We start from the raw sequence: 173,562 nt of genomic DNA, 5'->3' as shown, positions 1-173,562 counted from the left end.
TTTACCGCCGGCTTCCTTCAGATTCCTCCTCACGGAGGACACCCTTGCCTTGGGTTAACGCTTCCCACTATCAAGGCGCGTTCGGGACTTACACCCTAGAGTTTGCGCCCGTGCCGGGCGCACAATAGGAAACGCCGCCCTGGCTCACCAGGACGGCATTTTTTTTATACCGGTATGAGTTTATTTACCCCAAACGGCGCTGAAACGTTCATTGTCATCATAATTCTGCACTTTCACCAAACGTAATCCCTGTGAGCTGAACTGGTTAAATTTAGCCTGGTAGTCTGAAGACGTCATGCCATAATAAGCGGCATAGTTGTTCTTTTTAGGACGCCATACCCCTCCTACCTGGTTGCCGTTCACACAAATACTCTTCAGTTCCCAGTTAGGATATAATTCGTTGAACTTATTGTTAAAGTCTGTTGAATTCATGCCATAATAGAGATAGAAGCCGTTGTCATTAGGTTTGTTGATAAACACTGCTGCATGCAATCTCTTACCATTTACAGTATAATCCACGTGTTCCTGTACATGCCATTTCTTGGTAGTAACATACGTCTTCCAGGCATTATTGAAGCCAGCGTCGTCTGCATTATGGATAGAATAAGCTGATTGTCCAACAGGATTCTTCTCCCAGATCACAGAAAAACGGGGATTTCCACTGCCGTCTTTAGTTACTGATATCTGACGGGGACGCATACCTTTTGCATTATAGGTATTAAAGTACGTCTGATAAACAGTTCCTGTCATATAGAAGTGAGCATACCACTCACCTGATAATCCCCACTGGAAAGAACCTGCAGCATACAGATCGCCGCTATGGCGGTCAACACTAACTGTCTGTAATGCCATGCCCATACCAGTATAGTAAGACCAGAATTTGTTTACAATATTCAGCGGTACATTATGGAAGCTCGGGTAAAACGGTGCAAACAAACGGGCATAAGGCGTTACTGATTCCAGGTCATAACAACTAACACCAGTGTGATTGTATGTGCCATATGGATCTATATTCACCCATTCACCACTATGACCACTACGGGTGTCCTGTACACTTGTTTCAAAATGCAGGTGTACGTTGAATGATTTTGTGCCTGGATTTGTCAGCGTGCCGTCGTCATTAAGGATTACGCCAATACCACCGGAACCGGTATTGCCTGCGTACGCGAGGAGCTGACCAGCCTGTACATAATCATCCTTCTTAACTTTGATGGTCTGACTATTAGTGCCCCAACATAGCGCACTGGTAGTACCATTCTTTGCAAATGCTTTATACTTGGCAGTTGGAGAGTTTTTAGCCAGGGCCCTGTCATTATCATATCCATTACGAAGATGCAGATAACGGCTGCGGTATTTGAATCCGTCAGGCGCGGTGTGCTCAATTACAACAATATTACCACCACCATTTGACCAATATACGTCAATCACCTTACCGGCAGCTATCGCGTATACACCAAAGGTCGGATCTTCATTGGTATCAACGGAAGTCTTGCCATAATCTATAGCGCGGTGAATGTCTTTATTGCCATCGTTATTTTTATCCCAATTGTAGTAAAAGCCCTGCCAGATGCCTACGCTGTTGCTTTTGTAAGGCAGGTATAGTGGCATATGTGCTTTTACGCCATCATATACGGCGTCCATACCTTCTTCCACTACGGGAGGTGCACAACTTCCTCCGCTGCGCATCATTGCAATGCCGGGAGCGTCTGCTTCCGTAAAAATCACCTGCTTCGTTGCACTGATTCTCCTGGCAGGGGTAATGGTCCTTAACCTGCTGCTTACAGGTTTATTACTGATCTCGTCACCATCCGGTCCGGCGGGAGTTGCCATTGTTGCTTTCTTAACACTCTTGTACAGAAGTTCAGGTGCATCGCTTTCTTCCTTTTGAGGGTCTTGCGCAAACGCCTGCATACATAATAGCATGGCCGCTGCTGCTGTCATTGTGATTTTCATAATATGCGTTTTTTCGGGGTTTTAAATGATAACGGATGCAAAGTAAGAGCATCCCACAAGGAAAGAAAAATGGCAATTCCTATCTGGTAAGAATTGGCGGGTAAATGGTGTTTCTGACAAAATAAAAGGCAACATATCGGCTCAAACAAGCCACCATTGCGGGAAATACGCATTTACCAATCTTTCAGTAACTACGTAAATATTGCGGGTTATAAGGGTTGGGTGACGTAAAACGTTCCGGTGCCGATGCTTCGTCTGAAGAAGAGATTGATATGGCCAGCAACCCATAGCGGACATATCAGCGATAATATTCTTGCTGAACATTACTTAAAGGGGACGTGTTTCGTCCGGTATCTTAATTCACAATAGGAAACTCATAAGTAAAAATGGGCGCTGGAGAACTTGCTTAAGTGACCACGTGACTTCATAACAACCCGAACAAAACGAGGGTGTACCGACGTACGATACACCCTCGCTTTGCTCGGGTTCCTGATGGGATCAGGTAACCTCTTTATGCGCTTACAAGGACCTTGGGTTATTTTAGCAACAGCCCTTATCCTGAATGCCGGATATGTCTTAGGCCTTTAATAAATTATTTTTCACATATCCGTAACTCTTTTTAATACTTTCAAACGGATCAATAGAGATCTTGTCCTGCTCAACGAAAGCGTATTTCACACCAGCTAAGCTGGCATTGGCAAAAATGTTTCTGAAATCGACAGCGCCGGTACCAACTTCCGCAAATTTCACATGAGGCAGGATCTCCATTGCTGTCTTATGGTCTGCATCACCGCCCGCAATTTTCTCTGTAGCTGATTTATCAATGTCTTTTACATGCCACATAGAGAAACGGCCGGGATATTTTTTGAAGAGCGTTACCGGATCAACATTGGCTTTAATTGCCCAGAAGAGATCCAGTTCAAAGCTTACAAGAGAGGGATCCGTACCTTTCAGCATGATCTCATATCCGGAAGTTTGAACATCGGGCAGCTGTCTGAATTCCCAGTAGTGATTATGATATCCTATTTTCAGGTCAGATTGCCGGGCCAGCTCACCAGCCTTGTTCAACTGTTCCGCAATGTATTTATAATCGTCAGCGGTCAGTTTATCCCACATGCCTATCGGCGGAACTGGTACAACCAGGTATTTCTGTCCCAGTTCACTGGCAATGCCAAGCTGCACCTTCAGCGCTTCATCCTTACCGTTTCCACGGGTCAGGTAGTCATTCAGCTGATAGTGGCCACTGTAGGTAGCAAGGTTATTGTCCTTCAAAAGGGCCTTCAATCCTTTAGGATCTAATCCCCAGAACTGTTCCTTCTGGTCAGGCGCTTTGTAGCCGTAGAATGTCTCAACATGGCTATATCCCGTCTGGGCTACCTTCTCAATGGTGGTTTTCACGTCTTTCGCCAGCTGATCACGCAGGGTATATAACTGGATACCTATTTTGCTAATTGTATTTTCACGGCCTTTGCTGAAAATACCAGTTGGGTTGATCATAACACCGGCGGCTATCAGGCCAGCCTGTTGCATAAATTGTCTTCTTGAACTCATATCTTTTGTGTTTAACGTGGCATGGTATGATAATGAAAATACAAAAAAACAATTACCACAAGAAAAGTATAGGAAGAACGGTCATTTTTCCATGCTGTCCCTTGTTTCAATAATGGAGATAAATACCGCGACGGAGAACTATGCGTCAGGCTTCAGCATACTGCCACAAGTATATGGGAAATCGGATCTGCAGGAGAAAAATAAAAAGGGGTAAGTAAGCGATTGGCTTAGTATGGCATAAAACAGCGACTGACTTCATCAGGCGGCCGAACAAAAAAGCCTGTATCGCATGCTGATACAGGCAGTATATTCGTATACCGGAGTAAGTTTTAACCAAAAATTTTGAAATAGATCAGCACCAGGGCGACAATGATAGGACCTGCAAAAGCAAGCCATCCCATTTTGCGCCTTGGCAAGGCGTTCAATGCCGGCAGCAGTTCATGGTTTACCTCATACAGCTTGTTGTCGGTCTTACGTACACACCACTGGGAGCCGATAGGAAACATTGGGATCCAGTACAGATGTGCATATTGTTGTCTGTATTCGAATTGCACTACCCCCGGAACTTCAGTGTTGATACCAATATCCGACAGCTGAACAGTCTTTACTTTAAAACTGTTCCGTCCATAAAAGAAAATCATAGGTTTTGGGTTTAGGTTTAGGGAAATACTGATTAAATATAACAAATATAAATAATTTAAATAAGAAAGAAAAGGCCCGTCTCCAGACGGGCCAGGTATAGGCATAGGGATATATAGGACAGGGATAAATGGTATTTATTTCCAGGGAAGATCCACTATGGCGCCAAAACGGAGAGTATTGGACAGCGGGCTTCTAGTGGCGCCGTTACCGGACGGCACTATATAGGCGATGTTGATCATAGCAGAGCCATATCTATATCCAACACCTGTGGTCAGATAATTACGGTCGCCATGGTATTTGTCTTCATAGAAATAACCGGTGCGGAGGAAGAACTGATCCTTGTAGCTGTATTCACAGCCCAGGGATACCTGGAAGGATTTAAATCCGCCGTTGGCACTGCTAAAGGATTTGAACCAGCTTTTCACAACGCTGTAATCATAATATGAAGCGATACCTGCAGAATCGTCAGGAATAACAGGTGTTAGCATCTTGTTAAGGTCCATGCCGAAAGAGAACTTATGCCCTTCCTGTACCGGCAGATGGTAGGCAACACCTACACCAAAATTGGAAGGCAGGTAATCCTTCGCAGCGCTGTTGTTGCTATAGTTAACCCTGGATCCCAGGTTGGTGATGGTCGCTCCGGTCGTGAAACCTTTGCCCTCTTCGTTCATAGCGTTGTAAGTCATAGAAATATCCACGCCAAAAGCATTTCCGGCTTTGTAAATGACCCCGGAATTGTTGGCATTGCCACTGGCGAGCTTTGAGTAGACATAGCGTGCTGCCAGTGCGAGGCTTAAACGGTTACCCAGTTTACGCGCGTATCCTCCTTCAAGGGAGAACTCACGGGGTTTGGAGCTACCCAATGGATTACCGGAAGCATCTGCAAACTGAATATTGCCCAGGCTAAAATACCGGAGCGCACCGCTTATGGCCTGGTTGTCGTCCAGCTTATGATATCCGCTTACAGTGGCCAGATAAATCTTATTACTGATCTCCCTCAGCCAGGGAGTATAGGAAACTGCTACGCCATCCGGCGCATCTGCAAAAACAACCTTGGACAAATTATAGAAAGGGGCATTAGCATCAGCCTTCGTAGCGATGCCGATCTCGCCCATACCACCCGCACGGGCATCCGGAGATATTCTCAGGAAAGGCGCTGCAGATGTAGCCACATTAATAGTCTTCTGCGCATGCAATGTAACAGGCAGAACTGTTCCTATCAGAAAAGCCAGCGCTACGGAACGAAAACAGAAACGTATCATCTCAATTGTTTTGTATAGTCCCCTGGTAACACGGTTACCAGGGGGACATCAGTTGTTATCTTGCTATTACGACTGTTGTGTTAAAGCTTTGGCCTTTCGTCCTGATGTACAGTACATAAGTGCCCGACGGAACGCGCTGTGTATTGAAGGTCAGTACACCATTCTTCACAATACCCTCCTGCTGCAATAATACCTGGCCTGTCATACTCGTCATAGTAAAATTGGCGTCTCCAAAATCAAAGCCGCTGAAACGTACATTCACGACATCAGTTGCCGGCATCGGGTACACGATATCTATACTAACGCCGAATTTTATGCGGAGGCCCAGCGTGCTTGAAACGACATTGCCATTACCTGCCATATCAGTTGCCTTACCCGCCGGAACATTCACAGTCATCACCCCTTCTTCCAGCGGCACGATAACCACATCATAAATGGTGGCTGACAACTGTTTGACTTCCTTCACGGTACCATTGCTCACATTGATATCTGTAGCTTCGAAGCCTATGACGTCTTCAGAGAAAGTAAACGTAAAGACCGCAGGCTCATGTAATGGCTCTTTCGCCCGCGTCATCAGGGATACTTCCGGCCTGGTAAGATCTACGGTCATCACTACCTGGTTGCTATGCCCACTTTCATTTCCCTGTTTGTCGGACGCTGTCACTGTGATATTGTACGCCCCTTCGTCCAGTGCCGGATCGTAGGTATAAGACCAGTCGCCGGCCGCGTTTACCTCAGCCGAGCCTACAGGCTTACCATCAGTGTAAACATTGATGATCGTACCCGGTTCACCTCTACCGGTGATCCTTGGCGTGCCGGTATTTACGAGACCCGGGATATTGATACCAGGCAATTTCGGAGCAGCTGGAATACCCGGAGCAGCTGCATCGATCGAGAAGGACAACGGACCGCCTGGTAAGCTCACATTACCTGCAGCATCGGTGGCTGTTGCGGTGATGATATGAGCGCCCTGAGACAAAGCAGGGTCGAAGGTAAAGGTATAATGTCCATTCGCATCTGCTGCTGTAATACCTACTGCCACCCCGTCTGCGTAGATTGTAACAGTACTGTTAGCTTCTGCCGCACCTGAGATGGTTGGCTTGTTGGTAGTGATAACACCGTTGTTGCTGGGAGTCTCCAGTATAATAGTAGGTGCCGCTGGTGATTTGGTATCTACATTGAGACTCAGCGGTGGTGTCTGTCCACTGGTATTGCCAGCTGCATCGGTAGCTGTAGTGGTAACGTTATGGTCGCCGTCGGTCAATGCAGGATTGAAGGTATAGCTATAGTTACCGTTATTATCAGCAGTTGTTGTACCGACAGGTTTGCCATCTACATAAACTGTTACGGTACTATTCGGTTCTGCTTTACCGGTAACGGTTGGCGTATTGTCGTTTGTGGGCGATTTATCGGTCGTAACAGTCGGTACTGCCGGTGCCTGCGTATCGATCACGATAGCCAGCGCGGGGCTTTGTGCGCTGGTATTGCCGGTAGCATCTGTCGCTGTTACCGTAATGTTATACGGTCCGTCTGCCAGTGCAGGATTAAATGTATAAGTATAATGCCCGCTGGCATCAGCTTTTGTGGTGCCCACAGCTTTGCCATCTACGTACACTGTTACGGTACTGTTGGCTTCTGCGTCACCCTTGATAGATGGCGTGGCATCACTAATGATGCCATTTATGCCACCGATCAGTTGAGGCGCAGCTGGCGTCTGGGGAGCAGCTGCATCAATGGTGATATTTAAGGCCGGGCTGTGTGCACTGGTATTACCGGCAGCATCTGTAGCTGTCGCAGTAATAGCATGGCTACCATCAGCCAGGGCTGGATTAAATGTATATGTATAATTACCACTTGCATCCGCTTTGACAGTACCTGCAGCGTTACCATCCACGTAGATAGTCACGGTGCTATTAGCCTCGGCTCTACCAGTTACAGTTGGTGTGTTATCGCTGGTAGGCGTTTTGTCTGTAGTGATACTTGGTGCGGCCGGCGCCTGGGTATCGATAGTGATATTCAGTTTAGCACTTGGTGCACTGGTATTTCCCACAGCATCTGTAGCGGTAGCAGTGAATGCATGAGTACCGTCAGCCAGTGGTGTTGGCACCGTGAAGGTATAGTTACCGCTAGCCGTAGCTGTAGTAATACCTACTGCGTTACCGTCTACATAGATAGTCACAGTGCTGTTAGCTTCTGCGGTACCGGTTACGGTTGGCGTGTTATCGCTAGTTAATGTCTGAGCAGTAGTGATAGTTGGCACAGTTGGCACCTGCGTATCAATAGTGATATTCAGAGTAGCACTTGGTGCGCTGGTATTTCCCACAGCATCTGTAGCTGTAGCAGTAAACGCATGCGTACCGTCAGCCAATGGTGTTGGCACCGTGAATGTGTAAGTACCGCCAGCAGTAGCCGTAGTAGTCCCTACTGGATTACCATCAACATAGATCGTTACAGTGCTATTAGCTTCTGCCGTACCTGTTACAGTTGGTGTATTGTCGGAAGTAAGCGTCTGAGCGGTGGTAATGGTCGGCACAGTTGGCACCTGCGTATCAATAGTGATATTCAGTGTAGCACTTGGTGCGCTGGAATTACCCACAGCATCTGTAGCGGTAGCAGTGAATGCATGCGTACCGTCAGCCAGTGGCGTTGGCACTGTGAAGGTGTAAGCACCAGCAGCGGTAGCTGTAGTAGTACCTACTGCGTTACCATCTACATAGATGGTAACAGTACTGTTAGCTTCTGCGGTACCGGTTACGGTTGGCGTGTTATCGCTAGTTAATGTCTGAGCAGTAGTGATAGTCGGCACAGTTGGCACCTGGGTATCGATAGTGATATTCAGAGTAGCACTTGGTGCGCTGGTATTACCCACAGCATCTGTAGCGGTAGCAGTAAACGCATGTGTACCGTCAGACAGTGGTGTTGGCACTGTGAATGTGTAAGTACCGCCAGCCGTAGCTGTAGTAGCACCTACTGGATTACCATCAACATAGATCGTTACAGTGCTATTAGCTTCTGCTGTACCTGTTACAGTTGGTGTATTGTCGGAAGTAAGCGTCTGAGCGGTGGTAATGGTCGGCACAGTTGGCACCTGGGTATCGATAGTGATATTCAGAGTAGCACTTGGTGCATTTGTATTACCTGTTGCATCTGTAGCTGTAGCCGTAAATGCATGTATACCGTCAGCCAGGGGTGTTGGCACTGTGAATGTGTAAGCACCAGCAGCGGTAGCTGTAGTAGTACCTACTGGATTACCATCAACATAGATAGTCACAGTGCTATTGGCTTCTGCTGTACCGGTTACAGTTGGCGTGTTATCGCTAGTTAATGTCTGAGCAGTAGTGATAGTCGGCACAGTTGGCACCTGGGTATCGATAGTGATATTCAGGGTAGCACTTGGTGCGCTGGTATTACCCACAGCATCTGTAGCGGTAGCAGTAAACGCATGTGTACCGTCAGCCAATGGTGTTGGCACTGTGAATGTATAGTTACCGCCAGCAGTAGCTGTAGTAGTACCTACCGGATTACCATCAACATAGATAGTCACAGTGCTGTTAGCTTCTGCGGTACCGGTTACGGTTGGCGTGTTATCGCTAGTTAATGTCTGAGCAGTAGTGATAGTCGGCACAGTTGGCACCTGGGTATCGATAGTGATATTCAGGGTAGCACTCGGTGCGCTGGTATTACCTGTTGCATCTGTAGCGGTAGCAGTAAACGCATGCGTACCGTCAGACAGTGGTGTTGGCACTGTGAAGGTATAGTTACCGCCAGCAGTAGCTGTAGTAGTACCTACTGGATTACCATCAACATAGATAGTCACAGTGCTATTGGCTTCTGCTGTACCGGTTACAGTTGGCGTGTTATCGCTAGTTAATGTCTGAGCAGTAGTGATAGTCGGCACAGTTGGCACCTGGGTATCGATAGTGATATTCAGGGTAGCACTCGGTGCGCTGGTATTACCTGTTGCATCTGTAGCGGTAGCAGTAAACGCATGTGTACCGTCAGCTAGTGGTGTTGGCACTGTGAATGTATAGTTACCGCCAGCAGTAGCTGTAGTAGTACCTACTGGATTACCATCAACATAGATAGTCACAGTGCTATTGGCTTCTGCTGTACCGGTTACAGTTGGCGTGTTATCACTAGTTAATGTCTGAGCAGTAGTGATAGTTGGCACACTTGGCACCTGCGTATCGATAGTGATATTCAGAGTAGCACTTGGAGCGCTGGTATTACCTGTTGCATCTGTAGCTGTAGCAGTGAATGCATGTGTACCGTCAGCCAGTGGTGTCGGTACAGTGAAGGTATAGTTACCACCAGCGGTAGCTGTGGTAGTACCTACTGCTGTACCGTCTACATAGATGGTCACAGTACTGTTAGCTTCTGCAGTACCGGTTACGGTCGGCGTGTTATCGCTAGTTAATGTCTGAGCAGTAGTGATAGTCGGCACAGTTGGCACCTGCGTATCGATAGTGATATTCAGGGTAGCACTTGGTGCGCTGGTATTTCCCACAGCATCTGTAGCTGTAGCAGTGAATGCATGTGTGCCGTCAGCCAGTGGTGTTGGCACTGTGAAAGTATAGTTACCACCAGCGGTAGCTGTAGTAGTACCTACTGCGTTACCGTCTACATAGATGGTCACAGTACTGTTAGCTTCTGCAGTACCGGTTACGGTCGGCGTGTTATCGCTAGTTAATGTCTGAGCAGTAGTGATAGTTGGCACAGTTGGCACCTGCGTATCAATAGTGATATTCAGAGTAGCACTTGGTGCGCTGGTATTACCTGTTGCATCTGTAGCGGTAGCAGTGAATGCATGTGTACCGTCAGCCAGTGGTGTCGGTACAGTGAAGGTATAGTTACCGCCAGCGGTAGCTGTAGTAGTACCTACTGCATTGCCGTCTACATAGATAGTAACTGTGCTATTGGCTTCTGCTGTACCTGTTACAGTCGGAGTATTATCAGAAGTCAGCGTCTGAGCGGTGGTAATAGTCGGCACAGTTGGCACCTGCGTGTCGATAGTGATATTCAGTGTAGCACTTGGTGCACTGGTATTACCTGTTGCATCTGTAGCGGTAGCAGTGAATGCATGCGTACCGTCAGCCAGTGGTGTTGGCACTGTGAAGGTGTAAGTACCGCCAGCGGTAGCCGTAGTAGTACCTACTGCTGTACCATCTACATAGATGGTCACAGTACTGTTAGCTTCTGCAGTACCGGTTACGGTCGGCGTGTTATCGCTAGTTAATGTTTGAGCAGTAGTGATAGTCGGCACAGTTGGCACCTGGGTATCGATAGTGATATTCAGGGTAGCACTTGGTGCGCTGGTATTTCCCACAGCATCTGTAGCTGTAGCAGTGAATGCATGCGTACCGTCAGCTAGTGGTGTTGGCACCGTGAAAGTGTAAGTACCACCAGCCGTAGCTGTAGTAGTACCTACAGCCGAACCGTCTACATAGATAGTGACAGTACTATTAGCTTCTGCCGTACCAGTTACAGTTGGCGTGTTATCGCTGGTTGGTGTCTGAGCAGTGGTGATAGTCGGAGCTGTCGGCGCCTGGGTATCAATAATGATATTCAGCGGCGCACTTGGAGCACTGATATTATCTACTGCATCTTTGGCGGTGGCAGTCAGCACATAAGGCCCGTCAGGCAGTGACGTAGTAAATGTATAACTATAATTACCACTAACATCAGCAGATACGGATGCTACTACGGCACCATCTCTATAAATAGTAACAGTACTGTTAGCCTCGGCTGTACCGGTTACAGTTGGTGTGTTATCACTGGTTAATGTTTGAGCTGTAGTAATAGTTGGTGCGGCTGGCGCCTGGGTATCAATCGTAATATTCAGGACTGCACTTGGTGCACTGGTATTGCCCACCGCATCTGTAGCTGTAGCAGTAAATGCATGTGTACCGTCAGACAGCGGCGTCGGTACAGCGAAGGTATAGTTACCGCCAGCATTAGCTGTGGCAGTTCCGACTGCATTACCGTCCACATATATAGTCACCGTGCTGTTTGCTTCTGCTGTTCCGGTTACTGTCGGTGTGTTATCACTAGTTAATGTTTGAGCAGTGGTGATAGTTGGTACAGTTGGCACCTGCGTATCGATAGTGATATTCAGGATAGCACTTGGTGCACTGGTATTTCCCACAGCATCTGTAGCGGTAGCAGTGAATGCATGTGTACCATCAGCCAGTGGTGTTGGCACTGTGAAGGTGTAAGCGCCACCAGTATTAGCCGTAGTAGTGCCTACTGCATTACCATCTACATAGATCGTTACAGTACTGTTAGCTTCTGCTGTACCTGTTACGGTTGGTGTATTATCACTAGTTAATGTTTGAGTAGTAGCAATAGTTGGTACAGCTGGTGCCTGGGTATCGATAGTGATATTCAGTGTGGCACTTGGTGCACTGGTATTACCTACTGCGTCTGTAGCTGTAGCCGTAAACGCATGAGTACCGTCAGACAGTGGTGTTGGTACTGTGAAGGTATAATTACCACCAACATTAGCCGTAGTAGTTCCTACTGCATTACCATCTACATAAATAGTTACAGTGCTGTTAGCTTCTGCTGTACCTGTTACAGTTGGTGTATTATCAACGGTCAATGCCTGTGCAGTAGTAATAGTCGGTGCAGCTGGCGCCTGGGTGTCGATGGCGATATTAAGCGTTGCACTTGAAGCACTGGTATTACCTGTTGCATCCGCAGCTGTAGCTGTGAATGCATGTGGACCATCAGATAAAGCTGTTGGTACATTAAAGGTATAGTTACCACCACCATTAGCTGTGGTTGTGCCTACGGCAGTACCATCTACATAGATAGTTACAATGCTATTCGCTTCAGCCGTACCTGTTACTGTTGGTGTATTGTCGTTAGTTGGCGTTTGAGCAGTGGTAATAGTCGGTGCTCCCGGTGCCTGGGTATCGATCAGGATATTCAATGGTGCACTCTGCGGACTAGTATTACCCGCGGCATCAGTAGCCGTAGCAGTTATCCCACGTAGCCCATCCGCTAATGACGATGTGAAAGTATACGTATAGTTGCCACTGGCATCGGCATTAGTCGTGCCAGCCAGCACTCCGTCACGATAAACAGTAACTGTGCTGTTAGGCTCCGCTGTACCGGTAACAGTTGGCGTATTGTCATTAGCCGGAGTAGCAACAGAAGATACAACAGGAGCCGGTGGTGCCTGGGTATCAATGGTAATGTTCAACACATTACTCTGTGGACTGATGTTACCTGCAGCATCAGTAGCGGTGGCCGTTACTGCATATACATTGTCCGCCAACGCTGGACTGAATGTATAAGAAAAATTACCACTGGCATCGGCTGTAGTTGTCGTTACAGCAACGCCACCCCTGTAAATAGTTACCGTGCTATTCGCTTCCGCAGTACCTGTTATCGTAGGGGTATTGTTATTAGTGATTAATTCAGTAGTAGTGATAACCGGTGCAGCAGGGGCAGTAGCATCCACCGTAATGTTCAGCGGACTACTTTGTGCACTGGTATTGCCTACAACATCGCTGGCAGTTGCAGTGATGCTGTAAGTAGCATCAGGCAATGCAGGACTAAAGGTGTAGGTATAATTGCCACTGGCATTCGCGGTAGTGATACCTGCAACTACACCATCTTTATAAATAGTTACTGTGGCGTTGGGATCCGTTGAACCAGTTACGGTCGGCGTGTTATCATTCGTTAGCGTCTGAGCAGTGATAAGGGTCGGTACTGCAGGCGCCTGGGTATCTACCGTAAAGTTCAGGGTAGGGCTCTGCACACTGGTATTGCCTGCTGCGTCAGTAGCCGTTACCCTCACGGTATAAGGCCCGTCAGTAAGTACCGGGAAGGTGAAGATGTAATCACCGTTAACATCTGCATTGGCAGTACCGGCAACAACACCTCCATTATAAATGGTCACTGTGCTATTGGCTTCTGCTTTACCGATGATAGTCGGGGTATTGTCGTTGGTTACCCCTGCAACACCACCTACCAATGTCGGAGCCGGAGGTGTAGCTGGTGCGGTAACGTCTATAGTCAGCGGGAACGGATCACTGCTCACGCTTACGTTGCCTGCAACGTCTGTTGCGGTAACTGTAATATTATGTAGTGATGTGCTCAGCGTAGGCGCTGTCAATGTCCATTGACCGGAAGCATTGGTAGTAGCAGTACCTATCTGTGTGGCGCCATCATATATTCTTACCAGGGAACCCGGTTCTGCGGAGCCAGTCAGATCTGGCGTAACATCGTTCGATGCATTTCCACTACCGGAGGCCAAAGCAGGCTGCCCCGGTTTAAACGGAGCTGTCAGGTCAACTGTGATGGTATATGTCTGGCTGGCGGCACTCGTCTGACTACCGGTTGTAGCAGTTGCCGTAAATGCATACGTGCCGTCGGTCAAGGAAGTACCAGTGTAATCAAATGTCCAGTTGCCGGACGCATTGACAGTAGTTGAACCTATTGACCCAACATCAGCCCTGTAAACAGTAATGGTCGCAGAAGGCTGTCCAGTTCCACTGATAACCAGGGTCGCGTCATTAGTAATATTATCTGTTGTACTCAGTCCGTTATCATTAGAGAAAGCAGTAATGACAGGCGCCGGTGGTGCATTTACCATCACCCTGGTATAGTCGATATTTAATACAGGGTCGGATGCATATCCTCCATATTCTACCACATATCCGAGGTTCGAAGTATTCGGAAGGTCATTCCATCTACCCTGGTTTGTGGAATACAACTGCATGTACTGCTCGTTGGTACCTTGATAGTTATTAGGTTCACCCGTGTTCCAGTTGATATAAGCGCCATTTACGGCTGTAGGAGTGTTCAATCCGCTGGAGATAGCCGTTCCTTTTTCCGGCCCCGTTACCCAGTAATATTTACCGTTCGCCTGATTCTGGTTATTGAACACCGTACTACCTACAGCAGTATTCACCAACTGGTAGTTACAGGAGCCTCCTATCCAGCCGTCGCTGGAGAGTTTGGAAGTGATGAAGTCATTTTCTATCTGTGCAGTGATGGTAGCTAGGTACCCCTGGAGACCATATAAAGTACGTGCCTCCGCAGCTGCCTTGGCCGCGGTCCAGCTCATAGGAGTGGTAATGTATTCGTAGTAGTGCGGTTTGGTACCTACGGTATAACTCACGGCATTACTCAATACAAAACGGATAGTCCTGTTGCCCGTAGTACCGCTGGTGGTATTAAACCTGATGGTACGGTAAAAGGTCTGCCAGTCGGTGGAAGAAGCCGTACCGGTAAAAGTGGCCGCCCCGGTGGTTGCACTATATGAGCCGGTTACGCCGGTCGGCAAGGTACCCCAGGTGATGACGTCTCCCGCAACAAACCCTGATTCTATATATACCTTTCCATCTGTAATGTTAGCGCTTCCTTTTACAAGTATCTGATCATCAACGACAGTTGCTGTGGTAAATAATGATTTCTGCTGAACACCTTCGTTCGTAGAAGTAATCTCTGAAGCGGTGCTGGTAGCGGCCCTGGTGGCTAGCGTGAAATAATCGCCCTTGGTGAGGCTTACGCCCGAAATACATACCCTGTTCACAAGGATAGTCACCCCGGTGCTGACAACAGTGGCGTTGCTGAAATCACCATCTTTATCTATCAACAGGGCGAAGTTGCCGGAGTTGGAAACGTCAATACCAAGACCGGTTAATTCAAAACAGACATCCACTGTGCCGATATTTCCGTTCAGGTCTGCCCTCCATACCTGCTGTAACCTGGAGGTATATGAGGAAGGCGTCTGGGACGAGCTGCCATATCCACCGCGGTCATTACCGAAGCTTAATACAACACCGGTATTGCTGGTGGACGGATTGGTAACTGACAGGATAGCACTGAACGATGCACTGATATTATAGGTGCCCCCACAAGCCGAAGTACGTACACCTACACCGTTGATATCGTTATTATAAGGAATACCAAGGGTATAGTTAGACGCCATATCAGTAAAGTCCGTGGCGTATTTGGCGGCGAGGTAAATATTGATCCTTTCAATTTCACAGGCGCTTAGTTTCCTGTTATAAACAATCAGTTCACTGATATCGCCATTGTAATAATTATTGTCACCATCCAGGCCGATCTTAAAAGTAGAAAGGCCAGACGCACTGGCTGTCTGGTCTGTAAATGCAGAAATCAGCTTCCCGTTAAGGTAAGCTGCAGATGCATTGGCGCCACTACTATAAACGGCTGTGACAAGCCTTGTCTCTCCCGACTTTGCGCCTCCGGGTATGACGACCGCCGTGGCCCCGGTGGCCAGGCTGGCATCCGTGGTACCGGTAACCGCTTTGCTGTTGAAAAATCGCTGCTGGCCGGCATTATCATTCCCCCATACGGCCTGTGTGTTGCCGTCGTTCGTACCCGGACGGTATACCGCGAAGATGGTGACATCCGGTGACGTTACTGCCCTTATGTCCAGTCCGGATACCGTCATGCCCGACCCTGCTGCTGGTGAAGTCCGGTTGAAACTTACAACAGGGCGCCCATTTGCGCCTCCACTATTGTATATCACTGCGTTAGTACCGGAGCTGACAGCATTATGTCCGCTGCCCGACTTATCAAACCAGGTAGCCAGTGTTGTGCCATAGGCCGGAGCAGTTCCGCCTGCCAACACATCATTGGCATCCAGCCATAGTACGGCGCCGTTATTGACACCTGCCGGTCCGGTCTGGGCAAACAAAGAACTACTGAGCAGGCAGCATAAAAAGATGCAACCCAGGCACTTACGAAGAAATGATCTCATTCTGAAAATAATTGCATATTGGTATTGGGACAGAAGACAGCTAAGTGCTTCCGAATCATTCATAGGTATATTTTTGTTTAATATTACATGAAGGTTTTCATATACAACAAATTTATATACTTGTTTGATTTAATTATTTAGAATAACTTGTATTAATATGTAGTAGTTTTACTACAAAATGCTTGTTCTCCATCTTGCATTCATTGTTTATTTAACCGTCGTAATGTACTTTTACACAATAAGTTGCTATGCCCAATATCTTAGTTGTTGATGATCAGGAGGTGGTCCGGTATGGAACTACGCTCATTTTGCAGAAGTCCATCGAGGACGCGCATGTCAGCGAAGCATCCAGTTTTGAGGATACGCTGAAGATATTATCTACAAAAAAGTTCGATCTGCTGATACTGGATATTGACATGCCGGGTGGGAACAATCACCAGATGCTGGATGTGATCCGCCTGCGGCATCCGGACATTAGGATCCTTATATTCTCCAGTTACGACGAGCAGATCTTCGGTTGGAGATATCTGGAGGCGGGCGCTGACGGTTTCCTGTCCAAAAAAACCGGTATCGAGGAGATTAAAAATGCTGCAAAGACCCTGCTTAGAGACGAAAAATACCTCAGTCCCGTGCTGAAACAGACTTTGCTGAATAATTTTACCAATAAAAAAGCTGCTACAAATCCTATACAGCGTTTATCCAGCCGTGAGAACAATATCATGCAACTGCTGATTAAGGGCGCCAGTGTGGCGGAAATAGCAGAAAAACTGAGTTTACAGATCTCTACTGTCAGCACCTACAAAAAACGCATTTTTGAGAAACTGCAGGTCTCCAACGTTATAGAAATGATAGAGAAAGTGCAGCTTTACTCATAACTCGCCATTCCCCAATTATTAAATAATTATTATATTGAAATCCCAAATCAACTAAAATCTTTAACGTAAGCATTATTCCAATGACCCTATGAAAAAACTATTGACCGTGGTTACAGGCATTCTTGTAACTTCTATTTCCATGGCCCAGGAAAAACGCGGCCCATTTCAGTTAAACGGCACTATTACAGGCAAAGACAACGGATATGTGTATCTCCGTTATGGCAATGGCTTCTACATCGAAGACAGCTGCGCCATTAAAAATGGTACGTTTTCCTTCACAGGTATGCTCAGCGAACCGGTATTGGCCACTATCAGCGGCAACGGAGATAGCGGGATCGACTTCTATCTTGATCCGGCGAAAATGACTGTCAATATCCAATCGCCCACCTTCCAGGAGGCCACTATAACAGGGTCGGCCACACAAAATGACTACCAGGAACTAATAAATGACAGGGCTGGTGTGCAACGGGAAATGGCGCCCCTCTCTCAGGCCTTCGAGGACGCCAACAAGCAGTACCTTAGGGCCATCCAGGCCAGAAAGAGCGAAGCAGAACTAAGCGCCCTGAAGGCAAAAGCAGACGCCGCCAAAGAAAAACTGCTTCCCCTCCAGGAGAAGGCAAGGGAGGTCAGCTACAGCTTTTTCCGTTCCCATCCGGATTCTTATGTCACAGCAGCGGAGCTACGATATTTCACAAACTATATGAAACCGGAAACCCTGAAATCATACATATCGAAACTGTCTCCCTGGCTGCAAACCAGCATCTATGGCAAGGAACTGAATGATATCCTGGAGAAGATCCAGAACGGCTCCCCCGGTAGCCGCGCCCAGTTATTCAGTCAGCGGGATATAAACGGCAACCCGGTCGGCCTGATGGACTTCAAAGGCAAATACCTGTTACTTGATTTCTGGGCCAGCTGGTGCCTTCCCTGCAGAAAGAATAACACTCATCTGAAAGAACTGTATGCGTTATATAAAGACAAGGGTCTGACAATACTGGGTATTGCTGATAATGACAATAAACCTGACGAATGGAAGAAAGCAATTGCAAAAGACGGAGTTGGGATCTGGAATCATGTGCTCCGCGGACTGGATACTAACAAGTTTAAAGAGGACGGTAAGCCACAGCCCGGGGATCTTTATAATATGTATGGGGTACATGCTGTACCTACGCAGATTCTGATCAACCCCGAAGGGGTCATCATAGCCCGGTTTGGAAGCGGAGGAGACGACTATGACCAGTTAGATACCAGGCTGGCGGAGATCTTCTGAGAACAGTCTGCCTGGTAAGCGCTGCAACCGACCACTTACCAGGCAGACTGTTCTGATCGGTAAAACCGACAAATTTCACATTTCTCTATGAACGCGTACGGGCTGAAAATGATACCTTTGTATTTCAGTTTTGTTAATGGCCTAAAAGAAGTTACGTGCTATGGAAATTACCTTTCATATTTTGTTGCACCTGAAGACAATAGACGGACATGAAAATTTCGGCAAATTCTGCATAGGTAGTAACAAAGAAATAGCAGACAGTATATTTCACCAGCTAAAAGGAAATTCCGATGTGACAGATCAGTGTGGCCTGCATCTTGAATTCATAGAGATGCACGACAATCTTCCCTATAACATCAGATTGCTGAGTTGTACATTGGATCAACTGGCTGAAAATGTGAGGATCATCACCAAAGAAACATTCAAACGGTTTGCCGTCTAGCCAATAACTATCATCTTCCATTGATCTGTTCCCGGAGAGTTTATGTCTGACAAATTTCCTGCATACGTCGGCACATTTCCGGGATTCATCTATATTATCTTTTCGCTCGGGCTTAATTAGCTAGTTTAGCCACCATATCACACTGCGAGCACATTTAACCTCACCATTTTCCTATAAGCTGCACCATTTACCCTACATGACCTGCTGTCGGCTGTTCAACCTGTAAATCAATATGCGATGATTATACAACTATGCGGTTTATCCGGTGCGGGCAAAACTACTATTGCAAAGAACGTACAACGAAAAGCAGCAGCTTACGGAACTCCAATCGAAATTATTGACGGCGATAAATACCGGGAATCCCTTTGCCGTGACCTGGGGTTTTCAAAGGAAGACCGCTGCGAAAATATTCGCCGCCTGGGCTTTGTAGCGAGCCGGTTATCAAATTACGGCATTGTTTGCATTATAAGCGCTATCAATCCCTACGAGGCCATACGCCAGGAGTTGACAGCCTCCTATGCACAAGTAAAAACTGTGTTTGTTGATTGTGCGGTAGACAAGCTCATTGGAAGAGACACAAAGGGACTCTATAAGCGGGCACTTCTACCCGATGGACATCCTGATAAGCTGAACAATCTTACCGGTATTAATGATCCATTTGAAGCTCCCTCCCAGCCTGATCTTCACCTGCATACGGATGAACAAAGCATCGCCACCTGCACTCATTTATTCCTTCAATTTATAACCCAGTCACTGTCATTACAGCAGGCGCAATACGCCAGCGTCGCCTCCAACTAACAGACAATAACATGAGCACTAACGTATTAATTATAACGGGCATGCACCGTTCGGGCACTTCTTTGCTTACCCAATGGCTATACCGATGTGGATTACATGTAGGAGACCGGTTTCTGGGTGCTGGTATCGGCAATACACAAGGACATTTTGAGGATATAGATTTCTATAATTACCATCAGCGGGTATTAAGCGAACACGATCTTCACAAAGATGGTCTTGTTACTACCCTTCCACAATCTTTATCTGATGCGCAACGGCAATCCCTGCGCGTACTGATTCAGGAAAAGGCGGCAAGCCAGGTGCAATGGGGATGGAAAGATCCGCGCACCTGCCTTTTCCTACCCTTCTACCGGGAGGTTTTACCTAATGCACATTACCTGGTGATATTACGCGATTACAAGAGCGTTGTCAGTTCACTTATACAACGCCTCTATGCTGCAAGCATAGCAAAATATGAGCGGAAAGGATGGCTGGCACGGATGATCTGGAAATATTTCAAACAACCCTACCGGCAAGAGACGCTCCTGAAAAAATATAGTGAACATCATCTGAAAGTGTGGATTACCTACAATGAAGCCATCCTGCGACACCTGCAACAACTACCGTCTTCTGCTTACCTGGTGGTCGATCACTCCTTCCTTGCTAATTGCAACAGAAAGGTATTTGATCATCTGTCTGATGAATGGAAGTTCTGGCTGGAATACTACGATTTCAATGCATTATATAAAGAGAGCCTCATCAGTCAGCGACTGGATATTACATCATACATAAAGGAACCCTCCCTGTTACAGAGAGCTGCAGATGTACAATGCAGGTTACAGGCGCTGGCAGTCTGAGCCACATCGATCACGGGCTGCGAACATATCGGCATGAATTTTTCGTAAATTGAAGAAAAACGACGTATGACCTCAAAGCAAATTATCTGGAAAGGAATTTACTACAATACGCTCGAATATCTTCATCTTCAGTCAGATGACACTCATCATATACGGGGATACATCACCGGACTGGTGAATGATTTGCCGCTGCATGTCAATTATCATATTACTGCTAATGCAGACTGGGAAACAACCGGTGTTATAATCAGGGCACATGATCATATACAGAAAGAGTTGCAGTTTACACGGGAAAATGGCAAATGGTTAGACAAACTAGGAACTATTCATGAGATCTTCGAGCCTTGTATCGATATTGATATCTCCATTACACCGTTCACGAATACACTGGCGGTGAACAGATTATCGCTCTTGGAAGGAGAATCACAGGAGATCACCGTTTTATATTTCGACCTGCCGGCCATGGATGTGAAGCCTGTGAAACAGAGATACACAAAACTGGCCGACAGGTTATACAGATATGAAAGTTTGTGGACGGGATTTACAGCAGAACTGGAAGTGGATGAAGAAGGCCTGGTGCGTCACTATCCTGGCATATGGGTAAGGGAATGGCCTGTATCTGATTAATCCTCTGCATTTTCATCTGTCAGTTCCTGTACAAAATCAGGATGCCCTACAATCCAACCGGAATCGGTGTCTGATTTAACGAAATACCAGATCCATCTCTTGTCTCTAAAACTTCCAATGGAGTCACTGGCTCTTATAAATCCTACTACCGCTCGATCTTGCAAAAGCCTGATCTTATGTGCATTCGTGTCCGGACCTTCATATAAAGGTACAGCGCTTATCATTTTAAGTCTTGCGTCTCCCCGTAATGGTATCTCTGGCACATCAAATGCAATATCAGGGTATAGCTGCCTTAAATCATGCACTGTTCGGAGTATGAGTCCCATCAAGCCATCGGTAGCGCCCGGAGGTACATCTGCTTTTTTAAAGGTACCATCCAGTATTGATTTTCTAAATCGAATATATCTTCCATCCAAGGTGACACATTCATAAAAAGCATCGTTGCCAGACGGGCCTCCTCTGATAACACCAAGGGATTTATCAAAGTATAGATCTTCATTGCCTACAGCTGCGCCTCCATCTTCAAAAGTCGAATATTGGATTCTCAATGCTTTTCCATCTTTGAAAAACAGCGTTGTTTTCAAAGTGTCCCGGATGCTATTAGGCGGGAAAAACGCCCTTCTTGTTTCGTAACTTCCATCTCTAATGACATCTGCAATGCTATCAATCCGTTTCATTAACCCCTGATCAGCGTCACTATCTTCAGCTTTCAGAGCCGGCATTGCCTGGTCATCAGCTACTGTGTCACCGTTTACTGCCGGAACTTTTGGATTGTTACAGGCTAAACTTAGCAGTAATAACCCTAACAATAATTTCGACTCAGTCATGTTATATGCAATCATGCTATTGTTATATTACCTACCATTTACTCAAAACACCTTCCAATGCCAGCTTCTCTTCCTTGCCAACCTTTTCATCTTTCAACATATCCGACATAAGGCCCTTTAACAGGCTATCTTTCCGGTTTCGCAGATAGTCAAATTCCATCATATCGCTTATCACGTTATACTGACGAGCGTCTGAAACAACTACCTTATGTGCATCTTCCAGGAACTTTGTTTTATTAAGTGCAACTTGCTGCATACGTTTCTCATAATCCTTCTTCTCATGAAACAGTGAATCAACTAACGGCCGCAACTTATTGTATTCCAGGTCCCATCTGATATACTCTTCCCGCTGAAGATCATAATCATAGTTGTAACACTCCTTAAACATGAAAATAGCCAGAGATGTATCCGGTACAGGAACTGGTCAGCAGAAGCGCTGCCACAAGTATGTTGCTCTTGTAATTCATAGGTTAAGGATGTATTAATCTACTTCAGATCTGGTGAGCCCACAAATACCTTGTACTCACTATACGCAGCCGTAGGCTTGAATTCATCCCCTTCCTTGTAAAAGAAGCGGGCGCTGTCAAACTCTTTTTCCTGTCCCGAAAGCTGTTTATAGTTCTCATAATAGCTCTGTACGATAGCATATTCACCATATTCCTCAGGCGCCTCCGCATTTGCACCACCAGTGGACTCCATTAACATGCTCGTCTTAAGCACATATCGCATAGAGAGCAGGTAGCCGGAGGATTTATCAAAATCCATCTGCAGCTCCTTGTATGGCCCGCCTTCCCTGAAACCAACCCGAATGGACTTCACCGTTCCTTTTTCCGTTACAGCACAGCGATTTACACCCGCGGTTCTCATCGATACCCGCATCTGCTCCAGTGGATCAGCGGCATTGAGCGCCATAGGTTTAGACAGATACATGATCTTATCTTCCTTAAAAAGCGTGACCACATATTTGTCATTGGCTGTCATTTCCGTATTGGCCAGCTGATAATAATAATTGCTGCCGGCAATATCTGCATGCCCGCTTAAAGAGTCCAGCACCGTCTCAGGATGCAACTCGCTGGCATACGTATACCTGATGTCAAAAGACAAAGCTTTCTGCTGGTAAACACCCTGCAGCGTTTTCATTTCGGCAAATAATTTCGCCGTATCGTTCACTTCCTGTGCCTTTGCTGTATGGAGTACCGCAGCACCACACAGGATCATTAAACCTGTTCTCAACACTTTCATATCTATTTAGAACTATTTTGTATAAACAAACTTCATCTGCCAGTACTCATTCCTGGAATTCTTCACGCGAAGCAGATAGCTTTTGCCATCCTGCAGATTGTATTTTCTTTTTACTTCAAATGCCATCATATTATCGCCTGGTTTTACGTTCAGATCACCGGATGCGATCACTATATTACCTGTTTCCAGCCCCACCAGTTCGTATTTAACAACATTGTCGTTCACCTCATTGGTATAGGTAAAATGCACATTGCCGGTTACCGCTGCTACCGCGCCATCCAGTTCTTTCCTCAATTGGATATGTGTATTCTCGGCGGTTTCTTTTTTCACCAGGGTGGACTTCAGCCTGAATGTCCATACGTCGGTTTGTGCAGCAAATGCAGGACCGTTTTTAGCAATGATAGTCCATGCATATTGCTTACCGGTATCCAGGGATAAAGCTGAAGACGGGTAATTGGCAAACAGGTTGTTCGTAGAAGGCAGTCTGTACACAGGCAGGTTCTGCTGTATTGCTTCTACTGCTGATTGTCCGCTCCTCACTTCCGTCAACAGTAATTCGTAGTTCAGATTACTGAAGATATTGGCCGGAGATGGCGGCAACCAGGTAAACTGCGGATTGAATGTTTCCAGGACGCTCTGATCTGCCGGCGTGTTCAGTAATGGCGGACCAACGGGTGCTACCGCAAAAGGAATACAATCCTCAGAGATCAGATCCCCGTGAGAAACACCCTGAACATATACACTGTAACATGCCTGATAGTTACCTACCGGCAATAGTCCATTCGGGCTTCTGTCAGCAACATTCGACAGGTATTCATACTGCACCGGAGACACATCACTCAGCTGCAATTGTTTTGCGCCTTTGGTCAATGTAACGTTGCGGGAAATCCCTGTCAACACCGGCTGGTTGGTTTTGATATCTGTCAGTCGCATCACTATTTTAACAGTAGTCGGCGCCTCGGATACAGATACCAGTACGATATTCCATAGTTGTGCTTTCACCAGTACACCCTCAGGAGGTACTTGTGCAGTCATACTAACCTGCGCTTTGGTCTGCATACCAAAGAATAGAACAAGCAGTAACAGCAGGTAATTTTTCATTTTGGTCATGTTTAAAATGTCTTTGTATAGGTTAATCTTCCATTATTACTGGATACCAGGCGTTTCTCCATCCCCGGTATAAATGCCTTTTCTGCCATGACAGCAATCTCGCCCAATAGCGGAATCGTTACCCTTGCATTGCCGGAATAACCTATCTGCGTGAGGTTGTAAACTGTCTGGTAATTATATTTCATACCACCACCGATCTCCAGCCATGTTCTCATTTTATACTGCACATTCCCGTCTGCACCGTACAGGTTGTACTCCGGATTGGTAGCGAATGAACCACCTCCATTGATCGTGAACTTGCCGACAAAAATCGTCTGGTTCAGCATCATGTTTTTGCTGTTGAAATAGAGGAAATTACTATCGGTCTGTTTATTATAGAATTGCGTGTATGAGAATACGGTGCTCATCATAATACCTCTGTAGGTATAGAAGTGACTGGCAGTGCCCACGAGGTTGTAAAACAGGTTTTCCTGGTAACTATCATCAGTCAGTTTCGTGATCTGGGAGCTTGGATAATATCCCACGGTTATCACCGGCCATTTCTTCCTGCGTAAGGTTGCCTGGATACTTTTGAAAACCGTATTGCTCTGATAGTTTGTCTGCTGGTAATTTGTAGTGAAATCATTCTTCTTAATACTTCCACTGATGATCAGTTGTTGTTTGAAGAACGGCTGATCCACCCGGATGGACCAGGCCGTCTGAGAAGACCCTGTAGTGAAGAGGCTGAACGACTGAAAGTTGGCGCCCATCATCTTATACATACCATTGATCTTTGTGCCCGTCTGCGGCCAGAAAGAGCTGGCTTTCACAGAATATGCCTCGTTGGAATGATCATTCAGTTTAAAAACACTTCCCAGTGCGCTGCTATGATCTTCACCTGATCTGGCATATGTGGGCAGCGACGATTTTGCGGCCTCTCCTATGATATAATTGTTCTCGTCCAGCTGCCAGCGGCCCTCCAGTGAGAAGCCCATGATCCGCTGTTCCAGGTTGCCGGTATTAGTGCCACCGGGAGCAGTATTGAAATTATATACCTGCTTTTTACCGGTATAATAAGTCATGATGATGTTGTTACCATCTCTCATTCCCAGGCCCGCACGCACAAGATTCAGATACTGCCTGGACCTGTTCTCATTAAGGAAGAAGTCGCGGAAACGGTAATCGACCCTGCCTGTCGCAAATGCCAGATAATAAGAGGGATTGTATTCTGCCTGTACGCCCAGTATGCTGATATCTTTTGCCGTCAACTCAGAGTAATTGACCAGGGTGCGGCCAATGCCGACTGAGCGGATGGCCAGCAGGTGTTTATAACCTTTCGGCAACATAGTATCCGGCAGGTTTGCTGCCTTGAGGTTCTCTGCCAGCTCCTTATTATTCTTACTGCGTATCAGTATATCTGCCAGGGCGCTTTTACGCGAATTATAAATACCCTCTTGCTTTTTATACAGCGCCTGTAGTTTTGCCAGTTCCGCCTGCAGGGAGTCCAGTTTCCTATCCGCCCCTTCATAGCTGGCAGTCAGTTTCTTTAGTGCTGAATCAGCTTTGTCCTTTTCAGAACCGCCCTTTCCCTTCATATCATCCGGCAGCTCCAGTCGGCCAAGCCCTCTTTTACCTATATTGAGGTCAGGCATTTCCATCTCCGGCTTGTCGAGCGCCGCCAATGAATCCTTTATCCGTCCATAGTAAGCCCGTTCTCTGGCCTCCACCATACGCTGTAATAGCCCGGGATCTGTTTTCCATCCCCTCAGCTTATTGATCTCCAGTTGCTTCGCCTCCAGCTGCATTCTGAGCTTTTCCAGTTCTTCCAGCTGCGCATATTTACCTGCATCCCAGCTTTTGGCACGCTGTAACATCGCATTTTTGAAATCTCTGCTGGTAAACTGAAGATTAAAATCAGTCAGGTTCCTGAAAAGAGAAGAATTTCCCATCCTGGTAGTAAAGTTCAGCCGTATAGGATAGCGGTCTTTATAGGTGAGTACCAGGCTCGTTTGCACGGTATGCTGATAAACATCTTTCTGTACAAAAGGGGTATCGATATTGGACTGATAGAAAAGATCATACATCACGTTACCATGCACGGTCAGCAGTGGCGTGCGTGGAGGAACCACTACAGGCAGCCGGTTGTTTTTATTGCGTTCATAGTACCCGATCACTGTATCGTAACCTGTTGGCCGGAAAGGAACCACGAGAATAACCGGGGCTTTATTATCTCCATTCACAAAATAGTACAAGCTATCGCCAAACTGTGGATATTGCTGGCGTTGCGGAAGTTTTACCTTCCACTTCCTGTAATAGTCTGACATCTGCATATTTACCGCAGATTGACTATATACCTGGCATATAGTGGACAATAAAATGAGTAAAAGGGATAAGTAATATTTCACGGTATAACAAATCGAACTACTTTCGGGCCTAATAACATGCTCATCGACAAGAGATCAGGTACAATTTGCCTTATAGTAGATTATTAATCAGGAAAGCAAACAATTTCAAATAAGTTTTTGAACAAAGCAACGAAACATAACAAGTCTGAACTAATCAATTCCGGAACAAATACGGGGAAGAAAAAGGATGCTTTTCACAGCGATCTGGCGTCAAACAGTCCAAAATGATGTCCCAATAGTTGTATCGCAAACATAGGCATTTTTTAAAACATTTAATATTGTACGGATGTTTTTTTATTTAAATAATTGCCTGAAGGTCCTGTTATTAGCATGCTGGTCCTGCGTATGGCTCCGGTAAAATACCTACCTTTGCGCCCACAATTTTAAAACTATGGACGGTCAGTACAGAAAAGATATATACCCGGGATTGGCAGTGGCGATCATTCTTAAAAAAGACCAGCGCAGCGGTAAGCTGACATATGGTATTGTCAAAGACATCCTCACCTCCTCCCCTTACCATTCCCGGGGTATAAAGGTCAGACTGGAAGACGGTCAGATAGGCCGTGTAGCAGCCTTTGCTGAAGACGAAGACCTGCTTTAGAACCGCAACTGCTGCAGGATGGTCGGGTCCTGGATATCCTTATCCCGTGCCAGGAGCAGTACTTTGGAAATCAGCTCCGCCGATTTCGGGTCATCATCTGCGAATGGCAGGAACAATCTTCCCCGCTGCTGGGAATGTACCGGCAAAATAGACAAATACGTGCCCGGCATTTGATGCACAACGGCACTACCCAGGTGTACACTATATTCACCATACTGACCGACGATCTTCGCATGTGTTCCATTCACGGTCACATTATTTAGCTTAAATAACCTGGCAGTTTCGCGCAGCAGTGCTGTACGCATTTCTATGCTGGAATGACTGGCTTCCGGGTCAACACCGCCGACATGGGCAACGCTCACCACCAGATCAATGTCCCGCATTACTTCACTAAAAATACGCGGCGTGATATCTTTAAAAGCGACATTCCTGTACGATTTCAGATCATGGAAGATGACCTGTTCCAATACCGGGCTTTCCACCTCTGCCGGCGAGAACCAGTTGGCCTGCGCATACATCTTAGCCTTGAAGCCTTCCCGATGGAATACCTTCTGCAATCCCTCCTCATAGTCCACTTTCCACCCTCTTGTCTTCAACAATGCCACTGTCTGCCTAGGTTGTACCTGGTGCCCTGCATAACGCCTTGACAACGATTGCTCCTGTAGCTCTTCCGCCAGCGGCACATACAACTCCCTGAATACCTGCTTAAAAGGTTGCTGTACCTGTTTTTCAAAACAATACCGCTGATAATCACTCCATTCCCTGCTGTCGTTCAGGTCAGTGCAATGGGCAATCTTGATCATATCATCGGTGTCCGGTTGCGTCAGCACGCCTTTGGCAGATACCAGTGCGCCATTCCTGTAGAACCCATGCCCTTTTTTACAGGTAAAGACCAGTTTCTCCAGGTGCTTTGAAATCACCGGATGTTCAAACAGATGCACCATCTCCTCCAGCTGGAAGCCATCTCCCCTCACCATCGCATCTTCCAGTGCCTTACGGGAACGGCGCAGTTGTTCTCTCAGTGTCTTTTTGAACTCATTCAGTTCCAGTATCTTCTTATCTTTCTTATATTTCGCCGGTACGCTGGCCAACATCTTATCATTACGGAAGGCCACAACGTCGGCTTCTCCATTTTCTGTTATCACAAGCCCGATCAATACATCGTCGTATTGCACCTGCGTTTCTTTCGCCAGTATCTGCTGCACCTGTTTAGTCTCCATTGCCCAGGTAAGCCGCTGCGGATCCGCATACCCTGCATTCCTGGCCAGATTTTCCATGGCTATACGGATGGCTACAGCCTCGCTGGACTGCTTCTGAGCACTAAACTGTTTACTTTCCTTTTTAAACTGCTGAATATATTCATAGCGGGACAGTAAATCCTTTTCAGCGTTCGTTTTACTTAATGGAATTAGTCCGTACAGACGCAGGTAATCCTGATCCCGCTTTTCTTTAACCTTCTGCGTTACTTCCTTTATTTTCAGATCGCCTGTCATCACATCTGCATACAGACGCGCTCTTCTATGACCATTACCATCGCTAATATACTTCGCAGCATCATACACTTTCTGCCAGCGTTCCTGTCCCAGTTCCTTATAGGCTTTCTGAAACCATTCCTTATCAACCGCTCCTTCTTTAAACTCGTCAATATCAACGGCTGAATACCGTGCTATTTCACTTTCTGCTTCCGCACTTACCTCACCAAAGCTATAACTTTTAGTATGTGCATGCATCCACCAGATAGCAGAATCCAGCCCTTTCCAGCCCAGGAACCCACTTACATATTTCTGCCACTGCGGCGCATAAACGGCCGCTTCCAGCAGCCTTTCTTCCGGCACCTTCACCGAGCGTATACTTTCCTCAAATGCTTTCTGTGTATCTGTCGCACATGGATAACATCTTTTCAGTAAAGCACTGAACGCCTGCTGTTTACTGGCATCGCCTGACGAATAATAATATCCTTTATACAAAGTCGTCTTTCCCAACCCCATTAGAATACTGGCAAAACGGTGAATGCCTTCCAGCCGCTGCACTTCCGCCACAAATTTAGAAACGGCAGTCGGAGAATCCCCTCTTTTCAGCTCTATGTCCAGTATATGCTCACGCAAACGGGCAAACATCGGGGTAAGGAAAGGGAATGTTTCAAAATAGTCGCGGTCACCCTTGTATTTTCTTGTGGTAGACAACATGCGTATATGATCAGGAACAAGCAATCCCCTGTACATTTCACTTTCGGAGATGATTCCCTGCTTAAATGCCCGGCAAAAGATAGCTAACGGTGGATGGTTGTAAGGGATATTCTTGGGAAGTCCTGTAAACTGCCTCCAATGGTACAGGTTCCAGCATCTCTCCACCACGTGCTCGGGCATTGTAAACGGATCCATCCTCCTGACAAAATCCGTCAGCAGATCATTTGCCTGCCAGCCACCACTCCATCCATACCGGTAAGTATCTTCATCGTCCTCTCCTTCCTTATATAATAACTCTTCCGGTAAAGCGGCAAACATACGCGTAATAATTCCTACCAGCATCTCCCCATCCTCTTCACATGGATGAATAAGGGTCAATGCCAGGAGGATCCGGGGATACGGATTGCTCCATCTGTATGGAGAGAATTCCCGCAGTGCCTCAGGTATCAGCTCTTTGAAATCGGGTATATAAGGAAGTACTAACGGACTCAGTTTGTCATCATCGTCGATCTCGATCTCATCATGCCATCTCGCAATGCTATTTAAAAGGAAAAGATCTCTGGGCTGCAAACCCGCCGATTGATACCACTGTTCCCATACGGCTGCCCAAGGATAGTCCTCGTACTCCTCCCGGGGGGATGCATATTTATGACCGGGAGCCCGTTTCTGCCTGAAGTCATTCCCTAGTAGTATCGTGGCTTTCGTATTGTCATAATTGACCACTTCGTACTCATAATCTTTATATTGCTGCAGTAACACGAGCAATTGCTGGAAAGCAGCTTTCATGGTTTCCGGCGGAAGAGAAAAACCGTACGCCCCTTCTGTCAGGTATTTACCATACACATCATTTGCATCTACTACGGGTGCAACAACAGGCGACAACTGCTTTGGGTCGAATAATCCATATCCGTTTTCCACTGTGAAGCTTGTCGTTTCATCACTGTCGGATAACTGTGAGAGTAGTATTTCCTCCTTTTGCGAGATACTCTTCCTCGACCTGAATGCTGCTACCAATTCCTGCAATATTGCCAGCTTTCTTTGTTGCTGTTGCAATTGCAGCGCAATATCCAGGCCCGCTAAACGCTGCTCCGCGTCCCCTTGCAGCAGGTCTTTCACCATATCGGTTAACAAGGCATCAGACTGTTTCAGCAGTATGGCGATCACTTTGCTCCTCGTCGTTCCACTCTTGCGTTTCAGCAATTCTCTGAAGATGCCGGATTCCTCACTGGTCAGGGTCACTTTCTCCAGCGCCTCAAATGCGATACCCGAAAGTAATTCTCCCCTTTCTTTCAGGATCCGGAAACAGAAATTACGCTGGAAGTCTGTGATAGGTTTTACGGCTTTTTTCTCCTGCCACGCGTAGCCAGAATGATCAGGCAGAATTGCATTTGCCAATTGCAGTTTTACGTTAGCATCCATCTCCTCAAAATAGGACAGTAACACGTCTAATCTTTCCTGTTTGTCCAGCACCAGCAGTAACATTACCCTAAATATCTCCGCCCTGGTATACCTTATCTTCATCCAGGAAAAAACAGTTCGCATAAACTCCTTTTCCTTCACAGGAGATCGTAGTAACACAGCATGCAATTTGTCAAACAGGTCCGGATAATGTTTGTCATAATGTGCCGGATTTACGCTGATACGCTGTTCCAGGATCGTAGCTGCAACCCCGATAACGACGAGCTCTTTACTATCGATCGCCGGGTAAGCAATCGGCATATCCAGCTCAAAATGTCTGGCCTCCAGCACAAATTTCAGCGCAACACAATACTTCTCCGGTGAAGGGTCTTCCGCCAGCTGCTGCAGAAAAGGCAGCGTCTTTTCCACATCATATACGCTCTGCGCCCACAATGCCATATAAATGTCCGCGTTGTTTTTACTCTGTATCCCTTCCGGTATCCGCGAAGGGTTGGACAAATATTCGTAAGCCTTTTGCAGAAAGGCATTTACTGCGGATTCTTTTTCTGATTCCCAGTGTGTTCCTGCCCATACGTCGAGCGCCCTTACAACAGCGGAAAATCTGGTCATCTTGTTGTCCAGCAACACCTTGATCATATAGATCAAGGCCCCTCTGCTTGTCTCATCCAATGCCTCCAGAATTGTTTGCCGCAATCCTTCCTGCCGTTGTGCGGCCAGCAACAATTTCTCTACCAGCTGCCAGGCTGGTTCTCTCTGACTTAACAACAGCGCCCTGATAACGCCACTGCTTACTTTGCCAATGGGCTCTTTATTAAAAATGATGTTTTCGAAAACAGAAAAAACTTCACTGTTATCAAGATCTATTGCCGCCGCCCACAAATGATACAAGGCATCCGTAGGTAGCTGATGGTCGAATATGATCTGCTCCCGGATATCGAGATCGTAACAAAACACCTTGTTGTCAAGACCGGAATATTCAATCCGGTAGACCTGGAGCAACGCAGTGCCCAGAAAACTCAACTGACGGGGAAAGTATAGTTCCCGCTTGCCGGGCGACCGGAAGGAGCGCCGGTCCCATTTCTCCTGATACGTCAGCCCGGGAAACTTCTTCCAGGCATGCCGGACATATACCGCCTTCTCTTCCCCGAAAAAATAAACCAGGAGTCTGAATGCTTCTTCATTATCCCATTCGTTCTCCGGCAATAGTTCGCTAAGCCGGTTGTAACGTTCGTCTCCGTATTCTATATTGGGAACCCCGTAAAAAGGATGTTTCGTTCCCGCCTCTTTATGCATTTTGTCCAGTAATAACAAGGCCATTTCAGCCGTTTTCTTCGTCAGTAGTGTATGACTGGAAGTGCCATTATAAACGGCTGTCAGGGTTGTCTCCAGTTGGTTCAGATAGTCGGGTATAATTTTCGTGCTAAGAAATTCTAATGCGTTCATGATATAAATAATGTAAGTATATAGGGGCTTTTCAGTGACTACCAGTAACTACCAGCCAGAAAAGTGAATCGAATAAATGTAATAACGGTGTCCGGTGAAAGTGTAAGTTGGCGAGATAAAGGTGTCAGCTCCTCATCATCAGCAAAAACAGCATACATACCATCTTCAAAGGCCTGCAGTGCCGTTTCCTGCGCTTTGGTTACATCTGCCTTCTGTTCATTGTAGATAGTGCCAAAACCAATCTTACCGCCTGAGGCCTGGCCCTCTATCTGTTCGTCTGTCAGGAAAGGGATGAGATTCTTTTCAAAGGGTTTACTATTGTAAGTAATCACCTGTTGTTTCACAACAGCGTTGATCAGTTCTTTTAAAGTTGGGTGCTTGCCAATGTCATCTATTTCAATGACCTGTTTCTCAAACAATGCATGCTTACGTCCCGCTTGTTTAACATTGATTATCAGTTCCATCAGGGTCCTGTTTAGAATAGCGCTCCGAAGATAAAAAAATTCACTTAAATACCCTGAACGGTTATCTTTGCCGCATGAAATATGCCGACAAAGACATCCAGGAGATGGAAGAATTTTTTAAAACAGCTGATCTGCCAAAGACGATAGAGTTAGGTCCGGGGAGTGTTATTACGAATGTCCCGGCTTTCGTGTACAGCCACCTTCAGATTATCAAACTTAGAAAAGGGGTGGGAATTTTTGAGGTGTTCTACGACCGTCTGGTAATAGTGAAAGAGAAATTATCCGGAATAAATCAGGGAGTATCTTAATTACTCCCCGATTATACCAGTTTTGCCGAACGGGGTGTCATACCCGTTTGCTTTTTGAAAAAGTTGTTGAAGTACGCCGGATAGTCAAAGCCCAAACTATAGGCGATATCTGCTATACTCCAGTCTGTATTTCTCAGTAATAATTTTGCTTCTGCGATAATGCGTTCCCTGATATGCACGGTCGTAGCCTTTCCTGTTACCTCTCTCACAGCGTGGTTCAGGTGGTTGACATGAATGGCCAGGTGTTTTGCGTAATCCCCCGCCGTTTTCAGCTCCAGTGTCTGCGACTGCGAATTCACAGGGAACTGTTTTTCCAGCAACTCCATAAACGACATCGTAATACGTACCGCAGCGCTGCTTTGCCTGCTCGCCGCTTCAGCAGGTTGCATCCGCAATGCTTCATGAATAATGAGGTTCACATAGCTTCCGATCACATCATACTTATGTACGTAATCTGTTGCCTCTTCCTCCACCATTTTTTTGAAAAGCCCTTCCACCGTTGCATACTGCTCCTCACTCAGAAAACATACCGGGCTGCCTCCGATTTTAAACAGCGGTGAATCCTGCAGGGAAATACGTCCTCTGTCGCGGATATGGATAAATTCTTCGGTAAACTGACAATAGTAACCCGTCCAACGTTCTGAAATGGGTTCCCAGCTGTAAGGTACCAGTGGATTCGAGAATGTCAGGGCTGGTCTGTCTACCAGTATCCCCTGATCAGCATAATGTAATCTGCTGATACCCCTGAACAGGGTGATCTTATAAAAATCTCTGCGGATATAAGGTGTGGCTACTTTAAACTGATCGCTTACAGCATGCACTTTAAAATGCCCGTTCTCAATTCTCACTCCATCACATCCATACATTAGACGTCCTCTGTTTTCGTTGGCTTCCATATTATCAAATTTGAGATAAGACTATTCTGACAATAAATCTACGTTAAAATAGTCTTACTCAAATGTTTCCCGGTAAAATCGCCAATATTTGGCAGTCAAATGCCACAACTATTTTATCAGATAGCACTATCTCAACGAATGCCATAGGTTAATGTCAGATAATACATTCCCCCCACAGACGGCCCCCCGAGGAAGGAGTAATAATACTTATTCAACAGGTTGCTGGCGCCGAGTTTCGCTCTGCAGTTCAGTTTATCGAATGTGTACGTCACCTGCGCATCGAAGGTGGAATAAGCGTCCACATCACCATTTACCAGGAAAGATTGCCAGTAATAACTGCTCTGCCATTTCCAGGAAATACCGGCGCCTGTATGTTTAATGATGCGTTCTTTAGCTACGGATACATTCACCGTCCAGGATGGTGTATTAAACCCGTCTTCCAATCCGTCTTCCTTGTCAGACATTTTCAGTTTTGCATAGGTCACGTTGCTATTAGCCACATAGCCATGATCTGTATAAGTCAACCCCACGCTTCCGCCATAGTTGTTCACTACGGTCTGCGAATTCGTCCACATGCGGTAAGGGCTCTGCCTACTCTTGCTGTAAAGCGCAAAAGGGATCGAGTCTGTCACCTGGGTATCCGGCACATTCATATTGGCCTGGGCAATAAAGTTTGCATACCTGTTCAAATATGCTTCTGCATCGATAAAGAACCTGCCTTCGTCAAAAAGGCCTTTATACCCTATTTCCATCGACTTTACATGCTCCGCTTTAATGTACGTATAGGGGTTCTTTTTCAGGATGTCTTTATTTTTTGCGATCGCCTCACTTTGTGTCAATCCGTTCTTGTTAATATCATTCAGCACGGCTTGTTGGAAGCTTGTTATAGACGACGCCAGCCATGCATTCTCAAATATGCCCTGCGACATTGCCGGCAATCCGCCTACACGTTTCACACCACCGCTGTTCACATTGGAATAGGCTTCAAAGATGCTTGGATAACGGTATCCGCTCTGATAAGACGCACGGAAGTGCTGCGTATTCACCGGCGAATACACTGCCGTAAAACGCGGTGTGATCATCAGGTCGAAATAGTCATTCTTATCTCCCCGTAAAATAGCCCCCAGTTTCAGATCGCCGTCGAACAAGGTCTTGGTAACAGACACGAATCCACCTGTTTTAGCATAATGGATGTTCGTATATTCTTTACCTGGCTCCGGATTGATAAAATAGTTCCCATCCGGCTCAATAATGTAGGTACGGTGGTCGCCTCCCACCAGGATCTGCATCCCCAGTTTCTCCTTCACATCACGCAGCAAATGAGCTGTCAGGTCTACCTGACCTTCCGCGTGTACAAAACTTGCTTTTACTTTCAATGCTGCGCCGACGTCCCAGTTGTTGACCTGTGCCAGCTTATTCAGCGTATTATCGAATGCAGCCGTTCCTGGTTGATACCTGCCAGCATCTGCCGCTGTTCTCGCCTGCCAGTGAGCGTCAGCTATAGAAGCGCCTGTACCTGTTGCATTATTGAAAGCAGTGGTATAGTCCGCATACCATTTGTCGTCCGGTTTATAATTGCGGTCAATATTCTCCGCCATAGAGCGCAGGTTATAAGAATTACCCGTGTTCTCACGGTTCAGGTATAACTTCAGCTCTACACTGTTGGATTGAAACTGTAAACCGTGCTGCTGCACCAGGTAGTCTGCCAGGCGAAAACGGTTGGCACGCTGATAAACATTGTCCAGCAGGGCCATATGATACAGGTAGGTCAGTGTCATGCCCGGCTTCAGCTGATAATAGATACCGGCATCGGCTTTAATATTCTGCAACCCATAATCCACTACATCTTTTTCATCGTAACCGGTACGCGCCACCACATAATTGCGTCCGCCCAATGCGATGGTTTTCCTGTCGGAAGATTCATTTCCGTAACTGCTCAGCGGGTCCTGCGCCGGATTATCCCTTCCCAGCAAACCTGTGCTGGCATTGGCTTGTCCGTTCAACTCCCGGTGATCGTGTGCAATCCAGTCATATCCCCTGTTAAACGTGCCATTGATCTTAAATGCCAGCCTGGGACTGATCACCTTTGCCCAACGCAGACTCGTTTCTGTATACACTTTTACACCGCTGTTGGCGTCACCCAGGTGCGTCAGCGCTGTTTTCTGCTGTAGGCTCACACCCTCAGACGTAAATGGGTTTTTCGTGGAAATGTTGGCCAGTCCGTTGACCGTATTCATGCCATACAATGCAGACGCCACTCCGGGCAGGATCTCTACATTACTGACATCAAGGTCAGAGGGCCCCAGGGCATTGGCAATCGGTCCGCCGATATGCGGCGACTGCACATCCATCCCATCCACCAGCTGCGCGAAACGTACATTGGTAGTGTTCGCAAAGCCTCTCGCATTCAATACTTTAAAACCAAGACTGGGAGTGATCAACTGCACGCCCTGTAAGTGTTCCAGGGCATCATAAAAGGAAGGTGCGGCAGACATGCGGAAGTACTGCTCTCCCGCCTTCTGGATGCTTACGGGCGACTGCAGCAAACGCTCTCTGGTACGCGATGCCGATACCGTGACTTCCGACAATATCTTTACCGCGGTATCTTTCCTGATGTAAGAAGTATCCTGCCCATACACACCTGCACTACACGAAACAAAAGTGATGAATAAAGATTTGGTCATAATAGTCACTTGTTACGTTATATCCTACCAGATATAACGATCAGGTAAAAAAAGCACATCCTGATAATGTGCATTGTGTGTCTGTTATTTTAAACGTTGTGTTTCTTCCTCCAGGAATTTGCTGAACCGTGCTCTCATTTCCCGGTGATAGGTAATCAGCTGACGGGCCTCTTCAGATATAGCAGAACCACCGCCATTGTCACCACCTGTGCTGGTAATCACCAATGGACTACCCGACATGTTGTTCAGATTATTAATGAGTTCCCAGGCTTTCTTATAGGACATCTTCATTTTCTTTGCGGCCTGGTTGATAGAACCGGTTTCCTGGATCAGTTCGAGCAATTCTACTGGTCCGGGTCCGAAGAATCGTTTACCATTTCCTTCTACCCAGAGGCTGCCATTTACTTTCAATACGCCATTTGCCAGTATGTCTTTTATTGCTTTTTCCATTTTGCCAGATTCCGGTTGTGATGATATATGACGATAAGATACAATTCCCGTACACGCAATTTATATCATTCCCTCAATTATCCGCCAATAGTGATCATACTCCTATTTTTAATAGCAGCCGCCTCCACATCTTCCAGTTTTCCGGAGAACTGCCCTCCCAGTGCTTTGGCTTTGCTAAGAATGTTCTGTTTGATCAGTGGTAATACATCTTCCCCGTTCCTCAATGCGGTCAACAGATCTGCTTCCCCGTTCGAGAAAAGGCAATTCTTCAGTTTACCGTCTGCGGTAAGGCGCATTCTGTTACAGGTATCACAGAAAGGAGCAGTCATGGTACTGATAACGGAAAACGTACCTGCATGTCCTGGCACAATAAAACCCTTAGCTGTATCATGCGCACCACCTTTTAAAGGCAGGTAGTCGTATTCTGTACCGATACTTTGCAGGATCTCCTGTAAAGACAACACTTTATTGCTGGTCCACCTGTTACCAGCGAAAGGCATAAACTCTATAAAACGTACATGCACCGGCGTATGTTTCGTCCAGGCCACGAAGTCGTTGATCTCCGTATCATTCAGTCCCTTCATCACCACCACATTCACCTTCACATGAATGCCTTTCCTGATCAGCAGATCGATATTGCTTTTTACCTGGTGAAAAAGGTCACGCCTCGTAATGAGCATAAATCTTTCAGCCTGCAGCGTATCCAGGCTGATATTCAGGGATCGTACGCCTGCTTCTTCGAGCACCGCTGCAAATTCATGCAGGCGGACGCCATTGGTTGTCATGGTGAGTTCTACAGGCAGGCGGGAAAGGGATAGAATGATGTTCGCCGCATCTTTTCTTACCAGCGGCTCTCCTCCCGTCAGCCTGATCTTGCGTACCCCATTGGCAGCAAAAATCCCTGCTAAAGTGGTTATTTCATCGGCCTGCATTAAGCGGGAAGCAGGCGTAAAGTCATAGTCTTCTTCCGGCATGCAGTAAAAACACCGCAGGTTACAATTATCTGTCAGGGAGATCCTCAGATAATCATGCACACGGTTAAAAGAATCAATTATCATCTGCTAAAACTTGCCCTGTTAGTAATCGCTGATAATCCTCAGCCGTATCAATATCTAAAGCTCCAAGCGGAAAAGGCACCAGGGCCAGGTCGTCGGTAGACTGTTGTAATATCTTTTTGGCGCCTTCCTGCCCTTCTAAAGCAGTCAGCGCATCGAAATAGGTATTTGCAAAAAGCACAGGTGTGCCTGCTGTATTTTCATAAGTGCAGGCGATGATTCCTTTTCCTGCAATTACCTGCTGGTCCATCAGCTGCTTTAACAAAGCTGCATTGACGAAGGGCTGGTCACAAACCATAATGATCACGCCTGCCAGGCCCTCATGTTTTACCAATGCTTTCATCCCGGTACTGATAGATGAACCCATACCCTCTATCCAGTGATCATTTTCCACTATCTCTACTGCAAATCCGCAAAGTTTTTCCAGTATTTCGGGCGCATTAGCACCCGTTACCAATACCACCGGACTGCCTACCGCTGCAATTGCTTCTTCCGCCATCTGACAGATCAGGGTTTTCCCCCTGTACATCAGCAGTTGTTTCGGCTGTCCCAGGCGGGAGGAATTACCCGCCCCCAAAATGATTACACCATAATTTTCCATATCCATACGATTTACAAAGTATGTATCGGCCCGTTTTTCTCTCTTAAAGGAATGCCAGTCCTTTCTGAAAGTACGCTTTTTATTTCAGCCGTCACAGACAATGCAATTTCTTCTGCTGTTTCCGCGCCTATATCCAGCCCCACAGGTCCATGGATCCTGGCTCTTTCTTCCTCACCTACCGTAATGCCCTTTGCTGCCAGTTCGTCCAGCATGCGCTCCAGCTTCTTTTTAGGCCCCAGCGTACCGATGTAAGTTACTTCTTTTTGCAGGAGTAATTCCAGCAGTGCCAGGTCATAATTATAATTATGGGTCATCAGGACAAAAACAGTCCTTTCATCGATCGTCACCTTTTGCAGCACTTCCGCCGCTTTGCTCACAATCACCCTGCGGGCGCCAGGGAATCTGGCTGGTGTGGCATACAGCGCCCTTCCATCCACTACCGTGGTATGCCAGCCCTGGATACGGGCTATTTCTACCAGAGGCATAGCGTCATTTCCTGCCCCTGCAATGATCAGGGATACGGGTGGTTTCAATAGTTCAACAAAACCATGTAATGCCGGTTTTTCGTCCCCATACTGTTTCACCATCCCCTGTTTGGTGCTGAATACCTCCAGTACATCCTTTACGATCTCTGTTTTCAGGTCTCCGTCTTCCAGGCTTCCGGCAAAGTTATTCCCTGAATAACGAAGACAGGTACCAGGCTGCTGCGCAGCCTGGTTTAACCTGAAAAGAGTTACTAGTACGGCATCCTCGCGTTTTTCCAGCACCTGCTCCAGTAGCCTGATAGCATTGTGCGGAGCAGCAGGGTCTATAGGTTCGAACAGAATATGAACGATCCCGTTACAACCCAGTTGTACGCCTATTTTGGCATCATCCTCGTCGGTAGTGTCATAGGTGACCAGCTTATTCTGCTGCTGGATGATGGCCAGCAACGCTCTTCTCAAAGCGTCTCCCTCCAGACATCCACCGCTGATAGCACCGGTCATTTCCCCGTCTTCCGTTACCAGCATCCTGGCGCCGGGACGGCGATAGGACGATCCCTCGACGTGTACAACAGTTGCGAGCGCCACCTTTTTCCCGTTCTCCCGGGATTGTGCATAGGCCCGTAAAATATCCTCGATTTCTTTCATCTTATTTATCCGGCAAGTAAGCGCCCTTATCCAGCCATGTTTTAAAATGTTTCACAAACTCTGCACGGCTCATAGGTAAGTGGGCCAATCCTTCTGCGGGATTCCATCCGCTGCCCACCAGTGAGTCCTGGCTTACGTGCTCGATCAATCCTTCATGGTTTTTATGACCGTTCTCATTTTGATTCAGCATGGTCATTGCCAGCTGCCGTGGCGTTTTACCCTCGAACACCATCTTCATGTCAGCCGGTGGCAGGTGCCAGTTCGGATTACCCGGAGGCATGTGCAGCCCCGGCGTATTCTGTGGCTGGTGACAGTTGGAACATTTCATTGCGTAAAGCCCCTTACCGTCTTTACCACGCTGTACGTTCATGGTGTGTACGTGGCTGTCGTCGCCCTGTAAGGGCCTGTCGCCTTTCGGGTGGCAGTTCATACACCTGGGATGCATCAGCACCTTATAGGCCTGCAGAAACGCCTTTTTCGAGATCACACTATCCGGCTCTGCCACCTCCGTTTTCACAACCGGTGCCTTCTCTTCAGCAGGTACCCCATTAAAGGCATCCGTACGGAAAGATACTACAACCGAGGAAATTGCCGTTGCCGCAAGCAGAAGATATACGACTTTCTTTGTATTTAAAAACTGGTTTTTAGTTGATTGTGCCATAACATCTCATTACGTGTAAAAAATCAGGATACCGCTTTTTATGCTGACAGGCCGGCCTTATTGAAAGGCATATGTCTCAGGCGTTTACCTGTAGCGGCGAAGTAAGCATTCGCGATAGCCGGCGCCACCGGTGGCACACCTGGTTCACCCACACCGCCCATTTTACTGGTACTTTCCACGATATGCACTTCTATATCCGGGGTGTCAAACATCCTGGCCACCACGTAATCATTAAAATTGCCTTGTTTTACGCGTCCCTTTTCCAGCGTGATCTCGCCATGCAGCGCTGCGGCTACCCCGAAATTGATCCCGCTTTCTATCTGGGCTTTCACACCATCAGGATTCACCGCCAGACCACAGTCGATAGCGCTTACCACACGGTGTATCTTGATCGTGCCGTCTTCGTTCAAAGAGATCTCTGCTACGTGCGCCACATAACTGAGGAAGGATTCGTGTACAGCGATGCCTCTGAACCGTCCGGCGGGCAATGGCTTGCCCCAACCGGCTTTTTCAGCCGCCAGGTTCAAAGCCGCCAGATGCCGCGGGCTGGACTTCAGCAATTCCTGACGATAAGCCAGCGGATCCTTGCCCGCTGCATGCGCCAGTTCATCGATCATTGCTTCCATCGCCATAGCGGTGTGTGTATGTCCTACGGAACGCCACCACAGTACCGGCACTTCATTCTTGGGAGAATGTAATGTTACCAGGCGGTCGGGAATTGCTTCCACATAAGGCGAATCAACCACTCCTTCTACGGAGGCTGCGTCAATACCATCCTTGATCATGCTGGCAAACAGTGTCCCGTCCATGATAGACTGGCCCACAATGGTATGTTTCCAGGCTATTGGCAGTCCCTGTGCATTCAGACCGGCAGTTATCTTGTGCAGGAACGCGGGACGGTAATAACCGCCTCTTACGTCGTCTTCACGCGACCATACCATTTTCACCAATGGTTTACCGCTGGCCTTAACGATCTCGGCTGCTTCCACCACGAAGTCGGAAGCTGGTGTAGCCCTTCTGCCAAAACCACCGCCCAGGAAAACGGTATTCACCCTTATCTGATCAGGCTTCAGTCCGAGCACCTTCGCTGCTGCTCCCTGATCGAGACCCGGCATCTGTGTACCGGTCCATATTTCACACTTACCGTCCTTCAGCTGAATGGTCACATTCAAGGGCTCCATCGCCGCATGCGCCAGATACGGGAAGGTATATTCTGCCTCCACGGTCTTCACTGCTTTGGACATTGCGCTGTCTACATCTCCTGCTTTACCGGCCTGGGTTCCAGGCTTCTGCGCAAGTTGCCTGTACTCTGCCAGCATCGTTGCTGAATCCACTTTCACGCCTGATCCCAGGTCCCAGTCTACCTTCAGCGCTGCGCGGCCTTTTTTGGCAGCCCAGTAGTTGTCGGCCAATACAGCCACCCCAGTCGGGATCTGTACTACCTGACGCACACCAGGTATTGCTTTCGCCTTTGCTGCATCTACCGTTTTCACCTTAGCGCCGAATACAGGTGCGTGCAACACTACTGCTGTCAGCATACCTGGAAACTGCATATCCATTCCGAATTTTGCAGTACCATTTATTTTAGCCGGCGTATCCAGGCGTTTAACGCCCTTGCCGATATACTTCCAGTTCTTCGGATCTTTCAGCGGCACATCTCCGGGTGCTGGCAATGCTGCAGCTGCAGTGGCCAGTTCGCCGTAAGTAGCACTTTTATCGCCTGCCGTCACCACGCCATTTTCTGTCTTACAGTCGGCAGGGTTCACGCCAAATTTCTGTGCGGCTGCCTGCACCAGCAAAGCTCTGGCGGTAGCACCAGCCTTACGGTACCTGTCAAATTCAGACCAGGTAGTGCTGGAACCTCCGGTGATCTGTATCCCGAACATGGTATGGTTGTATGGCTGCCAGGCATCTCCATGCTGCACCACCATTTTATTGACATCTACATCCAGTTCTTCTGCTATCATCATCGATAATGTCGTCCAGATACCCTGTCCCATTTCAGCATGTGCCAGGTATACCAGTACCTCATTATCGGCTGTTATATTCAGATATGCGTTAGGCGCGAACGCTGCTCCACTCTGTGGACCCAGCATAGAAGGCGCTGCTGCACCAAGTTTCTTTGCGCCTGGTACTGAGAATGAGATCAGCAGTCCGCTGGTCAGTACAGCGCCGGTCTTCAGGAAATTACGTCTGCCTGCGTTCAAGGTTGTGCTCATTTGTTACCTCCTTCCCGCTGCATTTTTGCGGCCAGGTGAATGGCCTTTCTGATACGGGGATATGTGCCGCAGCGGCAGATATTCCCGGACATTGCACTGTCAATGTCATCATCTGTTGGATTTGGATTTTCCCTCAACAACACCGCGGCAGACATGATCTGGCCGGACTGACAATAACCGCATTGTGGTACGTCCAGCTCTATCCATGCTTTCTGCAGGTAGTTATTCGGATCAGCAGATAATCCTTCAATAGTTACTATTTCCTTCCCAACGGCCCGCGACACTAATGTAACACATGAACGTACCGCTTCTCCATCCAAATGAACGGTACATGCGCCACACTGCGCCATACCGCAACCGAATTTGGTACCAGTTAATCCGACTACATCCCTTATTGCCCATAACAAAGGCATATCAGGGCTGGCGTCCACTGAGTACTCTTTCTGGTTGATCTTTAGCTTAACCATAAAGAATTGTTTTCTGTAAATAATTAGATCTAAATAGGTTGACTTGCGGCAGGGGACTATTGATAGTAGGGGAAACCCGGTTACGGCGCACTGTTCGCCGTAAGCCTCCTGAACGGGTTATCCAATATCAAATTTGACCTTTGCTTCCTGAATCGTTAACGTTTGAAAGCAAATTTAGTTCGAAGGGCGCGAATACAAATTGCAATATTCAAACAGATAAGTATAAATTTCAAAGGTTGATCTTTATTTCTGAGCAGAATAGTAGAGTAGGTCGTTATGTATTCCGCGAAACAACGGTTGTTTAAGGGTTATAAGATTCAAACCTATCGCTTCGGCGTTTGAATCGTTGCAGCGTGGGGGTTATGCCTGGGTTGCATTTTTCAAAGTATTTTGCGGGCTTGGTTGTGGAACGTGCCGGGTAGCTTTGATATTGTTGTTGATAAGCACTGTGTTCGGCTGTTTGTTGATGGTTTGAGGTTTGATAAGTAGCTCGCGGTGTTTGTTTTGTTCGGCTTTTTTATAATGGGTTGGGGTTTAATAAGTAGCTCGCGGTTTGAGGTGGGACCGCGGGCTGTACCCCTTTCCAAGGCGTACGATTGAGCTTCGTCAAGCGTGGCAGCTTTGGAATGGCAAATTTAACCCCTATCAATCGTGTCAGGCTCTCCAAGGGTTAAGGCCCGCAGTCTCCACCCCAAACCGTCCGCTACTTATCGGCGTTATATAATTTTATTGTCGCCAAAGTCTTTAGAAAAAGAAGTAGACGCCCGTGCCGCGTTCAAGGGCTTCTTGAAAAAGGACTTTTAGCCGTTCTAGAATATCATTAGAAACAGGCATGTTAAACACATCGCTGTTCAAAACCTTTTCTAAATCTTCCTTTTTCACAATCTCGGCACTCTCAAAATTGTCAATCATTGCTTGAGTCATGTCATTTAACGCGTGGAAAAAACCAACATCCCATAACTCTTTAAATTCATTTCCAACTAAATCCACCTCTATCAGCTGCTCTGGTGTTGCTTCATCATAGTCTAATGCATTTTCTGCCTCTTTATCTATGGGCACGATTATAGTTCTCGAACTCATTATTAGTCAGTGTTTTTAAAGTGAGTAATCTGTTCATATTCGTCTTTGCTTCTTCCTTTTTGTTTTCCATTAACGACTTTATTATTGGGCACTTTTGCATCGAAATCTAAAAAAACTCTTCTACCCTTCAGATTTGTATTCTGTATTCTGAAATAGTCACCAAGATTATCATATACGACCTGGATCTTAGTTTCACTATTAAGATAGATAGTCTTTTCCCCGTCCTCGCTTAAGAAACCTTCTGCCTTAGGAGCAAACTTCTCTCTCGCCTCTTTTAAACTAGCAGTCGGCCAGTCATCCCCATAGTCCGCAGCACGTGCAGCACCATCACGCTTCACTTTCATCTTCGCGGCTACCTCAAATCCCTCAGCTGTCTTAGCACCTGCTTCTGCTGCTTTTGAGCTGAGTGCGAATTCCTTCGCGGCGACGGTGGTGAGCTTTACTTCCAGGCCACCGATGCCGGTTGCGGCGCCAAGAGGATTTTTGCGGAACTCTTCGAAAAGTAATTGAGGTGTCGTTGTTCCTGTGGCGATACGGCCCTTGAAATTATTGATTCCCTGCCGTACTTTTTCACGGACGAAGTTTTTTTGTTGGGTCGTGTTTCGACGGAAGTTGTCTTTGGCGTGGGTGGCGAAGTTGAGTAGCCGCGTAAAGAGACCGTCGATCGGTCCAGGCCAGTCGCCCAGAGGGTCACTGTACCTGATTGGGTTGTCGTAGTTGGAGACGTAGGGCGACCAGGATTCCATGGCGTCGATCTTTGGGTCAATTTGTTTCCATCTTCCAATCTGAGGGTCCAGCGTACGGTAAAAGGCATCGTATTGATACAGGTTAAGGTCCTGGCTGAAGTCGATTCCGTTATACCTCTTTCCGTTTTCCGGATACTGCTTTCCTTTTAAGGCGCTTCTGCTGATACCTGCCATCGTCAGCCCGAAAGGATAATAGTGGGTTTCCTCCAGCAAGGCGCCGCCGTTGTGGGCGACTACCAGGTTGTCAAAGAATACATCCTGGCCGCTTTCGTTGCTGGTATATATGTAGATGAAGCCCGTCTTCTTTATCCGCATCTTCTGGACTGCCAGGGTCTGTAATGCATCTATGGCCCCACCTACCTGCCGCATGCCGGAGTTGTCGTCTACGAGGTTGAACTGATCGTCGAACATAATATAGCTCAGATAGGCTTTGGGCTTGTCTGGCTGGTTCTGGGAGGCATCCTTCGCTTTCAACTGATTATAGGTGTTGCTGCTCAACGTGGATACCGGAGAAGTACTGCCCGACGCCTGGTGTATACCGTCCGTAACACCTGTGCCGCTGAAGGCATCCAGAATGGCGACTACCATGGCGGCCGGAGTGCTATTGGAAGTTGCTGCACCTATATGTTTATAGAGTGCCCTCACTCCTATCTGAATACTGTCGCCCGCCATCACCCTTAGTGCCAGAGATGGTCCAATCTTCCGCCCGTTGATAGCGTTGAGCCTTGCTACGTAAGCGTTGGGACTGGTGGTGGCGTCTGCCGGATAGTTGGCAGGTTTCGCGGTACGCGTATTGTCAATGTTGCTGAACAGGGCATTTTCAACGCCGGCCTTCGCCGTTTCCATCGTTGCGGCATAAATAGCGGTGTCTTTTGGGCTGCTCAATACCATACGGACGTTACCCAATTGATCTTTTATGAAATAGTCAAACGCATACGTTACCGGCTGGCCCGTTCTGTATATGGGTCGGATCCGGCCCTCTTCATGGGATATAAATTGTAAACTGTCCCGTTCATACTGAATGCCATTTATGTAATGGGTTGTACGGAACAGCTGCGGTTGAGTACTAAGATCTGATACCATCTTTGCCAGCCGCTCACCGGTACCACCTGCGTACAGATAGTAAATGGACGCCTGCTTGTTCTTTGCATAAAGAATAGCAGGCAATTGCTGGTGGTTATAGTAAATGCTGTCAATGCCTTTGTTCCTGTCCTTCGCTATGTTGCCGTTCGGGTCATACCAGTAATCCTGTACTTCCCGGTTGTCTGTTTCTTTAAAATCGCCTAATGTGCTGGCAGGATTGTTCTTTTTATCAGTTACATAGCTAAGCCGGTGGCTGTTGAGAAAATAGCCGTATTTCAAACTGTCTATCGTCTGAATGACAGGACCGTTTAAGCCCCTTTGTTTCATTGATAAGAGGTTCCCCCCTGGATCATAGGTTAATCCGCTGACTGAGAAATCTGCTCTTGTGCTTGTCCAGGCAGTACTGCCACTTAATTGCTCAGTAAAATCCGCACGGGTCAGCCGCTCAGCTCTGTCGTAGTCGTATCCATAAGCGCGGGGAATGCCGTCTGACAGACTTTTCCATTTAATGCCGGCAATATTCCCGGTGTACGCGAGACTGTCAAATCCATAGTCGTAACAATATTCCTGTCCGAACCAATTCACGGTGATATTGGGTGTGTTGACAAACTGCCGGTTCTGAAACCTTAACCATCCCCGGATGTTGTACTCGTACTGCAGCAGCTCCAGTTGGGTAGCCGGCCCGCTTACGTCCAGACGCTTTGTTTTCAGTCGCCCGAGTTCGTCGTACGTGTTGACTGCGATTGTGCGCTGGAAGGCGGGATTGTCGTTGATCCGCTTTTTAATGGTGTCAATCCTGCCCATGGCGTCGTAGTCGAACTGCGTGAGTATTGTTGTTTGTGGTGTCGATGTGCTGCGTGGATTGGTATGTTTCAGGTAGGTGCTCAACACTTTGCCGCTGAAGTCATAGAGCGTGTTGGTAATATCCCTGCCGCCCGGCATGTTGTCTGCAATGGTCTGGATCACCCGTCCTTTGTCGTTGTAGTAGATCGTCGTAGTATTGAACTGCTCCATGGCTTCAATACGATAACGTTTGCCTGTCATTAAGCCCCTGGTCATTGTGCCAGGCGCTGATGATAAGGCTTCTGCGTAGGGATTCGCTCCTGCCTCCACTTTTGTGATGTCGGTCGTCACATAATTCTGCCTGCCGGGGAAATTATAATTATCGTAATAAGTGTTTGTCAGTACCCGCAATGCGGAGGATGCAATGAATGGAAAGGCATTCAGTGGATTAAATCCTGCCTGATTAACGGCTGCCTGCAAAGCATCCCGGCTCCTGGCGTCGTAGAATAAGACCGTTTTCTGCTCCCGGTCCAGCTGGTCGTAATAAGTGCCATGCCACATGCCCAAGGCCTTCAGAATCCCATCTCTTTTACCTATCAGCCTGTCCCTTTCATCGTACACCATTTCAGTACTATCGGCTCCCGGCACCTTTTGTACGATCATCCGGCTGCGTTTATCGTAACGGTAGCAGAAGCATAACTCCCTGGCTACATCAGCAGGTATCGTCCAGTTACTGCGGATGGCTTCTACTGCTTTGGGCGGTATTATAAACCGCAGATCTCCCAGCGCGTCGTAGACGTAGTAAGTGCAAAGCCATCCCGTATGTGCCGTACCTGGTGTAGTGGCCAGCTGAGTCTTTTTCAGAACTACGTGCTCCTCTTTGTCTTTATATGTCACCGTTTGCACACCTGCTTCATTGATGACAACCTCCTTCAACAATTCTCCGTTGCCATATACCCGGCTGCTGACCGGTATGAGGGACGCAGTTAGTAAACTCCACAGCCTCACGGAATCTGCTATACTGTTTATCTGGTATTGCTGTTTTACAGGATGATTACCACCTTCTTTTGCCCAACTGTTGCCCGGCGCCCAGGTCTGTAATGCACGGTTTAGAGGAGAGGCTTCATAGGCTGTCTGCGCGTAGTAAATACTATCGCTTCCTGTTCCGGGTACAAGGGTGCTGTCCCTGTAAAAGGCACGCTGGCTGATGAATGGCGCCATCTTAAAAAGACCGTCATTGACACTCCCGGTCTTCGGTACATAGGGCAGATATTGATATCGTTCCCTTCCAAAGGCATCGTACTCAATGGGAGTGACCAGATCTCTGCCTGCCGGACTGGCGCCCTTTTCTACCGTCTGTAACAGGCGCCCCAGACCGTCGAAATATTGCGTTTCCTGTTTCACCTCCGTCACCGTTCTGGCTGCAGACGTGACCACTGCACTTTCAGATACCGGCATGGAAGGCGTCCAGGTGCGAACGGAATTGACCATAGTGGTGCTATAAGGAGCCAGCGCCGCTGCGGGAATAGCTACAGGTCTGCTGGTATTAGCGGGTCTGTTCTGTGCCCGTAAAATTCCCGCGATAGATAAAGAAATGAATAAAAGGATACCGGTTACTTTCATGGTATGGTTATACATAATGATTAACAAATAAAGATTAACATAACGCGGATAAGTGACGCGTCCCCATCATGACAATCCCCAATGGCGGCAGCATAGCGGCACAAATGCGACAACATTAAAACAATCAATGGAGACTATATAGCCAGCACTGCACAGATCCGGGACTAACAATAATCTATGTAATTCGGAAATATATGGTTACAGTGATAGGTATTGTAGATACCAACTTTTCATACTTAAACAATGAATGGTCATAAGAAACTAATGGTTATTAAAGCAATGCGAAGTACGGTCAACTTTTTGAAAAAGTAGTTAATGAGAAGTTAACAGAATAAAAATTGGAGAAGAATACACGCAGATGTCCTGTATGAACAGGAAAAGATATTATGCCCTCTTCCCCAGGGCGATAATATCTTTTCCTTCGATTGTCTTTTTCTGATATCCGTTCAATGTCACATTGATCATCGCCTGCCCTATCTCCTCCAGTTTTGCAAATCCACCCGGAAACAGTGCACGGCCGATGGGGAACATCCAGCCGATGTATTTGTAAAATGAATGCACATACTTCAGGCCCTTAATAGGTCTGATAAAACCCGGACGGAAGGCAAACACCGCCCGGAATGGCAATTCCATCAGGTCGTTCTCCGTTTTCCCCTTTACCCTGGCCCAGTTTGACCGGCCTTTTTCCGTACTGTCAGTCCCTGCCCCGGATACGTAACAGAAGGTCATATCCTTGTTTAGCTGACTCAAAGTTTCCGCCACATGCATGGTCAGGGTATAAGTCATCCTGTAATAGGTTTCCTTGCTCATGCCTACAGACGAAACGCCCAGGCAGAAATAACAGGCGTTATAGCCACTTAATTGTTCCCTGATGGGGCTAAAATCGAAGAAATCGGCGTGAATGATCTCTTTCAGCTTAGGATGCGTCACGCCACAGGGCCTCCTGTTGATGACCAGCACCGCCTCTACATCTGTGCTTAGCAGGCATTCGTGCAGAACGCCCTCTCCTACCATACCCGTTGCTCCCGTAATAATGGCTCTTATTTTCATATCGCTTGTTGGTTTTCAGGATTGATGCGGTCAGGTCCATTAATTGACTCCCCGCGCCGTAAAGATAAACGAAGCGAGTAAACTACCAACAAGCCGCCTCCATTCCTTCCGGGCAGGATCGTTTTTGGCCCGTTTCTGGTCAACCAACCATAACAGCTGGACGCAAAACAGCCAACAAGCTACTTCGATCACCACTTAACAGGTCATTTAAAGGGGTTCTCTCCCGTCAACAACAAAACATTCTATCAGTCCATCAATGAACTGCGCATTGAACGTGCCATTCAGCAGATGCAGTTTATGAGCAGCAAGGCGCTGCCGGTTAACGTACTTACCCTGGCTTTCGACTGCGGGTCCCAAAGCCAAATCATCCTTCAACCAGTATTTCAGGAAAATAACAGGTGTCATTCCCACTGAATATCTCCGCACGTTTGCAGGCACTATGAATGTTGAAACTTTCTAATATTTCCTATATTTGGACCTATGAAACCTATGAGAGCGAAGAAGATATTCCTATACTTTGTACTGTTCCTGCTCACCATTCCCATTGGATTGGCTACGCGTTTATACCCACATTACTTTCCAGGACTTATCAGCACCTATGGGGGCGACGTACTGTATGCCACCTGCCTGTTCTTCTTTTTAAGGTTTTTATTCCCTGCTACTGAACCCGTAAAGCTGGGTATACTTACCCTCCTGGCGTGCATCATTATCGAACTGCAGCAATTATATAAAGCCAGCTGGATCGTGCAGCTGCGGCATACGTTCCCATTCGGCCTGATACTGGGTTATGATTTTGTGCTGAGCGATTGTATCTGCTATGCAGTAGGCGCGCTGCTGGGAACAGGTATTGCATTGATGCTGGAACGCTCCCGCGTTATGCGTTAAGTTCCCCGGCTAAATATTCAAATCGTATCTGAAGGTCATGAAACCAAAAAAGATATTCGAATATGTAATACTCTTCGTGGTCACCGTCCTCGTGGCGTTGGTGCTTCCTTTACTTTTTAACCTGATCTTGCTTCAATTCTTATAACAGTTCGCAGAACTCCCGTCTTGCACGGATAATGCTCTTTTTCAGGAATTACACGGAATCGCCGCTAAACAGACATGTCAACCCACTTATCAATCCTCATCTTTTTTCTGTTCATAAATCCCTATTTTGTTACCTCGTCAATTTTTAGTCTAATTCATTGTTATGAAACTATCTAAACACGTCACGTTATTGTTATTGATCTCCCTGTCCTTCAATCCATTACAGAGCCGGAGCCAGGGCTTCCTCAGGGCCAAAGGCACACAGATCGTTAACCAGAAAGGAGAAAATGTACTCTTGCGTGGTATTGGCCTTGGCGGCTGGATGCTGCAGGAAGGATATATGTTACGGGTAAACGGCCAGGGCCAGCAGCATAAGATCCGTGCAGGTATTGAACGCCTCATCGGGCCGCAAAGAACACAGGAATTCTATGACGCCTGGCTGGACAACCACACGACCAAAGCAGATATTGACTCCCTGAAAGCCTGGGGCTTCAATTCTGTTCGTTTGCCCATGCACTTTAACCTGTATACCCTACCGGCAGACAAAGAGCCTGTGGCCGGACAGCACACCTGGCTGGAAAAAGGCTTCGTAATGACAGACAGCCTGCTGGCATGGTGTAAGGCAAACAACATGTACCTGATCCTGGACCTGCATGCGGCTCCCGGCGGACAAGGGAATGACCTGAACATTTCTGACCGCGACGGCTCGAAACCTTCTCTCTGGGAAAGTGAGCCTGACCGCTTAAAGACCGTGGCATTGTGGAAGAAGCTTGCTGAACGTTACCAGGATGAGCCTTTCATCGGCGCTTATGACATTCTGAACGAGCCTAACTATGGCTTCGAAGACCCTGAAAATGACAAGAACGGCCTGAAAGAACAGAACAACGTTCCGCTTAAACAATTACTGCAGGATATTACGAAAGCGATCCGCGAAGTAGACAACAGACATATCATCATCATTGAGGGCAATGGCTGGGGAAACAATTACAACGGCATGCTGCCACCATGGGACAAGAATATGGTACTGAGTTTCCATAAATACTGGAACCTGAATGATACCAGGTCCATCCAGCATATCCTGGACTTCCGCCAGAAGTATAATGTACCTGTATGGCTGGGAGAAACAGGTGAGAACTCGAATGTCTGGTTTACGGAAGCCATCCGCCTGTTTGAAAAGAACAACATCGGCTGGTCGTGGTGGCCACTGAAGAAGTTAGGCGCTAACAATCCGCTGGAGATCCCGTCCAACGAAAAATATATGCGCGTGATCAACTATATCAGCGGCAAGGGCAGCGCACCCGCCAGTGATATGGCCTATGAAGGTTTGATGGAAGTGGCCAGAGGAACGAATATCAGCAACAACATCCTTCACCGCGACGTCATCGACGCGATGATCCGTCAGCCCTTCTCTGAAAAAACGTTGCCTTTTAAAAACAATACGATCACGAACACAGGGACGCTGGCTGCAGTGGATTATGATCTCGGAGTAAACCGTGCGGCTTACTTTGATACTGATACGGCAAATTACCGTATATCCAATCCTAAATGGGTGGGCGGCAACCGTGGCAGGGTATACCGGAATGATGGTGTAGACATTGTAGCTGATTCCGCTGATGCAAACAGCTATTACGTAACCGATTTTGCTACCGGCGAATGGTTGAAGTACACAATGAATATTTCCCTGAAAGGAAAGTATACACTTTCTTTCATCGCTGCACCAGGTAATGCGCCTGGCAAACTGGCTGTGACAATTGACGGAAAACCAACAGGTAAAGTAACCGTGATCCCGGCAAAAGAAAATAAACGTGGTGAGTGGCAGGCCTATACGCTGAAAAATATTGTACTCAGGAATGGCCGCCAAACCCTCCGGCTATATGCTGAAACCGGAGGATTTGACTTGAAAGCCATTCATTTTGAAAAATCCCCTGTACCCTAAGAATTTATCATGCCATACAGGCAAGGGGTTATTATCCACTGATCATCATAAGCTTACAATTTGATATGAAAAGTCCTGTCAGTTGAAACTGCAGGACTTTCCATTTTTCGGGATAGTGTTTAAGTCAGCGGTTGTGTCGTTTCCAGCTCCGCAAACTCTTCATCCGAGAATACGCGGGAGCGGATATGAAATCTGACTCCCAGGGGGATCTCCAGTGAAAAACTACTTCCACGCCCTTTGATGACGTCCAGGATCAATTGCGTGTGTTTCCAGTATTCAAACTGGTCCCCGTTCATATAAAACTTACATCCATCTACTTCACCGAGGCATACGTCAGTAGCTCCTGTTTTAAACTCCCCCTCGGGAAAGCACATTGGTTGTGAGCCGTCACAACAGCCCCCACTTTGGTGAAACATCAGGGGGCCATGCCTGTGACGGAGCTCATTGATCAAGGATATGGCGTCCTCAGTTGCTATGATTCTCTTAGTCATGAAAAAAGTTAAGACACTATATAAAAAATCAGGAATTCCGAAACATGGAACCTGGGGTGCAACCCCGGGTATATTTGTAGCCCCGGGTGCAACCCTGGTGTGTCTGTAGCGCGGGGATAATATCCCGTGGGTATTTGTAGCCCGGGTGATAGCCGCGGGTACCCATGTCTGCAACAAACACAAATCAATTTTTAACTCCTGATCGGTAATTTATTTAGAAGAATCCAAGTTTCTGTTTACCATAAGATATCAGCATATTCTTCGTCTGACGATAGTGATTCAGCATCATCTTATGTGTTTCCCTTCCAAAACCGGATTTCTTATATCCTCCGAATGGTGCGTGAGCCGGATAAGCATGATAGCAGTTCACCCATACCCTACCGGCCTGTAATGCTCTTGGAACCTGATACAGTTCATGTGCATCCCGGGTCCAGACACCTGCGCCCAATCCGTAGAGTGTATCATTGGCAATCTCGATCGCTTCTTCTGTCGATTTGAAAGTGGTCACACAAGCTACCGGTCCAAATATCTCTTCCTGGAATACCCTCATCTTGTTGTTTCCTTTCAGGAGTGTAGGCTGAACATAGAATCCGTGCTCCAGCCCGTTGTTCTGATGGAAAGCATCGCCACCGCATAACACTTCTGCGCCTTCCTGTTTACCAATATCCAGATAACTCAGTATCTTCTGGAACTGGTCTTCACTGGCCTGGGCGCCCATCATAACATCCGGGTCGAGCGGGTTACCCATCTTAATGGCTTTTGTGCGTTGAATAACGCGGTCCATGAAGCGATCATAGATGTGATCGTGTACCAGTATACGACTTGGACAGGTACATACCTCACCCTGGTTCAGGGCAAACAGTACGGCTCCTTCTACTGCTTTATCAAAGAACTCATCATCTGCGTCAGCTACGCTTTCAAAGAAAATGTTAGGACTCTTACCTCCCAATTCCATCGTAACGGGGATCAGGTTTTCTGAGGCGTATTGCATAATGAGCCTGCCGGTAGTAGTTTCCCCCGTAAAGGCAACCTTCTGCACTTTGGGAGATGATGCCAGCGGTTTACCCGCTTCCACACCGAAACCGGTTACAATATTCAATACACCTTTCGGTAATACATTGCCGATCAGTTCCATCAGTACCATAATGCTGGTAGGCGTCTGTTCTGCAGGTTTTACCACTACGCAGCAACCTGCAGCCAGTGCAGGCGCAATCTTCCAGGCTGCCATGAGCAGCGGGAAGTTCCACGGGATGATCTGACCCACAACACCAATAGGCTCATGCAGGTTGATGCTCACCGTGGTTTCATCATGTTCACTGATCGTGCCTTCCTCACTGCGGATCACTCCGGCGAAATAACGAAAATGATCTACTACCAGTGGCAGGTCGGCCGCCTTTGTTTCCCGGATAGGTTTCCCGTTGTCTATTGTCTCAACAACGGCCAGATAATCCAGGTTATCTTCCACTATCTGTGCGATTTTCAACAGCAGGTTACTCCTGTAAGAAGCAGCTGTTCTACTCCATGTTTTAAATGCTTCATGGGCCGCATCTATCGCTTTATCAATATCAGTGGCATTGCCTCTTGCAGCTTGTGTGAAAACCTTACCATCTATGGGAGAAATGTTATCAAAATATTCACCGCTGGATGGTGGCACCCATTCCCCGTTAATAAAATGCTCATACCTGGTCTTAAATTCAGGACGTGCTGCCAGGGTTGAAGAAGGGGCAGCAGATGTTGCAACGCTCATAATTTGTGGAGTTTTTTAAACGTGAAATAATACGTGAAATAATACCTGCAATTTCCTGAACTGATAAGAAGACACGGATATTTTCGTACTTATTTATAGCACAATCGTACCTTAATTTTGAGATGGGCGGGAAATTGGTTAACTTGTTGGTAGTAAACAGATATTCCTATGCAGATAAAGAATTATTTGCAGACGATTGACCTTACTATTCCACGGCAACTGCAAACTTTAGTAGAGAACAGGCGTGTGTTCAATCTCCGCAATTGTGAGCTGAGTATCTTTGAAAGTTACGAGCAGGCCTACGATGTTCCGCTCACTTTCAATGATCTCGTAATTACCAGCATGATACGCGGTAAAAAGATCATGCATCTTGTCAATAAACCTTCTTTCGATTACCTGCCGGGAGAATCGCTCATCGTGCCGCCACAGGAAACCATGACCATCGATTTTCCGGAAGCTACCCTGGACAATCCCACGCAGTGTATTGCCCTGGCTATAGACGACAGCTATATCCGGGAAACGGTCAATTATTTGAATCATTATTACAATACCGATGGTGAACAGCAAAACTGGCAACTTTCCTTCCAGCAGTATCACTTTGAGAATAATCATGAGATTACAGAATTGATCAATAAACTGATCCGCATCTGTAGCAGTCATGATAAGTCGAAGAATATCTATGCAGATCTGCAGCTGAAAGAACTCCTAATCCGCCTGTTGCAAAGTCAGCAGTTAGGACAGGCGGAGGAAGGCAGCAATTCCAATATTAACGGTAACAGGCAAAATTTTGTCTTGAACTATATCCACGAGCATCTAACGGAGAAGATCGCAGTAGAAGCCCTGAGCCGGAAGGCATATCTCAGCAGGAACCTGTTCTTTAAATGGTTCCGTGAGCAGTTTGGTATCACGCCGCTGGAGTATGTCAACAAGGAAAGGATTAAGCTTGCCAAACAACTATTGGCAAAGCCGCAAAGCAATATTTACGATGTAAGCAAGCTTTGCGGCTTCACAGATGTCAACTATTTTATCAGGGTATTCAGGAAGGTGGAAGGCACCACCCCCAAAGTCTATCAATCTTCCTGTAATTGTAATTAATTAGCTCTCCAGTCATTATCCTCAGGTGTGTAGTCTGTGTACAGCACACCATCCAGCATTACTGCAGCTACCTTACCGCTGACAGGCACATTTACCGTTACCTGTTTGCTGCCGCTCTTCCACAGGGCCGGTGTCTGGTGCACAGTTTTAGTTTTACCATCGGCATAAGTGATCACTATATCAAAAGGAATGGCGAAGCCGCCCGCATTCACGACGGACAGTTCGGCGTTGTTGCCTTTTGTCTTTACACCCGCCAGTTGCAGGTCAATATAATTATTGCTGAAGAACCAGTTATTCCAGAACCAGTCCAGGTTCTGACCAGCGTAATTGCTGAAGGAATTGAAGAAATCCCAGGGAATAGGATGTTTGCCATTCCAGTCATGCATGTAGCCATGCAGACACTTCCGGAACAGGTCATCGCCCAATAGGTCTTTCAACGCCAGATAAGCCAGGGATGGCTTTCCATAAGCATTGTTTCCATACCCGACACCGCTCACCTGGTGCGACTGGGAAATAATCGGCTGATCCTGCTCTCCGGAGGCGTCTTTGATATAAGAATCCACCCGGAACATTCTGTAGAATTTATCGGCAGCGATCTTACCTTTTTCCGCCACACCGATCAGGTACTCAAAAGTGGTGGCCCATCCCTCATCCATGAAGGCATAACGGCTTTCGTTAATACCCATATAAAAAGGGAAATAGGTATGTGCGATCTCATGGTCCTGCACCAGTTGCGCAAAACCGATCTGATCGCCTACGGTCGCGTCGTTGACCATCATCGGGTACTCCATATCGGCAAATCCCTGGAAGGCGGTCATAGTAGGGAAAGGATATGCCACTCCCGGCCAGTAACGGGAGAACCAGTCTAATGCATAGCGGGAAAAATCCACAGAATGGTGAAAGTCCGCAGCAGCGTCATCATAAGCGGCCTGCACACTCGCACGGCGACCGGCTGCACTGTCAACGACTACACTGGCGGCATCCCATACATAATGGTTGCTCATGCCAAAGGTTACGTCTGCTATATGTGAAGCGCTGAATTTCCAGGTATTCCAGTCCTTTTGAGCTGTCACCTTCCCCGCGCTCATTTCTTCCTTGCTGGCAATATGGATCAGGCGGTCTGAAGTATAAGACGCTTTCAGGCGCTGGGCGATACCCGGCTGCAGCACTGCCTCCACGTTCTGCAATACACCCGTACCCCATACCACGTAATTCTTCGGAGCGGTGACTGCTACATTATAGTCGTTAAAATCACTGTAGAACTCCACCCTGTCCATGTGTTCTATCCTATCCCATCCGTTGTAATCGTCATATACGGAAATGCGCGGATAGGCATAAGCAAGAAAGAAGGTAGTACTGTCTATTTTTCCCTCCCTTCCGCTCAGTTTGGACAAGGTGTAATGCCAGCTGATATTCACGTCGAGACTGTCCTTAGACTGCAGTGACTGGGCCAGTTTAACCGTACCTACCGTTGCGATATCATTATCAAAGGGAACATTCACACCATTGATGACCAGGGTATCTACCGTTACGCCATCTTCTGTCAGGAAGTCTTTGCTGACATACCCGGAGCGGGGCGCATTGGTTTTATGCAGATTGCAGATCAGGCGGATCACGAGTTCATTCAGAGGATCGGGGCTGTTGTTGATATACCGGATCTTTTCCCGGCCATATACCACGCCGGAGGGGGCATTTACTTTCAGCTGGATATCATAGCGGCCTTTGTTCTGCCAGTAGTTCGGGCCCGGAACACCATTCTTTGCCCTTGTCTGATTAGCATATGCCTTTTTTATATTCCGGGGCATATACAGCTCCTGGGCAGACACCAGCCCCGTGTATCCGAGCATGAGCGCCAGTGCGATTACAATCCTGATCATAAGTAGTATTTAGATATCCGGCAAATATACGGTTGCCGCTGATTAGTAGCTAAAGTAGGCATAATGATTGTACCGATTTCTATAAAGATTTTATATATGATTACATTCACCATTGACCACAATAATGAGCAGATCACTGTAACCGAATTAGGCAAATGCAGCTTTAGGGTGGATAGGCCGGGGAAGGAAATATTGTTGCTACTAAAGCAGGACAATGAAGGAGCCGGCCATTGGTTTGAAGAAGGAACCGATAATGAAACCGAAGAAACCAAAGAGATTGGCGCAGCTATCGATAATTACATGGCGAAATACGATTCACTGCCAACGCCTGATCCTTATTAAGAATGTACGCTGTCTGCATAAACCAAGGGTTTTATGCCAACCGTTTAATAACTGGTGTTCACCCGTTTGTGATGAACGGTAAACGTGTGCTCACAATTATTTAATATGAGAATTCCCCCCGGCCCTATTACTTTTGGATACCGTAACTAAAGATGCTGCTTTATGTCAGGCCAATTAAGTGAATGGGGGGAAAACGAATTGTTCCGGCAATTCCAGCAGGGCTATACCGCAGCGTTTGAGGAAATTTACAGACGCTACTCCGCCCTCCTCTACCAGCACGCTTTCAGAATGCTGGAAAATGAAGCAGACGCACAGGATATTATCCAGGAGGTATTTGCCCATCTATGGACAAAAGGTGCTGAACTGAACATCACTGTCTCCCTGGCAGCCTACCTCTATGTAAGCACACGCAATAAAGTGCTGAACGTTATCTCCCGCAAACGCTCCTACCGGCATCATCTTGATCATCTGAAACAGTTCATTTCCGAAACAGACACCAGCACCATCGAACAGCTGAACGAACGCGAACTACTGCTCTGCATTGAAAAAGAAGTACAGCAGCTACCGGCTAAAATGCGGGAAGTGTTTGAACTGAGCCGCAAAGCTACTTTGTCGCACAAGGAGATTGCACAACAGCTGGAACTATCGCCAGAAACGGTGAAGAAACAGGTGAGTAATGCCGTGCGTATATTGAAGCATAAACTGGTGCATTTTATATTTCTGATTTTGTGAAGCAATACCCTCATCTCCTGGTCTTATGAGAAGACCTCTAAGTCAGTTTTTCCATACACCGCATGTAACTTACAATATAGCAGGAAACCATATCATAACACAAGCAAGCATCCCTGCCGGAAGTTTATTGATAGCAGCCCATAATCAACGGCCGGCTTATACTATGTATGTAAATTATTAAACTATCATTTATACTATTAGCAATATAACAGTATTTAACATCTTTAGGATCGAGATAAAAGACGGTGTCATTATCATTAAAACCAGCACGCACCTTTATTGAATCAGCTGATGAACAGTATTTTTTAACATCCGACCCGACAGAAGCCAATGACATAAAATAACGTTTCTCAAAAGTTTCCTGAAATACCAGGCTGCCGTCGACATAAATAAATGCGGTATCGCCTTTATTAGCTGCCGTACAGACAAATTTGACGCTATGCTTACATCTGTTACAAGCGACGACAAACAAAAGAAGAAACCACAGCGCTGCAAATGATATTATTTTCATAGTAAAATTTTGGGATATGACAATTTACCTTAGTATAAATATACTGAAGGGGTGGGCTATTTTCATTTGTACAATTACTTTATGTTTAACCCTTTCAAAATTAATCTTTCCCATCTTCCGGATCATTCCTTTTATCCAAAACCAGCTTGTGACTTTTCAGCAAGTTGAAAACCAGCACATCTGCCTTTATTGAGTATGTTCTTCCCTTAACATTTAGATAATATTCCCATCTACTCCCTCCCTTCTTCCCCTTTGTCTTATATATGTACGCAGGCGAAAGTGCGGTGCATATATGGATAACCAGGAGATCAATAAACTATTACAACGGTATATAGCAGGCGAGTGCACTGCTGAAGAGGAACGGCTCGTTGAAGCATGGTATGAGCAACAGCGTGAGACCAGCAGGGCTGATGTTTCCGGACTTGATATTGCCACCGCACAAGAGCAGATATGGGGCAGGCTGCAACAACGGCCGGTACGCAAAATAAGCTACCTGTGGAAGATAGCAGCCGCTATTACCATATTGCTGGGGGGCGGATACCTGTCGTACGTATTGTTCTTCAACAACAGCATTACCTGGAAAGAAACATTTGCAGATCATCATCAGCCTGTACACCTGACATTACCAGATGGCTCGGACGTCTGGTTAAATGCGGGCAGCCATTTACGTTATCCTGCACAATTCAATGGCAAAGAACGGCAGATCATACTTGTAACAGGGGAAGCCCGTATCCATGCAGCAGAAGATCCGCAACATCCTTTCATCATTACTGCTGGTAGCCTACAGACACGCGTGCTGGGTACTATCTTCAATGTTCGTTCTTATAAAGAACTACCCTTTGTACAGGTAAGCGTGCAGGAAGGTAAAGTGGCAGTGACACGTAGCAGCGGCGATGATGCAGGCACAGTATTGCTACTCCCCAATGAGCGGGCCACACTCTATGCAAACAGGCAGGATATAATCAAAGATACCGTGGATGCAGCATCCATTAGTGGATGGACCACCGACCAGCTGCTCTTCAATAACGAACGGCTGGACATGATCGCAATTTTGTTAGAGCATGAATATAATGTCAGGATCTCTTTTGCTGATACGACTTTACCGTCCTACAAGGTAACTGCCGGATTTGCGGCAACAGATTCTGTCAGGGAAGTATTGGAAGCATTGAGCCTGGCGAATAATCTGAGTTTCAGGTTACAGGGCAACAACATCGTATTCGATAAACAGTAACTATAATAAAAAACCGGTAACGGATCGCTACCGGTCTATGGCCGGGAAACATCAATCGGTAACTGCAATCACATATTGATCTTCCCGGCGTGATTTCATCATGATTTAATCAAAATTAAAACCAGCGCAAAGGTATGAAAATTTGTACCAGTAGTGTCATGTCGCTTATTCAACGGCATGTAAAGGCAGGCTGTTGCCTGATCATTCCTGTACTGCTGGCCGCACAGCTCTCTGCTACCGGCCATCAACAGACGATGTCGGACCCTGTACTCAAGGAGACCATCGACTGTACCATCGAACGTAAATCACTGAAAGAGGCTTTCGCCCTGGTTCAGAAAAAGAGTGGCTACCTTTTCATCTACAACGAAAAGCTGCTCTCCCCCTACACTTCCGTAAGTATTGACGCCCGTCACCAGAATGTTTCTGATGTCATTGCCAGCCTGCTGCGCAACCTGCCCCTTACCTACCGTATCCAGAACGGGAAGGTGATCATCATGGAGAAAGCCGGCCCTAAACGTCCGCAGGCTGCTAATGAAAGTGCTGCCATCAATGATGAACAGATCAGGGGAAAAGTAACCGATGAAAACGGCGCGCCGCTTCCAGGTGTGACCATCATGGTGAAAGGCCAGAACAAAGGAGCTATTTCTGATGGCGATGGTAATTTCATCCTGAACGTAAGTAATGAAGCTACGCTGCTCTTTTCCATGTCGGGCTACAGGAACAGGGAAATGCCAGTTGGACAGAATATGCAGGTGGTACTGGCAGCAGACATCCGCGGACTGAACGAGATGGTGGTAGTTGGTTATGGCGCCCAGAAGAAAAGAGACGTTACCGGCGCCGTAGCTTCTGTAAAGAGCAGGGACATTGCCGAACAGCCGGTAGCCAACCCCATTGAGGCACTGAAAGGTAAGGTAGCAGGTCTGGATATCTCAAACTCGGGCAATGAACCCGGTGCAGGCGCTAATATCCTCCTGCGCGGACAACGTTCCATTGCTGCCGGCAATACCCCGCTCATAGTACTGGACGGTATTCCCCTGGCTTCTACTGATGCCAAAACCCCTCCGAGCCTTAACGAGATCAACCCGAACGATATCCAGAGCATTGAGGTACTAAAGGATGCTTCCTCCACTGCTATTTATGGCTCCAGGGCCGCTAACGGCGTTATCCTGATCACCACCAAACGTGGTGCTGCCGGACAAACCAACGTGTCTTACAGCGGCTATTATGGCGCTACGTCCATTACACGTAAACTGGATGTTATGGACGGCGCTCAGTTTGCACAGCTGAGAAGGGAGGCTGCCAGAACCAACAGTGCTAACAACCAGTATCCGCCGGACGCAGCGCTGTTTGATGATATCGCACTGAGATCGCTCGCTTTGGGCCGTTCCACCGACTGGCAGGACCTGGTATATCATTCAGGTGCCCGGCAGAACCACCAGGTTTCCTTAACCGGAGGTAAAGAGCATACACAGTTTGCCGTTTCATTCAACTACTATAAAGAAAAAGGGATTGTAGACAAGTCTGATTTTACCCGTGGTTCTGTACGTATCAATATTGATCACCAGGTCAACAACCACCTGCGCTTCGGGGTGTATTCCTTCCTGACCCGGTCAGGAGAGAATGCTGTCAGCAATGATGTGTTTGACAACATGCTGCGCACCAGCCCACTGGGTATACCTTACGACAGCCTCGGTAACATGCTGTTCCGCACTACCCATGATGAAGGCCAGCGTGTGAATCCGTTGATGGATATTAAGAACTACACTAACCAGACCTATAAGACACGTATCTTCAGTAGTCTTTACGGAGAATGGAATATCGCAAAGGGCTTAAGCTATCGCCTCAACGTAGGTCCGGAAATAGAAAATACCCGGAATGGCGCTTTCGCCGGTAGTCAGACCACTACCAACCAGGGTGGTACACCTGCCGCCACTGTAGCCAGCAGAGAGCTTGTGTCCATCACCATCGAGAACATCCTGAAGTATGACCGCAAGTTTGGAAAAGATCACCACCTGAACGTGACGCTCCTGCAAAGCTCCCAGCAGATGGAGATCAACAGCGCGAGTACAACGGCCAACCAGCTGCCTTATGAGTCGCAGGGTTATCATAACATTGGTAGTGCCGGGCAGGTGCTGAGCATTGCCAGCGACTACCAGAAAAGCCTCCTGCTCTCTTACATGGGCCGTATCAACTACGACTTTAAAGAGCGTTACCTCCTCACACTGACTGCCCGTGAAGACGGTTCCTCCGTATTTGCCAAAGGGCATAAATGGGAATACTTCCCTTCTGCTGCCCTCGCCTGGCGTATCGATGCAGAACCTTTCATGCAACAGGCTTCTGGTGTAACCACACTGAAACTGCGTACCAGCTATGGTAAAACCGGTAACAACGGCATCGCGCCTTACGGTACTTTCAGTACCCTTGCGCCCAGCCCCTATGCTTTTGGCAGCACAGGATCCAGCGGCTTCACGCCTGCTACTATTTCCAATCCGGAGTTGAAATGGGAAACGACGAAGGAATTTAACGTAGGTCTCGACTTCGGATTCCTGAAGGACAGGATCACTGGTGCTATTGAACATTATATCTCCAATACCGACAATCTGCTGCTCACCCGTGGTATTCCCGGCAGTACCGGCTACACTAAAATATTGCAGAATATAGGCGCTACCCGTAACAAAGGGTGGGAAGTTTCGCTCTCTACCGTGAACCTTCAAACAAAGAGCGGCTTCCAGTGGCGAACAGATTTCAGCTTTGCCACCAACAGGAACAGGATCACGCAGCTGTATGGCGATGGGAAGGATGATATTGGCAACAGCTGGTTTATCGGCCAACCCATAGGTTCCATCTATAGCTATCGCAAAATTGGCATCTGGCAGACAAGTGAAGCGGCAGAAGCAGCCACATATGGTTATAAACCGGGCATGATCAAACTGCAGGACCTTAACAACGATAAAAAACTGGACGATCAGGACCGTACCATCCTGGGTAACACAACGCCTTCCTGGTTTGGCGGTATCACCAACCGTTTCTCTTACAAAGGACTGGAGCTGTCAACGGTGGTCAATATCAGGCAGCAATATCTCATCGTTTCACAGTTCTATAATAACAACAACCGCCTGGCAGGACGTTACAATAATCTGGATGTAGCGTACTGGACACCGGAACATGCTACCAACGACAATCCCCGCCCTGATCAGAACCAGGAAAGTGTATTCATGGGCAATACCCTGTCTTATAAAGACGCCAGTTTTGTGCGTATCAAGAACCTGGCACTCAGCTATTCCCTGCCGGCCAGCCTGCTGCGTCCTACAGGTATCAAAAGCCTGCGCGTGAACATCAGCGCGGAGAATCCTTTCACTTTCACGCCGTATAAAGGACAAGACCCTGAGTTTGAGTCTGACGGCACCCGTGCCATGTATCCGCTCGTAAAGATGTATGCGATAGGATTGAATGCATCCTTTTAATCTTTAAAACAATCAGATCATGATCATAAGCAACAAGTTGAATATATGGACAGTGCTGCTACTGGGAGCGCTTGGCTTCAGCTCATGCAGCCTGGACGAGAAAGACCTGTATAAACCGGTACCCGAGGCCATCTTCAGTAATGCCACCGGTATTGGCAATGGCGTTAGTGGCGTGTATAGCACCCTGCGTCAGCTGTATGGCTCTGAGCCCGGCTTTACCGTAACAGAAATGGGTACAGATATCTTCCAGCATGGAAAGGACGGTAGTTTCAAATTTATGGACGACTATTCCACCGCCTTCAATCCCAACAACAGTTACCTGAGCAGGATCTGGAACAGCTGTTATGCCGGTATCAATACGGCTAACACTGTCCTGGACAAGATAGACGGCGTGGCAATGGACGAGGCCCTGAAAACCCGTTATAAAGCGGAAGTACGGTTCCTGCGCGCCCATTATTACTACTGGCTCACCATGCAGTTTGGAGATGCCGTGTACTCCGAACATGAGACCAAAGGGGTGGTGACAAATGCCGGCAGGACATCCAAAGATACCATCTGGAAAAGGATGCAGGAGGATACGAAGTTCGCAATAGATAACCTGGGCTGGACCACCACCGACTATGGTCGCGTTACCAAAGGCGCCGCCCTGCACCAGCTGGCGAAGATCGACCTGCTGCTGAAGGATTACAAAGGCGCATCCGATGCAGCACTGGAATTGATCAATAACGGTCCTTACAAACTGCAGAGCACTTATGCGGCTGTATTCGACTATGCCAATCAGCAGAACAGTGAGATCGTTTTTGCCACGCAATACCTCAATAATGCGTTGTACAACGGCCCAGGCAATGGCGGACATGCTTTCTTCACACCTGCCTACGACCAGTTCGGACTGACCAGGGACCTTAACCAGGGCGGCAGGCCCTATACCCGTTTCCGTCCGACTGTATTTTTCAGAGAACTGTTCGAGCCAAACGACACCCGTTTTGACGTGACCTTCCGTTATACCTGGTTCTATAACAATGCCGCTACCACGCCGCCGGGCAAGAAAGTGGGCGATACGGTTGTATGGACCATCAGTCCGGGACTTACTTCCACCATTGCACCTAATACAGATAACATGCACTGGGCCATCAAAAAACATGATGATCCTACCCGTTCCAGTCCGCAGGATCTCTCTGGTTTCAGGGACTTCTTTGTATACCGTTTGTCAGAAACCTACCTGATAGCTGCAGAAGCGCTGATGATGCAACAGGAGTATGAGGAAGGCGTAAAGTGGCTGAACAAAGTGAGGGACAGGGCGGCGAAACCGGGCACCACATTGCCACAACTAACGGCTGCACAACTGAACATAGATGCTATACTCGATGAACGTGCGCGAGAGCTGGGTGGTGAGGAAGACCGCTGGATGGAACTGGTGCGCACCGGCAAACTATTAGAAAGAGCTGCGAAATATAATCCGAATGCCAAGAATATCCAGCCCCACCATGTGCTGCGCCCTATTCCGCAGGAACAGATAGATCTTTCTACTAATAAATTCGAACAGAACGACGGTTATTGATACAAATTTCAAAAGCAAAAAGAAACATATGAAACGTTATCTTTCCTTCATGCTACTCGCTGGCACTTTATCCGTACAGGCACAACAGACCGAGCCTGTAAAGTCCATCCTCGATGAGTTCTATCATCATCCCGAGCACATCATGGTAGCTGCACACCGTGCCGCACATACCAAATACCCTGAGAATTCACTGGCAGCAGTAAAAGAAGCTATCGCCCAGGGTATCGATATTGCTGAGGTGGACGTACGTGAAACGAAGGACAATGTCCTGATCCTGATGCACGATAAAGATATTCAGCGCATGACCGGAAAACCTGGCCTGGTCAGGGACTTCACCTATGCAGCGCTTCAGCAGCTCCCGCTGTTGTTTAACGGACAACCCAGCACGGAAAAGATCCCGACTTTCGACGAGTTACTGAAACTCGCGAAAGGTAAGATCATGATCGATGTAGACTTTAAGGAAGGCCGCAAGGAGCCCGCACAACAGGCTATTGAACTGATCGTTGCCAACAAGATGCAGGACCAGGTACTATTCTTCCTGTACGATCATCGTTATGCACCACTGCTGCACGAGTGGAACCCGGCTATCCCCATTATGCCCAGAGCACATAGTGCAGCAGAGATCCGGGACATCTGGCAGATAGGTGAAAAACAGGGCAAATTCCCAGCTATCCATATAGACGATTCCTTCTACTCAGACACCCTGATGCAGAAGATCACCAGCAATGGTTCAAGAATATGGACCAATGCACTGGGCAAGTATGATAATATGGAAAAGGTAACCGCGGATAGTGGGTTCGATCAACTGCGTAAAGATGCCAGATATGCTAATGCTGTTCAGACAGATCATCCGGAAAAGTTGCTGGCCTATCTGCGTAAAAAAGGACTACATAAATAAGCACTACTTAGTGTAGTATTAACGCTTTTCATCTGAGACGATGCACTTTGTTGTAAGGTGCATCGTCTTCTCATTTATGAAAAGGAAACACTGTTAGCGCCTTCCACGGACCATGCAGGTACCGCCACGTCTGCAGGCCGGTAGCCCTGATCTCAAAAGGTATAAAGTCCTCGGACAATGTCTGGTGTACATGCTGGGCCTTAAATGATGTGACTTTGTTCTGTACCGTTATATGCGGACGTAAAGGTTGTCTGTCCTGTTTTATTAACCACGGATCGAAGGCTTGCTGTAACTGCTGATGCAATAGCTGTAATTCATCTGATACCAGTCGGTAGGCAACACCCTTTCCGAAATTGACAATCCCCGCTACAGTTAGTATCAGCGGGCCTCTGTGGCTCTTCTCCTCTAATGTGTTTGTGATAGCCGGTTCACCCAGGGGCAGGTGATGAAACAAGGTAATATGAGCATCCAGATAATTGGCATGAGCCGGAAAATACCGTTGCCGTAAAGCGTTAAAATGTAGCTGATACGCTTCCTCCATTTGCAATGTAATGATCTGAATATTACTCATTGTCTGTATAAAAACTACTCAATTTAAACATTGCTGTGTAACTAAAAAACCCTGGAATCCGTCCCTGATAACAGTTACAGCTGTACGATGTTATAACATGGATAAAAAATTAACGATATTTTTATAAAAAATGAATAAATCCTTACAATTTAATATTATTAAACGTGTAATTTTGGTTTTCAACAAAATCGGCAGTGGAACAAACCTATCATGAGAAAAACTTACCTTTTATTGGTAACGATAGTCATGTTAACCCAGACCATTATAGCACAACAACAGACACCTTATTTCAACACATTAAGGACTGAGAACGGGCTTTCCCACAACAAAGTCAACTGTATATTACAGGACAAGCGGGGATTTATATGGTTTGGTACAGAGGATGGTCTAAATCGTTATGACGGGAAGTATTTTACCGTCTTCAGAAGAACACCGGGTGATACAAGCTGCATATCCGGCAATATTATCAGCGATCTTCTGGAAGATGAAAATGGCATTATCTGGATTGCTACTGAAGATGGAGGATTAAGCGCTTACGATTATCGTCTTCCGCCAACAAAGCAGTTCAGGCAATACCGGTACACAGCGGGCAATGAAACCGGCATTCCGGAGAACCACATCAATGTCATAGAAGACGATCACAACGGCTATCTCTGGGTGGGAACAGGTAACTATCGTACCAGGAGATTTAACAAGAAGACGGGCGAATTTTCGCATCCGGTGAAGACGGGCACTACTTCCATCCTATCGCTGCGTATGGATGGCAAAGATACCTTATGGGTAGGCAGAACCGGCGGAGGCATCCTGAAGGTCAATACCCGCACCCTGCGGTTCATCAGCGACAAACGATATGACGATCTGTACGCAAGGCTCCCTCATGTTTCTGTCACCGCCCTGTTCCTCGATGCAGAAAAAGACATGTGGTACGGCGCCTGGGACAAAACACTCTACCATTACGACCATATTAAAAAAACAGAGGAAGCGTTCCGGCACATACCGGGAAAGAACTCCTTTCCGAATGATGAGATCAACGCCTTTGCAGAAGACAACCAGCACCGGTTGTGGATGGGAGGCAGAGATTCCGGCCTGATTGTCTATGACCAGCATCATCAGCACTTTTATCACTATAAACATCATCCTTATATGGATGGCTCTATAGTGGACGATCATGTTAATGCCGTCTATATTGACAGAACGGGTATCATATGGGTAGGTACCAACAATGGTATCAGTTTTCACAACCCTTTGTATTATCCGTTTAAACAGACCTTCCTGCCCCAGACAGGAAAAGACATTAACATCTATGATTTTTATAAGGACGCGACCGGTAGGTTGTGGATAGGTACCAATGATGGCATTTTTCTCCAGGCTCCCGGTGCAACATCGTTCGAACACCGCAGGCTGACCTATAAAGGGCAGCAGCTGGCGGTGACCAAGTTCTTTGAAGACAGTGATGGTACTTTTTATGTAGGGACCGACTATACACTCTTTGTATATGATACGCAGAAAGGTACGCTGAGCACCCTGCCCAATACAGAAAACGATCCGGTTATGAAGAAGCTGATCGGGTCGAGGATCGTATCTATTGTGAAAGATACTATGGCCATGGGTACGCGCCCTGTGCTGATCGTATCGCCATATGGGCATTATCTCACTTACTACGACTTTAAAGACAGGATATGGGTGACCCGCAACGATTCTACCAGGGCCATCCTGAAACGGTTCAACCTGAAGGATAATCTCGTGCGGAAAATGTCCAAAAGCATGAGCGGTAACATATGGCTGGCTACTGCCAGGCATGGACTGGGCGACTGGCCTCAGAAAGAAGGATTACAGGTGAAGTATCTGAAAGATATCAGCAGTGACGATGTATATGATATCCAGGAAGGGAATAAGGGCCATGTATGGATCAGTACCTATGGTGGCGGCCTGAATTACCTGGACGCGCATACGCAGAAAGTGCAGCATGTTGCGGAATCCAGCAACCTGACAGAAGGTATGCAGACAGATGATAATGGCAGCGTATGGATGGTATGTAATGGTCACATACACAAGTATGATCCCGGTGTAAAGATCTACAGCTGTTACGATCTGCCTGCGCTTCAAAAGAATGGTGGTGTGAGAGGCTATATGTATAAGGATAAAGACGGCACTATCTATGTAGGTGGTACTAACTACTACCTGTCATTCCATCCGGATAATATAGCCAGGATCAATACTGAACCACCGGTGTACCTGACCGACTTCAGGATCTTCAATGACTCGCACAGCGACCTGTTGCAGCAGCAGGCCATTGCGCTGGATTACACCAAGAACTATTTTTCCATAGAATTCTCCGCGCCTGAATTCAGTGGCGACAACCTGCAGTATTCTTACATGCTCAGCGGAGTGGATAAGGAGTGGAACAATGTCGGCAAGCGCAACTTTGCCTCCTATTCCAACCTGAAGGGCGGAGACTATACATTCATGGTAAAAGCCAGCAACTGGAGAGGCGTATTTGGTAAAAAGGTCACCGCCCTGCATATTACCATTATCCCTCCATTCTGGACAAGATGGTGGTTCTACCTGCTGTGTACCGTACTGATAGCGGGTACTGTGTACCTGATCTACCGCTACCGTATCAATGAGTTGCTGAAACGGCAGGAGATCAGGAACCGTATTGCGCAAGACCTGCATGACAGTGTGGGATCGACACTGAGCGGTATTTCCGTTTACAGTGAAGTAGCCAGAATTTACAATGAGCAGCAAAAAAGTGAACAATTGAAAGAATTGTTAACCACCATTGGTACAACGGCCAATGAAATGATCTCCGAGATGTCGGACATTGTTTGGGCGATCAATCCAAAAAACGATCACGTAAGCAGTATTGTAAAGCGGATGGAATCTTATGCGAAACCCTTGTGCACCGCTAAGAAGATCCATTTCATATTTGACTGCGACCAGAAGATTGAGACGCTGAACCTGGCCATGCATCAACGGAAGAACTTCTATCTCATTTTCAAGGAAGCAGTGAACAATGCCTTAAAACATGCAGCATGCAGTATTATCAGGGTGAACATAAGCTACCGCCGGAATATGCTGGAGCTTAACATCCAGGACGATGGTATAGGATTTGATCATCAGGCAGTACAGGACCCTTCCGTCAGGAGCCTGTCTGGTAATGGGCTCAACAACATCAGGCACAGGGCCAGTGAAATGAAGGCCGACCTGGGGATAGAAAGTAAACCACAACAAGGGACATATTTAAAACTAAGCTTTCCCGTTGCCTGACCAGGCAACAAAAAAACGACAAACCATGAGTATACGCGTTGCCATCTTTGACGACAACAAAAACATCCGTAACAGCATCACGTTATTGCTAAACACGGCCCCCTCAATTGAAGTAGTGGGTGTATTCAGTGACGCCCGTAACTGTGTGAACGATGTACTGAATTGTAACCCGGACATCGTACTAATGGATATTGAAATGCCCGAAATGAGCGGCATCGAAGCCATCAAACTGCTCTGTAAGGAAGTGCCACATGTACAGATCCTTATACAGACGGTGTTTGAGGATGATGACAGGGTCTTTGATTCCATCTGTGCCGGCGCATCCGGTTACATCTTAAAGAATCATCTTAACACGCGGCTACTGGACGCTATCCAGGAACTGCAGACCGGCGGCTCGCCGATGAGTCCTTCGATAGCGCGCAGAGTATTGAACCTGCTCCAGAAAAGCGTAGTGCAGAAGCCGGAGCCGAACAACGACAGCTACAATCTGACGGCGAGAGAAAAAGAGGTACTGACCTGTATCGTTAACGGACTGAGTTACAAAATGATTGCCAGTGAACTTAACATCAGCTATGAAACAGTACGTAGTCATGTGAAAAAAATTTATGAAAAGCTGCACGTAGCTTCACTTACAGAGGCCGTTGCGCTTGCGATCAATCAACGTATTGTATGATACAGCCTTGCCCAACTCCCCACTTAGAGTTACCGGTCTCCCCGATTTAGGTGATTTTCTAACATGTGAAGATGGTCTACATTTGCTATAGAAAAGGCGATGAGGCCTGTTCAAAGAAAAAAGAAATTAAAACTTAAAAATATATCCTGCTTGAGATAAACTAAATTCAAATGATCTGTTTACGTTAATTTATCTGGTGTAGCCCTGTTCTCAGGGCTCTTTTTTTTGTTTCGGGGGTACACCGAGGTCTCCGTTTTCATCCCCGGGTCACGCCACGGTTACAAACACACCCCGGGGTTGCACCCCGCGCTACAAACACACGGCACCTAGCGGAGCCGATCGCCGTGATATGAGCTTATTTCTCAGGTATTGTATCTGGACTGGCCGGGAGCGTACACCTCAATTATCCGTAAGCGCCCTCATGAAAGCAATGATGTTCTTCTTCTCCTCATCGGATAACTGCAAAGAATCTGGAGAAAGCGTTTGTCCCGGTAATGTAATACCATAACCAGCAGCCCCTCCCTTGTTATAAAACTCCATGACCTCTTCCAGTGTCCGAAAAGCACCATTATGCATATAAGGCGCCGTCAAGGCAATATTTCGTAATGTAGGCGTCTTAAAAGCATATTTCAGTTCATCCATCTTCGTATGTACATATCTCCCCTCATCCGGGTCCAGTTGTGGTACTCCCGGCGCCCGCAGCACACCGAGCACTTCAGACTCTGTAGTGGCGAAGACCGGCGCCGCCGTACCGTTGAACAATGGCAGAAAATGACAGGTAGCACAACGCCCCTTGCCCATAAACAGGTTGAAGCCCTTCTTCTCCTTTTCATTGATGGCATTTAGCTCCCCTCTCATATAGCGGTCGAACTTTGAGCGGAAAGGGTGTAACTGGCGAATATAAGCAGCAATTGACTGCATCAGGTACCTGGGCCTGATCGTATCTTCCATGTCCGGGAAAGCGGCTTTAAACTGCGCTTTTATCTCCAATTCCTCGTTCAGCCATTTTACGACGGCATCGGCAGAAGAATGCATTTCCGCTTCGTTATGTAATACGTCCAGCACCTGGTTTTCCAGTGTCGGTGCGCGCATGTCATAGAACTGCGCCTGTTGCAGGCCGGCGTACAGTAAGGTAGGCGTGTTGCGCAGGATCGTAGTCTTACCATTCAATGCTACATTCTTCGGCATTCCGTCTGTAAATGCCTTGTCCTGTTGGTGACAACTGTTGCAGCTCCGCTGTTGGTTGCCCGCCAGGCGGGTATCATAGAATAGCATTTTGCCTAAGGCCACCTTTTCAGGAGTTGGAAACGCATCTGCGGCATGTACAAAATAACTGATGTTAAAGGACGCACTGTCAAACATCGTGCGGGAAGTGGTGTTTAAAGCGCCGGGATACTTTAACGGCCTTAAACCTGCATTAAAGAACCAGTCTGTCACGGCAGCCGCCAGCGGGTCCAGGTACACTGCCATATATGTGGCGTAGTCAAACATACCGTCAGACACCGGCTTCCTGCCCGCAGCAATGACGGTGTCGAAACGGTTCAATAAAGTGTCCGGTGCTCCCGCCAGTTGTATGACCTGCTTCACTGCAAGTAACGTAGTACCGGCTTCCGCAATGCCCCAACCAGATAACGGCGTGTCAAAGCCACTAATGCCCAACGCTTCTATCCTGAATATTTCCAGTTTACAGGCATCAACAATATGGGCTGTATCGAAGCCGGTATTTTCAATAGTATGCCGTAAAGGTATCAGGTCAGACCTAAAGACCTTTACTTGTCTTAAAAGGTCGTCGATTGCAGCACTGTCATATGGGAATAGCAGCTCCTCTATCACCTGCAAGCCTGCGGGTTCTGCTTTTTTATTCTCTTCTATCTCTATCTCGGGTAAGGGCGGCCCATTCAGCTGGCGGGAAGTGGCCGGCGCATAGTACTCGCTGAACCATTCCATCTGTTTATACCTTTGCCTGCACACCTTAAATGCCTGTTGCAGCTCAGGTTCAGCCGCACGCTTTTCTACGAGCGACAACAGTTGTTCTGCTCCTGTTTCCAGAGAATCCATCCGTAAGGTTAACCACTGGTGTACGCTTTTATCCAGATCCTGCGTATGATCCGGTTGACTGCAGGCTATCCAGATGGTGATACCCATCATAGCTGCAATAATTGCTAAAGTCCTGAATTTCATATTATGTTGCTACAATAGCAAAAGTTTCCCTGCGAGAGGGAAACTTTGCCAACAATATCAATGGTTGCCTGATGATTTATTTTTCTACACCGGTAACGATAATGGTCTGACCACCTTCCTTATTGCTAGTGAGGCCACTGCCATCAGCATTGGCAAACTTATTGTCCACCCAGGTATGCGGGTGAATGTTCACTACGAATGTATTCGGCTTACCCACCAGGTCAGAAATATCGTACATAGCACCATATTCCCATGATCCCAGTCGGGTTTCATTACCCGGATTATACTTACTATTGAATTCAGCATTGCTGCGGCGGTGGTCCATTTCCAGCATTGGCTTCAACGCTTTTGTAGCCAGGCTGTATTGCCAGATGCGGCCATCATGCTTATTGTTTACATAGTAAGAGTCGCCGTCTTCCTGGATATACAGGAAGTTCTGGGTAACACAGATATTGTCCGGGTTTACCAGGCTGTTACCCGGGTCTACGTTACCATCCACCAGCGGTGTTAATTTACCTTTCAGCGGATTGCTGGCGTCCAGTACCAGTTCGTACACGCGGCCCCACATGGTGAGTCCTGCTTTCGGCGTTATTTTATCAGCCTCGCTTACACCGGTAGACGTAAAGTACAGCTTGCGGTTGGCCTCTACAGAACCCTTACCATAATCCAGGTCTTCCACACGTGCAAACTGGATCGCTTTTTTGGCAACTGTCTGTGTAGCCAGTTCAGCGCCAGTGCTATTAGCTACATTTTCATATTCTACAAACTCAACATCGTAAGCCTTACCCACTTCCATATCGGTTTCAACGATGTTCTGGTCAACACGGCGCAGCATGTACAGCTTACCGTTCTGCAGGTCACCCACAGTGTTGGATACATACAGGTTTACCTGTCCTAAACCCTGACGGCTGCTTTCATCTTCACCAATGAAGATGGCAGTTTTACCCGGGAAAGCGTTTTTGGATAACGGTACTGCATTCTCTGCACTGCATTTACCAAGTGCCGGCACGGTACGGTTGGTCTTCTTAAGATCTGCTGCACCCATTGGATCTATAGCATGGATCATAGACTCACCGTCAGTCTCACCTGCGGTGAGGAACTTAGAAAAACCATGTTCTTCCTGAGTGGTCAGGGTTGCTGAACAAAGACGCATACGGCCACCCTCTGCATCTACGATATACTCACCTTTAATTGGTTTCAGGTTCTTATCCAGGTACACACGGGATACGGAAAACAGGATCTCGTGATTAGTGATCATGATATAACCTTCACCGCCAGGATTCTTCATCATACCTGCGCCATCAGGCTGTGCACCATATCGGAAAGCGGGAGAACCTGCCAGGCTATCATCACTGCTGATCAGCGGATAAACCTTCAGGTTTTCAAAACCTGCCAGCGTTTTTACCAGTGAAGGTGTTACGGATTGTGTCTTGATCTCAAAGCCGGAAGTTGGCGGCGGAGTGGAATCGTTGTTGTCGCAACCCACCATCAATACCGCAGCCATGAGCGGACTGATTCGGGTCATCAGAGAATTAAGCTTCATATAGGTTTGATAGATTTGATCCCACAATATCAAAACTACATGTTGCCGTAATGTTAATGACAGGTTAAATGAATATGAAGACCGGAAGGTCTATTTCCCATCCTCACTATAAGGAGTGCCTTTGCCTTCTTCGAGATACTTCTTCAGACTATGCAGGAACATGGCCCAGTAATAGTTGCAGCTGCGGTAATAATCTGTCACTTCCTGCCAGTTGTAATGCTTCAGTATAAGCGTGGTAACGCCGTCTTGTCCGGGCAGGATCTTAAAACAGATGAAAGTGCCCACCCATTCCGGATCGGAGTCCGTGCATTCCCACAACACTTTCTCTTCGGGACGCAGCTCCAGGATCTGCATCTTCGTAATATAATCTTCCCCCCAGTTAAATTCATTTACAAATCCAGGTTCCGCTTTCACAGTCAACTTTGTTGTCCATACAGCTCCCAGTCCTTCCTGTGTGGTAAGGGCCTCATAGACTTTTGTCCGGCTTGCCCTGATCTGGAGCAGATGCTCAATTGCCACCATATGTTTCCGTTTTATCTTATTTCAAAAGTACCAATGTCGTAGAAGCTACAGGATGGCTGGACTGGACATATCAGGGTGGGATTTCTGCCAACTACGATTCTCTGGCCTGTTCCATGTCAGCCGTCCGGTATAAATGTTCGGGGATCTGCGCCAGTGTGGAAGGGTGTACTTTACCGCCCAATCCATAGAATTCCTGGAAACTCATGATCAATGGACGCCACTTATCGGGGTCTACCTTATGCTGCTGTCCCTCCATTAAAATAGAGTCGTCCAGGTGTATCCGGGTGATCCGCATTTCAAATGTAACGATCTTTCCTCGTTGTGCCACACTGTCTGCTGCTAAATGATGCGTAGCTGCCAGTACTGCTTCCATATGTACCGGGCATTCCAGCACGCGGGGCGCGGCAACCGTTTCAGCTGCAATGGGCGTTAAACCGGCTATTCCGAACTTATCCTGCTCAAAGCGATAGCCCTTCTGTTGCTTACCCGGTGGCACCGGGTGGCTTCCCGTGGTGCGGGCCAGCAGGTTCACGGCTTCCACCTGGTGTATGGAAGGAAGATTCAGTACACACTGCCCCGTGCGGAGAATGTTCTCCGTAGTTTTAGAGAGTGCAGAAAGTCCCAGCATACAGCGCCATCCCAGCCAGAAGACCGACGACATAGGCGCCAGATTATATGTACCGTTTTCATTCACTGTGCTGATCAGCACCACGGGTGTGCCGAAATATAGGATCGATGGTTCGCTGCGGAGATGCATAACATTTTGTTTAGACATCCCAAAAGTAGAACGGCTGCAATGGTGTTTCAACCCGGTTCTTGCTGAACTGCAGGCGAATAACTTATCTCTGTGAAGTTCACAATAATCGCCGGCGCCCTTTCGTTTAATGGTCGCATCTTATTGTTCCACCTCTCTTATCAGAAACCATATACTTTAGTTCACTCATTTAAAACCTTTATACTCAAAGTCCATTACAACCGGTAATTCCTAATCAAAACAAATACTATGAAACTCACAAATCGTCTGCTGGCAGCAGTCACCCTCCTCTTTGCCATCAGCTGTAGCAAAAAAGACCTCAACAATGAGGCGGAAAAACTGTATGGTCAGCAAAACAGGCTGGCCAACGTCAATGCATCTCCGGTCGGGGATGTGGTAGGTAAGATCGCCGTAGGTTACCAGGGATGGTTTGCCTGTACGGGAGACGGCTCTCCCATCAATGCCTGGTGGCACTGGACCCAGAACTGGTCACAGTCGCCTTCTCCCACCAACAATGGCATCAAGTCATGGCCCGACGTAAGGGATTATACCAATACCTACACCACTGCCTGGCCGGCGCTAAACAACGGACAACCCGCAAAGCTGTTCTCCTCCTTCTCCGATCAGACCATCAACACACACTTTAGCTGGATGCAACAAAATGAGATAGACGTAGCAGCCCTACAGCGTTTTAATCCTAACGGTCAGGAAGGCCCTATCAGGGACGCTATCACTGCCAAGGTCAAAACAGCTGCCGAACAATATGGCCGTAAGTTTTATATCATGTATGATGTAAGCGGCTGGACGAATATGCAGTCGGAAGTAAAGACAGACTGGACCAACAAGATGTCTGCCTACACCTCTTCTCCTGCCTATGCCAGGCAGAATGGCAAACCTGTTGTCTGCATCTGGGGCTTCGGTTTCAACGACAATAATCACCCCTGGTCAGCCGCTGTCTGCCTGGATGTGATCAACTGGTTCAAGAACCAGGGCTGTTACGTAATAGGCGGCGTGCCTACCCACTGGCGCAATGAGACCAGCGATTCAAGACCAGGTTTCCTGAACACCTACAAGGCATTTAACATGCTCTCTCCCTGGATGGTGGGCCGCATTGGTAATGCCGGAGATGCCGACAATTTCTACAATAATGTCAACACTCCCGACCTGGCTTACTGTGCAGCCAACGGCATCGATTATCAGCCCTGTATACTGCCCGGCGATCTGCAGGAAAGACAACGTGCACACGGCGATTTTATGTGGCGTCAGTTTTACAATATGGTCAGACTGGGTGTTCAGGGTATCTACATCTCCATGTTCGATGAATACAATGAAGGCAACCAGATCGCTAAGACAGCCGAGAATAGCAGCCAGATACCCGCAGGTTCCAATTTCCTGACCCTGGATGAAGATGGCGTGGCCTGTTCTGCCGACTATTACCTGCGCCTTACCCGTGACGGCGGCCGTATGCTGAAAGGCCAGATAGCCCTGACAGCAGTACGACCTACACCCACTATTCCAGGTGGCACCGTGATCCCTATCGGACAAACCGTTACCATCAAAGGCTTCAACAACATGTACGTATGCAGTGAGGGAAACACCCAGCCGATGATCTGTAACCGTACCGTGGCACAGTCATGGGAACAGTTTACAGTGGTAGATGCAGGTGGCGGCAAAGTAGCCCTGAGGAACCAAAGTAACTATGTGTGCTCCGAAAATGGCCTGTTGCCCGTGATCTGTAACCGCCCTGCCCTGGGACCATGGGAGCAGTTTGACTGGATCTCCAATGCAGATGGCACCGTATCCTTCAGAGGTAACAATGGCGCTTACCTGTCAGCAGAAGATGGCGTAGCGCGTATGACCTGCACTAAGACTACAATAGGAGCCGCAGAGAAATTCAGGATCAATCAATAAACAAAAAGGCCAGGTGTTGCTCAGCACACCTGGCCCTCAAATGAAAAGGCGCCCCGTGATCAACCCGGGACGCCTTTTTGCCTATTGGACTTTACACTTCTTATCTGATTACTGTTATCTGTCCTGTCACCTGCGAAACCGGACCGCCCACTTTCTTCTTGTAGTTGATGACCCAGATGTAAGAGCCACTTTCCACCATGTTGCCTAAGTATCTGCCATCCCATCCAAGCCTGTAATCTTTGATGAAGCAGACCTGCTGGCCCCAGCGGTTGAAGACCCGCAGTTCATAATCATACATCGGACCTTCTGCTGTCGGTTTGAACACATCGTTCTTACCATCGCCGTTAGGCGTGAAGGCTGTCGGGAACTGCGGATTCGCCTCACATGGTTTATAAGTTACCGCAATATTGTCTTGTACAGATCCGCAATCGTTGTATACTACTACCGTGTAATAACCTGTGCTGGTCACCGTATAAGTGCTGGTAGTAGCACCATCCTGCCAGCGGACGCTGTTACCCGCACCGGCGTTCACGTTCAGTACCAGTGTTTTCTCCAGACACAGCGTAGTATCGCGGCCCAGGTCAAATTCAGGGATGCCTGCTACTGTTACATTTACACTATCCATGGTGATCTGAGAACAGAATCTGTCCATCACAGAGACAATATATTTACCTGGTTTGTTTACTTCCTTCACAGGATTGGTATCACCATCATTCCAGAGGTAAGATACTGCATCGGCATGCTCCGCGTTCAATACTACACTACCTCCGATACAGATATCACGCTGAGGACCAATGTCGATATCCAGTTGCGATTTCAGCGTCACTCTTACAGTATCTTCTACCACACAGCCACCGCGGGTTACAGTTACCCAGTAGTCGCCGGGTCTTGATACCACGATCTCATTGGTTGTTTCACCGGTATTCCAGCGTACGTTACCTCCATCAGGAGCTACCGTCAGGATGGCTGTTTCGTCCGGACAGATCTGCGTATCATCGCTCACTACAACATTCGGAGCCGTTGCTACAGTCACTGTCACATCATCGTGTGTGGTACAACCATTCAATGTTACATCCACACCATATGTGCCAGCCATATATACTTCTATTGAAGAAGTGGTTTCACCCGTGCTCCACACATAGGTGGCATCAGGAACGTAGAGGTTCAGCTTCACACTTGAGCCTTCACAGATGGTTGTATCTGGCAGGTTTACTAACGGCGGATTATTTACTGTTACTTTCACTTCATCAGTAGTCGAACATACGCCGTTGGATACCGTTACACTGTAAGTACCGCTGGTATTTACCGTGATAGTCTGTGTGTTAGCACCTGTTGACCAGCGGATCGTATAACCGGCATTATTGATACCGGCATCCAGTGTTACAGATTCACCTGCACATACAGATACATCCTGCCCCAGTTCAACCACCGGTTTCTCAATGTATTGCAGATCGTAGGTAACAGTATCTGACACACAACCGGTTACGCCGTTGGTCACCGCAAAGCTGGCCTGAACAGCGCCGTTCAGATCGAATACATTACTGCTCTGCGTGAGTGGGGTAGCCACTGCGGTGGCTGGCACTACACTTACCAGGGTGAACTTCGGCTTGCTTACTTTATTCTTTAAGAGTACTGCAAATTTCGTGTTGTTAGAACAGTTGGCTGGCAGGTTCGGATCCAGTTCCGGTTTGGGAGCCGGACTTACCGTAATGGTCTGCACACGTTCTATTGCCGCATTGCCACAGGCATCAGAGATGTTCCATCTTCTTACAACGGTATATCCTGCGCATTTGTCTGCCACAAACGGATCCTGTACCATGGTGACCTTCTTAGGGAAGTTTACATCACAGTTGTCAACCGCATAAAGGGTAGCCGGAACAGGAAGCTGTTCATCATAACTGATCGTTACATCTGCCGGAGCCGGATCGATCTTCGGTCTGGTAGTATCTGCTACGGTGATCACCTGGCGGGCAATAGTGGTATTGCTGCAGGCATCCTTCGCAGTCCATGTCCGGATCAGGCGATAATTACCAGCGCATGCACCATTGATAGTCTCACGCACCTGTAAGTAAGTCACCTTCACTGCACCGCAATTATCTGTTGCAGTCAGCAGCGCCGGTGGCTCCGGTACTGCATTACAATCTACCGTGGTATCTGCAGGTGCAGCTGATGTGAATACCGGTTTTGCCGTATCCTGTACAGTGATCACCTGTTGCATGGTAGCTGTATTACCGCAATTGTCAATGGCGGTCCATATACGTGTCAGTCTATAATTACTTGGACAGGTGCTGGAAAGGAACTCCTTGCGCTGGGATACCTTCACTTTTACAGTAGCCGTACAATTGTCTGTAGCAGTTACCGCAGTTACATCCGGCACGCTGTCGCAGTTCACGGTGATCACCGGAGGTACGGTTATGGAGAATACCGGTTTAACATTATCCTGTACGGTGATCGTCTGTGTCAGCACAGCTTTGTTACCGCAAAGGTCAGTTGCTGTCCAGGTACGGACGATCTGATAGTTACCATCACACTTGCTGCCTGACAATGTCTTACGTACATCCACCGGAGTTACAGTAATAGTACCAGGCGTACAGTTATCGGTAGCCGTCAGCGGTTCGCCTGCAGGCACCTGGTCACAACTTACTGTGATATTGGCTGGTGCAGTGCCGTCGAACACCGGCGGCGTTATATCGCGAACAGTAACTATCTGTTTCAGGGTATCGCTGGCATTACCGCAGGCATCCACAGCTACCCATTTACGGATCAGCTGGTAGTTGCTCGGGCAGGCTCCCGGCTGACTCACCTGTACTTCTATCGGCGTCACGGTGAGCGGACCAGAGCAGGCGTCTGTTGCAGTGAGGTTCACCGCTGCAGGGATAGCATCGCAGTTGACGGTCACATTAGCCGGAGCAGCTACATTGAATACAGGAGCTGTTTTATCAGTTACCGTGATCACCTGCTGTGCCTGGGCGCTCAGACCACAACGGTCAGTAGCAGTCCAGGTACGCTCTATCCTGAACGTACATGCATCTACGGTGGTAGTTACATCGGCGCTGGTAACTGTTATTGGTTCATTATTATAAGGAGCGTGGCTGAATACCGGTGTACCAAACTTAGTGGTGTAGTCTGTACCCTGTACGCAATCAACCGTGATCGGTGCAGGAACGGATACTACTACCGGCGGAGTGCTCATCAGCGTCAGCATCACTGCATTACTGATATTGCCGGTACAAGCGCCGGACATTACCACACGTCTGAACCAGGTGTTCTGGCTGATGCTGGCCGGTGTATAGCTATCGGTCGTGCCACCGGTGCCGGTGGTTACATTCACGAAGCCTGTGATGGCATTGGTAGTGCTCATCTGCCACTGGTAGGTAAATGAGCCGGTGCCACCGCTTACTGCACCGCCAGTCAGTGTTGCAGGAACATCGCTTGCGCAAAGCACCTGGTCAGCAGTGATCGTATTACCCTGAATAGCAGGCTGATTTGTCAGCACAACTTCATCAGGCGTTGAAGTACAGGCACCGTTGGCGATCGTCCAGCGGAGGGTAGCAGTTGTACCTGGCTGTAAGGTCACTCTGGCGGTAGGACTATGAATATCGGAAATGACAGCAGTAGCGCCACCTACGATTGTCCAGGTACCTACAGCAGTAGCCGGAGATGCCGTGTTGGCATTCATAGTGAAATTCGGATCATCACAATGTACCTGGTCCGTACCTGCGGTTGCATTGTTTGGCATCACGCTGTTGACGAGCGTAATACTGTCCACCGAGTTACAGGTACTGTTTGAGATCACCCAGGCGATAGTAGCGCTAGTACCCGGAGGCACGGTCACTACTGCAGCCGGATTACTGAAATTGCCGGCAGCAATGCTTGCGGAACTTCCTGCAGGCAGGCTCCAGGTAGCAGTACCTGTCACTGGTGTGTTGGCAGCCATCGTGAACAGCGCATTGTCGCAATGCTGCTGGTCTACTCCGGCATTGGCAGTTGTAGGTTTAGGTATACTTGTCAGTGTTACTTCATCAAAATTGGAGCAGGTACCATTCGTCATCGTCCAGCGTAATACCGCTGTCGCGCCGGTGGGTAATGTCACATGTGCTGTGTCCATATTGGCCTGACCTGCCGCGATAGTTGCAGTACCACTTACTACAGTCCAGGTACCGGTAGCACCTGCCACAGTAGGTTTGTTGCCCGCCATCTTAAAGTCAAGGCCCGCACATTGTGACTGGTCTGGTCCCGCATTTGCCACGTCCGGCAATGCGTAGTTGGTCAGCACTACAGTATCACTGGTCGTACAACCGCCATTCGCGATCGTCCATACCAGCCTCAATACAGTACCCGCAGGTACTGATATATTAGCTGTTGGATTGTTTATATCTGCGGAAGGGAAAATAAATGTTGCAGGAGATATTACTCTCCAGGTACCCGTGCCGCCCGCAGCTGAATTAGCTGTCAGTGCGAAGGCCGGTGCATTACAATGTACCTCATCAGGACCTGCAGCAGCAGGATTTGGCGCAAGGCTGTTGCTCAGCGTCACATCATCCGAAGAAGAGCAGCCACCATTACTAATGGTCCAGCGCAATACTACCACTGTACCCGCCGGAATGCTCAATACCGCATTCGGATTGTTAACAGCAGCTCCAGGGAGGACATAAGTAGCCGGAGACACCACACTCCATCTGCCGGTACCACCACCGGTTCCCGGTGCATTGGCAGAAAGTGTGAACACGGTGTTATTACATTGTGATATGTCCGGTCCTGCGTTGGCCGTTGCCGGCATTACAGAGTTAGTCAGTGTTACATTGTCTGTACTTGTACATGTACCATTGGTGGTCTGCCATGTGGCGACTACACTGACACCCACTGGCACACTGATCACTGCATTCGGATTGTTGATCTGTGCAGCTGGAATGCTAGCGGGCGTGCCGGCTGGCAGTATCCATTTGCCAGTGCCTACTGTTACCGGCAAAGCAGTCATGATAAAATTATTCACACCACACTTCGCCTGATCCAGTCCGGCGTTCGCCGTCGTCGGTGGTATTGCATTCGTTAATACTACATTATCTGTAGAAACGCAGAGGCCATTTCTGATAGTCCAGGTAGCCGTCACGGTCACACCTGCCGGTACATTGATCGTCGCAGCCGGATTGTTTTCCTGTCCGGTGGTAATGCTGGCTGTAGTACCTGCAGACAGGCTCCAGGTACCTGTACCTATGGTTGCGGCGTTCGCCTTCATAACGAACTGCGCATTGCCACATTGTATAGAATCACGTCCTGCATTAGCAGTTGTCGGAGGTGCAAAGTTGGTCAGCACTGCAGTGTCTTTCACCACACAGGTACCGTTTGTTACGGTCCATATAGCTGTTACACTGGTACCCTGTGGTACATTGATCAGCGCAGTTCTGCTGTTCACCTGACCCGCAGTGATCGTGGCGGTAGTGCCTGTAGGCAGGCTCCATGCTCCCGTACCCGGTGCAGGATCGCTGGCTGCCATGGTGAAGGCCGTACTGTTACAGTTAGACTGGTCAGCACCGGCGCTTACAGCTGCAGGCATTGGGGTGAAGGTTACCTGTCTGCTTACACAGACGGTCGTATCACAGCCGCCAAGGCTTTCTGCCCTTACATAATAAGTGGTGGTAGCACTCAGTGGCAGGGTAACAGATGCACCTGTAGCAAGACGGGTACCAGTACCACAACCGCCTGCATACCATGCCCATACGCCGTTAGGTGTTACCTTGTCTGACTGCAGACCAAGACTACCGCCGTTGACGGTCAGCGTAACAGTATTACCTGCACCACAGATGTTGGTAGCACTTGCGGTAATACCGGTAGGCGCTGTTGGCGCAGACGATACATTCACGGTGAACGGAATGGTAGAATCACAACCGGCTTTCGCTGTTTTGTAGCTCAGGTTGAAAGTATACACACCCGGAGCTGTGGTAGCAGGGTATGGAACTGTCAGCGGCCACACCAGCGGCTGGTCAATAATATTTACAAAACCTGGCATCGGTGATGTGCCGGGGGTAATAGAATATAAGGTAGGTGTTCCTTTAGTAGATAATGTATCTAATATAAAGGAGCCCTTACTGCTACATGATATAACAGGCGTCACCAGGTTGATCACCGGCTTACCTATTTTATGAAGTACAACAGTATCGATGTTGGCAATACATCCACCGGCATTTGTAATGCTCCAGGTGAGCACGATATCGCCCTCATTATCAAGCGCTGTTACGGCTGTATTGTAAGCAGTGTCATAAGCGATCGTAGCATTACCGGACACCAGCTTCCAGATACCTTTTTCTGCTGCCGGGCCGGAAGCCACCGTATCAGCAAGTGGCTGGCTGGCATTCATGATAAAGATATTATCTGTTCCACATTGGGTAGTGTCCTTACCCGCGTTACTATACGTAGGATCTACGAGAAGGTGCAGCGTATCCAGTATGGTAGTGGCACAATTTGCATTTGCCGGGCTTCGCACCGTCCATGACAATACTACGGAAGTACCTGGTCTCTTCAGCGTTACTCTTGTACGCTCAGCGGAAGGCAGCAGGATCTTTACATAATTATCGATCACATCATCGGTAACAGCAGGACCATACACATCTTCCACTCTCCAGGTACCTGTTGCGCCAGTAATTTTATCTACTTCCACGGTAAAATTACCGGTCGGATTAGCGGACGCACAGTATATGTTCTGGTTAGGTTTCAGTTTTGTGCTTGGTGTAGCGCTGACATCAATTATAACCGGAGCAGAAGTCGCCTCACAGACGTTCGCAAGATCTTTTACCGTCACGGAGAACACAGTATCAGCCAGGCCGACGATCTGGATCTGGGACGCTTCTACCATATTATCGTATTCCGGCATTGGTATCTTGTTACCACTTGCATCCGGACCTCTGAACCAGTTAATGGTATAACCAGTCAGAACATCGTTGATCTTCAGGTTAATGGATTCACCCACGCAGACGCTGGCGTCAGAAACAGCCACATCTACCCTTGGAGAGCGTACCATTTTGATCTGCGTACTGTTCTCGTCCATACACGTATGCCCGTCGGCATACTCCACATATCCATATACAGTAATAACAGTATCCTTATCTACCTGTATAGTACGTTTGGTATCTGTATAACCAGGCAGATCTTTCCAGGTGTAATAATCAAAACCGCCGGAAGCTTCCAGTTCCACGTAGGTACCAGAGCATACCTCACTCTGCGTCAGATTGAGCGTCGGCATTGGCAATATCGTCAACCTGATCTGGGATGACGGAGAAGAACAGGTAGTAGAGTCACTACCTCTTTCATATATAAGTACCTGGAACAGGTAATCTGATGCTACTTTACGTGTACCTTTCAGTTCACCCGGTCCTATCACCAGGTTGGGGGCGTTGCCGGTGCCATAAGGAACATTTATCCATGTACGGCCTTCATCATCACTCATCTGCCATTGATAGACAGGGTCAACGAAATACCCGAGTGGCTGGTAGGAGGCTGATAAGGTGATCGGTGCTCCTTCACATAGTACTTCCTGGAGTGTTTCACCATCACCATCTATCGTAGCAACAATACTTGGGCTACAATAAGAAAATTCGATATCGTCTATGGCGATATCGTTACCACAACCTCCCGGTTTATTATTTGTCACATATACGGTTACCTCATCCACATCGGAAGGAACGACGAATGTTCCGCCATATCGTTGCCAGGTTGGTCCTGCAATACCCAGCATCATTGAAACGGAATAAGTCCTGAATGAATTCAGGACCCTTGCCGGATTGGCTGCATCCACCACCGTAAAGGTGACTCCTGCGTATTGATAACCGCTTCGGCAAGTGTTGTTGAATGCATTGGCAGAACTGACGTTCATTAACCAGGCACTGAAATTATATACAGAACCAGGGCAAAGACCTGTTACTGTTTTTTTATAGAACTGCTGAGGAGTAACAGCTGAATTAGCTACCAGCATTGCACCGCGGTAACCGCCGGTGTGATCTGACGTCGTGGATACCCACTCACTCCTCGCAAAAGAAGGACTGTTAGTGATGGCGTAACTATCATTATTAAGATCGCCGGTAGGCTGATAATTATATAATACGACACCATCCACAGGATAATTCCTGCGGTTCACACCATCAGGCATGCTGCCGAAGTTCTCTGAAAATCCCGCCATGGTCGCTCCACCGTCACCACAGGTACTGATGGTACAATCCGCAGCATACATTTTCACTGTACGCGTCACCGTTCTCAATACACTATCTGCTCCTTTATAATAAAGCTTGATGTTAAATGTATAATCGCCCGGTACAAGGAACTGCAGCGTCAGTGCTTTCGAGTTCGTCAGCTTGCCAGCTTTGGTTGCGGCAGGATTCTCCGTATAGAGGATCTCGTAGTCCGCTTCGGTATTGTTAGGAGATGTGATGGTCCAGTCGGCCTTTTGGGGGATGGCTAACCCAGCGCCTTCTACCATGGCGTTCACACTGGTGAACTTGATCTGATTGGCAGTAGCGTTGGTTCTGGACATACACACGGTATCCGGTATGTTCACGTACACTGTCTGTGCATGCAAGGTCCCGAAAGCACAACACAATGACAGGCATAGTAGTATTAGAAGCTTTTTCATCAATAGGGATTTCGTGAATGGTCAGTAACAGTTAAAACCAGGGGCATTACCAGTTAGCTGACATACAATGTTTTTGTGTTTGAAAAAGCCCCTTCAACCTTTCCCGCAACAACATGATGGGAAGTATAAATAGTCTCCATAGGCATATGTGGTATAGCGAAAAAATATTACTATTTTAAGATTAAAAGTATAAATAATATGAAAATATTAAAAATACGTACCCGGGGCAGGGATGTCCATCAGGGATACCAACAAGGCGGACTCTGGTAATGGAATTTGATAGTCAGTCTTTTAACAGCTAACGAAATGTTAAAAAAATTTAGCAAAAGTTATCCACAACATAAGTTATCCACATTACTTTTATAAGCACTATTTACGGCGTTTGACCACAAACATTTATCCAACACATTTATAATCAACGGCTATAATCAATATGCCCTGCTTTTCACCTTTGTTCCTGCCCGTGTGAACCTGTCAGGGGTAATTTGTGTTTTTTTTTAACGCCCTGAAATGATACTGACATAGGGTTGTCACTCCGCATAATTTACTTTGTACTGTAAGCAAATTACTCACCTTTAAACCCATCTGAACATGACACAGCAAATGACCGCTTTAGCAACAGTAATTACCCCCGAAGAACTTCTTGAGCATTGGCAGGGGCATCGCCGGGTCACCCGCAAAGTGATCGAAGCCTTCCCGGAAACTGAGCTTTTTACTTTCTCTGTAGGCGGCATGCGTCCATTTGCCGAACTGGCCCTCGAAATGATTAACATGGGAAATCCTGGCATGGACGGCATCGTTACAGGCCAATGGCTACCATATGGAGAGCAGGAAAAGAAGTCCACTCCGCAGACCAAAGAAGCCTTATTGTATATGTGGGACGAAGTAACGGAGAAGATTAATCGTTTATGGCCACAGATCAAACCAGAAAGATTCCATGAAGTTGACCTCGCCTTCGGACAATGGGAAGGCACCATCCAGTTCCTCCTGTTTTACTTTATCGATAACGAGATCCATCACAGGGCACAGGGATATGTATACCTGCGCGCATTAGGTATCGAACCTCCTGCATTCTGGGACAGGTCATGACATTTATGTTAATGACGCAATTCCCCCCTTTAGTTGTCTGATATAACCACCCTGGGGATCTGATTATCCAGCTAACTTTGAATTATTCCTTAACACTAAAACGAGGTATTCTCTAACACTCAAAAAAACTGATATGGCTGCACTTAACCCTTATCTGATCTTCAATGGCAACTGTGAGGAAGCATTCAATTTTTACAAGTCTGTGTTTGGCGTAGAATTCCAAATGATTTCAAAATTCAAAGACATTCCCGGGCATGAATGTCCTGTCGGCGATGAGAACAAAATCATGCATGTGGCACTGCCTATCGGCAAAGATGGCGACCTGCTGATGGGCAGTGATTCCGGAATGGGGGAAGTTACCATTGGTAATAACTTCGCTATCTCCGTCAGTGCATCATCCGAAGAGGAAACAAAGAAATTCTTTAATGGCCTGTCTGAAGGCGGCAAAATCACCATGCCACTGGCATCTACTTTCTGGTCACCGCTTTTCGGTATGCTGACCGACAAGTATGGCGTTGACTGGATGCTGGGTGTTAACAATCAGCAGTCCTGATCCGGACAAAGACACAAACTTAAGAAGCCATTAAATCCTGTACAGGACTTAATGGCTTCTTTTTACATGGGTATTTCATAGATAGTAGGTTGCTTTATTTCAGTACACCCGCCGGAATATGTCCGTCGGCAGTGTTAAATGACAATCCCAACAACTTTGCAATAACAGGCGCCACATCTGTCAGGTCCATCTCCTTCACTGTATTCCCTTTTGCTATACCGGCGCCATATGCTACAAAACCTGTTTGAATCTCTTTAAAGTCCGGATAAAAACCATGTGTACCGCCTTTCGCAGCCTTTACAACAGATCCCTTCACACCGCCGCCAATAGTAGTACCCGGTGCTGCTGCTAGTGCCAGTGCTGCATTAGGATCTGCACCGATGGCGTCCAGTTGCTTACGGTCAATTATTTTAAACAGTTTTTGCTGATCAGCCGGTAAATGCGCCAGAATCTCCTTTACTTTTTCCAATGAGGCCTTATCCTGCTTATCTTTCAGATGCAGGAAAGCAGAACCGCCCGCCGAATGGAACCTCGCCTTCCAGTTACCACTGTCTATATCAGTGATCAGTCCCGCTTCAGCCAGTAATACATTCGGAGAGAATGACTGCTGAATGTCCACAAACCCATGATCACCTGTTACAATGATGGTGGTGCTATCCTTAATACCAGCCCTGATCAATGCTTCCAGGATAGTACCGATAGCTCTGTCGGCACCGGCTACAGACTTCCTTACCAATAAGCCGTCCCTGCCCTGCATATGCTCATAGTGATCAGTACAGGCGAGGTGTAAGGTTGTGAAAGTGGGTTTGTATTTTGTAATAATATAAGCGCCCATTCTTGCCACATTCTCATCCATCACCAGCTCTTCCCTTACCATGGCAAAATCGTCTGGTCCCAGCTTACCGGTAGCATTATCCTCCAACTCCTGCCAGAGACCCACAGGTGTTGTTGCTTTGGCTGTTGCGTCCCTCCTGTCGGTCGACTTCCCTATCGGCCAGATATCCGGCACATTATAATCTATCGGTCCGCCGACAGTCACCGGCCAGATCACATTGGCATTGGTTTTACCGGCCTTATGTACCGCGTCATATAAGGTAGGTGCTTTTATCCCGTTATAGTAGAAGTACCATACACCGCTGGCCTTCCCTTCTTCAAAAGGCGCATTATAATAAATACCGTGTTTAGCCGGTTTTACGCCCGTAATGATGGTAGTATGATCAGGATAGGTCACACTCGGAAACACACAGTTCACCCCATCAGCAGATACGCCGTTCTCCTTCATCATCCGGAGATTATTCATTCCCCAGGATGCTTCCTGGTAGAAGTCAGGACGGAATCCGTCAATAGTGATCAATACGACATGACCTGTCTGTTGTGCGGCGGCTGACAATGTTAACAGCAGCCCTCCTGCCATTGCATAGATACGCTTCATCTTCGCAGTCTTGTTTAAGAGAAGAACTGCAGGACGAACTGCTTACCGTCAGCAACTAAGGTTAAGAAATTGTTATGAGCTTTACAATTTGAAGAAGATCTTCCTTTTATAGAGCCAGTAGCACAGGTACCACTCCAGGGCCCAGGTTACCAGCGCCGCCGCTATGTGCCATGGTACGAAGATGCCTACCACGCCGTTCAGCCATTGTGCACCCACTGTCTCAAAGAACAGGTAGATAAATATAGCGTTCATACCAACTACTACGGCTATCCATGTATACCGCTGATGATCCTGTACGTCTATCCACCAGTAAAGTAAGGACAGTATGAGCAATACCCAGCCGGCCGATGCCAGTACAAACCCTGCAGTACTGATCCTTTTGATGATAGGCGACAGCCCCGACAGATCCGCCCCAAATCCGAGACAAAGCAATATCACCCCGGCAATGGCGAGTATGCCCACTTTACGCCTGCCATCCAGGGTAGACGATAATAACTTACCTGCGGTTACGCCCCATACCGTATGTGCAGCCGTAGGAATGATGTTGATAGCCACCCAGCCATCTGTATTGATCTTGCCCATGAGCAGGGTATCCATATAGGCGCCGAAATTGTGATGTTCAACAAAAGGCTGGTCATAACCAGGTACCAGTATAGTACGGTACAGGGTGTCGTTCAGCACGATCAGCAGTATTCCGGTACACACCTGGAAAGTATAGGAACGCCCGATCACCAGGTACGCAATAAGCCCCGTTATGGACAATTGCGTCAGCACGTTCCACAGCTCCCACACCAGTTTGCCTGCATATACGCAGTGCAGGCCCGTTCCCAGCAGGAAGAGCTTCGCACTGCGTATAGCGATATGTTTGAAATTCCGTTCCCAGCTGATGCCCTTCCGGCGCTTGCTCTCATAGGATATATACATCGCCGTACCCGCCATGAACATGAAGGCCGGTTGCACCAGGTCCCAGAAACGCAAACCATGCCAGGGATGATGAAAGAATTGCCGTATAAAAGCATTGTCGTGCCACTCGCTGATCGACTCATATACCCGGCAACTTTCGCCCGCCAGTAATATCATGATCACGCCACGCATGACATCCAGCGATAATAAACGGCCGGTCTGTTTTTCCATTATTTTGTTGGGTTAATGTAACAAGTCACTTATTATTCAAAATTGATGAGCACCGAAGACTGCCCCTTATCGGGTATGTCGCCCAGTGTGGCCGACCAGTCGCCTTTCGTTGCTTCTATGCCAATACGCAGGGCCGTCGTAGCTGCCAGTCCTTTGAGCTTCGCACGGGATAGACGCAACTCAAACTTCAGCACGCCGCCGTCCTGCTGCTGTGTGCCCGGCGTATAAAACTCCGTCACTCCCGAGGCGTCAAAAGTAAAGGCATTCTGCGCACCTTTGTGATAGAATGCATCAAACCAGTTGGCCAGCACCGCTCCCTCCAGCAATACATCATAACCGCCCTCCGGGAAAGTACCGGTCAGCAGTCCCGTTCCTGCATTGTTGTCTGTGTCCATATAAAAATCGTATATATCGGCATTTTCTGCCTTTGAATTCACTTCCAGGTACACATAGACGTAGGAGGCGTCATAATCGAATTTTGCCCGCTTAAAATACGTTTCCCCTGCACCCGGAGTAATGTCATAATCCGTCACCGTTTCCCAGTCTGCCAGGGAATTATCATCCAGTTTTACAGGAGATGTTTTGGCAATATACAACACCGTCGAACCTTCCGTCACCTTTCCATCTTTCGTGGTGGCATACAAAGTAGGTACATATTTGCCTTTGCCGGGATAGGTATGTACCGGGCTTTCCTCTTCTGAAGTGGTCCCATCCCCGAAATCCCATTTGTAAGACACGGCGCCGCTGGTCTTGTTAGTGAAGGTGACATCATTACCATTGATGCTGACCTCATAAAACACATCAGCATCGGGTGTTACTTTATCGTCGCTGCAACCACTGATAAGTGCTGCTGCCATAATGAAGAAGATATATCTGAATGAACGCATAGTGATCAGGCTTTACGGAGATGAATTAAGGATTCTGTGAACACAGTTTGTTGGTCTGGATCTCATCGATCGGAATGTAATAGACCACCCGTTTATTGTCCGGACTGATGATCATATTCTCATATCCCGCCGGCTTCTTACTGAGGTCTATATCAGACTCCTTCAGTCCCGGTAAATGATAGCCCCAGTAGGTTCTGTTCATAGACAGTTTATTGCGGTACACATCAAAGGTGCGATGCCCTTCAAAGGCCAGCTCTATCCTTCTTTCTTTCAGCACCGTTTCCAGCGCCGTTTTACCCGCAGGCAGCTGTCCGTTGTACAACGCTCCCGCCAATCCCCTGTTCTTCCTGATCATGTCCACATCTGCCAGCGCAGCAGCAGTATTGCCTGCCTTCGCTTCTGCCTCGGCCTTGTTGAGATACATCTCGGCGAGCCGGAACATTATCGGAGAACTCAGCGTAGGACTGCCTCCCTGGCCGGAGAACTTGGTGATATAATAAGTTTCAATGCCGTTCTTTTTCTGCAGATTTCCGGAGCCGTCTTTCAGTGGTACGATATACGACCAGCGTACATCTTCCGGATGAGCAGACATCGTATCGCGCAGCGATTGTGATGCGAATTCTTCTCCCCAGCCGGAATTACCATCAGAATAGATCATAGAGGCAATGGAACCTGCCTTGCCATAATCATCCACCGTTGTAAACGCTACACAAAGGATGGTTTCCGTGCTTCCTCCTGCATTGGCAAACATAGATTTAAACCCATCAGCAGTTGTCAGCGTGAACCTGCCGGAATTGATCACTTTATTGCTATAGTAAATAGTGCTGTCGTTGTCTCCTTTATAGAGGTACGCCCGCGACAACAATGCCCAGGCCGCCTCCTGGGAAGCATACTGCACACCGCGTGGTTGTCCCATCAACTCGGCACCTTTTGCCGCATCAGCAATGATAGCGGCGTATACATCCGCAACGGTTGACCGGGCCCTGGATGCAGGATCGCTGGTAGATGTGCGGAGAATAATGCCTGCCGCTGCCGCATCTTCTGTATAGGGACGTGCATAGAACTTCGCCAGATTGAAATGACAGAACGCTCTCAGGAAATAACACTCCCCTATCAGCTGTCTCACTGTTGCATCCGGATTCTGAATAGCTTCAGCCGCTTCTATCACCGTATTCACATCATTGATGATCTTGTACGAGATATACCAGAAATAACGGCTGTTCGTCTGCGTGGGCGTATGATTCAGGGAGAAACTATAATACAGCGGATCAGTAGTGGTTTGCGCGCAGACAATATCATCACTGGCGAAATCACTCATCTGGAAATACTGCCTTAGGTACATATTGTTCAGGTCTGTCGTCCCGTTGAACTCCACATGATCCTTGAACAGCGCATACGCGCCGTTCAGGGCCTGCTTCAGCCCCTGTGTCGTTTGCGTCAGGGTGCCCGGCGTCAGCGAGTCGCTGGGACTGATATCTTTCAGGCAACTGCCGAACAGTAAGGGGAATGTAAGTATGATAAGGAGAAATCTTGTTGTCATGGCTGATAGTTTACTAGAACCTGATATTGATGTTAAACAGATACTGGCGATTGTTCGGATACTTGAAATCCGATACACCAGGCATTACGTAACTGCCGGAGGTAATAGTGGTAGCAGGGTCCTGTCCGAGGAACTTTGTGAACGTATATACATTGTCTGCCGTCAGGGAAAGCGTTACTCCATCCATATGCCAGCGGTTTACCCATAGCTTCGGCAGCTTGTAAGACAGTGAAATGTTACGGATCGCCAGGAAGTCGCCGTCTTTCAGGTAACGGGTGGACGTTTCTGTAGAATTCGCAGCGTTCTGCGGACTAGGTTCTGTGGCATCATCACCGGGATGTGTCCAGATCTTATACCCGGAAGGCAGTTTGATCTGGTTGTAATACGGCTCATTACCATCATTCATCACAAAGCGCAGGCTGTTGCTGAATACCTTATTGCCCGTCAGGTAATAAGCATTCACACTAAGAGACAGATTTTTGTATGTCCATTGCGAGGTAAAACCTCCCTGTAGCTTCGGCAATGCAGAACCCACTTCCTGGTAGGTGGCGCTGGCATAATCGGAAGTAGCACTGCGTGAGATCTCTTTACCATTGGCATCGCGGTTAATCACCTCCCATTGCGGTGCGCCTGTTTCTTTATTCACCCCGAGCCATTTAGGCATGTAAAACTCATACAGGTTACCATCATTGCGGTATATCTGGGAGATACTCCAGGTAGGTTGTGTGCGGGTAATATCGCTAGGCAGTTCCTTCAGCTTATTGGTATTGTAGTTGAAATTCAGGTCTGTTGTCCATTCGAAGTCGTTTGACTTGATGTTGATCGTGCTGATAGTGAATTCTATCCCGTTATTAATAACCTTGCCCACATTCTCCCAGCGCTGTTCGAAGCCGACTGAGAGCGGCTGTGGCACCTGCAACAATAAATTGTCGGTAACGTTGTTATAGGCATCTATCGTGAAATTGATGCGGTTGAACAAGCCGACGTCCAGCCCAAGGTTCAGCTGTCTTTTACTCTCCCAGGTCAGATCAGGACTGGGTAATTGTGAAGGTGTGGCAGCGGTGCCACCATTATACTGGCTACTCAGTGAGTACAGTCCCAGGTAACGGGAAGAGCCTATATCCTGCGTACCGGTTACGCCGTAACTGGCCCTAAGTTTCAGATTGCTGAACAGTTTACTGCCCACCAGGAAGTCCTCATTGCTGATCTGCCAGGCGGCAGATACTGCCGGGAAGGAACCGTAGCGGCGGTTGGAAGGAAATGCCGTAGAGCCATCCACACGGTAAGACCCGGTCAGAAAATATTTATCCCTATAGCCATAACTGAGCTGTGAAATGAAGGACTGTATAATGGCCTGATCATTGGATCCGGTTACCAGCTGGTTATTTGACACCACATTCAGTACTTTCAGTCCTTCCGGCAGTCCTTTACCTGAGGCGCCCAGTATTTCCGTTTTACTGTTCTCTATCGCAATACCAGCCAGACCACTGATGGTATGATCGCCTTTACGGAAATTGAACTTTAACAGATCATTGGAAATGATGCCGTACGACAAAGTACTCAGCTCATTCAGGAAACCGGTACCGCTATACTGTCCGGCTACTACGGATGAATAATAATCTGTTCCCTTGTTGTAACTGACAGCCGCCCTGTTGCTGCTGGAGAAAGACAGCCAATCTGTGATGTTTACATTGAGGCCCAGGTCATAATTAACATCGAAGTTCTTGTAGGGATGGTTCGAGTTTTTGATGGTATGAATGGGGTTTACCTTATCCCTCGACCACCATTTGAAAGTTGAGTTACCATCTACATATACCGGCTGGCCGCTGGCATCGTAGGGATTGTCCCAGGGCATGTTCAGGTAAGCATAGTATACATCATCATAGTTATAACTTTTACCGGTAGATCCGCTGATGTTGATATTGTTGGTGACACTCACATGTTTAGAGAAATGATAGGTGGAATTTCCGCGCAGGTTGATACGCTGGAATCCTGTGTTCATGAAAGTACCCTTTTCATTATAGTAGGAAAGACCTGTATAGTATTCACTCTTTTCTGTACTGCCACTGGCTGATAAATAGATATTCTGCATAGGGGCTGTTTCAAACAGGGTATTCAGCCAGCTGTAACTCTGACCACGCAGGGTTTGAGGTCTTTCACTGTAAAACTTAAGGATGTCAATCTTATAGGAATTATTGTCAGTACCCGGAATATAATCCCTGTAGAATTCTTTATGCCGCTCATACAACTCACTACCGTTCATCATCTTCATCTTACCAAAGTCCGGTTTACGAAAGCCTGTAGTCACTTTTGCCTCAAAGCGGGTCTTACCCAGTTTAGCCTTTTTGGTCGTAACGATGATCACCCCGGCATTGGCTTGGGAGCCGTACATCGCGGTAGCGCCTGCGTCTTTCAATACAGTGATGCTTTCGACATCATTGGGGTCATAATTACCGCCAATAATACCATCTACAACAAACAGCGGGCTTTGAGACGCATTCACGGAAGACACGCCTCTCAGGCGGAGTTCTGCCGCAGTACCAGGCACGCCCGAGCTGTTCACCACCTGCAGACCAGCCACCTTACCCTGTAGCATACTGCCCACATCATTGGTAGTGACGTCTTTCAGTTTCTCAGACGATACAACGCTCACAGCACTGGTCAGCTCACTTTTCTTTTTATCGCTATACCCCACCACTACAACTTCGTTGAAATTGCGGGTATCTTCTTCCAGCTGCAGATTGATCTGTGCTGCGGCGGGTATTTCTTTGGTAGCAAACCCGATATTGCTGATCACCAGTACATCTCCCGGGTGCAGGTCGCGTAATATAAAACGCCCCTGGCTGTCCGTCCGCGTACCTTTCTTCGAACCTTTCACCAGTATGGTAGCACCGGGCAGCGGCACATTGCCTGGCGCGCTGACCATCCCAGTGACGGTAATGAGCGAATCGGCCGCCGGAACCGGAAGGGCCAGCTTTTTAATAACAAAGTTCTTTCCTTCAAGCGCATATATTACCTGCTGATTGCGAAGGCAGAGGTCCAGCACTTCCTGTACAGAAGCGTCCTTTACGCGGAAAGTGACGGGAAGGGTATTGGAAAGCACCTTTTCCGAATAAATGATCGAGACACCAGTCTGAGTGATGATTTCGGCGAATACATCCCGCAGGGGCATATTCTTCGCATTTAAAGTCACCTTCTGGGAATACCCGGCGGCACTCACATGCAGGACGGTTACCAGCAGCAGGAACGTGGTCAGTTTCATAACCAGGCAAATTTTGGTTGATAGCCCGCGCATAGAGCGGGCCTGTACATAACAGTCGAAATGCATACTTTTGCAGTGTTTGGTGGTACTTAAATGGTCTTACAGCGATTTATTGAGGACACCAGATAACACGCCGGAGGTGTTGCGAGCATCTCCGGTTTATTTGATTGTCCTCCTGGTTGATATTTACTACGGTAATACGATTACCTTTCTTCCTTCGACCTTGAAATGATTATATCCGTTTCCTTCCAGCAAGGCCAGTATATCGGCCAGTTGCAGGTTCCTTCCAATACCGCCCCCATACAATTCCGTTCCGGGACTGGTCGTGTAGACAATATCCACATCGTACCAGCGGGCCACTTCCCTCAGAATAGCGGGCAAAGCCATGTTATTAAATACAAACAATCCGTTCTTCCACGCGGTTACTTTTCTGATGTCTGCTGTTCTGACCGTAAGCTGATGGTCTTCATTGTTCATTACCGCCTGTTGGCCGGGGCGCAATACCTGTTCATTGTTGCCTTCCTTCACCTGAATGCTGCCTGTCAGGAGGGTGGTATTAATAGACGTCTCGTCGCTGTAGGCCATAATGTCAAAGTCGGTACCCAGCACCTGCACTTCCATACTATGCACCTTGACCTTAAATGGCTGCCGGGCATTGGCTGCTACCTCGAAATATCCCTGCCCATCCAGTTCCACTACTCTCTCCTTTCCGTTAAATGCGGTCGGATATCTTAACATGGAGGCTGAGTTGAGCCATACCCTGGTGCCATCGGGCAATACCACCCTGAATTGTCCCCCTCGAGGCGTTGTCAGTTTGTTGTAGTGTACGCTGCCGTCTGCTGGCTGATTGCCATATGATAACTGTCCGTTCTGTTGCTGAATAGCCACTCCGCCCTGCCTGATCACCTGTTTGCCTGTGCTGTCCAGTGTCACCACCGAACCGTCTGCCAGGGTCAGCACTGCTTTGTTGCCGCCAGGTGGGATGATTGCCGGAACGGTCTGTTCTGCCAGTCCCGGCTGAGTGGCTGTCTGCCTGCGTGTTATGAGCCAGTAGGCAGCTCCTGCTAACAATACAAACGCAGCCGCCACTGCTACCCGCTTCAGGGTAATAACGGCCCGGCGTGGCTGCTGCGAAGGCCTGATCTGCTGATATGCCTGCTCATAGTCGATATCCGGTGCTGCCAGGTCTGCATGCCAGCTTTCCTCCAGGAAACGCTCCAGCGCTTCCGGGTCCTCTCCCTTGCCAATAGCTGCAAAAAGCTCATCCAGCTCTTCCCGGCTGCATGATTTATTCACATAACGTTCTAAGAGATAAGCAATTCTTTGTTGATGATCAGGCATATACTGTAAAGACGGATGTGATGGAAAATAGGACCGTGGATTCTTAAACTTTTTTTTCAGGGGGTGATCAGTACGAAGAGGAAAAGCAATAATTCCGAATGCCGGGACAGGAACTGGCGAAGAAACCGTAATGTTTCCACCTGCACATTTTTAACCCGGCTTTTGGATAATTGCAGCTGGCTGGCAATAGTGGCGTGATCAAGTCCTTCCTGCCGGCTTAGGCGGAAAATAGTACGCTGCTGTTCTGTAAGCCTGGAAAGGGCGGCATTGATCAGCTGCTGGCTCTCCCGGGCGTCCAGTTGCAGATCGAGGGCGTCTGCAGCGTCGGAGATGTTCGCCCATATATGGTCTACAAGTTTCTGCTGCTGCGCTATCTTCCGGAGATGGTCCAGGGTTTTATTCCTGGCTATAATAAAGATATAATTACCGGGATTGACGATAGCTGGTAACTGCTCCCGGTTGGCCCATAGTTTCAGAAAGGTTTCCTGGAGGATGTCTTCCGCATCCACGGCAGAATGGGTCAGATGAAACACAAACGCAGCCACCTGCCTGCTATGCCGGTCATATAATTCTCTAAAGGCGCTTTCATCGCCTTTTTTCATCCTTAATAACAGGTCGGTATCGGTGTCTTGCTGCATGCGTAAACCGCTGTTTCCCTTTAGCTGCTTAAAATGATATCCAGCTAAAAATACAAAAAACTATAGTTATCCTTCTTATATTACATGCCAATTATTTATCCGATAACCAGGCGTATCCGGAATAATGTTGTAAGGGTGTCTGCTGGTATGCAGGAGATAGATAGAACTAATACGGTTAACGACAACGCTGCTAAAAAAGGAACCAATAACGGAGGGGATGTATATCGCCAAAGCAACAGCGGATGCATTACTACGGAAATTCGCCTGACCAATACACCGTTATGTAGTGAAAGAATCTGAACGGAACCACTGCTGAAGGATGCTCTGAGACAGCATCCTTTTTTAATTGTTGCAAAATTGATAGCAGCGATTCCGTTCAGATTGTCTTATGGAATATTTTGAGTTACTTTCCGATCAGGCTATTCAGCTTCTCTTCCAGTTGCTTGCCTTTCAGGTTCCTGGCGATAATTTTCCCAGTCTCGTCTATGAGCACGTTCTGAGGCACGGCAGAAATTCTGTAAAGCTCGGCCACCTCGTTCTTCATGAACTTCACATCCGAAACATTATAACCGATAAGTCTGTCTTCACTGAGCGCCTTGGTCCAGTGTTCCCTGCGGGCTTCAAGACCTACGTTTATCACCACAATCTTCTTATTGTCATAGGCCTTCATAATCTGTTTCAGTTCCTGGTTTTCAATCCTGGAAGCTGAGTTCCAGCTACCCCAGAAGTTCAGCAGTACAAGCTTTCCTTTGAAAGAAGAGAGTGTTACTTTATTCCCGTCAGGATCTTTCTGGGTAAAATCAGGAGCCTCGGTACCTACGGCAGCCTGTTTTGACTCCAGCAATTTCTTCTGGAATGCCTTTCCACGTATGCTCTTTTTAGTTTTATCACTCAGTATTTTATACAGTGGTTCAATGTCGGAGTATTCTATGAAGGCGCCTGCATATTCATCCAGGATATCTATAGAGATATACATTTCAGGATTCTGCTGAATAAACTCCTTCATTTTCAATTTACGCTCTTCCATTGCGGCGCGGAAACGCTCCATGTAGTTCCTCTTGGCAGCGATCCCCTGTGTACTTACGTCAGAGAACATAGTATTGGACGATTCCTCTGTCAGCGCGTCAATCTTCGCATTGATCTCGGCCATATGTGTCTGATACACTAAGTATTCATCCTGTGTTTTAGATCCGGTCGCCTCGAAGTTAGAGATGTCTTCATCGGAAGTCAGCCAGATGTTCGCGCCTGGTTCTATATACAGATGCGCAATATTCTTACTGCTGAAAAAGTTCACGGGTTCCCCGTTCCTGCTTACCATCAACAGTGCATTTACCGGGTAAGGCACGTACTGCATGATCTTAAAAAATCCGTTCTCTACATATGCTGAGTCATATACAGCCTCACCATCTACTGAATAGCCTAAATATACCACTGCCGGAGCTGGTAGTTTCCCAAGTTGTCCTCTGATATAGAAACTGGTCTGAGCAAACATTGGCATCGATATCAAACACGCCACGAGAAACATCAAAATTCTGTTCATCTGTTATAACCTTTATAAAATGCTATATGAATGTAGTAGATAACCAAACTGACAAATGCGCATTATCAATTAAATTATTCGTTTGACTATATGACAAGATTTATGACCCGATAAGCGTACAAGCGTTAAAAAAAATTTTAACGCATTTCTTATTGTTGCTGTGAAGCCACTATCCATGAATGAGAAAAAAATATAAGACATAACCGCTCATAACTAATTTGATTTCCGTCATTTAAAACACCCAGTATGTCTCGCCTACACGAAAATTCTATCAGGAAACCTGTCTGGCGCGCATTTTCAGATCTATTGATAATCAACGATAAAAAAATTTTCGCCGTATGAGCGTACCTGTTTAAAAAAAGATTTTTACGCCCATAAGCAATAAAACCCAGGCTTATATTTAAAAATTTGTTAAATTGTCCCTTAGTTAATGAAAATTCTGTCAACTAAAGCCGAGGCCTATGAACAAAAAAGTACTCTACCTATTATTTTTTATTGCTGCTTCCACGTTCTCATTCATTTTTGGAAATGCTGCAGATGCGAAAGTTGCCAAAGCAACTTTTACAGAGATCGGATATCAGAAGGATGCTGATTACCACTATACATTTTATATAAACCTCGGCAAGGAAGAAACAATTTCACTCGCATATATCCAGGTACAAAGCAATGCTACCGGTGAGGTATTGAAACTCAATAGTTTCAAAGGCTTTGTGGCTTACTGGAAAGGCTCACAGTTCACTATACGAAATGAGGCTACCGTTTCGTTTTTTGATGGAGACAAGCTGGTGTCAAAGACATTAAAAGGTGTGATTGAAGGTGGGGTGAAGATGTAAAAAATTATCAGGAGAAATAAAAAAAGAAGTCCTGAAGGCTGTTGTAATGAGCAGTTTTCAGGACTTCTTCTTTACGGCGTACAGGTGTCCGGAATGTTTTTGTGAGATTAGTTATTGATCGGGTTTAGGAATTCTGATCTCAGGAAGTTTCTTTCCTTGTAGCTTCGCTACCCTATAGTGTGACCAGTTTTCGATCTCCTGTTCTCCATAAATGATCATCCTTATGGGGATGTCTTTGGTGTCCATATCCCCCAGATACATTCTTTCATGCTCGGGGACATTTTCATAACTGATCTTCAGATGTTCCTTGTTCTCTACCGTAGGATTCTCTACATAGTTTTTGTATGCCTGAATGCAAATATGGCTTGAAGTCGGCTCACCTCTTAACTCACGTAACATATCTTTTATTTGTGACAATATCTCCCCAATGGTTACAACATATCCGCATTCTCCAATATCAAAACTTCCGAGCCCATAGATGCATACTCTTGCATTCTGCGGTAGTTCAGTAAGGATTATTTTTTTATCAACCAGTTCCTCCAGTTCCGCAAGCGTGAGCGCTACCGGCTTCTCCAGACGGTTTAAACTGACCGTGAGATCAGCAAAGACCGTTACTTTGACCAGATAATATTCATTTTTAAGTCTATAAAACAGATTTGTACTGTTGCCTTCTATTCTCTTAGGAAATATATCTTTCGGATTATCTGGTTTGTAGATGAGTCCTGTTCCTAATTCCCCAACCCGGGTACCTTTCACAACTTTCTGACGATATTTGAAGATGTTTTCCATATGGGGGTTTAACTCCCTTATGAGCGATGTTACGTATTCTATAAAGCTCTCCCTATTAAATATCCATGACGCATTATCGATAGACCACTCGCCCAATCCATGAATGCTGATATTTTTATTGTCAGGGATGCTGAGCGCAACCCATCCTCTACGGACGTCTTCCTTAAAATGTTCAAAGTCCTCAAAATTCCAACAGTTAACCCTTCCATCCTCATATACATCCAGATCGGTGAAGAAATAGCTATCGTTATGAATGAAGGCAGGGATGGAGACGCCTTCAATTATCTGTTTCCTGTATACCCTGGTTCCGGATTGCATAAGTTTGTCTTTGCGACTTTTAAAAAAATTGAACTTCATAGTAGCAGTATCCTGCAAGTTAAGATAAACCCGGCAATACTTATATAAATCCCGCACTCATTATAATACGTGAGAATACCTCGTACATGCACTTCGAATTTCAGGACACATTGATCGTATGAAAAAGGTCGCATTTCTGCGACCTTTAAACTCATTGGCTTTCTTGTATTTTAATCCTTATGGATACTTCATTACAACGCTGTCTCATCCGCTCCTATATCCACTCTGTTATTCTGCTTCCTTGCCTGTTTATCTATATCCAGCTCTCCTGGTGCCGGCACAAAAGCAGGATCGCCTGCATTGATACAAGCCGAGCCACTGGCCAGGTGTAGGTTCAACGCTCCCGCCGTATTATTCACAAAAGAAGGGTTACCATAAGTGGCATGCGCATCCAATCCTGTACCTGCCTGAAAACCAGCTAACGTAGTATAAAAACCATCATTTCCCCAATCGAAAGTAGCCGCACTGCCTGAACTGGTGTAGTACCTGTCGTAATCCATTGCCAGATTGGTAGTCGTATATCCCAGCAGTTTAAGCACTACGATATCGCTGGCAGATTGTATAATGTTGCTGGAGAATGTCACATGATCAGTGTTCTGCAGACTGATCTCACCTCCCCAGCCACCTTTTGTATAATTCTTAAAGAGCGTGTTATTACTGATAGTAGAATAAACCACCTTACTACCCGATGCATTAGAACCTATCAATAATCCCGCATCTATGTTATTATAGATAAAATTGCTGCGTATATTGATCCCTTCAGCAGTATTATTGGGATTTTCACAGCCAACTGTAATACCTGCGCCATTATTAAAAGAAATATTCCCTTCGATGTTGATCCAACGACCACCATCCACATAAATACCGCCGCTGGTGGCTACCGGTGAAATACAGTTGTAAACAACATTACCTTTTACATTCCCATTCCTGGCGAAGTTTACACTATCAGGTGCGCCTGTCCAGCCATAATGCCCGGTCATATCTATACCGATATTCCTGATATGGTGCACAATATTATTCTCTATCAGGAAGTTGCTGACATTCCCCCCAATAGTCATAGCTTCGCTATACCCGGTATTACATGCATATACCTGGTTGCCGCCAAAATATATTTCGGTGTAGGCAGTGGGCGTTGAACCAACCAGTATCAGCGGATTGGCATTATTCCCGGAATTCGGCATAGCAGTAGAATCTGTTGTCCAGCCAATATTATAGATCCGGCACGAGGTTATCTGCACGTCTGTCCCCGTTCCTTCGACATGGATGCCAAAAGCACCAGGTTTGATATTATTGGCTATACGGATGTTATTGATCCGTATATGGCTTTTGCTGGCAACATGGATCAGCGCAGGCCGGCTGTCGTTCGTAGCACCTACACCGTCAATAATAACCGTACCACCGGCATAGTTTGTCAGGGTGATAGGCTCTGCAGCAGAAGCGCCGGAATGCGCCCACTCAAGCCGTTCCTTATAAGTACCACCCGCTACGTAGATGGTGGCCCCGGCCCCTTCCGTTGTCTTGTCGAGGGCCTTCTGGATAGTTTTGAGGGCTGTGCTCTCGGACGTACCGGCATTGGCATCATTACCGGTGGCTCCGTTTACATAGTAATTGGTGACAGCTAGTGCGCTGGCACCCAGGTCTTTTTCGTGGATCAGTTCACTGTCTTTCTTACTACAGGAAATCAGGGTCGCCATCAGGAGGCATGCAATAGCATTTTTCATTGTTGTTGGGTTTAATGGTTACATCAATACCGTTAAAGACGAAACTCCGGAAAGAAAGGACCGCGGAAGGAGATAATTAGCTGAAAATAAATAAATAGTAAAAAAGTACCATTTACATCATTTTAATTTACAGTATAATTAGTGAGAATTCACAAAAATGGCATAGTTTTGTCTACTAGTACTGTAAATTGATAAACCAAAAAATCAGGCCATGAAACAGTTATTTTTGAGCTTAGCAACAATCGTCACGCTATTCGCCTGTAATAACAAACCATCTCAGGAAGAGGCTATCGAGGCTGCAAAACAGGCAGCGGTAGACTCTGTTAATGCTGTAAACGAAGTAAAACAGCGCACCATTGATTCAATGGAAACTGTTAAAAATATCCGTGGGAAGAATGCACCTGCCACTGTTCATCACAGCAGCGGTAGCAATGCAGATAACAGCGCACCAGCTGCTACTACTACCACTACTACTACTGAAAAGAAGAAAGGCTGGAGCCATACTGCTAAAGGCGCTGTTGTAGGTGCTGGTACAGGTGCGGTTACAGGTGCCATCCTTAACAAGAACGACCGTCTGAAAGGTGCGGCTATCGGTACCGTTGTAGGTGCGGGTGCTGGTGCTGGTATCGGTGCGATCGTAGACGCTCAGAAGAAGAAAAAAGAAGCGGCCAAGCAGCAGTAAGCGCTTGTCAGCATGACGTTATATATAGTCCCGGGTACGTAATGTGCCCGGGATTTTTTATTATCTGGCAGCGGGTTTTCAGATGGGATCTCTGGCTGCGCCGGATCTTGACCCATTTATTGGTAAAAATGATCAGCGGTTATCAAAACCGCCCAATTATACTTACTTTTTCGCCCCCGTTACAAACACTTATTGTCATGCTGAAGAAGTATTCATTGCTATTGGTCGCTTTTTTCCTGTCTGTTCAGACAAAGGCACAGTCTTCCTATCCCACACCTCAGGAAGGCACCTATACCGTTGAGAATTACATTTTCGAGAATGGAGAAACGCTTCCTCAGATGAATCTCCACTACTATACAATAGGCACACCCCGCAAGGGTGCGGACGGTAAGGTCATGAACGCAGTACTGATCATGCATGGTACCACTGCTTCAGCGGCGGGATTCCTGGGAAAACAGTTTGCCGGACAGTTATTCGGCCCCGGCCAGTTACTGGATGCCAGCAAATACTTCATCATTTTACCTGATGCTATCGGTCATGGTAAGTCGAGCCGCCCGAGCGACAGTCTTCATATGCATTTCCCGGCGTATACCTACAATGACATGGTGACTGCTGAACACAAACTGCTTACCGAACACCTGAGCGTTAATCACCTTCGTCTCATATTAGGCACCTCGATGGGCGCCATGCACACCTGGATATGGGGATACGCCTATCCCGATTTCATGGACGCTATGATGCCACTCGCCTGTCAGCCTGCTCCTATTGCGGGCCGTAACCGGATGATGCGTAAGATGGCGATTGACCTTATCAAAATGGACCCGGCCTGGCAGAATGGTGAATATAAGTCACAACCTACCCTGGGCTTAACAGGCGCTTTGTCCTCCTTCTTCTTCATGAACAGTAGTCCGCTGCAACTGCAACTGTCTGCCCCCACCCGGGAAACGGCAGACTCGCTTGTGGTGAGAATGCGCAGCGCCAGCCTCGCGGCCCTGGATGCCAATGATGTGATCTATGCACTGGAAGCCTCACGGTACTATAACCCTTCTCCCTACCTCTCAAAGATCAAAGCACCCGTTTTCGCTATCAATTCTGCTGATGATGAGATCAACCCTGCAGAACTGGGAGTGATGGAACGGGAGATCAAAAAAGTAAAGAAAGGAAGATATATCCTGTTGCCGATCACCGACAAAACCGTTGGTCATGGTACTAACTCACTCCCTGCAGTTTGGGGACAATACCTGAAAGAGCTACTGGAAATTTCAGAGAAATGAACAGTGCCGTTCATCGCAGCCTTAAACGCTGCTTCATAAGATCCCTTTAAGTGGCATGCCAATAATGTGCATGATCAAGGCTTTTCCTAACAACTCAGACCTCGATCGGAATGGTCAGTGTCACCTCCCGTTCTTCCAGCAAGGGCACAATTTGTCCGGCAACCACCCGCATAAAATGCGCTGATTGCACGTGTGCCTGTTGTGCTGCTTCATTAGCATACCCTTCAAAGAGGATAAGCGTGTTGGCATCCGCTTTACTCTGATGTATTTCGTAAAACAGATTACCTTCTTCCTTAAGGCTCATTGAGCGGGCCTCTTTGAGCAGTGCTAAAACCGCTTCAAAGTTGCCCTCTTTCACTTTCCAGCGGGCGAATACGTGAACAGGATTAGTTTCCATAATTGTAGCGGATTATTCTTAAATGGATCCTTGAAGCAGGCGGCATTTCATCGTTACTGGCCGCCGGCAGCCTTCAGGATAACGTCCGCCACTTCTCCGGGCCTCGCGAGCATAGCCACATGACTGGCAGGAAGATGGTAAGTGGTGGCGCGAATGTTTTTTGCCATGTCAGCTTCCAGTTGCGGTGAAATGATATGGTCATTGTCTGCAACGATAAAAAAAGATGGTTTGCTTTTCCATGCCGGATTGGAAACTTTGGCAGTGAGCGTGCTTACATGAAAACGCCCCTGGCAGGCTGCAATATTCTTTGCCTCCTGTCGCGACAGGTCCTGCGCAAAATGATTGATCACTGCATCTTCTTTAAGCCGGATATAGCCATCTGTAATAACAGGATCAGCCAATCCAGGTACGCGAGGGTACTTCCGCACTTCATATGCATCCTTGTCGAGGGCCTGAATACTTTGCCCTTCATCGGGCGCATAAGCCGCTACATACACCAATGACTGTACCTTTTCATTATTTCCGGCCTGTGTGATCACAACGCCTCCCCAGGAGTGGCCTACCAGCACAATCTTTCCATCTACCTCCCCAAGCGCCCGCTGAACAAAAGCCACATCGTCCTCAAGGGAGGTAAGGGGGTTCTGAACAGCGATCGTCTTATATCCCTTTTCCTGCAGGAGAGGTATTACCTTGCTCCAGGAAGACCCATCGGCAAAAGCGCCGTGAACCAACACAATGGTGGGTTTGTCTTCCATCGCAGCGTGTTTATCGCCAGGGAAAGTACTCCATAAGGATGTAAATGAGAAGCACATGCAGAGCAGTACTGCTCCGGCAACAACTGTCGATATCATCTTCCTTGTTTTCATAAAACTTAAATTATTTGTGTTGTAAAATCTGAATGGTGAATAGCTCGGGCGTCAGCTTCCAGCAGTGCCACGATCTTTTCGCCTACGCCTTTTGCAGATGCGGGATTCTGGCCTGTTACAAGCCTGCCGTCTGCAACACTGTTGGCTGTCCATGGCGCAGTAGTATGATAGATGCCGCCCTGTTTGGTCAATGCAGTCTGCAGGTCGAAAGGCACATCCTCACGGGCATAATTATCTTCTTCCTCAGTTGTGAAAGATGCGATATTCTTTCCGCTCACGATATAAGAGCCATCACTCAGCTTTACATTTAGTAAAGACACCGGTCCGTGACAAACGGCTGCAACTACTGCGCCACGTTCGTAAGTTTCTTTTACCACTTTCTTCAACAGTGGCGCATCCGGCATATCCACCATCGGAGCAAGTCCACCGGGCACGAAAATGGCGTCATAAGTACTGACATCCACGTCTGAGAGCTTCTTCGCTTTTTGCATATCGGCCCATCCCTTACCTGTTAAAAACTTCAGGTTCTCAGGATCATCAGCCAGGTTCAATGCATCTAAAAAAGGCGTATCGCCCGATAAAGTGGCAAAATCAACCTGATAGCCCGCCTCGTCAAATACAGCATACGGATGCGCTACCTCGGAAAGAAAAGTGCCGGTTCGTCTGTTGTGTGGTCCAATAGTATTGGCATTTGATGCGATAATCAAGATTCTCTTTTTCATTTTTCAGGAGTTTTATTGGTTAACGTTGAAAGTGTTTTCTACATGATCATATACCCTGGTCTATAAGGTTGAACACTGCTTTTATGGATATTTCAGCAGCCCATCCAGGCTCGTGTAATCCTGAAGCCGGAATGCATGTTGGTAGACAATCTCCGGCTGTTCCCGCCATTCAAAATTGGCTGTAAAAATGTTGCCAGACAAATAAGCCAGCTGATAGCAGCTCCTATATTTTTAATAGCACATGTTATAACCGGATATCCCTCCGGCGGTCTAAAAGCTCCCATATAGCGGAGCAAATTGAATCAGATGGTGATATCCTTTTTCATAGGGAGGTTCTTTCACTGCACTTTGCAGGAATGTTATCACAGGCTGAAGTGCAGGGTCTTTCAGATGATACTGGAATGCGTCCCAGTCACGGAACTTTTTGCAGACGATGAACCTTCTCCTGAAACAGCGCACCCGACTCAGCTGAAAGTGTAACATACCCGGCTTATCTCTAAATACAGATATGATCGCCTGTTTGATCGATCTGAAATAATTTTTTGCGCCACTTTTTACTTCTATAAATAACATGACGGTGATCTGCCGGTCATTCTCCTTTAGCGGATTGCGGGAACGCGCCAGGGAAAACAATAACAGGTCTTTCAAAAAGACTGTTTCAACCGCAGTAATCAGGCCGGTCTTCGCAAGGTGCCTGACAACTCCCGCCTCGCTGCTTCTCCTGTTTTTTTTATAAAAATCGTAGTTACCCCATCGCTCCATTACCCACATGATGCAGAAATCTCCTTTCTCGTAAAAGGCTTCCGACATTATGTTTCCAGTCGCTTCCAGCGAACTGAAAACATATGCGCTTAAACCCTCCAGGAATTCATGCTGGTAAGCTGTTTTTGCATGATATTTTGTCAACACAATAACGACAGCCCTATCTGAGCCCCGCCCCAATAAGATACCACCCCATGTATACATAAAAGATGATAAAGCCAGCCTCCACTCACAATGTATTTTCATGGTGAGATATTAGGATAAGTAATGGAATTGCCTGGTAAATATGCGCAAAAGCCCTTTCCCTGAGAAATAAGCCGACTGATAGGTATTATCATTATTCTCATAGTAATGTCCTGTTTTCCGCTTTCTGCCCTGTTTGTACTCATGCTTACGCATGGCAAAAGTTTGAATATTAGCCTTTTTTCGCTACCTTTTGTATTATTAAAGAGGGTATGTAGAACGCAGTCCCTGAATCCAAATGGGATCAGGCTTTTTTTATGATTCTCATAGAAAAGAAGCCTATGTCTGGAAAAAATTTTACCTGCCTGCTATTCTGGTTGTTGATCCCATCTAAGGTGGCGTCGCAACTTCCGGCGAAGATGGCAATTCCCGGATATTCTTACCATCCGATGCGAGAGGACAAAGCGTCCTGGCAGCGGCTGAGTATGTACATGGGGGGCACTTTCCTTGTAGTTACAAAAGAAGGCCAGGTTGACCTTGACAGCTGCATAGCTGCGGCGGGCCGTTCTATGCAATTAAGCCGGCTTTCTATACTGGCTGAAAATATCGACGATCCCCAGCTCTCCGGAGAATCGGGCTGGATTGACCGGCGGGAACCGGAAGCAGGCATTCGCCGGCTTTCTGAAACTACGGGTAGAAAGCGCCTGCAGTTATTAATACTACTAGGCGCTTATTATGCTTTTGAGACCGATAGTTATCACCGGCACCTGGACAGCGTTACGTATTTCCTGACAAAAGCGATAAATGAAAGTAACTCATTAAACGAGGCAAGACTAGGCAGATTAGCCACCTGTTTGCTGGCAAAAGTTTATGTCCAGGCAAATGATGAAAAGGGCGATTCAATTTCTGATGCATTGATCAACAAATGCCGGCAGGCTGGCGACAAACAAATAGAAGCAAGGATGTTAGCATACCGGGGCATATATAAACCTGCGATGGCTACTACACTGGAAAAGAAGATCACTGACCTGCAGCAGGCCGCACCATTATACCACAGCCTTGGATACATTGAAGCTGAGATCAATGCGCTGACCGATCTTGGTTACCTGCTGTTCATTGCCGGGCAGGTAGACCATTCATACGAAACGCTCCTGAAGGCTTTTAAACTCGCGGAAGCCATTCATTATCCCTACACCCATTATAATACACAGGCCATTGCTTCCATTACAGGTTTCCAGGGGAAGTTTGGTGAGCCGTTACGTTATGTGTATCAAACTATCAATACAGCCCTCATCACCCGGGATAGTTTTGCATTGAGTTATTTTTATACTGATCTGTCGGCACTGCTCAATTCAGAAGGCAGAATAAAAGAAAGTGCTGAAATAGCACGGAAGTCGGTCGACCATTTCGTTGCCCAGCGTAATGGATCAGTGTATAATATACTAGGCACTGTAGTGAATTATATGGCGCAAGAGGGACGTGCAAAAGAAGCACTTGACCTTACAGTGGATGTGGCAAATAAAGTAGGCTTTCCGGTCAATCCTACGGAACAATTCTTTTATCATTACGTATTCTCCAACTGTTATCTGCACCTCAATATGCCGGATCAGGCTGAGATGCACATAAAAAAGCTGGACTCCCTGGAAACCGCAGCAGCAACAATCAGGGGCCCTCTCAGAAAGAGTATCATCAGTACCCAGTATGGTTACCTGTTTCTCACACGTAAACAGTATCAGAAAGCCCGGGAGCTTTTTGAAGAAGAGATCAGCAATCCCACCCGTGCTTCTGCCACCCTGTCTAATGCAATAGCAGCATACAACCGGCTGATTTACATTGATTCTATATTGGGAGATAATACTGCTGCAGCAAAACATTACAGGAAGTATGTACAATTGCTTGATTCCAGTTTCAGGGTTACAAAAATAAGACAGGCGGAAGAGCTCCAGATAACATATCAGATAAATGAAAAAGAAAATGAGATCACATCATTAATACAGCAGGCAAAGCTCGAAAAGACAAATTCCGAAAAAGCAGCGCTCGTGAGAAACTTAATGGCCCTGGGTGTAATGGCCGTCATCATCATCGCAGGTCTGCTATTCCGGCAGAATCGTTTAAAACAGCGCAATAGCCGGCTGATTACCGAGAAGAACCGGCAACTGCAACAATTGCTGACTGACAAAGAGTGGTTATTGCGGGAGGTGCATCACCGTGTGAAGAATAACCTGCAGATAGTCATAAGCCTGCTGGATTCACAGTCGGAATATATCAATAATGATGCGGCGCTTGCCGCTATTGAAGACAATATGCGCCGCGTACATGCAATGGCATTGATACATCAGAAACTCTATCAATCTGAAGATATCACTACTATTGCTATGCCCGAATATATCCGGGAGCTGGTGGACTATGCCCGTGATAGCTTCGATACAGGTACGCGGATCAGGTTTGAGCAAAACATTGCCTCACTCGAACTCGATATATCACAGGCTATTCCCCTGGGGCTGATCATTAATGAAGCCATCGTCAATGCAATTAAGTACGCATTTCCTGGCAGGCAGTACGGAACGGTGAATATTCACCTGTACCAGGACGGCCCTGATCAGCTGATCCTGAAAATATCAGATAATGGTATCGGCCTGCCAGCGGGAACGGATACAAAAGCGCATGCCTCACTCGGATTTGACCTGATGCAGGGACTCGCCACGCAGCTCAATGGCCGTTTTAGTTTTGCGAATGATAATGGTCTGCATATCACGATCAGATTTGTCGTAATGAACATGCATCTATCGCGTCCATTTTTGACGAACTCTTAATTACCGAATGTTATGAAGAAGAAAGTGCTGATTGTGGAAGATGAATTTATAGTCGCCAATAACCTGCGACAGGTATTACAGCGATTTGGTTATGAGGTCTGTGGCATCGCCGCCTCCGGCGAAGCGGCCGAAGAGCAGCTCCAAAGAGTGAAGCCGGATATCGCATTACTCGATATCCGGTTACAGGGCAAACTTTCAGGTATCGATATTGCCAGGAAACTAAGGTCTGAGAATATAGCCTTTATCTATTTGTCTGCCAATTCCAACCAGAAAATACTCGAGGAGGCCAAAGCCACAGAACCCTATGGATTTCTGGTGAAGCCTTTCAGAAAAAAAGACCTCATGGTGATGTTGGACATTGCGTGGTACCGCCACATGCATAGCCTGGAAGCCAGGGGACGCCGGGAACAACTTTTACAACAACAGATTGAAGGAACAGCCCATGAAGTTTCTGCCGGCCGGCAAAAGTTATTAAAGCTCGCAAGGATCATACAAGCACACATACCTTTTGATTTTATCTCGTCCGGTCTCAGACCACTCAATACTGCACAGTTTGACGACAAGGGGTATCTTCGTATCGGCTTCGATGAATATCAGTTTGTCGGTACAGAAGAACTACTGACCATTACAAATCTGAAAAAAGCAGCCCTGCCGGTAATCCTGGCTAACAGCCAAACGGATATAAATACTGTCATCTGCAATGAGATACCCGATGAAAAGTTGAATGTTCCCTCTCTTCTGAAAACGTTGAGCGGGGTATTCAACATACAGTCTTACCTCGTATTTCCTGTTACCCTCAATAATGGCCTATCCTTCCACTACTTTTTCTACAGTCGCCAGCGCGATGTATATACCAATAGTCACATTGCCCTGCTTAACCGCCTCAGAACATCAATATCGGCTGTAGCTGAAAGTATAATGTACGGGGACAATCCGGCGGATTTGTTATTAAATCAGACAGGCGCGTTTAAAAACTTACAGGGAGAAACGGTAAACCAGCCTGTGTTCAGGAACATCATCGGCAGTCACCATCTTTTGCTGGCAGCATTAGACCTTACAGCGCAGGTAGCCCCGCACAATACTTCAGTATTGATCCTTGGGGAAAGCGGAACCGGCAAAGAGCGGGTGGCCCAATCTGTTCATCTCCTGTCCCCAAGGAAAAATGCGCCATTCATAAAGGTAAACTGCGCCGCGATTCCGGCCACGCTGATTGAGTCAGAACTTTTTGGTCATGAAAAAGGTGCATTCACCGGCGCTACAGAAAAAAGAAAGGGTAAATTTGAACAGGCTGATGGGGGGACCATCTTTTTAGATGAAATAGGAGAACTGCCACTTGAAATGCAGGTGAAGATCTTACGTGTTTTGCAGGAAAAAGAGATTGAATATGTCGGTGGCAACTCAACGCTACAGGTCAATGTCCGTATCGTTGCCGCCACCAACAGGAACCTGGAACAAGAGGTAGCAAATGGGAATTTCCGGCTCGATTTGTACTACCGTCTTAATGTATTTCCCATCACATTACCGCCCTTAAGGGAGCGAAGAAGTGACATAGAAGGACTGGCAGTTTATTTTGCGGAAAAGTTCTGCAAGGAATTCAATAAGCCATTCTATGGAATTGCTCCCTCCATGATGGAAGCCATGCTCATTTACGACTGGCCGGGTAATATCAGGGAACTGGAAAATGTGCTGGAACAGTCTGCTATTCTCAATGATGGTAAATCACCCCTGCAGTTAAAACGCCATCTTACAGACACATCACCCCGCACGTCAGCCACGACAGACATCAAAACACTGGAAGACGTCAAACGTGTCCAAAGAGAGACCGAAAGGGAGTACATCATTTCCATTCTCAGGAAAACAGCCGGACGGATACGTGGCGTCAATGGCGCTGCGGAATTACTGAATATTAAACCCACAACGCTGGAATCAAAAATGGAGAAGCTCAATATCAAAAAGAACGATTTTATGAAACCCGCAGAGAACATCTAAGCGTTAAACTCCCCCATCTATCACTACCATTCCCTCGCAAATACTCCGGTTTTTCCGGAGTTCGCAAAGCAGCTCCGATTTTTTCGGAGAATTCCGGCTCTTTTCTTCATATATCGCTGCCGAAAAAAATCCGAATACCCAATTGTTTACCAATCACTTAAGTCACAATCCTTTCCAAACCTACTCTTACATCATCAACTGGCACACATATAGATCAGCTATAGGTACAGACAAGGCTTGAGACCCGGCTCGTGGCTATCTGACAGACGTCGTTACAGCACCCCACACCGGAAATTTTAAGGCAATGGAACACCACAGCCCGGCCTACTGCCATCATGCTACTTGAATTGATCACAAAAACACAACTATATGTTGAACCTTGAATGGCTCAGAACATTTAAAGCAATTTACGAGGCGGGCAACCTGACAGCGGCCGCTCAGACACTTTATATTTCCCAGCCGGGCGCAAGCCTCCATTTGAATTCCCTCGAAGCTTATACCGGATACCCTTTGTTCAAACGTGAAACAAGGAAAATGGCGCCCACCGAAAGAGGGATCATACTCTACAACTGTATTCTCGATTCGCTGAATAAACTGGAAGAAACAGAGCAATCGCTCTTCAGAAATTCACAGGCTACGAAGTCTACTGTCAGCGTGGGCATGGGAGTCGATACATTTGAATATGCGCTGGAAGAACACCTGGCGGAATTACCGTTTAATCTCATCTTACGCTTTAACCAATATCCCGAAATGCTACAGGACCTTTATGCAGGCAGGTTGGATCTCATTGTGATACCCGGCAGGGATTTGCAGGCCAATCTTGAATATACACCCTTCATAAAGGAACGTATTGTCCTGGTCTGTGGAAATAAAACAAATGCCGAACAGTTGGATGAATTGACTATGAACAATGACCGACCCGCCATCAAACAATGGTTAAAACAGCAGGTCTGGTACACTACAACCGCGGGCATGGAACACTTCAGAAACTTCTGGCTGACGAATTTTGATCAGTTCCCGGATATGACTCCCAACTACGTAGTTCCCCATTTTTCCTCCGTCCTCCGTTGCCTGTGTAATGGCAAAGGCTTTGCGATAATGCCGGACTTTTTATGCAGGAAAGCGATCAGCAATCAGATGATAAGGCTTGCCTGGGAAGGGGGGCCATACGTCGAAAATGCGCTCTATTTCTGCAAACGGAAGAAGACTGTTTTGAAGAATGAAATCAGGCAACTGGAGGAGCTGTTAACGAAGAACGTATTAGGAACTGCCACTGGTCATTCATCCGGACGATGTAAGCATCCCGACGTTTGAGACGATTCAGTCACATTCCCAGGCGGCGGCCGACTATGCCCTGAGTGAGTAATCACTTACTTCCAGCAGCCCTGAAAACCAGCAGGAACCCTGCCACTACCAGCAGCAACAGGGAAAAGATAAAAGTCGCCCATCCCCATCCCGTCAGCACAACACCCGTAGCTGTACCAATGATGGCGGAACCTGCATAGTAGAACAGCCAGTAAAGCGAAGTTGCACTGCTCTTCCCTTCCTTCGCCTCCTGCGATACGATCCTGCTGGCCAGCGTATGCGTGCCGAAAAAGCTGAACGTGAAAATACCCAGTCCGCCGATAAAGACGACCAGCTGCGATATCAACATCAATAACAATCCAACAGCGATGGCAGGGATGAAGTACCTGATCAGCTTTGCCGGGGCGATCTTATCGGATAATCTTCCTGCTACCATCGTACCCCCTACGCCCACGGTATACATCAGGAAGATACAGGCAATCACATAATGCGGTAAAGAAAACGGAGGCTCCTCCAGGTGAAAACCCGTGTAGTTATAGATGCTCACAAACCCACCCATCAACAGGAAAGCAGCCAGGTAAACGAAGACGATCACCGGTTGCCGGAAAAACACACCCATCTGCTGCCATTTCTGACCAATGTTGACCGGCATAGGCATAAAGTGTTTTGAGGCAGGCAAACGCTTCATAAAAAACAAACCTAAGATCAGGCTGGAAATACCTACAAATGCTGCCGCCCATCGCCAGTTCGCCCAGCCAGCTATCAACATCACCACGATCCTACCGGCCATCCCGCCAATAGCATTGCCACTTAGGTAAAGACTGATAGCTAATCCCAATGAACTGAGGCTTACTTCTTCTGACAGATAGGCTAAGGCCACCGCTGTAACGCCAGACAGCATAGCACCTTTGGCGAAACTCACGGCTATCAGCAAATGAAAATTATGAATGAACACCGACAACAATGTCAGCACTGCAGACGCCAGCATGGCAAATCCCATCAGCTGCTTCCGTGGCAGGGCATCCGCTTTTAAAGAGAAGATAAACAGTCCTACCGCCATTCCCATTGTCGAAGCAGATACCGCCCAGCTGCTCTCAGCAGGCGAGATCTTAAACTCTTTACATAGCAGCGGTAATACAGGCTGGAATAAATATAACTGCGCAAATACCGAAAGCCCTGACAAAAAAATGCTGTTCTTGATACGCCTGAAACGGAGGCTGCCCCTTTCGGCCTTAATAATTGACGATGCTGCTGTTGTTGTTACTGCCATCTCTTTGATCCATTCTCAACACAAAGGTCTGTACTATGGGGGAAATTAAAAATGATATTTTACGGTTTTCCGGCAACAGCAAAAGCACAGGAACAGCCTTTCGCCATTCCCATGCTCCGCCATCCATCTATCTTAACTAGGGCAACACAGCAAATCCAAGATACTTCTCCGCATAATGGCTGGTAAGATTGTAGATATACGAGCCATCAAGGAAAGGGATCTTATACCCTACCAGCGATCTGTCTGTCGCACTCAAACGGATCGTATATCCGCAGGACTGCAGGTACGTTGTATCGATGGTGAAGGCAAGGCCATTATTCCCATTATCCGCCAGGCTTACGCACGACCTGAAAGAAGGGTTGACAATAGTGCTCAGCGGTGTACCCGGAGGCGTGATATGCGCTGCCGGCTGCAGGTCGAAGTACCAGTTGCTGAAGAACTTATCGATCACTTTCAGCTGACCACTGATCACATCGCCTTTATTGTAGAATTTACAATCGCCACCGGCAATGATCACATCCAGCGTACTCGCAGCATCCAGTGTGGTAGACGGTGCCGCATTCACCATATAACCGGTATTGTCAAGGTAAACATATGTCTCGGCTGAATAGCTGATATTGGCCGGTGCGTGCAGCGGATCTTTCGTAAACAATACCCTGATCTTATACAGCCCATTCCTGCTGCCGCTGTCCCAGAATGCCAGCAGCGATAGCTTCTCTGCTTTCGAAGGCACGGCAGGCAGATAGGTGAGCCAGCCACCGGTTAATGAGGGGTCCTGGTCGTGCAGTGTCAGCACACTGCTTTCAATGATCTGGAATTTCTGTTTATCCATCACATCCTGCCAGGTACCACCACTGGTATCAATGAATTGTACCTTATAGAAAGTAGTGCCGGATGGACCACTGTTCGTGAACATACCACTCAGTTTGATCAACCCGCCAAAAGGATAGGCCGCAGCAGGGAACACTGCGCTGCTATACGCCAACCCCCTGGTAGCTATCGCCACCTGGTCGATATTACTGATGGCAACACCATTCACATCGAAGAGATTTATTCCCAGCTTGCCGCCGTCCTGTACACCAGGCCTGATCTGTACCCGTACGTCTACACGGTTGCCATAGAAATTGAGCGCGTTCGGATCTGTTGTTGAAGGCAATGTCTGCCAGGACAATACACCCCTTATCCTGATGATATTCGGTATATCACAGCTCTTCAGGCGTTTAGACAGGTCTAATGGCAGCGCTACGTTATAGTACAAACCATCGTTAGGAATATTGCTGATGTCATGTACAGTGACACTGGTAGTACCCAGGTATTCATCAAACGTGCCATCGTTGTTCCAGTCTGCCCAGAAGGCAACATATTCTTTTGATCCCGCAGTACACAGGTTGCCACTGAAACCGGTACTCTTCTTCAGTTTGATCACTGCTCCCAGTGTATCGGAAACCGTATTAAGTCCTACGCAGGTCAGCTGTTCATAATCGATATTGGCATTGTCCTTTTCAAATATGGGGTTGGTGATCACCTTCGTGATGTCAGCGATGTTCACGCCTATCTTACTGACAATATCGAGATCAAAGACAGGCACAGTAGTTGGCAACTGCGCTATCTCCGGCAACTGTGGTATAATGCTGCTGTAAAAGGTGCGGTGGTCTTCCACGCCTGCCCCTTTGTACATTTTGTAGAACTGTTCTACCGGTGGTAAAGGCTTGTCAATCACCGGCAGTTTAAATTCTTCATCCACCTGTGGCAGTACGTCCAGTTTCTCTTTGATATTCAGCTCTTTGATAAGATCTCCCCAGAAGATGATCCGCTTTCTCTTCAGCTGAATATCAACATCCACTACATTACCAAAATGCGGAGTGTCGGCCGGATTTAATGAAGGAATACTGTTCCATGATAATACCGCTCTTACGGTAGGAATGATGGCCGTATCACAGGCGGTAAACCGGCGATGTGCCTCATCATTGAGGAAAATGTATACCATGTAATGTAGCGGATGTTTGGTCTGAGGAGCCGGATCGGGAATATCTGCTACTTTAAAGCTGGTCAGCCCGGCATTCTGAAACCCGGCGCCATCATGGTAGTCTACAAAGAAGCGCACATATTCATGCGATCCTGCACTGCATAATCCGCCGCTGTAGCCCGTAGGTTGTTTAATCTTCACTACTGCTTCCAACCGGGATACATCGGGATTAAACCCCACACACGTTAACTGTTCCCAAAAAGTAATGCTGGCTGTTTGTTGTGGCAGGAATTTGGAGAGTAGTAAGAGTTTACGGTTTTCCAGATACAGTTTGATCTGTTGTTCATTAAGGTTGTCTGTGGCAATTGCTTTGTCCATTTGTTTAATTTTTTGAGGTTACAAAACTGATAATAGCAGCTCCTGACAACGCCTGCTGCGTTGTATAGCGCGCGACAATGAATTGGGGCATGTAATGTTGGCTGTTAAAACGCCATGGTCTCGTACGTTGTTGCTGTTGCTGGTGTTCCGGGGTCAACGGTATCAATGTCCCTTCATGCTGTTTCGAATGCTGCTGTAATGCTGAAGTAAAGTTCCATCAGATAACAAATGATGACAAGCGTATAAATACCTGGTTTCCCGGTAGAAAGTACTATACTTTTGGAAACAGTGTTCCCGGACTAAAGCTTATGCCGGAACTTTGCGGCGCCATCAGACAGATATCGTATCAGCAGCGTTATCCGGCAACAAATTGTAAAATGGTTAAATAATATAAAATGGAATTAGGTATCAGCTCCTTTGGAGAAATCACCCCGGAAAGAGTAGCAGGCAAGGCCGTCAATGCGCACAAACGGGTGCATGAACTGCTGGAAGAAATAAAACTGGCAGATGAAGTAGGACTGGATGTTTTTGCATTGGGCGAGCATCACCGCCCCGACTTCGTTGTATCATCTCCCGAAACCATACTGGCGGCAGCGGCGGCCATCACAAAGCGCATCAAACTGTCCAGCTCTGTGACGGTATTAAGTTCTGTAGATCCTGTGCGGACATTCCAGCAGTTTTCCACCCTCGACCTGATATCCGATGGAAGAGCCGAGATCATGGCCGGCAGAGGATCGTTTATAGAATCATTTCCGTTGTTCGGGTATGACCTGAAAGATTACGATGCATTATTCATAGAAAAGCTGGACCTGCTCTTAAACATCAATCAGCACGAGATCGTGAACTGGAAAGGGAAGTTCCGCCCATCTATTCCCAACCGGGGCGTCTATCCCCGTCCTATACAAGCATCATTACCTGTCTGGCTGGCTGCTGGTGGCACACCGGCATCAGCAGTAAGAGCAGGTAAAATGAACCTGCCCCTCACTGTTGCTATCCTGGGAGGTCCAACCAATGGCTTTGTCTCTTTTGCGGAGCTTTACCGGAAATCGGCACAGGAAGCCGGTCATGACGTCAGCAGCCTGCAGTTTGCCATCAGCACACATTTTTTCGCTGCGGATGATTCGGAACAGGCTTCAGACGACCTCTATCCCACTTACGAAAAGATGATGAACAGGATAGGCCGTGAAAGAGGCTGGTCGCCCATCGAAAGACAATACTTCGAAGCGCTCCGCCGTGGAGGACCGTTGATGGTAGGAGATGTTAACGAGATCATCGACAAGATCCTCCACATGCATGAGCTTTATCATAATACCCGATACCTGGCGCAGCTGATTGGCGGAGAGATCCCCCATGAAAAAGTAATGCATGCCATCGAGTTGTATGGGACCCAAATTGCCCCCGCTGTCAGGAAAGCTTTAGGCAGTTAATGCCTAATCTGTCAGCCGGGCTTTGATGCCCCTCTTGCTGAGTTGTGCCGGACGAAGAATGCACCGGCTGTCAGAAAAGCCTTAGGCAGTTTAATACCTAATCTGTCAGCCGGGCTTTAATGCCCCAGCCGCCGAAAGCTTCGGATATGGCGATGAGTAATTCATTACGCCCCTTTTGGAGCGGCAGATAAAGCGCATCCCAATATCCCACGGTACCAAGGAAGCGGTAGTCGCGGGTAACAAATTCATCGTTGCCCTCGTACAATAATTGGCCGTTCAGATATACACGTGCCTTGTCAGAAAATCCAAAGTTCAGTTTCTGAATACGAGGCGAGCTTACGTCAATTACTTTGCGCACAAACACAGTATTCTGATTTTCCGTCACGGTCGCCAGCACAGACACGTTTGTAATACCATTGTGGTCAGCCCACAGGGTTTTCCAATGAAGCGACGCCGTGTCTGCCGCATCCAGCTTTGTACGTCCGTCCACTTGTTTTTCACTGAATGTAGTACTCACGTCCCAGTTGGTGATTGTACCTTCAGGCAGTTTGGGCAGTTCCCGCGAGCTCCTGATGGTAACAGCATCACTGGACGTATACACGAAATTGCTGTACCATACCATGGCATCCCAGGGATTGGTCAGGGAAATCATACCTGCAACAGGCTCACGGTCGAAACGATTGATGTACAGTACCGGTTCTACCCCATTATCAAAATAGATCTCTCCTTCCTTTTCCTTTAGCACCATTTTAACGTGCAACCAGCGTCCGAAAGGCAACTCTACCCGATTGTTATAACCGGTACCATAATATAGCTGAAAGCCCCCCATACGATTGTATACAGGCGTATATTGCATGGCATCAGGATTACCGGACTGGTGAGGACGCAGATAATATTCCTCGAAGTTGGCCTCATCCTGCATCCGGAAGTCAATACCGGGGAAGTAACGGGCTTTGGACAACGCAATATCAAATTCAATAATACCATTCCGGAAATTGGCGTCTGCCAGCAAAGCGCTCCCCGATTTGAGCCTCAGGGCCGGTTGTCCGAGGTGGGTTTCCTTTACCGCTTCCTGCCCGGTGATCTTCCAGCGCGGTGAATCGAACGGAACAGCAGTCTGGGCCATGGCATTAAATGAAAGAATGATCATGATAAACAGAGAACGATACATAACGGGTTAGAAAGTTTAGTGGTTGAGAATGAAGGTTGGGATGCGCATCCACCCGTAAATTAGTATATGCAGTCTAACCGGCCTGCAAGTCGGGGAAACAAGTTCGTTCAAGTTCGTTCACGGCCATATCTAACTGATTATCAATCTCATTATCAGTAAAAACTGACAGGCGTTTATCAGGCTACAAAAATGTGTACGATAGGAGTTCAGTAGCGTACATTCAGGGTTTTAAACAGGTATTATTATTTCAGCATCGTACAATCAAAGCGAACAGAAACCGGAGTTCGGGTAGCCCCAAACCAGGTTCAGATTCGGTCAACCTAGCGTCAACCTATAGTCCACCTAGCCTCATCCTCCCTTCATCTTCCGTTCCGGAACGGAAGATGAAGGGAGGATGAGGCTAGGTGGACTATACCTCGAGTACATCAAAGCAAACCGATTCACTCCGGTACCACTATAGTACCAACGGTGTACCAATGGCCTCATCTTACGTTGATCCTACGTTCAAAGACGTAAGATGAACATAAGATCAGGCCATTGGTACACCGTTGGTACCGGATTGGTACCGAAGAGATAATGGATATCCGGCAATTGGCAATACGCAATCATTCGCGTCAGTAGCCCTCCGTAGGTGGGCTGTGTTTGTAGCGCGGGGTTTTCAACCCCGGGGCGGAATAAACGTAACCCCGAAATGGAACGGATGCCCCCGGGGTGGAATAAACGTAACCCGGAAACGGAACGGATGCCCCGGGTGGAATAGGCGTAACCGGGGAACCGAACGGATGCAACCCCGGGGATGGAATGATCATAATGCGGAACCGAACGGATGCAACCCCTGGAACGGAATAATCCTAACCCGGAAACGGAACGAATGCCCCCCGGACGGAATTAACATCAATCGGGAATGGAACGAATGGAACCCGGGAACACAACGAATGCCCGGGAATCAAACCAAACGCAACCAATCTGGGTTCTCCCCCCAATACACATGTATATAAGACGCAATCACATTGGCATACCTATAAACCGGGGTAGATACCTCCTTCCCTCTCGCATTGAACACCTTCCCTATCTTCGTGAGCCCCCTCATGTCCATCTCCGTACACGCGGAATAGTGAAATTCGTGCCCTTTAAAGCGATTTAAGCCTATTTCTATCTCCCGGTACCCGAGAGACAGCTTTGCGTCCTTCATTGTCGTTTTAAGGCCTAAAAATCCCACCATTGGGTATTCCTTTCCGGCACTGTCTGTCAGGCTATCTCCCAGGTACATCATTCCCCCGCATTCGGCGATCACGACTCCTCCAAGTTGACAGTAAATAAGAATGGATTCCCGCATAGTCTGGTTAGACGACAATTGCTCCAGGAACAGTTCAGGATACCCTCCTGGTAGATATAGCAGGTCTGTTGCGGGTACTGCGTAGTCATACAGCGGACTGAAAGGGGTTACCTTTCCGAGGCTTTTCAACACCTCCAGGTTCTCCTTGTAGATAAAATTAAACGCGTCATCCTCAGCAACGGCTATTTCGATAGTACGGGCAGGTGGTAATATCGCCGGAGCAGGGACACGCAGAACTGGTCTTTGGGTGATCTCCAGCAATCGCTCAACATCCACCGTTTTACTGATATGAGCAGCCGCCCTTTCTATTACAGCGTTATAGTCATTCTCCGGAGAAATAGCCAGTCCCAGGTGACGGGACGGGATCTTAATATCATCACTGGCTGGTACATATCCCAGCGGAGTAACGCCAATATCCTCGCAGGCGTCCTTCAGGAACTGGTAATGACTTTCAGTATTTACAAAGTTGAAGATCACGCCTGCTATCTGGACCTGCGGATTAAAATGCTTAAAACCATAAATGAGCGGAGCGACGGAATAAGCCATTGCCTTTGCATTCACCACCAATATCACCGGCAGGTCGAGCAGCATGGAAATCTCTGCACTGCTTCCCTTCATCCTGTCTGCCCCGTCAAACAGTCCCATAACACCTTCTGTGATCACCACATCTGCCGCTGCACTATATTTTGCATACAGCGACCGCAAATGCCCTTCGCTCATCATGAAGGTATCCAGGTTAATGCTCGGGGAACGGGAAGCCATCCCATGATGTTTAGTGTCGATGTAGTCAGGCCCGCACTTGAACGGCTGTACTTTTAAGCCCCGGTTATGCAACAGCCTTAACAAACCTAATGTGAGTGTCGTTTTACCGGAACTACTGGATGGTGCTGCAATTAAAAACTGAGGTTTCATTCCGTCAAAGATAGTACATTCGCAATCTTATGCAGCAATTAAGGTCCATCATGTTTGCCGGCACTGCATCAGATGTTGGCAAAAGTTTTATCAACACAGGCTTCTGCCGCATTTTTAAACAGGATGGTTACCATCCCGCTCCCTTCAAAGCACAGAACATGTCGCTCAATAGTTACGCCACACCGGATGGCTTTGAGATAGGACGTGCACAGGCCGTACAGGCAGAGGCCTGCGGTATTCCCTGCAGCACCGACATGAACCCCGTGTTGTTAAAACCGACCAGCGATAAAGCCTCGCAGGTGGTCCTCCTGGGCAAACCTGTAGGTAACCAGTCAGCCTATGACTACTTTATGGGCAACAATAAGCAGGAACTCTTCAAAGAAGCCAAAGCTGCTTACGATCGCCTGCAGGCAAAATACAACCCTGTCGTGATGGAAGGTGCAGGTAGTATCAGTGAATTGAATCTGAAACACCGCGACATTACCAATATGCGCATGGCGCTCCATGCACAGGCCGACGTCTACCTGGTAGGCGATATAGACCGGGGTGGCCTCTTCGCCAGTGTATACGGCACGATGGCCCTGCTGCCACCGGAAGAGAAACGACTCGTCAAAGGCATCATCATCAATAAATTCAGAGGCGACGCCCGTCTCTTCGACTCCGGCAAAACCATGCTGGAAGATCTCTGCGGTGTACCGGTGGTCGGTATTATCCCTTATCGCAAAGACATCTATGTGGAGGAAGAAGACTCTGTCGGACTGGAACATAAACACAACAAACTGGCTTCAGGTAAGGTGAATGTCGCCGTTGTATTATTGAACCGCCTTTCTAATTTCACTGATTTCAATGTACTGGAACAGGACGGACGCGTACACCTATTCTACAGTAACAATCCTGCTGATATTGAAAAGGCGGATATCATCATCATCCCCGGCAGTAAAAATACGATTGCTGACCTGATCGACATCAAGAACAACGGCGTAGCGAAAGCCATTGTGCAGGCGCACAAAAACAATAAAACTGTGATCGGCATCTGCGGCGGTTACCAGATGATGGGCAGCAGTATCGAAGATCCGCATCATGTGGAAGGTACCGTTGAATCTATGCCCGGACTGGGCATCCTGCCAGTAAAGACGGTCTTAACCGAACATAAGGTCACAGAACAGTGTCAATTCTATTATAAAGATAATACTACCCCTTGTAAGGGATACGAGATCCATATGGGTATCAGCACTGCTACCGCACAGGAAAGCCCGCTCAATAAAACTGCTACCGGTAACAATGATGGGTACCTTCTGAATGAACATTGCTGGGGCACCTACATCCACGGTATTCTGGACAATGCTATTGTAATAGAGGATCTGCTGAAAGCACATACAACACAGCAGTCGGCTACACCCTTTGACTACCTGGCTTTTAAAGAAGCACAGTATGACAAACTAGCGCAGCACCTGCGGGAGCACATCGACATGAACTATATTTACGAACAACTAAAGAAGGACAGATGATCCACGGCCACGGAGACGACAGATACCTGTTTAACTACAACATCGTTGCTGATTTCAGCTCTAATGTATATTACGGCGGCTGGGCCACCGGCTTGCAACAACACCTGACCACCTGTCTTCAGAAGGTCCGGAATTACCCCGAAGCAAACGCACAGCGTTTACAGGCTGCGCTGGCCGAATGGCATAGCCTGACACCGGGACAGATACTGGTAACCAACGGCGCGACGGAAGCTTTTTATCTGGTGGCACATGCATTTCGCGGGAAATCAGCGACTATCGTCATTCCGGCCTTTGCTGAATATGAAGATGCTTGCCGGGCTAACGATCTCGGGATAAATTATCTGCACTGGGATGATCTGCAACCCGATACAGTCTTTGATACTGACATTGTCTTCTTCGGTAATCCAAACAATCCTACCGGCGCTGTATTACATCCGGCTACTATAAAACAGCTCCTGGAACATCATTCCAAAACGATGTTCGTGATCGATGAAGCGTATGTTGATTTTACAGTAGATATCATCTCGATGATTCCTACCCTGGATCAATATCCGAACCTCATCATCATCAAGTCCCTTACGAAAACTTATTCCATCCCCGGACTGCGTTTAGGTTATATACTCAGCAGTGAGGCCGTCATCAATAATATCCTTCCCTACAAAATGCCCTGGTCAGTCAATGCCCTGGCTATCGAAGCAGGATTGTTCATTGCAGGTCACCGGCAAGAAATAATATTACCTACGGCTGATCTGACATGGGAGGCATTTCATCTTATTGGCGCATTAAGGGCCATCGGTAATATCTCCATCCGGCACACACATACAAATTTCTTCCTCTGCGAAACCGACAAAGGCACTGCAGCAGCGCTGAAACAATTCCTGCTACAAACGGCAGGTCTGCTCATCAGGGATGCGTCTAATTTCAGAAGCCTGACGCCACAACACTTCCGCATCGCTGCTCAGCGAAGGGAACAGAATGTATTACTGGTAAAAGGAATCAGGGCATGGATGGAAAGTTTCTGATCATAGCTATTCCTCTGGTAGCAGGGTACCTGCTGGATCTGCTATTAGGTGATCCGAGATGGTTACCTCATCCCATCCGCCTATTCGGTACTGTGATCACTAAGGGAGAAGCCCTGCTTAATAAGGGGAAGTATCAGTTACTAAAAGGAGCATTACTGACAATGCTGCTATGCATATTGGTATTCAGCTTCTTCTATTTTACACAACACTGGTTATTGCGCCTCAGCACACCCGCATATTACATCTCCGCCAGCATCTTCGTCTTCTATGGACTGGCCAATAAAAGCCTGTTACAGGAAGGTAAGGAAGTCTTTGACACCCTGGAGCATCAGGGACTTGAAGCAGGACGTAAACGACTATCGTGGATCGTCGGCCGCCAGACGTCTGCCTTAAACGAAAACCAGATCCGGACAGCAGTGTTTGAAACACTTTCTGAGAATTTAAGCGACGGTGTGATTGCCCCACTGTTCTTTTATGCCATCGGAGGTGTACCTGCCATGATGGTCTATAAAATGATCAATACCCTCGACTCTATGATTGGCTACAAAAGTGAACGGTATTTCTATTTCGGAAAATTTGCAGCAAGGCTGGACGATGTGGCTAATTTCATCCCTGCGAGATTAACGGCCTTGCTGATGGTATTGGTAACGTTCAGCAAACAAGGTGTGATATATATTCTTAAATACGGGCATCAACATGCCAGTCCGAATTCAGGTTACCCCGAAGCGGCACTGGCAGGCATTCTGCAGTGCCGCTTCGGAGGCCCGAACACTTATCATGGGCAGGTAGTGGTCAAGCCTTATATCGGCGAAGTACCACGGGAGATTGCGCATGATGAGTTAAAGAGAGTGATGTATGTGAACCATGCGGTGACGGTAATCACTGTTTGTATCATACTTCTGTTAACTACTATATGACCGACTGGCTTCCCCATTTTATCCATATCAGTAATTTACCAAACGTCCGGTCGTTTGATCATACCATAACGCCTGTGTAGTTATGGGTAGTTTCCCATTGGTGATTTCTCTACCAAATGTTTGTATTCCATTAGTTGATGCTGGTTTAAAGTCAGCCGTATTAACTCCGGGAGTCCATTTAGAACCAAAGTACATAGAAGGATGGAGTCCTCCTACCACGCGGACATCCGGCCCTTTTGCCCCTCTTGGAGCAAAAATGAATTCCGTGAGCGGATACCTGTTCTGCAACTCGGAAGGAAGTGTCACTACTCCCGCTCTCCTGGGCCCGCCATTGATACGATCATAATGTACATGGTTACCAAATTCACGCTTCGATAGTGTAGACAGATCGATATCAGATGTTGACGTTCTGGCGCTATTTGTAGTACCCAACTGGGCCGTACCAGCGTTCGTTGTGGCAGGTGTGGTTGTAACAGGTGCTTCGACCAGAACTGGTGGTATCGCCCTGCCTTGAGTAACAGTCTTACTCGTTGCCGGTTTTATTACAGGAGTATAGGCAGGTGCTTTAATTACAACCGGAGCCTGAGGAGCCCTCACCGGCATTCTGACAGGCATTTTCATAAACAAACTTGCTGGAACGCCTATTCTCCCCGCACCGCCACCATAATACGTCAGCATCGCTGTACCGTACGTAGCCCCCAACGAAGGCAGTATATCCTCATTTTTAAACGTCTTCCCCTCCTCTACCGGAACGTTACCAGCCATGTACCAGGAATGAGCCAATGTACTACCCAATTCACTCGATGAATTCCACCATTTCTTAATAGCCAGCCAGGCATGCATCGTTCCTACACCACCTTCCAGTCCATCGATGTCAATCGCCCACAAAGGTGTATTACTTGCAAACTGATATGGTGTCAGCTCCGGATATTTTGCAGATATAGGATCTACAGATAAGAACCTGCCTGCCCTTGGATCATATATCCTCATTCCATAATCCTGTTGGTTTCCCGTTCCTTTTACTTCATTATCATTTTCTTTTCCGTTAAAGCCATATCTGTATTTATCGCTATTACCGCCTCTTCCCGGCATGGCCATACCAAACGGATAGTATTCCTGCGTAGAAGAAATATCCGGTGCGAAATAACTGATAGTTGTACTATCTGTTGATACGCCCCGCTTTTTATCAGACACCGTAGCAAGCACATTACCCAGGTGGTTACCCAGTTCAAAGATCTTTTTGCCACGCAGGAAACCAGTGCTTAACCCATTACCCAATCCCCGTAAAGGAACTATCTCAGGTGCCACAACGCTTTGCACGTTTGTGTTCAATGTACTCAGACCTAAACGTCCACTGCCATACAACGGAATTTCTGTCTGCGTCAGGCTGCCGGTGTTAATAGTATTGTCTCCTTTGGTATATACACTCATCACATTACCCGAAGCATCACGCACGTACCATGTTTGTATACTACCCACGGTCTTACTGATGCGGTTTCCAGCCACATCATAGGTATAGGCAAGAGTGGTTCCGTTGGTTTTAGTGATGGTCGCAAGCTTGCCATATACTGTCCAGGTAATACTGCTGATCCCTCCTGCAACGTCCTTCACAAGATTGCCTATACTATCATAAGCATAGTTACCGGCAGTCTGTCCATCAAGGTCAACAGTGTAATTTGTTGAGCGCACAGTATCCCCGATGAAATCCAGCTGATTCCTACCCGCTTTGTAACTGTAGGTAAGATAGTCCATTGCCAGTGGGTTACCGGCAAATGTATTGTTCCCGTTACGGCTATAAATTAAGATGTTACCATCATCGTCGTATGTAACTCCCTCTTTGAAATCCTGAATCGTTACAGGCGTCCATTTATTGGTAGTGGTATTCAATCCACGCATGGCCTGGGTTCCCTTCAGGCGATTTAGCTGATCATAGCTATAGGTAGACAACAGGGATTCACCTACAGCCGGAATATGCTGACTTATTGCAGCAACATTTCCGCCAAACAGTGGCTTAAAGCCAGTACCTTCAACCGGCGCAAAAGAGACCACACTACCAATAGGGTTATAATCTCTGGCTCCAAAGTAATACAATCCATAACCTATCGCATCTCTCGCGACAGCACTACCCACTACACCATCTTTCCCCATATCCGTGCTACCACCAATCGAAGTTGTATTCACTCCCTTCAGCCATCCCTGCAAGGTATAAGCATAGTCCAGTCCCTGTACCTGCTGCTGTCCTAAGACCAACCTCGCCAGCGGACCATGTTTGTAATACGCATAATAAGCATCATTCTCCCAATAAATACTATCCCGGCTCGTCTCCACATTAATCAGCCTGTTCTCCGCATCATACGTATAACGATGATAAAACGCGTCCGCCTGAGAAGGCTGATAAGCCACCTGATGTACCTTACCACTGATCAGGTCATACCTGTACACGATCTTCTTAAACCTGTTCCCTGCGTCTGCCATTCCTCCCAGTTTATAATCCTGCAACAGTGTGTCCACATTACCATGCGCATCATAGCTATAGAAAGTACCAGCTGCATAATTACCGTTACTCAGATCGGTATTGTTATTATAGGTTGCTGTCCATGCCACCCGGTTACGCAGATTACGGGCCGACAATACCAACTGGGACAAAGGCGTATAAGCAACATCATACATAGTCCGTGTGATCTGTGTGCTGGTTCCTTTTGCTGCCGTTAGCCATTGTGTCAGCAACAGCGGATCGCGGCTGATACTGTCCGTCATCAGGTTAGTACTGTTCATCTGCCCGGCCTCCTGTATTCTTCCCAGCGCATCATAATTTGTATAACTATAGTTCCGGTCTGCCTTCTGTTGTGCATTCTGCGATATTACCGGCCTTCCCAACCGGTCATACCAGAATCGTGTAATTCCCCCGTCCGGTGTTTTTTGCTCGACAACCTGTTCCAGTGTATTATACCTGTACAGGGTTATCTTCTTATGCGCAGGTACACGCTGCTGCTTCGCTTTACGTGCAGCTCTCACACTGTTCACCCAGCTATCTGATCTATCAAGCACCACACCCGCCGGAGGCACGGTCTTCACCAGATTCCCCGCCTGATCATAGTAGTACAGTGTATAATGATATTCACTGGTATTATAGTTTACCGTGAACACTTCTTTGTTTGCAGCCTGCAAACCGGTACTGATATAATCCTTTTCAAAACTGCCTTTCACAGAGTCACGATACGCCTTGTACAACTCCGTTCCCTTGCTGATAGCAAAGAATTCATTGTCAGAACAGTTGTTGATCTCATTAACATCTACCGGCGGGAAAACAGGCGTGGACTTACCACAAAGCAGCGGACCATCATAAGGGCCAACAACACTGTCCCCGGGATTCGGAGGCGTGGTTCCTCCACCACAAAATCCCGAAACAGCCCCACAATTCACCAGGAACAAACTATCTATCTGAGCCGGAGAATATGCGGTATGAAACCAGAAATTAAACCTGACAGCCCACTCATCACATACCGTTGCTTTATAGTTTATAGTAAGCCATGGAACAGTTGTATTAACAGTCGACGTGGGACTGTAATTGAAAACGTAAGAATTATTACTGGCACCTGCCTCCGTTGCATCATCCATTCGGAATATCAACCCATAATATTTCCCTTTCTGGTATGCATCGTACATATCAATAGCCAGATCGGTGCATATAAAGGCTTGTCTACCTGAACTAGCACCCGCTGGCAAAGTGGTCAACGTAATCCTATGCTCAGTTGTAACTGCCGGTAGGGTTGAAAAGGTAGTTACTCCCGGTATAACAGGGCCCAATGCCCGCTCAATATAGCCGAAGGCAGTGCCATTGGTGCTATAATGAGACGTTATCTCCTTGAAAAAATCGCTGGGTGGGTAGTTCGGACCTTGCGCCCTCCCGTCCATGATTATCGTTGACCTGGTCACCCGTGCATTGTAGGGTACTCCCAAAACACTGAATGTTGAACCAATAGGAATTACCAGATTATCCCTCAACTTAAATACCCTGTTACTGCTGTCCTTCCACACAGCTGCCGCGAGAGCCTCTGTTCCAGACCATGCAGACCTGTTATCGGTGGAGATCACATGCGTAACTATGCTCCCTATTAATGTGCGTGACAGACTGAGTGAGTCGCCCGTTAGTGATGGAAACAGTCTCAGGAATTCATTCCTGGCCCACGTGAGACTATCACATATACCAGGATCCGGCGTTGGCGTTTTGGGACAATTATCCCTGAACTGAAGATACTCCCATGCCTGTTTGCTAAACCCGAGGCGGTTGTTCATGTAATTGGCAAACAACCTGTTCTTTTTCTGTTGAATAGTATCCAGCTCTGCCTTCTGAGGAGTAAAATTAGGATATGCGGATATATAGCCCTGGTACAGATCTTCCACTACCTTACATGACACACATATCTCCCCGCTGTAACACTGCAAAGCCGGCGGAATGTTAATTACCTTATCGAAATATGTACAGCTGCTGGTTGTATTACACGCATTCAACAACTGTGTGAGATCAGCATTCGTCATGCTGATCTTCCTTGTACGCGACAAATACCCTGCAAAACTGCTATCCGTAGACTTACCGTATTTCACATACTCAGCCTGCAAACCATTCAGCTTAGCACACTCACAACTATCCGGCTTAGTATAGATTGGCTTATTGGTATAAGCCACCTGCTTATCATACGGGGCCGGCGCTGTTATCATCTCCGGATTACAATCTGTCGAATTAGTGATGTTATTCTGCTTATTATAATCATCCAGCACTGCCTGGAAGCTTTTATAAGTATTCGTACTGCCCGGTTTCACAGAACCTGACCCCAGCGGATGCGAAATGTCCGAGCCCTCTTTACATACCTGCACTAATCTCGGTATAATGATATTCAAAGCCGCCTGACTGTACTTACAAGGCGCCAATTGCTGTACCCATGCCTTCGCATAGGCATTACAATTCTCTTCATACGCCTTCGCCAGCGCCTTATTAGTAGAATCTGTAGCCGCAGCTCCGGTTGGATTATTATTCAGATAACCCAGCCCATTCTGTCCCAATGCATCTGCGGCATTGTTAAAATTGAGCTGTTTACCAGCAGCCGTCAATTGCGCTGAAGTAGGGTTCACTACACCCGCCGGACAAGCAGCATTCCTGATCTTATCGCTCAGGAGCCCCTGTTTCACCGTCTGGTATAACTGGCGGAAGTTGCGCCATGCCATATCGAGATCAGCCGTGCATAAAGTACTTTCGCTGAAAGCTTTCGCTGGTGTGTTGTACGTATCGATACAGGTACTGCTGTTATCCGGACACTTCACCGTAATGGTCGCCATACTCCACAATGACAGGATGGTCGTACCTGTTCCCCCATTGAAGTTATTCAGTTTCGCCTCCAGCGCAGTCTTATTGGCAGTACTTGCCGTTGACAGCGGATCTCTGTTGGCTGTTACTATTGTGAAAGGGAAACTGCTGTTGCCGGTAGGGTTCAGATAACCTTTGGCCTTTGCCTCCGCATAAGTATCGACAATTGCAAATGCCCTGTCCCAGGTATAGCTGGCGGCATATTTCTGGAATTCCAGCCACTTACAATACTCCGGATGGAACTTCAGTAATGCCGCCGCCCAGGAAGGTTTGAACTTTGCAGCAAATTGATCTGGCCGTAGTCGCTGAGGTATTACATAGCTATTGCTCAACTCATCATAGACGAGATCAGGCTTACCCGCTTCATCCAGGTAAGTCACCGTATCCCGTTTATAGACAGGAAGCGTATTTTCGTCCTTCTGATAGAAGATAGAATAGATATCCAGCGTATCGTCAGGATTAGCATACTGTCCTGATGGCGCAGACATATCCAGCAACATGGCGTTCCTGGTATCTGTCACCTCGCTGGTCTTGTTACACAAAGCATCACAGGCAGCAAGGGCCTCGTCGTAAGCAGCCATCGCTTCGCCACGATACGCAGCTGAATCGGCTACAGCAATACCAGCACCTTTCATATATTTAGCCCTGAAAGTAAGCCAGGTGCCAAGACTATCCTGACAGGATTTACAATCAGGTATACATTTCGTATTTATAAGCAGATCACGCTGTTGCTGTATAAACTGGTCCAGTGTAGTACAAAGGTTCTTCTTCATAAATACACTGTCCCTGTAATAATCCATCGCATCCCGCCTGATGCTCAGGCGTTTATTGATCTGATAAGTACCTTTCGGCAGGCGCTTCGTAAAAGTGACATTGAAAGGTGTAGGCGCAGAACAGTCAGTAACAATAGCTCCTGTATAGTTGCGGATGATGGTATCAAACGCTTTACCTCCCAGACGCTGATTATAAGCATCATCGGTAATCGTGATCCTCAGATCATACAATGCATTATAACAAACCAGGACATTATTGCAATCACGCTTCTGCAACACAGGCGGAGTCAATGTATACCTGAACTGGTAATCTCCGTCAATCGCCACCAGCTGACTCTGCGTACTCTCCATCACCATATCGGTGATCACGTTGCTGTTGGCACGGGATAGGGTGTCTGTTACAGGAAACTGTGAATAAGAACTAAGATTATCCATAACAGCACTATCCGGCACACCTGCCAACGCTGTTGCAATAGTACGCCCGTACATATCCAGGTAGGTCACAGCGATCTGCCCGTTGGCATCCTGCACCATGTTCTTGAAATAATGTAACCGGTCGCCTGCATCAGTACCAAACAATACATCCAGGTCGTTATCTCCCGGTGTACCATAGAAATACCTGGTCTCGTGTTTACTGCCTAATTTAAACACTGAGCCTACGTCACTCTGCCGGCTTATTCTACCGGTATTGTCCTGTGTATATTCTGTTTCCGTAAACGGATATTGCCCGGCATTAGGAATGAACTGATTCACGCCCGTATTCTTATCCGGATTGGCGCTGGAATAATACTGCGAAGCGCCACTACCAGTGTACATAGGCGAAGCACTACTGGTCAGATATGCGGCAGCTGAAGTAAGTTTATCATAATAACTCTTGTCGTATTCAGTTGCACTGGCTGCCGTGTTGAATTTAGGCGTATATCGCATTACACTGCTCAAAGAAGGTGTCGGCATAACGGATACAACCGGCCTTCCCTGGTAATCATAGAATGTTTCCCCCACAACAGTCTTATTCGTCACATTGTCTTTGGTAATGACCTGCCGTTCTCTTAGAGAACCATCATAGTAGGTCACAACAGCTTTGCGCTTTCCTTCCTCTGCATAGTCGACAGACGATTGCCAGTTCATCATCCGCTGATGCCCCCCAAAAGAGAAACTGCCCAGACCACCTGTATAATCCGAACTCCATGCTGTTTCTATTCTCGCCTCACGACTTTTCTCCTGCACAGCCCTTACCCTGAAGAACAGGATACCGCCATTATCGTACAACAACGGAATGCGGTAAGTATTACCCGCAATGGTAACACGGGATGTATTGTTGCGGAACAACAGCTGCGCATTAACCGGGTTACCATACCTGTTAGCCAGGTAAGCCGAGGAATCGATATATGCCCATTCCAGGTCGTACACATTTGCACCGGTCACTACCGGCCATACAACAGTCAGCTCGTCCGTAGAGTCAATATTCGCAACGCTGTTGCTGGAGATGCTCTTCACCGCATCATCCGTACAGGACAGCTTATAAACAGGCCTCACCTGCATCTCATTGTCCAGCACCAATGCCGACATCACTCTTGCAGGTGCAGTGCCAATGCTGGCACTCACCACTTTCACAGTCACCTTATGTGCGTTATTAAACACAAAGCTGCTTCTGTTGGTATAAGTAGCATTAACATCGTAATTGATACTCAGGTCCTTCTCCACAGAATCCATACTCAGATTCGGCTTTGTATAAATAACCCTCACCCGCACAGTTGCATTAAACTGCGCAGGCAGGTATACACCCGCATATTCATTAATGCGGAATGTAACAATGTTCTTCACATAATAGGGAGTATCCAGCTTGCTGAGCAGCGCCGGATTAAAATACACACTATCCTGTACAGTAACAGCCGAGTCTTTGGCCAGCTGTTGTTTACTGCCATCCAGTGTATTCTTTAAGAGGGTTGTATTGCCGTTCTGCGCCTGACTGTAAGCTGCCGTCAGCAGGAGCAGCATAGTCAAACACCATTGAACGATCTTTCCTGGAAAAAAATGCATAATATCTTATTTAGAGCAGTATTATGTTATTGATTACTTTATCAGGGCACTTCTGGTCTCATTGATCATCTTAATGCCGCTTTCCGTTTCTTTCTTCAACCTGATGAGCGTCCCGTCATCATCATACTCATAGAAAGTGGCATAGTTGTTCTCATCCAGTTCCGCCATCATACGGAGGTCCGACGGACTATACACAAATGATCGCATATTGGCATTGTAAGGATGGATGCGCAGATCGTCCAGGTATACCGCAGACGTTCCCGTAGCCAGTACGGTCACCGCCAGCGATGTGGCATCTGCAGGTACATCCACCACCTGCTCATAACGCTGCCAGCCATCGATGATGCCTCCTGTGGGAGAAGCGTTCACTGTCGTAGTCGTCGCTCCTCTCTTCACGATGATAGTCATCTTATTGCCTGTATAAGTGAGGCCCTTACAATCCTGCTGTTCCTTCACCCAGGCGCTGATCAGGATCTGTTTTCCCGGCAATGGGGAATATACCGGCAGAATGGCATCCTTGTTGGTACGTATACTACCCAGTACCTGTCCTGCCGTTACACAACTATTGCTTTCCTTATTAAAAGACAGGTTAAACGCAGTACCATTATCCGGCAGGATATCAGCACTGATACCCGCGCTCTGACCAGCAGCTATGCGCAGGCTGTATCTACCAGTATGCGACTGTATAGAATCCAGGTTGTTCCTGTAACCTGAAAAGTCAAAGCTGCGACCTACACTGCAGGAAGTATCGCAATAAGTACCTCCAAAAAAGTAGTCTTCAAACCCTTCGTAAGCGGCCTCCCTGTAACGGCTGTTCTGTACCACCGCTACTGCCAGTGCATCATCAAAGCCATAAATACCGGAGTTGAAACGTCCAAGCGGATCTTTGTTTTCCAGTTCCAGCCCCCTTTTATTAAATAACGTGGTTTCAGTGTTCCACACCCAGCGACTCTCATCATACAGTGGCTGAATACCCGTACCATTCAGTTGCCAGAAAGATTTGAAGTTCTTAATAGTACCATCCGTCCGTAAATTCACCGTCTGCGCGGTACTGTTCTCTGTTCTTGCAGCATAGTACGTATAGCTCTTCTGTGCACGCCAGTTGCCCATCAGGCTGTAAGCATACGGATTCACACTGGTGTCGGTCACTGCACTGTAACAAGTCAGGTTGTACGGCGCCAGTTTCACCAGCACATCGGCTTCAATAGGTTGCAGGCAGATATCTGAATAGATGGTTGCATGATAATTTCCTCCGCTGCTGACTGTAACGGGAGAAAGCACCGGGTTCTGCTCCGTACTTGTAAATCCTTCCGGGCCGCTCCAGGCATAAGTAATAGCGGTAGTAGGCAGGTTGATGATATTAAAAATCACCCTGTCCCCGATACAATACTCCGGCTTGTCTGTCTTTGCCAGTTCAGCCGTTTCAAAGTCTATGATTTTCAGGGTCTGTACAGCCGCACTTCCACACTCGTCTTCCACACGCACATCATAGTTCTGATCTTTCACAAGTGTATATGCGCCTCCGGAAGCAGCAGTACTGAACCTTCCGGTAGTATTACTAGCCAGGTAAGACCCTGTCCCCCCTTTCCCCTGTACCGCAAGTTTATAGGTATACACACCCGTTTTTATTTTACTGCCGCCGATGGCGTTGGCCTGGATAGTACCAGAGTTGTCCGGCTGACCAGGACAGATCCATCCGAGGGAATTATTCACATCGATGATCAGTGGCTGATATTTAAAATCGATGTTCTTTAGCGATGCACCATTTCCATAGACGCTAAAATCATTCACTACTGTGGGATAAGCTGACACCCCAATACGATACTGCCCCTCAGTTGGCAACAGGAGTGTATCGCCTGAAGTAACGATCTTCTTATCATATCCAATCGCCCCCAGCGGTCCCCAGAGGATCTGAAAGTAGGTCTGCTGTTCAGTACCCTGGTACATCGCCCTTCCGGTAGGGATAACTGAGAGTCCTGTACAGGTCTGAGCAGTAACAACACTCCAGGTATAGCGATACACATCATTTTCCGTTACCGTCACCGGCATATCATAGGTACCACAGGTGTCAGTAAGCCTGAACAGATAGCTACCCGGATAAAAATAACGTCGTGGATTATCGTTACTGAGGGCGGCCAGCAATTGGGTAGGCCTGTCGCCTGTGACAGTAGCGGCATAAGTATAACCAGATGGACTGATCAGCTTTATCTCCAAACCTGCCGGCAATGATGCTCCCGGTTTACTGAAAGCAAAAGCGATGGCGCCGTCATTGCCCGTCACACCCTCGTTAGACTGTATCCGTATCAGATATGGATTCGCGGGGGGCGAAGCCACATTCAACACAACATTATCACGCAGTTTCGCACCATCTGCGGTGACAGCGTTAAACAGGTAGTTCCCGAAAGGAACATTGTTGATCAGGCGCTGGGACTCAGGTCCCTTGAGGGTATCATACCGTATTGCATTGGTGGCAGTATTCTTTAAATTGACATAAACAGGATAGCAAACGATCCTGGTAGTGTCCACAATATAATACCCTGCATTAAAATCCCTGCTGCAATTATATTCGAAGTAATTACCGACAGTAGGCATCGGTATTACATATGGGATCGCTACTTCATCCCCACAGGGCGTTCTGAAATAGTACATGACAGTATCTCCATAAGCACTGGCAAAGGTCTGCCCCGCGGACAGTGTGATCGTATCTGTAGCGCCTATCATCCTGTAAGGAGACTTTACACCACCGTTGTAGGATACAGCAAAAGCCAGTGGTGTAGTGCCCTGTAAATAGGGTATATACGGACTGCTCGTCACGCTGACAGGCGATTTAAAGATTATTTTGTTACAGGTATTCCTGACCATTGCCGGCTCCTGAAAGTTAAGATCACCGGCACCCAACTGTCTCAATTCAGTAATACTGACGGTCTGCACAGAGACTGCCGCGCTACAGGCATCTGTTACTGACAGCGTATAATTGCCGCTCCACAGACTATCGATTATAAAATTGGCGGTGGCAACAAAAGTTCTCCGCCCTGTATAAGCAGCAGGGGCATTGGTAATGGTCACCGTATAAGGCGCCTTGCCATCACTAAGTGTTACATAAGCCTGACCAGTATTACAATGGTACAGCGTGATCTTGTTCTGCGCCACCGCCGCTTTAAAAGGCACATAATTACCAGGCACCGTTACGTTCACCGTAGCAGATACCTCCTGACTGTTACATATCCCCTTCGCTACCGCTCTGTAGCTCCCAGCCGGTACATTCTCAAATATTGAAGAAGTACCCGGTGCCACAGCATATCCGCCTGCCGTCAGCGGTTCCAGGCTATACAACATATTGGTGACATTACCTGCTCCTGTTCCTGTAAAGGAAAGCGTGATCTTCCCGTTCGCGGCACAGGTAGACGCCTGTGCTACCGCGCTGATACCCCAGGAGGTACATTGTGCCTGCAGGGTGCTTGCTGTCCATAGCAGTGTCACCAGCAGCAGAAGGAGGTATTTATTTTCAGTTATTAATTTACTTTTCATAGTATCACAGATAAGGACTGTTACTGACTTACTTTTTTAGATAGATGATCAATTAGCGCAAACCGCCTTTTGTTTCTTACGGTCTGCCACCTGCCAGTCCTGTTTATATTCTGTTACACTGGCTTTAATGACCCTCGAAGTTTCGTCTATGACCAGCTTCAAGGTCGTTCCACTCTTTACTATCGGATTATTCAGCATAGTGACCACTCCCACGGGAACATCCATATTCCTTCTGCCGGAGCGCACGATCTTGAGTGACACGTCATTACCAGTGAACGGTGTACCACTGGCATCTACCAGGTAGATGTCAGGCGCACCGCCTGCCTTGACATTGGCATCTACTGCATACAGGGTACTGAATACGGGGAAAGAAGCTATCTCCGGCGAACAATCTGCTCCACCGGTCTTCACTTTCGAAGCCACCAGGATTTCGTCTCCACTATAGAAATAAGTGGCCGCTGTAGCTGTACCAAGGCCGCTGGTGATCTTTCCTTTGTTGACATAGATATCGTCCAGCACCACATTCAGGTTCTTATAAGCGCCGCTCATACCCTCGTAGGCCCAGCCCGAAGGCCATTGGAACTGGTACACAGGATCATCAAACAGGTTCTGTGTGCTGGTTAACAGTACACTTCCTGTTTCACTGTTATAAGCTAGATTACGGGTCGTCACCCTGCTACCCTTGTCGGCCACTACGATGCTGTCCAGAATACCATGACGGTTGATCACTTTTGTGACTGCCACCGACCGGAACTTCACCTCTTCACGCTGCGCAAGGTTCCAAAGTGTAGGTATGATCATAATAGGCGGCATACCAAAAGAGAATAGCTCCGAGTTGAGATTAAAGTTATTGGCGTTGGTCACACTCTTGTGCTCGCGCATATCTGTCATCAGCTCAATATCCTCCCCGATCACCGCAGTAGTATCGATGGTACCATTAGGAGCTATCGTAGTAACAGTATTCCTCAGGTGCCTGAAAGTGGCGGTAGGGTCGTCTTCCCTGTAGAAGAATTCGGTTGAAGAAACAGGGTTATCAGCATCCGTTTCCGGATATACTGCTGTTGATCTGGGCTTGCCATTCATGTCATTCAGCTCTATTTTAAAGCCCTGGCTCACCGCCACAAAATGACGGGCGTTGATACGCAGGAAATTAGCCAGTGCAGGCTTAAATCGTTTCTTACCATCTGCCAGCAGTGTCATATCTGTAATAACAGGGAACTCATAGTTTGTATAGAAACAATATTCCTGGTAGCCATTGGCAGAACGGACATCCTTAGTATTGATGGAACGTGCCCTTACCTTACGATAGCCTACCGAAGGCGCCGGGAAGAAAGATTCTCCCAGCGGATACTCTGTATATCCCAGTTCCACAGGCGCCAGCACAGCTGCCTGTTGTGTATATTCTATCGGCTGCCGCCACGGGTTTTCATCTCCGCCAAGTGCCGGCTCATAACTCGCTACGCCACTGCTGATCGTTTCCACGCCAGCTGATGTCGTCAATTGGGTCGTATATTGATATTCAGTGCCATAAACAGACTCCTTCTGCTGGGTCATTTTCGTCCAGTTATCATAGATCCTGATCCTTTTTACTCTCAGTCCTCCGCCAAATTTCCTGTAGATTGGACTATTCAGCCGTACCAGCGAACGTAAGGTATCGATCGTTTTCATCCAGCCTTTCGCCCTGGCGGCCACATTATAGGTCACCATCGTATTGGTGACGTTGTCAGCCTGTGATAACAGGATCTTGATCGCATCGCCCAGATCTACATTATCACCTACATCAGAACCGGGATAGGCTTTAGATGGAAGGTTCAGGCGCAGGTACTGCAGCGCTGTCTGCGCCATAGGACTGAATACACTCAGCGGATCTCCCACATCGCCTTTGGCATCGATCGCCCTTACCTTAAACCAGATGGTCGAGCCATTATTGAAGAATCCATAACTATCATCCAGGGTCGCGTAAACAGGTACATACTCGTTCCCCGCACCGAATTTATCTGACGGTACCTGTACGGACAACTTAAAGTAGATCTTATCCATCCCTTCCAGGTAACGCCTGTATACCTCTTCATTGCTGCTGACCGGCTTAGGCACGTTCACCGCTACGTACAAATAATCAATCAGTCCGTACAGCGAATTACTCAGATCGCTCGTTGCGTTTGGCTTTGAAGCAGAAAGACCAGCCACATGGAACATCTGTGCCGCACGTTTATGCTGCACATAGGCATATTCATCGCTTTCATAATCGATCTTCATATGTGCCCCTGAAGGCAGAATAATAGAGTCCAGCGTCCAGGCAGCTGCATTCCTTGCCATCTGTGCACTGTCTCTCAGTGAATAAGGGTATTCACCGTTGTAAATGGGATTGTTGGTAGTAGCACCGGGATTCTGTACATTATCCTTGTAGTTGCCCCAACGGTCGTATGCCTTACTATTGTAAGGGGGATTAAAACTGTTGTAAGCAAACACATAAGGATTGCGTTTACCCTTGTCATTGCCGTTGTAAGTAAACCAGATACGTTTGAGTGTCAGTTTACCCGTAGTATTAATTCCCCTGTTCGAACCGGGACACAGCTCATAGTTATATTCAAAGTGTACTGTCTTGACAGGCCTGGCGGCAGTATTGTACTTCTGGAAATCAGCCTTATTATACAGGTTGATCTCTTCCAGCTTTTTAGCTACACGTGCCGACTGTTTAACGCCATCTTCCGTAATCGGGAAAAGGTCATCACGGTCAGTCAGTTTAAATGTAGCGATCATGTTCTTCGACTCAATAGAATGCAGGTACCACAACTCTTTATTTCCTGCTATATAACTGCCTTTATCATCCCTGTTATCGGTGAGTAATCCCTCACTATAACTTGCACTGTCATTCGCCGGTGATCTCCATTTATAAGGGTTCTTAATGCCTGCTACTTTGGTATAGTTAAATTTGATAGCATTCCCGGGATCATCGTCGGAAATACCATCGCCGGTGAGGTCAGTATAATCGGGCGACAAAATACCTGTCAGCAGGAAACTATGCGCATAGGCGGGCATCTCCTCGCTGTTGAAATAATTATCGTTCCCTTTGTTATTGTTGACTGTATTGTCAACGCCCGGCGTATATTTCACCAATCCTTCCGCACGTCTACCTGTACCTGCTGCTACAGAGAAAGTAAGGTCCCGCTGTTTCAGGTTGTAAACCGGAATACCATATACATAACGGCGTCCGTCTGTGTTCAGCACGTCAATCTCCGATATATGATCGGCCTTACGGAAATCGTTCACACGCTTTTCCTTCGACAGGTTAGTCCCCACGACGAAAGTATCTTTATCAGGCATCAGGTAAAGACTTGCTGTAGGTATCACCACTTCTGTAGTAGCCAGTGGCCGCCATTGCAGTTTCATGATCACACGACCACGCGCCTGGTAGTACTCCGCCTTAATATTGTATAACTGATCTGCTACCAGGTTCACCCAGGCAGTATCTTTCGTATTACCATGATCGTTCCAACGGTCAATGATCAGTGTATCATTAAGATATACCCTCACACCGTCATCACTGTTGGTACTGAAACGATAACGGCCTGAGGAAGCCACTTTTACCCGTCCAGTCCAGCGTACCGAGAAATCATTACCCAGTTGGGCTGCCCCGGCAGGCAGGTTTTGATTGATCTCGTCTATATTATTGAAGTTGATAGTCGGATCCGTTCTTTCGAAAAGCTTGGTTTCGAATTTCCTTCCCTTGAAATATTCACCTCTCAATCCTACACCATTACCATTCACATCGTCAGGGAAAGTATTGCCACAGTTACCAATGCTGTACACATTGCTGGCATAGTTGTCTATATATTTAGACAACCCCGCTACACTGGCTTCCGCAGCGGTCAGATAGGAAATGACCTGTCCGCGTTTGTCCCTTTCTGTTTTATAGACATTCGCCGATGTCAGTTGTTTATTACCGGCGAAACGTTTATTCTTATATACGTTCAACCTGTTGGCTGTCTCTATCACAGCACTGCTGTTACCCGCCTGATAGAGGTCAACCGATACTACATCCTCACCACCAATAGCATTGTAAAACGCCCTGGTATTAATAGTCTTCTCGCCGGGATTTCTGAAGTATACACTTTCGAACAGCTTATCCGGTTTCCGGAAGGCAATGGTGGTAGCCAGCGGATTCTGTTCTGTCCACGGACCACTCTGTGAATACGCCCTGGTAATACCCAGATCCACCCCGGCATGCACCAGGCTACCCAGACCAATGTCCACACTACCACGGGTGGAATTATCCCTGGTCTTCACTGCATGATCATATATAAACCCGAGATCCCCACGATAGGCACGGAACATGCCCCCGGTACCTTCTCCCGAAATGGAGAACACATCATAGGTATAAGAAGGCACCGCAATATTAGGCACTGTCGGTTTCTCCCGATAGGCAATTTCTTTTTCCCTGTTATAGTCCAGCAAAGCACCTTCATTGCCATTCGCAGTATGATAATTGAGATAGCCATACGCCGGCAGCGCCGTGCGTTTATCTTCAGGTGCGATCCGCTGTTTGGATACATATCCGCTTACAGAAAGGCTGGGATGTATTACCTGTGCTTCCCAACCTACCTTAGCGGTGTAATTGTACAGCGTATTGGTATACGGCATATTGATCGAAGGAGTGAAAGCCGGATGCGCAAAAGAGATATAGGAAGAAATATTCGAGCTCTGCACCGCAGCCCTGTTTTTGTCGTCCATGGTATATTGTCTCAAACCGGCCGAAAAACTCAGGGCCTTCAATCCTTCTCTTGAATTATAGCCCCATCCCATAGAGACGCTACCACCCAGGCCTCCTTTTTCTCTTGCCTGTGCGTCGGCGAACTTATATGCCAGTGATCTGCCGATGGTCAGTCCTTCCTGCGAGCTGTTGGTAACAGACAAGCCGGTGGTAAACCATCCCATACTGTTCGAACCGGCACTAATGCTGGTATTGACACTGGTTTCCAGGCCGATACCCTTATAAGAGTTATGCAGGATACCCAGGCTGGCGCCTGCACCGAACTTTGCATAGTCGCTTAACCCGGTGATCTCCACATCAGCGCCTACTGTTACGCCCACTGTCTTGTTTTCTTTGACTGAGGCTATTTTCTGGATGGTGTCCCTGCCGTTAAAATCGTCCGGCAGGCCACGCATATTCCGGGTAATAGCGCCCGGATTAATATTCCACCCCAATCCTACCCAACTGGCTTCCTGGTCCATGGAAATACCGCTGTTATAACCGATGGCCAGCGGATAGCCACCTACATCCATCAGGGGAATGCTATAGGAAAAATCACCTGTAAACAAATCCACCATATTGTCGTGGTTCACCGAGTGGAATGCCTGGCTTTCCGGCTGACCGGGCCCGCCAATGGCTACCGCTTCTTTGGCCTTCAATAAAGGCTTTGCGGGGGTTTTAGCTGGTCCCGATTTAGAAGTACCCACCACTGGCGCGGGTTCCTTTGCAGGTATCAGGGCATTTCTGCGCCCTGTATAACTGCGATGATCTACCCGCCGCGGAGCAAATGCATAGGCGGGCAATACTGCATCACAATAAAGAAGCGTGAGCATCATGATGGCAAACGCTTTCTTATGTCTGGCAACAATCTCCAGTATCATTTAATGTATATTTAAGTATAGGAAATAGCGTTCCCGTTCCTCCGGAGCAGAGGAATCTCGTATAGGTCTGATAGCGCGTTCAGGCTTATTTTCTGGTAATTATCAAATGAGCCGGACTGTAAATAGTGTCACAAATACACTTGCTGGCAGGCATCTTTGAATAGGGATAACTGATTTCATTGATAGAGCTTTTATGATTGTTTTTGTTTACGTGCTACGGGAAGGTGACTGCTGTCCGGCAGGACTGCAGATTTTGGTTACGTTTTCACTGTTTAATGGTAGCCGGGCAACGTTCCTCAGGTACTGTGTCTCTTATTGTCCTCTTAGTTCGGCTTTGTTGCAAACTCGCTTAATGACGTAAACGTACGTACAATAACGTATATTTCAAAATATTTGGGGGAAATAATATTCATTAGCTACCAGATCACTATCTCACTGTTTAACAGCAGGTAATACTCACCAGTACCTGCATCGGTCAACATTTCGATGTAACTGTCCTTTACGGGACCATGTTGTTTCATCCGGCCATTAGCTGCATCAATAACCCGGATGGAATCGCGATCACTTAAAAACAGCTCACCATTTATAAGGCCCAGTTGTGGTATACCTGTTACTTCAAAACCGGCAGACCACGCAATGTTCAGACTGTCTGCACTTACTCCGCTCACATTGACCTGATACTTTGCCCTTTCTGCAGGGAAGGCTGCATGCTGATGCACTGAAAAGACAATGATCTCCTTGCCTAAACGAAAAATACTGTTAAGATCATCAAACTTCCGGGACGTCAGTGTCAGACCATTTCGTGTGTTTAATTTAACTAATTGCTTTCCTGATTTCACAATCAACCCGTCTTCAGCCGTAATTATTTCGGGCTCCAACAATGGCGATACATACCTATGCTCAGTTACAGCGCTCCATTTTTCTTGTCCTGAAGCATCCACGGCATATAACTTCAGACTGTCCCCTCCGGCCTGCTGCTGCCTGGAAAGAATCACCAGACTATCCTTCAGCGGATAGGAAATGCTTGAGAGCTGCGGATTTTTTACGGTATACTCCTGCTGATAATAATGCAGTTTATTCTCTTCAATGTTCCAGACGGAAGGGCCATATACGCCCTTTATGTAGTATAAGCTGCCACGCTGCAAAACGATATCTCCTGCGTCCAACTGGCTGCTATCTCTTACCATCAGGACAGTTTCCTTATCTTCCCGGAGATCATAAAAGCTTATTTTTTCGGGATGATATACAGAGCAATACACAAACCGTTGTTCGTCGAAATCTGCAAGTGCTTCATAGTACTTCAATGCTTTTATCTTCCTTCTGGCAATCACCTGCTTCTTTAACAGGTCTATCAGGTGTAGCACAGAAAAGTCTTCTCCTATCTTCGAAGAGCGCACCAGCAGTTTGCCCTCCTTCACTTTGGCGCTCAATATTTTATAGTCTTTACCCACCAAAACCTGCACGTTTAAAGAATCGTGCAGGTTTTGGAAGTAAACTAAATCAGTCGTGTCTCTTCTCCTTGACTGGCAAGCCATTATGCATGCTGCAAGGAGTAACATTCCCAAAAGTCGCGGGCGCATTATTTCTTTTTTATGTTCTGCTCGTAGTATTCGTTGATGCCATCATAAGCCTTTTTCACCTCAGCCGCCTGCTCCTTGGTCATCGGATACTCCTGATTACTATGCAAGGTATTCCATAGCATCAGCATAGGCAAATGAAATCTACCCATTGCGCCGAATTCAGTCTTCGGATCTTCAAGGTCGATGTTAAAAGTTGCAAAACTAGGGAAATAGTGTCCGGCCCCTATCGATGCCCCCCATGATGCCATAGTGCCTGTAAATCCTTCCTTCCTTGCCAGCGCATTCAGATAATCCAGCGAAGTACTGCCTTCATATTTTTTATACACATCATAAGCGACTACAGTTACCTGTTCCTTCATTATAAAATCATAATCCCAACAGTACCAGGCCATGAAACTGGTCTTTCCATCCATACTACAATTATAGAACACATCATGGAACTGCCCCACAGCAAATGCCGCTATACCAAGGTTCAGGTCTTTCAGTATCGGACCGAGTTCGTTCCACCAACCCGATGTTGCACTGCCACTGGTAATCCCCTTATTATAACTATCCGCCAGCTCATCAACAAGATAAGCAGCACCTTTAGCCCATCTGGACTTATATCCTTTTTCGTCCATCTTTCTTTGTGCCCAGTGATAATAATCTCTTACTATCGGAAAAGGATACTGTGTGTCGTCCGACTTGAACCTGTCAGTCCAGCCATTTGCTGTGATGGCTTCCATGGCTTTGCTCCATCTTCCTGTCACATCATTTTCCCTGTCGCTGGCCAGCCATGCGCCATCCGATCCATCCCATTTATCCTCCGCCATTGCCTTGTCACCAAAACTGTTTTTATATGATTCATAACTGCTGAACTCTTCCAGGCCATCCAGATCAATACTATTAACAGGTCTGTTACCCGCAAATTGATAAGGCGTATACCAGGGATAAGACTTCGTTAAAGGGTCCGTACTCAGGAACCTGCCCAATCGCGGGTCATAGATCCTGAATCCATAGTCCTGCTGGTTTCCATCTCCTTTTATCTCATTGTCATTTTCCTTGCCATTGAAACCATATCTGTATTTATTACTATTACCGCCCCTTCCTGGCATAGCCATACCGAAAGCATAATATTCCTGTGTAGATACCACATCTGGTTCGAAATAGCTGATAGTTGTGCTGTCAGTTGAAAGCATCTTCTTTTTATCAGATACTGTAGCCAGCACGTTCCCCAGATGGTTGCTCAATTCAAAGAACTTGTTACCGCGGATGAAATTCCTGTTTATTCCTGTACCTAATCCACGCAGGGCGACTGTTTCAGGCTGTACCACATTTTGCACATCCGTTTGTTGTGCACTTATACCCAGGCGGGCGGCCCCGTACAAATGAGCTTCCGTACGTGTAAGACTACCGCTGTTGACTACATTGTTGCCTTTGGTATATACACTCATTACCTTACCCGCCCCATCTCTTACATACCAGGTCTGCACACCATTAACGGTTTTGCTGATACGGTTATCCGCAATATCATAGGTGAAAGTCGTGACTGTTCCATCCGTTTTAGTGATGGACGCAATTTTTCCCGTCCTTGTCCATGTGATGTTGCTGATACCCGCCGCCACGTCTTTTATGAGACTACCAGTGCTGTCATAACTATAATTACCTGCTACCTGGTTGTCAATGTCATTGTCGTAATTAGCAGCATTTACAGTGTCGGCCACGAAATCCAACTGATTTTTCCAAGGTTTATAGTTATAGGTCAGATTATCCATTGCCAGTGGCCGGCCCGCAAAGCTATTGTTGCCATTACGGGTATAGCTGAGAATATTCCCATCCTCGTCGTAAGTGATATTCTCTTTAAAATCCTGCACTGTAACAGGCGTCCAGGTATTTGTGCTTGTATTGAGTCCGCGGGCGAACTGCGTACTTTTCAAACGCGTTAGTGCATCATAGCTGTAAAGAGCCAGCAATGGCACATTTCCAGAAGCAATATGCTGACTGATAGCCGATATAGTTCCTGTAAATACAGGCTTAAATCCTGTTCCTTCTACCGGAGCAAATGGCGTTACTGTACTGTTGATAGGTTTATATTCCCTCGCTCCGTAGTAATACAATGAATAACCAAAGGCATCCCGGCCTACAACACTACCGCTTATGCCATCTTTACCCATATCAGCATTTCCTGTCAGCGTGGTGGCGTTTACACCTTTGATCCACCCGTTCAGTGTATAAGCATAATCCAATCCCTGCACCTGCTGTTGCCCCAATACCGTTCTTGCCAATAATCCATGCCTGTAATACTGATAATACGCATCATTCTCCCAATACACACTATCCCTGCTGGTCTCCACATTTATCAGCCTGTTCTCCGCATCATATGTATAGCGGTGATAAAACGCATCCGCCTGTGAAGGCTGATAAGCCACCTGTTTTACATTACCGCTGATCAGATCGTACTTATAAACGATCTTCTTAAACCTGTTCCCGGCATCTGCCATTCCTCCCTCCTTATAATCCTGCAGCAGTGTGTCGACATTACCATGTATATCATAACTGTAGAAGGAAGCACTGGTATAACGGCCTGCCCCGAGATCGGGCGAATTTTTATACACAGCCTTCCATGCAACCCTGTTCCGCACATTACGGGCAGATAACACCAGTTGCGATAAGGGTGCATAAGGAATATCGTACGTGGTACGATTGATCTGTATACAGGTTGCTCTGGCACTTGAGTAAAAATGCTGGAGCGTCGACGGATTACGTGTGAGATTGTCGTTCACAATGGTATTGCTGCTCAATTGGCCCACTTCCGTTATGCGTCCCAATCCATCATAAAATGTATAACTATAGTCGCGTGCTACCCGCTGCTGCGCATCCTGGGTTAAGACCGGTCTTCCCAGCTTATCATACCATAACCTGGTAATACCTCCATCCGGTGTCTGCTGCTCCACTACCTGGTCAAGGGTATTATACCTATACTGTGTAATCTTCTTGTGCGCAGGCACCCTTACCTGCCCTGCAGCCCTTGCTGCTTTCACACTGTTCACCCAGGCAGCAGACCTGTCTATCACTACACCAGCCGGCGGCACTGTCTTTACCAGGTTACCCGCCTGATCGTAATAGAACAAGGTATAATGATACTCACTCGTATTATAACTCACTGTGAACACTTCCCTGTTCGCGGCCAGCAGGCCCGTATTAATGTAATCCTGACCAAAGCTGCCCAGCAATGAATCACGATAAGCATTATATAACTCCGTTCCTTTGCTGACAGCAAAGAAAGCGGTATCAGAACAGTTGTTGATTGTATTCACGTCTGCCGGCGGGAATACAGGTGTTGATTTACCACACAATAATGGCCCATCATATACCGGCGTCGGCGTTGTTGGCGGCGTACTGCCACAAACACCTGAAACATTTCCACAATTTGCCTGATAGAAGCTATCTATCTGGGTGATGGTGTAATTCGTGCCCTGCCCGTAATTCTCATTGAAGTAAACTTCAAACTCATTACACCTGTGCGCCCTGTACCTAACATTCAGGAATGGCGGTATAGCGTTGGCATTGGTGGTGGAATTTGACCAGAACACAAATCCATTACGCGTGGTTGCCGGCTCCGAACTCAGTCTCATTATTAACCCATAATCAGTACCACTACGGGAAGCAGTATACATATCCCTCACGAGGTTCGTGCAAACCTGGTTCAAATAGTTGGCGCTACTCTGCGTACTCGTAATCGGAGGGATGGTGAGCGTATTGGCAGCTACCGTTCCTGGTTGCCCCGCCCATGTCGTCACATTGGCCACTACAGGTCCCAGCGAACGGGAAAACAACAAACTAATGGTTCCCGGATTAGCAGCGTAATGCGATAACGAACCACATACCAGCTCACCGCCAGCAGAAGCGGGTTTTGCAAACAGGTTCATGTCTGCATAAGTGATATTGGCACCTTTCGCAATTCTGGCAAAATTGAATACAATATTGTCCCTGAAAGTAAACCATACACCGTTGTTCGTCCATACCGATGCTCCCAGGGTCACTGATGAAGCATAGGCAGTAGTCCTGGTGCTCAGCAGATGCGTGATCCTGAGGGTCGGAGCCGTCCTGTTCACAGTGATAGAATCACCCAGTGTTACAGGGTACAGGTTCAGGAAGTTATTTCTGATATTGGTGATCGTTGTACAGATAGCTGTTGGTGGTGGTGCTACCGGACAATCAGCACGGAACTTCAGATATTCCCAGGCTTGCTTTTTGAAGCCCAGTTCATTATTCATGTAATTGGCAAACAGCGTATTCCTCTTTTGCTGCGTTGTATCTCCTTCTTCTATCGTCGGTGTGATACCCGGAAACTTAGCCGTAAATCTTGTATACGCGTTGTTCACCACATTACAAGGCACACATATCTCGCCGGTATAACATTGCAATGCCGGTGGCAGACTGATGATCTTTGTGAAGTAAGTACAGCTGCTGGTCGTATTACATGCGTTCAGCAATTGCGTGAGATCAGCATCCGACATATTGATCTGCCTTGTACGGTTCAGATAGCCTGCAAAACTGCCATCTGTCGGTTTACCATATTGCAGATACTCCGCACGCAGATTATTCAGCTTGCGGCATTCACAGGTATCCGGTTTGGAATATACCGGCTTGTTGCCAAAGGCCGTCTGCTTGTCGTAAGGCGCAGGCGCCGTAATGAGGTAACCATTACAATCTACACCGTTGGAAATGCCCTGCTGCGCATTGAATTCTTCCAATACCTGCTGAAAACTCTTATAAGCATAAGTGCTGCCAGGTCTTACAGAACTCGACCCCATAGGATGTGAAACATCAGATCCCTCTTTACACACTTCCACTAAGCGCGGGATGAGTATATTCAGCATCGCCTGCGTATACTTACATGGCGCCAGTTGCTGTACCCATGCCTTGGCATAAGCGTTACAGTTGTCTTCATAATGCCGCTTCACCGCATTATTGGCAGAATCTGAGGCCGGACCAGACTGCCCGTTATTTAAATATCCCAGTCCATTCTGTCCTAAGGCGTCCGTCGCATTATTGAAATTCAGCTGTTTACCGGCAGCCAGCAGCGCTGCTGATGTTGGGTTGCTCACACCCGACGGACAAGCCGCTGTCTTTATCTTATTGTCTATAATTGCGCGTTTCGCAGACAGGTAAAGCTGTCTGAAGTTACGCCATGCCATATCCAGGTCGCCTGTACACAACGCGGTTTCATTGAAAGGTGCTGAAGCCGGCGCGTAAGAGGTGATACAGGAGGCATTATTGCCTTCACATTTCACCGTAGCAGTAGCAGTGCTCCACATGGTCAATATCTGACTGCCTGAGCCTCCGTTATAGTTGCTCAGTTTCGCCTGCAGGGCATTGAGCATCTCTGTGCTTTCGAGCGACAAAGGATCTCTGTTCGCCGTCACTATCGGATAAGGATAACTGCCATTGCCTGTAGGGTTCAGGTATCCCTTCGCCTTCGCTTCGGCATACGTATCTGTCTTTTCAAATTCCCTGTCCCACACATAACTTGCCTGGTGCTTCTGGAACTCCAGCCATTTACAATATTCCGGATGGAACTTCAGTAATGCCGGCGCCCAGGAGGCTTTGAACTGTGCTGCAAACTGCTCTGGTCTTAAACGCTGCGGTATTACATAGGTATTACTCAATTCATCGTATGCCAGATCTGGTCTGCCTGCCTCGTCCAGATAAGTAACAGTATCGCGTTTATAAGGCGGCAGCGTATTCTCGTCTGGCTGATAAAAAATGGAATAGACATTGAGTGTATCTTCCGCATCTGCATACTGACCAGAAGGGGCGGATACATCCAGCAACAGTGCCGCTTTAACATCGGTCGATTCTGTTGTCTTCTCACACAACACTTCACAGGCAGCTACCGCTTCTGCATAGGCGGCCTGGGCTTCTCCCCTGTAAGCAGCACTGTCCGCAATGGCAATGCCACCCGCAGTCATATACCGGGTGCGGAAATTGTCCCACGTGCCAATGCTGTCCTGACAGGCAGCGCAGTTTGGGATACATTGTGTATTTGCCTGGAAATCACGTTGCTGCTGTATGAATTGCTCCAGCGTAGTACAGAAATTCCTCTTCATGAAGACGCTATCCCTGTAGTAGGCCATTGCCTCCCTGTTGACAGTAAGCCGCTTGGTGATCTGGTAATTACCTCTCGGCAAACGCAGCGTAAATGCCACCTGCAATGCCTGCGGCGCATTACAGTCTGGCACGATCGTTCCTGTATAGTTCCGGATGATCGTATCGAAAGGCTTGCCTCCCAGACGCTGGTTATAAGCATCGTCTGTGATCTTTATCTGGAGATCATACAGGGCAGTATAACAAACGGTATTATTATTACAATCCTTCTTCTGCAATACCGGCGGAGCCAATGAATATTTAAACTGATAGTCACCATCTATCGCTACCAACTGGCTTTGGGTATTCTCCATTACCAGGTCTTTGATCACATTACTGTTCACCCTCGACAAAGTATCTGTTACCGGGAAGGTAGTATTGGAAGAAAGATTATCCAGGCTGGCGCTATCAGCCGTACCAGCTAACGCAGTGGCCACCGTACGACCATACATATCGAGGTAAGTGATGGCATACTGTCCGTTGGCATCCTGCACCATGTTCTTGAAGTAATGGCTCTTGTCGCCTGCTTCCGTACCAAACAGCACATCCAGGTCGTTATCACCCGGAGTAGCATAATAGTATCTTGTTTCGTGATTGCTACCTATCCTGTACACAGGCCCAAATCCACTCTGCCGGCTGGTCCTGCCTGTATTATCCGGTGTATACACCGTTTCAGAGAAGGCAAATCCGCCAGCATCAGGAATGAACTGGTTCACACCATTGTTCTTTTCCGGGTTGTTTGCAGAATAATACTGGTTAGCGCCGGTAGCAGACGACATCTGGTTGGCTCTTGCTGTCAGATACTCCGACGGTGCGTTCAGCTTGTCGTAATTGGATTTATCATATTCAGCGCCATTCAACGCACTGTTGAACCGGGGCGCATACTTGATCACTGAGTTGATAGACGGTGCAGGCATCACCTGTATAGCTGGTCTGCCCTGATAGTCATAGAAGGTCTCTGCCACCGTTGTTTTATTGGTGGTATTATCTTTTGTGACCACCTGTCTGTTACGCAGGCTTCCATCGTAATACTGTACTACCGCCTTCCGCTTTCCCTCTTCTGCATAACTAACCGACATCTGCCAGTTTAGTTTCCGCTGATGCCCGGTAAAACTATAACGTCCCAGTCCGCCGGTATAGTCGGAGCTCCAGGCAGTTTCTATCCTGCTCACATTACTTTTCTGCTGTACTGCTCTTACCCGGAAAAACAGGATACCACCGTTATCATACAAGAGCGGGATGCGGTACGTATTATCAGCCACCGTCACGCGGGAAGCATTGTTCCGGAAGAGCAATGTTGCGTTAACAGGATTGCCGTATTTGTTATTGACATAAGCAGAAGAGTCAACATATGCCCATTCCAGGTCGTACACATCTGCACCAGCAGTAACAGGCCAGCTGACGGTCAGTTCATCCGTAGAATCAGTATCGGGAGCACTGGCAGCGCTGATGCTTTTTACAGCATCATCCGTACAGGATAACTTATATACCGGATAGACCTGCATCTCATTCTCCAGCACCAGTGCTTTTAACACAGTGATAGGCGCCCCTGAGATCGAAACAGTGGATACTTTTACCGTCACCTTATGAGCATTACCAAACACGAAGCTGCTTCTGCTGGTATAAGTCCCTGCTGCGTCATAGTTAATAGTAAAAAGCTTGTTGACTGAGTCTATCGCAAAGTCAGGCCTGGTGTAGATCACCCAGGTGTTAAGAATGATCGAGAACTTTGCAGGCAGGTAAGCGTTGCTATATTCATTCACCTTAAAGGTGACGATATTTTTCACCTGGTAAGGTGTGTCCAGTTTACTGATCAGCGCCGGATTAAAATACAGGCTATCCTGAACAGTTGCAGCAGAATCTCTCGCTAACTGACCTTTGCTGCCATCCAGTATATTCCTGAGGGTTCTGCCACTACCGGTTTGTGCAAAACTGCTACCAACCGCTATCAGCAGTATCAACGCCGTCAGCCATAGAGCTCTCTTTTTTGGCAAAGAATGCATAATATCTTATTTAAAAAGGGGTACCGGGAATAATTAATCTTTTAACAATGCGCTTCTTGTCTCTTTGAGCATTTTAACGCCACTTTCCGTCTCTTTCTTCACCCTGATCAGGGTGCCATCGTCATCATACTCATAGAAAGTCGCATAGTTATTCTCGTCCAGCTCTGCCATCAGTCGCAGGTCGGCCGGATTGTACACAAAAGAGCGCATGTTCGCATTGTATGGATGTATACGCAGGTCGTCAAAGTAAACAGTTGAAGTACCTGTTGCCTGCATGCTGACGATCAGCTCCGTACCATCGGCTGGTATATCTACCGGCTGCTCATATCGTTGCCATCCATCTATAATACCACCTCGCGGTGTTGCAATCAGTACAGTGGATGTCTCTCCCCGCCTCACTGATATTACCATCCGGTTACCGGTATAAGTGCCCCCCTTACAATCTTTTTCCTCCTTCACCCACACACTCACCAATACCCGTTTACCTGCAAACGGCGAATACACCGGCAGTATCGCATCCTTGTTAGTACGGATGCTACCCAGCACCTGTCCTCCGCTCACGCAACTATTGGCCTTCTTATTAAAGGAGAGGTTAAACACATCTGTGCTATCTCTTACTATCGGTGCGCTGATACCGGCGCTTTTGCCGGCTGCTATCCGCAGACTATACCTTCCTGTATGTGGTTGTGTGGAATCGAGATCACCTTTATAGGAAGAGAAATCAAAGCTTCTTCCGCCACTACAAGCTGTATCGCAGGTAGCACCTCCGATGTAATAGTCCTCAAACCCTTCATAAGCCGCTTCGCGGTAACGGCTATTCTGCGCGACTGCAGTGGTCAGCGCGTCGTCAAACCCATAGATCGCAGCATTAAAGCGCCCCAGCGGATCAGTATTCTCCAGTTCAAATCCCTTCTTGTTATATAGTGTACTGGTATTATTCCATACCCATCGGGTCGTATCATATTGCGGCTGCCATCCTGAAGTGCTGCCTTTCTTCCAGAAAGCAACGAAGTCTTTGATGGTACCATCTGTCCGCACATTGGTAGCCGTTGCAGTACTGCTTTCCGTTCTCGCAGCATAGTAAGAATAACTCCGCTGCGGTTTCCAGTTGCCCAGCAGACCGTAGGTGTATGGATTCACACTTGTATCTGTTACAGCACTATAACACGTCAGATTATAAGGCGCCAATGTCACATTTACATCGGCATGGATAGGGTTCATACAGATGTCGGAATAGATGATCACATGATAATTACCGCCACTCTTCGGTGTAACCGGAGATAACACCGGGTTCTGTAAAGTGCTGCTGAAGTTATCAGGGCCGGACCATGCATAGGTGATCGCTGTTGTAGGCAGGTTGATGATCCTGAACTCGATCCGTTCGCCTATACAATATTCCAGTTTATCGGAAGTAGCCAGTTCCGCGGTTTCGAAATCTATGATCTTCAATCGTTGTACAGCCGCTGCACCACATTCATCTTCCACACGCACATCGTAGTTCTGGTTTTTTATCAGCTCATAAGCGCCGCCGGAAGTGGCGGTACTGAATTTACCAGTCGTATTGCTGGCCCAGTATGGTCCTGTGGATCCTTTTCCTTCAGCGGCCAGCCTGTAGGTGAATACACCAGAAACCGCTTTACTACCGCCTGCAGCCACAGCCACGATGCTGCCGGAATTATCAGGCGCCCCGGGACAAACCCAGCCTAATGACTTATTGACGTCTATGATCAAAGGCTTATAAGTAAAGTTGATATCAACAACGTTGCGGCCGTTACCGAGTGTACCATAGTCGGAGATAATGCTCGGATAGGCAGACATCCCCAGCCTGTATATCCCCTCAGTTGGCAACAATAATGAATCACCGGTCGTAACGATCGAGTTATCAAACCCTACAGATCCCTGCGGTCCCCGCAGTATCCTGAAGTATACCGGCATGCTGGTATTATGATACATGGCGGTACCTGTCGGTTTTATCTTCAGTCCCGTACAGGTTTGCTCATCGTTATAAGTGAAGTTATACCTGTATACATCATAGTCTGTTACCGTTACCGGCAGTTCATAGGTCCCGCAACTATCCGTAACCCTGAAATGATAACTGCCCGGATAAAAGTAGCGGGTAGGACCTGTAGTTGGGTTATAGACACCCAGGGTATTACTCAGGTACGCACTGTCAATCGTTGCGGTATATGTATAACTGGAAGGACTTACCAGGGTCACGGTGGTTCCCCGGGTAAGATAGCCGGTCGACTTATAGATCAGGAACATAACAGCACCATCATTTCCTGCATATCCTCCGTTGTCGCTTAAGATAACGGAATAAGGATTTGCCACAGTACCGTTCACAACCACGTTACCATCAAATATGGTAGTACTGTCTGAAGTCACTCCTTTCAGACGGTAACTGCCAAAAGGAACATTTTTCATTACCTGTTGCCCTGCACGGCTTTTTATGGTATCGTAACGGTATTCATTGGTTGTGTTGTTCTTCAGTGAAATATATACCGGATAGCAAATAGGAAAGGTAGTATCTACATAATATCCCTCATCAAAATTAATATTGCAGTTTAGCTTGTAAAAGTTATACAAGTAGGGCAGATTTATGTTGACAGGATAAACCAGCTCGTCACCACAAGGTGTTTTTATATAGTAAGTAACTTTTTTGTTATAAATATCTTTGAACGACTGCCCAGCTGGCAGCGTGATGGTATCAGAACGGCCAAGCTGTGTATACGGCGTTTTGGGGCCTCCATCGTAAGATATACTGTAGGTAAGGGGTGTATTGGGCCGGATGTAGTTCAAAAACAAACTGTTTGAATACGCGCTCGGAGACCTGACAACAAATTTATTGCAGGTATTCCGTATGCCAAGTACTGGTGGCGTATAAACGTCGCTCGTCGTCATTAAAGGCAGCTCATCGATCGTCAGCGTCTGAACGGATGCCGCTGCTCCGCAGGCATCAGTAATATTGACATTATAATTCCCCGGAGGCATACTATCAATTACGAAACCGCTGCTGGCAGTAAACGATACACGCCCGGTATATGCCGCCGGTTTATTCGTGATAGTCACCTGATAGGGAAGCCGCCCATTGGAAAACGACACGTAGGCCTGTCCTGTACTACAACCGCGCAGTGCAACGCGTTGCTGACTAATGGCAGCCCGGAAAGGAATATAGTTACCCGACACTACCACGTCAACAGTAGCCGACACTACAGCATTATTACAGATCCCCTTAGCCAAAGCGCGGTAACTACCGGCCGGAATATTCTCAAATACAGGAGATGTATTGGGCGCCACACTGTACCCACCCGAAGTGAGCGGCTCCAGGCTGAATAACATATCAGTTACATTACCTGCTCCCGTGCCGGTGAAAGACAAGGTGATCTTACCGCTGGCAGCGCAAAGGGAAGGCTCTGTAGCGGCGCTGATGCCCCATGACGGGCATGTCTGTGCACTGACGCTAACGACAAACGAAAACAGCAATGCCGGTAAAAAGAATATATACTTACGCCTGAATATCTTGTATATCATTGGTATAGCGATAAAGCGGTTAACGAACTACTGTTTCTTTTTATAGTAACCGGTACACTCCTGCACCACCGGAAGATTCCTGCCGTTGTCCATGAAGGAAGAGCGCGGCAGTTCCAGTACCAGTATGCCACCGCTCTGCATCTTATACTTGTAAGGCAGGTACGGCGCCTCAGGAGCTGGCTGTCCTGCCAACTCACGCTGCGGCAAATGCATCTCTGATTTCTGGTATAACAATACGTCCTTCCCTCCCAGCTTGTACTTGCCGGTTTCGGTGAATCCTGCCGCATTGGTGATCTTACAGGCTTCTCCATTCACTTCTACCTTTACAGGCACGAAACCTGTCACCGCCTTAAACTCCTCCTGCTTCGTTAATGTCTTTTCCTCAAGTACCTGGTTGCCCTGCTGAGATAACAACCTGGTCTCTATTTTCACAAGCTCCCACTCACCGGTAACTGTGGGCCGGTTTTCCTGGGCAACAACAACACTATAACCAGTCACAAGTACCATCAACAGCGCAAGTATTCTCTTTATAAACATATCGTCTGATTTTACTAGTCAATTAATTAGCGCAAACTGCCTTCTGTTTCTTTTTGTCAGCCACTTTCCAGTCCTGCTTATATTCCACGGCATTAGCCTTAATAACCCTGGAATTAGCATCTATTACCAACTGGTATTTATCGCCCTGTTTCACCAGCGGATTGCTAAGCATGGACGCTTCTCCCACGGCAACGCTCATATTCTTCCTGCCCGAACGCACGATCTTCATCGTCACATCATTGCCCGAGAACGGCGCGCCGTCAGCGTTCACGAAATAGATATCCGGCGTACCGCCATTTACCGCATTGGCATCAACCGCATACAGCACACTGCTGGTACGGAAAGTCGCGATCTGCGGTGAACAATCAGCACCGCCGGTCTTCACTTTGGAACCTACCAGTATCACATCGCCACTGCTGAAATAGTCGGCTTCCGTACCGGCGGTAATTCCCTGGGTGATCTTACCTCCGGAAATAAATATGTTGTTCAGCAACACGTCCACGTTCTTATAGGCGCCACTCATACCATCGTAGGTCCATCCTGAAGGCCAGCTGAAATTATACACCGGATCTCCGAATAGGTTTTGGGAACTGGTCAGCACTACGCTCCCCGTTTCATTATCATACGCAATATTGCGGGTCACCACCTTGCTGCCTTTATCAACTACTATCACACTATCCAGCAAGCCATGCCGGCTGATCACCTTCGTAGCTGCAACCGACTTGAACACTACCTCCTCCCTTTGGGCGAGGTTCCACAAAGTCGGAATGAGGAATACAGGCGGGAAACCAAACGTGAAGAAGTCGCCGTTCACGTTGAAGTTATTCGAGTTCGTTACGCTCTTCTGGTGACGCATGTCCAGCATCAGCTCTACATCTTCACCCACTGTGGCGGCAGTATCCACTGCACCGTTCGGGTCGATAGTAGTGACAGTACTGATCAGGTGTTTGAACTCGGCAGCAGGGTTCTCTGTGCGGTAGAAATTCTCTGTATAGGAAATAGGATTTGCCGCATCATTTTCTGCATACGTTCCGCTGGAGCGTATCTTACCGTTCATATCATTCAGCTCCACTTTAAAGCCCTGGCTTATTGCTACGAAATGTTTCGCATTGATCCGCAGGAAGTTGGACAGTGCCGGCTTAAAGCGTTTCTTACCATCTGCCACGAGTGTCATGTCTGTAAACACAGGGAAATCGTAGGTGGTATAGAAGCGGGTCTCCTCAAAACCGCTGGCAGAACGTACATTCTTCGAATTGATAGAACGTGTCCTTACTTTTCTGTACCCAACAGATGGTGATGGGAAGAAGGACTCGCACAATGGTTCTTCAGTATAACCCATATTAACAGGCGCCAGTGCGGCCACCTGCTGTTTATATTCCAATGGCTGACGCCAGGGGTTCTCTTCATTTCCGATCATGGGTTCATAACTGGCCACGCCACTGCTGATCTCTACAGGTGTCCTGTTCACCTCAACCGTAGTTGTATACTGGTATTCTGTACCGTAAACGGACTCCTGCTGTTTGGTCATGGCATTCCAGTTATCATATATTTTGATGCGTTTCACGCGGAGGCCGCCGCCATATTTCTTATAGAATGGATTATTCAGTCTCACCAGGGTACGTGATGTATCTATTTCACGCATCCAGCCTTTGACCCTGGCCGCCACGTTATACGTCATGAAAGTATTGTTGATATTATCCGCCTGTGACAGCAGTATCTTGACGGCATCGGAGAATTCGAAGTCGTCTCCTGTATCCGATCCCGGATAGGCTTTGGATGGCAGGTTCAGGCGGAGATACTGAATAGCAGCCTGCGCCATCGGACTAAAGATGCTATTTGCCTCGCCGGTATCGCCACCTGCATTAATCGATTTTACTTTGATCCAGATCGTATTGCCATTGTTGAAATAACCATATTCATTATCGTCGATAACTGCGTAACATGGCACATATTCACCACCACTGCCAAACTTATCGCCCGGCACCTGTACGAATAAGCGGAAGTAAAGCCGACCGTTCAGTCCTTCGAGATACCTCGTATATACTTCCTGTTTGCTGCTGACTGCTTTCGGCACAGTAACTGCCACATATCTATAGTCGATCAGACCATATAATGAGCGGCTCAGGTCATTCATATTAGATGGAGAACTGGTGGAGAACCCTGCCACCTTAAACATCTGTGCCGCACGCTTATTCTGTACATAAGCATAATCATCACTTTCATAATCGATCTTCATGCGACCACCACCGGGTAATATGATGGAATCCAGGGTCCATGCAGCAGCGTTTCTCGCTGCCAATGCACTGTCCTGCAGTGCGTACGGATACTCCGCATTATTGATCTGGTTAGATGCTGTATACCCCGGATTTTGCGCAGCGGGTTTATAGTTGCCCCAGCGGTCATACGATTTGGCATTATATACCGGGTTGTTACTATTGTAATTAAAGACATAAGGATTCCTTTTGCCTTTGTCGTTCCCGTTGTAGGTGAACCATACACGTTTCAGCGTCAGTTTACCGTTATTGTTCAGCGGTTTGTTCACACCCGGGCACAGCTCATAAGTGTATTCAAAATGAACCGTTTTAATAGGTCTGGCATTTGTGTTATACTTCTGAAAATCAGCCTTCGCATACAGGTTGATCTCATCCAGCTTGCGGGCCATACGTCCGGACTGCTTTACGCCATCCTCATTGATGGCAGCCAGGTCTTCACGTTCGCTTGTCTTGAAGGTAGCGATCATGGTCTTTGATTCGATAGAGTGCAGGTACCACAGTTCTTTTTCACCTGTTACATAACTACCTTTGTCATCTCTGTTATCAGTTCTCAGCCCTTCATTATAAGCAGCACTGTCGTTGGCCGGTGTTCTCCACTGGTAAGGATTCTTCAATCCGGCGATCTTTGTATAATTGAATTTAACGGCGGTTCCCAGATCATCATCAGAAATACCATCGCCGGTAACATCCGCATAGTCGGGAGATACGATGCCCGTCAACAGGAAGGAATGCGCATAGGCAGGGATTTCCTCACTGTTGAAGTAATGGTCATTACCTTTATTGTTACCCAGTGTATTATCTGATCCGACAGCATATTTTACCATTCCCTCATTTCTGTTGCCACCGGAAGCAGCTACGGAGAATGTGACATCTTTCTGTTTCAGGTTGTATACCGGAATGCCGTATATATAACGTCGGCCATCGGTATTCAGCACATTGATCTCGGAAATATGATCAGGCTTGCGGAACTGGTTCACGCGCTTTTCCCTTGACAGCAGGCCGTTGCCCACTATAAAGGTGTCCTTGTCGGGCATCAGGTAAAGATTGGAGGTAGGGATTGGGACCTCTGTAGTACCTAATGGCATCCACAACATTCTCATAACCGCACGGCCACCCGCCTGATAGTATTCAGCTTTGAGGTTATACAATTCACCCGCCACCAGGTTAACCCAGGCAGTGTCAAGCCTATCCCCATGGTCATTCCAGCGGTCTATAAGTAATGTATCATTCAGGTATAATCTTACGCCATCATCACTGCGGGTACTAATACGGTAGCGCCCTGTCACATCAGCTTTAAGTCTGCCTGTCCAGCGAACAGAGAAGTTGTTGTCCAGGTTAACGCCCGCAGGAGCAGTGGCGGTGAATTCGCCCTTGTTATTGTAGTTCACAAGCGCGTCAACACGCTCCAATACTTTCTCTTCGAATTTCTTTCCTTTGAAATATTCGGCTTTCAATCCCACGCCCTGCCCATTGGCATTATCCGGAAATTCAACACTGCAGCTGTTCAGACTGAACAGGTTCGGTGTATAGTTCTCAATATATTTTGAAAGCCCTCCCACACTGGCTTCATTGGCAGTCAGGTAAGAAATGACCTGGCTGCGTTTATCGCGCGTCGCCTTATAAACATTATCTGGTGTCAGGGTTTTCCTTGCCACCAGCTTTTTATTACGGTAAGCGTTCAGCGTATTGGTAGCCTCAATGGTAGGACTGCTATTCCCCGGTTGATACAGGTTTACCGCTACCACATCATCACCGCCAATCGCATCATAAAATGTTTTTGTGTTACCGGTCATTTCTCCGGGGTTCCGGAAATAAGCGCTTTCAAATTTTTTATCAGACTTCTTGAATGCCACGGTAGTCGCCAGCGGATTCTGTTCCACCCAGGGACCTACCTGTGTATAAGCACGGGTAAGGCTCAGGTCAACACCAGCGTGCACCAGATCGCCAATACCAACATCTGTGCTGAGTTTGGAAGATTTATCCCGTGATCTGATGGCATGATCGAATACATACCCTATATCTCCACGGTAAGCACGGAACATACCACCGCTGCCTTCTCCGGAGATGGAGAAGACATCATAAGTGTAAGAAGGAATAGCAATGTTCGGCACAGCTGGTTTTTCCCGGTAAGCGATCTCTCTGTCACGGTTATAATCCAGCAGGGCGCCTTCGTTACCATTTGCTTTCTGATAGTTCAGATATCCGTATGCGGGTAATGCGAGGCGTTTATCTTCATCAGCAATATCCTGCAATGACACATATCCCATTACATAAAAGCTGGGATGCACCACCTTTGTCTCATAGCCTATCTTGGCCGTATAACTGAATGATGTATTGGTATACGCAAGATTCATCGATGGCGTGAAGGCTGGTTGTGCAAAGGAGATATAACTCGATACAGAGCTGCTTTGTTCGGCAACACCCCTGCAGTTCTTATCATCCACTGTATACTGACGCAGGCCTGCGGAGAATGTCAATGCTTTCAAACCTTCGCGGGCATTGTAGGAAAGTCCGGTAGATACGCTGCCACTCATTCCCCCGTGTTCTGACGCATACTGATCGGCAAATTTGTAGCTGAAGGAAGTACCCAGTGTCACACCGTCCTGCGAGCTGTTTGTTATAGATAAGCCACTGGTGAACCGGCCCATACTGCGTGAGCCTACATTGATATTGGTGTTCACGCTGGTTTCCAGTCCCCAGCCTTTATAGGTGTTATATAACACGCCCATACTTCCACCTATGCCGAAGCCTACAAACTTACTCAGGCCTGTTACTTCAACATCTGCGCCGGAAGTAACACCGATCGTTTTATTCTCCTTCATATTGGAAGCTTTCTGCACGGTATCTGTACCGTTAAAATCGTCCGGCAGTCCGCGCATGTTCCTTGTGATGGAGCCCGGGTTGATATTCCAACCCAATCCTACCCAGCTTGCCTCCTGGTCCATCGAGATACCGCTGTTATAACCCAGCGCCAGCGGATAACCGCCAACGTCCATCAGGGGAATGTTGTAGGAGAAGTCGCCCGTGAACAGGTCTACCATGTTATTGCTGTTCACAGAATGAAAGGCCTGGGTCTCTGGTTGTCCGGGGCCACCGAAATGCTTCTCATTTGCCTGTTCTTTTAATTCCACATCTGCAGCAACAACCGGTACAAACAATGCTTTCGGCATGTTGCCTGTGCTGGCATGGCTGTAATGCCGGGGCGCCCGCGGTGCGGCAAATGCGTATGCGGGCAATACTGCTTCACAATAAAGTAAGATAAGCATGGTGATGGCAAATGCTTTCTTACCTTTCGCAGCGGTCTTCAGTATCATTGAGCTTATATTTAAGTATAGGAAATAAGGGTCCTGTTCCTCCGGGAAGGGAGGAAGTCACAGGTATATGATTGTTTGACGGGCTGGTCGCCTGTTAACTGATATACATATTTAACCTTGTATGTGCTGAAAGGTGCAGCTGTGGACTGATATCGCCCATAGGGATAACTGATTTCATTAGTAGAGTTTTACTGTTATATGCTACGTGAAAGATTGGCTGTTGTATGTCACAACATCAAATCATCAATAAGTCAGATTTACTTTTGGTTTACAGGGCAACAATGCTCGGGTTCAGTGTCTCTTAATAAGGTGTTAATTCGTTGCAAAATTACCTGGATATAAACGTACGGACAATAACGTATATTTCAAAACATTTATTAAAAAATTTTCTAGTGTTAGGAATCCAACATCGTGCTCGAGCTTTTTTGCGACTATTTATATTTTAATATTTTAAAGTCACCGACTGCCTTGGTCTTACTATAAAGACCAGGTTGTATTAGTTTGCTGTTCATCTCAAGATATCTTCCTGTTTCACATTTATCACCGGCAGGCTATCTTTAAATTGATTAATGAACGGTAATTTTCCCCATAGCCGTTTATTTCCAATTAAATAGAACCTCCGTCTGGCGCGCGTTAGAGCTACATTAATCATGTTCACGTTCTGGGTTACCCATTTTCTTGCGCCCTCCTTGGCAGGGTCGCTGCCCAATACCAGAAAAACAATCTCTGCCTCCTGCCCCTGAAAGGTATGTACGGTACCGCATTTTACATTTCTCCGATGTTCAAACACCTCCTCACAATGGATCTTTACCGACGTAAAGGGAGTTATAACATAGATGTCCTTATCATAACCTGAGCCGATCAGCGTATTGATAAATTGTTTTAACAATGCTATTTCCTCATCTACTATATGTCCGTTCAGTATTGTGTATCCATCAACATTAAACCAGCTGGATGGACCCAATACACATACATAAGATTCATCTTTTGTGGCTTTAACCATCTGACCTTCATATGCTATTTTATTAGCAAGCTCAAACATAGGATTATCACATCGGCGATGCGCGCGCAATGGAAAGCCTGACCAAATCGGCGTCTCGCCGTCGCCAAGATAGGTACCTCTCGTTGACATACGATCGCCCAATGATTGAACAGAAGAAACTAAAGGAGACCAAACCAGGTCATCTATCCCAGCCTCCTTACGAAGAAATTTTATCAACGGCTCAGGATGCGTTACGACAGGCTCGATCTGTAATGGATCGCCCACAATTATACAGCGCTTCGATCTCCAGATAATACCGGCGGCAGATTGGGGGGTAGCTTGTCCGGCTTCGTCCAGCAACAACCATCCAAGGCTTTCACGCCCCATTTGCTTAAAAAGCCTTGCAGCAGATGCCAGGGTTGTCGACACAACAGGAACACAAAAGAAAAAGGTGTTCCACAATATCGGGGCTACATCATCCGGAACCTTCATCCTTCCAGTGATCATCTCCATAAACAAACTGAGTGCATTCTTAAATTTACGGGCATTAGCCAATATCGCATGTTCATGCAATTCGAGGCTTTTAATGAGTATAAGACTTCTTAACCTGTTGATGGCTGGAGAGGCGTATGGCGTGCTCAAATGCAATTGTTCATACTTTTTCTCTAAAAACCTGGTATCCACAATGTTTTCGGTATCAATCCCATACTTTTCCTCCAGTAGTTTACCTGGCATTTTAGGGTTTTTCTTCTTATTTGATGCTTTGAGATGACGTTCCCCCGCCTCCTGCTGAAAAAGATAAAAGGATTGTAAGAGTGTTCTTAATTCATCCCTGGTTTTCTCAAATTTCTCTATGTAGTCGTGTGTGTGGTCCGCTGTTTCGTCTTTATAAACAAAATGCAGATAATCCTTGAATCCAGGGAACAGACCATCACTTTCCCAGAAGTTCCTTCTGAACACATACCTGTTCCTTGCCCTTCCAAATGGGGCACTCAATACACCCCAACTTTCTTTCTCCTTCAGCAATCTGGAGGCACAGTCAGCAAAGTAACTGGCATCAGGGAATTCATCGCGATCTATCTTCTCTACTGAAGGTAATTCCATTGAGATATTTTCTACCGCTCTATTATTATTACTGCTTACAACTATTCCAGTGCCTTCAAATAGTTCCTTCCGTCCGAAATTGTAATAATAATATTTGAACTTATTTTCTGTTTCTATCGCATTCGCTTTACTTTCAAAAATCTTATTAACTCCTGTTTCTAACAGGACTTTAGCCCTGGAAACGATGCAGTCGGCAATTATGTCCAGCAATAGTGTAGTCTTCCCAGTTCCGGGAGGGCCATTAATGCCTCTGATCCCCTGGTCATTTTTCAAATCCGATAATATTGCGTTCACAGCCCCCTGTTGTGCTGTATACAGTCCATACTTAACGGGCGAAGGCCACCTGCCGGGGGAAAACAGTGCCGGATGCAAACACCGCAACAGGGCTTCCTTATCTGCAATCATATCTTCCCGCTGATCGGTATTTGTGCCTTCGCTCAAATACTCCTTCAGTGTCTTTCCGTAATCACCAGTATTCATCAAAAGATTCAGATCATCCAGATAAAAGCTGTTCAGAATAGGAAGTTCAATTTCGCTGTCAGGAGCTACCTCTTTATCAATCCAATAAACATCTCTTTCAAAACTGAACCCTCCCCCAACGATATTCTGCAGCAACTCCATTTCTTTTATGAGCAGTTCTTTTGTTAATACATCTCCTCTTTTTATTGAGTCTCCTTCTTCCCCTGTTCCAAGTGTCTTAGTCTCAATATTGTACCGTTTTTCGAAGTCACTCTGCACCCCGGCCAGTAAGTTATTAATACCAGACAATGACTTTTTCTGCACCATACAATGTATTCCATGAATGTAAGAAGCGTGGACATAACTATTCCAATAGGGACGTCCGTATTCATCTAACATGATAGCTGCCAGACAAGTATCGCCCGTCACCGGCTCCATCCAGTCTTCCTCTATTTTTCCTCCGGAAATTTGCCCCAGATATTTTATTACATTGTTTTTAGCTACCTTTCCAATGTAAAAAGTAAACCTTCTGGATTTCTTTTCATTCTTTAATGGCTCATCCATTTCCCAGGGCATTGAGTCAAATTCGGACAGGGGCAAGGCATCCTTATCAAAATCAGGAAGGTGGAATATTTCGATATCGCGCCAAAACTGTAGAATCCTTTGGGAATTTGCAGACATTATAAGGGGTTTAAAAAGGGTTAGCTGATAATAATGACAGGTACCCTAAAATAGCGATTTTTCTTAAAATACAGTTGCTATACAACCAATTAGCTCGGCAACACCCTGTCCAGCCTTACAGCATTTATTTTAAAACAAGTGTTGTTTTATACTAGCCATGTCTAAGTGAGGGAAAATCAAACCAGGCCGACTTCTCGCGATCACTCCCCAAACACCAGCAGTTTTTTTCTTCGATCAAGTCCAACTGAAGTCCTATTCATGTTCGGTTTAATCCCTGCTCTTCCAGTTCACTATAAGCTGATTATAAGTGCATTATAGTATCTCCTAAGAGATATAATGATATCCTTTTTATTACCCTATAGTGCCGGTAAAGAACAGAGACGTAAGCGAACAAAGAAGCTAACTATCAGCTTGTTAATAGCTATTTTTTCGTAAATTGTACAATAATCTATTGCTAGTTATGGCCCAAAACTTCAACATTATTACCCAGGGTCTTTCCGGCCATGTCGGAGACCTCATCTTTTACGAACGGAACGGCAAACCATTCTGCCGTAGAATGCCCCAGTATGGCCCGGATAGTATGTCTGCCGCCAGCAAACAAAGCAGCCGCGAATTCGCCAAGGCTAGTAAGGCTGCAAAATCGATCCGTTCGGCACTGAATGGCATATGGACACCAGCGCGGGACGAAACGACCGTATTCAGGCTAAATAAGGCCGTTTATGCGGCATTGAGAGAGGATACCCAACATCCACGGGGAAAACGTGTATTCAACGCCGCAGCCCTGCATCAGCATCTCAAAGGCTTCCGATATAACAAGAAGGCCATTATGACTATTGGCGGGATAGATACTATCCGCCAGGAGAACGGTAATGTACTGGTGAAGCTGCCTACTAACTGGCAAAACTGGCTGAAACCGCCTAAAGACGCCCGTTATATACAGCTCCAGGCCGTGGCATTGGACATGGACCTCGAGCAGCAGGTCTGCCTTGGCAGTACAACTGCCGCCGGTTGCGTGCGTTTGGGGGAAAAGCAACATAGCCTGTTGTTGCCCGTTACGGCGGTCAAGGCCACTGCTACGATCGTTCTTTTGCAGATCCGTTTTCTGAGGACTAATACAGGTATTCAGACCGCTGGTGCGTTGAGCAGTGAGCAGGCCTTTGTGACGGCGGTATTGGAGCCGGTTTTGCCAGTGGAAGAAAAACCAATGCATCCGCAGTTGGCTGCCAAAGCACCCAGGATTACGAGGAAGGGTCGCTCGGCGGCGGAGATGTTGAGATTGGGGGGCGAGCGAAAGGATGTACCTGTGTTTACTAACAGGGAGACGGTCAGAGAACAGGTTAGTCGAAGGGAATCAGTAAGTATACCGGAAGCTCCGCCTCCGCTGACAGTTATTCACCAATATGAGTTTGACCAGTTCCTGGTCTGATATAGTGCCTTTCTGCAGCTTGAACACATGCGCCGGACAGCCATACGGCGCAGCAGCATTTAAAAAAGAGAGTCATCTAACCTCTTTGTTTTTAACTGAGCTCGCTTTTTCCTATTTTGCTTAAAAGCACTAATTCATGACAAATGAAGCATTGTTTGAGATAATGCAGACGATTTATGCATACTACCCGGTTGGCCTGCAACCATATGCCGATATGTATACCGGTACGGCTGAATGGAGTCGAATTCTGGGTGAGAAAACTGACCGCATTATAAATGGAGAAAACGTAGCCTGGAGCCAATTTATCGAGGGGTTAAAAACAAAATACGGCGCAAATGTGGTAGAAGATCTTTCATATCGTCAGTTCCCCAGTTATACAGCCCACGTTCAACTATTTTCAGAAGCCACACAACAGGAAACATGTTTAATTGAACGCAATTTGGTGATCAATGTATCCTTACTAGGGAAATATTTCACCGCATTCATGGAAGACAGGTATATATATAAAGATTATCAAAATGCTGGTCGAAACGTTCATGTTGCGTTCTATGTCCTTTATAACCAGCAGGGGCGCCCTGATTTTAAAGACGATGTATCGGGCATACAACAACTGCTCTCCCCGATATTTCCAGACCACAAATTTGTTTCCCACAAGACGCTATTTGACATTGAAGTAAAGGATGTTGTACCTTATGGCATTCCGGTTGTGAAATCATCATCGTGTTGTATATATCACTTGTTAATGAGTGACTTCTATCATAATGACAGTATCCGGGTGTTCTTTTAGAACCAGACGTACAAAGGTAAAAGAAGCCCGGTTCCGGAACCGGGCTTCCTTTTTACAAATATTTAAGTACTACAACTTCACCTTCTCAAGATACTCCTCACTCAATAACCCTTCCTCTCTCAATTTCAGTTTACCGATCTTCGCCACCACCTTTTCCAGGTCCTTCTTATAGGCCGGATCAAAGCTCATGGCCTTGTGTAGAAGCAATGCCTGGGTTTCATAAAAAACATTCAGCACACTTTTGTCTTCAATCGGAGATACCGTCTTGATAGTTGTTTTGATATGCTTAATCCCCTCTTCTACACCTTTCAGATCTGTTGCTGTTTCATAGCAATGATAAGCCAAATTGTTATGCGCGTTACGTAATGCCGCACGGATAGGATTAAACTCTTCCAGGTAATCCCACAAAGTGATCTTGCTTAATTCAGCAATGGTAGTCCGGCATAATACAAGCGATTCTTCCTTCCTGCCGGCCTCATAGAGCGCGTAACGCTGATGATCCCATACATAGGCCCACAAGCTCGTTTCTGAGCATTGTGCATCACGGAGCTGTTTTTCAGCCTGGCTGAGTATATCAATTGCCTGGACGTAATTTTTATCCTGTACCAGTAACGTTGCCTCTTGCATCTGATTGCCAAATTCTTCCTTGCTGAATTCATACACGCCAGGAACATCGGGCAGCTGGAAGCTGGTATATGGATATGTTAACCAATACTCATCTTCTATTTTCTGCGACTTTGCGATGTCCTGCGATTTACGCCAGTATTCGGTTGCTTTAGCGGTATCGCCTTCCAGGAAGTAAGTCCAGCCGAGATAATAAACGGATTGATGAAGGTAAGACGGCTCGACATCCTTCGTAGTTTCGACTTCCGCTAACTTTTTCCTCGCCTGGTCATATTTCTTATCTAAAATCAGGCCCAGTCCCCAGTTTACAAGCAGATAATCCGGCGAAAATCTGTTCTTATACTTTGTAAAAAGCATTTCATAAACGGCAGTATACAGGTTATGCGGAATATATTTACTCAGTTCGCTGTTGCTCAAAACAGCGCCTGCACAAAACTCGACAGTGCGTAGGTCAAGGGGTACAAATTTTATGTTGGTGATGTCTCTGCCGATTGCCAGTTGACAAACCTTTGCTGTACGCATAGATAAGGGCACATATTCAAGTGCGGTGCCATAGTCCATGGAACAGGCCTTTTCACACATCTGCTGTGTCACAAACTGTCTTGGCACAAACTGAAAATCGTATGAATCTTTTGCCACGGCGATATCACAGATCTTCTGGGTCAGATATTTCTTTGGTACATCATAAATTCGTTCACTGGAACCAGACGAATCAGTTGTAATCGCTTTAATGATAAAGTCTTCATCCCAGAAGCAGGCCCATACCTTATCGAAGGTATCATAATTAAACTCCCGTTCTTCAAAATATTGATCCTTCACTTTGCTTCGTTCCTCCCAACCAGCTGCAGCCGCCTTTTCATTGAACCCGGGCAAAGCGCCAAGGTGTTTCTTGTAGTAAGCGTAGCTATGCTTCCTGATCGACTCAATATCCACATGTTCGAAGATGTCCATACCGTATTTCTTTACGTTCTTTCCCATCCCTTCCAGATCAGACTGAGATCCAAAGCGCCATCTATCCCTATCGTACAGTTCAACAATAAAAGGCCATTCGGGATCGTGACTATATTTTCCGGAGGCATATTGATATATCTCCGTATCTACCAACTTCGGCGGAATGTTTTTAATAACACCAATCCCCAGGTCTATTGCCTGTTTAATGTATTCATTGGTGTAGTATTTTGAAGGCATGTCCTTACAGTGTGTATCCCGCAGATTACCACCGGCAATGAGGGCAATATTCATCCGCTCATCCCTGAATGCAGCAGGTACATGGCTATAGTTGTATTGACTACCGGTCACCGCGCGGAAACACAGATCATAGGTTAGTTGCTCCTTTGGCACATATTCAAGGTCTATGCCATGCGGATGGATCTGGTAGATCTCTTCCGACAGGAATTCAGTGGGAATCTCACTGTAATAACAGGGCTCTTCCCGGTTTACTGCCAGCAGGATAATGTCGGGCGTATATAATTCCCGTTTGAAAAGCACGATCACCCGGCCCCTTACATCGTATTCGCCCTTTGTCTTATGGTCAAGCAATGCCTGTAGCATGTCTCTGGTACGGTATTGTTCGGGGATTGTTACTAGTTTAGCGCTAAGCCATTCCTCGGGGAATTTGCCGGTCTTCTTATACATATCCGGGCCATAGTTACCCAGCATGTCAGTAAAAAACTGGTCCCAGTATGCCTGGTCTTTCACGGTAGATGCCGGGCGTTGCGCATCCCAGTTCACCGTTACCGGATCTCCGTATACATAGTGAAGGTTGGTATGCTGCGCATACGGCCGTGCCCTGCTACTATTTTCTGCCGCCGCTTTGTAAAATTTGTCTGCTTTCTTTTCATCTCCCTGGAGATGATACACCAATCCCAGCAACCAGTTATTCGTAAAAATACTTCTCACCTCAACCGATCTTTCGAGGTAGTCTTTGGCTTCTTCGAGTTGTTGTTTGTAGATAAGCGCCTCTCCCAGCACGCGCAGGGCAAAATACGCTGACCCGCTCTTTTTCAAGGCCGCATTCGCCAATTCTATCGCTTTATCATATTCCCCGATCTGCACGGCAGATATCGCCGCTTCTTCCATGCAGGCGAGCTCGTATCTGACCTTCTCCGGCGTATAAGGAATGCCTTTGGCAAATGTTTCCATGGCCTGTTTGTAGGCTTTCTGCTCAAACAAGCATTTACCTGCATGATAATACGCCAGGTAATAACCAGGCGCTTTGGTGTATGCCTCTTTGAAACATTGATAAGCGCCGGTAACGTCCTCTTCCCTCTTCAGGCGCAATCCTTCACGGACCAGTTTAATACCTTCAGGCGTAACGCCTTTCTGTAAAACCGGCTGATTGTTCTTTAATGCTTCATAGACAGCCCGCACACTAATGTTCAGCGTATCGTGACGGGATTCCTCCAGTGTATAACATAGCTCCGGCAGGAATGCATAGGCATAATCATGCCAGGCCAGAAAAGCATTGTCCGTCTTATAAGATGATAACTCATCATAATTGTACAGGGCTGTGATCAGTGTTCCGGGCGCGATTTCGAAACAGCCCAGGTCATAGAACCAGGAGAAGAAATACGGTGCATTAATGCTCCGGAAAGGCATGGAATGTACAACTTCATCATCCTCGGCCCACGCGGAGGCAACATAACGGATGGTTTCTGTACCTATTGTTTTCTGAAAGTATCCCAGTTCCAGGTAATCGACAGTAGTATTACCGGTAACATAGTAAGCACGGGAAGAACTAACCTTCCCTTGTATGGTCATATTGCCACGTACCACAAGAAGGTCAATATGTGTGTGTGGAATTTCCAGGTCGCCTGCTATATGCAGATCGCCGTCGCAATAATAAATAGCACTGCTGTATTCTTCAAAATACTCCCGCTCACTCTCATAATTGACAGCGTAGGTGCTATCCTCATCATCCCAATAATCAGACAAATGCTCTACGCCCAGGACCTCCAGTACTTCGTTATAAGAAACCGCTTTTATGCCATGTTTTTCGAGGAAGGCCTGTGTTTCTTTATTTTCATCTTCACCCTCTTTTTCTTCGGCCTCATTCTCTTCTGTATTAGTAGTCAATGTATCAAAGGCAGCCGTGCCCATAACTGACTTCAGTGTAGTCTTTGCTTCGAGTACAGGTGATAAAGCCTGTAGAAAAGCCTCATCACTCGTATTCTTTAGCCCCTGCGGGAAGTGAACACTATGTATCATGCCTAAAGGATCACTCACAAATATCCTCATTTCATCCCCGCTGATGACCATTCCCAATACCCAGCACCCTTTCGACAAGAAGCCTGCCTCTTGATCCAGCAGCTTGAATTTACATCTGTAAAAGTTCTGATAGAACGTCAGGAAACCGTGCAGGTTATTACCGTTAACGCCTTCAGCATTATAACAATATACTGCGCAAATAAAATCGTCTTTACTAAAAAAGAGCGAACCCTTTTCCAGCCAGAAATCAACGAATGCTTCCGGCATCTGAAAACCAGCCGCTGCTTCCATTTCTTCTATATTCTCATCCGTTACAGGAACGGTTTCCAGTTCTCCGGGATATTTTCCATCGGCGAGGTACTGACCAAGAGCCATCAAGTCGTCGAACAGATGTTTAGGTGGTGCTGCACTGTTTGTTTCAGCGATTGTCTCAGTGCTAGCTTTATTGGAGTTGACTTCCGCAGCTGTAACTGCCTGAGTACTGGTATCTTCAGCAACCTGGGTATACCCTTTCTTTACCTTTTCCGCAATCAGCTTATCAGCAGCCTTTCTGCATTCTTCTGCTGATGGGAACTCCTTTGTTTGGGTCTGTCCCTGGGTGCCAGCTTTACCATAATAAACGGTATACTGGTTGTCCGTAATTTCAATGTCCCAGAATTTATTGGATTTTCCGTCCTGGTAGATAAACTTCGTTCTCATGTAAGATCTTTATTGTTCCTGTTTTGCCTTACCAATAATTGCGGTTGAGCTACGTGTAGTCAGCACGGTATTTTGGCAAAGGGGGTTTATTGGTTGGCGAAGATAGTAATCATTGTGTCTGTTTACTACATTCCGTTCATTCACATTTTTCTTAAGTTGGCTATTCATTAACCGAGAGCGCCCATTACAGTCTTTAACATGTTACCAGCTTCCGCTATTATATGCTTGTCAACTTCGGAGCTTTTATTCGTTAGCCTGAACGACGCATCTTGTCCGGCGAACACTACATGCGACATCACGCTTCCACTTCCCCAAAAATAGTCATAGATAATGGCAACACCTTCGTCGCCTGCTTCCAGGTAAGCTGATATACTTTTAACCCAGGCCAGCATCGGCAGGATTTCGGTA

At 47.2% G+C, this 173,562-nt stretch carries 99 protein-coding genes (1 of these 99 only partly in view); 34 read left to right on the top strand and 65 right to left on the bottom strand.

Features of this window, described 5'->3' with window-relative positions:
- Positions 1-180: 180 nt before the first annotated feature.
- From L3C95_RS20415 to L3C95_RS20395, 5 genes are all read right to left on the bottom strand, one after another.
- Positions 181-1,953: a hypothetical protein gene (locus tag L3C95_RS20415; RefSeq protein ID WP_236390452.1), complete on the bottom strand. Its 1,773-nt coding sequence runs from the start codon at positions 1,951-1,953 to the stop codon at positions 181-183.
- Between the two features lie 576 nt (positions 1,954-2,529).
- On the bottom strand, positions 2,530-3,504 hold the full coding sequence (locus L3C95_RS20410; protein WP_236390451.1) for a sugar phosphate isomerase/epimerase family protein: 975 nt from the start codon (positions 3,502-3,504) through the stop codon (positions 2,530-2,532).
- A gap of 329 nt (positions 3,505-3,833) precedes the next feature.
- Positions 3,834-4,145 (bottom strand): hypothetical protein, encoded by a 312-nt coding sequence (locus L3C95_RS20405; RefSeq protein WP_236390450.1) that lies wholly within the window; start codon positions 4,143-4,145, stop codon positions 3,834-3,836.
- 135 nt (positions 4,146-4,280) lie between these two features.
- Positions 4,281-5,408 (bottom strand): type IX secretion system outer membrane channel protein PorV, encoded by a 1,128-nt coding sequence (gene porV, locus L3C95_RS20400; protein WP_236390449.1) that lies wholly within the window; start codon positions 5,406-5,408, stop codon positions 4,281-4,283.
- A 55-nt stretch (positions 5,409-5,463) separates the two neighbouring features.
- Complete coding sequence (locus tag L3C95_RS20395; protein ID WP_236390448.1) at positions 5,464-16,152, bottom strand: Ig-like domain-containing protein; 10,689 nt, start codon at positions 16,150-16,152, stop codon at positions 5,464-5,466.
- 248 nt (positions 16,153-16,400) lie between these two features.
- On the opposite strand from L3C95_RS20395, the gene L3C95_RS20390 reads away from it, so the two are divergent.
- The 6 genes from L3C95_RS20390 (at position 16,401) to L3C95_RS20365 (ending at position 21,000) form a co-directional block, all read left to right on the top strand.
- The gene (locus L3C95_RS20390) at positions 16,401-17,027 is read left to right on the top strand and encodes a response regulator transcription factor (protein WP_236390447.1); all 627 of its coding nucleotides are present in this window, start codon (positions 16,401-16,403) and stop codon (positions 17,025-17,027) included.
- 88 nt (positions 17,028-17,115) lie between these two features.
- Positions 17,116-18,297 (top strand): AhpC/TSA family protein, encoded by a 1,182-nt coding sequence (locus tag L3C95_RS20385; RefSeq protein ID WP_236390444.1) that lies wholly within the window; start codon positions 17,116-17,118, stop codon positions 18,295-18,297.
- 160 nt (positions 18,298-18,457) lie between these two features.
- Positions 18,458-18,739, top strand: coding sequence for a hypothetical protein (locus L3C95_RS20380; RefSeq protein ID WP_236390442.1), 282 nt, complete (start codon positions 18,458-18,460; stop codon positions 18,737-18,739).
- Positions 18,740-18,976: 237 nt separating this feature from the next.
- Positions 18,977-19,537, top strand: coding sequence for an adenylyl-sulfate kinase (gene cysC, locus L3C95_RS20375; protein WP_236390441.1), 561 nt, complete (start codon positions 18,977-18,979; stop codon positions 19,535-19,537).
- Positions 19,538-19,548: 11 nt separating this feature from the next.
- Positions 19,549-20,373, top strand: coding sequence for a sulfotransferase (locus L3C95_RS20370; RefSeq protein ID WP_236390438.1), 825 nt, complete (start codon positions 19,549-19,551; stop codon positions 20,371-20,373).
- 66 nt (positions 20,374-20,439) lie between these two features.
- The gene (locus tag L3C95_RS20365; protein ID WP_236390437.1) at positions 20,440-21,000 is read left to right on the top strand and encodes a putative glycolipid-binding domain-containing protein; all 561 of its coding nucleotides are present in this window, start codon (positions 20,440-20,442) and stop codon (positions 20,998-21,000) included.
- Here L3C95_RS20365 and L3C95_RS20360 read toward each other — a convergent pair.
- The 5 genes from L3C95_RS20360 to L3C95_RS20340 form a co-directional block, all read right to left on the bottom strand.
- Positions 20,997-21,842 (bottom strand): hypothetical protein, encoded by an 846-nt coding sequence (locus L3C95_RS20360; protein ID WP_236390436.1) that lies wholly within the window; start codon positions 21,840-21,842, stop codon positions 20,997-20,999. The two genes, L3C95_RS20365 and L3C95_RS20360, sit on opposite strands and share 4 nt — an antisense overlap.
- Before the next feature lie 16 nt (positions 21,843-21,858).
- Positions 21,859-22,215 (bottom strand): hypothetical protein, encoded by a 357-nt coding sequence (locus L3C95_RS20355; protein WP_236390435.1) that lies wholly within the window; start codon positions 22,213-22,215, stop codon positions 21,859-21,861.
- A gap of 98 nt (positions 22,216-22,313) precedes the next feature.
- The gene (locus L3C95_RS20350) at positions 22,314-23,069 is read right to left on the bottom strand and encodes a hypothetical protein (protein ID WP_236390434.1); all 756 of its coding nucleotides are present in this window, start codon (positions 23,067-23,069) and stop codon (positions 22,314-22,316) included.
- A gap of 12 nt (positions 23,070-23,081) precedes the next feature.
- Positions 23,082-24,170: a hypothetical protein gene (locus tag L3C95_RS20345; protein WP_236390433.1), complete on the bottom strand. Its 1,089-nt coding sequence runs from the start codon at positions 24,168-24,170 to the stop codon at positions 23,082-23,084.
- Between the two features lie 11 nt (positions 24,171-24,181).
- Complete coding sequence (locus tag L3C95_RS20340; protein ID WP_236390431.1) at positions 24,182-26,488, bottom strand: hypothetical protein; 2,307 nt, start codon at positions 26,486-26,488, stop codon at positions 24,182-24,184.
- Positions 26,489-26,954: 466 nt separating this feature from the next.
- Here L3C95_RS20340 and L3C95_RS20335 point away from each other — a divergent pair, with 466 nt between their 5' ends.
- The gene (locus L3C95_RS20335; protein WP_089830021.1) at positions 26,955-27,164 is read left to right on the top strand and encodes a YwbE family protein; all 210 of its coding nucleotides are present in this window, start codon (positions 26,955-26,957) and stop codon (positions 27,162-27,164) included.
- Here L3C95_RS20335 and L3C95_RS20330 read toward each other — a convergent pair.
- Entirely contained in the window at positions 27,161-32,212 is a 5,052-nt protein-coding gene (locus L3C95_RS20330) for a DUF4132 domain-containing protein (protein WP_236390429.1), read from the bottom strand. The two genes, L3C95_RS20335 and L3C95_RS20330, sit on opposite strands and share 4 nt — an antisense overlap.
- Before the next feature lie 38 nt (positions 32,213-32,250).
- Positions 32,251-32,676, bottom strand: coding sequence for a hypothetical protein (locus L3C95_RS20325; RefSeq protein ID WP_236390427.1), 426 nt, complete (start codon positions 32,674-32,676; stop codon positions 32,251-32,253).
- 74 nt (positions 32,677-32,750) lie between these two features.
- Here L3C95_RS20325 and L3C95_RS20320 point away from each other — a divergent pair, with 74 nt between their 5' ends.
- The gene (locus L3C95_RS20320; protein ID WP_236390426.1) at positions 32,751-32,984 is read left to right on the top strand and encodes a DUF6965 family protein; all 234 of its coding nucleotides are present in this window, start codon (positions 32,751-32,753) and stop codon (positions 32,982-32,984) included.
- 11 nt (positions 32,985-32,995) lie between these two features.
- On the opposite strand, the gene L3C95_RS20315 is transcribed toward L3C95_RS20320, so the two are convergent.
- The 13 genes from L3C95_RS20315 to L3C95_RS20255 form a co-directional block, all read right to left on the bottom strand.
- Positions 32,996-33,880, bottom strand: a complete 885-nt coding sequence (locus L3C95_RS20315) for a helix-turn-helix domain-containing protein (RefSeq protein ID WP_236390425.1) — start codon at positions 33,878-33,880, stop codon at positions 32,996-32,998.
- Positions 33,881-34,011: 131 nt separating this feature from the next.
- A complete protein-coding gene (locus tag L3C95_RS20310) occupies positions 34,012-36,564 on the bottom strand; it encodes a TonB-dependent receptor domain-containing protein (protein ID WP_236390424.1) in 2,553 nt (850 codons plus the stop codon).
- Between the two features lie 84 nt (positions 36,565-36,648).
- Positions 36,649-37,014 (bottom strand): winged helix-turn-helix domain-containing protein, encoded by a 366-nt coding sequence (locus tag L3C95_RS20305; protein WP_236390423.1) that lies wholly within the window; start codon positions 37,012-37,014, stop codon positions 36,649-36,651.
- 77 nt (positions 37,015-37,091) lie between these two features.
- Entirely contained in the window at positions 37,092-38,072 is a 981-nt protein-coding gene (gene moaA, locus L3C95_RS20300; protein ID WP_236390422.1) for a GTP 3',8-cyclase MoaA, read from the bottom strand.
- On the bottom strand, positions 38,062-38,670 hold the full coding sequence (locus tag L3C95_RS20295) for an NTP transferase domain-containing protein (RefSeq protein ID WP_236390421.1): 609 nt from the start codon (positions 38,668-38,670) through the stop codon (positions 38,062-38,064). Before L3C95_RS20295 ends, moaA begins: the two co-directional genes overlap by 11 nt.
- A gap of 11 nt (positions 38,671-38,681) precedes the next feature.
- Positions 38,682-39,800, bottom strand: a complete 1,119-nt coding sequence (locus L3C95_RS20290; RefSeq protein WP_236390419.1) for an XdhC family protein — start codon at positions 39,798-39,800, stop codon at positions 38,682-38,684.
- Between the two features lies 1 nt (position 39,801).
- Positions 39,802-40,461 carry a hypothetical protein gene (locus L3C95_RS20285; protein ID WP_236390418.1) on the bottom strand — a complete coding sequence of 220 codons (660 nt, stop codon included), beginning with the start codon at positions 40,459-40,461 and terminating at the stop codon, positions 39,802-39,804.
- Between the two features lie 38 nt (positions 40,462-40,499).
- Positions 40,500-42,668 (bottom strand): xanthine dehydrogenase family protein molybdopterin-binding subunit, encoded by a 2,169-nt coding sequence (locus L3C95_RS20280; RefSeq protein WP_236390416.1) that lies wholly within the window; start codon positions 42,666-42,668, stop codon positions 40,500-40,502.
- Positions 42,669-42,676: 8 nt separating this feature from the next.
- Positions 42,677-43,147, bottom strand: a complete 471-nt coding sequence (locus tag L3C95_RS20275; RefSeq protein WP_236390415.1) for a (2Fe-2S)-binding protein — start codon at positions 43,145-43,147, stop codon at positions 42,677-42,679.
- A 744-nt stretch (positions 43,148-43,891) separates the two neighbouring features.
- Complete coding sequence (locus L3C95_RS20270) at positions 43,892-44,227, bottom strand: hypothetical protein (protein ID WP_236390414.1); 336 nt, start codon at positions 44,225-44,227, stop codon at positions 43,892-43,894.
- A 2-nt stretch (positions 44,228-44,229) separates the two neighbouring features.
- Complete coding sequence (locus L3C95_RS20265) at positions 44,230-48,477, bottom strand: DUF6443 domain-containing protein (RefSeq protein WP_236390413.1); 4,248 nt, start codon at positions 48,475-48,477, stop codon at positions 44,230-44,232.
- 369 nt (positions 48,478-48,846) lie between these two features.
- On the bottom strand, positions 48,847-49,512 hold the full coding sequence (locus L3C95_RS20260) for an NAD-dependent epimerase/dehydratase family protein (protein ID WP_236390412.1): 666 nt from the start codon (positions 49,510-49,512) through the stop codon (positions 48,847-48,849).
- Positions 49,513-49,719: 207 nt separating this feature from the next.
- Entirely contained in the window at positions 49,720-49,917 is a 198-nt protein-coding gene (locus L3C95_RS20255) for a hypothetical protein (RefSeq protein WP_236390411.1), read from the bottom strand.
- Between the two features lie 75 nt (positions 49,918-49,992).
- On the opposite strand from L3C95_RS20255, the gene L3C95_RS20250 reads away from it, so the two are divergent.
- Both L3C95_RS20250 and L3C95_RS20245 read left to right on the top strand, forming a co-directional pair.
- The gene (locus L3C95_RS20250) at positions 49,993-50,397 is read left to right on the top strand and encodes a DUF2809 domain-containing protein (RefSeq protein WP_236390410.1); all 405 of its coding nucleotides are present in this window, start codon (positions 49,993-49,995) and stop codon (positions 50,395-50,397) included.
- A 307-nt stretch (positions 50,398-50,704) separates the two neighbouring features.
- A complete protein-coding gene (locus tag L3C95_RS20245) occupies positions 50,705-52,477 on the top strand; it encodes a cellulase family glycosylhydrolase (protein ID WP_236390408.1) in 1,773 nt (590 codons plus the stop codon).
- A 119-nt stretch (positions 52,478-52,596) separates the two neighbouring features.
- On the opposite strand, the gene L3C95_RS20240 is transcribed toward L3C95_RS20245, so the two are convergent.
- Complete coding sequence (locus L3C95_RS20240) at positions 52,597-52,968, bottom strand: DUF779 domain-containing protein (protein WP_236390406.1); 372 nt, start codon at positions 52,966-52,968, stop codon at positions 52,597-52,599.
- Positions 52,969-53,182: 214 nt separating this feature from the next.
- Positions 53,183-54,715: an aldehyde dehydrogenase family protein gene (locus tag L3C95_RS20235; protein ID WP_236390404.1), complete on the bottom strand. Its 1,533-nt coding sequence runs from the start codon at positions 54,713-54,715 to the stop codon at positions 53,183-53,185.
- 168 nt (positions 54,716-54,883) lie between these two features.
- Here L3C95_RS20235 and L3C95_RS20230 point away from each other — a divergent pair, with 168 nt between their 5' ends.
- Positions 54,884-55,810: an AraC family transcriptional regulator gene (locus L3C95_RS20230; RefSeq protein WP_236390402.1), complete on the top strand. Its 927-nt coding sequence runs from the start codon at positions 54,884-54,886 to the stop codon at positions 55,808-55,810.
- Here the strand turns inward: L3C95_RS20230 and L3C95_RS20225 are convergent.
- Positions 55,807-57,687, bottom strand: a complete 1,881-nt coding sequence (locus L3C95_RS20225) for a M1 family metallopeptidase (protein WP_236390400.1) — start codon at positions 57,685-57,687, stop codon at positions 55,807-55,809. The two genes, L3C95_RS20230 and L3C95_RS20225, sit on opposite strands and share 4 nt — an antisense overlap.
- Before the next feature lie 96 nt (positions 57,688-57,783).
- Between L3C95_RS20225 and L3C95_RS20220 the strand changes: the two genes are divergently transcribed.
- Both L3C95_RS20220 and L3C95_RS20215 read left to right on the top strand, forming a co-directional pair.
- Positions 57,784-58,029: a hypothetical protein gene (locus L3C95_RS20220; RefSeq protein WP_236390398.1), complete on the top strand. Its 246-nt coding sequence runs from the start codon at positions 57,784-57,786 to the stop codon at positions 58,027-58,029.
- Positions 58,030-58,191: 162 nt separating this feature from the next.
- Entirely contained in the window at positions 58,192-58,761 is a 570-nt protein-coding gene (locus L3C95_RS20215; protein ID WP_236390396.1) for an RNA polymerase sigma factor, read from the top strand.
- 124 nt (positions 58,762-58,885) lie between these two features.
- Here the strand turns inward: L3C95_RS20215 and L3C95_RS20210 are convergent, their stop codons facing one another.
- Positions 58,886-59,272 (bottom strand): hypothetical protein, encoded by a 387-nt coding sequence (locus L3C95_RS20210; protein WP_236390395.1) that lies wholly within the window; start codon positions 59,270-59,272, stop codon positions 58,886-58,888.
- A gap of 292 nt (positions 59,273-59,564) precedes the next feature.
- Between L3C95_RS20210 and L3C95_RS20205 the strand changes: the two genes are divergently transcribed.
- From L3C95_RS20205 to L3C95_RS20190, 4 genes are all read left to right on the top strand, one after another.
- On the top strand, positions 59,565-60,503 hold the full coding sequence (locus tag L3C95_RS20205; protein ID WP_236390394.1) for a FecR family protein: 939 nt from the start codon (positions 59,565-59,567) through the stop codon (positions 60,501-60,503).
- Positions 60,504-60,637: 134 nt separating this feature from the next.
- The gene (locus L3C95_RS20200) at positions 60,638-63,967 is read left to right on the top strand and encodes a TonB-dependent receptor (RefSeq protein ID WP_236390393.1); all 3,330 of its coding nucleotides are present in this window, start codon (positions 60,638-60,640) and stop codon (positions 63,965-63,967) included.
- 19 nt (positions 63,968-63,986) lie between these two features.
- Positions 63,987-65,525: a RagB/SusD family nutrient uptake outer membrane protein gene (locus tag L3C95_RS20195; protein ID WP_236390392.1), complete on the top strand. Its 1,539-nt coding sequence runs from the start codon at positions 63,987-63,989 to the stop codon at positions 65,523-65,525.
- A gap of 28 nt (positions 65,526-65,553) precedes the next feature.
- The gene (locus L3C95_RS20190) at positions 65,554-66,423 is read left to right on the top strand and encodes a glycerophosphodiester phosphodiesterase family protein (protein WP_236390391.1); all 870 of its coding nucleotides are present in this window, start codon (positions 65,554-65,556) and stop codon (positions 66,421-66,423) included.
- A gap of 70 nt (positions 66,424-66,493) precedes the next feature.
- Here the strand turns inward: L3C95_RS20190 and L3C95_RS20185 are convergent, their stop codons facing one another.
- Positions 66,494-66,994, bottom strand: a complete 501-nt coding sequence (locus L3C95_RS20185) for a 2'-5' RNA ligase family protein (protein ID WP_236390390.1) — start codon at positions 66,992-66,994, stop codon at positions 66,494-66,496.
- Positions 66,995-67,204: 210 nt separating this feature from the next.
- Here L3C95_RS20185 and L3C95_RS20180 point away from each other — a divergent pair, with 210 nt between their 5' ends.
- Positions 67,205-70,264 (top strand): two-component regulator propeller domain-containing protein, encoded by a 3,060-nt coding sequence (locus L3C95_RS20180; protein ID WP_236390388.1) that lies wholly within the window; start codon positions 67,205-67,207, stop codon positions 70,262-70,264.
- 25 nt (positions 70,265-70,289) lie between these two features.
- Positions 70,290-70,937, top strand: coding sequence for a response regulator (locus L3C95_RS20175; protein WP_149695801.1), 648 nt, complete (start codon positions 70,290-70,292; stop codon positions 70,935-70,937).
- A gap of 399 nt (positions 70,938-71,336) precedes the next feature.
- On the opposite strand, the gene L3C95_RS20170 is transcribed toward L3C95_RS20175, so the two are convergent.
- The 4 genes from L3C95_RS20170 to L3C95_RS20155 all read right to left on the bottom strand — a co-directional run bounded on the left by L3C95_RS20170 (position 71,337) and on the right by L3C95_RS20155 (position 75,940).
- Positions 71,337-73,118, bottom strand: a complete 1,782-nt coding sequence (locus L3C95_RS20170) for a cytochrome-c peroxidase (RefSeq protein WP_236390387.1) — start codon at positions 73,116-73,118, stop codon at positions 71,337-71,339.
- Positions 73,119-73,194: 76 nt separating this feature from the next.
- Positions 73,195-74,661 carry a PhoX family protein gene (locus L3C95_RS20165; protein WP_236390386.1) on the bottom strand — a complete coding sequence of 489 codons (1,467 nt, stop codon included), beginning with the start codon at positions 74,659-74,661 and terminating at the stop codon, positions 73,195-73,197.
- A gap of 90 nt (positions 74,662-74,751) precedes the next feature.
- Positions 74,752-75,183 carry an SRPBCC family protein gene (locus L3C95_RS20160; RefSeq protein WP_236390385.1) on the bottom strand — a complete coding sequence of 144 codons (432 nt, stop codon included), beginning with the start codon at positions 75,181-75,183 and terminating at the stop codon, positions 74,752-74,754.
- Positions 75,184-75,274: 91 nt separating this feature from the next.
- Positions 75,275-75,940 carry a flavin reductase family protein gene (locus L3C95_RS20155; protein WP_236390384.1) on the bottom strand — a complete coding sequence of 222 codons (666 nt, stop codon included), beginning with the start codon at positions 75,938-75,940 and terminating at the stop codon, positions 75,275-75,277.
- A gap of 246 nt (positions 75,941-76,186) precedes the next feature.
- Here L3C95_RS20155 and L3C95_RS20150 point away from each other — a divergent pair, with 246 nt between their 5' ends.
- A complete protein-coding gene (locus L3C95_RS20150; protein ID WP_236390383.1) occupies positions 76,187-77,848 on the top strand; it encodes a lectin in 1,662 nt (553 codons plus the stop codon).
- Positions 77,849-77,948: 100 nt separating this feature from the next.
- Here L3C95_RS20150 and L3C95_RS20145 read toward each other — a convergent pair whose 3' ends face one another.
- Positions 77,949-86,468, bottom strand: a complete 8,520-nt coding sequence (locus L3C95_RS20145) for a gliding motility-associated C-terminal domain-containing protein (RefSeq protein WP_236390381.1) — start codon at positions 86,466-86,468, stop codon at positions 77,949-77,951.
- A 591-nt stretch (positions 86,469-87,059) separates the two neighbouring features.
- Here L3C95_RS20145 and L3C95_RS20140 point away from each other — a divergent pair.
- Positions 87,060-87,557 (top strand): DinB family protein, encoded by a 498-nt coding sequence (locus tag L3C95_RS20140; RefSeq protein ID WP_236390379.1) that lies wholly within the window; start codon positions 87,060-87,062, stop codon positions 87,555-87,557.
- 133 nt (positions 87,558-87,690) lie between these two features.
- Entirely contained in the window at positions 87,691-88,110 is a 420-nt protein-coding gene (locus L3C95_RS20135; protein WP_236390377.1) for a VOC family protein, read from the top strand.
- A gap of 94 nt (positions 88,111-88,204) precedes the next feature.
- Here L3C95_RS20135 and L3C95_RS20130 read toward each other — a convergent pair whose 3' ends face one another.
- The 8 genes from L3C95_RS20130 to L3C95_RS20095 form a co-directional block, all read right to left on the bottom strand.
- Positions 88,205-89,542: an alkaline phosphatase family protein gene (locus tag L3C95_RS20130; protein ID WP_236390375.1), complete on the bottom strand. Its 1,338-nt coding sequence runs from the start codon at positions 89,540-89,542 to the stop codon at positions 88,205-88,207.
- Positions 89,543-89,623: 81 nt separating this feature from the next.
- The gene (locus tag L3C95_RS20125; RefSeq protein ID WP_236390374.1) at positions 89,624-90,676 is read right to left on the bottom strand and encodes an acyltransferase family protein; all 1,053 of its coding nucleotides are present in this window, start codon (positions 90,674-90,676) and stop codon (positions 89,624-89,626) included.
- Positions 90,677-90,708: 32 nt separating this feature from the next.
- Positions 90,709-91,563: a PKD domain-containing protein gene (locus tag L3C95_RS20120; RefSeq protein ID WP_236390373.1), complete on the bottom strand. Its 855-nt coding sequence runs from the start codon at positions 91,561-91,563 to the stop codon at positions 90,709-90,711.
- Between the two features lie 25 nt (positions 91,564-91,588).
- Entirely contained in the window at positions 91,589-93,103 is a 1,515-nt protein-coding gene (locus L3C95_RS20115) for a RagB/SusD family nutrient uptake outer membrane protein (protein WP_236390372.1), read from the bottom strand.
- Between the two features lie 13 nt (positions 93,104-93,116).
- Complete coding sequence (locus L3C95_RS20110; protein ID WP_236390371.1) at positions 93,117-96,365, bottom strand: SusC/RagA family TonB-linked outer membrane protein; 3,249 nt, start codon at positions 96,363-96,365, stop codon at positions 93,117-93,119.
- Between the two features lie 189 nt (positions 96,366-96,554).
- A complete protein-coding gene (locus L3C95_RS20105) occupies positions 96,555-97,706 on the bottom strand; it encodes a FecR family protein (protein WP_236390370.1) in 1,152 nt (383 codons plus the stop codon).
- A gap of 56 nt (positions 97,707-97,762) precedes the next feature.
- Entirely contained in the window at positions 97,763-98,344 is a 582-nt protein-coding gene (locus L3C95_RS20100) for an RNA polymerase sigma factor (protein ID WP_236390369.1), read from the bottom strand.
- Positions 98,345-98,747: 403 nt separating this feature from the next.
- Positions 98,748-99,836, bottom strand: a complete 1,089-nt coding sequence (locus L3C95_RS20095; RefSeq protein ID WP_236390368.1) for a TlpA disulfide reductase family protein — start codon at positions 99,834-99,836, stop codon at positions 98,748-98,750.
- Between the two features lie 509 nt (positions 99,837-100,345).
- Here L3C95_RS20095 and L3C95_RS20090 point away from each other — a divergent pair.
- Positions 100,346-100,717: a hypothetical protein gene (locus L3C95_RS20090; protein ID WP_236390367.1), complete on the top strand. Its 372-nt coding sequence runs from the start codon at positions 100,346-100,348 to the stop codon at positions 100,715-100,717.
- A 111-nt stretch (positions 100,718-100,828) separates the two neighbouring features.
- Here L3C95_RS20090 and L3C95_RS20085 read toward each other — a convergent pair whose 3' ends face one another.
- The gene (locus L3C95_RS20085; RefSeq protein ID WP_236390366.1) at positions 100,829-101,824 is read right to left on the bottom strand and encodes a hypothetical protein; all 996 of its coding nucleotides are present in this window, start codon (positions 101,822-101,824) and stop codon (positions 100,829-100,831) included.
- A 230-nt stretch (positions 101,825-102,054) separates the two neighbouring features.
- On the bottom strand, positions 102,055-103,584 hold the full coding sequence (locus L3C95_RS20080; protein ID WP_236390365.1) for a right-handed parallel beta-helix repeat-containing protein: 1,530 nt from the start codon (positions 103,582-103,584) through the stop codon (positions 102,055-102,057).
- A gap of 211 nt (positions 103,585-103,795) precedes the next feature.
- On the opposite strand from L3C95_RS20080, the gene L3C95_RS20075 reads away from it, so the two are divergent.
- Positions 103,796-104,266, top strand: a complete 471-nt coding sequence (locus L3C95_RS20075; protein WP_236390364.1) for a YMGG-like glycine zipper-containing protein — start codon at positions 103,796-103,798, stop codon at positions 104,264-104,266.
- A 197-nt stretch (positions 104,267-104,463) separates the two neighbouring features.
- Positions 104,464-105,540: an alpha/beta fold hydrolase gene (locus tag L3C95_RS20070; RefSeq protein ID WP_236390363.1), complete on the top strand. Its 1,077-nt coding sequence runs from the start codon at positions 104,464-104,466 to the stop codon at positions 105,538-105,540.
- Positions 105,541-105,634: 94 nt separating this feature from the next.
- Here L3C95_RS20070 and L3C95_RS20065 read toward each other — a convergent pair whose 3' ends face one another.
- The 5 genes from L3C95_RS20065 to L3C95_RS20045 all read right to left on the bottom strand — a co-directional run bounded on the left by L3C95_RS20065 (position 105,635) and on the right by L3C95_RS20045 (position 108,686).
- Positions 105,635-105,937, bottom strand: a complete 303-nt coding sequence (locus tag L3C95_RS20065; protein WP_236390362.1) for a putative quinol monooxygenase — start codon at positions 105,935-105,937, stop codon at positions 105,635-105,637.
- A 53-nt stretch (positions 105,938-105,990) separates the two neighbouring features.
- On the bottom strand, positions 105,991-106,803 hold the full coding sequence (locus tag L3C95_RS20060) for an alpha/beta fold hydrolase (protein ID WP_236390361.1): 813 nt from the start codon (positions 106,801-106,803) through the stop codon (positions 105,991-105,993).
- A gap of 5 nt (positions 106,804-106,808) precedes the next feature.
- Entirely contained in the window at positions 106,809-107,525 is a 717-nt protein-coding gene (locus tag L3C95_RS20055; RefSeq protein ID WP_236390359.1) for a type 1 glutamine amidotransferase domain-containing protein, read from the bottom strand.
- Between the two features lie 270 nt (positions 107,526-107,795).
- Positions 107,796-108,533 (bottom strand): putative quinol monooxygenase, encoded by a 738-nt coding sequence (locus L3C95_RS20050; RefSeq protein ID WP_236390357.1) that lies wholly within the window; start codon positions 108,531-108,533, stop codon positions 107,796-107,798.
- 9 nt (positions 108,534-108,542) lie between these two features.
- Positions 108,543-108,686 (bottom strand): hypothetical protein, encoded by a 144-nt coding sequence (locus L3C95_RS20045; RefSeq protein ID WP_236390355.1) that lies wholly within the window; start codon positions 108,684-108,686, stop codon positions 108,543-108,545.
- 125 nt (positions 108,687-108,811) lie between these two features.
- Here L3C95_RS20045 and L3C95_RS20040 point away from each other — a divergent pair, with 125 nt between their 5' ends.
- The 3 genes from L3C95_RS20040 (at position 108,812) to L3C95_RS20030 (ending at position 114,586) form a co-directional block, all read left to right on the top strand.
- Positions 108,812-111,283 carry a sensor histidine kinase gene (locus tag L3C95_RS20040; protein ID WP_236390354.1) on the top strand — a complete coding sequence of 824 codons (2,472 nt, stop codon included), beginning with the start codon at positions 108,812-108,814 and terminating at the stop codon, positions 111,281-111,283.
- Positions 111,284-111,295: 12 nt separating this feature from the next.
- Positions 111,296-113,272 carry a sigma 54-interacting transcriptional regulator gene (locus tag L3C95_RS20035; RefSeq protein WP_236390353.1) on the top strand — a complete coding sequence of 659 codons (1,977 nt, stop codon included), beginning with the start codon at positions 111,296-111,298 and terminating at the stop codon, positions 113,270-113,272.
- 369 nt (positions 113,273-113,641) lie between these two features.
- The gene (locus L3C95_RS20030; protein ID WP_236390352.1) at positions 113,642-114,586 is read left to right on the top strand and encodes a LysR family transcriptional regulator; all 945 of its coding nucleotides are present in this window, start codon (positions 113,642-113,644) and stop codon (positions 114,584-114,586) included.
- 52 nt (positions 114,587-114,638) lie between these two features.
- Here L3C95_RS20030 and L3C95_RS20025 read toward each other — a convergent pair whose 3' ends face one another.
- The gene (locus L3C95_RS20025) at positions 114,639-115,847 is read right to left on the bottom strand and encodes an MFS transporter (protein ID WP_236390351.1); all 1,209 of its coding nucleotides are present in this window, start codon (positions 115,845-115,847) and stop codon (positions 114,639-114,641) included.
- 136 nt (positions 115,848-115,983) lie between these two features.
- Positions 115,984-118,191, bottom strand: a complete 2,208-nt coding sequence (locus L3C95_RS20020; RefSeq protein ID WP_236390350.1) for a hypothetical protein — start codon at positions 118,189-118,191, stop codon at positions 115,984-115,986.
- Between the two features lie 395 nt (positions 118,192-118,586).
- Here L3C95_RS20020 and L3C95_RS20015 point away from each other — a divergent pair, with 395 nt between their 5' ends.
- Positions 118,587-119,618 (top strand): LLM class flavin-dependent oxidoreductase, encoded by a 1,032-nt coding sequence (locus L3C95_RS20015; RefSeq protein WP_236390349.1) that lies wholly within the window; start codon positions 118,587-118,589, stop codon positions 119,616-119,618.
- Positions 119,619-119,715: 97 nt separating this feature from the next.
- Here the strand turns inward: L3C95_RS20015 and L3C95_RS20010 are convergent, their stop codons facing one another.
- Together L3C95_RS20010 and L3C95_RS20005 are read right to left on the bottom strand one after the other, a co-directional pair.
- A complete protein-coding gene (locus tag L3C95_RS20010; protein ID WP_236390348.1) occupies positions 119,716-120,789 on the bottom strand; it encodes a hypothetical protein in 1,074 nt (357 codons plus the stop codon).
- Positions 120,790-121,735: 946 nt separating this feature from the next.
- Positions 121,736-123,037, bottom strand: a complete 1,302-nt coding sequence (locus tag L3C95_RS20005; RefSeq protein WP_236390346.1) for a cobyrinate a,c-diamide synthase — start codon at positions 123,035-123,037, stop codon at positions 121,736-121,738.
- A gap of 29 nt (positions 123,038-123,066) precedes the next feature.
- Between L3C95_RS20005 and L3C95_RS20000 the strand changes: the two genes are divergently transcribed.
- The 3 genes from L3C95_RS20000 to cbiB are packed head-to-tail and all read left to right on the top strand — an operon-like array spanning position 123,067 to position 126,484.
- Positions 123,067-124,545: a cobyric acid synthase gene (locus L3C95_RS20000; RefSeq protein ID WP_236390344.1), complete on the top strand. Its 1,479-nt coding sequence runs from the start codon at positions 123,067-123,069 to the stop codon at positions 124,543-124,545.
- Positions 124,542-125,567, top strand: a complete 1,026-nt coding sequence (locus L3C95_RS19995; protein ID WP_236390342.1) for a pyridoxal phosphate-dependent aminotransferase — start codon at positions 124,542-124,544, stop codon at positions 125,565-125,567. The genes L3C95_RS20000 and L3C95_RS19995 overlap by 4 nt, the downstream gene beginning before the upstream one ends.
- Complete coding sequence (cbiB, locus tag L3C95_RS19990; protein WP_236390340.1) at positions 125,549-126,484, top strand: adenosylcobinamide-phosphate synthase CbiB; 936 nt, start codon at positions 125,549-125,551, stop codon at positions 126,482-126,484. The genes L3C95_RS19995 and cbiB overlap by 19 nt, the downstream gene beginning before the upstream one ends.
- Positions 126,485-126,511: 27 nt before the next feature.
- Here cbiB and L3C95_RS19985 read toward each other — a convergent pair whose 3' ends face one another.
- The 9 genes from L3C95_RS19985 to L3C95_RS19945 all read right to left on the bottom strand — a co-directional run bounded on the left by L3C95_RS19985 (position 126,512) and on the right by L3C95_RS19945 (position 166,411).
- Positions 126,512-134,659, bottom strand: a complete 8,148-nt coding sequence (locus L3C95_RS19985; RefSeq protein WP_236390338.1) for an RHS repeat domain-containing protein — start codon at positions 134,657-134,659, stop codon at positions 126,512-126,514.
- 33 nt (positions 134,660-134,692) lie between these two features.
- Positions 134,693-138,187: a hypothetical protein gene (locus L3C95_RS19980; RefSeq protein WP_236390336.1), complete on the bottom strand. Its 3,495-nt coding sequence runs from the start codon at positions 138,185-138,187 to the stop codon at positions 134,693-134,695.
- Positions 138,188-138,235: 48 nt separating this feature from the next.
- Positions 138,236-143,818 (bottom strand): PA14 domain-containing protein, encoded by a 5,583-nt coding sequence (locus tag L3C95_RS19975; protein ID WP_236390335.1) that lies wholly within the window; start codon positions 143,816-143,818, stop codon positions 138,236-138,238.
- Between the two features lie 416 nt (positions 143,819-144,234).
- Positions 144,235-145,269, bottom strand: a complete 1,035-nt coding sequence (locus tag L3C95_RS19970; RefSeq protein WP_236390334.1) for a hypothetical protein — start codon at positions 145,267-145,269, stop codon at positions 144,235-144,237.
- A gap of 128 nt (positions 145,270-145,397) precedes the next feature.
- On the bottom strand, positions 145,398-153,530 hold the full coding sequence (locus tag L3C95_RS19965) for an RHS repeat domain-containing protein (protein WP_236390333.1): 8,133 nt from the start codon (positions 153,528-153,530) through the stop codon (positions 145,398-145,400).
- Positions 153,531-153,563: 33 nt separating this feature from the next.
- Positions 153,564-157,061, bottom strand: coding sequence for a hypothetical protein (locus L3C95_RS19960; protein ID WP_236390332.1), 3,498 nt, complete (start codon positions 157,059-157,061; stop codon positions 153,564-153,566).
- Between the two features lie 27 nt (positions 157,062-157,088).
- The gene (locus L3C95_RS19955; protein ID WP_236390331.1) at positions 157,089-157,598 is read right to left on the bottom strand and encodes a hypothetical protein; all 510 of its coding nucleotides are present in this window, start codon (positions 157,596-157,598) and stop codon (positions 157,089-157,091) included.
- Between the two features lie 22 nt (positions 157,599-157,620).
- On the bottom strand, positions 157,621-163,185 hold the full coding sequence (locus L3C95_RS19950; protein WP_236390330.1) for a PA14 domain-containing protein: 5,565 nt from the start codon (positions 163,183-163,185) through the stop codon (positions 157,621-157,623).
- Positions 163,186-163,693: 508 nt separating this feature from the next.
- Complete coding sequence (locus tag L3C95_RS19945; RefSeq protein WP_236390329.1) at positions 163,694-166,411, bottom strand: DEAD/DEAH box helicase; 2,718 nt, start codon at positions 166,409-166,411, stop codon at positions 163,694-163,696.
- Between the two features lie 460 nt (positions 166,412-166,871).
- Between L3C95_RS19945 and L3C95_RS19940 the strand changes: the two genes are divergently transcribed.
- Positions 166,872-167,837, top strand: coding sequence for a hypothetical protein (locus tag L3C95_RS19940; RefSeq protein ID WP_236390327.1), 966 nt, complete (start codon positions 166,872-166,874; stop codon positions 167,835-167,837).
- Positions 167,838-167,973: 136 nt separating this feature from the next.
- Entirely contained in the window at positions 167,974-168,624 is a 651-nt protein-coding gene (locus L3C95_RS19935; protein WP_236390325.1) for a hypothetical protein, read from the top strand.
- Positions 168,625-168,693: 69 nt separating this feature from the next.
- On the opposite strand, the gene L3C95_RS19930 is transcribed toward L3C95_RS19935, so the two are convergent.
- Both L3C95_RS19930 and L3C95_RS19925 read right to left on the bottom strand, forming a co-directional pair.
- Complete coding sequence (locus L3C95_RS19930; protein ID WP_236390324.1) at positions 168,694-173,154, bottom strand: WGR domain-containing protein; 4,461 nt, start codon at positions 173,152-173,154, stop codon at positions 168,694-168,696.
- 167 nt (positions 173,155-173,321) lie between these two features.
- On the bottom strand, positions 173,322-173,562 hold the final stretch of the coding sequence (locus L3C95_RS19925; RefSeq protein WP_236390323.1) for a hypothetical protein. It continues 293 nt past the right edge of the window; 241 of the gene's 534 nt are visible here — the last part of the coding sequence; its start codon lies off the right edge, out of view; its stop codon occupies positions 173,322-173,324.

This window comes from Chitinophaga filiformis (assembly GCF_021646545.1).
GTDB classification, from domain to species: domain Bacteria; phylum Bacteroidota; class Bacteroidia; order Chitinophagales; family Chitinophagaceae; genus Chitinophaga; species Chitinophaga filiformis_A.
Note: the sequence above shows the minus strand (reverse complement) of the source record. Positions and strands in the feature narration are given on the sequence as shown.

Excerpts from the sequence above, each read along its gene's own strand:
- L3C95_RS20355 (WP_236390435.1), bottom strand. The coding sequence starts at position 22,215 with ATGTTTAAGGAGTGTTACAACTATGATTATGATCTTCAGCGGGAAGAG.
- L3C95_RS20200 (WP_236390393.1), top strand. The coding sequence starts at position 60,638 with ATGAAAATTTGTACCAGTAGTGTCATGTCGCTTATTCAACGGCATGTA.
- L3C95_RS20315 (WP_236390425.1), bottom strand. The coding sequence starts at position 33,880 with ATGGAAGCCAACGAAAACAGAGGACGTCTAATGTATGGATGTGATGGA.
- L3C95_RS20320 (WP_236390426.1), top strand. The coding sequence starts at position 32,751 with ATGAAATATGCCGACAAAGACATCCAGGAGATGGAAGAATTTTTTAAA.
- L3C95_RS20050 (WP_236390357.1), bottom strand. The coding sequence starts at position 108,533 with ATGAAAATACATTGTGAGTGGAGGCTGGCTTTATCATCTTTTATGTAT.
- porV (WP_236390449.1), bottom strand. The coding sequence starts at position 5,408 with ATGATACGTTTCTGTTTTCGTTCCGTAGCGCTGGCTTTTCTGATAGGA.
- L3C95_RS20170 (WP_236390387.1), bottom strand. The coding sequence starts at position 73,118 with ATGAAATTCAGGACTTTAGCAATTATTGCAGCTATGATGGGTATCACC.
- L3C95_RS19950 (WP_236390330.1), bottom strand. The coding sequence starts at position 163,185 with ATGATACTGAAGACCGCTGCGAAAGGTAAGAAAGCATTTGCCATCACC.
- L3C95_RS19980 (WP_236390336.1), bottom strand. The coding sequence starts at position 138,187 with ATGAAAAGTAAATTAATAACTGAAAATAAATACCTCCTTCTGCTGCTG.
- L3C95_RS20120 (WP_236390373.1), bottom strand. The coding sequence starts at position 91,563 with ATGCGTTCATTCAGATATATCTTCTTCATTATGGCAGCAGCACTTATC.
- L3C95_RS20310 (WP_236390424.1), bottom strand. The coding sequence starts at position 36,564 with ATGACCAAATCTTTATTCATCACTTTTGTTTCGTGTAGTGCAGGTGTG.
- L3C95_RS20255 (WP_236390411.1), bottom strand. The coding sequence starts at position 49,917 with ATGACACCTGTTATTTTCCTGAAATACTGGTTGAAGGATGATTTGGCT.
- moaA (WP_236390422.1), bottom strand. The coding sequence starts at position 38,072 with ATGATAATTGATTCTTTTAACCGTGTGCATGATTATCTGAGGATCTCC.
- L3C95_RS20145 (WP_236390381.1), bottom strand. The coding sequence starts at position 86,468 with ATGAAAAAGCTTCTAATACTACTATGCCTGTCATTGTGTTGTGCTTTC.
- L3C95_RS20345 (WP_236390433.1), bottom strand. The coding sequence starts at position 24,170 with ATGAAAAATTACCTGCTGTTACTGCTTGTTCTATTCTTTGGTATGCAG.
- L3C95_RS20325 (WP_236390427.1), bottom strand. The coding sequence starts at position 32,676 with ATGGAACTGATAATCAATGTTAAACAAGCGGGACGTAAGCATGCATTG.
- L3C95_RS20075 (WP_236390364.1), top strand. The coding sequence starts at position 103,796 with ATGAAACAGTTATTTTTGAGCTTAGCAACAATCGTCACGCTATTCGCC.
- L3C95_RS20030 (WP_236390352.1), top strand. The coding sequence starts at position 113,642 with ATGTTGAACCTTGAATGGCTCAGAACATTTAAAGCAATTTACGAGGCG.
- L3C95_RS20135 (WP_236390377.1), top strand. The coding sequence starts at position 87,691 with ATGGCTGCACTTAACCCTTATCTGATCTTCAATGGCAACTGTGAGGAA.
- L3C95_RS20250 (WP_236390410.1), top strand. The coding sequence starts at position 49,993 with ATGAAACCTATGAGAGCGAAGAAGATATTCCTATACTTTGTACTGTTC.
- L3C95_RS20100 (WP_236390369.1), bottom strand. The coding sequence starts at position 98,344 with ATGCAGCAAGACACCGATACCGACCTGTTATTAAGGATGAAAAAAGGC.
- L3C95_RS20415 (WP_236390452.1), bottom strand. The coding sequence starts at position 1,953 with ATGAAAATCACAATGACAGCAGCAGCGGCCATGCTATTATGTATGCAG.
- L3C95_RS20060 (WP_236390361.1), bottom strand. The coding sequence starts at position 106,803 with ATGAAAACAAGGAAGATGATATCGACAGTTGTTGCCGGAGCAGTACTG.
- L3C95_RS19985 (WP_236390338.1), bottom strand. The coding sequence starts at position 134,659 with ATGCATTTTTTTCCAGGAAAGATCGTTCAATGGTGTTTGACTATGCTG.
- L3C95_RS20390 (WP_236390447.1), top strand. The coding sequence starts at position 16,401 with ATGCCCAATATCTTAGTTGTTGATGATCAGGAGGTGGTCCGGTATGGA.
- L3C95_RS20055 (WP_236390359.1), bottom strand. The coding sequence starts at position 107,525 with ATGAAAAAGAGAATCTTGATTATCGCATCAAATGCCAATACTATTGGA.
- L3C95_RS20285 (WP_236390418.1), bottom strand. The coding sequence starts at position 40,461 with ATGGCACAATCAACTAAAAACCAGTTTTTAAATACAAAGAAAGTCGTA.
- L3C95_RS20105 (WP_236390370.1), bottom strand. The coding sequence starts at position 97,706 with ATGCCTGATCATCAACAAAGAATTGCTTATCTCTTAGAACGTTATGTG.
- L3C95_RS20205 (WP_236390394.1), top strand. The coding sequence starts at position 59,565 with ATGGATAACCAGGAGATCAATAAACTATTACAACGGTATATAGCAGGC.
- L3C95_RS20405 (WP_236390450.1), bottom strand. The coding sequence starts at position 4,145 with ATGATTTTCTTTTATGGACGGAACAGTTTTAAAGTAAAGACTGTTCAG.
- L3C95_RS20305 (WP_236390423.1), bottom strand. The coding sequence starts at position 37,014 with ATGGAAAAAGCAATAAAAGACATACTGGCAAATGGCGTATTGAAAGTA.
- L3C95_RS20065 (WP_236390362.1), bottom strand. The coding sequence starts at position 105,937 with ATGGAAACTAATCCTGTTCACGTATTCGCCCGCTGGAAAGTGAAAGAG.
- L3C95_RS20090 (WP_236390367.1), top strand. The coding sequence starts at position 100,346 with ATGAACAAAAAAGTACTCTACCTATTATTTTTTATTGCTGCTTCCACG.
- L3C95_RS20340 (WP_236390431.1), bottom strand. The coding sequence starts at position 26,488 with ATGCAGATGTCAGACTATTACAGGAAGTGGAAGGTAAAACTTCCGCAA.
- L3C95_RS20035 (WP_236390353.1), top strand. The coding sequence starts at position 111,296 with ATGAAGAAGAAAGTGCTGATTGTGGAAGATGAATTTATAGTCGCCAAT.
- L3C95_RS19995 (WP_236390342.1), top strand. The coding sequence starts at position 124,542 with ATGATCCACGGCCACGGAGACGACAGATACCTGTTTAACTACAACATC.
- L3C95_RS20175 (WP_149695801.1), top strand. The coding sequence starts at position 70,290 with ATGAGTATACGCGTTGCCATCTTTGACGACAACAAAAACATCCGTAAC.
- L3C95_RS20265 (WP_236390413.1), bottom strand. The coding sequence starts at position 48,477 with ATGTATAACCATACCATGAAAGTAACCGGTATCCTTTTATTCATTTCT.
- L3C95_RS20180 (WP_236390388.1), top strand. The coding sequence starts at position 67,205 with ATGAGAAAAACTTACCTTTTATTGGTAACGATAGTCATGTTAACCCAG.
- L3C95_RS20370 (WP_236390438.1), top strand. The coding sequence starts at position 19,549 with ATGAGCACTAACGTATTAATTATAACGGGCATGCACCGTTCGGGCACT.
- L3C95_RS20260 (WP_236390412.1), bottom strand. The coding sequence starts at position 49,512 with ATGAAAATAAGAGCCATTATTACGGGAGCAACGGGTATGGTAGGAGAG.
- L3C95_RS20190 (WP_236390391.1), top strand. The coding sequence starts at position 65,554 with ATGAAACGTTATCTTTCCTTCATGCTACTCGCTGGCACTTTATCCGTA.
- L3C95_RS20080 (WP_236390365.1), bottom strand. The coding sequence starts at position 103,584 with ATGAAAAATGCTATTGCATGCCTCCTGATGGCGACCCTGATTTCCTGT.
- L3C95_RS20195 (WP_236390392.1), top strand. The coding sequence starts at position 63,987 with ATGATCATAAGCAACAAGTTGAATATATGGACAGTGCTGCTACTGGGA.
- L3C95_RS20385 (WP_236390444.1), top strand. The coding sequence starts at position 17,116 with ATGAAAAAACTATTGACCGTGGTTACAGGCATTCTTGTAACTTCTATT.
- L3C95_RS20270 (WP_236390414.1), bottom strand. The coding sequence starts at position 44,227 with ATGAGTTCGAGAACTATAATCGTGCCCATAGATAAAGAGGCAGAAAAT.
- L3C95_RS20215 (WP_236390396.1), top strand. The coding sequence starts at position 58,192 with ATGTCAGGCCAATTAAGTGAATGGGGGGAAAACGAATTGTTCCGGCAA.
- L3C95_RS20245 (WP_236390408.1), top strand. The coding sequence starts at position 50,705 with ATGAAACTATCTAAACACGTCACGTTATTGTTATTGATCTCCCTGTCC.
- L3C95_RS20185 (WP_236390390.1), bottom strand. The coding sequence starts at position 66,994 with ATGAGTAATATTCAGATCATTACATTGCAAATGGAGGAAGCGTATCAG.
- L3C95_RS20130 (WP_236390375.1), bottom strand. The coding sequence starts at position 89,542 with ATGAAGCGTATCTATGCAATGGCAGGAGGGCTGCTGTTAACATTGTCA.
- L3C95_RS19930 (WP_236390324.1), bottom strand. The coding sequence starts at position 173,154 with ATGAGAACGAAGTTTATCTACCAGGACGGAAAATCCAATAAATTCTGG.
- L3C95_RS20045 (WP_236390355.1), bottom strand. The coding sequence starts at position 108,686 with ATGCGTAAGCATGAGTACAAACAGGGCAGAAAGCGGAAAACAGGACAT.
- L3C95_RS19965 (WP_236390333.1), bottom strand. The coding sequence starts at position 153,530 with ATGCATTCTTTGCCAAAAAAGAGAGCTCTATGGCTGACGGCGTTGATA.
- L3C95_RS20070 (WP_236390363.1), top strand. The coding sequence starts at position 104,464 with ATGCTGAAGAAGTATTCATTGCTATTGGTCGCTTTTTTCCTGTCTGTT.
- L3C95_RS19940 (WP_236390327.1), top strand. The coding sequence starts at position 166,872 with ATGGCCCAAAACTTCAACATTATTACCCAGGGTCTTTCCGGCCATGTC.
- L3C95_RS20275 (WP_236390415.1), bottom strand. The coding sequence starts at position 43,147 with ATGGTTAAGCTAAAGATCAACCAGAAAGAGTACTCAGTGGACGCCAGC.
- L3C95_RS20220 (WP_236390398.1), top strand. The coding sequence starts at position 57,784 with ATGATTACATTCACCATTGACCACAATAATGAGCAGATCACTGTAACC.
- cysC (WP_236390441.1), top strand. The coding sequence starts at position 18,977 with ATGATTATACAACTATGCGGTTTATCCGGTGCGGGCAAAACTACTATT.
- L3C95_RS20025 (WP_236390351.1), bottom strand. The coding sequence starts at position 115,847 with ATGGCAGTAACAACAACAGCAGCATCGTCAATTATTAAGGCCGAAAGG.
- L3C95_RS20290 (WP_236390419.1), bottom strand. The coding sequence starts at position 39,800 with ATGAAAGAAATCGAGGATATTTTACGGGCCTATGCACAATCCCGGGAG.
- L3C95_RS20150 (WP_236390383.1), top strand. The coding sequence starts at position 76,187 with ATGAAACTCACAAATCGTCTGCTGGCAGCAGTCACCCTCCTCTTTGCC.
- L3C95_RS20010 (WP_236390348.1), bottom strand. The coding sequence starts at position 120,789 with ATGTATCGTTCTCTGTTTATCATGATCATTCTTTCATTTAATGCCATG.
- L3C95_RS20015 (WP_236390349.1), top strand. The coding sequence starts at position 118,587 with ATGGAATTAGGTATCAGCTCCTTTGGAGAAATCACCCCGGAAAGAGTA.
- L3C95_RS20225 (WP_236390400.1), bottom strand. The coding sequence starts at position 57,687 with ATGATCAGGATTGTAATCGCACTGGCGCTCATGCTCGGATACACGGGG.
- L3C95_RS20020 (WP_236390350.1), bottom strand. The coding sequence starts at position 118,191 with ATGGACAAAGCAATTGCCACAGACAACCTTAATGAACAACAGATCAAA.
- L3C95_RS20380 (WP_236390442.1), top strand. The coding sequence starts at position 18,458 with ATGGAAATTACCTTTCATATTTTGTTGCACCTGAAGACAATAGACGGA.
- L3C95_RS20140 (WP_236390379.1), top strand. The coding sequence starts at position 87,060 with ATGACACAGCAAATGACCGCTTTAGCAACAGTAATTACCCCCGAAGAA.
- L3C95_RS20360 (WP_236390436.1), bottom strand. The coding sequence starts at position 21,842 with ATGATTGCATATAACATGACTGAGTCGAAATTATTGTTAGGGTTATTA.
- L3C95_RS20165 (WP_236390386.1), bottom strand. The coding sequence starts at position 74,661 with ATGAAGCTTAATTCTCTGATGACCCGAATCAGTCCGCTCATGGCTGCG.
- L3C95_RS20350 (WP_236390434.1), bottom strand. The coding sequence starts at position 23,069 with ATGAAAGTGTTGAGAACAGGTTTAATGATCCTGTGTGGTGCTGCGGTA.
- L3C95_RS20330 (WP_236390429.1), bottom strand. The coding sequence starts at position 32,212 with ATGAACGCATTAGAATTTCTTAGCACGAAAATTATACCCGACTATCTG.
- L3C95_RS20005 (WP_236390346.1), bottom strand. The coding sequence starts at position 123,037 with ATGAAACCTCAGTTTTTAATTGCAGCACCATCCAGTAGTTCCGGTAAA.
- L3C95_RS20085 (WP_236390366.1), bottom strand. The coding sequence starts at position 101,824 with ATGCAATCCGGAACCAGGGTATACAGGAAACAGATAATTGAAGGCGTC.
- L3C95_RS20000 (WP_236390344.1), top strand. The coding sequence starts at position 123,067 with ATGCAGCAATTAAGGTCCATCATGTTTGCCGGCACTGCATCAGATGTT.
- L3C95_RS19955 (WP_236390331.1), bottom strand. The coding sequence starts at position 157,598 with ATGTTTATAAAGAGAATACTTGCGCTGTTGATGGTACTTGTGACTGGT.
- L3C95_RS20395 (WP_236390448.1), bottom strand. The coding sequence starts at position 16,152 with ATGAGATCATTTCTTCGTAAGTGCCTGGGTTGCATCTTTTTATGCTGC.
- L3C95_RS19945 (WP_236390329.1), bottom strand. The coding sequence starts at position 166,411 with ATGTCTGCAAATTCCCAAAGGATTCTACAGTTTTGGCGCGATATCGAA.
- L3C95_RS20110 (WP_236390371.1), bottom strand. The coding sequence starts at position 96,365 with ATGAAACTGACCACGTTCCTGCTGCTGGTAACCGTCCTGCATGTGAGT.
- L3C95_RS20115 (WP_236390372.1), bottom strand. The coding sequence starts at position 93,103 with ATGACAACAAGATTTCTCCTTATCATACTTACATTCCCCTTACTGTTC.
- cbiB (WP_236390340.1), top strand. The coding sequence starts at position 125,549 with ATGGATGGAAAGTTTCTGATCATAGCTATTCCTCTGGTAGCAGGGTAC.
- L3C95_RS20040 (WP_236390354.1), top strand. The coding sequence starts at position 108,812 with ATGTCTGGAAAAAATTTTACCTGCCTGCTATTCTGGTTGTTGATCCCA.
- L3C95_RS20155 (WP_236390384.1), bottom strand. The coding sequence starts at position 75,940 with ATGCATCTCCGCAGCGAACCATCGATCCTATATTTCGGCACACCCGTG.
- L3C95_RS20160 (WP_236390385.1), bottom strand. The coding sequence starts at position 75,183 with ATGGTGGCAATTGAGCATCTGCTCCAGATCAGGGCAAGCCGGACAAAA.
- L3C95_RS20210 (WP_236390395.1), bottom strand. The coding sequence starts at position 59,272 with ATGAAAATAATATCATTTGCAGCGCTGTGGTTTCTTCTTTTGTTTGTC.
- L3C95_RS20335 (WP_089830021.1), top strand. The coding sequence starts at position 26,955 with ATGGACGGTCAGTACAGAAAAGATATATACCCGGGATTGGCAGTGGCG.
- L3C95_RS19960 (WP_236390332.1), bottom strand. The coding sequence starts at position 157,061 with ATGATATACAAGATATTCAGGCGTAAGTATATATTCTTTTTACCGGCA.
- L3C95_RS20235 (WP_236390404.1), bottom strand. The coding sequence starts at position 54,715 with ATGAGCGTTGCAACATCTGCTGCCCCTTCTTCAACCCTGGCAGCACGT.
- L3C95_RS20125 (WP_236390374.1), bottom strand. The coding sequence starts at position 90,676 with ATGGAAAAACAGACCGGCCGTTTATTATCGCTGGATGTCATGCGTGGC.
- L3C95_RS20365 (WP_236390437.1), top strand. The coding sequence starts at position 20,440 with ATGACCTCAAAGCAAATTATCTGGAAAGGAATTTACTACAATACGCTC.
- L3C95_RS19935 (WP_236390325.1), top strand. The coding sequence starts at position 167,974 with ATGACAAATGAAGCATTGTTTGAGATAATGCAGACGATTTATGCATAC.
- L3C95_RS20240 (WP_236390406.1), bottom strand. The coding sequence starts at position 52,968 with ATGACTAAGAGAATCATAGCAACTGAGGACGCCATATCCTTGATCAAT.
- L3C95_RS20410 (WP_236390451.1), bottom strand. The coding sequence starts at position 3,504 with ATGAGTTCAAGAAGACAATTTATGCAACAGGCTGGCCTGATAGCCGCC.
- L3C95_RS19975 (WP_236390335.1), bottom strand. The coding sequence starts at position 143,818 with ATGATACTGGAGATTGTTGCCAGACATAAGAAAGCGTTTGCCATCATG.
- L3C95_RS20295 (WP_236390421.1), bottom strand. The coding sequence starts at position 38,670 with ATGGAAAATTATGGTGTAATCATTTTGGGGGCGGGTAATTCCTCCCGC.
- L3C95_RS20230 (WP_236390402.1), top strand. The coding sequence starts at position 54,884 with ATGCAGATAAAGAATTATTTGCAGACGATTGACCTTACTATTCCACGG.
- L3C95_RS20095 (WP_236390368.1), bottom strand. The coding sequence starts at position 99,836 with ATGTTTGCTCAGACCAGTTTCTATATCAGAGGACAACTTGGGAAACTA.